This is a genomic window from Lutimonas vermicola (assembly GCF_038433205.1).
Lineage (GTDB): Bacteria > Bacteroidota > Bacteroidia > Flavobacteriales > Flavobacteriaceae > Lutimonas > Lutimonas vermicola.
In genome coordinates, this window is sequence record NZ_JBCDNA010000002.1 from 697,960 (window position 1) to 928,645 (window position 230,686).

The window sequence follows — 230,686 nt, forward strand, 5'->3', positions numbered from 1 at the left end:
AAATTCATCCTGTGTACCAAAACAAGAAAAGTAAACAATTATCCCTTAAATGTTGAAACATGACTTTCGCCCTGCATCAGGGTTCGGCCATAAAAAAAACCGGCTTTTTTTATTCAATGATTTTTGGGCTACATTTGAGCTAATCAAATCTTAATTCAAATATGAAAAGAATCGCGCTAATCACAGGTGCCACTTCGGGAATCGGAGAGGCCACTGCAAAGTTGTTTGCCAAAAATGATATTGACCTTATTATTTGCGGAAGGAGAAAAGAGAAACTGGCCACACTCGAAAATGAATTAAGTTCCCTTGTTTCTGTCAGGACTTTAGTATTCGATGTAGGTGACAAGGATGCAGTGACTAAAAGTTTACAAAGTTTAAATGGTATTTGGCGGGATATTGATATCCTGGTCAATAATGCGGGAGGTGCCCATGGATTGGAACTCTTTGTTGATGGGGATGTCAATGATTGGGAAAGAATGATAGATTATAACGTCAAAGGCCTGTTATATGTTTCCAAAACTATTGTTCCGTGGATGATTGAACGTAAAAAGGGGCAGATTATCAATATTAGTTCTATCGCAGGAAAACAAACCTATGCCAAGGGAATGGTGTATTGCGCCAGTAAATCAGGAGTTGAAGCCATTAGCAAAGGTATGCGGCTCGAATTGGTGCCATATGGTATTCGGGTGTGCAACATTGCCCCTGGCGCCGTAGAAACCGAGTTTTCGGTTGTTAGGTTCAAGGGAGATAAGAACAAGGCCAAAAGTGTGTACAAAAATTTTAAACCTTTGATTGCAGAAGACATTGCAGACAGTATTTTTTACTGCGTAAATGTTCCCTCACATGTTCAAATCGCAGATATGACAATCTTTCCCTCGGCCCAGAGTGATGCAACTACTATTCATCGTGAATAAATCCTTCTTTTAAATATTTTATACATAACCCGGGAATCGATCTATTTTATGACCTGGATCAGTCAAATGACTGATGCCAGTCATTTCATGTCTCACTGTATTTCAATACCTTGAAAAACAGATTGAATCACTGTTTGTATTCAATTAATGTATCATTTTAATGCAAACATCATGAAAAATATCCTAGTTACCATAGACTTTAGCGAGAACGAAAAATTATTAATCGACAAAGCACTAGAAATGGCGAAAGCCTTTAATGCAAAGATTTGGCTGCTTCATGTTGTCTCTCCGGAACCTGAATTTGTCGGGTTTGGGGTTGGCCCCCAATACTTAAGAGACAGCCGTGCAGCCGAACTCAGGCAAGAGCATCGTTTAATAGAAGATTATACAAACATGATCAAAGTAGAAAACCAGGAATGTGAAGGCCTTATGATCAATGGAGCCACCATAGAAATGATTATGAAAGAGGCCCAAAAAAGAAAAATAGACCTTATTATCGCAGGCCATCATGATCACGGTATACTGTACAAAGCTTTTTTTGGCAGTGTTGCATCGGGTTTAATCAAAAAAGTAAATATTCCACTCTTGCTGGTACCACTTGAAAAATAAATTTATCGTGTGAAAGGAAACTCAGGAATTGATATCCTTCTGATAAAGAAAACATCTACCCGGCAGGCATTAGTATTTGATCATTTTTCTGGTAAAGGTTTTTCCTTTGTCATCAACCAGCTCGACAATAAAGAAACCCCCGGTCTTTATCCTATCAAGATTTAGTTCGTTATAGGCTGATTGCGGGTGTTCTTTACGTATTAATCTACCTAAGGCATCAAATACCTTAATGTGCTTAATTAAATTCTGAGCCTCTATAATAAGGTATTGATCCTTTAAATAGATCTTTATATCTTCAGCTATCATATCTTCATCCAAACCTAGTACTGCACTATTGAAAAGCAGGCTAAACCTGTCTTTAAAGACGCCTTTTCCATTGTAAATGAAGGTATAGGAGGAAGTATTCAAATCGTGCAGATTCCCATTTTCCTTATCAAAAAGTAAAATTTCCCGGTCTTTTAACAAACCCTCCTTACGATTGATTTCCAAAGTCATTTCAAGGCCTTCCAGCTCCGCATCGAAACCAATTTCTACGACCTTTTCTTCATCAAACGGACCTAATCCCTGAATTGACTATTCCTTCAGAAACTTCAGGCTGCTCGATCTGTTTAGGGAATACAGCTTTAATATGTACACTCCTGAAGGAAAATCAGTAAGGTCAATATTCTTATTTCCTGAAGTATCTTCAACTATTTTTTTACCCAAATAATCGTAGATTTCTATTTTTTCAAGAGCCATATTACCTTTTATAGTAAGGGTTTCACCTGCCGGGTTGGGATAAACCTGGTTTTTTACCAGGTCAAAATCGTCAATGCTAAGCGTGCTGGAGACCAGTGAATACAAAGCTGCATTTCCTAAAGCATTCTTTTCGGCACTTATATAATAATTTGAGGCATCCTTATATGTCACTGCTTCTGTTTGAAAAGATTCTGTAAGGGGAATACCCAAACTGTACTTATCAATGAGCCCGTTAGAAAATTCCCCCCCCGAAAAACCAGTCAACTCTATGGCAAATGCCCTGATTCCAGAATAACCGGTCAGGATTACCTTATTGGCACCGGGGTTAAAAGTACCTCCCGTGATCAAACCTTCGGCATCAAAATCATCTGTTTTCTGCACCGAATAAGTGCCTGCCGTTTTCGGGACCTTGTAAATATTCGTTCTTTGATCTACCCAGTTCTTTGAAAAAATATAAAGATCATTGCCAAATGAAATCAAGGCTTCAGCATCAAAATTTGTATTGTTGGGCGCCGAAGAAAAATCGTTCTGGTCCGCATAGGAAAAAGCAATAATTTCAGCATTTACTGTATCCGAGCTAAGATAATCGCTTTTCAACACCTTATATATCCTAAGATTGGTCCTGTTACCGCTATTATTGCCAAAATCACCAATGTAGATATAGTTATCATCGGTACAAATATCTTCCCAGTCAACATTAGAAGCATTTTGTATGGTCACCGTACGGGATACATTTCCATTGGATACATTGAGCTCATATAAAGCATTCATGCCTCCTGAATCGTTATGCGTAATTAATCTGTTATCAAAAAAGATCAGCCCCGAAGTTTCTGAAACGACGTCATTCAAGTTTGAGAGCTTTGATATATCCTGTGAGATCCCTGTAAAAGGGATCAAGAGAAATAACAATATAGATACAAAATATTTCATGTCGTCTTATTCAATTATACATGTTTTTTCAAAAAATGAAAGTTAATCATTTTTTCGGTTTTAAAATATCAATTTAAATCGTTCCCTGAAAAGCAAATGAAAGGTGAAACGCATTGATATCTTGTATTTTAGTTTTAAAATACCTACTGCGTCTAATTGCTGTAAATCGAGTCATCATTCAGTTTATTGCTCGAAATAAACGATCCAACACCAACAAAACAGATATTAATGTTGTGTTTTTTGATACTAATAAGCTAAATCGAACGTTATAATAAATCAAATTGCTATACATATTTATCCTTGCGATAATAGAACAGAAAAAGAATTTTGCTATATATGAAAAAGGTAAATTATAAGGACTTGCTCATACATTCCCTTGAGCTAAAAATATTCCTTCTTGAACTCGAAACGAATCTTTCAAAATTAGAAATTGAAAGCAAAAATGAATCCGGTGAATTATAAATAAAGAATGGTGTATTTTTAAGGTGTTGATTAACTGTTTGTTAAATTGCCTTTTTCCCGAAAAATGAATTTATTAAGTAAATCATGTTTACTTTGAGTTTATAAATACATTAAGGCATAAATACAATTGCTATGATACAAATACATTCCCCAAACAGAGAAGAGATCCGGAATTTCTTAAAAAAGATTGAACTCAGAATTCGAAGAAACGAGTTAAAACCAAGAAAAACTCAAAACTTTGAATCAAGGTTGTAGTCTTTCATTAAAAAATTAGTTGACAGACCATTATCCAGGTATCCATAAGAGATCCAGGAATATGAATTGCCTATATGTAAAACAAATAGCTAGGTTAGAAAACAAGTAGCTAGATAATCCCCGAATACCGGCCAGCCTGCAGCTGGCCGGTTTAAAAATTTCCCTAACTCCCTGTGACCTGACCCGACAAAGGTATCATCCTTGCTTTAAGATCGGGTAATTCCATATGTTTATCCAAGGGGAACATCGGCCTGGAAATACGTTTGTAATTCAATCTTTCTAAATCCTGATCAACACCCCCAGGGGTTAAAGCCATGATCCAATCGGCCCTCATATCATAAAGTTCAGGCACCAGGTAACCAATTTTGACCACCAGAATATCTGCTTCACGTGGCTTGAGCCCTAACCTTGTAAAATCAGCCTCCCTGTGATAGGGTTTTCGTTTTTTTGTTACAATCACAGAGACATTGCCAACCCTGACCACGACTTCAACCTCTGCATTTTTATCTCCTTTTTCAATGGCTGTTATGATCCCTTTTAACCTGACGGGAGGAGCATACCTGTTATCAACGGCTGCCCCTGCAAAACCGTCAATCTCCGCCCCCACTCCGGCATCAAGTGCTTTTTTAACAAAATCAGGACCCGGAATTGAAGCGTATATAAGTGTTTTACCATTGTCCTTGGAAAACTCAGGTTTTTTAAGGATTTCCTGAAGTGTCCAGGTCACGTCACCGGCTCCGCCCGCCGTGGGATTATCACCCATGTCACTAATGATAAAGGGATGTTTTTCACTTGCAAGTGCCAGGTCTAAACTCTCCTCCAGAGTAGCTGTTGGCGCCACAAATACAAAATCATTTCTCACCTCCCAAAAACTATTAGCGAGCTCCTCAGCCCCTTGAACAACTTCTTCTTTGATGTCGCCTGTTACCATAACCACTGCATGGTTTCTGGGTTCATCTGCCCAGGCATAACCAATCCAGATGGCAGCATCAACTATTCCATTCCTTTTTGTGATAGGATCTACTTTTGCATACAAGCTTTTCCCGGGCTCTATTCTGGTACTGGTCTTTTCACCCGGCAATAATATCGGAACGGGAATCCAAGCCTTAAACTCAGGTTTTCCTTTTCCGCTTTCAAGTCGATCCAGGAGGTTTTCCAAGGCCCGTTTTTTTGATTCCATCGCATCCTCATGAGGCGCCATTCTGTAACACGTTATAAGATCACTTTTTTCTGCAAGTCTTCTGGAAACATTTCCATGAAGATCCATGGAAGTCGAAATCAAAGCCTCATATCCGATAACCTCCCTGATACGGGATATAAAGTCACCTTCAGCATCATCCAGTCCCACCACACTCATTGCGCCATGGATATCAAAAAACAAGCCGTCATAAGGAAGATTTTGCGCTAACATATCAAGGGTTTGACCTACCAGGGATTCATAGGCCTCCCTGGTAACGGTTCCGCCAGGTAAGGCATGCCCTGTAATTGTAGGAAACCAGATAGCCCTGTTTCGATCGGCAGAGTCGATCGCCATAAAGGGATAATAATCTAATATAGCTTCCCCTGTTTTAGCATGAAATGCTTCCTCATGGGTAAGGGCAGGTGAAAAAGTACTTGATTCTATTGCAATACCGGCAATGGCTACCCGCGGAAGTTTTTCATCTTCTCCTTTTGTCGTGGCTGCGTTTTCCTTTTTTTGTCCGCAGGATATTAGAAGAATGACTTGTAAAATAAGGATAAGCTTCGTAATGTTTTTCATAAGATGATTCATTAATGATCTGAAATTTTTTTTTATTGATCTAAAGACGTATGCTGCGTCATTAGGCCAATAAAAATAACCATATTATTCAATTCTCCCATATAAAACATTGTAGCTTTTTTAAGAAATATAAAAAAAGACCCATCCTATCTATAGAACGGGTCTTTATGATTTTTCCAACCTCTTGATCAATACTTTACGCAGAAAAGTTTCAGCCCAGGACTTTAGTTGATGCGTTTAATTTCTTTTATATCCAATGCATCAATAACCTTGTCCATTTTTTTAAGGTCTACAGTCTTGGCGAAATCTGCCGGAATAACCGCGATTCTGAATATAAGGTTGTCGGTGTCGTCAGGGTCAAGTTTTCCGAAATCAACCGTGCCATCCAAAAATAACCTAACATCAAAAATCGTATAATCAAACCCGTAGAGAAGGATCCCGCTATTTCTGAAAATCGTCTGGGGAAGAGGCTCCCAAATATCTGTACCCTCAAAAACTCCCATAAGCCTGTACACTGCAATAATATCGCTTTCAAAGACCTCAATTTCGTTGGGGATCTCCACATAGTATTCAAAATCATTATTTATATTCAAATCTGCCTCAACTTCTATCACTTGCCCAATAAGACCGTCGAAACCGTCTTCCCCGGGGAATCCTTGAGGACCCGGAGGACCCGGAGGGCCTACTGAACCTTCGCAAGACACCAAAAAGATTGCAACTAAGATAAATAAAGCGTATATTTTTTTCATAATTATTGGTTTTATGAGTTAGTGACAATTATCGGGCCAAAAAAGTTGACCCCTTCCCTTTCTCGACTCGCAAATTACTTTTTATTTCTTTTCAATCGGAACACTGTAAACGAACCTAATACTGGCAATCATTCCATCGTGAAAGGAGACATTCTTTTGAATCCTGTTATCACCAAAGCCAATCAGGGGCAGGGTGAAATCCACCTTTTGATCGCTTTCATATTGTGCATAGCTTCGTCCAAGGGCATATCCAAATCTGCCTTCAAGATAAAGATTTCCTTTTAATTGATACCGGGCGAATAAAGTTTCATCTATACTTTTCCGCTCCATATAATCACCCTGATAATCAGGGTCTCCCAATCTATAGGTGGTTACAAGTCCAAAATGGCTTAACCCTGTTGTAAATCTCTCATTTACTTTGTACTTTAGTTTTCCATAAATAGGAAATAATCCAACAACTGACCATCTTTCGGATATTTGCCAATCCAAATTGACCAGAGGAACAAGATTAGGGCCAAAAAATTCCTGATTATACATAAGGCCGAAACCCATTTTTAAGCCTTGTCTAAATTTCTTTTCATAGATAAACAAGGCCCCCATTTGAAAATGATCCGAATCAATATTCTTAAAGTCCGACATAAACCGAGGAGCAAGAAAAAGCTGAAAAGCCCGGTCTTTAGAGAATTTTTTATACCAACCTGTTCTGAGAATAATACCGTGTAAATCTAAGGGGTTTGCCAGTTCCGACGCAACATCCTCGTTATTTCCAACATGGAAGTAAAAATAATTCAGGCTGTTGTACCAGATCGATTTTTCATTGATCCTGACAGGGGCCACCAAGGCTGCCATGGCTCCATATTCTCTGGCCTTGCTTTTATAGACCGAATCATAGGCCTGAGGGAAGCCATATCTTCCCGATAAGGTTAAAATATCAATTCTTTCCTGGCTTCTCAGTGAAAATGAAGTCAAACAAATTGCGATACCAAAAAAGAAATATTTCATTTGAATTATTTTTATTGATGAGTAGTGCCTTTTACTAAAATATATTTATCCAATTCGCTGCGATACTTCATATAATTATTCAGTTCACCACGGATAGGGTATTTGGACCGCCCTGTTCCAACAAGTGCACCAATTCCAGCACCAACAGGCAACAATAAAATTCCACTTATTACTGCCTTGTCCTCAGCAGTCATCGAAAAGAAACCAGGTTCATCATCTCCAGAAGAAAATCCCACTATTGCACCTGCTGCAAGCCCGGCACCTGCTCCTATGCCCATACCCAATCCTATTTTGCCTTTTCTGCGGAATTTTAATTCCTCAATATTTGCAATTGATACAGATAGCGGTTCGGTCCTTGTGTTTTCAACGATTACGATAGCAGAGTCTTTAAGCTGAATAAGATATCCTTTTATATTGTCTTTATTTTTCAATTCTACCCAAACTTTGTATTCCCTTGATTTACCTTTTGTTTTTTGTGCTGATACGCTAAAGGAACAACAAATTACCATCAAACAAATAACTGCATTTTTCATGATACTTGATTTAAATTTCTACATACTTTGTTCAAAACTATTTTAAACAAGTTGAAATCAATTCCCAAATAGTCAGAATATTCAGTATTAGGACTTTTTAAAGCCTTGATCCAAAAGGTTTATAATTGTCTTGACATCTGCAGAAAGCAATTATCAACAAGGCATCAAAACAGGCAGTAGTAGGGTTGTTCAATCATATTCTTATTTTTGATATCTTGTGGAAATCAATCAATAAACCATGGAGAATCAATTTTCTGTTGTCTCTCTCTTCAACATAATACTGTTCACAGGTGTCATTTACGGCCTTACGTTTTGTGCCATACTTTTCTTTATGAAAAGAAAAACAGGCAAACCAATTCTATTTCTGAATTTACAGGTCTTGTTTATAACACTGAACAATTTACAAGCCTGGCTTATTGATATGGGGCTAACCAGCTCTTTGGTATTTATCAAATTTTTAAAGATTCCATGGTATTTTTTATGCATGCCGATGTTTTACGTTTTTCTGATCTATTACCTTAAACTTAAAAAAAGAACTAAACCTTTCATGATGGCTACCTTAGGTGTGTTTTTCACTTTTATATTGGTGAGGCTTATTTTGATTAGTTATTCTCAGGCACATCATTATAGTGAATCTGAGCTCCGCTCTATGATGATGCGCTACGGAAACCTTGAAGAAATCATTGGATTTCTATACACTATGGTTGTTTTTATAAAATCTATCGCACTATTCAACAGTCGAAAAAGGCAATTTGAATTTGTACTGCTCTATGACGATTTGATTTGGATAAAACACTTTATGAATTTAGCGGGCCTGGTGATTCTCATGTGGGTTTTGGCTATAATTATTAATTTAAACGACCAAAACAATAACTCACCAATTGTATACTATCCATTAAGACTAAGCACAACAATCCTAATCTACTGGATTGGTTTTAAGGGACTCTTCCGATTTAGAATCATGGAAGACAGAATAGTTTTACGGGAAAATATTAAGAAGCATCTGGACCTTGAACAAAAAGATTTTGATTGGGATCAAAAAGAGGATCGGCAGGAAAAAATTATTTCAAAAAAACAGCAGGAACTATTTAATAAGATCAATACGCATGTCATTGATCATAAACTATTCCTTGACCCTTTTTTAAGTCTTGAAACCCTAGCAAATTCACTTGAGTTGAGTTCAGGCTATTTGTCTTTTTTGATCAACAATTACAGTTCGAATAATTTTTCAGATTATATCAATGAATTACGAATCAATCAGGTGAAGCAAATAATTAAAGATCCGGAATACCTCAATTATACAATCGTTTCAATAGGACTTGAATCAGGTTTCAATTCAAAATCAACTTTTTACAAATCCTTTAAAAAATTCACAGGCATGTCTCCAGTCGAATTCAAAAAGCAAATCGAATGACTTGCCTTATAGATTACAATAAAAAACTTCAGCAAAGGCTGAAGTTTTTTATTGTAATTTTAAATTGACAAATATCTAATAATTGGTTGTCTGCAAATAGTCATAGCTCTTTTTCACAGATTCAATAGGCGTGAAATTATATCGCTCCACTTCAACAATACCATATTGAAAGCCAGATTCTTTTTTATGGCTAAAGATCCTGTTAAAATCCATCTCTCCGCTTTCACCCAATTCCATTTCATCCTTTATGTGCCATAACATAAATCTTCCCGGATACTTCTCAAAGTATGCCACGGCATCTTTACCGCCTTTAGTAATCCAATACAAATCAAGCTGGAACATCATGCTGTCAGGATCGCTTAATTCAAGCATATAATCATATAATGGCTTCCCATCAAATTCGGTGGTAAATTCCTTATCATGATTATGATATCCGAATTGAATTCCTTTGGCCTTACATTTTTTCCCAATTTCGTTAAAATACGTCATATATTGTTTAAGCCCTTCAAGACTGTCATACCCTATTTCATTCATCGATGGCTGAACAATCCATTTTACGCCTGCCTCGGCATGAGCATCGATTGCAGTATCCCACCAGGCCATTGTTTTATCCCATGTTTCCGCAGTAGGCACATCCTGTCCGGTATGTGATCCCAGAAACTCTAAACTGTTATCTTCGCATAATTTTTTAAACTCCAGAGGAGTCATCTCGTAAAATTTTCCATCTTTATATCCTGCTGCCTCTACAAAAGTATACCCCATTTCCCCTACTTTTGCTACAGTTGCCTTCGGATCTTTAAGCATGTCGTCTCGCAATGAATATAATTGCAATCCGATAATTTTTTCTTTTGATACCGGTTCATTTTTTTTACAACCTTGAAACGTTAGGGACACAATACCCAATAAAATAACGCCCTTCCAGACCATCTTTTTAATTCCCATAAATTATCTTTTAAATTTTTAAAACTTTTGGTTCCTTCTCTGAAGAATCAATTTCTACTGCATTCAAAGTTGAAAGTGGAATATGATTTGCCAGATATTGACAAATTTATCAATGACAATCCGGATATTTAATAACAAATGTCATGTTTGGCATATTTTTTTACACCTTATACAGCATCTGAATTTTTATTTTTAAACCCTGACCTGTCTTTGATGTAAACATCCTGCTGTGGGAATGGTATTTCAATGCCGCATTTTGCAAATGCATTATACACCCCGATAGATATGTCGCTTTTGGCCTGCAGGCCAACTTCACTTTGTACCCAAAACCTCAATTTAAAATTAAGCGAACTTTCTCCAAATTCACTGAATAAAGCTTGGGGAGCCGGGTACTTTAAAGCATCCTCATTACTCAATGCAGTATCAATTAATATCTTAAGAATCTGATTCGGGTCAGAACTATAGGAAGCTCTTATTAATATTTCCTCCCTTTTGATATTATCAGAAAGTGTCCAGTTAATCAGATCATTGGCAATTAAATTGTTATTAGGCACTACCACTTCTGCTCCTTCAAAAGTTATGATGCTTGACGAACGAACTCCAATCCGTTTTACGATTCCCAACAGGTTATCGACTTCGACTGTATCACCCACATTAATCGGACGCTCGAATACCAAAATAAGCCCGGATACAAAATTAGAGACCACGGTTTGCAAACCAAAACCTATACCTAAACCAAGCGCACCTGCCATCAGATTGAATTTACTCAAATCTATCCCTAAAGACGATAGCGCCAGTATAATACCAAAAGCAATAATAAAATACCTTATGACCAATGAAATAGCAGCCGGAATTCCTTTGGGCAACCTAAAAAACTTGATTGAAACCTCGCCACTGTCAAATAAATAGGAGATGATACTCGTAGAAAGAAAAGAAACCGCAAGGATTAGAATAAAACTAAAAACATCCCCAATCGTAAATGTAATGCTGCCAAATCTATAAGGTTCCGAAAACACATCGGTAAAGAATTGAGTGAGCGGAGCAAGAAGATCAATCATTCCCAGGAAAAAAAGAAACCAAAGTACAAAGGCCAATACACGTATAATTTGCATTAATTTTAATTCAAGCCCAAATTTCCTTTCCTGATCGAAAGTCAATTTCATGTTAAAATTCCAGTGTATGATTCCGGTGGAAACCCCTCCGGCAATCATAAGGATTCCATAGAATATAACTGTAAAAACACCACTGTGGATGCTCAAAATTAAGGTTAGATCGGTCAGATTGGTATAACCAAGTATATTTGAAACTATTGAAACCAACAGTAAGCCGTAAATAACGGGAGTCAACCTGATTAAAAGCAATCCGAAGTTTCCAATTTTCATCTTACGCGTTTTGAGATAAGGCCTGGTAAAGGATATCAGAACACCTAAAACTAAAAGTGCCTCAAACAACAAGTATAATCGATATTGTGATGAAGTAAACCACAAATATGTTTTGACAGTGTCTAACAGGTAAAAAAGGATCACAAAGTAAATGATCTTCTTAAATCTCTTGTACATATAGGGTTCTACCAATGGAACTGATGCAATAAGAATCAAAAAAACCAGAATATTACCAAATAACACAGGAGTATTGCCAAAGAACCATTTGGCAATGATCAAAGAGATAAATATCATACTCATGACCGAGTGATTTAAAATGATATCTTTTGCATTCTGAAGATCTCCATCTGGTTCATTAAAGGGGTACTTCTCAAAAGTCTTTTTTATAAAATGAATAAGAACCACAACAAATACGACCAATAGAATATATAAATAAATACTGTGTTCACTGGTTTTGATATAATAAAAAATACCTGTAATATTCTCTGATAAAGAATTAACTTCATCTTTTTCTCCTTCATCTTTATCAGGGCTCTTAAACGATGATTTCCAAAGTGGTTCGTTTCTTAGATAAAAAAGGTTATACACCTCCGAGTCCTTAAGTGAATTCAGTTCATCGATAGTATTATTAACAAGTATTTTTTGCTTGTTAATCTTGGATTCAAGAATCAAATAATCGTTATTTTCCTTATTGACCTGTTTGTTGATTCTTTTATAATCGTTCCATACTACCCTAACTCTGGTCAAAACTTCTAAAGGAACTTTCTCCTTTTCTGCGTTTTCATAGGTCAATTGCCAGGTCTTTTCCTGGAAATTCAACGATTTCAGGATAATGATATTGCGTTCTTCCTGTTCATTAATTATCGATTCCCAACCACTTAGATGGTCATAGTATCTATTCCATTTCTTGATCAGGTTATTGACTTTATACCGATTTAGATTAGCGGATACAAAATGATCTTTTCTTTTAAGCTGTGCCTCTATGAATTTAGCATAGTCCGGAAATAAAGAGTCAATGCGTGACACCCTGTTTCCTACATCAATTTTACTATAAGAAAGCTTGATTTCCTTATTGGCTTCTTCAACCTTTTGAATGATATCCACCACCTTTATTGCTTTGGGAATTGGCGCACCGGTGGAATCTGTTTTTGTTTCAGGGGTAATTTGGGAATACGAAACAAAAGGGATCATAAACAAAATGAAACCTAAAAAGAAATTGGGAAAGGTATTTTTCAATAATTGCATATCTATTGTGCTATGGCTTTAAAAATAACAACTTACATCATTTGATGCAAGTATTTTTAATTGTATATCATACAATCCCTGTGGAAATGGAATGCATTCAGACTACTGAGACCTAATGACTTCATGTAATGAATAAATATTCATTTCCCCTTCATTCAGAAGGAAGCTGCTTACTTCTTCAAATTGAGATCTGCTGTTTGCCTCAAACACTTCTCTCCTTTTTTTAAAAACAAGGTTTGCTTTAAGCAATTTATCCATTGCCTTATTGTATTCATTTAAATCTTTATCGTTGATCTCATTAAAATTCACGCATGTAAAAAATACATCCTGTTTCTTATACATTTCCTCTTTCATATCAGTGACCGAAAACACAATTTCATAATCTTCTTCATTCACATTTATTTCCAAGGTATGACCAAATCGGGCCTCCAAAACTTCGGCCATTGCATTCCTTTTAGGATACAACTCTTTTCCAATATTTTTATACAACACTTTGGTTTCACCATTTATTTTAATTCGCCCTTTTTCAATATCAATGGTTTCAACCTTGTTCTTATCCGCATTCTCCTCATTAGTGAACCAGGTTTCAGCTCTTGATATGATCATTGATTTACTCAATCCGTTTCTTGCAAATTTTTTACTTATGGATTTGTCTCCAACCACAACTTCCTGGGCATAATTTGATCCCGAGAATAAAACGGCCAGCAGCACAACCACAGATAATTTCTTCATAGATTTAATTCCCTTGATGTTTGACTAAATTTTCCTAATAAATTTCTAATATTTATGAACACATACAATCCAGAGGCATATAAAGTTGTAAACAACTTATAAAGGTTCAAAATATCGCTTTAGGTCTGCGCTAAATTACCTTTTTATCAAAAAGCACGAATGGTTTAAACATCCTCGCCTGGTTGAATTTCAATCATTTTTAGATCGAATGAGATAAAGTAATGACCCTATAGCTAAAAACAAACTTGCCACAAATGAAAAAGGGGGTGATTAAACCATGCCACAAAATGTCAAAGAACTGAAAGAATCTGGAAAAGTCGAAGCAAAAAAGTTAAATTCTGTTTCAGTCTTATTTACAGATTTTCAAGGGTTCACTTTGTCGTCCGAAGACCTTAGTCCCGGGGATCTTGTCAGGAGTGTCGATTTCTATTATCGTAAATTCGATGAAATCATCAAGAGTTATGGGCTTGAAAAAATAAAAACTATTGGAGATGCCTATATGGCTGCGGGCGGCTTACCTTTTCCTTCTGATGATCACGCTCAAAAATTGGTCACAGCTGCTTTAGAAATAGCAGATGTTGTCAATGAAGCCAAGGCTTTATATTCAAATGATCTCAAGCGATTTGATATTCGAATCGTTATACACAGTGGCCCTGTGGTTGCCGGAGTGGTTGGTGCAAATAAATTTGCCTATGATATCTGGGGAGATACTGTGAACATTGCTTCGAGAATGGAATCGACTTCCTTGCCGGGAAAAGTCAATATTTCAGACAGCACTTATGATTTGATCAAAAATGATTTCGATTGTGAATACAGAGCTGAAATTCACGCAAAAAATAAGGGAATGCTGAAAATGTATTTTGTTAATGGCCCTAAGTCAAAAGATAAGCATCCCGGTGAAAAAACTTCAATAAAAGGATCCACCATCGAGTTTTCACAGTAAAATTTTATATCAACTTCACATCCTACAAACTGATTTCTTGATTTTTGTCAACTAAATGGTTGATCCTGATCATTTCACATGTGCTGAATTGTCTTTAATTTACGGTTTCTGAAAACTATCATCACATGTATACCGAAATAAAATCATACCGTATTTTTTTGGACTCTGGATCGCAAAAAAACAGAAGTTTTACCACCATTAATTTATATGATACGCGTGACGAGGTCTTGGGAGTTTTACAATTTTTTGAAGAAGGCACAAAGATCGTTGAACCTATTGACTTTGATCGTTTTTATATTCAATACCCTATTTCCAAGTTTTCGTATATCGTTGATATTCTGAGAAATGAAAAACCCATTTTTGTGGGTTACTGGGAAAATAAATATGGTAAATACGGCAGGATTTGCACAGGCAAAGAGCCTGTTGGCGAAGGAGAACTTCACGCCTCTATATTTAACTCTCAGGTTGTAAAAACCTAACTGTATATATGACGATCAAAAGCTTCGAATCAAAAAAGAGATGAAGTCAGAACATAAACATTTTAAATAATCGAATTAGTAATCTTTAAATTATAGCAATATGGAAAGCACAATAATCGACAAAGTAAAGGCCCGAATAATTCTGGAAAAAAAGAAAATGGAACTTTTGAAGGAAACGAAAAGTAACAGGAAAGATCAATTCGTTGTCTTAAGAATCGATAGTCACGGGGTAGTCAAAAGTCTGGATAACGACTGGAATGGAGAAGTTAAAACCTCTTTTGATACTGTAGGAGAACGAAATTTTATAACACCTGTAAGCATAGGAAAAAGGATCACATGGATAGTTATGCCAGAGAAAGAAGATGACGAAATAACCATAGAAAATATTGTGATCAAAAATTCTTCACCGAAACAGATTCTAAGAAACAGGTCATACATCAGAGCCAGTAAACACGTAGTTATCGGAAGAGTTAAGAACAGCAATATTTCACTTGGCGACACCCAGGAATACTACTTAACATATACTGTTAATGGACATGCCTATGTACTAGATCCCATCATGGAAGTACACAGATAATGATGAGCGCATAAATTGTTAACCGCCATTTTTTTTTATACAGATGCTACAACATCATGATTTATCATCTTTTATCGGGAGAAAAGCCCTAATTGTTATGGGCTTTTTTTTAATTATTAGCTACAGTAATTTTGCCCAGAATCAATCTTTGGCAGACAGTCTCGAGTTGATTTTTAAAAAAGGTGATTTTGATGAAAAGGATCGACTTAATATCCTGGAAGTTTTGGCGCAAAATCATACGGTTTATGAAAAAAGGATTGAATTTATTGACGAATTGATAGAATTCTCCAAAGATTTAGATGCAAATGACTATCTGTGGAGTGGATATCTTGAAAAAGGAAATGTACTTACTAAAAACGGAGACCTAAGCCTGGCTTTGGAAAGCTATTTAAAGGCTGCCGATATTGCCATTGAAATCAAAGAGAACAACCTTCTTGGCTCCACCTACACTGCTATCGCCGGTGCTTATTACAATGCACATAACCATCAAAATACCGTATATTATTATCAAAAAGCCATTGAAATCTTTCGGCAAGCAAAAACACTGGATTCATTAAATTTTGCCAAAACCAATTTAAATCTTGGGGATGAGTACCTCAGGGTGAATCAACCCGATTCGGCCTTAGTTTATTTCCTTCAATCTGAACCCATATTCAAATCTTTACAAAATGAGGCAGGAGAGGCCTATAATTTGGGAAATATCGGAATAGCCTATGCCCAAAAAGGGAGACATGATTTGGCCGAAAGCTATATGAACGATGCTATAGTCATACACAAGGCCTTGCAGGATTATTATCCGATCTGCCAGTATCTTTTGATCAAAGCTGATATTTACATAGCTAAGGGAGATTATGAAACAGCTTCAAATTTTGCCCATGAGAGCCTGGTTCTGGCAACAGAAAAAGGATTAAAAAAACAGATTAGTGAAGCAAACCTAAAGCTTTCGGATATTTATAATCTAGTTGGTAATACCAGTGACTCTTATCAATACTATAAAGATCATATTGCCTATCGCGATAGTGTATTTAACCTTACATCATTACAAAAAATGGCAGATATGAGAACAAATTTTGAAGTAGCTAAGAAACAATCGGAGGTGGATCTGCTCAATCAGCAAAAAACAAATCAAAAGGTGTTGATTTTTACTATGGTGGTCATTTTCGTCATGACCGGCCTGTACTACTGGAATATCAGCAAAGAAAAAAAAAGATCCGATAAACTCCTGCTCAATATCCTGCCGGCTAAGACTGCTGAAGAACTAAAAAAAAGCGGCAAGGTACAAGCCAAGAAATTTGATTCTGTAAGCGTCATGTTTACAGATTTTCAAGCCTTTACCAGATATTCACAACAGCTTTCTCCTGAAGTACTAGTGAAATCTGTAGATTATTTTTTTTCAAAATTTGATAAGATCATAGATACATACAAACTTGAAAAAATAAAGACCATTGGAGACGCATATATGTGTGCCGGCGGACTGCCCAATCCCTCAGATGACCATGCAGTCAAAATTATTCAGGCGGCTTTCGAAATTCAGCAGTTTGTAACAGCGTCAAAACAACTTCCTGATCTTAACATAGCACATTTCGAGATCCGTATCGGAATCAATACCGGCCCAGTTGTGGCAGGGGTCGTTGGAAAAAAGAAATTTGCTTACGACATTTGGGGAGATACAGTGAATGTGGCGGCTCGTATGGAGTCAAATTCAATGGCTGGCATGATCAACATTTCAGAGAATACTTTTAAACTTGTAGAAAAATATTTTGACTGTGAATACAGAGGGGAAATTGATGTAAAAAACAAAGGGATGATGAAGATGTATTTCGTGTTGGGACCTAAAAATCTTTCCAAAATAAAGAAACAGACTGGAGATAAGATAGTTTTATGTTAACTTTATCAGGAATTACCCATCAAACGAAATACAATATGAGACAAGATCCAAATAATTATTGGGAGCAATTAGAGCGATTAGAGAAACTGATCAGGGCTTCCGAATTAAAAGCTGGTATTATCTTTTCCTTCCACAGTCTTGTTATTGGACTTTTTATAGATCGCATAGAACAATTCCAGCCCATAATAACATCAAATAAGGTTTTTCTTGTAATTTCATTCTTATGGATGGCCTGTGTCTTGGTGTCTATTTATTATTGTTTTAAGTGTTTTAAACCGCAGATTGAATTAAAATATGACAAGAATGTTTTTTTCTTTCGGGATGCTGTATATGCATTTGGAGATGTTAAAGAATATACTAAAAAACTGCTGGAAGTCTGTGACAGTGAGACTGAACTGTATGAGCAATTGAGTGAGCAGATTCATATTGAAAGTAAAATTATAGACCAAAAATTCATTTGCGTTCAGAAATCGATTAAATTTTTTGGCCTGAGTTTTATTTTTGTTCTGGCCGCGCTGTCTTTCTGGTTACTGACAATTTAAAGAAATCCATTGATTTGAAAGGATATTACATACTTCGGAAACGCATTCTAGACATTTTACATACTAAATTGCCAAAGGACCTGTACTACCATGGCGTACATCATACAATGGATGCTTTGAAAACCTGTGATCTGTATCTAAAGCATATAAAAATAAGCAAACATGAATCTCAACTTCTACGCTTGGGTATATTACTTCACGATATAGGTTTTACACAGAGCACTGAAGATCATGAATTAAAAGGTATAGAAATCGCGAATAACTTATTATCAGAATTTCATTTTTCAAAAAAGGATATTGACATTATCAAACAACTCATTTTATCTACTAAAGTTCCTCAACAACCCAAAACTTTATTGGAAAAAATCATTTGCGATATCGATCTGGATTATTTGGGCAGAGATGATTATTATAAAATCAGCGATCAATTATTCAGAGAACTAAAGGTTTATTCGGGTCTTAAAGATCGTAATGAATGGAATAAATTACAGGTCAAATTTCTTGAAGCCCATCGTTATCATACTGACTTTGCCATTAAAAACCGAAAACCTAAAAAAGAATTACGCATCAAAGAATTAAAAGGGCTGATCAAAACTTGAAAAATGTAAAATCTTCAATTAGCAGAACCTGTTCAATCAGATAAATTTGAATTTACAGTACTTTTTAAATTGCGTGAAAAAATAAAATTAAAAAAATGTCATTTTTTATGTTAACCTTTCCTAATCTCCTTTATTAATAGAGTACCCCCTCATATTTTGACTAAACGCTAGTGAATAAACCCCTGCCAAAAAGTGCAGGGGTTTATCAATTTTAAGACTTGCCATAGTGTCTTTACATCTTACTTAATCATCAATAGCCTGTCCGACAATCTGCCTAAATTTCCATCCTGTTTCGTCCGATTCAATATCCTGGGTTTGTTTTAATAAAATCCCTATAACCCCCTCTTTTGGATCTGCAAAATACTGGGTGTTAAAATAACCACCCCATTGAAAACTCCCGATACTTCCTTTACCTCCTTTATCCTGGCCTTTTTGATTTAATACGCTAAAAGCCAAACCGTAATACGATCCTGAATCCCCCCATAAGTCTCCAATCTGATTGGCCATCATAAACTGTACAGTCGTTCTGCTAAGAATTCGAATTCCGTTTAACTCCCCCATGTTAAGGTACATTTGCAGAAACGAAGCATAGTCCTTCGCGGTACTTGATAATCCTGCTCCACCTGAAAAGTATGTCCTGGCTCCTTTAACAGGATAATCCGGGTCATAAGCATATGGTGCCGGAAACTTTTCCCATCTGCCTTCTTTTAATGTTTGTACCGAAACCAACCTGTTATGTTTTGATTCCGGTAAATAAAACCAGGTATCATCCATATCTAGCGGGTCAAAAATTCTAGTCCTGAAAAATTCGTCCAAAGGCATTCCTGAAATGATTTCTATAAAGTACCCCAATACGTCAAGACCTTCACTGTAAACAAACTTATCCCCCGGATGATGATGCAATGGAAGTCTGGCGAGTTTTTTAATATTATCCTTGATGCTTACAGGTTCTGTAGTAAAGAGGTCAATAATACCCGCCTTGTGATAGATTTTTTTAAACCTTTCATCCCCATCGATATATCCATATCCTATACCCGAAGTATGAGTGATCAAATGCCGAATGCTTATGGGCCTGTTTGCTTTGGTTGTTGTATAAGAAGAGTCTTTTTCTATCAGTGAATCCAAAACCTGAGCATTCTCAAACTCTGGTATGTATTTTGATATCGGATCGTCGAGCCTGAATTTACCCTCCTCCCAGAGCATCATCACAGCAGTAGACGTAATGGCCTTTGTTTGGGAGGCAATTCTAAAAATGTCATCTCTTTTTAGATCTCTCCTCGTCGCATTTTCGGCTGAGCCAAAAGCCTTGTGATATATTATTTTACCGTTTCTTGCGACCAGGGCCACTGCACCCGGTATTTCATTTTTTTGAATAGACTCGGTCAAAACATCGTCGATAAAAGAAAGTCGTTCTTCTGACATGCCAACAGAACGGGGAGTTGCTTCAGCGAGTGGTGGAGAGTTTTTAATCGATTTGGTTTGCGAAAAGACTGAAGTCGATAATAATAACAATACAAATAGCACTAATTGACGCATGGCGATATAATTTAGGTTGGTAAAAAGAACAATCTAATATAGCACTTAATTATGATTAGTTCCCGACCTCCAAATAACTTTCTGCAGTTATCGGATAACCGTCCAGGGTCAAGCCTTCAAGTTCAACATGATATTGAGCCTCCGGGTCTGCCGTATAAAATGAAACCTTAGGTTTTCCATTTGAGTTTAATCTGAGGTTTGGTTCCCAATGCAGTGTTACCCGATAATCAGACCCTACCTCATCCTCTTTGTCAGGCTCGTACATTGGTTTGTAAAATTCCTTTGCTGTATACATGCCAGGATAAACAAATTACGTACCATAAATTAAAAATATCTTATTTGCTCTTGTTCTCTAAATCACTTAAATGATGTTCTAAGGCCTCTACTGATATTTGAATTTCCCTGATCAAAAGGGCCAATGAAATAATCAGTAGAATAAGCGCAACGCCAAAAACCCAAACGGCAATCACATGTTGTTCAATGTAAATAAGAAACATGGTCAAAACACAAAGTAACAGGCTGGAAATTCCGAATATCTGCATGGCTCGAGTTAAGTAAAGACGCTGTCGAAGGTTCTTAATTTGCCGAATCAAAACTTGATTTTGATCCTTCTTATACATGTCATGCAGATTCCTTACCACTGCAGCATAAGCTAAAAATCGATTTGTATAGGCCAGCATGATTAATGAAATTGCCGAAAACAATAAAGCAGGGGTTGTAAGTGTTAGTTGTTCCATTACTCAAAAGTAACCGAAAGTTTTAAAAGATTAAAGCATTCGAATTATTTTGATAAAAATTATATTTCTATAATGTTATAAATAGCTTACTTTTAAGAAAAATGGTCAACATAAATATAACACCCATGAAAATAAAATATTTCACGATTCTTCTGGTTTTGATAGGAATTTCTGTTACTGCCCAGGAAACCATTACTTGTAAAATAAGCACCTCTATGGGAGACATATTTGTGGAATTATATCCTGAAAAAGCACCTGAGACTGTAGCTAATTATTTAAAATATGCGGAACAAAACCTTTATGACGGCTCCTCTTTTTTCAGGGTTTGTAATCCCGATAACGAAGCAGACCGGCAAGTGAAGATTGAAGTAATTCAAGGCGGAGACGTATCAGAGGAAGATCAGTTTTCACCCATTGAAATTGAAACCACAAAACAAACGGGAATCCTGCATAAAAACGGAACAATTTCTATGGCTCGAAGCGAACCAAACAGCGCAACATGCAGTTTTTTCATTTGTATTAATGACCAGCCCGAATTGGATTTTGGCGGCAAAAGAAACCCGGATGGGATGGGTTTTGCAGCCTTTGGAAAAGTGACTAAAGGAATGGATGTGGTCAAGGCCATTCAGATGCAAAAAGATAAAGACCAGTTTTTGATCAGCCCGGTAATGATCAATCACATTGTCAAACTTCAACCTTGATCATTACAGGCCAGCGAAAAGAAAAGTAATCCGCATAACCACTGGCCGGAATTATAATGCTGCTCCCTGCATCAAAATGACCCATATCAATCATTGAATTGATTAAGATCAATGTGTCATTTAAAGAATGCTGATAATTTTAATTATGGTTAGAAGTCAAAGCTGTAATCAGTCAATTTGGCTGATTAATCAACGGACTTGCCCAGGGAATTAATCAAAAAAACAGGAATTATGGAAAATAACGTTTTGGATAAATCGGTAAACGACTATGTGAATTCCCTTGAAAAGGTATTGGAAAAAAGAAAACAGTGGGCCGAATTTACCTTACCCCTCCTTTTAAAAACCTTAAACGAAATACAAACCACTTATAGCATTGGATGGAGGGTGCAACAACTTGATTGGTTGATGAACAATAATGCTGTTAATATTACTTTTGAAAGCTTCCCGAAATCAATGATCGAAAAACTGAACGGATCTGCAGATTTTGAATTTGTTAAAGGTGCCGCTTTGGTTTTTTCCCAAAAATACAACGGAGACATTTCAATTTTCATTATCTATCCAGCCGCATTAGAACCTCTTTCTGAAGAAGATATCAATGAAATGGGTAGTTATAATCCTAATGAATTCAATGAGAACTTTATCGTCAACAAAGTATCCCTTTTTTTGGAAAAGATCATTATCAAAGAAGAAAATGTATTGATACGAAAAGTTGGGTTTTAATCTGGTTAAGTGTTAAGTGGAAATGAGCAAAATCCTCTTAAAGTGGCTTTCAATTGCCTTGTTTTTTTAGATGAACCCCTCCTACCCGCATGCTAAAATCAAACATATAATTGGTTTTTAAATGAAAGTCGGCCAGTGAATAATCTATGTCATCTGTACTGTCTTTTGGGATAATCAAGAGTATGATTAGATGGGTTTTATTCAAGTGAACAGCATTATTAACTTCCGAATCGAGTATTCCGAAAATCTCAAATCCAAACCCTGCCTTCTTAATTTTTGGTTCAATCACAAAAGTGTTTCCAATACTTATTTCGATTTTCCCATCAGGTTCTATAGTTATTCTAATGGGAATTTCTCCCATCTTTTCAGAAACATCCGTATCCAGTAACCTGCCCTGACCTTGCCAAACTCCCACTAAAAAAGGGTGAGAAGCAACAATATTTTTATCTCCTTTCTTGAAGTTGTCACAGGCAAATACTAAAAAGACCAACAAAACTAATCTGAGTTTATTCATTTCTATTCAATTTTACATCAGTTTACAGGAATACTCCAACCATAAAATTTAAACTATTAGCCTTCCGGTTGATAAACCAAAGGAGCCGGATCAGGTAAATTCATGTCCCGGATCAATTTGAGATACCTGGGATCCTTTTTTATTTCATCTGGCAGAAACATCACCCTGATCCATGGGAACCAGCCGTGTTTTTGTTTATAATTCAAATATCCAAAGGTCTTGTCAATGTCCCCCAAATGAGCATACATGATTCCCAGGCACAAGGCACGATAACCATTAAGCGGAAGGCTTTCCAACTCATCAAGAACAGCCTTACCCTCTTTGATATTCCCGGTTTCCAACAAAGCCGGTCCGTAACCGACATATTTCCATCCTACGAAAACCTCTGAAGCCTCTTTAAGCAATTCCAGTCCTTCATTTATCCGGCCCTGGTCCAAATAGATCCGACCTTTGACAAACATACTATGTGCAAGATCATTTTGCATTTGAGAGGCTTTATCGGCCTCAATCAGTCCTTCCTCATACAAACCCACCCAACGATAAAGTTCTCCCAGCCAGGCAGTATTCAAAGGAAAAAAGGGATCCAGTTCCTGAGCAAGCTTATGCTCTTCAATGGCTTCATTCATTTTACCAAATAAAGCAAGGTACCATGATCTGTGATAATGATTGGATGAAAGATTTGGATTTAAAGAATTCGAACGGTTAAAGGCATATTCCGCAAGGGCCCAATCCATTCCAAAATAGGTGTGATAATGTGCAAGGGCTGCCCATCCCATCGCTAAGGTTGAATCAAGCCGAATGGCCCTTTGTGCAGCCTCTAAAGCCTTGGGAAATACATCAGGAGGAGGATCTGGTCCGTGTCCCAGGTTCACATAGGCTTCTGCCATCCAGGCGTATGCATAGGGATCTGCAGGGTTTTTATCAATCGCCTCCTGCAAATAAACCAATCCGCGCTGCCAATCAACCGGTGATGGTTTATTCAAATAGTGCTTTCCTTTAAGATATAATTCATAGGCTTCAGGCTTAACGGGCCTCAGACCCGACCATAAGACGGCATCTGATTGTTTAACTGTAATATTCATTTGTCTTGAAAGATCAGCAGCTACTTCGGCCCAAAGTATCCTGACCTCTGAAATATCTCTGGTATAATTTTTTTGCCAGACAGGTTCGGCATCAATAGATTCCTTAAGTTCAACCTGGATATTTAACCTATTTAACTCCCTTTCAATATTACCGCTGATAAAAAAATCGACCTTCTTAAGCACACTATTAATTAGGGAATTAGCGGGTTCAAATCCGGATGTCATGACCTGAGTGGAGCCCTTATTGATCACCCTTAATTGATCTACTTTTGACAATTCGCCTATAAGGGTCTCAGTCATGCCTTCTTTAAAATAACTTTCTTCTTCTTCAATATCCTGGGAAAACGGTAATACGGCTACTACTTTATTTTGAGGAACATCCGGACTTTCATTCCAGGTGGATCCTGCCCAAAAACTAATAACAACAAGTAATAAGACCGCAAAGCCAACCGAAACTGCAATGACTTTATTCAGGCGTTGATTGGTCAATTCTAAGGTTTCCTGATCAGCAGGCCGATCATCCGTTTTTTGAATACCATCGGCGGTTAAATCGTAAACCCAGGAAAAAGCGATCCAAAAAATAAGACCGACAGACAAAAAATAAATCAAGGCTTTAAGCGCATACTCCGGAGCGTCAAAGGCGGGGAAGATGGTAGCGGCAATTTGTATTACAATCCATGATATAGCCAGGTAGGCTATGGTTGATTTAAAAACATGCCTGCGTTTAAGTTCTGATATTAAGTTTCTCCATTTCATAAGAAAAACTCTTATGATTTTGCAGATCTGATTATCTAAGGAGTTCTAAGTTACGTAATTATCTTTAAAATAACCAATTATCAAAGCTCTTTACAGTATTTTAACTGGAAGTAAATTCTTTAGGGGTCAGGTGCCACATTCCTGACTCAGGCCATAACTGCTGCCTTCTTTGACTTTCTGTAAAGAAAAGAATTAAAAATATTTCTTTTGCCAAAATTATTAAGGGATCGGCTATTGGCAAATTTGATAAAAAGTTTGCGGTTCACGCCAAAATATTCATAGGTGTTTCCATCAGTAAAAGTAACCTCTAAAAGCATGCTTTTATGGAAAAAATCGGCAACTTGCGATTGGTTAATTGTATCGTGGTATTCCTGTGCATTAGCTTCTCTGGTTTCTGGAGCTATACTTACCAGAAAATGATAACCATCAATGATTTTCTGGCTTACTGCACCAGCTTCTTCCTTTTTATCTTCACACTGAAATTTATCCGGATGCCATGCTTTCACCAGTCCGCGATAAGCAGTTTTTAGTTCTCTCAAATCAATTGCTCCTTCTACTTCAAAAAGTTTTTTGTATTCATTGATACGCTTCATACCTGCTTTTTTCAAATTGACGGCAAATCTATTCATATTAGTTGACATAGAAAGAAACCTTTTTGTTTATTTAAATTGAGTCAAGCATTGTTTACCGAAGAATTCATCTCTGATATTCATAACCGCAGGGTAATGTATACTGTTTAATCAAAGGAACAGGTTTTTGTGAGCCAGGCTCTCATCTTTGGTTAACCATTATGATAGCTTGGGAAAGATATTCATACTGTTCATCCAAAATCACTTTTATGACCTGCTAAAATATATTAAGTTTATGGTCTGGCAAATTAACGTATTTCATATGCAGAGAAGAAATTTTATAAAAAAATCATCCATGATGGCAATCAGTGTAAGTGCTTTTGGAGGGATTCACTGGAATGGGGCAAACTTTGTTGGAGACTCCCCGACAACGACAGATATACTTGGACCATTTTACAGGCCCGGGGCACCGATGAGAAGTAACATTATTCCAAACAGTTCCACAGGGACTCCAATGAATTTACACGGTACAGTTTTTAATGAAAGCGGTAACATACCTTTAAAAGGTGCCTTGGTGGAAATATGGCAATGTGATGAGAAAGAACATTATGACAATGCTTCAGACGACTATTTGTTCAGAGGTGCCGTAAAGACCGGAAACAAAGGGCAGTACAGCTTTAAAACCATAGTACCCGTTCCGTATAAGGCAAATCCCAGTGATGATTCTTCCTGGCGCCCGGCACATATCCATATGAGGGTTTCTGTTCCTGAACAGCAAGACCTCATCACACAGATCTATTTTAAAGGTGACCAATATATTGATAATGATACCTGGGCTTCCTCTCCCGGTGCTGTGAACAGGGTTTTACCCATAGTAAAAAATGACCAAGGAAATCACAGTGTCGTCTTTGATATTATCATGAATAAAGAAATCCCGCTGGATGCACAGGTATACCAAAAAATTACCGGCCTTTATAAGATGGATGACAAAAGCAACATAGAGTTTATTAAAAATGATGACCTCTTATTCATAAAAAGGAATGGTCATTTATTAGAAGGTCTCAGGTATATTGGAAACAATACTTTTGAGGGAGGAATTGGCAACCCTAAAGTAAGTTTTGAATTACTGGAAAAAGATGGTACCAGTGCAACTGTAAGCTTTTATGGAAAAACGATCACCGGGGAGAAGTTTTTAAAATACGGTGAATAAGCAATCTGCTCATTTAAGAACCTGTTTCAAGGTTCTTTTTTCATATATTGAAGGCTCAACTAAACAAACATGTCCTATGAAATCTACCTGTCCCGGCTACCAAGCCATTATTCTTTTTGCATTCTTTTTCCTTTTTGGTCTTCAGACAAATCAAGCCCAAGATCGTACAAGTCAACAAATCGATTCTCTTGTAAATAAGGCCATGTCTACCATGCCTCATGTCGGACTGGCCATTGCAGTGATCAAAGATGGAAAAGTAATTCATTCCAAGGGATATGGAATGAGCTCAAAGGCTTCTGGCAAACCCGTTGATGAAAATACGCTTTTTGGTATAGCCTCAAATAGCAAATCCTTTACCGCCGCTGCTCTGGCTATGCTTGTGGATGAAGGCAAGTTAGACTGGAATGATAAGGTCGTCGATCACTTGCCCGAATTCAAAATGTATGAGCCATATGTTACGGAGAATTTCAATATTCTGGATCTTTTGACCCATCGAAGCGGTCTTGATCTGGGAGCGGGTGATCTAATGTTCTTTCCCGATGGAGCCGATTTCAAAGCCATCGATGTCATAAAAAGCTTCCAATATCAAAAACCCGTTTCAGCATTTAGAACGAAATACGACTATGATAACCTGCTTTATATTGTTGCCGGAGAGCTTATCGCCCGGGTAAGTGGTATGAGTTGGCCTGATTTTATAGAAAAAAGAATCATGAGCCCTATAGGCATGTCATCCTCCTCTGCTATTTTTCAAAATATCATAGATCACAGCAATGTGGCCAATCCTCATTCTATCGAAAAAGATAGGATCAAAGAATTTCCCAACATGGGAGGTCTTGACCCCTCGGCGGGAGCTGCCGGCGGTATCCATTCGAGTGTTAAAGACATGAGTCATTGGTTGCTCCTCCAGTTGAACAAGGGCAAATACGGGGATGGTCTTTCAGAGCAGCTATTTTCAGAGAAAAACCAAAAAATGATGTGGAAACCTCATACCAATATAGGTTTCAACCCTACTCCAGGGGGACCTATCAAAACCCATTTTGAAGCCTATGGTTTGGGCTGGTTTATAAAAGATATGAATGGCCTGGTTGTTTTTCAACATACCGGTGGCTTACCGGGAATGCTTTCTAGCACCGTTGTTATTCCAGAGATCAATGCTGCTGCCGTTGTGCTGACTAATGCTGATCCGGGTGGTTATAGTTTCTGGACCATGAGAGCCAGTATTACAGATCTGTTAATAGGAGCCAAACCTACCGATTGGATATCTTTTATGGAGGACAGGATCACACAACGTGAGAGCAAAGGTGATTCGGTATTAACCGCGACTTGGAAAAAAGCAACAAAAGTCGATCCCTTGGAGAAAGATCCGCAAGGTATTATGGGGATTTACAAGGACAACTGGTTCGGAAAAATGGAAGTTTTTAATAAGGATGGAAAGCTTTGGATGAAGTCACATCGTTCCCCAAAACTGCATGGAGAAATGTATTATTACCAGGCAAATACTTATGCCATTAAATGGGAATATCAAGATATGAACTGTGATGCCTTCGCCATGTTTCAACTTGATGAGAAGGGCAAGGGAACAGGAATCAAAATGAAAGGGATCTCACCCAATATTGATTTCAGTTTTGATTTTCAGCACCTTGATCTTAAAAGAGTAAGCCCGTGATCAAATTTTATTTTGAAAAGCTGACAAGCAATTACGAGAAATGAATTTTAATTCACCTAGACTCATCAATGTTTTGAGAAGCCTTTAAAGGAATGTTCTTGTTATTCACATGACTCACATCCCCTTATAAAAAGTTGAGCAAATAGGCCAGTGTGGTGCAAAAAACCAGTATTAAAACAATTAATTCAACAGTCAAATTTCGTTTTTCTTTTTCACAGACTTCCATAGCTTTATTTTTAGTCGCACAGTTAATAACGAAATAAGTGGTCGAATATTTTGAAATTTAGGCATAAAACCTGTTTTTGAAATGCTACAATGCGGGAATTCGTGAATGCTTGAATGCTTGAATACGTGAATGCGTGAAATCGAACATGCCTGCCCGCAGGCTGTGCTAAAATTTAATCTATAATGTTAGTTCTGGAGAAAACTTCGAAATTCAGCGTTCCCTGTTCGACATTCTTTATTCTACTGAGCCTCACCGGTGCATTATAAAATTTCTTTTGGAAGGATTTTACGCGTCCAGGTCTTTACTCTTTTAAGGTTGTTTACTTCGGAGTCAGGATTAAAATCAACTGTGGTTTCCCAGGAATTTTCAGGTTTAAATTCTTCTTCCATCCCTTTGAGGACCTGCTTTGAAATTTCTTCAGAATGGATAATGGTTACACATTCAGTATTTAAATTGGCACTTCTTGGGTCCAGGTTAAATGTCCCAATAATCGTGGTATGACCATCGACCACCATGGATTTGGCATGGAGGCCAAAAATAGGTTTATGATCCAGGGTTTTCTGTAATTCACCTGTCATCATCTTTGTGCGTTCTGCCGCATCAGGACGGAACTCAAAAATCTTAACCCCGGTTTGGAGAAGTGTGTTTCTGTCACTCTGGTAGCTGCTAAAAGCTTCAACATTGTCGGTTGAGGCCAGGCTATTTGTCAGTATCCTTACTTTTACCCCTCTCTGTACAGCTTCTCTAAAAAGTCCCTGGCTCAAGTCAGAAGTAATCAGATATGGGGTTTGGATATCAATTGATTCTTTTGCGTTTTTTACTAAATCTATCAAGGCACTCGTTGATAAACCACCTCCACCGAGGCCGTTTGTACCATCGTTTTTACCGGGAACATCCGAAACAAAATCAACCTTATCCACCCAGGCAATTGCTCCGGTCTCTTTTAATTCCCTGAATGCCATAGGGAAATTTTCTATCCTGCTTCTTACCTGGGGCCAAAAGTTTTCAGGGTTGCAGGCATACTCGTGAAGTCTGTCAAATGTATTTTCACCGGCATCAGCAGTTAGCGGGTTATCACTCAACTCATGTACATCAACGCTTAAAGAATGGCTCCAGAATTCATCAAAGGAAGCCACAACTTTATTGGTTTCTTTTCCCAGCAATAAGACATCCCTGTCTCTAAAATTATACTGATGATCATAATCAAAATACTCATCGGCAATATTGCGTCCTCCGGTAATGACAACCTTATCGTCTACAATAAAGGTTTTGTTGTGCATACGCTGGTTGGCCGATCTAAAATCGGTGATAAACTTTTTGGCTTTACTAAATAAGTTTTTACCAAGATTAACTCCGGGATTATAGATCTTGATCGTAATGTTTTTATGAGAGTCCATGGTTAAAATATCATCCAGTTCTGCATCTACCATAATGTCATCAACCAGGATCCTGACCTTAACACCCCGATCAGCGGCCCTGACCAAATAATCACAGGCAATGAGACCAATATTGTCAGTTGAAAATATAAAATATTGGATGTCGATTGTTTTTTCGGCATGTTCGGTGAGCCAGGCCCTGGCTATCATTGAACCAGCGCCATCTTCGAGTACATGAACCCCGGTTTTATGCTCCATTAAATGAGCGACATCCTTAAGTTCATCGGATAAACTAATACTATCATTTCTGTGAATACTGTCACAAAAATCAGAAGTTGGTTCTTGAGATGTCTCTTTTTGTTGCGTGCATGAAGCAAACATAAACAAGGTAATGATGATGTAGAAATTCAATTTTCCAAATTTCCTCATAATTTTTTCAGTTTTGGAATACGATCTTAAAGATAACGGTAATTAGCTGCCTTTATTTGGTTTTGTTTCTCGAGAACACACATGAGAACTTATCAATGCATTACTTTGAGCCAAAAAAGATTATTCTTTTCCATAAAAAAGGAAAGGGCTAACGGCCGTGGGAATAGCTCATTAGCCCTTTAAATTTTGTTTGTACTTATGCAATTTACACAATATTTTTAAATTACTTATCTCTCTGATTGTGTCATGCCATCAGCTACAACAATTATATAGTTGGCAATGGTTGATTTTTCGTCATCTGTCATTTCATTCCATTCAGTTTGTGTTACCGTCGTCACAGATTTTATCGACAATCCAGGACGGATTTTATTGATCCACCATATGATTCCCTGTTCATGGTTTGAATGGTAATATCCTTGAAAATGAAACAGAAAATCTCCGGGATTAAAATTCATGAGTGAAAAATGTGCCATAGTAGCATCTTTCGCAGCCTGGGCTGTTTGTATGTTTAACATGTTTGGTGGTGCGTGTTCACCCATCATATCAGCCATTTCAGCATATGCTTTTACAGTAGGGTCAAAATATTTTTCCAAATCAGGGCCAATCATAGCGCGTGCTTCCGGGCTAAGTTCACTTAAGGCCTCAATTCCTTTTTTATTGATCATTGAAGCATATCTCCTGGGAATATTTGTCGCTATAAATCGTAAACCATTCTCTTTTGCAAAGTCAAGCAGGGGTTTATAATCAGTACTATAGTTTTTCCACATCTGTGTGATTTCGGGAATCATTTTATCCTCAGCATATAGTCCACTGAGATATTCATTGATCACCAACTGATTGCCATTTTCAAACATCTCGGCCCCAAAAAACAGCTTGTCCCCTTTTATCTCAAAAAAGCTTTTGCTCATTTCCAGCTGCATCCAATGCGATATGGGATCAGTGTGATATTCACCAAAAAACACCATATCACTCTTAGCAAGGTCCTTGATCATTTTTTCATATTTCACCTTTTTCCCATCATTTTTAAACAATTGATACGCTGGTTTGTCTTGAGCTGCTGCAATATTCACAAAAGCTGTTAATAGAAAAATTGATATTCTTATTTTAAGCATAAATTTATGTTTTATCGACCCTGATATTAGGTTCTTCACTAAAAATTGATCGGTTGATTTCTTTAAAAATTTTTTGTTTTGGTAAATCTATTGAAAATATTTGACAGAAATAATTTTTATTGACCTTCACTACCCCAGCTTCCCACATTTCAAATTTAAACCTAACACCCAAAGTCTTGAGATTTCGTTAATTAACAGTGTTTTAAGGGACTTTAACATTCCCATAACAACACCGAAGGCTATAAGCTACTACTTTTAATGTAATTCATTAAAACCAAAATAATATGAAACATTTGTACAAATTTTTTGGAGTTGCCTCTATGTTAGCGGCACTCTTATTTACTGCGTTTGTTGCCCAGGCACAAATTAATACCCCTCGCGGGAGTCAACATGCAACCGTGTCTCAGCGAATAGGTACGTCAGACATTACGATTAACTATTCAAGGCCAGGTGTAAAAGGCCGTGAAATTTGGGGAAAACTAGTGCCCTATGGTATGAACAACCTTGGATTTGGTAATGCAACAACGTCTCCCTGGCGAGCCGGAGCAGATGAAAACACTACAATTAGCTTTTCTCATGACGCCAAAATAGAAGGAAAAGATATTAAAGCAGGAACTTATGGACTTCATATTGAAGTTAAGGAAGGTGATAAAGCGACTCTCATTTTATCCCAAGACATCAATTCATGGGGAAGTTATTTTTACGACCCCAACAATGACGCATTACGAGTCGATATTACAACAAATACTGTTCCTCATAAAGAATTGCTTACCTATGAATTCAATGCCCTAACACCAACATCGGCTGTTACATCTTTGGTATGGGAGAAAAAAGAATTTCCCTTTACTGTAGAATTTGATGTAACAGAAATTGTCTTGGATGAATTCAGGGACAAAAGCAGGGGGCAATTAGGCTTTGTCAGACAGAACTGGGAGCAAGCAGCACGTTTCTCTTTAAATAACGGAGGGGATTTAAATGAAGCTTTAGGATGGGTAGACGGCGCCATCTCAGGTAATTTCTATAGCCAAAAAACATTCAATAATCTTGCTCTTAAGGGACAGATTCTCCAAAAAATGGGCAAAACAGCTGAGTACACTGCACTGATGCAAGAGGCTGCAAGTATAGCTGATATGAACCAATTGAACATTCTTGGTTACCAAATGATGAACAACAAAGATTATGACAATGCTTTAAAATTTTTTAAGCTCAATGTTAAAAACAATCCAACAAATGCCAATGTACATGACAGCTTAGGAGAATGTTACAAGACCATGGGAGACAAGAAAAACGCTATCAAGTACCTGAAGAAATCACTTTCTTTAGATCCTCCAGCCAATGTAAAAGCCAATTCAGAAAAGTTACTGGCCGAACTGGACGCCATGTAGATGAAACCAAAAAAAAAATGTATAAACCCAACGCTATGTTGGGTTTTTTTATGCGTGTTTTTTTGCTAAACAGTGAAATTAATACTGAATATAGTGCCTTTCCCTTCTTTTGTTTCAACTTTCAGTTCTCCTCCATGCGCCTTGACAATATCATAGCTTAAAGATAAACCTAAACCTGTTCCCTGCCCTGTGGGTTTGGTTGTAAAAAAAGGTTGGAATATTTTATCCAATATATTTTGGGGAATTCCATTGCCATTGTCAGCCACTTGAATTTCTATTTTCTCAGCTTCTTTTTTGGAACTTACAGTTACCGTTGGTTCATAATTTTCAGCGCCGGATTTTTTCTTTTCATCCACCGCATAAAATGCATTTGTAATCAAATTCAGGATCACCCTGCCAATATCCTGGGCGGCAATATTGACCTTGCCAATGCTATCGTCAAAATCTGTTTTTAAGGTGGCATTAAAAGATTTGTCTTTTGCCCGTATACCATGGTAAGCCAATCGTAAATATTCATCGGCCAAAGCATTGATGTCTGTGGGTTCTTTTTTACCATCACTGCTGCGACTGTGCTGCAACATACCTTTTACAATGGCATCTGCCCGCTTGCCGTGATGGTTGATCTTTTCCAAATTTTGCTTGATATCCGATGCAATCTCATTTACCTCTTCGAAATTTTGATTTTCAATTTCTTCCCTCATTTCATCTATGAGCTCATTGCTTACTTCTGCAAAATTGTTGACAAAATTGAGCGGATTCTTGATTTCATGGGCGATACCTGCAGTCAGTTCACCCAGAGAAGCCATTTTCTCAGATTGAATCAGTTGGGCCTGAGTTGTCTTAAGCTCGGTATAAGCTGCTTCAATTTCCTTTGCCTGCTCAAGTTCCCGCTCACGTGCAATCTCACGCTCTTTTCTAATCGTTCTTTTCTTCATATATAAATGGGTTTGCCATCCGATGATGATCAGCAGCAAAAGATATACGAAATAGGCCCACCAGGTCTGGTACCATGGCGGTAGAACCCTTATCATGATGGCTTTTGAATCGTCACTCCAGACTCCGTCAAGGTTGCTTCCACGAATCTTGAAATTATAGTCGCCGGCAGGTAAATTGGTGTAGGTCGCACTCCCTGTAAAACCCCCTTTTTTCCAGGTTTTATCAAACCCTTCCAGCTTATATTCATAGTAGTTGCTTTTTGTACCACCAAAATGTATTGCTGCAAAGTCTAAAGAGATGGTTCCAATATCCGGGCCCACTGAAAACTCCTTCATTACGATCACAGGTTTTCGTGAAATTGAATCCAGTAAAACAGAAAGCGAGGTTCCGTCAAGACGAATATCCGTAAAAACCATTTCAGGCGGGTGAGGGTTCATAGTCATATTAGCCGGATCGAATACGTTGATACCACTGGTACCTCCAAAATAGATCCTTCCGGATGGGCCCCTGTAGTCCAATCCGCTGTGAAACAAATTCCCCTGGATGCCTCTCTCAAAACCAAACTGAATCATCTTAGCAATTTCGGGTTCAAATTTTACAATACCGTTATCTGTACCAAACCACAAGTTCCCGTCAAGATCAGAATTCATCGCTATAATCTCCGAAGCAGGAAAATTAATTTCCTTAAAATCAAACCATTCAAGTACTTTTTCATAGTTAGTGTCGGTATAACCGAATCCAGTATTGCTTGCAAACCAAACCCTCCCGAGATCATCGTAATGCGGGCCTGCGTTCCAAAAATTAATTTTGTCCGGAAAATTTATTTTTACCGTATCTATTTTTAAAATATCGGCGTCTATTATTCCAAAGGACCTATCATCCCCGGCACTCCATGAGACTACCAAATTACCATCGGGATCAAGTTGCAATGGACGTAAGTTTCCTGAAATCCCTTTTGGGGTAAAGCGCGTTATTTTTTCTGTTTTCGGTTCTATAAATGACAATTCTCCCCTGGATCGGATCCAGATTCTTCCATTTCTATCTTCAAAAAGGTCCCAAATCCAATTATTTGGCAGTGATGATATATCTTCAGGGTCATTTTTGAATATGGTGATCAAATCCGACCCTGGTCTTATCCTGTTTAATCCCCCATTTTCCGCTCCGGGAGAGCCGGTGCCTGCCCAGAGGGACCCATCGGATGAACTTAGCAGGGAGAAAACAAAAGGATGGCTTAGTTTATTACTCTGTGATTTCCCTTTAATGTTGTAATTGTCATTTGACCCTATTCTTTGCAGGATTGACTTTCCGTCCGGAGCAAAATGGATCAACCCCTTTCTGTCAGTTGTTCTCTCCCCGATCCAGAAACTTCCATCTTCCAGTTCAAATGCAGACATAACATCTCTTATCGGAAACCCTTCTTCATCTTTAAGCAAACCAAAATCAGACTCATACAAGTTCAACCTGCTTATTCCATGCGCAAATCTTGGAATCCATATCACTCCCTGGCGATCAATAAAAATGACATTCCCGGTAAATCTTCCGCTACCGGGCAGGATACTATTTCTGTTGGTGGCATTACTTTTAAAAACCGTAGTTTCACCTGATTCAATCTTTATCTTGACAAGTTTATCGATTTGACTCGACCAAAGACACCCATCTTTAAATATATTCCCGCTTAATGTCATCTCTGTTAGAGCCTCAGCAACATCGGGCTTATGAAAAGTCCAATCTGCCTGGTCATTTTCCCTTAAGGCATAACCATCTGCATTGACAATCAATGTTCCTTTTTCTAAATAAGGGATTGCTATAATTGGAAAACTCCTGTCGAAGGCTCTCTTTTCCGCATCGTTTTGATCAACAGGAAAATCCTCATAGCTAAACTTACCTTTCCCGTCGCGAAGTCCCAAAACCGCCTTTCTCCGAGATGTATCATAACTCAAGAAGTGAGATCTGCCATTATCCCCAATGCTATTGCCGAAAACCGGATTCCCATTTTGACCTTCGTCCAGTACAAAATCATCCAGTTCTTCATTGAATTTCAAAAAGCCTTTTGATGAATTCGCAAACACATTACCATCCGGATCGATACTAATTTGCCCATACCTCTCGGTGTCCAAACCTTTATATTCTTTCCAGGAATCCTTATTAGAATCGAAATAGGCAAGTTGTCCGGCTTCCTGAGATGCCCAAACACCTCCCTTGTCATCAGCTATGACATAACGGCCCTCATACAGCATTTTTTTAAAGGATATTCCATCAAATCGATAGACACCATCCCAAGTACCAATCCAGATCAAGCCAAACGAATCCTGCGTCACACCGGTTACAGAAGTACTGGGAAGTCCTTCTGCTGAAGTGATATTTCTAAATAAAGCATTAACACCCTGTGCTTGAACCAGTATAAACTGGCTCATTAAAAACAATGCCATTAAACAAATTGACTTGTTGAATAATCTTTTCACCATAGTTATTTTGTTAGTGGTAATTTTATTTCAAAACTGCTTCCTGTACCCTCATACGTCAAAACCTTTAACTCTCCCCCATGCGCCTTGACAATATCATAGCTTAACGATAAGCCCAATCCGGTTCCCTGCCCCGTGGGTTTGGTCGTAAAAAAGGGTTGGAATATTTTATTAAGCACTTTTTCAGGAATGCCATTTCCATTATCGATCACCTTGATTTCTATTTTTTCAGCGTCTTTTCTGGAACTTACAGTTACCGTTGGTTCGTAATTTTCAGCGCCGGATTTTTTCTTTTCATCCACCGCATAAAATGCATTGGTGATCAAATTCAGGATCACCCTGCCAATATCCTGGGCGGCAATATTGACCTTGCCAATGCTATCGTCAAAATCTGTTTTTAAGGTGGCATTAAAAGATTTGTCTTTTGCCCGTATACCATGGTAAGCCAATCGTAAATATTCATCGGCCAAAGCATTGATGTCTGTGGGTTCTTTTTTACCATCACTGCTGCGACTGTGCTGCAACATACCTTTTACAATGGCATCTGCCCGCTTGCCGTGATGGTTGATCTTTTCCAAATTTTGCTTGATATCCGATGCAATCTCATTTACCTCTTCGAAATTTTGATTTTCAATTTCTTCCCTCATTTCATCTATGAGCTCATTGCTTACTTCTGCAAAATTGTTGACAAAATTGAGCGGATTCTTGATTTCATGGGCGATACCTGCAGTCAGTTCACCCAAAGAAGCCATTTTCTCAGAATGAATTAACTGGTTTTGAGTGGATTTAAGATTCTCAAGAGAAACCCTGAGCTCTTCGGTTCTTTCGGCTACTTTTTTTTCGAGTTCTTTGTTTTTTTCTTTCAGCTCATTCGCCGACCAGGTATCCTCGTCCCCCTCATTTCCTGCAGCCAATGACCCATGAAAGTGCACTACCAGCCATTTTTTATCCGTATACTCCAATACCGTAGTGAGTCGGCAATTGATACTCATGGCATTCCCTTCGACATTCATCGAGATGAGAATTTCCTCCACAAAAACAGCTGAATTACCGTTTACCAGGAATTTCTTAAAGACCGGGTTTTCTCCCACTTTCATATCAAGTCCTATAGATTGATCCCGCTGGAGTTTCAGTACATCATTAAAACTTTTGATCCCAAGGATCTTTTCGTCGACATGTGTTCCATAACCCATTAAATTTTCATTGAGATAATGAGATGATCTCTCAATCGGATAATCATAAAACACCAATTGCTTAAAAATGGTATAGGTCTCGTGGAGTAAATTTTCATTTTCCAAAGTCATGCAATTCAATTTATTGATAAGGTAATAGTAAATTCGGTCCCTTCATTTTCTTTTGTTTCAACTTTCAGTTCTCCCCCATGCGCCTTTATAATATCATAGCTAAGTGAAAGCCCAAGGCCTGTTCCCTGACCAGTGGGTTTAGTAGTAAAAAAAGGTTGGAATATCTTGTCCAGTACTTTTTGTGGAATGCCGTTGCCATTATCTTTCACGCTAATTTCAATGCCTTCTTTTATCTTTTTAGTACAGACATTTACCACAGGTTCATAGCCTGGTCCCTGTTCATTTTTCTTTTCGTTTACCGCATAAAAAGCATTGGTGATCAGGTTGAGAATAACCCTCCCGATATCCTGGGGAATGACGTTTATTTTTTCAAGGTGATCGTCAAACTCAGTTTCCAGTTTGGCGTTAAATGATTTGTCCTTTGCCCGTAAGCCATGATAGGCCAGTCTTAAATATTCATCTGTGAGGGCATTGACATCGGTTAGTTCTTTTACACCACTGCTGCTTCTGCTGTGCTGCAGCATGCCTTTTACGATTTCACTGGCACGTTGGCCGTGGTGTTTGATCTTTTCAAGGTTCTGTTCAATATCATTCCCTATTTCAAGGGCTTCAGCAAGATCACCCTTGTCGAGTTCTTCGTGCATTTCCTGCATCAGTTCCTGGCTGACTTCAGAAAAATTGTTGACAAAATTCAACGGATTCTGTATCTCATGGGCAATTCCTGCAGTAAGTTCTCCCAGAGAAGCCATCTTTTCAGCTTGAATAAGCTGTGTCTGAGTTTGTTTTAAATCTACCAGGGTTTTTTCTATTTTTTTGTTGGCCTGTTCCAGTTTATTAAAATCTTCATAACGCGAATAGGCAGTAGAAAATGCTTCGGCCAGATCCTGAACCAAATTTAATTCATCTTCGTTCAACGATATTTCGCTCCCTACATACAACATTCCTTGTAAAAAAGGCAGAAAATGCAAATGCAGACTGGTTGGCTGGTTTACTGTCACATAGGTTTCGGTTGATGATATAGCACCGCGTTGCATTAAGATTTTTGTCGATTCCTTAAATGCTGATTCATCCCAATAATCTGTATACATTTCTTTTTTATACCAATAGGGTAACAATTCGTCTAAAGGTTTTGTATTTTCAAAAGGAAGCTCAAAAGACGCAATTGCCTTTCCATCGGGTGTCGACAAATGAGTTTGTACCTGTTGCCTTTCTTCGTCCATGATAAAAACACCACATCGTATAAAAGGAACGTCCAGCGCAGTTAATTCATTCCAGACCAAAGGCGTGATCCGCTTAAGATCTGTCGTAGTCCGCATAGAGGCTATTTCTGCCCGAACCCTGTCTACCGAAGCGCGTTTAATAGCCTCTCTGGCTTGATTCTCCGCCTTTTGAAGATCGAGAAAGCGGGTATAGGTTTGTTGGAAAACTTTCGTAAACCGGACTAATAATTCATTCGTTTCATGTGAAATTGGCAAATGAGAACTCAACAATAAATAGCCTTGTGAGAAAAAAGCACAATGTTGAACTCTTCTTCCTTGAATTTGAGATTCATCCAGTTCCATCTTTGCCTCCTCCTTTACATAACGGGCCCAGTCTTTTAATTCCTTTCCTTTAAGATCAACTTTAAAAGTTTCCTTCCCTTCCTTCCATGCTTTGTAAGTTTTAGAGATGCACGTAGGTTCATCGATAGAAAAATCATGTCCGTGACTAACTATTTTACCATTTTGGTCAGTAGACCACAATTCAAATATCCTTTTCTTTTCTTTATATATAGCAATGCTAATCCGGTCAGGAATGATCCCTAAAAGATCAAATTGTTCAAAGAGCACTTCGGCAGTTTCGGCTAATTGCTCACTTTTATGCATAGCCATGCTGCTCGCCCTTACTCTTTCTAACGCAAGTTCAATCTGGGCTTCCTTTGACTGGTTCTCTGCCCTTTTAAGATCAAGGAAACGTGTATAGGTTTGTTCAAAGATCCTTGTAAACCTTTTAAAGATATCATGGGCCTCAGGAACTTTTTCATAAGTGATAAATAAAAGATAGCCCTGACTGAATTTGCACAGATGATTAATCTGATAGGTTGGCAAAGCAAGTCCGGCCTTTTGAAGATCTTTGAAAGTCTCTTTAAGTTCGGGCAAGGATTTCATATAATCATAATGTTGTACCAAGTCTTTGCCCCCTAACTCCTGAACAAAAAAGTCTGCCTTGCTTTTTAAAAACTTTCCCATTTCTATAAAAGAGGCCTCCTCGGTATAATACAAGGGGAAAGGGTCCTGCAACTGATCTTCGCTGCTCATCCAGCATTTACTTTGGGTTTTATCATCAGAGAGCACATTATATCCGGCACTCCAGGCATTAATACCCAATTCCCTGATCTGATTGAACAATAAATTCGCTGCTTCAACAAGCTCTGTACTTGATTGCATGGCCATGGTTCTGGAGCGTACTTTTTCCAGTGCCGCTTCAATCTGAGCCTCTCTGGCTTGTTCTTCTGCCCTTTGAAGGTCCAAATAACGCCTGTAGGTCTGATCAAACACACCTGTAAACCTTTTAAATATCTGTTCTTCTTCCCTTGAAAGCTGAGCAGGTGAAAAGGCATACAGGATACCTTCTGAAAAGATAAAACTGTTATGAACGACACTTTTTGGCAATGATTCCAATGCTGTATGAAAAGGGTAGTCAGGAAATTCGTTAAGCGCCTTAAAATATTTTATCAGATCTTTACCTTTAAGCTCATAGTTAAAAACCGGATTTTTATCCATCCAGGATTTTTTTATGCCTTTTAACAGGGGATGAATGGACATGGAGAGAAACCCGATATTTAAAATAACTTCACCCTTCGCATCTGAAGATGCCGTCCATAATTCCATCGGTTTCTTGTGATCCAGGATCCCAATGCCACATCTTACCGATTTATCAATGCCCAATTTTACTAGTTCATCAAACATCAAAGCGACCGTCTGCCCAACTTCCTGACTATTATGCATCGCCATGGTCTTACTTCTAACCCTTTCCAGTGCAGCTTCTATTTCGGCCTCCCTGGCCTGGGCTTCAGCTTTCCTGAGGTCCATAAACCGTATATAGGCCTGTTCGAATACGTTTACAAACCGTTTTAGAATTTCCTTGTGTTCTTCCTTTAAAATTATACCGGTATGTGACGGGATCATCAGAGCAGAGTTCCTGGACCAGGCAAAGAAAAGCCCATGATCCGGTGCTTCCAGGATTTCTCTTTTATATTCCTCAGGTAAATTCTTATAATCGGAAAACTCAAATGCCTTTTGGAAAAAATCATTTTTGTCCTCAAAGGAAAAGACCTTTTCAAAAGTTGGTTCCCCACTGATCTTTGAGGCCCAGGCCTCATTGAACAAGGGACTGTCAAAATACGGGAGGTAGTAAGGTATCGAAGGGTGTGACGGGTCAAAAGAGGCAGTCCAGTGCATGACGTCCTTTGAGTCCTGAAAATAAGTGCAGATAACGGCACCCCCTACATCGAGAATTACCCCTAATTCCTTCAATTTTTCCGCCACAACCTGTACCACCTCCTGTAACTCCGATGCCGCATGCATTGCAAGAGAGCGACTTCGCACTTTTTCCAACGCCGCTTCAATTTGTGCCTCCCTGGCCTGTGCCTCTGCTTTTTGAAGGTCCAAAAACCTTCTGTAGGTCTGTCCAAAAACACTTGCAAACCTTTTTAAAACAAGAGCTGCCTCTTCTGATAACGGGGTTTTTGTGAAAGTAAAAATGATCCCTGATGAAAAGAAGAAACTTCTGTGGTACTCTATGTCTGATAAATTTTCAAGATCGATGTGAAAAGGATAGTCGGGTTCTTCTATCAATTGCTCATAATAACGAACCACATCTTCTCCAATCAGCTCAGAGCTGTATCCGTCTTCCTTGTTTTTCCATGCGGTTTCCAAACCTTTGATCAAGGGATGCCGCTTCATGTCCAGAAGGCCCACCTGTAGATCTACATCACCATTGGGATAAGAAGTTGCCGACCATGTTTCCATTTTCTCTCTGTCTTCAAGAATTCCAATTCCGCAGCGAATACTTTTGTTTAGACCCAATTTCATCACCTCGTCAAAAAAAGTCACAACGGTCTTCCCTACATCCTGACTATTGTGCATGGCCATTGTTTGAGACCGAACTCTTTCTAATGCTGCTTCGATTTCTGCCTCCCTTGCCTGAGCTTCTGCTTTTTGAAGATCAAGGAAGCGGGTATATGCGCGTTCAAATTCAACGGCAAAACGATGCAGGATATCTGCTTCATCATTTTGAAGAGCCCGTCTGATATTGATGCCGAAACAACCGTATTTCATATAGGCTTCAGCATAATAAATTCCTTCAGGAAAATAGCGTGCCTTAAGCTTTTTAGCTCCTTTAAGTAATTCCTTCCAGGTATCAAAAAACTTAGCAGTTTCTTCTGGTAAAATATTGGATTCATGAACCGGTTCTTCACTTGCCCATGCTTTATAGCAGGCTGCCGTATAGGGCTCTGTTTTGTCAAGTGGATAAACAACCGATTTGCTCAAGGTAGATGTTGATCCTTTAGTGGTTTCCGACCATGTAGCCCAAAACATATGCTCCTGTTTATCTTCCTCAGGGAGCCAGACATAAGAAAACTCCGAAGGAATATTTAAACCAATCAGTTGTTCGTGAAAAATTTTGGATAAATCTTTTATTTCATCCGAATGCTGCATCTGCATACTTTGATTCCTCGTCCTTTCTAGTGCAGCTTCTATTTGTGCTTCTCTGGCTTGCGCTTCTGCCTTTTGAAGATCCAGGAAACGTGCATAGGTTTGTTCAAATACCCTTGTGAACCTGGCCAACAAAATCTCTTCCTCATTTTTTAGTTCTGCACCTGTTACCAGGTGAAGGTATCCATGTGAAAAATTAAAGCAATAAAATACGGTTGGGTCAGGAAACTGGCTCAAAACCATTTGCTCCGCCTCTTTAGAATTAAATGTGGTAATGGCATATTCAAGATGTTTGCTCCTTACTTCACCGGCTACCTCTTGATGAAAGATAGTTTGCTGCTGCTGCCATGCCGCATAACGTTCATCAAAAGTGGCATCTCCGGTTAATGGTAGATAAAATAATCCTAAAGAATCTCCACCAGGACTGGTAACCCAGGTAATTTGTCTGTTGATTTTCTCATTTACTTCAACATAACCACAGGTAACGAAATTCGTGACACCCAGATCAATGAGCTCCTTATACAAAAGCACTACAACTTCCTTTAGCTCTTCACCCTTTTGCATTGCCATGGTTCTGCTTCTCACTTTTTCCAATGCCACTTCTATCTGGGACTCTCGTGCCTGAGCCTCCGCTTTTTGGAGGTCAAGAAACCTGGTATAGGTCTGTTGGAAAACTTTTCCAAAGCGCATGAGCGTGCTGTTATCTTCATCTGAGTAAGGTATCGCATCAAGATTGTATATCCAAAGAGAGATGTTTTTTAAAAAAACCTGAGAGATGGCCAATCCCGGTTTACTAAGGAGCTCGTCTTTTTCTGCTTGGGGATAATCACCCATAAAGCCAAACATGTAATTAAAAATGCTGTTTTTCTCTTCAAAAGAAAGGGTATTTGCCAAAAAGTCCAGCCCTTTTTCTTTTGCTGATTTATAGTAGTTGAATTGCGGGTGATCGATATAAGGCATATACATCAACGAAGGAAGTGATTCACCTTTATTTGCAATCCAAACGTTCCAGTCATTATTTTGATGATAATCGAGTGTAAAACCGGCAGCATCAATTTGAAAGTTCAAATCAATTAATTGGTCGTGAATTACCTGAATAACTTCTCTCAATTCCTCACTTTTCTGCATACCTGTGGTACGGCTTCTTACTCTTTCAAGTGCTCCTTCTATCTGAGCTTCTCTGGCTTGAGCCTCCGCTTTCTGAAGGTCAAAAAAGCGTGTGTATGTTTGCTGAAAAACCTTTCCAAAGCGCATCAGGATTGAATTTTCCTCATCGGAAAAAGGTATACCTGAGAAATTTTCAATATAAAGGCCGATATCCTTTTGTATAACCGTTGATGCTGCCAATCCCGGACAATTGAAATAAAAATCCCGTGCTTCTTTAGATAAATTTTCAATATGAGGAAGCAGTTTTTTATAAAAACTATTCTTTTCATCAAAATTCAATTGTGTTGAAAAGAAATCCTTGCCTTTCTTTTTTGCTTCAGTGAATTGTCTGTCCCAAACCAAATCGAGGTAAGGAACCGTTATCCTGGCCGGGATATCCTGATGGTCTGCGACCCAAAAATGAAAGTCTTTCTTTGGTTCATAATCTACCACAATGCCTGCATGATCAGCATTGATTTTCAGGTGAGCCATCTGGTCAAAAATCACTTTTACGACTTCTTTAAGCTCATTACTTTTGTGCATCGCCATACTTCGGGAACGCACTCGTTCTAAAGCCGCTTCAATCTGTGCCTCTCTTGCCTGTGCTTCGGCCTTTTGCAGATCAAGAAAGCGCGTATAGGTTTGCTCAAAAACTTTACCGAACCGGTAAAGAAGATCTTTCTCTTCTTTTTTAGGAGCTTCATTATTCGACTTACTTATCATGCCGTATTTGTGATTAGCTTCCAGAATTTCCAATTTTTCCAATTGAAGCTTTTGCTGACTGTTCGTAAAATATTTGGAACCCGTCATTTCATCACAGGCTTTGTAAAATTGTTCCAATTCTTCCTTATTCTCAATCGACAGGTAGGAGAAGGACACCCCATCCAACCAGCCTTTGATGGTCGTTTCCTCAAATGGTGCACTTGGCATCTGAAAATGTTGGGGTGCATCATAAATACCATCGATGGGAGAAAACCAGGTATCAAAATAGCCTTCCTCCAGATGTAAGATGGTAATCCATGCTTGAGCAAAAGCAACGTTCAGGACCTTTAACTGCTCGAAAAAAACAACAACTACCTTTCCAATATCTTCTGTCTGGTGCATGGCCATTGAGGCCGAACGCAACCGTTCTAAAGCAGCTTCAATTTGCGCCTCTCTTGCCTGTGATTCCGCTTTCTGTAAATCCAGAAAACGGGTATAGGTTTGTTCGAAAACTTTGGCAAAACGTTTAAAAACATCATGCATTTCGGGGAAAGGTTCATAGGTAATGAAAATCAAGTTACCGTATAAAAAATTGGCCACATGATCAATTTGAAAACTGGGAAACTCCAAGCCTTTATCCAACATGCCCTGAAGCATGTCTCCAATACCCGGAAGGGAATGCATATACTTATAATGGTCTGCCTGTACTTCTCCTTCCTTTTCATAGACAAAAAGTTCATCACCTCTCCTTTTTGATTCATCGAATTGCCTAAAAATGGGATGCTCTGTAAGTGGAACCTCACACGAGTCCAGAATTTCTCCATCCGGTCCACCGGGATAAAAAGTAAAATGAGTATCGCCTGTTTCCCAGATATTAAAGCCACATGTCCATTGCTCAATACCTAATTCCTTGACCTGTTGGAATAAAATGGTGGCAACATCAGCCAGTTCCTCACTTTTTTGCATGGCCATTGTCCTGGCTCGAACTCGTTCCAAAGCCAGTTCTATCTGAGCCTCTCTGGCCTGCTTTTCAGCTTGTTGAATATCAAGAAAACGCTGATACACTCTTGTAAATTCAACACAAATACGCGTTAGAATATCCTTTTCTTCTTCAGTTGGTCCACAGATGTGATCATACCCTAAGTATCCAAATGGAGTATAACCAAGGACGGAGTAGCCTCCGTTGGGAAAATCGTCTGCTGTCATACGGTCTTCTTCCGGCATGGCAGAGAAGGTTTCAGTGAAGAGGTCAAAAATTTCAGGGATAACTTCTTTTGGGTAATAAATAACTTCTATTGCATCTGAGGAATCATTTTTCCATTTGTCGAATAAGACGGTCCAGGCCTCCAAACTATCAATCCCAACAACCTGCTTTCCGGGAATTCTTTTTCCAGATTTTCCAGATGCCCTGTAAGTCGTGGTTCTTTCTTCGCGATCAAAAAGACTTAAAAACACATTGACCGGGTTTATGCCGAGAATATCGAATTGCCTGAATAAAACACTCAATACCTCATGCAATTCATCGGCAGATTTCATGGCCAGGGACCTGGCTCTCACACGCTCTAAAGACAACTGTATCTGTGATTCTCTGGCCTGAGCCTCTGCCAGTTTCAAATCATTAAAACGGGTATAGGTTTGCTGGAATACTTTTCCAAAGCGCTTGAATATATCATGCGCTTCAGGCACTGGTTCGAATGTAATAAACATAAGGCTAACAGAAGAACCAAATACAAAATGATCGTATTGGTGTTTTGGAAATTGAAATCCATCTTTCAGCATGATCTCAAATTGAGCCGGAGCAAAATTACTCAGTTGCTGATACATTCTTTTTAGCATTTCGCCTTCCACATATTGAACAAAAAAAGTATCTCCTCTTTGTTTCGCTTCTCGAACTTCTATAAAAACCGGAAATTCCGTTGTATCAACTTTATAGGGCTCAATAAATCCTCCTTTAGGGCTTGTAATCCAATCTTCATAGACATTATCCTCATCTAACCACACATTGAAACCAGTTGTCCAAACTTCAATACCCAATTCTCTAATTTGTTCGAACAACAACGATGCAACCTCTGCTAATTCACTACTATTGTGCATCGCCATAGTTCGTGCGCGCACTCTTTCCAGGGCGAGTTCTATACGGGATTCCCTTGCCTGGGCTTCCGCTTTCTTAAGGTCAAGAAAGCGTGTATAGGTTTGTTCAAAGACGTTTCCAAATCGTCGTAGAATTTCGTTTTCTTCGTTTGAGAATTTTACACCGTGATGATTAATGATAAATATACTGGTGTTTTTTGATACCGAACAAGAGCGGGTGTATCCGCCTGCCCTGTTCAGTAATTCTTTTTGATGTTCATCAGAAGTTTCTGAATAGGGAGCCTGTTTAAAAAGATGTTTAAAAAATTCCTTTTTAAGCTTATTTGAAAATGCTTCAGTAAAAAATCCCGGGCCTTTTTGAATGTTCTTTATGAGTCCAGTATAGATGCCTCTGTTTAAAAATGGAATGTGCACTCTTTCCATATAATCTGTTGTTCCCCCTGAACCCCAGCAATTGATTTCTTCTTTTATTTCATCGTTAATGGCAATAAAAACACCTCCTGTGATCGCTACTTCTAATCCTTTAAATTCTTTATGCAATAAATTAATGACTTCTTGTAATTCTGAAGATTCCTGCATCGCCATAGTTCGGGCACGCACCCTTTCAAGAGCTAGTTCAATCCGGGATTCCCTTGCCTGGGCTTCTGCTTTTTTAAGGTCATTGAAGCGGGTGTAGGTGAGGTCAAATACTTTACCAAACCTGGCAAGTATATCAAGACTGGCATCAGACAGAGGTGCTTCTCCTATGGTTTGTAAACCTCCAAAATCACTAAAGGTAAAAGAGGCAACATACTTCTTTGATTTGCGCATCTCTTTTTGAACCGAATCGGAAACTCTTTTAAACTCTGTTTCACCAAACAAATAATCATCATATTCCTTCTTTTCTTTCCCTTTCAGTTCAAAAACCCATTTGGACAGCCTATCCTGATAGGCTTTTAGCATCTCGTGATGGAAACGATGGTCTTCAAACTTCATATAATACGATTCCGGGGGTTTTCCCTTCTCGGTATTTGCACCCCAAACCATATTTGACAAAGAAGGCTCATCTATAATATTGATGATGCACCAGGAAAGCGCAAAATCAAGTCTGGTTAATTCTTCAAAAACAGTATTGACAAGATCACTCAACTCGTCAGATTTTTTCATGGCCATGGCCCTGGCCCTAACGCGTTCAAGCGAAGCCTCTATTTCCAGCTCCCGGTTTTTTAGTTCCAATTCTGCAGTTCGCCTTTTTATAGCAGTTCGCAGTTGCAGGTTTTCGGCCGTGACCTTTTCTAAACCAAGGGTTTCGCCTTCCTGGGCTTTAAGATCCGGTGTAGAGAAATGCTGGTAAAAAAATCGCCAGCCCTTTGAAGTATTTCGCATTAATGAAGTGAATCTGAACCTGGCATAATAAACCCAATTACCCTTATCGAGAATAAAAGCGTCTCCCAAGTCGGTAATCAGCACCATACCATCCAAAGTTTCAATACTTCGAATCACATTTTCCAATTTTGCCTTTCCTGCCAACTGATCGGCTGTAGCTTCAAAAAATGCTGTTGTATCTTTTCTGTTTAAAAACTCTTCCCCACCGGTTGATCCAACAAACCTGAAATCATCATCCAGATAATAATTATAGGTGTTTATATCGCCATTGAGATAGCTGTTCCACCATGTTTCATATACCTTGAGCAGTTCTTTTTCCTCTTTTTTGGATAGATTCATATACTTTAACTAATTGTATCAAAGCAGCTCTTAAAAGCTAACTTATCACCTGATAAACCATAATAGGTTTAGATTTATTCTTCATTTTAATCTCTCCTATTTTTTCACAAATAAAAGACTCCTTAATTTTTTTGTAATTGGCTTCACTAATCAAAATTTGGCCCTTCTTAGCGGCAGATTGCAATCTTGCAGCAATGTTCACCGCATCTCCTATTACGGTATAATCCAATCGTTTCAAGGTGGAGGAACCAATGTTTCCCCAAACCATATCTCCGCTGTTAATACCAATAGAGACCTCGGGTTTATATGAGCCTATCCCCAAACCAATGTCTGCATGCTCAATGGCTTTTCTGATCTCCAGGCTAGCCTCTATGGCCCTATCCAAATGATATTCACCCCTGAAAGAAGCCATGATGGCGTCGCCTAGAAATTTATCGACTACGCCCTCCTGCTTGATGATTTCTTTCACCATAATATCGAAGTAGGCATTTAACATAGCAACCACTTTGTCGGCTGTTTCATTTTCACTGATTGTGGTGAAACTGCATATATCTATAAAAACCACCGTACCTTCAATGGTTTCATTGTCAAAAAGGGCCGTTTTCATTTCTTTGCCCCCCATAAAGTTAATGACTGTTTCATCAACATACATCCGCAGGATATTGTTTTCCTTTACCGCCTGTAAGGTCTTTTTTAAGGTTTCAACATGAAGGATGGTTTTCTCTATGGTGATCTCCAAATCTTTAAAATCAATGGGTTTGGTTATAAAATCAAAAGCCCCCCGGTTCATTGCAGTTCTGATATTCTCCATATCTCCATAGGCCGATACCATCACTGATTTCAATAAGGAATTTTGCTCGCTTAATTTACTTAAAAGCGTCAGGCCATCCATTTCTGGCATATTGATATCACTTAAAATAAGATCCACATCTTTATGTTCAGCCAATTGTTCAAGGGCATGTCTTCCGTTATCAGCAAATATAAAATCGTATTCTTGCTTTCGGATCTTTTGTCGGAATCGTTGTTTGATCAGTATTTTTAGATCCTCCTCATCATCAACAACAAGTATTTTCGTCATCATGGTCTTTGAGTTTATTTAATTGATTAAATCTCTGATCTCTGCTCTTAGGGAATCAAAATCTATGGGTTTGGTGAAAAATTCTTTCGCCCCGGATTCTATAGCCTTCTCGTAATTATCTTTGTCTCCATAGGCAGAGATCATACTTATTTTTATGCTGGGGAATTTTTCCTTCACCTGATCAAGGAGTTCCAAACCGGTCATTCCCGGCATGTTAATATCCGAAAATATATAAATCACATTGGGTGGGTTGCTTTTTTCGAGCATCTCCAATGCTTCCTGACCTGAAAAGGCAAAAACCAATTCAAGGCTATTATTTCTGATTTCTTTTCTAAATTTTTGACGAAAAAGCAACTCTACATCTTTTTCGTCATCAACAACTAATATTCTCATTGTTATTTTGTTTTTTGGGGGTTAATAACATTATTTTTTAAATTCTATGAATTCTCTTTTTTTAATATCTATTTATTTTTAATCGGAATATATATAACAAATTCAGTGCCTTTACCTGGCTCTGTATTCAACTCAATGGCTCCTCCATGACCCGTTGTAACAATATCATAGGCCAGAGACAATCCTAATCCTGTTCCTTTTCCAGTCGGTTTTGTGGTAAAGAAGGGCTGAAATATCTTGTCTTTAATCTCCTTTGAAATACCGGGGCCATTATCTTTTATGGATATCAGCACCTGATCGCCCAGGTTTTTGGTGCTCACTGTAACCAAAGGTTTATAGGCTTCTGTTCTCTCCTCTTCAGGAATAGAAGTCACTGCAAAAAATGCATTATTAATGATGTTCAACACCACCCTTCCCAAATCCTGAGGAATGATCTCCACTTTTGGAAGTGTTTCATCAAAATCTGTTTTAAAATCAGCGTTAAACGACTTATCCTTGGCTCTTAACCCATGATAGGCAAGGCGCAGATATTCATCGGCCAGCACATTGATATCAATAAATTCTTTTTGGCCTGAGCTGTTTCGGGAATGTTCGAGCATGCCCTTCACAATGCTGCTTGCCCTTTTGCCGTGGTGGGTGATTTTTTCAAGATTCTGTATGATATCTTTCGAAATATCCTTGGCTTCGCTGACTTCCCCTTTATCGAGTTCTTCACACATTTCATCAACCAATTCAATGGTGACTTCAGAAAAATTATTGATAAAATTCATGGGGTTTTGAATCTCATGCGCTATCCCTGCCGTAAGTTCTCCCAAACTGGCCATCTTTTCTGATTGGATCAATTGTGACTGTGTATTTTCCAGTTCATTGATTGTTTTTTTCAACTCGGTGGTTCGTTCATTCACTCTCTCCTCAAGAATCCTGTTTTCTTTCTTTAACCACTTTGATCGATAATGTAAAATGACCAAGCCCAAACCTAAAAACAAGGATACAAATATGCTATAGGCCCACCAGGTTTGCCACCATGGAGGAAGTATGGTGAATCTCAGTTCGGCAGGTTTGCTCCAGATCCCGTTAAACCCTTTAGAAGCCACCATGAAATTATAATTTCCGGGAGGTAAATCCCTGTAATTCTCACTGGTTATTTTATCTGTAATTGGGCTCCAGTTTTTATCGATCCCTTCGAGTATATACCTGTAAACAACTTTATCCGGGTTGTTAAACTGTGCACCGTTAAAAGTGAAACTCAAATAATTTTGGGTATATTCAAGGGTCAGGCCAACAGGCATATTATAAGGCCCTTGAACCGATTCCCATTTGATCTCGTTATGGCTGAGATAAATTGAATCTTTGGCTGATTCGTTTAATATAGAGAAAGTATTATTATCGCGAACCCATAAAGTATCTATGTTTGTGGTCTTTTCCCTTATTTTCTCCCGATCGGTAAATACTTGAGGTTTGTCAAAGATATTGAGAGCAGTAATATATGTCGGGTAGGCCGTTGAATCTTCCTTAATTTCATCCATAACAAAAAGGCTTTCACTACCGATAAGTCCTGCACCGCCCCATAAACGATCATCTTTATCAAAACTAAAACTGTTTTGGGCAAAATCCACATAAGTCAAACCCTGTTCTTTTCCAAGTGTTTTGACATTCCAATGAACCTTGTCATCATCCATTCCACTTAATGGTTCTATAATAGTCAAACCATTCGAAGTGCCCAAGAACACCTTGTTTTTATTACAAATTACCTCGTAACCGTCATTTGCCGACAATCCCTCTGAGCGCGTAAAAGTTGTGAGTGTATGATTAAGTGGATCAATTAATTGTGCCCCAATATCCGTCATTACCCAGATATGATCATTTTCATCTTTAGCACTGGAACTAACATGATCAGAAACCAATCCGTTGGCACTGGTTAATTTACGTCTTGTAGCTTCTTTCGTGTCAATCAGGCTCATACCATATTCTCGACTAGCCAACCATAAATCACCCTCATCACTTAAAATGAGTCTGTCTATCCATGTGGCGTTTTCAGTAGAGTCTTTCATGACCAGGCTCCTGTAAACAGATTTATCAAGATCAATATTCAATATGCCACCTCCTTCAGTCCCCAACCAAATTTGGCCATCGTCACCCTCTATGATATCTGTAATTCTATTGGAAGGCAAGCCTTCATCTGAACTTAATTTTTTAATGGTTCCACTTTTTGGTTCAATAATGCTAAGCCCGGAAGTATTCCCACCGGCCCATATACGTCCCTTTTTATCTTCAAAAAGATTCGTATTCCGCTCATGAATCAAGCCTTGTGCAGTACCAATATGCCTTACAGTCTGACTCTTAGGGTCATATACATCAATACCTCCATGCGTTCCGATCCAAATTTTATCATCAGAAGCCACAAGTGTAGCCCAAAAATTATTATTGCCTAAGCCACTGTCAGATTGAAAATTACCTGGCCTGCCGCTATTTACATTAATCTTAAATAAACCGCCCTGAGCTATCGAGGCCCAAATATCACCTTGCTCATCTTCTATCAGATCATATACCCAATTTCCTCCCTCATGATTCAGCTCAAACCTATTTATTAAGCCTACTTTTTCATCATAAGAAAAAAGTAAGCCATCAACCGTTCCTAACCAATAAATACCCTGACTATCTTTAAAAACATATGAACTACTGAGGAAATCTCTAAATCCATTATCTTTCGTTAGATAAGAAATTTCAGACTTATCACTATTTACTATATTCACTCCACCTGGTGAAGAGATCCAAATCTCTCCTGAATCATTCTGATAAAATGAGCCCACAAATGTACCCAATAGGCCATCTTTTTTTGTGAACTGGATGTTTTTGCCAGCCTCCAAATCTATGATATTCACTCCCTGATTTGTTGAGAGCCACATCAACCCGCCTTTGTCTTGAAATGGAGTGATATTAAAGTAATCTAGCAAACCCTGTTCAACACCGAAACGTTTAATGGTTTTTGCCTCAAAATCTAAAATTCTAAAACCGTCTCTCAATGGCGCAAACCAAAAGGTCCCATCATCAGCTTCCATCATCCCATGCCTGTTAGAGCCAATTAAAGAATTTGTGATTTCATGAATAAGTTTCGCATCAAAATCAATCACAAAAACAGTTTCCACATTACCATGCACCCATATCCTTCCCTTCGAATCCTGAAATATGTTAGTTATATCTGATGCATCCAATCCTTGCTCCAAACCATATATAAATAAATTTTCAGCATCATACATGGCGATACCTTTCTTGGTACCAAACCAAAGCATTCCGTTTTTATCCTTTATAGCAGTATCCGGAATCCCCGGGAAGCCAAATTCAGAATCACCTATCATAACACCTCTTGAAGAATTAGGGGAGGAAATAAGTGCCCCGGCCTTAACTACAGTTGGTTGCCCCAATACAGTGGTTCTAATCTTTAAATTTTGAGTTGGTAACGATGCTAAATCAAAATCGGTGCTGGGCAAGCTATCCCAATCCAAGTTCTTTTTGATCATGGGTCCAATAAATTTCTCGGGAATTCCAATATCAAAGGGTTTACCCGGAAGCTTATCCAAATCAAATTTAGTGGTTGGCAGCGCTTTAATTTTTGACGGGGCCTGTGTGATCCAGGTTAAGGTATCAGGTTCAGAAAAAGAAAAACTCTTGGTTTTTGGCTGAAGGTACTCGTTCTCATGCACAGGAAAAGGCGGTACTTCCTTATCATTCCTGCACGACCAAAGCAGCATAACTTGCAAACATATAAACGCGGCAATTTTAATAAATCTTGTAAATTTCATAGTGAGTTTGGTTCATTTGGTTGTCTAAATTTCAAAGCATACACACATATATTCTTGAAACTTATCGTTTAAAAATACAATAAAGTTTTGAAGTTTTGAAATATTACCCATATCATGCCATGGCTAATCGCATGATTCATATCCATTTCAATAGAAATTTATCAAAACATTATATGTTTTTACAGGTATCTGAAAACTTGAAATCATTATGATTATGATTTGAAATCAATTCAACTTACCATCAACAGTATTCCCCTTCATTAAAACAAGGGGTCAACAACATTGTGCAAAACGACGCGCTGGCTTTTTTCAAATATGACAGGTATCCTGCCGCCATGGGCTATGTAAACACATTTGAGCTACAATGTAATTTTTCCTAAACCATAAGCTTTAGAAGGATACAGAATTCCTTTTTTGAGTTGAAACAAATCAGTAAAGGGGTCTTCGAGTAAATCAAGATGGCCGTCAAGATCGGCAAATTCAATATTTGGTCTGCTCAATGCAAAATGGAGGCCGGCCGAAATACCTAAACTGCATTCATCAATACAACCCACCATTACTTCCATTCCAGAAGCTTTTGCCACAGAGTTGATGTGTTTTGCTTCGGTAATACCACCTACTTTCATGACCTTGATATTCACCATGTCAATTAAATCATTATTCGCCATTCTAAATGCATCTTTTAGCGTTTTCATGCTCTCATCTGCCATTATGGGTACACCAATATTTTGACTGGTTTCATCTAATTGTTCTTCTTTTTTCAGTTTAGTAGGCTGCTCAAATATTTCAATGTTTGCACTTTGGGTTTTATTGATAAACTCAATGGTCTCTTCATGGGTATAACCTTGATTTGCATCAAAGCGCAATAAAAACGCATCACCATACCTTTCACGTAATTTCAAGATCTTTTCAATGTCTTCCTCTATATGTAAACCACCCTTTAACTTGATGATCGAAAATCCCTTTTTTAAATAATAGCTGGCCTGTTCGATGGTTTCTTTTAGTGAAAGAATCCCAATGGTAATACTCGTCGGGATTTCACTCCTGTATCCGCCCAGCAATTGATACAATGGTAACCTGGCCTTCCTTGCCATTATATCATACAAAGCAATATCGACCATTGCCATTGTAGAAGAAGCTTTAGGACAAAGTTTCTTTAACTCGTGATTGATTCGGGCAATCTGAAAAGGAGACTGATTTTTAAGTAATCCAATGAGAATACTTTCTATATTCTGAATAACATCCTCAGCTGTTTCGCCGGTTACTTCTGGATCCGGAGCAGCACATCCCCACCCGGTAGGCCCTGTATCTGTAGTTAGTTTAAGAATAATATTGGAGGTTTTACTCACTGTTTCGTAGGCTATTTTATAAGGGATGGCCAGAGGCATATCCAACCTGAAATATTCAATTGCTGTTATCTTCATGCTAGTATCGGTTTTGATAAAGTTTATCTGATGGAGTATTTTTAATAGTTTCTACAAAATCGGCCATTTTCCGAATCATAATATCCCACATTTGATGGCCTTTTTCAGCCGTGGCCTTTCTGGCATTACCCATAACGCCCGACGCTGTAAGCCGCTCTGTATGGACATACCAGCTCACTCCCCTGTCTGAAGTGTAATCAAGGTACTCATTGTCAAGATCGAGCGTATCATCTACTGCTTTCTCCATGTCGACCAATTCAGGACGAATAGCCAGTGTCGTGCTTGTCTCGATTTCTCCGGCATGGATATCATTGTGGGTGTCAATGAGATTATACAGGTCCACATCACTGGTTTCTCCTGTTTCGACACATACAAAAATTTTTGCATCCCGATTGATCATTTGTGCCGCGTAGGTTAAGGTAGGAACATTATCTCCATGGCCGTTAAGAATGACTATTTTTTTTATTCCGTTATGGGCAAGGCTCATACCGATATCATAGATCAGTGCCGACAATGCATTATTAGTTACTGCTATCGTTCCTTTAAAATCACTGTGGTGATAAGAAACCCCATAAGGAATGGTAGGAAGTACAAAGGGTTTTGGATCATTGCATGCCTCAGCCACTTTTTTTGCCATATAATCAGCATCAAAAAAATCAACATCCAGCGGTAGATGCGGGCCGTGTTGTTCAATGGCACCGCAGGGCAGGATTGCTGTATCTACTATTTTTAAACGCTCTTCTATTTCGGGCCATGTGAGGGTCGCCCACATATGTTTGGGGTATTTAGTTGTTTTGTCCATCGAATTTATATTTTGTTTCGGTTAAAAAATCATTATTGATTTCGGTCTCAACCCATTTTTGCCCCTGTCTTACTACTGCCCCATTGGCATAACGGCCCAGTATGGTAAACAAAGGTTTTCGAATGTGTAAAGGCATATCTTCAAGCGTGCTTCGTTCGTGATCGAATCTGAGTTTCAATATTTCAGAGTGTTCCCGGGCCACTTTGAGCGTAAATTCATTTTTTTCGATCAAGCCTTTTTCAAGAAGCATAAAATACAATTGAGCTGCGTCGCTTCCTATTTGTTTGACCGATTTATTTGCCAGCGCTTTTAATCCTTCCCTGATCTGAACTTCGCTGTAACCACAAGCCTCCGGGTTTTCATCCAAGGCCATGACCATACCAATAATTCTTCTGCATTTTTCACATTTTCCACAGGGCGACATCCTTCCATTCATCTCATGAGCAGCATGACACGAAACCTGGTGTTTTTGTAATTCAGGATAACGTTTTATCAATGTTTTCATGATCAATAGTTCACCCAGGCTTCGCAACAGGGAATATTGAAATATGGCCCAACCCTTATTCTTATAATAGCGGGTTAAAGCATTGTCAAAATATTTACTTTGATCGTACAGGCCGTTATAATGGCTGATCCCTTCAAGATTTCCTTTTAAAGTCGTGTCGTATTCATCTCCGATTAATATGTTGCCAATACCCTTTTTTCGTGCGACAGGCAACACGCCGAAAAGAAAAACCGCGACCGTCCACAACCTGACAGGATAAATATCGGCTCTGATCGTGGCATAATTTTCTTTTATAAATGGAAGTTGTTTCAACATCCAGTTAAACAGGCGATCACTGTTACACCAGGGTTTTTCAGTATGTGGTTCTATCTCTTTGTAATAGCGATGAGAATTCACTGCAGTAAACCAATGCCTTCCGGCTTCATTAATAAATACCGGATAAGGTTCACCAATTTCTTTAATGATGCCATAAGACAGCAAACTGTCTTTACCACCGCTGCTAAGAATGGCATATTTATTAAGATCGGTTTCAGCTTCTTGCTTCTCAAGACGTAAACTCCCAAACTGTGTATTGTTAAAAAATAATCTTGCCTGGGTATATTTATCCCGCTTTGCAGGTTGTAAATTGTCAAATGGTGGCTTTAAAAATTCATTTTTAACAAGCAGTTTATTTGTCAGGATTTCACGTGAGGTGTTTTCCATCATGTCTTTAAGAAACTGTTGATCTGTTTTATCGAAGAGGCCGTCAAACTCAATCGTTTCAAAAAATAAGCCGTAATTAAGTGCCACCTGAGCCAGCATCATAGAAGCCAAATTTACATCACCGGGCTCTGTTTTACGAAAGTAGGGATGCTCATACGAGTAAATCAATTCAAATATGGATGTTTCCCCTGTAAATTTTTCAACACAATAAGAGGCCTTGACTTTTCTTGGCTCAATGTGAATATTGTTTACAGAAAGCTTCTTTAAAACTTTGAATGATTCAAGGTTAATCATTTTAAATGTGCTTTTAAAAGTTCAACCAATTCATCGGCACCATATTCGAGGACATCAAATGCCGGCAAGCCGGTTTCTTTAGTTAATTCCTCGCAGGCGGGCAAAATTTCGTCTTTTGTCATTTCTTCATGATTTACTGTAATTGCAATGACTTTTTTTCCAGAAATCATCTCAATGGCATTGATTTGTTCTTTAATCGGATGCAATACATATCCGGGAAAACCATCGTATTCATAACGTTTGGGGGCATGCTGAACGATCACATAATCCGGGCGGGCCGCAGCCAGGATTTCAAAACCCCCGGGGTAAGCCGGGTTCATTAAACTTCCCTGTCCTTCTATCACTATGAGGTCAGGAGCCTCATTTTTCCAGGCTTCGTGAACAGCATGTTCAATTTCACCTGAGACAAAATCATTGATACAACTATCCATAATCATAGAATACTTTACCCCCTGCATCCAGGCGGTTTGACCCGTTCCTACCATTTCAGCCTTTAATCCGGCCTCGCGGAAAGCATGTACTAAAATCCATGCAGTAGTTCTTTTCCCGATGGCAGAATCGGTTCCTAACAGGGCAATTTTCAAACAATCAACCTCCTCAATTTTACCACTAAAGAAATGTAATTGGTCCCGGTCGGGAGTCCGACGGACGTCTCGAACCCGACAATTGTTTTTTTCGGCGAGCGCCATTAATTCATCGTCCCTGTATAGAAAATCGTGTAAACCACTGTCAACATTCATACCGAATTCCAGGGCCTGTTTAATGGTGCTTTTAGCTTCAACCGGCAGGCGGCCTCCGTCAGGAGCCAAACCAATGACCAGCGATTCAGGCTGATCACTCGAACCAAGTTGTTCCAAAGCTGTTTCCAAATCTTTAAAAACCTGAATATTGTTTTTCCTGCCATCCAACACCAAACCTGCATCCTTGCCCGCGTATTTGTGATCTAAAACGCCGACAACCTCATACCTTTCTGTAAATCTTACCAGCCCGTGTGCAGTTTTGCCTTCCGGGGTATTAAAAGCACCGTCACAATAAACGAGGGCCTTTCCATCAATCGTTGTTTTCATTAGTTAATATTTACCGGTTAAAATTGCTACATACCTGTCTCTGAGCATTTCTTCTTTTTCATGCACCTTGAGAAATGCAATCAGACCAGAAGTGGAAGCAGGCAAGATTCTATATCCCTCCTTTTTCAGCAAAAATGAACTCATGTCTTTCATTTTTTTATCACTGATATGATGCGCTTCCCCTCCCGATTGGCGAATGGCGTAAAGGGCCTCATTTCCGTCAAAACTATGCCAGTTGATCAATGGTTCATTGATTATGGTTTCTCTCAACAGTTTCGGGTCAATGTCTTTACAGGTTTCCAGGCCTGCCTTAAAAGATGATATAATCGGGTTTTTATAAGCGGCCGAACCTGCAGCAAACATAGGGATTCTCGAAGTTTTACCGCGCTTGTATAAACTGACAAAGCCGCGATATACACCTGCAAGCAAAGTTCCGTTTGACACTGGTGACGCAATGTACTTTGGGGCGTCTCGCAACTGATCATAAATTTCATTCGCAATTTCAGCATAAGCTTTTATCTGCAAGGCCGTATTTGCACCACCGGGATTTGCATCATACCAGTCATTATTTATAGCAAGCTCACTCGACGCAGTGACTGTGTCTTCATAGGTTCCGGGTAGCCTTATTATTTCAGCATCAAATTTTTCCATCTCCTTTATGCGATCCGTATGGTAAGACTCAGGAATAAATATTTTACAATGAATACCTGCAAGGTGAGCAGCATAAGCAGCAGCTACACCATAATTGCCACAGGTTGCCAGTGAAATAACACTGTAGTTCCTTCTAAAAGCATCGTGTACCTGAGCGAAAGCAATACGGTCCTTTTGAGTTCCTGTAGGGTTTTCACCCTCGTACTTAATGTATAACTGACGTATATCCAGCTCCCGCTCGAGGTTGCGCGCGCGGTTAAGCGAAGTATCACCTATCTCAAGAGAAATGATGTCTTCATATGATTCGATCCTGTCTACAATTGACAGGCTATGATCTTTAACCATATCACTGAGGTTCTGAACCTCTTTTGTGATTTTTATCTCGGCAGATTTAACGCCATCAAGGATATTCATCATGTATGAAAAATTATAAGCAACCTTGCTATTCTGATCAGATTTGATTGTCACGAGGTCGATTCCCGACTCCCTTTTGCCAATCTAATTCAATCATTAATTAAAGTAAATCTATTAAAAAATTATATCCGTATTACATCAAATTGACTTTATCTAAGTTATGATTAAATTAAGAATTAATACGCGTATTTTATATACAGATCGGATGTTTGCCTATAACTCAACGGCAATGATACTGATGCGTTTTAGCGCCTGCCATAACCGCCCATCCATACATCCTGTTGATGCTTACGACACTGCCTTTAAAACCCGGCATATCATTTTCTGCTCTCAAAAGAAACAAGACAACTGATCATTTGTCAAATCCATTGGACTACACATAGGCCTCCAAAATTTGTATCCCTGAGCTAAGGCATCATTGTCTTATTATTAAAGTCTGTTGGATTACAGTTGAGAATAGGCAAGGGGTTTTAAAAATATCCGCGTAATGTCATTCATGGCATTTGCATACTCATCAAGTTTTATAATACGCTGCCACTCAGGATGAGGGCCAAATTTAGACCAGGCCTCCTTATGCTCTTCCATGTCTTTAAACGCGAGCAAATAAGTTAAACAAGGCATTTGACTGCCCGAAATATTCGCCCCGAAAAAGACGGTATGCAACCCTACGTCTTCAAATATTGAAAACTCACTGTCGTTGAACATTTTTACTTTCCGTCGAAGTGCATCTTCATTATGGCTTTCGTAAATACGCAATTCGAATACTGTTGAGTTTTCTGCGGGTTTAACCAAATTAGGGAATCCGGAAGTGGACCGGATAAAAGAAGATTCAATGTGATTGAACGGTATTTCTTCTTGCGGTGCCTCTGCATAAGGTTTGGCATCCAGCTTAAATTGTTTGTCATTTTCGAGGGCGTCAGCAACCTCCTGGTATGCCTGCATGCTTGCATATGGAATCAGCAGGTATATTTTCTTTGGCAAGGCTTCACCCAGTTCTTCAAAAGCTCCTACAGGCTTCACCCCCTGACGGTTTAAGGCCGGAATAAGGGCTTGCTGAAAATAATCATGTAAAACCTTAGCCGGTTTAAAAAATTCCAATTCATAAACACGAAGTTCATAAATTTCAGATTGACTATACGAAGTAGTAAAAAAGCACAGTAAAAAAACAAATGGAATAAGTCTGGACATAATGTTCATATTAAATTCAAAGGATGATCTCGATAAAGATACGGTTTTAAGGAAGAAGTGAGAAGGGAGAAGTGAGAAGAACTTGGTTGAAATTATAAAAATTATTGAATTCAAACTTTTCTTCTTCCATCCCTGATCCTTAGTTCTTGAATAATCATCAAAATACAATAATACAAAACCTTGGCAAGAGATAATAATGACATATATCATTGATTTACAAGGAATAATAACGTATATTTGAGTAGAACAATACAAAAACCCAAGTCTATGAATGAAATTACTCTTAGAAACAGTACACGGATACTGAAATTTACCCAACTTCTAAAACTAGATTTTAACGAGTATAGTATCTGGAACTATTCGCGAAAAAAATTCCATCTTTCAGAAAACGACAGGCCTTCAATTGAAGAGGCTCTTGAATTCCTTTTAGCTCAGGGATGTATAGAGCGCGTCAGAAGATCCGGTTATTACCGACTTACTTCAAAAGGCGAAAATTTTATAAGCTGGGATCTTGAAAAAGTAGAAGAAAGCACTGTTGACACTGCTGAAGGGATGGAAAAAGGCTGGCTAAACTGGCTGATTCCGACCAAAATCGTAAAGGAGACATCGGCTTAAGTGTTAAGTGAAACTAACTCAATATTTATCAAATCAAAATGCTTGATAAAGGATAACTACGCTTTTTTCTGAACTTTTTAAACCCTTCTGAATAAGCAGGAAAGATCTCGTCATTTCTATGAAATCATATGAAGGGTTTAACAGGATCGTGATTAATTGAACTTGGGTATTTGCAGATGCCTCTGTTTGTTTTCTTTTCTCTGTTATATTATTTATGTACTACTCTTGGTGTGGCATCCTTTGATGTAACAACGAGCCTATGTGAATAAAATAGGGTATCTTTGCACAGGACTGTTTATCCGTTGTAATTAATCATCTCTTCACGCAATTCTTGCGACTTGTTTAGGAATTCTTTTTAAACCTTTATTTGATTGATGACACATGGGTATTCAATTAATGACCGAATACTTGAAAATAATCCTCCACAGTAATCTTATTCTTACGCTTTGCCCTTTTCATTAATCTGCGATCCGTTTCAACATAAAAAAAAAGCATATGACTTTATTGACCATGGGAGTTATCGGAACCTCAAGAAAGGAAGACGAAAGGCGCGTTCCTATCCATCCCGAACATTTAAAAAGAATTCCTGAGCACATCCGCCGACAACTTATTTTCGAGAAAGGTTACGGGACCCCTTTCAATATCGCTGATGAAGAAATCAGTGCGCTAACGGGAGGAATAGCTACACGAAATGAAATACTCTCAGATATAGGTGCAGCCATCATAGCCAAACCACTATTATCTGATCTGAAGGAATTGAAAGAGGGCGGTATTTTGTGGGGTTATCCTCATTGCGCCCAGCAAATGGATGTCACGCAAACAGCGATTGACAGGAAATTGACCCTGATTGCCTTTGAAGACATGTATGTATGGTATCCTAAAGGACAAATGGGAAGACACACCTTTTACAAAAATAATGAAATGGCAGGCTATTGTGCCGTTATACATGCCCTTCAGTTAAAGGGAATTGACGGCCATTACGGAAATCAAAGGAAGGTCATCATTTTTAGTTTCGGTGCAGTGAGCAGAGGGGCCATTTACGCCCTGAAAGCACATGGTTTCAGAGATATCACGATCTTAATTCAAAGACCAGATCACGAAGTAAGAGAAGAAGTACTTGATGCACACTATGCCAGGGTTAGAAAAGGAAAAGGAAATGAGCCGCGGCTGATTGTAGTAGAGCACGATGGGTCAGAACGCCCCCTGTCGGATTTGATCAGTGAATCTGAAATCATCATTAACGGAACCTATCAGGATACTGACGATCCGATCAATTATGTTAACGAAGATGAAAAATCGAACCTAAAGCCAGGTTCTTTAATTATTGATGTGAGTTGTGATGAAGGAATGGGATTTTATTTTGCAAGCCCCACCTCTTTTAAAAATCCAATTGTATCGGTTGATAACATCGATTACTATGCTGTAGATCATACCCCAAGTTATTTCTGGGAAAGTGCTTCGAGATCGATTTCTGCTGCCTTGATCGTACATCTTCCATCGGTGATCAACAACAGGGAAAGCTGGAAAGAAAACAAGACCATTCAGAATGCCATAAATATTGATAAGGGCCACATCGTAAAAGATAATATTCTTAGGTTTCAAAATCGGAAAAAGGCTTATCCGCATATTGTGAATTAGCCGGTGACATCATTAAATACTAGGCTTTCTCAAAAGATTGGCCCAATTGCCCCAATCTGTTAAAATGGGATACCAAGGCGTGAGCAAATGTGTTATTGTTATTATACTTCAATCCAAACTCTGAAGCGGTTTTTTCAACTATTGGAGCAATGGCCGCATAATGGATATGGCATATGTTTGGAAACAGATGGTGTTCTACCTGAAAATCCAAACCGCCCATATACCAGCTGAGCAGACCGCTTTTTTTTCCAAAATCTGAAGTGGTTTTAAGCTGGTGTACCAATCTTTTTGAGGTTATTATTCCATTGGCGGGAAGGGGCTGGTCTACGCCCATGACTACATGAGCCATCTGAAATATGGTACTCATGATCATCCCTGCCACAAAATGTATGACCATAAACCCAATTAAAATCTGTCCTATAGAAAAATCTGTAAAAAGAATGGGCAGTCCAATAATAACAGCCAGATAAATAACTTTTATCAGAATCAATTTTGTCAATTCCTTTTCAGGACTGACATTCATTTTTTTCACCTGGCCTCCCCTGTAATAGCGTATAAAAACATTGATCTCACCAAACAATTTTAGTATGGTCATCAAACCGTAAAGAGGAAAAGCATAGTACTTTTGAAATCGATGATACCTCTTCACGGGAGCATGGTCGCTTAAACGAATAACTGCCTTTGTTGAAATATCAGGATCAAAATTATAAATGTTTGTATAGGTATGATGGTTCACATTATGTTGGATCTTCCAGTTGATCGTGGTGCTCCCCAATAAGTACATACTTGATGCTGCCAAAGTGTTTAGCCATTTTTTATTTGAATAGGCCCCATGAGCGCCATCATGCATGACCGACATTCCTATTCCGGCCTCACCAATACCCATTAGTACAACCAATATCAAAGCTGTCCATTGAGATTGAACTACAAATATGATAAGAACAAAGGGAATCAGATATAATCCGAGCATGATAATTGATTTAAAGTACATGCTGCTATCCCCGTGCGTCGAACGTCCTGAATCTTTAAAGTAAGCACGAACCCGCCTTTTAAGTTCTTTGGAAAACTCAATTTCATTCTGATTTTTGCTTTTAAATCTAATATCAGCCATCTCGATCCGTAATAAACTTGATCGAAATTTAAATAATATAGATTAAAAATAAAATGATCACGGTCAATATGATATGCTAAAAATGTATATGATTCGAGCGGTTATATCTTTCATTCTTTTTTTATACTGTCTCTATAGGCTTCTTGTACCACTTTTTGAGAATGACCTTTATACTTACTGGTTTTCTGTATGGTTTGCTTCTATTGGAAAATATATTCTGTGTCGGACAGGGCTCTATCAGTCTCTTGATAATTCATTCGGGTTTGCTTTTTATTCTGTTGAATTCAAAACGAACTGATCCCGGTCAATAATTATATTGACCAAGATCAATTAATCAAAAGAAATTTTTAGGAAAAAATTAGCTTATCCAAATTCACAAGACGCCATGTCTTGATTTATGATCGTTAAACCAAATCCGACCTGATCTGTTTACCATATCTAGCCCGGACAAAATTTAAGTGCAGTCCTTTTTCAAGGCTTAATTACCAATACAATGATTATTTCGCTCCTACCGGGTTCATTTCCAGGAAATAATTTGTCATTAGAGTATATAAATGCCGGGTTGTGTTTTCTCCTTCATATATGCCATGAGAACGATTAGGGTAAGGCATGATACGAAACTGTTTGTTGTGTTTGATCAATTCATTCATCAGCATTTCAGCATTTTGATAATGAACATTATCATCTCCCGTTCCATGGATAATCAACAAATTGCCCTCCAAATTTTTAGCCTGGCTCAGCGCTGATGCCAAATGGTAATTTTCCAAATTTTCAGACTTTAATCCCATGTACCTTTCTGTATATACATTATCATACAAAAGTCCGCTTGATACTGCAGCAACAGAAATGGCAGTTTTGATCACATCAGGGTATCGAAAAATAAGATTAAGTGCCATTTTTCCTCCTGCACTCCAGCCCCAGTAAGCAGTTCTTTCAGGGTCTGTGAAATCCCATTTCAGCGTTTCCTTGACAGCCAGCGCAAAATCGCGTGTATTGAGAACACCTACCTGTTTAAAAATTGCCTTTCTCCAATCGCTGCCTTTTAAACTAGGGGTGCCGCGGCCATCCATAACAATGATGACATATCCCTTTTGTGCTAGCATAAAATGATACATACCCCTGTATTTCCATGAATCATCTGCCTCCACTCCAGCAGGGCCCCCATAGGTAAAGTAAATTACGGGGTATTTCTTATTCGGTTCAAAACCAACAGGTTTTATGAGCCTCCCATCTATTTCCACGCCTTCGGATGTGGTCACTGTAAAGAACTCCACTTTGGGCAAATTCAGCGCCGCCACACTTTTTTTAAACCTCTGGTTATCTACCAGGGTGGTGATAATTTCGTGGCTTGGCAAACTGATCAAATAGGTTGTTCCCGGCGTATTTGCATTAGAATAAGAATGAATCGCATATTTACTGTTGGGTGAAATGTTATAGGTATTTACTCCGTTATATTGTTCATGGGTAATACGCTTGAGTTTTCCTTTGCCATTAGCTGCAGTCTGGTATAAATAACGCTGGGTTGGATTTTCAGGAGAAGCATTAATATAAAGGTTTTTGCCTTTTTCATCAAGGTTGTAAAACCTGGCTACATCACCTTCAAAATCAGTGAGGTTCTTTTCTTCTGAGCCATCCATTTTAACCTTATACACATGTCTCCATCCATCCTTTTCAGTAACTCTCAAAAAGGAATTCCCTACAATTTTCATATCAGACATTGACCAATTCGCTGTGAGGTCAAGATTCATGATATCGACCCATGCATCATCCTTTTCAGTATATGACAACTCGCAGTCACCTGAAGAAGGGTCACAGATATACACCTTAAGTTCGTTTTGCTTCCTGTTCATTTGTTGTACCAGGAGTTGATCACCTACCCACTGCATTCTCGGTAAATAGTTTTGTTTTGGGTCACCGGGAATACGCATCCAGGTAATTTTTTGAGTAGCCATATCAACGGCTCCAACTTTTGCACCCGAAGGGTCTTCACCTACTTTAGGGTATTGAACCGGAATAATTCTTGAATAAACAGAATCAGTATTATTAATCATGAAAAAATTCCTGATCTCAGATGCATCCAACTGCCATAAAGCAATTTTCTTGCCGTCAGGGCTCCACCTAAACCCGTCTTTACAAAAAAGTTCTTCCTCATAAACCCAGTCGAAAGTGCCATTGATCATGTCTCGTGTACCGTCTTTGGTGAGGGCAGTTATTTTGCCTGTTTCAAAGTCTTCCTTGTACACGTTAAATTCACTTACATAAGCCACGCTTTTATTATCGGGAGAGAATTTGGCAAACATCAATGAAGAAGCCGGCAGGCTCTTGCCCAATTGCTTTAATGACTTTGATTTTAAATCCAATACCCAATAGTCTCCCTTGGTATTGGCTCTCCAAACTCGTTTAGTATTTGTAAAAATCATCATTCGATTTTGGTCGGCGGTAAATTGAAATGAAGCTATTGCAAGAGGCTTGTCACTTCCCTCAGGCGTTAAGTCACCAACAGAAGCCAAAACAGTTCGTTCCTGACTTACAGTTTTATAGGCGACTACCTCACGCACCATGCTGTTTTCTTGACTAGGTTCTAATTTTACATATGATTCTCCATGTTCAAACCAGGTAACGGGACCCAGATAATCCTGAGAAAATTCCCGGGAATTAAAAAGCCTGTCAATGGTTAGTTCTTTTGAATCTACTTCCTGGGCACTTGCCAATACCGTAAAAATCAGGTGTAAGCCTATGACTACAATCAGGTTTAATTTTTTCATTTTTAAGTTTTAAATTATTTGGTTAACAAATTCACTTCTAAGTTTATAAGGTTTACAGCGCGGGCTATGAGTGGGCATCTTACTCGAAAATGTTACTCTGCGACACAACTTCTCAGCAACTCTAAAAAATAATCATAACTGTTTACATGTGATCGCTGATCCTGTCGGAAACGAATATTCTAAATAAAGCTATTGAAAATTTTTTACACTTGAAAATGTATTGACTTTAAACCTGATCATTGCCAATGGCAAGGAATTAAAAGCCACCTATCGAAACTTAGGTGCCGAATGTCTTTAGTGGCTCGTTGACTATCGAAATTTATCTGGTAGACCACTAATAATCCTTACCTTTCTTAGATTTAAAAACGATTAATCCCCGCACATATCATCTAATGATCAACATCATCCTAATATTTGTATTGACGATGGCCTTATCGTGCGAAAGGAAAATACCAGAACAAAGTACTTTGAGCAAAACAGTATATGATTACAAGCAGGAGAAAAAGTTTGATGTCCCTGTCATGTATATAAACGACCGTAATTTTACGAGGCTGGAGAACCCATATTTTCATCACTCCTCAGGAGGCAAACCGATTGAGGAAAAAACACGGGTCGCCATAAAATATGATGATAATTATCTGTTCATCGATTTTGAATGTCATGACAATCCGCGGTTGGATCAAAATTTTTATATTGAAGATAACAGTCCAATGTTCAACCAGGAAGTTTTTGAAATATTCATCAGCCCGGGAGAGGATGCCAGTGAAAACTATTGGGAAATTCAACTCAACCCCAATAATGCCTTGTTTCTTGGAAAAGTAAAGAACCGCTATAAAAATGAGCAAACTTTTGACGTAGAACTCATCGCTAATGAAATCGCAAAAATAGAACACAGCGTCATAAAAGATCGCGAAAAGGATCTTTGGAAAGGACAAATAAAAATTCCATTGCCTTTGATCCAGGATCCCATCAATAAAAACAACAAAGTGTTCCGAATGAATTTATATCGCATTATCTCCAAGGAGGATCATGCCGACCCAAATTGGAAGAACGATGATAAAAACGCAACATTTGCCTGCTGGAGCAGCACCATGACCAAGGAGCCAAATTTTCATGTACCCGATTATTTTGGGTTCTTATATTTAGAATAACTGATATCAACTTTAATTAATTTTTTTTTAATGAGACTCGCTTCGATTGATATTCTTAGAGCCCTGACCATGGTATTCATGATCTGGGTCAACGACTTCTGGACACTTATCGACATTCCTAAATGGCTAACCCATGCCTCGGCAACAGAAGATTACATGGGGTTTTCAGATGTTATTTTTCCATTGTTCCTCTTTATTGTCGGCTTGAGTATACCATTGGCCATTCAGAATCGCCTCGACAAAAAAGATAGTCCGGCTGCCATAGCCAAACATATTTTAATACGCTCCGTTTCCCTTTTGGTCATCGGTTTGTATATGGTCAATTACGAGACGGCCCATACAAGCATGATCCTGTCTAAAAGTGTTTGGTGCCTGCTCATGGCTACGGCAGTTGTTTTGATCTGGACCAATTGGAAAAGGAGCCCGGTTGATCAAAAATGGCATTTTTACCTGCAGGCATCGGGATACCTGATCCTGGCCTTTTTAGCATTTATTTATAAAGGAGGGGAGCATGGTGAACTATGGATGACCACCCAGTGGTGGGGCATCCTGGGGTTGATCGGCTGGGCCTACCTGCTCAATGCCCTGGTCTATCTTTATGCAAAGGGAAACCTTTGGGTGATGGTGATTCTCTGGATGGTTTTAAACGGATTAGCCGTTCTGGCACATAGTGCCTTTACACCTAAACTGGATGGACCATTGGTATATTTATCTCCTGTCTTAACAGGAACTATTCCCGCTTTTACCACCGCCGGAATTGTGGCAACATTACTGTTTAAAAAGCTTAGGTACAAAGACCTGAAATGGTTTTATGCCACCTTGCTCGGCTTGGGCCTTATCAATCTCATATATGGATTGGCAACCAGGCCCATTTGGGGGATTTCAAAAATACAGGGAACCCCTTCCTGGCTGGCCATATGCACAGGTATAGGATTTATATTGTTTGCTGTTTTATATTATATCGCAGATCAAAAAAAAGTTACAGGTTGGGCCAAAATTATTGCCCCGGCAGGTACTGCAACACTTACCTGCTATATGATACCTTATTTTATTTACCCCATGCGCAGTTTCAGCGGGTTTCGGTTTCCGGATCTTTTGAACACAGCTGTTTTAGGTTTATTGCTTTCTTTCGCATTCGCCTTGCTCGTTGTTATTTTTACCGGTTGGTTAGAGAAAAAAGGATATAAATTAAAGCTGTAATTAAAATTACCAACAAATGCATTTTATCATGAAAACATCAATACCTCATCAGATGAAAAAGTTTTTTTATCCCTTTTTAGTGCTCTTTATTTTTATACTGCCATTACAGGCACAAAGTGTTTTTAACGTAAATGGACTCTGTATAGCGGCTCCTAAAACCAGCCATCTGGACGAATTCGTTGAGTTTGTAAATAAAGAATTGGCCCCGGCCGGTATCAATACCTTGATTTTAAGGGTTGATTTTAATTATGCCTATGAATCAAGGCCCGAACTCAGGGATGAAAACCCCTTGTCGAAAGAGCAGGTAAAACAGCTTGTAACGGTTTGTAAAAAGAACGGCATTGAATTGATCCCTCAGGTAAATCTTTTGGGTCATCAAAGTTGGGCAGGCACACTCAATAAATTGCTTGCGGTATATCCTGAATTTGATGAAACTCCTCATGTGGAAATTCCCGAAAAATATGAATGGCCCAATGCCGATGGCTTGTATTGTAAAAGTTATTGCCCGCTGCACCCTGAAGTACATGACGTTGTATTTGATCTGGTAGATGAAATCGTGGAAGTTTTTGAAGCCAAGGCTTTTCACGCGGGGATGGACGAGGTATTTTATCTGGCTGATTCAAAATGCCCTCGCTGCAAAGGAAAGGACCCTGCCCAATTATATGCGGGTGAAATCACCAAAATCAACAATCATCTGAATCAAAATGAGTCCCGGCTTTGGATTTGGGGAGATCGGTTAATCGACGCTTCTACCTCGGGTATCGGTATGTGGGAGGCGAGTATGAATAATACCTGGAGAGCCGTTGATATGATCCCTAAATCAGTGATCATCGCCGACTGGCATTATGAAAGAGCACTCCCGACCCCTGCTTATTTCAGCCTGAAAGGATTTGATGTGGTAGCCTGTTCCTGGAGAAAACCGCAGGTTGCAATAGAACAGGTAAGCATGATGGATGATTTGAAAAGCAACGCAACCCCCGAAATGAAAGAAAACCTTTTAGGAGTAATGCATACCGTCTGGTCACCGGCCGAAAATTTTATGCAGGCCTATAAAAATCATAAGGAAAGTGATAAAGATACAGAAAGTGACGTGGCCTGTTTTAAAGCAATGACGGCGGCAGTTAAAAGCCTCAATAATCAACAGTGATTTTAAAAAACAATAACGCATAAAATACCATTTATGAAAGTTCTGATCCATTCGCTTAGTTTAGGCCTGTTGCTTTTTCTTTTACCATATCAGAGTAAGGCACAGGTGAAGCTTTTATACAACCATATCGGTTACGAGACTCATGCGCCCAAACCCGGTGTAATCCTGACTTCGGCTGAGGATAAGGTTACTGCTTTTATCATTAGAGATTATCTTACCGGCAAAGAGGTTCAAAAAGGGCTGCCCATACATACAGGAACCGTTGACCAATGGCGCGATTGGCATTTTTGGGTATTTAATTTTGATGATGTGACCCGAGCCGGAACCTATACCATAGAATGTGAGGTAAACGGTGAGAGGGTTGATTCTTATCCGTTTCTTATTCAGGATAATTTGTTAGAGCGAAATACCCTATCGGATGTGGTCTATTATTTTAAAGGGCAAAGGTCATCAGGATTACTTGATAAAGCTGATCGCAACATGACCTTTTTAAAAGGCCGCACGGATACGGTTGATGTGCATGGGGGCTGGTATGATGCAACGGGGGATTATGGCAAGCACCTGTCTCATTTAACATTTTCAACCTATTTTAACCCGCAACAGACCAACCTGACCGTCTGGAGTCTATTTGAGACCTACAAAACCTTGGAGAAAAGGGGAGATCCTAATTTTAGACAATACAAAAGAAGGCTCCTTGACGAAGCCATGTATGGCGCTGATTTTTTATATCGCATGAAAACCAGAGAAGGTTCCTTTTTTAGGACCATCTCAGGCAAGGGAGCCGAAAAAAAAGCCGAAGACAGAAGAATCACGCCTACTATGACCGGTTATAGCCTTACCAAAAAACCCTCGGAAGGCATAGATGGAACGGATGATGAAACCTCTGATTCAGACAGTTACGAGGTGAGTTACAGGGCCGGGGCAGGATTATCAATAGCCTCTCTGGCTATAGCCGGTACCTTTGACGTATCAGGAGACTTTGATAATTCAGATTATCTGGAAGCGGCAAGAGAAGCCTTTCTCTATCTTGAGAAACATAATGTAGAACTCACAAACGACGGAAAAGAAAATATTGTAGACGATTACTGCGCTTTAATGGCTGCTACAGAACTATATAAAGCCACCCAGGATGAAATCTTTCTCAAAGCTGCGGACCAAAGGGCCACTTCATTAAAAAACAGGCTGGTTCAAAACAAATCAGGGCATTATTACTGGAGGGCAGATGAGGGCAATCGCCCGTTTTTTCATGCTGCCGATGCCGGCTTACCCTCAGTCAGCCTTATCAAATATGCAGAGATTGCATCTATTGATCATAAAAAGGCTGTACTGGAAGTCGTAAAAAAATCCTTAGCATCAGAAATTAGGCTCAGCTCCGAAGTCAATAATCCTTTTGGATATGCCAGACAATATGTTCAAAACAAAGAAGGGCAAAAAAGAAACAGCTTCTTCTTTCCTCATGATACCGAAACAGCACCTTGGTGGCAGGGAGAAAATGCGCGTTTGGGTTCCTTAGCTACGGCCGCCAGGCTGGCCAGTCAAATTTTTTCAGATGATCCTCTTTTTAAGGCTGAACTGGAAGCATACGCATGGAACCAGCTTAACTGGATCCTGGGGCTCAATCCTTTTGACGCCTGTATGCTTGAAGGTCATGGACGCAATAATGTGCAGTACCTCTTTTTTAATTCGTATGAGTATACCAATGCCCCAGGCGGTATTTGCAATGGAATTACCTCCGGCTTGTACAATGAAAATGATATCGACTTAAACCGGGGTTTTAATGAAACGGGCAAAGACAATGACTGGCGTTGGGCAGAGCAATGGTTGCCCCATGCAGCCTGGTATTTGATCGCTATTTCGTCACAATAGGCTTTGAAAGAATTAGTTTAAAATCATATGAGATAATCACTGCCGAACCGTCAGACAGGCTTCAAACTTAATCCCTATATTTATTGTATAAATCCAAACCACATTAAACGCTGATCTTTAATTATGAAACTTGATTTACAATTTGTCCGCTCACAATTTCCTGCTTTTTCTGAACCTTCTCTTAAGGGCTGGGCCTTTTTCGAAAATGCCGGAGGCTCTTATCCATGTGTACAGGTGATCAATCGCCTGACCGACTTCTATATGAAAAACAAGGTGCAGGTAAACTATCCCTATCCGGCTTCCATGCTGGCAGGTCGTTTGATGGAGGCCTCTTATAAAAGAATGGCCGATTACCTCAACGCAGAGCCATCAGAAATTCATTTTGGTCCCTCTACTTCTCAAAATGTATATGTCTTGGCACATGCCATGCTTCCCATGTGGAAAGAGGGAGACGAAATCATTGTTTCATGCCAGGATCATGAAGCCAATGCAGGTGCATGGAGAAGGTTAGCAGATCGAGGCATAAAAATCATAGAATGGCACGTACATCCTGAAACCGGGCTTTTGAGCCTGGATGAATTGGATGGTTTATTTTCTGATCGAACTAAAATGGTCGCTTTCCCTCATTGTTCAAATGTGATTGGCCATGTGAATCCGGTCAGGGTAATTAGCCAAAGAGCTCATGATCATGGGGCTCTTTCTGTTGTGGATGGCGTAGGTTATGCTCCGCATGGTTTTCCTGATGTAAAGGAGCTTGCTGCCGATATTTATCTTTTTTCATTGTACAAAACATTTGGCCCGCATTTGGGATTGATGTACGTTGATAAGGAATTGATCCTTAAAATGGAAAACCAATCTCACTTTTTTAAGGAAGGGATTACCCGAAGTATGCTGACACCGGCAGGGCCTGATCACGCACAAATTGCAGCTGCCAGTGGTATATTAGATTATTTTGATGCGGTTTATCAGCATCATTTCAATGAGGAAGCAACTCCAGCCAAAAGAAACATCGCAATAAATAAATTATTTCAGGAACATGAAAAAGAATTGCTGGAGCGTTTACTTGAATTTTTGAGATCTCGCGATGACATTCAAATCGTAGGCCCTGATCATGCAGAAGACAGGGAACCTATCGTTTCCATTATCCCCAAAAACAAAAATATTAAAAAGGTGTACGCAAGCTTAACCGATCAAAAATTGATGTTGGGTATGGGCAATTTTTATGCCCACCGTCCACTGATAGACATGAATATCCCGAGAGATCCCGGTGTGTTGAGAATTTCGTTTTTACACTATACCACTATGGACGAAATAAATCAGCTGATACAAGGCTTGAAAGTTGCATTAAACTAGCCGGTTTTATCTCCAATTATTAAGCTCCATTTGATCAAAAAACTCAACTATTATTCTTAACTTTAGGGTAAACCTTCACAAGATGAAGTTTTTTGAAGAATTAAAGAGGCGAAACGTTATCAAGGCCACCATGGCATACATTGTTATTGCCTGGGTTTTAATTCAGGTTTTAACCAATATCCTTCCCATATTTCAAGCCCCTGTTTGGGTCTTAAAAACCTTGATGATTTTAATGGCAGTCGGTTTGCCGATTTGGATGATCTTTTCCTGGGTGTATGAAGTAACCCCAGAAGGCTTAAAAAAAACGGAACATATTTCTAAAGATGATTCGGTTACGGCGACCACCAACAAGCGGCTCAATATTATTATTCTGATCGTACTGCTTGTAGCTATTGGTATCCATTTTATTGAGCCATCAAATTCAGAACTCCAGCATCAAGCGTCCAGGAGTACATCGGTCGAAGGAAATACGATTGCCGTGCTCCCTTTTATGGATATGAGCCCCAACAAAGACCAGGAATTCTTGAGTGATGGTATTGCGATAGAAATCTATGATGAATTATGCAAATACAAGGAACTTTCGGTGGCAGGAAGAACCTCTTCCTTCTCATTTAAAAATAAAGATGAACCTCTCACAAGTATAGGAGATCAACTTAAGGTCAATACAATTCTAGAGGGCAGCGTTCGCAGGCAGCAAGACAAGATCCTGATTTCGGTAAGCCTTGCCAATGCAAAAGATGGATTTATCATTTTTTCAGAATCTTATACTGATGACATGGAAAATATTTTTGCCTTACAATCAAAAATAGCCACTGATATCGCCGGAAAGATAGAATCAAATTTAGGCCTTGAGAATGAGGTAACGCATCAGGTCAAAAAAATTAACCCGCTGGCCTATGAAAACTACTTAAAAGGAAAATTACAATTTGTCAATGGCCCTATTAACATGAAGGAGGATGAAGTATTCACGCCCATGAAATACTTTGAAAAAGCCGTAAAACTCGATTCCAATTTTGCAGAAGCCTGTGCTTATTTATCACTTGCCTATTTTAATATGTCCGATTGGGTTCTGGAAGCCAATAATGTGTCACAACGAAGGATCGCCCTTGACTCGGCCAAGTTGCTGGCCAAAAGAGCTTTGTCATTAGACTCCCTTAGTCCGGGGGCACATCTTGCCATGGGAAGTTATTATTTTCATAATTATGATTGGCTAAGGGCAGAAAAGGAAAAAAGGAAAGCCGTTGCTCTTAATCCTAACGGGGCAGATGAAAAATGCATGCTCGCGTCATTTTTAAGTGGTTTCGGTCAAGTCGAAGAGGGCCTTTTACTGGATCAGGAAGCGATTAAACAGGACCCTATGGAAATAAAATGGAAAGCAGCATATGCCAGGGACTTGTATTATTCGGGTAATTATGACAAATGTATTGAATACTGTCTGCTTTTACTTCAGGAAGATCCAAATTCAGGCGGGGCGGATCAATTTCTTTGGCTTGGTTATGCGAGAAAGAAAGAATTTGAGAAGGCCAGAAAGGTTTTGGCACACTTCACAAAGGAAGATCTCAAGGACAGCATTATGTCATCATTCCTTGAACAAAATGATTTTAAAACTGCGATTAAGAAAATACTTGCTTACGACCAGGAATCAAGCATTAACTCTCTTCAGAACCCTATTTTCAAAGCAACTTTTTATGCTTTTATTGAAGACAAAGAGAATACGATCAAATACCTCTATATAAGTTACGACCGTCGCGAACCAATTATTTCTCTTTTAAGGGATTCGAGATTTGATTTTATCATGGATGATCCAAGGTATATAGAATTATATGAGAAAACCGGATTCAAAGATTACGATGAATATAAAGGGAAGCAAAAAACCGCATATAAATTTAAACCCAATAATCCACTTTGATGTTAATCACGGTAAGGCCCTGTTTATTTCTAGTGATCCCTCAATATAACAATTCAATATCATCCAGTTCCAGGGTGCTTCAGATGACACTGTTAAAAAATTGTCCTAAAAAATTAATGGGTTATTACCTGTGATAAATGAAAACAGAAGAAAAATACCGACGAAAATCATTCCTGTTTTTGAAAAAAGAAGCCTGATCAGGGCGGCCAACAGCATAGGGTTAAACCCCAAAATGTCTTTGCCAGAACCTGAATTCCCTCTTCTGTCTTCTACATTTGAACTTTGTCTTTTACCTTTCCATTTGATAAGTAAGATTGATATGTTGGAAATTTTTGAAAGCCCAATTTAGTAAATATTTCAATACCTGTAAAGTGTAAAGTGTGAAGTGAAAATTATTCTCGATTTTCTCTCTAAAACCTATCTTCTCCTTTCAGGCCAACAATAAAAGCGTCTTTATATCCATTATTTTTCAACAATTCCTTATGCTTTTCAGCCTCTTTATAAGACTCAAAAATACCTGAAAAATACCTGTTATATCCATCATTGTAAACATGATTGAACAAGCCGGATAACTTGATGTATTTGACAGTTTGTGCATTTCCTTGAAAAGCTCCGATCTGCACGGTGAAAACCTGAAGATCACTGTTGAAATTATATGATGAGCCATGATCGGACGAATTGTTATCGGGGTTAACCGTAGCCGTCTCAACTACACTCGTCTCTAACTTCAAACCGGCAGTTTTATCTATCTCAGATACCTTCGCAATTACATCATTAGTATTCTCCGGATCCGCGCTCATTTGAATTATAATTTCCAATGGATCCGAATTTATGTCATTAACGGTTTTTATATCAATTTCTCCTGTTAAATAACCATCTAGGTAGGCTTTTAATGTATAGGTTTCATCACAGGATTGCTTGAAACTAAAAGAAGCATCCGTTTCATCAGACAAAAAAGATAATAGCTTGTTATCATTATTATCGAATAGCATAATTTGTACATTTGGCAGCAATTCCTTGTTGTCTGAATCTTTAACAATCCCTGAAATCTCCTGCTGGCAGTCAATCTCAATTGAAGAAACATCAATTGAGGCGTAAAAATCCGCTACGCCCTTACCTTCTTTTGCATCATCAATGCTTGAAACTGAATTATCTTTTTGAATATTCAGGTTTCCTTTCAATTTAATAGGTGTAGAGACAGAATGATTAAATATTTTACTGGCAAAAACATCCAAATCACCGCTTTCATTCTGAACATCCGAAGAAAACAACAGTAAATTCTCTTCATCTATAAATGGGAATATTTCTCTTTCTCTACTATTGATTTTTGGTCCCATGTTTTTGGGTTTACCATAAGTTCCATCTTCAAGTAAATCGACTACAAAAATATCGGTCCTACCTAATGATTCAGGACCGTCAGACACAAAATACAGTTTGGTATCATCTTTGTTTAAAAAGGGTTGTCCGGTGGAATAATGACTGCTGCTAAAGGGCAATATTTCCAAGTTTGTCCATGAGCCATCTTCATTCACACTTGCTTTAAATAACTGAAGATTAACTGCTCTTTTTATCTTCACTTCATCCTCATTTTGTCGCTTATTCTTTTTTATTTTTCTGTTGGCACTGAAAAAAACAGTCTTTCCATCCTTTGAAAATGTAACCATCCCGTCACCAATGTATGATTCGGAATCCAGAATCAAATTTTTCTTTTTAGAGAACAGATCTTCTTCCGTGACTTCACCCATATCCGGATCCAAAAAAGGTTTGAGGTCATATTCTCTTTCAGTCAATCCGACATCCGATAATGAAATAAGTGAATTATTGTCTTCTGCATAAGCTATTTCTGAGGCAGTATAGTACTGATTGAAATTATCCTTTTTCAGCGTATTGACATTTGATGACTCCTGAGCAAATATTCCAGCCGGAACAAGTATCAAGATTAGAATAATTAAGTTTTTCATCGATCTTTTTATTTATAAGAATTATATCCAAAATGGATTAGGTTAATCATGACCACAAACTAACACTTTAATTAAGTGCATCGAGATTGCAACTTATTAGTTATCAAGAGATTTATTAACGATTGTTTTATCTTTTAAAAGAATGTGATGGGATTATGTTGGCGAGAAGCCTGCTTGCCGGCGGGCAGGTAAGAAGTAAAGAACCCCATTAATTAATTTTAATGGGGTTCTTGTTTACTTATATTTCTTGAATTTTAACCTGATGTTAAAAATCGATTGGCCTGAATTTGACACATATTTTTACTTAACCGTCATGACTCTTTCATAAATAATCCTTCTTTCAAAACCATTAGGCATCAATTCATCCATTTTGGTTTTTCCGGCTAAATCATCCATTGCAGCTGCATTGGGAGAACTGTCGGATATCTCTGTAAATCTAAGATAATCGAGTACATCGTTAAGGTTATTGAATCCATCAACCGTAAAAACTGAAAAGCGGTCCTGGTTTCCTGCAGGATAAATTACAGATGACATACCCCAATAGGTCATGGTATTCATGATGTTATTGATCCTGTCTTCGTGGACCGGTTTCCAAAGGGATTTATTTTCCTGGATAAAAGCTGTTAAATCAGTTGGTTTCGCATAATTTACAAGTGCGTATTTATATTCTCCGTCAATATGATCTTCATATTGTATATAATAATCAAAGGTTGTGGTTGTAAATGAGCTGGTTTCTATATCCTCCGGTTTTACATCACCAAGGGCATCCATATTATCTGACCACACCTTATCTGGATCCATTTTATCCAGGCTTTCAAAACTGTTGACAAAAACATAGTTTGGGGTCAACTCATCTGCACTGGTAATGCCAATTTTTCTCCAAAGCGACCAGGATGACATTTGCCCTTTATTAACAGCAGCCTGAGCAACTTTAGACCAGTGCTTCGTTTCTCGTTCTAAAAATTTTGCTTCCTGATCGGCAGGTACATGGCGGTATTGTAAATAACTTATTTGTCCGTTCATTAAACCGGCGAAGAGCATAAAAATCAAAATTAAACTTAGTTTTTTCATGATAAAAGGTTGATTAAGATTAAAAATTCCTCTTAAAGTTACATATTTTTTTTATTTCCATGGCAAACCTTGTTATCTGTCGTATCAAAACCAGATGCTTCAATTCAGATAAAAGTGTCAGGGTAAAAATGTAAAGACCCTTCAAATCAATTAATTTAAAAGGATAAATAAAAATAATACCTGGTTTATTGGTCCTCTATCCACCCCATTATGGTATTTGCCACAAACCTCGGTTCGGGTGGTAAAGAGTAAATATCTTTTTCGTAATTTTTATTATAGGGTGAAATATTCATGATCTTGCCGTCAACTACCAAGGTGCTGCTCCCACCAGGGTCGAAGCCCATAGCTTTATCCATTCCATATTTCAACAGGATATCCGCCATATCAAAATGTGTCGCACCTACAGATTCTCTAATTCTGCCGTTTACCATAAGCACCATGAGCTTACCTTCATAGGTTATCCCTACAGCTATTTTGGGTCCTCGCATATCGGTAAAATCTAATCTGGCGGCCTGGGTTTTAATCGAATTGGCTGTTTTCCATCCTTCTTCTTCCATGTTCAATATTTGCTTCCCTTTATCTATTAACATGGGGCCCGCTTCAATGGCATACGATACATCATCCCAATGATAAGGGTTGTTTTCAGGCTCCATTAACCTGATGTCTACAGGTTTGCCTACTTCAAATACTGTACTTGAAAACAATTCCACAGGAACAGACAAGGTGATTCCAACCGGAATGATACCCACAGTTTCTTTCGCTTTTGTCTTAATAATTTGTTTTACGGTATTTCCCGCTATCCTGATAATGACGTTTCCATTGCCTTGTATGGCTTCATCAGCATATGTCAAATCGTAATAACAGGGTTCTGAACTACTGTGCTTATTATAGTTGGCTGCCTTGAATACAAGTTTTCTTTGTTTTCCACTTATCGTAAAACCTGCCCTGCTATTTACCTTCCTGATGTCTACATGGCCATTTTTATAAATTATAAAAGCCGGTTTATTAAAAAGTGGCGGGCAGAACACCTTGCTGTCCATGATCAGTAAACCTAAGGGTGAGCCGATATATGTTTCGGGTAAGCCAAGTTTTCCGACCAGTTCCGGGTTGAGTATATATCCCCCGTTCCAAGCGAGCTCAATTTTATTTGAATTATTGTATTCCTTTTTATATTCATTAACCAAAGCCGGTACATTTTTTGGTTCCTTATTGGCAATATGGGCCGCAAACTTCCAGTTGTTTTCTTTCATGTCAATTTCGGCCAATACCCCACTCCAGGGTAATCCATCCTGATACACACCTCCGGCAAATGACGATTTCACTTTTTCAATCATCTTATCATCTTCCATTTGCCGCTTTAATTGCTCCAAAAGCTTTTCGATTGGAGTTCCATTTTCAATGGCATCCTTTGAAATGGCGCCCAGCAATTCCTTTTCTCCGATCTTATTCCTAATGTCATTATATAAATCGCTCTTTAATATGGTTTCAAAATCCTTGGCAGTTTGAATAGGTGTCGGATAGGCCAAAGTGGTGCGAACACCGGCTGGCACAAATTGAATAAAACCGCTGTTTTTTGGAATTCCCATAATTTTAGCTGTCATTTCATATAACACCTTTCCTATATGGAAATGGTCAATTTCAATGATATCGGTCATCATGGCTGCATACTCTCCATTGGTAATAATAAAGCCATTGGACTCTTTTATTTCTCTTAAAATCCTGATTGCCTTGGCACCCATTTGAGGGAAATGAACACCTTCTGACCATTGTTTCGTTTCAATGATTTGAACAACACCTTGCTTATATAACAACCCTAATTCCGGCTCCTTACCACTCTCTAAATACTCCTTGATATTGGCACTTGAAAACCATTTTGTAATTCTCGGCTCATGTATAAAAATATATACCTTTTCTAATTCCTGACCCCTGGCCTTAAGTATTTCGGCAGTCATCTCTTCTTGTATAGTGAGTTCCAGTTGGGCACGAATGGGTTGTAAGACAAAATATTCCAACTCATGTTTGATATAACGACCCGGAAAATAGCCTTTAGGCACATTTTTCTTTAAATTTTTCGTCAATATTTTTCTGTCGTCAATCCCTAAATATTTGCTATTGGTCAATTGAAAAAGAGCCAGTTCCCAGTCGGCAAAAAACTGTGGAGCCAAAGTCAAATCGGCTAAATTTTTAGGCTTAAAAACATCATTGTATATCATATTGACCAAACCAGTCACTTCCTGATAGGTAAAAGCCTGATAAGCATACGATTTTTTATTTCTATGCCTGTATGCCAGCGCGTGGTCATGCCTTATCGCTAATTCTCCATCAACATATTTGAAAATGTCATCAATGGCATTGTAGTACCTGTGAATTAGTTCCAAATTAGTGTTAACCAATTCAGGAATATCATTTTCCATCATTCTGGCATAAGTCATTACCATACCCCTTACAAGCTGTTCTTCAACCCTAAAAAAACTGGGATCAATTAACGATTTTAGCATTAGCATAAACCATAACCGCCCATAACCGGGTAAATAGTGTCTTGTTTTTTTATTCAGGATCGCATCAAGATCTTCATTCGCAAAATTTACCGATTTTTTGTATTCCTTTAATAAAACAACAACCTGTGGATCAACATCAATTGAATTCGCATCCAACTGTAAATGCAGCCTTTTTAAAATATACTCCATGCTTTTCTGCAAGGATTCCAGGCTATAGCGTTTGTTAATCACATTTCTGTTATGCGTTACATCTACCATCCTGTTCTGAGGATAAAACACATGGTCGCATATTTTTTCTGCCAATCGTTTCGGGATTTTCGAACCCTTGAATTCTAAGACATTCAAACGCATTGATTCGTCCAAATGACGGCCAATAACTTCATCATAAACTGCCCTTGGTTCATATTGCCTGCAAAAGATAGGTGTTCCGCAAGCGGCAGCTTCGATAATTGGCAAGCCCCTGCCCTCGGTTTGACTGGGTAATAAAATCAATGAGGCTACATCGTATAATTGCTCGATATCTAATGGCTTCTTGTGTTTTTTCTTAAATTCATTTTTATCGAACTCACTAAATAAAAACCCGAGAAGAACTCTTGATTTGAATTCATCGGGAAGACTTTTTAAGAACTTTTTAAAATCTTTTTTTAATTCCTCGTAATAATCCTGTTGCCCGTGCGGTATGGGCCCTGAAACAATCAAAGACAATTTTAGTTGCGGATTGGTCATAAATTTCTCATAAAATGAATCATAAGAAAATAAGCGTTTGATCAATTTAAAGTTAAGCTCAATCGACTTTCTGCTAATCACCCGGGTTGGCTGCAGGAAAACGATATTGTTATTTACAAAATCGAAATTGAGTATGGTTTTGTAGCCCAATAATATGGGTTGTAAAGAACGTTTACTTTTGGTGTGCTTTGCTGCTGCATGAACGGTAATGGTATCCTTTTTATTTGCAAAAATAGTAGACACCTGCATAAACGCTTTTATAATATCGCGCTTACTCATCTGGTGTGTTTTCGTATCTACGGCCGTTCCAATTAAAGCAACATTTGCCGGATTATGACCATTGATATCTATGAGGTGATTTTGTTGAATTTTATTGATATTGACGTTCATCCAGGAACGACTTTCCCAGGGATAAACCATTTCAATCAACGAGAAAAATTCACCTACATGTGCATTGTGGAAAAAGAAATCTCTGGGGCCTTTTTTTAGCCCTTTCTTTTTTATGTCCACTTTCCTGTTACCGCCTTCCCAATAAAAATCATGATTGTTATTAATCACCGGAAGCCCCAAATATTCCGAAATCAAAACGGTAGCAAGGGCCAAAGAAACATTGCCCGGATTCGAGCAAACATTGATTAAATAAAGTAACGAAATATCATTTTCTTCTATATAGCTTCCCAATTTTTCAACAAGGATCAATACTTCTTTCCAAAACTTTCCAATCAACTCGTTGTACTCCTCGCTCCCGCGTTCCATTCTAATTTTAAAGAAGTCGTTGTACAAGGGCCAGGCATCAAAAGCTTCCATCTCCGGGATCACTTTTTTAAAAGCGTCCTTAGGGATCAACTCATCTGCTTCCTGTTTGATTTCTCCGGCAATAAAATGGACAGGAATATCCGGGTATATATTTTTAAAGGTCTTGGCATACTTTTCTGTTTCTACGGTAATGCCATCTATGGTAAAATAAAATGTAACAAAGGCAATACCTCCTTTTTCAAGATAAGGGCCAAATGAATCAGCATCGCCTTTAAAGGCCGGTTTAAATTTCCTCTCTCTGAATCTGTCGATAAACAAGCCCAGATCAAACCACGTATTTATTTTTTCATTATTTAATTCTTTTAATACTTTACTGATTTTCGCATTCTTATCATCAATCATTGTTTACTTTCTTAAAATGTAAATAGTTCACTCAATTTTTCCTCAAGGACATCAAACGAGAAATATTTTTTACCCAACCGGAAGTTAAATTCACCAATTTCCACACAGCGTTTTGGATTGTAAATAATATCAGACATTTGCTGAACTTTTTCATTTGTAAGCTTGCTGTCTTCTATCATTATGGTTTCAAACCCTTTATTACCAATGTCTTGCATATATACGGGTTTGTAGTTATTTACGAATATTGGCTTTTTGGCAAGTACTCCTTCCACAAAAGCATTTCCAAAACCTTCATAAGTACTAAAATAAGTACAGGCCCGGCCATGTGCATAAACATCTGATAAATCTTTATGATCTAACACTTTATGTGCAGCGAATATGATCTGTCTTGATAGATTCAATTCATGGATCTGATCTATCAATTCATTATAATACTCTTTGTTTTCATCATCGTTGTTGTTTCCCGTAATCACCAGTTTCAGCTTTTTATCATGTAGCTGATCAATCAACGAAATAGCGGTTTCAATCCCTTTACGCCTTACAATTCTGGTAACCTGTAACAAGGCAATTTCATCTTTTTTAACACCAACGTCTCTAAGAAAAAATTGATTTTCGGGAGTTGGAACACCATAAATACGATTAAAATCCATCACATTGGGAACCAGGGTTGCTTCAATATCAAACCTTTTTTTAAAGGTTTCCACCCCAAAAGTATTGATGACCGCATGTTTTACATTGGGCAGTAACAACGGGAAATTGTCATCTACATATTGGTTCACTTCCGGGTGAACCGAAAGGTAACGCTCGCCCCGTTCCCAGTGAAAATCATGGTCATGGGTTACAACAGGCAGGCCCGTATTCTTGATCAGCTTTTTAATACCAATACCCATTGATAGTTGACAGGGCAGCGCAGAGGCGTTTTCTGAAAGTATAACATCAATATTTTTGTCTTTAACCCATTTAGCTAAAACTCCTTCAATCATATCGGACCATTTCTCAATATGATCCAGTAAAGGACCCGGGTCCTCATCGGGTTCAAAAAATGCTTTCCGTTGCTCCCATTCGGCCTCCGCCGAAAAAAAAGACAAGGCAGGAAAAAGTGTATCGTGCTGATAATCCATATTCCAGGACTCAAACTCTCCAGACATGATAAACACTTCGTGCCCTATTTTTTTTAAAATATCTATCCACTTTTCTGTTTCGAGGGCCACGCCGTCAACTCCTCCAATTCTTCCTATTATAATACCTATTCGCATGCTCATTAATTAAGGGTTCGTTCTGACTAAAGATACATTTTTATAAAAAACCTAAACAATTTTCAAGGGTAGTATTACATAATTTACCACTTCAAAAATTTTCATAAGATTTAATTATGGCTTCCGAAATTTACTGTGATTATTTTACCAAATCGATAACTCAAAAATTGACCCTATCGAATAAAATCGTTCTTTTAAGTTTTCCCAACTTCGATTGTAAGGCAAAAAAACACCAGAATAGCTTCTTTTTTTAAGCCCTTTTTTCTTGTTCACACAGCCATATCATATCATAAAGTTGGGCCGATAAAATGCCTAAGAAAAAAATTCGCTCATAGGGGTAAACGGCCCGTATCTCCCTGGTATTAAATCCCTGACCAGGTCGCCTGCAAGGTTCCTTCTGCAGCCTTAACATCAACTATAATCCCGGTTAAATGAGCCATTCCGGATATTTTATCCAACCTGTCGGGACCATCAGCGGCCAGTATATTTACATTCACTCCCGCGGTTTTATTGGCATGATTTAATCCTTTGGCATGTTGGTGTCCCCATCCATGAGGAACCGCAATGGTTTTTGGCATTAAGGTGGATAAACTTTTTACGGCAATACGGATACTTGCTGTTTCTGAACCAACATCAATTAAATCCATTTCCTTTAGATTCAGATCCTCCATGTCGGATGGGTGCAAATAGGCATAGTTGGTCGCCCGGCCCTTTGATGTCATCCGTTCAATATTGTGGGTCCAGCTGTTATGAGTAGTAACCGCACGTTTTGTAATCAGTTTAAAACGATGTGCATTGATTCTTTCATTTTCAAAATGCAATTCAAGTTTTTTCGATTGTTCCAATAAGGATTCCGGGGCCAAACATACTTTTTTACCGGGTGTCATGACCCTTTCCGGAATAAAACTTCCCGGGTTGTGCCCTTTGCTTAAGATACCATCTTTATGCTTCTGTATCTTTTTAAATGACGATTGCCTGGTAAGGCGCAACAAACCATTTAGCAAGGCCTCTTGTGGCAATGTTGGAAAATCTTTTTTATTCTTCCTGGTATGATATTGCTGTATACCTGTAAAGAATGACTGAGCCATCTTTGACCCAAACAGGGGCATTCCGCTTGCTCTTGCCAGGTCCAGGTAAATGGAGCTTTCGTCTCGCTGTTCCCCCTCAGGATCCACCACTGCTTTTGTTGCCTGTATATAGGGTTTCTGCTGGAGGCCAAGCATCAGTGGAAATATAAACGGAAGATCAGGTCGTTGTAAAGGATCGGTGCAGGGTAAAACGTAGTGGGCCTCGGAGCTTGTTTCGTTTTGGTAAATATCCAGGGTCACCAAAAGCTCCAATTTTTGAAATGCCTTTTTCAATTTCTCTGAATTGGGCATGGTAATCAATGGGTTTCCACCGGTAACAAACAGGGCTTTCAATTGTCCTTCTCCAGGCGTGAGGATTTCGTCTGCCAATAAGCCTCCGGGAAAAGCATCATTTACAGAAGTCATGCCGCCAACCCGGCTTTTATCGGTTCGCATCAGGATGCCATTTTTAACACCGAATTTTATAAAATCCATCACCCCTTTTCCTACAAGGGTTCCGCCTTTTCTGTCTAAATTTCCAGAAACAGCATTTATAACTTCCTGCAGCCAAAAAGCCAATGATCCGTTTCCGCCCATATTGACTCCGGTAGAGCAATACAATGCTGCTCCATCTGCCTGTATATAATCACGAACCATTTCCTTCAAATCCGAAGCCTGTATTTGGGTAACTTCTTCTGTTTTTTCGGGAGACCAATCTTTTACCAGGTCTTTGATGGAATCCATTCCGACGGTATGGTCCTGAACAAATTGTTTATCTACGCCGTTTTGATTGATAAGTTCATGAAGAAAAGACAGGTAAAAAAACACGTCGGTGGACGGCCGTATAAAAAAATGATTCCCGGCAACCCTGGCGGTTTCGGTTTTCCTCGGGTCTATGATATACAATTTCCCACCCCTTCTTTCGAGGTTTTTTAATTTTTTACTGGGGTTAGGCACCTGTAAAAAGGACCATTTTGATACAATTGGGTTCGCTCCAACGATGATCAGGCAATTGGTCTGATCCAGGTCGGGAAAGGGCAATGTGAACGGAAAACCGTAAACAAGTTTTGAGACTGCAAATTTATTGGAACAATCCTGTGTAGACGAGCTGTACATACTTTTAGAGCCCAATCCGGTCATAAAACCCTGAGCAAAAACCGGATGTAAAACACTAAACCCGGCAGCTGTGCCAACATACATACCAATAGCATCGGCACCGTCATCTTTATGTAACTGTTTTACCTTATCACCTATTTCCTTTATGGCCTGTGGCCATGAAACCCGGGCATAAGAACCATCTTCTTGTCTTTTTAAAGGATATTTTAAGCGGTCAGGCGATTGATACATCTCATGCTGATACAGGCCCTTTACACATGAAAATCCATCAGTAGCAACATGGTTCTCATTGGGTTTAATGGCAATTACCCGATTGTTTTGCGTTTGCACCTCAAGTCCACATAAAGACTCGCATATTCGGCAAAATGTATGGTGGGTTTTAATATCTTTCTGATCCTGTTGCATGTTTATTTGAATAATTACGGATTATCGTCAATTCGAAAATACGCATAAAACCCAGTATTCACAAAATACAATCACAAAGAAATTAATTAAAACGAGTGCGGCCTGTTTCTACATTTTAACTTTTGCTCAATTATCTTATTCATATCTCAAAGCATCTATCGGATTCAATTTCGCAGCCTTCCGGGCAGGAAAATAGCCAAAGGCCACACCTACCAATGCTGAAAATCCAAAACCAATCATGATAGAATACAAAGCAGTGGGTATAAAAAAACCAGTGGCTCTGTAAATGATCTGATTGCCCAGGATCCCCAATGCAACACCTAATATACCCCCTGACAAACTCAATACAACGGCTTCGATTAAAAACTGAGTGAGTATATCATTTTCCCTCGCGCCAATGGCCAGTCTGGTGCCTATTTCACGGGTTCTTTCAGTAACAGAAACCAACATGATATTCATAATACCAATACCCCCGACGATCAACGAAATACTGGCTATGGCACCCATTAAAATTGTCAGGATCCCTGTTATATTGCTTGTGATCTCCTGCAGTTCAATTTGTGTCATGATCTCAAAATCATCCTCATCACCTTGCTCGATCCTGTGCGATTCACGCAACAACTCTGTGGCTTCGAGTTCAGCATCAATAATATGATCTTCGCTTAAGGCGCTTGCCACAATCATGGTATATCCTCTTTGACGGCCATACAACCTGTTTCGAATCGTTGTATAAGGAGCAAGAATAATGTCGTCCATATCCTGCATGCCACCTGATCCTTCTTCTTTTAACAAGCCAACCACTGTAAACGGGACTTTATTGATGCGTATCTGCCTTCCTATGGGGTCTGTGCCAGGGAAAAGTTCTTCTCTTATCGTTTCTCCTATAACACAATATTTTTTAGCCGACTTCACATCGTCTTCAGTAAAAAAACTCCCGGACTGCAGATCCCGGCTTGATATGTAAAAATAGTCAAAAGCAACTCCGTAGACCATAGTTGATTTATATCCGTTTGGTCCAATGGCCTGTGCACCTATAGCCAGCATGGGTGATAATTTTGGCATCCAGACCGCATTTTTCTGTAAAATTTCAAAATCCTTTTTATCGATGGGCCGTCCCATTCTGACATTGATCCCTGCTTTATGCTCCATCTTGGTCTGTATCATCAACAGGTTCGTCCCCAGGCCCGAAATCTGATTTTGAACCTGTATCGTTGCTCCTTCTCCTGCCGAGATAGTCATGATCACGGCACCAACACCAATGATAATACCCAATACCGTTAATAAACTTCGTGTCCTGTTTTTATTAATCGACTGAAATGCTACTTTGAATATTTTTAACAACCGTTTCATAAGCCATCATTTTCAAATCCTACGGGTTTTTCTAATTCCCTGAACGCCTGTTCCCTGGTATTTCTTTTTTCAATGGGTTTGTCGGATAAAATGCGCCCATCCCTCAAAAAGATCATACGCTTTGCAAATTGGGCAATTTCAGCTTCATGCGTGATCATTACAATCGTTTTACCCTTGTTATTCAACTGCACAAAAAGATCTGCAATTTCAAAACTGGATCTGCTATCCAGGTTTCCGGTCGGTTCATCAGCCAAAATCAAGGTTGGATTATTGACCAAGGCCCTGGCAATGGCCACCCGTTGTTGTTCGCCTCCTGAAAGTTCGTTGGTTTTATGGTAGATACGGTCAGACAAACCTACTTGGTCCAAGGCTTTTTTAGCCAATTCCTTTGAGTTCCTAAACTGCCCGGATCTGTTATAAATTAAAGGTAGTTCCACATTTTCAAGCGCTGTGGTCCGTGACAGCAGATTATAACTTTGAAATATAAAGCCGATTTTTTGATTTCGAATATCCGCCAGCTGATTTTTGTCTAAGTTATTTACCACTACATCGTCTAACTTATACTCCCCTGACGTAGGCCTGTCTAAACAGCCAATAATGTGCAATAGTGTTGATTTACCCGAACCCGATGCTCCCATGATGGCGACAAAATCTCCCTGATTGATGAGCATATCCACATCGCTGAGGGCCCTGACTTCTATTTCCCCGTTTTTGAATACACGACTCAATTTGTTGGTCTCTACGACTTTTTTTGGAGGTGTCATTTTCGTTTTTTCGATTTAATGCCGTTAATAACTTTCAAGTTTCCGGATATATCAGAGCCATCCAGAAAACGTTTTATTTCAGACTGTAAACCTACTTTGATCCCCACCTCGACAAACTTAAAATCCAATTTTCCCTGGTTGTTTTTATAAAAGAATCCATCCAAGCCAGAGGGTAAACTTTTTTTAAAGTTTGCCGGAGTAAAAAGCTCTTCATTGTTCATGGACTCCTTAAATATCGTCTGAAGCGAATCGGGCAATGTTTGAACGGCATTTTCTTCGAGCATCGGTTTGATTTTTTTTAGCATGGCCAGATCGGGCCTAAAACGCAAAGCCGAATTATTGATCAGCCAAACATTGTTTGCCCTGTTCGTAATAAATTCAATATTGGCAGTCATCCCGGGAAGCAGCATTCCTTTTTTATTCTCAACTTCAATAACAACCTTGTAATTTACCACATTGTTGATTTCTACAGGCTGTAACCTAATCTGGCTCACTTTTCCCAAAAAGTGTGCATCCTGATAGGTCTGAATGGTAAAACGAACAGGCATACTGTCGGTTATATAACCAATATCACTTTCGTCAACATCAGCTAAAATCTGCATTTTTGACAGGTCTTCGGCAATGGTAAACATGGTTGGGGTGGCAAAACTTGCAGCAACGGTCTGGCCTTCATCTACCTTTTTTTCGATAATAATTCCGTTAATAGGAGAGGTTATTTTTGCGTAACCGATATTGGTCTGGGCGTTTGTCAGCGCAGCACGTGCAGCTTCCCTGCTGCTTTTAGCCTGCTGGTAGTTGTATTTTAAATTGTTGTATTCCTGCTCCGAAATAACGTTCTTTTCGAATAGGATCTTGTTTCTTTTATATTGGTCTTCTGCCTGATTCAGCCTTGACTCGCTTACTGCCAAATCGGCCTTGGCAGACTGCAGCCTCGCCTGAAGCATTCTCATATCCATTTCGGCCAGAGGTTGCCCCTGTCTTACCTTGTCATTGAAATCAACATAAATTTTGGCGATGGTACCTGATATTTGGGTACCAACGTCTACGGTATTTATGGCTTCCAATGTCCCTGTACTTGAAACACTGGCCTCAATATCGCCCTGGAATAAAGATGTATAGGTATATTCAATGTTTTTAGCTTCAATTTTTGGCTTTAAATAAAAATAGCCAATTGCAGCTATCAATATGACCAGCAACCCTATCAACCATCTGTATTTTTTCATGCCGTGAAATAATTCGCGTTCAAATTTCCTCCAAAGCCCGTGCTTATGAAATTCAAGCTCAGATTAGATTTAAATGTAGGCCGAAGAATTGAAAATAACAATGATATATATCAATGAGGCAAACACCTTTTAAGTAAGAATCGGCTTTTATATTTTTTGATTTCGCAGGTTTCTTCACACAGAAAAAATAATTTTTTCCACAGCAAACCGAAATACCTAATCCTGTGCATTTACAACCGGAACCTCTTGAATTTTGTTCTTTACATATTTTTCCAGCCACTGGTCTTGTTCCCATAGCACATGAAGAATACTTTCTTTAGCTCTGTATCCATGACTTTCTTTGGGTAAAACAACCAATCTGGCCGTAGCGCCCAATCCTTTCAGGGCATTAAAATACCTTTCGCTTTGCATGGGGTATGTCCCTGAATTGTTATCCGCCTCTCCGTGAACAAGAAGAATCGGTTCATTAACCTTTTCAGCATGCATAAACGGAGACATACCATTATAGACCTCCGGAGCTTCCCAATAATTCCTTTCCTCACTCTGAAACCCAAATGGCGTAAGCGTTCGGTTGTAGGCTCCACTGCGCGCTATTCCTGCTGCAAACAGGTCGGAATGGGCCAAAAGATTTGCCACCATAAAGGCCCCGTAACTATGTCCTGCCACAGCAACCCTGCCCCTGTCGATATAACCCCTTGCGTCTACAGCATCAATGGCTGCCCTGGCATTGGCAACCAGTTGAGGCCTGAAGGTATCGTTAGGCTCATGATCTCCTTCTCCTACTATAGGAAATGAAGCATCATCAAGAACAGCATATCCTCTCGTGATCCAGTAGATCATCGAGCCATAATACGGGTAAGTAAATTCATTTGGGTTCTGTGTATTCTGCCCGGCACTTGACTTATCCTTATATTCTCTTGGGTATGCCCATATCAGCAAGGGTAATTTTTCCTTTTTAACCATGTCATATCCTACTGGCAAATACAAAGTTCCTGAAAGTTCCAGGCCATCATCTCTTTTATATTTGATCACTTCTTTATGTCCTCCCTGAATGCTCTTAAACGGATTTTCATTATAGGTAAGTTGGGTGAGTTTATCATTTTTTAAGTCCCTGAAAAAGTAATTGGGATACTCTGTTGGAGACTCTATCTCAACCAGGAGCCTTTGCGTTAAAGGGTCAAACTCCTGCAGCGTTTCTTTCTTTCCTTCGATCTCAGAAATATAAAGCCTGTCTTTATCCAGAGAACTTAAGTGAATTTGATCTAAAAAAGGAAACTGCCCGGTTTCTGTAAAACCTTCTCCGAGTAAGTAAGCTGTTCCGTTGTTCAAGGCCAATACTTGAGTACCCATCTCGCTTCTAGTCATTACAAAATTCCCCGGATCACTGTATTTATCCTGATAATTGCGATCGAATAGCACTTCGGGATTTTTTGAATTATCCGAAGGGTCTATTACATAGGTCTTCCTGTTTCTTGTATTCCACCAATTATCAGTTACAATGGCCGTATTGTCATTACCCCATGTAACTGATGAAAATCTATTGATGGTTTTTACCATGCTTTTTCCTTCTCCTTTAAAGGGCGCTTCAAGCTGAAAAACTTCATCTCTGTATGCCACTTTACTTTCAGGATCACCCTTATCCAGGGCAGCCACATAAATTAGGGTAGCGGATTTGTCATTTCTCCAACTCAGTTCTCTTCTTCCTTCGCGCACTGCCATAAATCCTTTTGGCAAGTCTTCAATAAGCGGGACCTCTGAAATGATTTCAACAAGCTTGCCTTCATTATCATAGATCCTTGTGGAGGAAGGAAACCTCCTGTAAGTCACTAAATAGGAAAAGGGTTTGTCAAGACTGCTGACCAACACATAATTTCCATCCGGGGAAAAAGAGATTTCATTGTACATACCGCTACCGAGCCATTTGTTATGGCTGCCATCCAAGCCGACCTTAAAAATTTCGGAATGTGCCAATTGCTCAAAATTATATTCATCATTCTTATTTTTCAATAAATCCTGATAGGTTCTGTTCTGTGCCTTCTTGCCTTCATTAACTGATATGGTTGGGCCTGATGGAACTACTGCTTTGGTATCAATGAGATCTTTTCTGTTCGAGGAGATCATTTTTACAAGCAGTGAATTTCCATCTTTAAACCAATTGATTACATCCCCAAGATTGGCATTGATTTTAGCTTCAGTCAACTTTTTTACAGAAGCAGTTGCCAAATCCAGCACCCACAATTCCACACCTTCTTTAACCGTGTTGGTCATGGCTAATTTGGTCTGATCGGGAGACCAGGTAAAATTTGAAAGACTCGGATCTGCCGGAAGCCCTGTTACCTGAACTTGTTTGCCATCTTTTTTGATCAGATTTTTGACCTGTACATTATTATAATAAGTTGTCCTGCTTCCGATATTGGTGCCCGGATCAATTCTAAGTCCTGCAAGTCTCAATTCATCCTTGGAAAGTTCTTCAATGGATTTGTATTGATTTCTGTAGACCAATACCATAAATTCCCTGTCGTCGTTGAATAAGACCCATGGAGCTCGCTGAATATCTACCAACTTAAGGATTTCCTCCGGGGGTTTTTGATAGTCTATATGCTCTTGACTAAATCCAAAATAGTTGAACAAACAGAATACAATAATTACTAATTTCCTCATGATGAATCAGGTTTTAACTACATACGAATATAACCAATATTGTTCTTTCAATCTTGTATTAGCACAGTGAATTGTTACAAAAATAACCTGATTTAAAAGAAAGAGATGGGAGGTTTAAAATTGAATATCGAATACCCCTCCTGCTGGCGTCTCAGGTCGAATTCGGAACCCCTGAATTTCGAAGTATTACTCTATTGAAACGTGTATTATTAAAATTCAGTTAGTTCGGTTTCGGATCTGAAGAGAACTTCAAAAAGCCTCTGTAAGCCCCAATGAATATGCTATTATTGGGTCCAAAAGTATAGGTTGCCCAAATATTGTTAAAAACTTTTTGGTCATAATTCTTTAAACCCAATGAAAACCATTTCATCAGGAATGAAATATTATCATTGAATTCCCCCTTTTCAAATTCAGGGCGCAAGTAAAAAACTTTCCTTCCTGTTTGGTAATCAATTGCGGTAAGTTGCCAGTCAGGATGGCCGTCGTCTGATTCTTCCTCCCGATTATAAACATAGATAACACCTATTTCGGTAGACATCTTAGGCGTCGCGGTTTTAGCATCAATATGTTCTACCGGCCAGTTCTTGATCCTTTCAAATTTTCCTGTTTTTTCATTATAATCAAAGCGGTCAATACCACCAGGGGTATCATTAAAGTCAAATGGATCTGTATAATTCGAGGTATTCCCTATAAATAGACTGTTTTTATAGGCTACGATAGAGTTTTCGCAAGCGCTGCTGTCTTTAGCGAACACACTGTGCCGGCCAACAAGATGCCCATCTTCCTGTGAATAGATGTTTACGTTAATTTGCCGGGCATCATTATCTGCAATAATAACAAATCGGTCATCCATCAATGTAGGTGTTGTTCCGCTACCATCGTTAAGCTGTCTTTTTTTTTGAGTGCCATCATTCGGATAGATCAGGTCTCCGGTTTCATTAAAATTTTTCTGCCACTTGGTATCCAATTCAATGATTTTCTTTTCATCGTTAAACCTAAATTTGTACAAGGCAATGTTTGAAACAATATATACCCCATCTGGTCCTATTGAAAATGAATTCTGAATTTCTTCCCTTGTTTCAGGTTCCAACATAAAAAATTCCCTGAATTCCTTTCTGTACTCTACATCAGACATCCCTTCTCTGTAAAAGGCCACGTCTTCAAGGCTTTCGTACTTTTCTCCAAAGAAATACTCGATCTTTTTCAATAATCCAAATTCGCCTATATAAAATGAATAGGTTTTCGGGCACAATCCCTTTTCTTTAAAGTCTCCCTTTTTAAACCCCTGCAAATCAATGACCCCAATCACACCCATTTTCGAAGTATACCAGACATTACCATGCGCATCGGGCATTACCGCTGTTAACTTGTTACGCCCCTCCTTGTCTGATAAGCCTTCGACAAGCAGGTCGCCTTTTTCGATTTCTTCGAGGATATCAAAAGACACAGTCCTGTTTCTTACGAATTTTTTATTTTCAATAGGAATGTAAAAAATACTGTATTCAGGTCCCGGTATAATGACCTGATTGTCTTTGGAAAGGAAGAAATAGGCCCCTCCGGAAGTGTTTCTAAATAAAGCCATACGTGCTTTTTTACCGGCAAGCTCCATGGCTTTATGTCCCCGACCCGGTATTTTAATGGCGTCGAGAACTTCAATCTTATCTTTTATGTCAATTAGCAATAAGGTGGTGTTTTTCCTGCCAAAAGACAAGGTAACCATGGTGTATTCATCAATAAATGCAAAAGAGGGGCACAGGCCCCTGTAAATTACTAATGTCCGAAGCATAGGAATCCTCATGCATAGCACTTGGCAGGCCTTCCTTCATATAAGGGTGTTTCCATTTGACCAAAGGATCAAGTGCATCGGGATATACAACTTTACCCTGATGATATTCAATCCAGCTGGGATACCACCCGGCCTCAACCTTTACATATTTCGATTCTGCCTCAAAGTCTGTCTCGATAATTTCAAATGGCACGCAATACTGGCTGTATATATGGCCCATTTGAAATAGTACTAAAATTGCCAAAGAAATGATAGCTGTCTTTTTCATCATCTTATATTATTTTATTCATGTTTTCATTGATCTTACTTCATCTTTATCTATGACCTCTTGCTATTCTATGTGCCAAATAGACTTGTCTCAAATTCATTTTGGCAGATAGAAAAACCCACTATTTGTTTTTTTCTTTTTTACCCATTGGTAAGAGAATTTGTGCCTGAAAACGCCATTGCCACTCTGGCCCAAAATCGGGACGCACCACATTATAGAAGATCTGGGATTGCAGGTTCAAGGGCAATTTACCTCCTAAATACATGAGCTTACCACCTCCCAAGCCAAGGGGTACAATCCATTTTTGTCCATCAGCTGCCTTCCAGTCAGCAGTAATAATAGGTGAGCTGTTGACGTACCAGTCATTTCCCAATTGCTTGACGATAAATAGATTGATCAACATATGATTTACATCTTCTCTGTCTGAATTGCCGGCCACAGACCAGGCATTATTGGCCAGGACCCCAAAGGTCCAGTCACCGGGTTGTATGAGTGCCACAACAGATGGGCCGATACTAAGCTTTTCTGAACCTCTTTTTGAACCGCCGGTTGGCAGTTCCATCACAGGGCCAATACCCCAGGTAAAAATTTGGTTTCCAGGCACATAAAATACAGTCAACACAATATCTGAAAGCCCTGAGGAATACGTGCCGCTTTCTCGCGAAAAATCAGGAATCCAGGTGATTGGAAAGATAGTTCTTGTAATCAGTTTACCCTCAAAAAAAGGAATTACGGGCTGGATATTCAAAACACTCAAATTCCTGTTATAAGGACCGTAATTCATATTCAAATTGTACTGAAACGGAAAACTCATCAAATTGGCAATGGGGTTTACAACTTGCTGTTTAAAATCACTGTCTTCAGCATCCTGGGCATACAAACTCATTGTACCCAAAAACGTAATAGCCACAATTAAAAATATACTTTTCATCGTTATTAATAAGGTATCTTTTTTGCCAAGGTCCCCATCCTGATTTAGAATTACCGTAAAAGTTAAGCGAAAGAGTCTGTTCTTAATCATTACTATTTGCTTTTAGTTGGTTTTTCTAAATTTACGGTAAATACAATTCATTTATCCTAGAAAATTAATCTATGTACCTGATATCGATCTTATTAATTTTCCCATTAAACCTAAAAGGCGCACGGTCATAATAATCCAATGCTACCGGAGAACCCAGATCCAAGCCAACATCAAAAGTTTCAGAGGCGGTATGGGCAGCAGGTACGGAGCGTTCAATACGCCCCTGGCCAACTTGTTTCCCATCCACTTTTAAAGTTACTGTGGCCGGGGCCATCCTCTCTTTAATGTCGTAAAGGGTTTCAACTTCAATTTTTACTTTGCCGGCTGGAAGGGCTGATTGAGATGCAATTTTGTAGCGGTTCATGGTCATGGCGTTGTATTCTGCCTTTAAAAAACCATTATCCATGTATACTGTAAAGCCTGAAGAAATTCCGCCAAGGGCAAAAAGCACTCCTTCTGCATTTTTACCAATTTCAGCATCAATAACAGCTAAAGTAGACCGCCCACTCGCAAATTTAGGAGCCATGGCCTCAGGGATTCGATCCTGGCCTTCATAAAACGACCATTTTGTAAGTGGCGAAGAGGGTAATTCTTCGGGATGAAAAAACACCGTGTACATTGATGCGCCAATTGGGTATACGAGATTGTCAGTTGCCTCTTTATCAAAAAGTGATTTTAGTTCAGCTAGTTTTTCAGGATTTTCAGCAGCCAAATCCTTTGATTGAGAATAGTCTTCTTCCAGGTTGTATAGCTCCCAAACTTCATTGTCAGGCTCCCAGTTAAATATACCTTCCATATCGGTCGACCATGGGGCTCTGGGACCAAAAGTGCCAGCAAACCAGCCCTCATGATAGATTCCCCGGCTGCCGAGAATTTCAAAATATTGTGTTTTCTTATTTGATTTTGCTTCCGGCTGATCAAAGGTATAAGCCATGGAAACCCCGTCAAGGGATTGTTGTTCAAAACCGTCAACTACAGCTGGAGGATTAATATCAAGAATATCGTAAATAGTGGCTGCTATGTCATTTACATGATGAAATTGTGAACGAACCTTACCATCATGCTTGATTTTTTTTGGCCAGGAGATAACCAATGGGGTCCTGGTTCCTCCCAGATGAGCAGCTACCAGCTTAGTCCCCTGAAAAGGGGTTGATCCCGTGTAGGTCCAACCATGATGATACATGTTTTCCAATTTCGGTCCGCCTAATGCCTCCGGTCCGCCATAAACTCTGTTAAGCACTTCAATTTGCTGATCAACAGTGGAAGGCATGGCATTTTGAGCCAATAACTCAGAAATTGTTCCATTCATACCTTCAGCCGAAGGGCCATTGTCAGAATTGATGTAAATAATCAGCGTGTTTTCAAGCAAGCCCTGTCGCTCGAGTTCATCTACCACCTTTCCATATTGGACGTCGGTATGCTCAAGGAAACCGGCAAAAATTTCCATCAAACGGATTTGGAATTCGCGCTGTGATTGGGGAACATCATCCCATTTTTGCATCCCTTTCGCCAATGGATTCAGAACGGCATCTTCGGGAATCCATCCCATTTCTTTCTGCTTTTCAAAAGTCAGTTGGCGCAGGGCTTCCCAGCCTTCATCAAACCTGCCATCATATTTATCGGCCCATTCCTTAAAAATATGATGTGGACCATGCACTGCCCCCGGGGTGAAATACATAAAAAAGGGTTTGCCGGGGTTGATGGTATTACTGGTTCTTAACCACTCGATAGCTTTTTCAGCCATGTCTTCTGTTAAGTGGTATTTGGGGTCATGAGGTGCCTGCACCGGATTGGTGTTCTCAAACAATGCGGGTTCATATTGTGAGGTTTCTCCGGCCAGGAATCCATAGAAATAATCAAAGCCCAAGCCTGTTGGATAACGATCAAATGGACCCAATTTGGTGATATCTGTTACGGGAGTATTGTGCCATTTACCAAAAGCAGCCGTATTATAACCATAGTATGAAAGGACCTGAGCAAAAGTAGCTGTTGATTTAGGTATTAGTCCCACGTAACCATCCCAATCAGAAGCCAGTTCAGCAATTTGGCCTGCTCCTACACGGTGATGGTTTCGCCCCGTTAATAACGATGCTCTTGTAGGTGAGCACATGGCTGTAGTATGAAAGGCATTGTATGAAATACCCGCTTCTGCTAAGCGCGTCATAGTGGGCGTATGAATGGGTCCGCCAAAAGTGCTAGGGTTTCCAAAACCAGCATCATCGGTCATAAAAATAACGATATTAGGAGCATCAGCCGGAAGATGGTTTTCGGCTTTACGCCACTGGTGTTTGGAATCGGCAAGGGTTTTGCCGGTTACACTTGCGGATGCAGGTTCCGGAAAGGGTAAGACACTTCCATCAGATGGATAATCTGATTTTTGAATATCTCCTTGCTTTAGTGTGCAAGAAACTAAAAACAAGACCATTAGTCCTAATAAGTAAATTTGATTTCTCATTTTGATACGTTTTAAGTACGTTGCTTAGTTATGATAGTTTTAAGGTCTACATAATGAGAGCCTCGTCACCTTCAATCCACCGGGATAAAAAGAATTACCGGATCTTCTTTTAAATAGGCTTCATCGGTGGCTGCAAGCTGGTTAACATTCATGATTGACAATATTCGTTTCATCATTCACTTGATTATGTAAAAAATAGTCTGCTTACATTTTCTCGGCTACCGGTGCCTTCCATGATTCCATTTTTTCCATATCAGGAACATATATTCTCAATATGATATCAATTTCCTGGTCCTGACGGTTAACAGGCAGCCAGTTTTCCTCAGGTACATTGCTCGGCTTATCAGCAGTTACATAAATTTCAATTCCGCCGTCAGCATTAAGCTTGAATCCCGAATTTTCACCCACGCTGTATTTCTTGCTGTCGTTAGGGATAAAAAATCCGTTAGCCTTATCGTAAAGGGTTAAAGACCAGAATGCGCCTGCCGGAGGAAGTTGGTCCTTTGTCATTTTTATCACATAATCATTCATGCTATTCAAGGATTCACCATCAGCGGAAGTCACATTAGGATACATGGCTTCTTCCATAGGTAAACCAATAGGCCCGATGATGGAAACTGTCAGAATCGTTTCCAGATCTGTCAGGCCCTTTGTTTTGAACATCTTAGGAGACATTTCCTTTATCAGGTTTGGATCGTTAAGTTTTGCGAGGTATTCCTGTTGAATTTTCTCAGCAACAGTATAGAATTTTTCACCATCAATCTTTATACCCTCAGGATTAAATTCTTTTCCAGGCATAATGCCCAAAGGTTTATATGCTTCGAGTACCGCACGGTCTTCTTCATCACTAGTATCAAATGAAATATGATTAAATATAAATTGCATGACTTCCAAAAGATTATTCTTAAAAACATCCAGGTCTGTTTGGCCCGTTTTCGGAAAATCAACCTGTTCAGGCGTAATTGGTTCTCTGCCTTGATATTCAGAGAGCGTCTGTATTTTAGTAGTCTTTATTGTTTCAACTATTTTTTTAAATCTTTCCGGTTCATTGGCATGGGGCATGATACGTAAAACAGCAGAAACAAAATCTCCTGTAGTTTTGTAAATCAAATCCACACCATTCACGGGTTCTCCACTGTAATCCTCTGTTCGGTCAGAATAGAATAAGATTTTCTCTGGCCTTTTAAAATCACCATTCCGCGTTGCTTTTGGGACATCTACATAATGATCATATGACGTTACCATAAGAGAAACATATTTTGAGTCAAAAGCAGGTAAAAACATTATGACAGGTTCCGCACGTAAATCGAGCAAGGCAGTGGTATAGAAACTGTCATTATTCGGGCGGGCAATTTCGGTCATCGTATGGTCCTTTAAATTTGTGTCGGCCACCAAGGTGTTCCAACCTCCCTGGCCTATGGCAAATTTGTTGTTCACATTGTACATGGCCACATATTGAAAAGAGCGTTTAACAATGTTTTCGACCTCCTGATCTGATAATATGGCGTAACCGTTTTGATCGATTTCAATTGACTTTTCCTTTTTAGGTGGCTGCTGACAAGCAGAGATCAAAAATACAAGGGCAATAATAATGTAGGTAATCATCTTTTTCATGGGGGAAGAAATTTAAAATTTAGTATTGATCATTGTTCAAAACAAAGTCTTTTAAAAAAAATTGATAGTCAAAACATACCAACAGAAATTCAGATGAAAATCAGCATGTGATTTTTATATTCTGATGGGTTTCTATGCAACTTTTTACTAACGATCTGACAGGAAGTAATAAGTCTGCATTATACCCTTAAAGTTAATGAATAAACAGAAAAGAAAGGAATCAAGATATAATTTATATTCAATCTAAATTGTTGATTTACAAAGGCTTTATAAAATTGAAGGAGGCCAGAAACCCACTTAAGGCCAAGACCAGTTTTAAGAATATCAATCTTCGAAAATTCAATTCTGGTGCTTTATTAGCCCTTACAATCAAACTCAAAATCTGATGAAAATAAGAATCGCAGTAATTAGTTTCCTTGCACTAGCGAACCATGTAGTAATCGTTTCGCCATTTCAACAGAAGCCAATATCGTATCCGCATGGAGATAAGGGTAACACTTTTGCTTCCCAAGATGAAAAGTTACCTCATGTATTCCACTACAATAAGTCAATGGTAACTCGGGAATACACCCACCTTTTTAGAAGTATGGTGGACGACAGACTCAGGTAGACCCAAGAGATATGATCAATACAAAATGGACGCGTTTTTGACCTTACACATCTCCTGATGCCAAGCATTTCTTGTTTTCAACAAGGTACATCAAACCTCAAACAGCAGCTGTTAAGGTGCAGTTAAAGCTGAAATACATAAGTCAGACGAGCTGTCAGTTGTGATAAGCAAAGATCTTTTAGTCCTTCTGATCTTTGGAAAAAATCCAGGCGCCTCCGGCCAGGGCGATATCTTTCAAAAACATGGTTGTCGCTGTCTGATCTCCTCCGATTGCTCCCGGCAACCATAATAACAAAGCAAAAAGCAACAACATCAATCCTAATAATTGCAGGGCCAGTTGGGCTTTTTTATTGAGAATGACCGCTGCCACCGCTGCGATAAGGGCAACTCCCGTAAGGTAGACCCACACTATTTTTGCCGGTAAAAATTCCGGTACCATTCCAGACATGGCTTCTGCGTTCATAAAATGGAACAAACCAAAAATCCCCATGGGAATCAGGTACATGTATTTTCCGATAACAGGTAAATATTTCATAGTAAAGTTGATTTAAATTTAATAAATGTAACAAAATATAGTAATGAAGCAAAATTTTGTTTCAAGCTAAGTTATTTATATCCTGATTATTAGTCTCATATTATCAATGAAATTCACCAACAAAAGGCTTTAACAGTAAGCCCAGCGACTTTATAGATATTGGTAACCAGCTTTCCTTTTAACACTCTGAATTATGATTCAATTATTCTGTTGATTACATCTTTTCAAAGGTTAAGTAATCGGCACCTCCGTTTCCTCCGCTAATATCAATGAGTTCTATTTTTGTTGAAGTCTGGGAAATAAAATCCCAGTCATCGTTTAAATCTTCAAAGTCATTCGTGAGATTAAAGTTGATATTAAATTCCAAATCATCCTGACTGTCATCATTGCTGTTGCTGTTAGTAATGCTCCAATTACCATCATAATTATTGCTGCCATCACTGGCATTTAAAACACCTGAACTATTAAATTTAAAATTGTAACCTGTAAAATGGTTGGTCTCATCAGTTCCAGAATCTATAAACTTTGTAATTTGCCAAACACCATTTTCAACATTTGACTGAACTTTATTTATATCATTAATTGGTACATTATCGTCATCCTGATTACAAGATATAAAACCGATGAGCAAAACAAATACTCCAATTATAAAATTTGATTTATACATATCATTATTTTTTTTTATAAACAATTATTAAGTTCAAACACACCTTTTTAACTCTGAATATCCTATTAAAATTGATAAACTACACACATGAACCGAAAGTTAAAACCTGAAACCTTTGAGATTCCGGCCTTAAAATAAAGGATCCAAACAAGGAACTTCCAATACAGCGATGACGCCATGTGTTGATTCCGCTTTTTTATAGAATTTTCAAATTACTCATTCTTTAAACCCGCCTGTCTCCCAGTCTTTTATGGTTTTTATTTGTGTGCTTGTTAAATCACTGCCGGTTGGCGGCATTGAACCATCCTCAATCCGTGCGATCAGGTTTCTGTCAGTTACTGCATCCTTAACATTGTTGTATGATACCAAAGGCATAGGCGCACTATTTACAGGAGGATTATTATGGCAATTGATACAACGGCCATCAATAATCGGTTTTACATTTTTTGAATAGGTAACATCTGTGTTTGGAGGTGTAATAGGACCATCATCCTCTGCGCTATCAGAAGAACATGATACAAATACTACCAGAAAGAACAACATCGTAAAAATTTCCAGTTTTTTCATAATGAATGATTTTAGTGTTTATATTTAATTTGATTTTTTTAATAATTATTTTCCCCGTGATGATTTCTTCACTTGAAACGACCGTGAGATATTAAAGCCAAAATGTATATCTCCGTCAAAGAAGTCACCCGTAGTCTCGGCAATAAATCCTTTCTCGATCATCGGTCTTGAATTTGTAAAAACCAATTGAAACACATGGCCCCCTGTTTCAAATTCGACCCCGACAGAGAGTGAGTTGAATGTCTCAAATGATTCAAACTGATTAAAATTATAATAGTACTCTCCATTAATCGCCATCCTCTTACTCAACTTGATTCTTGCCCCCAAACCAAGTGCAAACATGCCATTTGGGTCGGCAGTTTTTGGTACCTGGTTAAAGTGGATATAGGTAGGCATTATTTGTAATGAAAAATTTTGACTGAACCTTCGCGCTATTAAAATTTGACTCGCATAAGACAGCTTGTCAGAAAAACTCGGTTCATTATCAGGATCAAAGTCTTTTAAAGTCCTTATTGCGGCGCTTCCAAAAAGCGTAATCCCAACAGGAAAGGGCTTATCCCCTTCTTTTTGATGGAACAACCTATATTTTATATAACCATCGTAAGTTTTCTCATACGAACTCCTTCCCAGTGCAAACGTAAGATCATCCGTCAAAGCATATTCAAGTGCCAATCTGATATTCGCCTCATCCAGACCCCATAACTCATAAGCTCCGGAATTCAGCGTACCGAAACGATGCGTGATTAAAAAGTCTAAAATGCCCTTCTTTCTGGTTTCAATCGAATGTCCGTTCGCTATTCTTGTCCCTTTGAAAGTCTCTGCGACGTTAAAAGATGTTTCCTGACTTTCCTGTTCAAGAATTGATTCCAGTTCCTGAGCGTAACCTCCAAAAAAGAATACTAAAAAAATAAGACTGCAAATAAATGTTTTCATTGCTTGTAAGGTTTATGTTTTAATTCAAAAGAGACTTCGATGGTTTTAGCAATATTATTGGCAACTATCGAAGGTATTTTTATATCAAAATCTGCAACTTCCACCATAAAATGACCCGTTAAAATCAACATTTCATTTTTTTTCGTCACTTTCACCATGGTACTTACTTCTTTTTCCCGGCCGTGAACTAAAAGAATTCCCTTTATCTCTGTTTCAAAATCTCCTTCAACTAATTCATTAAGATTCAGTATAACACCTTTAAAAGTAGCCTTTGGATATTTATATGATTCCACATAATTCTCATTAAAATGCTCCTGCATGAGCGCTTTTTTAAATTGAAATGAACGCATTAACAACTGAATGGCTATGTCACCGGTTGTCGTATCAACGATGCTCAGCACCTGTTGATTATCAGCTTTTATATCCTCAACAATGGTATGAGAGAAGAATGAAACATACCCTTCTTTTGTAAAATATTTATCCTGTGCCATACTTGTCTGAACAAAGAATAAAAAAGCAAGAACTATATTTAATTTATTCATTTCTTTCATTTATAAGTACGCACCTGATCATTATAACATCTAATAAAAACCCGCTGCATTTTCCTTTTAAAGTAATTTTTTGGCCCAATTGAAGATTCAATCGTTTTAACTCCTCCCCTGATTCCAAATGACAAATAACACTCGATTCAGATCCATTGTCTTTAAGCGTTATAATTCCGGAGTCATCAGATGTCTGTATGTCAGATATAACCCCTGTTACTTGAATGATTTTTTCAGTATACAACCGGGTGGCTGTAATTTCATCTTTTTCAAATGCCTTAATTAACTCTCCCGAAGCCATAACCATTTCAGGCTTGGAAACCCTGATATTGTCATGAGGCTTATTATATTGCTTCAATGCATAAAAGATGCCGATTACAGCTAATATACAGACAAAAATTATTATTTTAAAAAACTTGCTTCTCACGATTAATTATTTTTTATCTCAGTAATTCTGACCCTATATGATTGGTCATCTTAAGGTGCTGAACATATTAGAATTTTGATGATGCATTGTCGAATTTTAAGGTTAATAATTTATTCTATACATTTGATGCATATTGTGATTGATGGCTTTTTTTCCTTTAAAAAAACAGTATAATAGCCTAAAAAGCCTGAAAGTTCATGACAATGCTTTATCACATGTCATAAAAATATGAATCATATTCAATCCGTTCAAAAAAACATTGGCGAAGTGGAAAAAATACCGCCTGAAAAGGAAAAACAAGCTTTAAAAATTTCAAGACTTTGAAAAAGGAAACTTTATATGGACTTACCATCATCATAATTTCTGCCATAGTATTTGGTACAGGATATTTTGGTATGAACTATTTGATAAAGGTCAGCACAAACCAGTATCTGGAGGCTCAAATGATGTCGAGCAAAAGAGAAGCACAGGAATTTGCCAAATTGATCTCCCTTCAAATTGATTATGGCATACCGCGTGAAACTGTTATCAGGAATGTTCAGAAAAGCATTGAAGGCACCAATGTTGAATCTGGATTTCTTTGCATGTTTGACTGGTCGGGCATTGAGATATGCCACCCTAATCCTGAAAAAATTGGGCAGAAGATTGGGCAGAATCAATCATTTGTCAAACCGATCAAGGACGGCATTGATACAGAAGATTTTTACAATTTAATTACACAAAAAAGAGAAGGCACAGGAGGCATAAGAGATTTTACAGATTCGAACAGGGCCTCTGAAATTATATATTTATACCCGGTACAGAATACTGACTGGATCATCGCAGCCCACGCCAATATTGCAAAAACCAAAAGTCATCTGGAGGGTCTCAAAGTTAATTTCATTTTAATTTATTTGTTGACCAGTGTTGTTATTGTTTTACTTTCAACATTCGCTATGAGATATTTAGCCAATTATTATGAAAAGGAATTTGAGAAGAAAAATAATATACTGGAAGAAGAGGTAAAAGAATTGACCAAACTGAATATTAGCCTCACCCTTCACAAGGAAAAAGTTTCAAAGAATTTCAATGAACAGAATATCCCTGTAGAAAATTCAAACGAGAAAACAGTTAAAAGCAGGCTGATTACCTACTCCAAAGACAAACTTGATTTCATCAAAATAGATCAAATCTCTTTTATAAATACTGAAAATACCGTAACAACTATAACTTGTCTGGATGGGAAAAAATACTCCAGCAATTCAAGTTTAGATGAATTGTACAGCTCCCTGGATCCTGTTATTTTTTTTAGAGCCAACAGGCAATATATACTCTCTGTTAAAGGCATTGCCGAAATCCTGAGATTTGGGAATAGTCAGCTTAAGATAAAGATGAAACCCGAAAACAGCATCATTATCAGTAAGAATAAAGCGTCAGAATTTAAGAAATGGCTGAATAAGTAACTTCTGTCATAAGCAACATTGAACAATTCAGCCATTCTCAAGTTTTAGTCATAACCTAAAATTGCATGCCAATTCCATCAGCCTGATGCCGACATTTTTTTGCCAATGTGATCCATGACTTGTTTGAATTCCTTTTGTGGGCTGAACTCGATAAATTTTATATCCTCTTCAACAATCCCTGTATGACCGGCTGGCCAGTAATATACATCCCCGGCCCGGCTGACCTCTTCTGTATTATCGTCGTAAAAAATTCGAATAGCGCCTTCAACAATATAGCCCCAATGAGGGCAATGGCAACTGTCATTGTTCAAACCATTGAGCAGGGGCCTAAAGTCGGTTCCTTTAGGCAATTCATTATAGGCTATGGCCATGCCTCCAAACCCGCCCTGGTTGCGCAAAACTGTATCGGGTGCCTCCATGACAACCGGAAGATTTTCTTTTTTGATATTCATAATTAAAGGTTTTAAGGTTAAATTTATAAGGCTTTTAAATGAAGTATCAAGATACATCGCATGACGGTCAGCCGGGTCTATTTTTGATTCAAATAGCTAAAGGATTCGTTCAAAATTCTACAATGCTACAATGCTACAATGCTACAATGCTGAAATACTACAATGCTACAATGCTTCAATGCTACAATGCTACAATGCTGCAATGCTGCAATGCTACAATGCTACAATGCTGAAATGCTACAATGCTGCAATGCTGCAATGCTACAATGCTTCAATGCTGAAATGCTGAAATACGTGAAATCGAACCAGCCTGACGGCAGGCAGGGATTCAGCGAAGCTAATGCGTGAATGCTTGAATGCTTTAAAAGTCAACAATCTTCAAAGCTGACGATGAGTCGTTAATAAATATATTAATAACTAATAAGTAACGGATAATCAGATGTATAAATAATTTATTATGTTGTGTAAGAATTAATCCGAATTCAAATGCTGATTTGATTTCTCTAACAAAAAAGATCGATGAAAAAATTAATGACCATGATGTTGGCAGCAGTTCCATTCGGAATGTTTGCCCAGAGCTCTCAAGATGTTTATGCGAGTGCAGATAACATTTTAAACACTTCTTATGCTGATTTGGGAGATATTTTTACGGATGATGACACTGAAAGAACAAGCCGCACAATTGTGCATGTTCTTTCAGAAAACGTTTCTGATGAAGATATGTTCAAAGTGGATGATTTATTGCTGGCCGACCCTGATTTTGATATTCAGGAGAATATGATTTCCTACACAAAAGATCATAAAACCGTTTTCTTTAGTGCCAATAGAAAAATAAGGGCGAAGAAAGGAGATCAGTCAGATATAAAGATCACTAAGTCTGTTCAGCTTCAGCTGTTCAAGGCGAAGGTTAAGGAAAATGGAGACTGGGTTAACCTGGAAATGCTTCCTTTTAACGGCAAGAGCCATTCTACCGGACATCCTGCCCTTAACCAGGACGACACAAAACTTTATTTTGTTTCTGACGGACCTGAATCAACTGGAAAGACGGATATTTTTGTAGTTGATTTACTCGAAGATGGAACCTATGGCAAGCCGGAGAATTTAGGCTCAAAAATTAATACAGAAGAACGCGAAGTCTTTCCTTTTGTGGACGACAGAAGCGTTCTGTATTTTGCCTCAGACATTGAGACAGGTGGTACTGAATTAAATGTTTTTGCCTCAGAGGTAATCAATGACGAACCCTCTACTCCTGTTAAACTGGATGTAAAAGCCTCTGGTTCTAAGGAAGATTACGTCGCGGCCTTTTTCGAAGCAATGAAAATGGCCGAAAAAGAGGCTAACCTAAGGGATCTGGAAATTCTTTTAGAGGCCGAAAGCTTAATTGAAATTGCACGTATTGAGCAGGCTTTTGCAGATGATATGCCTGGTTCTGCCTATGATTTTAGCAGTAAAAATATTATGTATACAGTACAAATAGGGGCTTTCGTGGAAAACATAAAAACGGGCACCTATAAAGATTCATCGGGCTTGTTCAACCATCGTTATGATGACGGGTATAATCGTTTTTATTCTGGTGTTTTTGAATCATATGAGGAGGCCCTTGCTCATTTGGAACAAATGAAAAAAGACGGCCACAACGATGCTTTTGTTCTTGGCCTAAAAGGTAAAAAGAGGTTTTTGCCTTAAATTACTACAGCTTAAAAGGCTGCTTGTAATGTCTTTTCCCTGTGGCCTTGTACAAAGCGTTGGCCAAAGCTGCGAAAACCGGAGGAAATGCAGGTTCTCCCAGGCCCGTCGGATCTATGCCGTTTTCTACAAAATGCACATCAATTTCTTTAGGAGTTTCCGACATCCTTATCATTCTGTATTGATCGAAATTACTTTTGTCGGGCACGCCATCTTTAAATTTTAATTCGCCAAACAAGGCGTTTCCAAGAGCATCTACTATAGCCCCCTCTGATAAATTGATGGCCGCATCAGGGTTAACGACAATACCGCAATCAATGGCACAACATACCCTTTCAACGACAGGGGCTCCGTTTTTGATGCTGACATCCAAAACCTGTGCTGCATAGGTATTATGACAGAAATAAGCTGATACGCCACGGTGGACACCATCAGGGGTATTGTCCCAATCTGATTTCTCTCTGACCAATTCCAATACCCCGGCATAGCGGGCAGCATCGTAGTCATTGTTTTCACCCACCGGGGAATTCCCGGCCCGCTTCAATAATTCCAGGCGGAAATCTATGGGGTCTTTACCTGTTGCTTCGGCAATTTCATCTAAAAATGACTGTTCGGCACAGGCCATAAAATTTGACCTGGGGGCCCGAAAAGACCCAATGGTTATATTGGTATTGACCGACCAGCTTTCTGCAAGGTAGTTTTCAACCGCACCTGCCGGAAATCTGTTGGCGAACAACGGGCTTTCGGGCACACCGCCGGCATTGATATGAACCGCGGTAATCTTATTCTCCTTATCGAGAGCGGCCCTGTAAGTGGCCCTGTAAGCAGGTCTGTAAATTCCTCCTGTCATATCGTCTTCGCGCGAATAAACGAGCTTAACGGGCAGGTTCAGACGCTGTGATATCAGTGCTGCTTCGATCAGCCAATGGGCGTATGACCTGCGACCATATCCGCCTCCGAGACGGGACATTTTGATGTCAATTTGTTCAACTGGCATTCCCAGTCTCGCTGACAAGGTTTGTTCTGTAAGTTCAGCTTTTTGAAGAGGACCTATGAGTTCAGCTTTTTCTGATGTCACATGTGCAAAGAAATTCATGGGTTCCATACAATTATGAGCCAGGTGTGGCCCTATATAGGTACGCTCGATGACCTGAGCCGCATTTTTAAAGGCAAGTTCGGGATTTCCGTCTTTACGCACCACTTTTTGCGGTTTCATGGCTGCCTGCTCCATATCTTTCATGTGCCCGTCTGTACTTTCAAGTCCGGCGGGTATGGTAAGCGTTTGCCTTGAACTTCGATAAAATGTCCTTTCTTCTGTATAGGCTTCAAAGGGCTCCCAAAGTACATTAATTGCTTTTTTGGCATTCATGACCTCCCAGGTGGAATTACCGACAATCGCAACAACTTCCAAAAAAGTACAGGTGTCAAAATGCTGTCTTTCAAAATCATCGTTTAATATCTTGATCGTAAAAACATCCCTGATCCCGGGCATAGACTTAACACTTGAATCGTCAACCGATTTTAATTTCAAACCAAAAGCCGGAGGGTGCACGATCATCGCCGTAAGCATCCCTTCCTTGTATGTATCAATACCAAACAAAGGCTTTCCGGTTACAATCTTTTTACCATCCACATTCTTCCGCGATGTTCCAATGATCTTAAAATCTTTGCTGTCCTTTAGCATGACCTCTTCAGGAACTGAAACCTTGGCAGCAGCTGAAGCCATTTCACCATATCCGGCTGATTTGCCGCTTTCCACGTGTTTTAAAACACCTTCTTCTGTTGTAATTTCATCTATTGATACCGCCCAGGTGCTGGCCGCGGCCTCCCGAAGCATATGACGGGCCGAAGCTCCTGCCATACGCAGCCCATTCCAACCCTGTCGGATGGCCTGGCTGCCACCAATAAACTGACGGCTATACAGATCTGTATTTAAAGGGGCTTGTTCCACAATCACTTCTTTCCAGTTGATATCGAGTTCATCCGCCACAATCATGGGCATGGAAGTCTTTACATTCTGCCCTCCTTCAGGATTTGGTGACATGATAGTCACCAGGCCGTTATCCCCTATTTTGAGATAAGCATTGATCTCAAACCACTCCTCTGGCATGTCGACTGCAGCCATTTCAGCAGCATTATTGGGCTTACAGGAATTCAACCATCCGAATCCAATGATAAGCCCGCCACCTGCCAGGCTGGAGTTCCTGATGAATGCGCGCCTTCCAATTTGTGTTTTTACGAGTGTCATTGTATGATAAGTTTTAATAATATTAAGACTCCGAAGCCAGTTTTATTGCTTTTTTAATACGGGTATATGTACCGCAACGACATATATTTCCATTCATCACCCCGTCAATCTCCTCATCAGAAGGTGATGGATTGTGTTCCAACAAGGCAGCAGCGGTCATGATCTGTCCTGCCTGGCAATATCCGCATTGTGGCACGTCTACTTCGAGCCATGCTTTTTGAACAGGATGCTCTCCATTTTCGGAGAGGCCCTCAATGGTTACAACTTCCTGATTCCCTATTGCCGAAACGGGCAAGGTACAGGAACGGGTTGCTACCCCGCCCAAATGGACCGTACAGGATCCGCACTGAGCTATGCCACAGCCATATTTGGTGCCCACTAATTTCAGATGGTCCCGTAATACCCAGAGCAGGGGCGTTGCCGGGTCAACATTTACTTCCTGTTGTTTTCCGTTAATGTTAAGAGTGATTGTTTTCATGATGATAAAATACTAAGACTTCTATGGGTTATTTTATATAAATTCCAGTTGCTGTGTTACTTTTTACTTATTAGTTTTGAGTTATTAATTCAATCCTTTTTCTTTAAGCCACTCCGACATTAAATCCGCAATCTCCAAATTGTTTAAATCCGAGAATGGAAAATGCGTATTTCCGTGTATTCCTATTTCGGGAAGATGCACCACTGTTACGTCTCCTCCATACTTGTTTACGGTGTCTCTCCATAATCGCGCCATCTCAAGACGAACGCGCCAGCCATCAACTCCGGGATTTGGGTCCGGATTCTCCGGGATGTTGTCTCCGTAGTAAATGATGATTGGAATCTTTGTCAACATTAAAAATTCTTCCTTTGAAATGCCTGAGGCCTCTAATGGACCCGATGAACTTTCAATGGGCTCAGGTACTTCTCCTTCGGGAAATAAAAAACCACTTCCCGGCTCATAAGAAACAATGCCTCTTATATGCTCATTTTTAACAGCCGTTAGCCAACCCATTCCCCCGGAGTGTGAATGAGTGACGAGAACCGAAGAACCTATTTTATCAAACAGTACCGATACTGCTTTTACATTGACCTCTATATCGATTGGCCCTATGTTAGGTGTCATTTGCCTGAAATATTGATTTAATGTTTCTTTGTCCCTGGCAAATTGCACGCCTGGGAAATAATCCGGCCATACCCCGATCCTAAAAATATTGAACCAAAACTGCTCATCAGGTGTTGGTTTTATAACAGCCTCTTCTGAACTACGTCCCGCATTTCCGCGTCGTGGCTGATCAATGACATACACACCAAAGTCCCTTTTTAAAAATATATTCTGAAAACCGTCCCTTCCATCCGGAGTAGTTTCCCAGGTTTTCGAAAACTGCCCGAATCCATGCCACATCACGAGAGGAAATTTGCGGGCATTAACAGGAATTTGATAAAAAACATAGGCATGATCAGCGTGGAAGGTTTGCCCTTCAGGACCGCGCCTGATGGCATCAAATTGCCCGGGATTGGTTAATACAGTTCCCCCCACGGTAAAACTGCCCTGCTCCTTTATAAGCATTAAACCACTGCTGGTATTTTTTTCTGCGTCGTTACAGGATGATCCAAAAACCAAAATGAAAGTAAGGCCAAGTACAAAGAAGTGATTGCAAAAACTATTTTTTGGCGCATTCATATTAAGAGCTTGGATTTCATGTGGATATAAATATAACACAATTTTGTTTTCTGCAGGATATCCAATAATCTTTACCCCTTTCCCAACTTTCACCATGGATTTAAACCTGTCAGGTATGCTCCCGGGAGAATTCCCATACGATTTGTTTTAAACCAAGCCCATCATCAACCTGTATTTCTCAAACCTCCTGACAAAGAATTAATCACGTGCAATAGTTTAAGCAACATCGTGTTCTTTTCGGGATCGTTTTCCTGGTTCAGCTTTCTCCATTCCCTGATCAAATCAATCTGTAATTTGTGTAAAACCTTTAATTCTTTTTCCCTAATATTCAGGGCATTAAGCTGCCCTGTTCTTCTAATATCAACAGGATCACCCAATAAATACCCGATATGTAATTTCCCTGCCTCGTAATCGGATAGAATCAGGTCTAAAAATTTGTTTCTTACTTTTTCATCCGTAACCAATTCCGCATACATTTTCATGATTTCCGGGTTGGCCAATAAAAGATTTGTTTCTATTTGTATCAATAAATACCTTAAAAAAGGCCAGGAAGAAATTGATTTTTTTAATGCTTCGTAACCATCATTATCCTGCTCCTTTAATTCCTTTAGGGCTGTTCCTACTCCATACCATCCGGTTAGCATAAACCTCGACAGGTTCCAGCTAAAAACCCAGGGGATCGCTCTTAAATCTTTTAGCGTCCGTTTTCCTGTTCTTCGCGCAGGTCGTGAACCAATTTTACTTTGCTCCAGAATATCAATTGGTGTTGCCTGGCTAAAAAATTGCATAAAATCTATATCGGTAATCACGCTTTTATAGTGTTGCATTGATTTTTCCGACAACCATTCCAATGTTTCGGCGGGATAGTCACTTTCATTACTTTGAGCAGAAGGCAAGGTATGTTGCGCTACTCCGGAGGCTAACATTTCTAAGTTATATGTGCCTGTCAAGAGGTTACCAAATTGCTGAGATATAGACTCGCCTTGTATTGTTAGCTTTATTTTACCGTTGATCGAACCGGGTGGTTTACTTTCGATAAAGCGATGGTATTTCCCACCTCCGCGGCTAATGGTCCCCCCTCTGCCATGAAAGAAAAATACGTTGATATTGTGTTTTCTTCCTACTTCTGAAAGCGCTTTTTCGGCTTTATACAGGTTCCACTTGCTGGCCAATACGCCACCGTCTTTGTTACTGTCACTATAACCCACCATCACTTCTTGGGCGTCTTGCAGCAATCTTTGTCGTTTTCTTGTTAGGGGATGATCCAGGAATTCATCTAAAATTTGTGCCCCATTATCTAAATCTTCTATGGTTTCAAAGAGAGGCGCTACAATTAAATCGGTTCCTAAAAGTTGGGTTTCCTTCATAAAAAGGTACACCATGAGTAAATCACTCACACTTCTTGTCATACTTACGATCAATGATCCGATTCCCTCAGAGCCATAAAGAATGTTGTGATCTCTTAACACCCTAAAATAATCCAACACGTTGTCAGCTTCCAGTCCATATGATATGGTTATATTTGTTAAGAGCTCCGGTGAGGCTATTTCTTTATTCAAAAATGCAAGACGCTTCTCTTCATCCCAATTTTGAAAGTCGGTATCTGTCAATGTCGATTTTTGCAAAATCTGACTGATCGCTTTTTCATAGTACTCGCTATTCTGACGTATGTCCAGCTTTGCCAAATGAAATCCAAAACTCTGGACGATTCGCTCTAAAGGAAACAATAAATCTTCTGCAATTTTCTCAGCTTTAATTTCGATCAACAGCTCCCTGATCAATTTTAAATCTTGTTGCAGTTCGCTACTGCTTCTGTAGAAAAGCTTGGAATCACTATAGCTTCCCAAAATAGTGTTTTCGAGCTTGAGTTGTATCAGGTTCACAAACTGTCTCCAGGGCTCATAAGGATTCCTATTTACAGCCTTTTCCCCCTTATCTCCCAATAATTGAGCATACTCATTAATAGTACGTATCAATATGTTTGGCGTGGGGTTGAGTTTTGAAGATAGCGACAGTTTAGCCGCTAATTCTAAAACATGATTATAAATGATCTGTAAAGCCTCTTTGCGATGAATCAGAAGCGTATCTTTTGTGATTTGAGGTGTAACAAAAGGGTGGCCATCACGATCTCCCCCGACCCAACTTCCAAAACTATATTTTGGAAAGTGTTCTATATGTTTCAATTTACCGGGATCGAAACCCATTTCGAGCCAGGAGTATCTTATTTTCAAGTCACTGGCTTCCAAAATCAGAGGGAATTTTTTGCTTAAATAATGTACTACATTGGCTCGTTCATCTCTTAAATCCGGTTTTTCCAGATAAATTTCACCAGTTCTCCACCATCTTTCCAATAAGCTTATTATTTTATCCCTAATCGCATTTTTCTCTGTTTGAGAATAGGTAGAATTTTCGTTTTGTACGATTAACAAATACAATTCCCTGTGTATCTCCAATATGGTAACCCGCTTTGCTTCAGTAGGGTGTGCTGTAAGTACCGGAGAAACCTGAATAGACGATATAATACTGATCATTTTATCCTGATCAATGCCCTGCTCCTTCCAACCTTTAAATGTTTCTCCCCAGGAACCGCGAATGGCAGATATCCCATCATTTTTTTCTAACTGCCTGTTAAACTGTATGGCGGCATTTTCTTCAATGAGGTTCATCAGCTGAAAATAAATACCAAACGCCTGTATTATTTTTTCGTCTGATACGGCATCTCCTTTATCGTTTACATTTAGTGATTCAATGAATGTACTAAGACTGTTTTCTTCAATACCCGACAGCATTTCTTTGAAGCAGGATAGTATATCTTTTTTATCTTCTAATATCTTATCAAATCCTTTTGTGCTTGTATTTGTAGGCATATATATTTTTTTTGTTAGCATTTGTTCTCGCAGCACAAAAATAACGATTTAATAGAAGAACTTTTGGGAAATCATTAATTGGATCGATTCTTTTACAGATGTATAATTTGAAAAGCAAGTTAAGGATTATGGTTTTTAAAAATATTCATACATTCAAGCATTGTAGCATTGTAGCATTACAGCATTGAATATCGAATTTCGAACAAGGAACTTTGAATGTCGAATGTGGAAGTAAGTTATTGATTTGACCTGCCTGCCGGCAGGCAGGGATTTAAGATTGGAGATTTGAGATTTGAGATTTGAGATTTAAGAAGTGAACTCCCCAACGAAATTGTTGATTGGATCGAAGCTTTTACAGATGTATAATTTGAAAAGCAAGTTAAGGATTATGGTTTTTAAAAATATTCAAGCATTCATGCATTCAAGCATTGTAGCATTGTAGCATTGTAGCATTACAGCATTACAGCATTGAATATCGAATTTCGAACAAGGAACTTTGAATGTCGATTAGGCTCTTGATTTGAGATTTAAGATTGGAGATTTGAGATTGGAGATTTAAGAAGTGAACTACCCTACGAAATTATTGGTTAAATCGGGGCACTGCACGCCAGCAATAATAAACGAAGCAACTGAAGTGCGTTCGACCTGAAAGGAAGAACATGCATGTAGTTGCGGAGTGAATGATGCGCAGCAACTGCGAAGCACATCACGAATACTAAAACAATAAAAAAGGGATGAGTAAAAATGAATACATAATATTATTTCACGATGTTCTCTTTCAAGAAAAAAGAACTAAAAAACTTAATTCATGCATGAGCTTCGCTGAATCCCTGCCTGCCGGCAGGCTGGTTCGATTTCATTCATTGTAGCATTGTAGCATTATTGCATTGAAGCATTGTTGCATTTCAAGGCTTATTTCCTGCCTACCTCCCTGGCCCAATCACCTCTGTAAATTATTTTTTGGTCGTGAATTTTAAAGATAAACTTACCATACTGAACTGAAATCCCTGCAGAGGCATTTACGATCCAGCAATTTTCAGGGATGTTAAAGAAATTTTCAGAAGTAATTGTCTTTTTATCCAATTGGTCGTTGATCATAACTGATGCCTGTGGCCCTATGTCCCATCCCAGATGTGTATTATAGCTTACCTTCAGATCACCAACCAATTTGAAATTTTCACTGGTTTCTATTTTGGTTTTGATGCTCGCTATTTTACTTTCGTTCAAATCTTTTTCGGGTGTCACTTCTATGGTTAACCTGGGTAATTCGAATGCTGTTTTTGAGGCCAGGATATTGATGGATTCATTTTTTATGACTTGATTGTCTTTATCATAAAATTCGAAAGCAAGTTCCATATCTTCTATTCCAACCGGGTCTATGGTGAGCGTATCGGCAAAATAACCTTCCTTTGATATATTTTTAGCATAGATAACCTTATCCCTGTATTTTACAATAACCCTTTTTACGTCCTTGTCGATATAAAGCTCTAATGGAAGGCTTGTATTGGTATGTATTGATTTGTTTTTTGGGCTAATAATCAATCCTTTCATATAATCCCGCATTGTAAACCAAACCGGTCGGGGTGATCCAAATTTGTCGCTTAAATCACTATAGCCCCAGAAACCGAACCATTCTTCAGGTTGTTCCAAACTATGATCACTTTTATCACCACCTTTCCACCAGCCATCTGCATAATAAAACGGGCACATACCCACAGCACCGGCATCAATCAGGTCACGATAATTTGAGATGAGCCCATCGCTTTGTTGCTTCAGGGTGTTCGATCCATAACGGCCATTGCCACCTCTGGGTGAAACGGAATACCCAAATTCGGTTGTTATAAAAGGTTTGTCCAAGCCATTCAATTCATTCAAGCCTTTGATATAATCTTTAAAGCCCATTGTGGCTGTTTGACCCTCCCCATGGTCATAACAGTTATACGCATACACATCAAATATACTTTCATCCATATAATCGCTAATCATGGCATTGGCCGAAAGCGTTACCGGAATACCGGGATGATTTTTGTGAATGATGTCTGTCAGGGTTTTCATCAGGTCTACAAACGCCTTGCCCGTAACACTGTAGATGTGATCTGTTTGAGGTTCATTGATCACCAAATACGTAATAATGCAATCATAATTTTTGGCATAATCCAAAACTCTTTTTAATTCTACCTCGCTCTCCTTGATAAATTCAGGATCGCCATAATCCTTATCAGGTTTGATATCTATTCCCATAATAAGTTTTAAACCCGATTCCTGAACAAGTTTCAACTGAGCTTCAGAATATTGGCTCCAGGTCCTTATCGTATTATAACCCCCTTTTTTAATGTTTTCCAGGTCAAATTTCATCAATTCAAGTTCGTCTTTCTTTTCATCTTCATAAGGATGTTGTCCCGGGCGTGCTCCTATTTCATAACCGATGGCTTTGATAAAAAACTTTTGTCCGTCAAGGTAGTACCAATTGTCTTTTAATTCAATTTTGGTTTTCGATTGTGAATATCCGGAGAAAATTAAAACATGACATAGAATGACTGTTGCTGCTAAAATTCGTTTCATATACCTCTTTTTTTTTGGTTTGCACATAAGGGTTTGGGTCTGAGCATTCTATCTGCTCAGCTGTTGTTTCTATTCTAATTGTGGTTTTCGACTTTGATTTTTGTTGTAAAGAGTATCTAAATTTATGACTGTATTGACACCTTTATTAAAAGTTTAAACCGGGCACTAATATCCTGAATTTTTTCAAAATGATGCCTGACATTCATCATGTAATCATAATCCGGCCTTGTTAAGGCAAAGAGGACGGCCTTTGCGGTTTCCCTTAGGATCAGGGGTAAGGGAAATTCCTTTTCTAAGGATTCATTTAAAGGCTTTTAACCTAAGCAACCCTTGCTGTCTGTCGGGTTTAAAAACAAAAAACGGCATAGTTTGGTACTGCCTATTAGGGCGAGTAAAACGTATGCCGAAGTCATCTGGTTTTGTCCTGACTTAGCCCTGAAAACCATAAATATCAGTGGTCAACTTTATCACTTTTTTTAATATCCTGGTCATCTTTAGCGTGTATATAATGCTCGTTATAACTCAATAAAGGAATCCTGGTATGGAACTCCATTTTCCAGACAAGATCTTCATTAAACAATTTCTTGACGATTCCGTGGCGTTCTTTTTCGAGCATGACCATCATGTCATAGTCATATTGGTTCTGGTACGTATTGACCCTTTCAAAAATAGTGTCAGACAGCAATAATTCAAATGAAATGTTTTTATATGAAATGTTATCCTTAACCAGATCCTTAAACCATTCCATTTTTTCATGGCCTTTATATTCGCTCTCGGTGCTAACATGTATGATCCTGATCTCGGGTTTATAAGGCTTAACAAGTTCAATCAGTTGCTCAAGGGCTAGAAGGTCAACCTCTTGAAAGTCTGAAGCATAGAGCACCTTATTGAAATCTTTGTACTTGGAATTTTCAGGGATTGCCAAAACTGGTGCAGGAGATTCTTTCACCAGTGCCTTGGTCGTGCTACCCACGAAGATTTCCTTTAATTTGCTTTTTCCTTTGGTACCTGTAACGACAAGGTCTGGCTTGTGTTCTTTAATCATCGAAAGAATACCTTTAACCGTAGAGTTGTTTTCAACCGCGATAAAAGCAGGTTGCATTCCAGACTCAAATTGTTCAAAAAATTCCTGTAATTTGCTTTCATAGCTTTTAATGGCCGCAATTGCCATTTCAGCAGGATCAGTTATATAAGGATGCCCCCAGACAGGAGGAGTGTCAAATACGTGCAGCATGATCAAATCAGCATGATGCTTTTCTGCAATGTTTAAGGCAAAATCAAAAGCCTTTTCAGCATTCTTAGAAAAATCTGTCGCATATAATATTTTTTTCATTTTGATGTCCTTTTAAATTACAGAATTAAAAATAGCAAAATAGGTACCTCTAAACATTGACCGCTGTCAATGATAAAATTGATCCTGAGCATATAAATTCTTCCGGAACAAAACGCAGATATGTAAAAAACCTTGCTTTACCCTTACGAATGCTTCGTTGCGTTTTATCTGAATTTCAGGATATCAGGCATATTTTTGTATCTTTCAAAAATTAAACCAACCAACTTCCTGCCATGCAAAACCATTCTATCCAAAAAGTATACGGACTATTATTATGCCTGATTTTAATTTCCTCCTGTACCAAAAAAGATCAGCCGAAAATCTATGATGACGAGGCAATCGCCAATGAAGAGCAAATTTCAGATTGGCTTGCATACGGAAGAACCCATAATGAAAGAAGGTTCAGCCTTGCAGACGACATTAATATCGACAACGTTTCGACACTAAAAGTCGATTGGTTTATGGACTTGCCCAATGATGTGGGCCTGGTATCTACACCTTTAGTGGTTGACGGGGTGCTTTTCTTTACCGGGACGATGAATATAGTAAGGGCCGTTGATGCGGTGAACGGAACGCTACTTTGGGAATATGATCCTGAGGTAGGTAAAGCCGTGGCAGGAAAACGCAAAATTGGATGGAAACACAATCGTGGAATATCTTTTTACGAAGGAAAAATATTTGCTGCTACCTGGGATGGGAGACTGGTTGCCCTTGACGCTAAAACAGGAAAGGAATTATGGATGGTGAGAACCTTCGATATGGAACGGTCATTATACATTACGGGTGCGCCTAAGGCATTTAATGGCAAAGTCCTCATAGGAAATGGTGGCACAGAAAACGGGCCGACCAGAGGTTGGGTAACCGCTTATGATGCCAACACGGGTGAAGAAGCATGGAAGTTTTATATTGTTCCCGGGAACCCCGCTGACGGCTTTGAAAATGACGCGATGGAAATGGCCGCCAAAACTTGGACCGGCGAATGGTGGAAACATGGAGGTGGTGGCAATGCCTGGCACGGCTTTACCTATGATGCTGAACTGGATGTACTGTATATCGGGACAGGCAACGGTTCACCCTGGAACAGGAAAATAAGAAGCCCTGAAGGGGGAGACAATCTGTTTCTGTGCTCCATTGTTGCCTTAAAGCCCGATACAGGGGAATATCTTTGGCATTACCAGACTACACCCGGCGAAAGTTGGGACTACAACTCAAATATGGATATTGTTTTGGCCGATTTAGAAATAGATGGCAAGACGATTAAAGCGCTTATGCATGCGCCTAAAAATGGATTTTTTTACGTGATAAACAGGGAAACCGGGAAACTGGTTTCGGCAGAACCCTTTGTTGAAACGAGTTGGGCTTCGCACATTGATATGCAAACAGGAAGGCCTGTGGAAATTGAAGGGGCGAGATATGAGACAGCGCCTGCTCAGATTACGCCTAATGCCTGGGGTGCGCATAGCTGGCATGCCATGTCTTATAATCCACAAACAGGCCTGGTGTACCTTCCCGTGATCCATCAAGGGGCGGTATACTCTGATAAAGGAATAGATCTCGATACCTGGAAATCGACAGAGTTTCAAGGTGGCATAGGCGTTTCTATGAGTAGCCCCGAAAAAGACCCCCGGGAATATCCGGGTTCTTTAATGGCCTGGGATCCTGTAAAGCAAAAAGCCGCTTGGATCATTCCACAAATGAACATCCATAACGCGGGAACTTTGACCACGGCCGGTAATCTGGTATTCCAGGGAAGGCCGGATGGTAAATTACTGGCATATAATGCGAAATCGGGAGATATTTTATGGGAGTTTGATGCCGGCTTAGGAATAGCAGCGCCTCCGATCACATATAAAATAAATGGGCGGCAATACATCTCAATTTTAGTCGGCTGGGGCGGAGGATATGCCGGTCTTGGTGGAGAAAAAGCAGCAAAACTTGGCTGGGCCTACCGCGCTCAGATGAGAAGGTTATTGACCTTTTCATTAGATGGAAATGCAACGATGCCTAAGTTGGCGCCACCCTATATACCCAAAGCCATTGACGATCCTGATTTTGTGATCGACGAGGCCTTGGCCGAGATTGGAGAATCAAAATTCGGTAACTGTACTGCCTGCCATGGACGAGGTGCCGTTAGTGCCGGTATGGCCCCTGACCTGAGGGCTTCTCCGATACCTTTTGACAAAGGAGCGTTCACCGGTGTTGTAAAAGACGGTACCAGGGTAGGTATGGGTATGCCGGCATTCCCAGATATCACGGATGAACAATTGGATGGCCTGAGAAACTATATTCGATTGGTGGCTCGAAATTCTTTGGAAGAGGCCAAACCTTTGGGTAAAGCAGAACAGACGACGGGGCATTAATTGTGATTGATTTTAAATGATCAAAATCCCGGGGTTTCAATACCCCATCCAAATGGCCAAAAAAATAGTCAGAAAGGCAATGACCATCAGGATCAAAAATAGCGGCAACACAAAACGAAACCATTTTTCAAAAGGAACTGCCGCCAATCCTAACATGGCCATTAACACCCCGTTGGTAGGAATAACGATATTTGAAATACCATCTCCCAGTACAAAAGCCAGTACACCCGTTTGTCGGGAAATTCCCAAAAGATCAGACAGCGGTGTCAACAAAGGCATGGAGACCAGTGCCTGGCCAGAGGCAGATGGAATAAAAAAGTTTAAGGTCGATTGGAAAACAAGCATGCCTTCTCCGGCTACAAATTTTGGAAGCTGGATTAAATTATTTGAAGCTGAGGCTAAAATAGTATCAATGATATAGCCTTCCTGCATTACGACAGATATGCCGCGGGCAACCCCAACAACAAGCGCCGGGACGATCATTGTCGCCAGACCATTCACAAAAGCCCTCATCGCAGCATCACCCGACAGGCCACTGATCAGAATGACCAAAATCCCTATGCCAATAAAACCTCCGGTCATTTCGATCAGGCCCCAGCCAATAGTCTGTACCGATATCATAATCATGGCATAACCGACCACCAGAACTGTTAAGATCATTAAATGCTTAAAAGTGAAATTCTGTTTTTCGATGCTGCCAATTCCTTCAATATCATCAGAATAGTCTGGCATCAAGGAATTGATTTTATTTTGTTTTACCCTTTTTCCATACCTCATCATGTAAGCAAAACCAATAACCAAAAACACGAAGAAAAGGACTATCCTCAATCCCATTCCACTGCCCAAAGGCAACTCTGCAATTTGCTGGGCAATGGTTACGTTAAACGGATTTGTAATTGCCGCGGTCCAACCTATAAACATAGGTAAGGCGATCAAAGCAAAACCAAACATTCGATCATAACCAAATTCTTTCGTGAGTAATATAAAAATAGGAATCAGGGGGATTAATTCAGAGGCTATGCCCATAAAGGAACTTGCCAAGGAAACGGTCAGGTAGATCAAAAAGAAAAGCGTGGTTGGAGCATGCCGGAACTTTTGAATTAAGAAAAATAGCACGGCGTTGATGGTTCCGGTATGCATGATTACATTAAAAATGGCACCTGCTATAAAAACAAAAAATATCAAAGCGGCTGACTGTTGCATACCTTTTGGAATAGCCGTTAATAAGCCTATTAGCGAAATCGGCGAAGCTTTTCCTGCTACCTTTTCGTTTATAAAAAACCCTTTTACGGAAAAATGCTTGGGCAGTTCTTTATAGCTTCCCGGCACGACGACACTTTGTTCAATTTTACCGTACTTTCTGGTTGTGCGTTCAAAAGATCCGGAAGGTACGATATAGGTAAGCATAGCACAAAACAGAATAATGATAGAGAGAAAGATAAAGACATGTGGAATCTTAAATTTCATATAAAAGGTTGTTAGTTGTACTTATTTTTGAAAACAAAACGATTTTTAACTGCATGTTGTCGACTAAGATAACAAAATTGAGCATCTAATGCCGTCTTAAAGATTTTGAAGTATGGACATAGTAACTTCGCTGAATCCCTGCCTGCCGGCAGGCAGGTTCGATTTCTCACATGGAGGCATTGAGGCATTGAGGCATATTCAAAAATGAATATCGAATGTCGAACAGGGAATTTTGAATATCTAAGTAAGTTTTAATATACCCTCATCAGGGTATGTATTGTATTTCAGGGATTTAAGGTTAAATCCGTTGGATAAGTTTATCTGCATTTTCGGACACTATTTACCTCCTTTCGTCCTGAGTTCCAATTATTTTTCTTGAAATAGACTTAACTTCATCAGGATGAACAACTAAAACCTTTTTATTATGAAAACAATTGAAAAACGATCGGTATGGTCGGTCCTTAAGCTCGCCTTTCTGGCGGTGCTTTTGGTTACGGCATCCTGCAGCCAGGAAATGGCTGAGCTTGAAGCAAACCAGGAGGGAGTGCAGGCCAAAAACTCAAAGGCTGTATTGAAAACATTAGCCAAAGGCGCTAAAATTCATGGAACCAACGGAATTTACTTTGGCCCTGATGACAATTTGTATATTGCAAGTTTTTACGGCCAGGAAATTGTTGTGATGGACAAGGAGAGTGGTAAGATCATCAACCGGTTTGGAGTAGGTGAAGGTGTATTAGGTCCGGATGACCTTGTGTTTCATCCTGACGGTAAGTCATTTTTCTTTACCGATATAGTCACCGGATATGTGGGGGAAATGAATTTGAAGGGAGAAATATTGCAATATGCTGAGTTCAAGGCAGGAAATAATCCAATTACCTTTTTGGAAGATGAAAATGATCCCGAAAACCCGCGGCTGTTTGTGGCGCTCGATTTTCAGGGTGAGGGACTCTATGAGCTTGATCCAGAAGATCTTAGCATATATCGAGCTATAATAGAACCCAGCGGTTCAAATCCCTTCCCACTTGGCTTTTTCAACGCCTTTGACTTTGGCCCCGACGGGCGCTTATATGGGCCTTCATTTCTTTTTGGCAAGATTATTAGCGTTGATGTTGGTGAATGGGGTGACCCTCCAGCCGATCCTAGTACTTTAATAGAGGAAGTGGTAGGTGGATTCGACTTTGCCGTAGCTGCAAAGTTCGGGCCTGACGGATTGCTTACCGTACTGGATCAAAACGGTAAGGTTTATAAGGTAGATATTGTAAATAAAACAAAAACATTGTTTACAACGCTTCAGCCCGGGCTTGATAACCTGGCTTTTGATAAGGATGGCACCCTTTATGTCTCCAATGCAGATTTTGGCTGGATTGTGGAAATACTGCCTAGCAGACAGGCACGTACCATCAGCACGGGTGGTATGATAGGACCAATGGGTGTGGCAGTCTTGCAGGGAGCGAACAATAAGGATGACGTATTTGTGGGCGACTTGTTTAGAATGTATAATTTTAACGGTCATACAGGCAATGAGAAAGAAGTTTATAAAGGTTATTTAGTACCTGAAACTGATAAACTCACCATGCCTTTCTCGGTCCAGGCAGATACAGATGGAGAAAACCTTATCGTCACTTCCTGGTTCAGCGAATTAGTTCAAGTATGGAACCCTGAAAGTGAGTTAGTCACTGAGGAATACCCCATGGTGTATCCAATTGATGCGGTTAGGGTCAATGGGGAAATCGCAGTTTCAGATCTCGGGCTTGGTGGCGTGGTCTGGGCAAGTAATCAAGATCCTATACTTCCTATAGATGACGCAACTGTATTCGCGCCTGGCGGATTGGCAACTGATGGCGTAACTTTATGGGTAGCTGACTGGGGCTCAGGCATTGTATGGGAAGTTAATTTTAATGGCAGTCCACCTTTTCCAGTTGCAAACAATCTCAAATCACCGGAAGGGTTGGCCTTTGAAAAAGAAGGCAGTTTGGTGGTAGTTGAAACGGGTGAATCTCGTTTGTCCCGGATAGATTTGAACAAAGATGCAGGGGAAAACGTAACCATTATTGCGGAAAATCTCGAACTCAGCGCTCCCGCTCTTCCTGGAGGGTTGCCAACCTGGTGGTTTGACGGAGTGGCCGTTGGCCCATCCGGTGATATCTATGTTACGGGAGGCGGAGCAAATGCTCTTTACCGCGTATCTCCAAAATAAAATTGATTTAACAGAAGGATACGGCCCTGAAAGTTGGGGAGTAATTCTTCTAAAAAAAAAAAGGTTTCAGCATGATAAATGCCGGAACCTTTTTTATTTATTAATGTCTTTTATTAAAAGAATCGGCTTCGTCTATTTAAACTCTCCGGCGTCGACATCTTTTATAAATTTGATCAATCCGCTGAAATATGTTTCAGGGTCGTCAAACTGAGAAAGATGGCTTCCGTTTGTAGTGACACTTCTTCCGTTTTGAACCTCTGAAGCCATCCACTCCATGTATGTTGGGTCCATCGTGTCGTATTTAGCCCCAAGCATTAAGGTAGGGACCTTAATTTCACTGAGCCTGCCGGATACATCCCAATCTTTCAGGGTAGCATTGCCCGTCATCCCGAATTCACTATGACCCTGCATATATACATAAATGTTTGGATTCAGATGCTCAAAAAGCAAGTTTACCGATTTAGGCCATTTTTCCAAAGGCATTCTCAAAATATGTTCTGTATAATAATGATTCATCAAGAGCTCGCTATATCTCGGATTGTCAAAATCATGGTTCGCCTCCATGTCCATAATTTCTTTTAATACATCGGGATCCATTTGAGGGCCCAGGACCTCATTGGCATATTTGGTATAGGACGGTGCGCTTGCCACCATATTTGAAACGATCAGCCCTTTTAGATTTTCCTGATATTTTAATGCGTATTCCATAGCGAGAATCCCTCCCCAGGATTGTCCGAGCAGGTAAAAATTGTCTTTGTTGAGCTGTAAGGCCTTACGGACCTGCTCCACCTCTTCCACAAAATGTTCGGTGGTCCATAGCGTCGAATCGTTGGGTTTATCGCTGTAATAAGAATCGAGCTGATCGTAGTAAATGTATTCGATTTCCTCTTTGGGCAGAAAGCCGTCAAAATTGCCAAATTCCTCATGGGTCCCGCCAGGGCCGCCATGAAGCAGCAGTACCCGTATTTTAGGGTTGTTGCCCATGCGCTTTGTATAGACATTAAAAGTGCCTATTGCTGTTTCGACCGGAATCATTTTAATGCCTCCTGTAATCTGGTCATCGCTGCCGGAATAATCTAAATAACTGCTCTTTTCAGGGCTTGTTAGGTTTTCTTTCTGATTATTTGTGCAACTTATCATTAGGAGCAGCATAATCAGGACAGGTGCTGTTAGATGTTTCATGATTTCTAAATAAATTAATTAAAAAAGTTTAATGAACCAAAATGGATGGTTCGTGACATCTAAGATAATACTAATTCATTTTATATTGGCCATAAAGAAGGTGCCTTACAGGCGTTCCTTTCATTTCCCTAATTTCAGAATTCTCAATGCCCCCTGGATTACCAAAATAAAAACGATAGTCCCAATGATCAAATCGGGTTTTCCAGAGTCAAGCCAGTTCACCAAAACCCCTGCCGTTATGACTCCTAAGTTGATAATCACATCATTTGAAGTAAAAATCATACTTGCTTTCATATGTGCTTCTTCCTTGCTTTTAGATTTTTGCATCAAATACAAACATACACCGTTTGCCAAAAGGGCAAAAATTGATACGATGATCATCGTCGTAAAATCAGGTAGCTTTTCATGCCCAAAGAAGCGCCTTAAAATCTCTATAAACCCTATAATCGCCAATGTGATTTGAAAATATCCTGCAAGTTTTGCAATTCTTTTCTTTCGGGTTAAGGTTCCTCCCACAGCAAACAAGCTCATCCCATAAACAAAACTGTCGGCAAGCATATCCAGGCTATCTGCAACAAGGCCCATTGATTTTGAAATCAAGCCTGTGGTCATTTCGATAATGAAAAATGCAAAATTGATTCCGAGAACTGTCCAAAGCAGCTTTTTCTGGTCATTATTTACAGCAAAATCTTTTTGGTCAGTTTCTTCGGTTGAGATTCTTTTTCCTCCCAAGTTTAATTCTCTAACTGATTTCTCAATTTGATCTGTTTGCCCCTTATGGAAAACAATCAATTTTCTGTTGGGAATATCAAAATCCAGTTTTTTAATACCCGAAATTCCGTCCAGTTTCATACGGATTAAGTTTTCCTCCGAAGGACAGTCCATTTTTGTAATTTCAAATATTGTTTTATCCATTCAGTTTATATATTATTTGTAGCAACTACCATAATCACGTGGGCCTTGAGATTCAAATTCAATATTTTTAAATAAAAAGTTCATGATTCGCAGATTTTAATCTGTATTAAAAATGAATGCCAGTCCTTCAGCGAAGGAAACAGGATAGGTGTTTTCGTAGTTGCTATTGGTGTATTCCTTGAATCTGAACTGAAGCCAGGGATAATTGGCCTCATTAATCCGGCTGATCAATGTATTGCACTTTGAACGATCATTGCTTGTTGAAAAGGAAAAATGGAGTTTTTTATTCGATTTATTATTTGGAAAATCATTGTTCTCGATCATTTTAATCATGGCAGAAGCATAGAGGGGTGAAGGATCGGTTGCGATGAAATTATCAAATACAGAATTTTCACGAGTTTCAAGAAACATAGACATGAGCACAACACCAGCTTCACTTCCTTTTCCAATAAATGTTCCGGACGAATTTTTAGTGTATTTAGCGGTCACATATGCTGCCATGTTTTTAAATAACTGGTAATGTTCCTGATATGTTTCGGGCTCTGCATCAATATCGGCAATATGCTCCAATGATACCACCAGCGCATCTAAATCCCTAATCTTTTGAACACCCTCAATTACCTTTTCAAATTCGTCGGTAGCTAACTTAAAATGCTGTTCCCTGAAATCTATCAGATAGATCGCAGGCAGCTCTTTGTTGGCCTTATATGACGCCGGCAGAAATATTTTCCCCTTTGTCGGGATCCCATTGTTTAAAAATGTGAAAATCTCCGTTTTCGACTGACCTTTTCCTTCCAGTTGCTTTTTTTCTGCTTCGGCTTCTTGCAAAGGAGAGAATGTAAAAACTGTTAAAAGGATACTTAAAATGGCAAATGTTTTCATTATAATAGGATTAAATTATTATTGGTTGAGATCGTAATCGATACGTACTCTCACTTTTTCTGAATAATACTACAAACAAACTCTGCTGTTTTTTGTAATTTCCGGGTGATTATAGTAACGGTTTCGATCTTATAAAGTTAAGAACTTAAAATCAAGCAGACGATTGTTTCTTATTTGCCTCTCAAAGAATCAATTTTGCTATCTTTAGGCCTCAGCAACCAGGCCCATGATTTCATTCTTTAGAAAAATCCGAAAAAAAATGTCAGATGATAATAAGCCCATGAAATATGCCAGATACGCCCTTGGCGAAATTTTACTGGTGGTTATTGGTATTTTGATTGCCTTGCAAATCAACAACTTGAATGAGGATAGAAAAGAAAAGCTTCAGGAGAGCAAAATACTGTATAACCTAAAAGATGAATTTCAGGAAAATCTCCAAAATTTAAGATACAAAGACTCCATCTTGAAAACAACCATCAAAAATCTGGAAAAAGTGTTTGAAGAACTGGAAATGGAAAAAAATCTATACAAGGGCAAGGAATTTGATAATATACTTTCCCTTGCCCTGGGCAGTCCTACCTGGGTTCCAAGTGAATTTATTTTAAATGACCTTAAAAGTTCAGGAAACCTTACTAGGCTAAGCAATGACAAGCTCAAAAAACTGCTTTATGAATGGTCACGGTTTTTCAGTGAACTTGATGAAATACAAAAAATGATTGAAGATTCCAATACCCAGCTCATCAATTATATAAAAGTTAATGGATCACTTCGAAATATTGATATTAACAACCCCTCATTCAATTACAACAGGAGCAACCTGATAAAGAACAATGACCATTTACTCAAGGACCATGTATTCGAGAATTATGTCGACGACAAGCTTTATGTTTTAAAAACTGCCCTTAATCAATTCAGGGAAGCAGAAACTTTGATCCTGCAAATTTTGGATGCCACAGCAACCAACAAGGAACAGTAGCACAGGCATTTTGTATATTTTATGAATCGATAATACTTATTTAAAATGATTTATAAACTTCGTTATTTATATATATCATTATTTTTTATCGTTTCGATGCATGCTCAAAAACAGCCTGCATGGTCAGTTGAAAAAGATCCAAATCCTAAAAAAATAAGACTCATTATCCGTGGTGATGACATTGGGATTACCCATGCGTCAAATATGGCACTTAAACAAGCATTTGACAAGGGTTTAATGACATCAGCAAGTGTTATGGCCGGGGCTCCATGGTTTACAGAAACTGCACTCCTGATAAGAGATAACCCCGAATGGAACATCGGGCTTCATTTAGCCTTGTCAAGCGGGTGGGATAAATTAAATTGGGTGCCATTGGCTCCAGCCTCTGAGGTTAAAAGCATTGTTGCTCCGGATGGTAATCTTTTTTTAAGTTATCCGGGAGCTCCTCTTTCTCTGCATTATATAGAAGAGGCGCCCTATCTATATTCTTCTGATACAGAAATGCCCATTAAATCACTTGAAAGACGCAGATTATTAACTTCAGATGCTATTCCTGATATCAATGAAGTAGAAATTGAATTTAGAGCACAGATTCAAAGAGCTCTTGATCTTGGAATTAGAATTGACTATCTGGATTGTCATATGGGTGTTGCATGCAATGAACAACTCATGGAGGTAATGATAAAACTTGCAGAAGAGCTATGTGTTCCAATACCTGAAAGAGGTTGGATGGGAACCATCGATTTCTGGGAGAATTATGATGGTGACGTCTCTTCCAGCGTCGATAAATTAATACTTGCCCTTGATAAACTTAAGCCCGGAACGTATCGTCTAGTCCTGCATCCAACAGTTGATAACGAGGAATCACGAGCGATTGATACTTATTTTGGAATAAAAAATGCCAGAGCTGGCCAAAACGATCTACATATGGTTTTATCCGCCAAAGTGAAAGCTGCTATTGAAAGAAATGGTATTGAACTGATTGGTATAAATGACCTGTGGGATGATGAAAAATGTCAAATGCGTTAAATAATCAAATGATTATTTAACTTAATACCCAAACTAATGATCTCCTTCTTCAGAAAAACCCGTAAAAAAATGGCAGATGACAACCGACCTTTAAAATATGCCAGATATGCTATTGGTGAAATCATACTTGTGGTGATAGGGATATTGATCGCCCTGCAGATCAATAACTGAACCGAGGAGCGGAAAACTGAAAAATCAACTTTAATCTACATAAATAGATTGATGGAAGATTTCAGATTTCAGATTGGAGATTTCAGATTGAAGATTTTAGATTTTAGATTTTTGAAGTATTCTCGCATTCCAGCATTCCAGCATTCTCTCATTGTAGCATTATAGCATTGTAGCATTAAATAAAATTCCCTTTGAGCAAGGACCCAGGGCATTCACAGTCACGGTAAATATGAAAAGCTTCTCTAACCAAAACAAACTTATTTAGCAGCACTGCCGAGGATTGCGGAATGCGGAAAAGAATAGCCTTTTTCAGTAGAAAAGGGCGCACAATTGTTAATAAAATCGGCCTTTATCCTATCTTGTTTGTCTTGTGGGAAAGCATGAAGGTTGCCCCAATCCCACCAACCATCAATAAGGGGTTGTAAGGATGAACAATTCCAAACAGTCTTATGATGCGTCAGTTCAAAATTTTTGAGATTCGCCCCTGAAAAAAGAGGCTCAAAAGTCTCTTTATCAGTAATGCCAAAAAGCGGACCATGCGGTAATTCTGACAATTCATGATGACTGCTAAATGCCGGGAAAAAGGCTCCGACAGAACTTTGCTCTTCACGTGGACCCCAAACTGCAAATACAAACCTGCCTCCAGGTTTTAGGACCCTTGTAATTTCTGAAAATACTTTGTCAGGATCGGCAAAGTGGTGAACGACATAATTGGCGACGACTACATCAAATGAGTTGTCTGGTTTTGGTATGTTTTCGGCATCGGCCTGATGAAAGGAAATATCTGAGTAATTGGCGGAGGCTTCATCTACCATTTTCTGAGAAAAGTCAATCCCAGTTACTTCAGCTCCTGTGTCGCTTAATATTTTTGAGGAATTCCCGGGGCCACAACCAATGTCCAATACCTTTTCACCTGATCTGATATGGGCAGCTTTTATGAGTTCAGGAAGCATTTCATTTGTTAAATTACCCCAAGTATTTAAATAACTTCCTGAACATCTTGTCCAGGTTTCACGTTCGTAATTTCTAATAAAATCATCATTGCCCATTTTGAATTGTTTTTGGTTCGTTTTTTGTAAGATAACGAAATTAACTTAGAACTCTGATTACATAGCACCGGAATGCTGAATTTCGAATTTCGAATAAGGAATGTCGAATTCCACTCCTGCCGGCGTGGCGGGTCGAAGTAAGTTATTGATTGGAGATTTCAGATTTGAGATTTCAGATTTCAGATTTCAGATTTGAGATTTCAGATTTCAGATTTCAGATTTCAGATTTGAGATTTTTGAAGTATTCTCGCATTAGCATAGCAGAATCCCTGCCTGCCGTCAGGCTGGTTTGATTGCACGCATTCTAGCATTATTGCATTGTATAAATTGAATACCACTCTCCTGCCGGCGAGGCAGGAATTTAGCGGTTTTTAAACGGTTTTTAGGCGTTCGATAGAAAAGACTAAAAAGCACATCTGACTATTTGCGTTTTTACAAGGGTTATTCTCAGATAAATTAAATTCGTTTAAAGTTTTGACTATTTAAAATGATTTCTACGGAAACCCTATTTACTAAAGTCATTGATAGGTCAAAGCCAATTAGGATTTAATTCATGTCTTACAATTCTATTGTCCGGGTTTCTTTTTCACGTAGGGTTGAATTTTTAAATAGGTCAATGAACGCCAAAGCCATTCCAAAGGCCCATACAAATAGTATTCCAACCAGTATTTACTGATGATTCCCTGGATTATATAAATAACAATTCCAAAGGAAAATAATGCTGCTGCTCCCCAGCCACCGAATATGGAACCAAATGCCCAAAGAGAAAAAATCAAGCTTCCGAGAGCACCTTGCATGATGTAATTAGTTAATCCTGTGCGTCCATATGGTGATAAAACCTCAAGATATTTCTTGTATTTTCCATTTTGATAAAGTAATATAAACCCTAATGTCAGCGCTGCCGAGCTCAGCACCATGCTAAGGTCTGCCATGGCTAGTGCTGTCAAAATTGAAGACGGCAATATTTGACCTTCCGGCCTAAATAGCATACCGAAATCAATTGAAGGCAGTGTGTTTTTAATCAAAATAGCAATTAGAGTCGCTAGTAGAAATCCAATAAAGAGCTTTTTATTTTGCTTTTTCCGCCGGGCCAGCTTTTCAAAAAAGCGAATCCGGCCAATTAACAGTCCCAGTACAAATAAAGCGAAAGTAATATATCCTCGTCCAATTAGACCAAATTGATAGTTTAACTTTGCTGGCAATCGTTCTTTGTAATTAAACTTTGCAGTGTTTAAAAAGGTTGGGTTTTTAATATGTTCAGGCAATTCACGTGGACTTTGGAAATCGTTTCTTTGCTGCTCTGTCTTTACCTGATCTTCAGTACTTTTTTGATCTTCAATATGTGCCAGCTCTATTGCAGTTGTATAGTTATGATGAATTACATTGATCGTACGCGGGCCCCCTAGTAAAAAAAAGGAAAAAATAGCGATCAACAACCAATTCTTAACCTTAAATAAAGGGATCAGCAAAAGACCAAAAAATGCATAAACTGATATAATTTCCAGATTGTAAAAAGATTGACATAACAAGCCCATCGCCATTAATATGATCATTCTCCAGACAAAACGTCCGCGAAAATCAATGCCTTTTTTAGCAGCTCTATCCATTTGGATGAAAAAGCTTAACCCGAAAAGGAAGGCAAAAATATTGATAAACCGTCCCATGATGATATTATTCCCAATCCATTGTACTGCTTCATCTAATACCGGGAACCTATGTACTGCTTCTTGTGCCCCTCCATTCCTGATTCCGAAATGTTGCAGCATATGCATAATTATAACCCCAAATAAGGCAAATCCTCTTAAGGCATCCAATACTGTTATTCGTTCTAATGGTGCTGATAATGATTTATTATTTTTCAATTTTTCAATTTATAGTTACAACTGCCTTCTTACTGATCTACCAATGCCGTTTCAGGGCCTCTGACTCCAACCAGGCGTATTTTTTCCAAAACCTCCCTAAATTCCTTGAGTTCATTGTTTGTAAATTGGATGTTAAGAGCGCCCATGTTCTCTTTTATATGATGCAATTTTGTAGTGCCTGGAATAGGCACGATATGGGGCTTTTGGGCCAAAAGCCAGGCCAGTGAAATTTGTGCCGGCGTCGCGTTTTTCTTTCGTGCCCATTCACGGACCAAAATCAACACTTCCATGTGTGCCTTAATGGCCTCAGGCATAAAATACGGGACAGCTGCAAATCGGGAGTCATCAGAGAAACGGCTGTATTCATTAAACTTGTCGCCCAAAAACCCTCTGCACATGGGGCCCCATGGCACAAAACCAATACCCAGCTCATCACAGGTATCGATTACCTCGTTTTCAAGGGCACGCTGAATTAGGGAGTATTCGCTTTGCAGCGCCGAGACCGGCTGTTCGGCATGTGCCTTTCGAATCGTTTGCGGGGAAACTTCGGATAGACCAAAATGAAGTGCCTTTCCTTCTTTTATCAATTCTTTAACGGTTCCGGCAACATCCTCAACAGGCACATTAGGGTCCAGGCGATGCAGATAAAGTAAATCAATCCGGTCTGTCCTTAATCTTTTCAACATCCCTTCAACAGCCTTTCGGATATGTTCGGGGCGGCTGTTACGTCCAGCCCTCTTGCCATTGGTAAAATCGAAACCAAATTTACTGGCTATGACAACCTCGTCGCGCACTGGAGCCAGAGCCTCACCAACAAGTTCCTCATCTGTAAAGGGTCCGTATACCTCTGCTGTATCGAAAAAAGTAACTCCCAGGTCAACAGCTCCCCTTATCACGGGAATCATGTCCTTTTTGTCACGCGGAGGGTTATAACTGCCACTCTTCATACTCATACACCCCAAACCTATAGGCGAGACTTCGAGGGTTCCCAACATACGCTTTCCTTGAAGATAAGCAGGTTTATTTACTATTTCTTGGCCCATAGAATTATTACTGCCGGCAAAGGCTAAAGGTGCAGTCGCCAAACCTGCTCCCAAAAGGGTTGATTTTGAAATAAAATCTCTTCTATTAACCTGCTTGTTTATCTCCTTATTAATTTTTGAATGAGCGTTCTTTTTTTTCATAAATATTCATTTGAATTTTTCAGGTTTTCATCATAATTTATTTGATCATCAACATGGCATTAATCCCTTGTAAGGAGTTTGCTGAATGTCAAATCGCCCAATTTCCATGTATCGTTTTGTTTTACATATACCTCCGTGACCATAAAGGGGTTGCTTACTTCATTGCCCCCAACGACCGCCAGAAGTGTAATCCTGTTCCATAAAATGGCTGTTTCACCCATGACTTCAACCATGACTTCATGGATCTCTGCTTTTTTGTAATGGATGCCTCCGCTTCTGATGATGTCAACCTCCCGGTCTTTTCCCCAGGTGCCACCCATATGTACAAACTTGGCCTTATCATGGAAGAGTTCGGCCAGGCTGTCGGCATTTTTATCGGCCATCCATTCCCATTTTTTCTTGGAGAGTTCGGTGATTTCCCTTTCTGTTCCTGTCGATTGGGCCAAGGCTATCTGTCCGCTCATAAATAAGAAAAGGACTCCTAAAATTATGGATTTTATATTCATGATAATTATTTGGGTTTAAATGTTGCTAATGCTCAATTTCATGGGTGTCACGTACTTTGCTAAAAGTCAAATCCAGTAACTTCCAGTCTTCCCCTTCCTTTTTATAGAATTCGGTTACCGTAAATTCATTTGTCACATCATTACCCCTAACATGGGCTGTTAGCGTAATGCGATTCCAGACTATAGCGGTATCGTCTCCAAAAACTTCTACGGCGACATCATGAACATCAGCGTCTTTATACCAGATGCTTCCTGTTTCAATGATTTCCAGCTCCCTCTCCTTTCTCCAGGAACCGCTCATGTGCACAAATTTCGACCTATCATCGAAGAGTGCCTCCAGCTTGTCGACATTCTTATCGGCCATCCATTGCCATTTTGCTTTTGAAAGCTCCTTGATTTCCTTTTCAATACTTGCATTTTGCGCAAAAGACTGTGCGCTTATGGCAAGCAAAAACATTGCAATTGATAATATTCTCATTTTTAAGTTTTTAAAAGTTTATCATCTACATATCTTAATTCAGATCTGCTGTTCCTAATTTATAGTTTGTACATTTTCATTTCTCAAATTTATGGATATTTAAGACCAAAATACTTACCCTTTTTAAGGATTAACCTACCATTTTTACCGATTTTGGATCGCCATATGGTTTATTTCAAAACATTGACTAAATTCGAGAAAAGAATTTAAGATGTCCATCATAAAAGATTTGGTAAAGGTCGATGATTACTGCTCCAAGTTTAATTTGTCAACATTGCATCCCCTGGTTAGTGTGCACGACCTGTCGGACGGAACGTGGGAGTCGCAGGACCATGCTGATACTGTCATGTATCATTTTTATGGCATTTTTCTTAAGCAGGGAGAGGCCTGTGTTTTAAAATATGGCCGTCAGAACTATGATTACCAGGATGGTACATTGGTCTTTTTAGGGCCCGGGCAATTGGTGAATGTGGGGCAAATCCCCAAGAATTTTAAACCGGCGGGCCATGCGCTGTTATTTCATCCTGATTTGCTTTGGGGTACCAACCTGGGAAAAACAATGAATGATTACAGCTTTTTTTCCTATCAATTCGCCGAAGCTCTCCATGTTTCACAAAGAGAGCGGCAATTGGTGCTGGACTCCTTTGAGAAGATACGCTCCGAGCTGTCACAAGGGGTTGACAAACACAGTAAAGAATTGGTTGTAGCGAATATTGAGCTCTTTTTGAAATATTGTATGCGATTCTACGATCGTCAATTCATAACCCGGGAAAAAGAAAACCTCGGTGTTATCAAAAGGTTTGAAACTTCATTAAATTCCTATATTCGAACAGGAAAAGCAAAAGACCTGGGGACTCCTTCGGTAAGTTATTTTGCTGATGAACAGCACCTGTCTTCCAATTATTTTGGTGATTTGGTCAAAAAAGAGACAGGAAGAAGTGCCAATGAACATATTCAGGCCAAGATTATCGAAATCGCCAAGGAAAAAATATTCGACCCCGATAAATCATTAAGTGAAATTGCCTATGAGCTGGGGTTCAAATATCCACAGCATTTTACCCGGCTTTTTAAAAACAAAGTGGGATATACACCTCGTGAATTCAGGAATCTTAATTGATTCAACGCCTAGATTTTGTATTTTTACTGTACCCGTCATTCCAGTAGTCGTTGGCATATTGATTGTACTTCAAATCAACAACCTGTAATGAGAATAGTAAAAGAAAATAGAGTTTCTGTTAAGTAAAGTTCAATATGATGAAGAAACCAGATAACGATTCCATAGCAATTTATGTTGTTTCCGGAGGTAAAGGCGTAACCGGGCATACCATAGTGCAAACCTTAATTATTCAATATCCTGAAAACGCATTAAAGGTTGAATTAATCCCTGATGTACGTACAGAAGAAAAGGTAATTGATGTCGTTAAAAAGGTTAAAGATGTCAATGGAATACTTACGCATACCATGGTAAATTCTGATTTACGCACGTTCTTGATTGATCAATGTGAAAAACAACAGGTAAAACAGGCAGATCTTATGGGAAGCCTTGCAGATATAATAGAAAATGATTTTGGATTGCAATCTGTTAATACTCCGGGTCTTTATCATAAAATAAATGCCCAATATTACAGGAGGATTGAAGCCATGGAATATACCCTCAATCACGATGACGGACTTAATGCACAGAATCTGGGTGAAGCAGATATTGTCGTTACAGGTGTTTCGAGATGTGGAAAAACACCCTTAAGTGTATATATGTCAATGTTTGGGTGGAAGGTAGCCAATGTTCCGCTTATAACGGGTATCGATCCTCCAAAAGAGTTATTCGAAATCGATAAGAACAGGGTTTTTGGGCTGAATATTAACTTAAATCATTTAGTTATCCAGCGACAGAAACGCTGGAAAAATTTTGGGAACTTGCCAAAAATGAATTACGTCGATTCAAAATCTGTTGGCAAAGAACTTCAATATGCCAATTTAATCTTTAGAAGGGGAGGGTTTACAAAAATAAATATTTCAAATAAGGCCATTGAATCTACTTCAAATGAAATCCTTGGTATGTTGTTTGAAAGATTTGACAAAGAAAATCGTCATAATATGCCTTAATATCATAGAGGCTGCATAAGAAAAAGTGGGGTTCTCATCCCGTCCACTGCCTACTCCCCTATTGTCTTGAGTCAAATACGGTGTCATTGAAGAAAACCTTTGTTTTAACAAAAGATTAGAGTAATTCATGTTGAAATTAAACAGGAACCAATTATTTTTACAACATAAATCTTAGCTATGAAACAACTGCTGCCAATATTTGTATTTTGTATAAGCTTTTTAGCTTTTTCTCAAGATATTAAACGTGAAAATATAAACGGAAAAATTGTTGTCGAAGGCAGTGATATTGAAGGAATAACCATTTACAACGCTTCATCAAATACAGGAACCATCACCGATAAAAATGGTGAGTTTATCATTGCAGTAGCCTTGAACGATCTTTTAGAAATCAAGGCCCTGGAATATCAAAACATTGATGTCAGGGTTAATAAAGCCATTTTTGAATCAAAAAAAATAAGTGTTTTTTTAATTGAACAAATGAACATATTGGATGAAGTTGTCATCACCTCCAAAATACTTACCGGTAACATTGTAACAGATGCGAAAAACGTAGAAAAATTTAGTCCAAAGCAAAATGCTATTTATTTTGGTATAAAAAATACGGACCCTTTTGAATTAGGTGATGATAATCAAAGCCAGATTAAAAACCTGGACATGAACACCCAAGGTAAAACTATGGTAAATGGTTTAAACGTTGTAAATATCGTAGATCAATTATTGATACCGCTTTTTAGGTCTGAAGTAAAAGATAAAAAAGCAGCAGGAGTTCCTGAAGTACCGGTAAAAACTATTAAATATTATCTTGGCTCATCCTTTTTAATAGATAATTTTGATATTCCTGAGCATCGTGTAGAAGAATTTATCAGGTATGTTGAAGACGACACGTTTGATTTTGACCTTTTAAACTATGGTCATGAAATAGAATTCCTCGATTTGCTCAGTAAAAAGAGTAAAGAATTTTTAAATACTACAAGTGATACCGATTAAAAAACCCAGATTCGAAATTAGTCCCACTTCAAGTATTTTTGCCAGGGATGCTGTTCTCTGAACCCCAGAACTTCACGGATTTTTCGATTAGAAAACAATGCTTCATGCTCTCCTAATTCTCTTGTAATCGGAACATTAGGAAAAAACTTTTCAGCTAATTCTTTGCTCGGAATAACAGCTCCATTTTGATCGTTTCCGGCGTTAAAAACCTGATAACCAAGGCCGTCTTTTTTTAAACATAAATCCACAATCTGGCCAAGGTCACGCGCATCTATATAGCAGAAGGCATTCCTGCGGCGCACTTCAGGATTTTTAAAATAGTATGGAAACAGTTCTGCGTATTCATGAGGTTCAATCACATTTCCGATCCGAAGGGCATAAATATCAAAGCCCGAACGTCGCTGGAAGCTCTCTGCAGTTTTTTCATTGACAACCTTCGATAGCCCGTAGCTATCCATAGGGTCAACCTCATAATCCTCCTCCAGCGGCAACACTTTAGGATCAGTTTTGCCATCTGAAAAACAGATACCATAGGTAGTTTCTGATGAAGCAATAATAATCTTTCTAATCCCCAGTTTAACCGCTGCTTCAATCACATTGTAGGTACCCATGGCATTCACCCTAAAAGTTTCATTATCCGGATTGATCAAGATCCTTGGCACGGCTGCAAAATGTACTACAGCATCAAATTTTGGCACGCCGTTCCCTGGTTCCAATTCATCTAAGCCGGTATAGGAACTCATAGCATTAAACATTTGTCCGGAATCTGTAATATCGGCTATCAGATTATCCAGCCCCGGATAATCAAAAGGCAGCAGATCTACATTCATCACTTTATGTCCCTGGTCAAGAAGGTAGGGAATTACGTGTTTTCCTGCTTTTCCTGAGCCCCCGGTAAATAATATTCGCTTTTTTATCATAATTTCTCCTGTTTACTAATGACTTTATATGTTAGCAGCCTGATAAAGTATATGCTACATGTTTCATATATTTTTGATGTGAAATTTTGTTTCATTTAAACTCACAAATCTGTCTGCCTTTTGAGAAAACATCCCGATATGACTATTATAACAAAAAGTGAAAAATATTTTTTCATGGCTCAGGACTCTCTATTGAGGCTTAAAAATAATTTTTTTATTAGAAATTGAGGTTGAAATCATCACATTTTTCATTTTAAAATGATCACAATCAATCATTAGCTTGATGCTTATCATTTCATTTGTTGTCTGCAAAAGCGTAAATTCAAGATGTCAATATAGCTATTTCTTGCAGTTCTTTAAAATCTTGTCATTATGAGAAAAAATATATTTATCCTGATCCTGATTCTCATTTCGGCTGTCACATTAGGAACCTGTAGCTCTGATAATGAAGAATTTAAAATCTGTGCCAATAAGTGTCCGGAAGAATCTCCCTGGAAAGTAGAGAGTTTGAATTTAGGCCTGCCTTGTTTCTCAACAAAGGAGGCGTGCCTGGAATGGGCTGCCAAAAATGGATACGGTGATAAACCATGCATTGAATGCGACTAATGTTTAATCTGAATCAACATCCTGACTCATGGACAGAAATCCGGGTGAATCATCATTTTGGTTTTACCAGACCAACATTTTAAGTCAAAAAATTGTATTTAAAATAGGTGTTCAGAATCCAAGCAAAAACTTCTAAGAACCAATAAAAACAGAATTTACCCACAACATATTGTAAAAGAAATTGAATTTTTTATACCTTTAAAACATTATCCTTGTATAAATTCATGAAGCAATTTTTATTTCTGATCATCGCTCCTGGGCTGCTGTTTTTCTCTTTATACAAGTCCGGAGAATTCCAGTCACGATCGATTGAAGAATCAGAGCTTCAGGTTCTCAGTGACATTATACAGGCAGATAGTGTCCCTACTGTTTATTATAAAACGATCATCTCTGACATAAATCAGCCATTATCCAGGCACTTGTACTATTTAAATAGTTTTGAACTCTGTACGTCACTTGAGAATTTGGATTCCTTGAAAATGGACAGAGAAGAGAAAGACTATCTCGTTGAAAGGTTTACCTCCATGGAAACCGAGAATATCAACAAACTGATACGCGAACTTAAAAATTCTACCCTAAAGGATCTTAAAGGTCATGATTGGTTGATAATTTCACTTCCGGTGATATTCAGGGATGGAAAGTACGCAATCTATTATTCCATCAGGGCATACGGGGGCCAATTCAATTTGATGAAAAATATAGACGGCAAATGGAAAAATATATGCTATTCCTATGTCTGGACCGCATAGCAGGCTTAACGGGAGGCAATAAAATACACTTACGCAAAAGATCCTCTCTGATCAAATTAGCTGTTGAGAGTTCAGTTCTAAATTCAGAGTTCCTTATTCAAACTGCTGGAGGAGTTAAAAATAGATTTGACAGAAACTAAAGTCGATCTTTTGACTGATCTCGAAAAAGCGGATGAAGCATTGAATTCCACAGACTCATTATATCAAATGATATCAGTAAACAGAAAGCGAAAAGACCTTCTTCATCATCAACTGGGTTGGTAAATCCCTAAAGCAGAGTATGTAATCCATCTTATTAGTCCTTCTGCTCCTAACATGGCCAATATTACAATGATAAAAGTCAAAATTCCATGAAAGGCTCCAAGGAACATTATTTTATCACCAAATAACACTTCCAAGACCCAAAGAATGGCAAATTTAGATCCGAACAACAATGCCCAGGCCGAGACAATTCGCAGGCCCTTTCTGCCTTTTTTCAGAAAGTGTGAACCAACACCATGCTCAATTTTAAAAGTGATCTGTAACATAAGCTGCAGCACAACTGCAGCAAGGAGCGAAATAGTAAAAGAATTTATCTGGACATTGTCTGAGTATTCATTAAAAAGGTTTAGAACAGTAAGATCAATCAAAATAGCGGTAAAGTAGCGTATGAACAGTATTTGCCGTTTAGAAAATTCCTTGGAATCAGGTGTAGCAGTTGTCATTTTTCTAAGGGTTTACAATCAGTTTACTAAAGTAATTCATCTTTTTTAAATGTCTTGACAACAGAACAGGTGATTTTTGTAAGTAAACAATGAAACAGGTTTGCGGTCACTTAATACATATACCAAATTAAAAGGTTGGCCTCATCTGCATAAATACAAACCAGGCTTTAATTAATAGATCTGCCTTGTTATACCTGTTTTTTGTTAACCTTGTTTTTCCCCATAGGAAGCGGAAATAATTTTGGAACTTCTTTTCTGTATTTTGCAAAGGCTTCAGGTCTGTTTTTTTCCATCTGCCTGTCTTTCATGGGGATGGAGGCAAAAAGAAACATCAAAAGCATTCCTATTGAACCAATGGCAGTATAACCCGGCGCTCCAAAAGCCAGTCCCATGCCTAACAGCCCGAACCAAAACAAGATCTCTCCCAAATAATTTGGATTTCTGGAATAGGCCCAGATGCCATTCCGTAATATATCTTCTTTTTTCTTGTTATTCCTGTTCCTAAACCGATCCAGTTCCGAATCGGCTAGAAGTTCGAGTATGGCGCCTAAAAATGACAAAAACGCTCCAAAATAAAACAACATAGGACTCTGGATCTCACCAAAATCAAATACCCAAAACAATCCCCACATACCCAAAAATACGATCAGGGTCGGATATAGATGGATAGCTAAAAAATTAATGGGCTCGAAAAACTTTCCAAACTGTTTCCTGAAATTTACATACCTCCAATCTTCATGCTCCCATCCCGGCCATCCTCTTGCCCAGCTCCACGTCAATCTCCACGACCAAAAACTTACTGCAACCGCACTGGTCCATTGATAGATCCCCCATTCGCTTCCTCCAAAATAAAAGTACCACAACAGAATAAAACAGAATGGGATAACGCTCCAATAGGCATCATACACACTGCTGTTTCGCCTTAAAACTGAAAACAGGTAGGTTACAATAGTCATGCTCAGATCGGCATAAAGAAATCGCAAAACTACATCCTGGTTTTTAAAAAAGTAAAAAGTTGTCCATCCGGCAAACCCTACAATAAGGTAGATAAGAGCGATTTCTGCTAAGGCTTTTACTTTTTTATTCATGATATTTTAATTTTTTGATAATGATTTAATTCCAGATAACGATCACCGAGCCAGGGAACTTTTTGAAGTGCTTCTGTGGATGACGGGCGAATAACCTTTGCCAATTTAGAAACCAATCCTTTTGCATGTTTGTCTTCATCATGTGTTGCAATCACCTTTTTTGGATCCAGCACCTCACATAAATGCTTTACCCCATCCATACCGGGAGAAACCACACCTCCCAGGAAAAAAGGCAGTTTGTAATAGTTAAAGGGATTTATTAAAAGCTGGCAGTCCGAAGCTTTTTTTATTTGCTGGATCTCTTTGTCACCCGTTTGGAAACCATGGGTAGCCAAGAACACGCTCTCTTTTCCATCGTCTAAGATAAACGCATCATAAATCGGGTCGATTTTTCTTTGCGTAGGTAAAAAGGTGACCTCGACATTATTGACCATAACTTGATTATCGATTGAATCCAATGTGGTCAACGATGCGGCAGGAAGCAAATGTTCTATTTTTCCCTTTAATGATGTGGGAGCTATTATATGATCCGGTTTTAATTTTTTTAGGGTTTCAGCGTGAAAATGATCCGGATATTTTTGAGTGATCAAAACAGTGTCAAAAGCTGGTATTTGGTCATAGGATAAAGGAGCCGTTCGATGCCATTGTGTATTAAACCAACCAAAAAAGTCAACTTCAGTTCCTTCCAGCCAAGGGTCGATCAACACTTTCCAACCACTGATCTCCAGAAACAGTGAATTGTCCATATTCAATCGTTGTACCTGAATCATAAAATATTTCTGTCTTTTTGATGAGAATTAATGGCATAAGCATTCGTTGCTAAATTTAAACAATAACCACCAATTGATCACTATTTTCCTTTAGGAGATCAATTTTGCACCTCCTTTGCTCTGCTAGTGTTTATTGCCGCTTTTGGGATATAAGTTTATATATAACAATAAAACTTTACTCCTATACCTCATTGAGGCTGAAGTGAGATGTGAGATGTGAGAAGTGAGATGTGAGATGTGAGAAGTGAGAAGTGAGAAGTGAGAAGTGAGAAGTGAGAATAATATTTTTTCTAGTACTTAATCCTTTATACTGCGCGCTTCTCTCCCTTATAAAATACTGTATTACTGTATCATATAGAAACATAGAGACTCCTATTTTAGTTGATCAGCCGTTTTATATCGCCAATTTACCTATATTTATTGCTCAACAACCATATCTACCTAAACGATGTTTCATTATATAACCGGTGGTCCTACCAGTAAAAATAAAGTCTTCAAAGATTGGTTTAAAGAATTTTTGAATGAATAAAACTTCAAGCCAACGAATCATTAGCCTTGATATTTTAAAAGGACTGGTGATGATCATCATGACACTGGATCACGTCAGGGATTATTTTCATTACGATGCCTTTTTCTATGATCCGACCGATCTTTCCCAAACTAGCCCCGCATTGTTTTTAACCCGCTTTATAACACATTTCTGCGCGCCTGTATTCGTCCTGCTGGCAGGAACTTCTGCATACCTTGTGGGCCGCCGGATGAGTAAAAAAGAATTGTCGGTCTGGCTGCTAAAGCGAGGGCTCTGGTTGATTTTTCTTGAAATCACGGTGATCAGATTCGCCTGGGTCTTCAGCACCAATCTTACGCCAATATGGTTAGGAGTTATCTGGGCCATAGGAGCAGGTATGATTTCACTCGCCTTGTTTATCAGGTTGCCGAAGTTTTTTTCTTTAAGTGTTGCAATGCTGATGATTTTCGGCCACAATGCGCTTGACGGATTTTATCCCGAAGGAAACGAATTCCTCGCTTCGGTATGGAAACTGTCACATGTCCGGAGCCAGATTCTTTTAGGAAACTTAGAGATCAAAGTCATTTATCCTGTGATCCCCTGGCTGGGTCTTATAATCGTAGGTTATTATTTTGGCAGCTTATACCAACCCGAATATAACAGGAAGAAAAGACTCCGGATATTGCTTTATTCAGGCATCTCCTGCCTTTTGCTTTTTACGGCACTGAGATTTGATAATTTATATGGAGACCCCTCTCCCTGGACAATACAGTCTTCACCCGTATTCAGTTTCTTGTCTTTTATCAACGTTACAAAATATCCGCCATCACTTCTATACCTTTTGATCACCATCGGGCCATCTCTGATTTTTTTATACCTTTTTGAAAGGTTAGATTTTAGCTGGCTAAAGCCTGTCGTTACAATCGGAAGGGTTCCGATGTTTTGGTATATTGTACATTTATTTGTGATCCACTTTGTGGCAATGATCGCAGCTATGCTAACAGGATACAAGTTTTCTGACATGATCCTCACAGATTTTGTAACTCTTGAACCGCAATTAAAAGGTTACGGTTTTCCACTATGGGCCGTCTATCTGTTCTGGATCGGGATCTGTTTATTCTTATATCCTGTCTCCAGGTGGTACGATAATTACAAAAGGGCAAACAGAGACAAATGGTGGTTAAGCTATTTGTGATCTCGCAGATAAAGAAGATTATCAAATAACCCTCTTAAAAAACAAGCTTCGGTTATTTTGAAAAATACGATTCAAATTAGCCAAAAAATATCAATTTTTCAATTATTACCGATATGCCATTGGAGAAACTGTAATTGTGGTAATCGGAATATTGATCGCTTTTCAGATCAATAGAGGTGTCGAAACAAGAAGTATGCAAAACCATCACGGATTGCCACCATAATGGTTTTGCGCTTTATTGTTAAGTTCTATAATGTCGCAGGAGAATGATGTTCGTGAACCATTTTCCATTCACCCTTTGTTTTAACAAATAATAGTGTTATCAGATTATTGACCGTATATTCAATTCCGTCAATCTGCAGTATAAAATCTGAGATAAAGGTTACATTGGCAGCATTCCCGAAATATACCGCAACTTTCAAAGTTCCATCTACAGCGGCAAATTGTTTAACTCCTCCGATGTCCACTGTTTCACCAAATAAACTACGTTCATTCTCTTCGTTACCTGCACTATCGAAAAGTTTTCCATCATTGAATTCAGTAAACTTGGGTCCATAGGCATGAAAAGAGATAAGTTGGTCCATATATGAGCTATCATATCCTTGTCCGGCTCCGTCCGTTATAATTTGCCCAATCTCGCCAAAAGTTGCTAAGACTTCTGCTTGTGCCTGGGGATAAGTTTGGTCAGTTACAGAACTCTTGTATCCGGATGCGCTCTTGGATAAAAAATCTTTAGAAGCCAATCCTGATTTTGCAAAACTGTCTTCATTATCAGCAGCAGAATGATGTTCGTGAACCATTTTCCATTCACCCTTTGTTTTAATAAATAATAGAGTAATCAGATTATTGAATGTATAGTCAACACCATCAATCTGCAGGATAAAATCTGAGATAAAGGTTAAATTGGCAACATTCCCGAAATATACCGCAACTTTCAAAGTTCCGGGGACAGCGGCAAACTGTTTAACTCCTCCCGGGTCTACTATATCTCCAAATAAAGTACGTTCATTAATTTCGTTACCTGCACTATCGTAAAGTTTTCCATCATTGAATTCAGTAAACTTGGGTCCATAGGCATGAAAAGAGATAAGTTGGTCCATATATGGGCTATCATATCCATCTCCGGCTCCGTTCGTTATAATTTGCCCAATCTCGCCAAAAGTTTCTAAGACTTCCGCTTGTGCTTGGGGATAAGTTTGGTCAATTACAGAACTCTTGGATTCAGATGCCTTAGAGGCCAATCCTGATTCTTCAACACTGCCTTCATTATCCGAACACCCATATAAAAGGAATAGGGATGTAATCATTACTGCTAATACTCGTTTTGCTTTCATTAGAAATATTTTTAATTGGTTTATATTCATGTTACAAATATTGTCGAATTCACATCCTGGTCTTTTTAAATTGGAGCATTGTAACAACCTGAAATAAAACTAGTTATAATTGAACTGTAAGGGTATAAATAATAAACTTTTTAATTGTAATGCTTTATCAAATGATGGTAATTCCGAATCATTGATAGTAATTTTGAATCATTTTGATTCAAAGGAATTCAATTCTTCATCAAACCTGACCTAAATAAAAATTGTTTATTGAACTCATGACTGATCCTGGTTAGGCAAAGCCTGAAACCAGCAAACAAGATTGTACGCATATCTATGGTGAAAACACTTCTCTTTATGGGTTAAAGAGTCTATGTTGAAATTGAAGCCTATTCGATTTTTGAAAACCCGATTTTATGGTAAAGATCCATATATCTCTTATCATTTCGTATAGGAATTAAAAGGGGTTCTTCACGTAACCAGGTCATCTCCACTTCATGACGATCAAATGATTTTTGCAACCATATAAAGGTCTTTTCGTAATCTTCGAAATAGCAATAGTATAGAGCAATAAACCACGCCGGACTTCCGGAACTATGCTTGTCATAAAGTTGCATCAGTTGATCTAAATAAAAGGTAGCCATTTCATTTTCTCCATCAATTCTGGCAAAAACCGCATCCAGCCAGATTAAAATTGATGGATTATCATTTGGTAAATTCATTCTGATTTTTTTCAATTGGTCTCTGGCCTTTTCATGTTCTCTGAGGTAGAAGTACAATTTTGTCGATGATCTCAAATAATAAAAATCATCGCTAAACAAGGGGTTTTTTCTCTCTAATACCTCAAGTGCAGCATCCTTTTTACCAAGGAACATTAAGGCCTCTGCTTTAAAAGTATACAAATGGCTGAGTTTCGGTGATTTTTTTATATACCTCTCATTGATAAGATATGCCTCATTATAACGACCTGTTTTTATGCCATAGTCCAGAATAACACCCGTCAAATTATCAAAACTGGATTTTGTCAATCTCTTTTGATAGTAAGCTTCCATCGCTTCAAAATCCCAATCATAATAAAAATATCCCAGGTGTAAATTATATTCTAACTGAGTGTTTGTGCTGTCAATAGTCCTTGCTTTAAGTAATAATTGTTTGGAATTATTCCAGGCTTCCTGCTCATCATACAAGCCCCATACCAATCCGCCGATCTGCCATATTTCAGACAAACCCATATAGGCTTCAATAAAACTGGAATCTAATGCGATAGCTTGCTCATACAAGGGGATTGCCTTTTTAAAGGCAATTTTATTAAACAAACTATTTTGATAGTCCGCCTGAAGAAATAAACTATAAGCTTCCTTATGATCAGTTGGGTATTTATCAATGTTCTTTTTCTCTTCGGGACTTAAGGTAATATCAAGCTGTTCCACAATGCGTTTAGAAACATCATTTTGTAATTTTAATGAGTTTTCAATGCTTTCATCATAGGTATTTGACCAAACATGTTTGTCTTTCAAATTAATTAATTGTGTAATAATTCGAACAGAATCACTATTTTTTGATTTGGACACACTTGACTCCAAAATATAATTTACACCAAGCGCTTTTGCTATTTCGTCAATAGGTAGATCAGAGTTTCTAAATTGTTTTACTGAGGTACGGGAGGTTACCAACAAATCATTAATGCCGGCTAGTTTTTCAATAATTTCTTCGGTAAGTCCATTGCAGAACCATTGTATATCTGATTCAGGGCTGTGATCATCAAAATATAAAACAGCAATGGATATTTCTTGAGATTCTTTTTTACCTGTAAAAATTGAAAGTATTCCAACTATGAACAAAAGCGTTCCAAGCACATAAAGAATATATTGAAATTTTCTAATTCTTGAACTGGCGCTAATGAGATCGGCGTCATTAATTGAGGTGGTTTCTGTCTTTTTTATTTTATAATCCCCCGGTGTAATACCATAGTATTTACTAAAACATTTATTAAAATAGGATGGGCTGCTGAAACCCACTTTATACGATACTTCAGAAGCATTAAGATCGGTACCTGAAAGTAATTTGGCAGCTTCCTGAAGGCGGGTTTTCTTAATAAATTGATTTGCAGAAACACCTGTAATCGATCTTACTTTTCTGAATGTATGAGATTTACTCCAACCCATTTCAGAGGCTAAATGGCTAACATCAAACTTGTCATCATCCAGATGGTCTAAGATAATCTGTCTAAATTTGTTTGTAATAGCGTTCTCCATTGGCATAAATTCTAACCAATTTAACGATTTATTTTTTTATCGCTTCCAATTCGAGCATAATAAGTAGTTTTAATTGAACATCTTAGCCATAACTCAAGCATCCATTGTTCTGCTTTAGGATGCGAAGCAATGTCACGTTTTTTTACCTGTAAGAAATTTGCACCCGATAGTTTAATGGGGGCCACATTTGGTTGAAGTTTAATTTATAGGTAAATTTATGTATTAATGAATATTATTTGAATCGTTTCAATCACATAGACCCTAAGAAACCTCCTGTAAAAAGTAAGGGAATCCTTACAGATATACTTTATTTTTTTATACACAAACCAAAGTATCCTACATTGATTAAATTTAATTCATCTGAAGAGAGATATGATTATAATCAGGGTGTAATTCAACGAATTGGGATTGATACCAACCAGTATTCCATTTTAAATATTAATAAAATTGGCATAGATGCGCCAGTGAACCATATTTTTAATGAATTAATGCATTTTAATGGCAGTCCTTCCTGCTGGCCAAATCATATAGCAAAAGTTGATCGAATTAGTAATAATCTTGAGAATATTCGTATTCTTCCATTCGGATGGAAAAGATATCCTTTCAAGTTTATGAAAAGTTTTTTTGGACTACCAATGATCCCGCTGTTCCTGCTTACTGCCATCCGGGTAAAAGATGCTCCCGATAGTTTTGATTTTGACAATGCCCGATATTTATTATACGAATGTTCAGGTGGTTATCCTATCGGAATATTGGCTATCTATGTTCGTTCATCTATTCCAGAATTGGGTGAGACAAGTAAATCGCAGTTAGTATTCGGAGTTGGATTTAATTTTTTCGGCAAGCAAAAATGGCAGGAGAAGCGCAAATTTGTGAGTGTTATCTGGGAACGGGTACACAACCGTGTTACAGCCAATGTGCTGAACCGGATAAAAGAGTTAAGTGAATGGCGTATTGAAACAATTGAGGAAAATCGACTCCAAAATAAGACATAACTTTAGTGATTCTATTTTCGTCTTGTTCAGGATTGAAGCTATCGGTCATACCCGACACTGGCAAATGATTCATCTTCAGCTTCCACTTTAAGAATTCTTTGGTCTACTATGAATGTAGCAAAGGGAAATAACGATGCAGCCAGACAAATAAGTGTTTTCATGAGACTCCACTTATTTTTTATGGCATAATAGACCACCCAAACGCTATACAAGATAAACAATAGACCGTGAATGCTTCCTACAATCTTATTTGGTAGCCCTATCTCAAATCCATATTTAAGAATAACAGTTGGGATTAATAAGAGGTAAGAGATTCCTTCCAGAATAGCAAGGATACGTAACTGACCAAGAACAGTGTTTAATTTCATTCTATTTGGGTTTGCATTGACTGGTTTATTCTGTCAATTTTCAATTCATAATTATAAACGGGGCAAAGATTACATATTTCCTGAATATTCTCGTATACAATTCACTAAATCTCATTCGAAAAGTTTTTGGGTAATTGTTCATATAACGCAACATCCGTGAGATGGAAGGGAAAGGTGAGAAGGGAGAAGGGAGAAGTTAAATTAATTATTTATAGATGGTTACGTCGCTTTGCAGGTGTACATTTTCTGCATTCTTTCCTCAAAAATGATACCTGTACGATACAACTTTTGACGACTCAAAAGAGCACAAAGGATTAAAATTTAAATTGATCCAATATTCTATTGGAATGTTTATGCCAAAAATATTACTTTAGCAGCAAACAAATTGAAATTACTGACTGAATAGCGCAGAATCAATAATGTATTTTTCAAGCTATGATTAAATCTTCATTGTTGTTCATGTTTTTGTTACTTGCGTTGACTTCTGTCGCCCAACAGCGACATGAGTTACAATGGAAAAACATTGAAACGCTTGAATTTGATTTTCCAAAAGAGGATTATACAAGCGAAAGTATTTTTTTCTATCATTCTTTGCTCAAAAGAACTGCGAATGAGGAACCTTTAGGTAAAGCATCTTCTTTCTCCTTTCCTGAACATGCAAAACCCTTAGACCTATATGATTATTGGGAACATAAGGGTAAAGAACAGTATGATGTCTTGTTGACTAAAGTAGCCTATGTTTTAGATAAACCAATTTATTTTTTTTCAGAAGAACGATTGGCTGATCCGGGCTATATTTCACGAACCATGCCAGCTGCAAAAATCAACAGAATTGATAGTATCTATCATATTTCTGTTGGTTTTGGTGCACCGGAAATAGACTATACTTTACATTTTTATTCACCTGAAGAATTTGAAAACCAATATCCAAAACTAAAAAACTACTTCAAAAAATATGATGGTTTAGCGCTGCCTCCCAACCTCATCGTGGTACAACATAATTATCAATATGGAAAGGTCATGTTTCAGGATACAAGTAAAATGTCAATATCGATATCGAGATATTTCCAATTGAATAAGGAGCAGACTTTGGCATTTAATTACACTTTAAATTACATCCATAATATTCCTCCTTCATTTATTGGTGGCAGCGACTTTTTGATCCAAAAAATCAAGAAAGGGATAAAGGCCTTGATCGACGAAACCCAATATGTCTCGAGAACGACAGACATGATAGAATAGTTATTTAAAATGTTCTCTCTTATGTGTTTTTGCTCAATGGTTTTATTGCCGTCTGATATCTACATGTTCTCCTCTCCCACTTTTCTCTGCATAATCTTTCCATAAATTTACCGGGTAGCAGCTATTTTTAAAAATCTGCAATCTCAAATCCCTGACGAGCCGGCAGGCTGGTTCAATCAATTTTCCTATATTTATTATCTAGCAACAGCTTAAAATATGATCCCCTTCTTTAGAGGACAGAGCGTCAAGAAAATGTCTGGTAGACATTTTTATCGCATGGGCCAGATGGCGCGGGGGCATTGATATTAACAACTATGATAAATTTTTTTAGACAAATCCGTAAAAAAATGGCAGATGAAAATAAACCTATGAAGTATGCAAGATATGCTGTTGGAGAAATAGTACTAGTGGTTATTGGGATATTGATAGCCTTGCAGATTAACAATTGGAATGAGGACAGAAAGGAGAATATTATTGAAAATAAAATTTTAATAGAAATTTTAAATGGGTTAAGGGAAGATTTACTTGATATAAGATCTAATATGAATGCACATAGAGAAGGTCTAAAAGCATGCGAATATTACCATGACGTCTTCACCCACGAGCAAGTTCATGCAGATTCGATTAATTATTATTATGAATATTTAACCAAAGGTTATATCTCAATCCAAAATAAATCAGGTTATGAATCATTAAAATCCAGAGGCCTGGAATTAGTTAAAGATGATTCTTTACGAAATGACATCATTAAATTATATGAACAGGATTATCCATTTATTATGAAGTTGGAGGAACAAGATCCTGAAGGAAACTTTTACGATAACTATTACAAAGAGATTAACAATCAGATTTCGCCCAATCTAATATTTAATAAAGATGGTGAGATAGAATCAATTCAACTTCCTTTACATGTAACAGAAACTGAACAAAAAAAGATATTAAGCTATTTGTGGAAAATTAAAAATGATCGAATGATTATACTAAATATCTATGAAAAGGTACTGAAAAATCTGTTACGGTTACAATCAAATATAGAAAGGATACAAACGAAAGGCTAACAATTGCATATTTCATCCGGATATACTTTCTACACTCACTACTATTCTCAAGCATCCATTTTAAAGGTTCAACGCAAGACATTGATCAGGTTCACTAAGAATTCTTTTTCTTTCTGGTGAACAGAACCATCCGACTCAGCCATTTTATCAATCATGATAATCAGGGCCTCCTTTTTTTCTTTTGTCATGCCCTGAAGTGCCTGCAACGCCTTCTGTGAACTGAGTTGCCTTGCCTTTTCCATGTATCGGGCATCAAATTCCAGGGTAGTCATCAGTTCATCTAAATACATGAGTTCTCCCACTTTGTATTGGTCATCCAGGTCTATGGTTTCGGCAATCGCCTTGACGACTGCTATTTTTTCCGCTTGATCAAAATGCATTGTTCTATACTATTATTAGATTATGGTTCGACTAAAGTACAAAAAAACTATCTGCATAAAGAAGTTTCCATATGGCATTTGGAGTGAAAGCAGTTGCCAATAAATTTGTTATCTTGTAGGTAACCGACAGGATAAGCCATGAATACAATGCCTGAACCATTTCTTAAAATTATTGATCTTTTCTTTATTGGATTCCATACTAGTCTTATTCTTTTCAATGTTTTCGGGTGGCTGGTGCCCCGATGGCGTTTTGCCAATTTTATTTCACTGTCCCTTACTGCTTTTTCATGGTTTATACTTGGTATTTGGTTTGGCTGGGGTTATTGTGTTTGCACAGATTGGCACTGGCAAATAAGAGAGATGCTTGGCTATCAAAATACAAGTTCTTCCTATATCCATTTTCTTATCCTTGAATTGACAAATATCGATATCCGGGAAGAATCGGTTGATATATATACGGCTATCGTATTCGTGGCTGCATTTCTCATCAGTTTCTATCTGAATCTCAGAAAATGGAAGGCAAAGAACATAAGGAGGTCCGTCTAGATTCAAGACTGAACAGTACTCGATATTGCACCATAAAAATTATATTTCCCTATCTTTAAGCATCAACAACCAAATGTATAATCCCCTTCTTCCTTTAATCCATAAAAAAATGGCCTCTTTTCTTATATAGCGAATAACAAAATTAAACTGCGATCAATTACTCTTATCGCTATTTTAAACAGCGTTTTGGTGGCGCCCAAAATGGGAGCACGGAAATTTAGAGAAGACCGGATGATCTCTCAATATAGGTTCTCCTTAGCTTTTTATGCGCTCCTAAACTACTCAATAATAAGGATAGTATTTGGTTGGTGGTACAATGACATGATATTCCGATTGAAGAAAAGTAACCAGATCAATAAGTTCCTGAACAGTCATAACTTCATTGTAATTCTTCATCTTTGAAAGATCTCCTTCGGTAGCGGTTTTTACTTTGTAGCGCGGTGCGACTTTGTGAGAAGGGTTAATTACTGAGGTGACCAGGTCTCCATAGGATTTCTGAGTTGATACTTTACCTCCAAGATGTACTTTCAGACTATCTTTTCCGCCCTTCCATTCAATATTTGAAATACTATGACATTCATTACATGCCAATCTCTTATAGGTCGCTTTTCCTTTTTCAATGTTGCCTTCAGGTAACGCAAATCCCCGTGCCTGTTCATTGCAGCTACTTATAAGTAAGCCTCCACATAACAAGACAAACACTATCAAGTAATTCGGCAGGTTGATTAAAAATTTATTTTTAACAGTCATAACCGGGTGATTTAAATTAAGGATTTAATGCACCATTGTACATTTGTCAAATCGAAGGTAGAGATTAAGTAAAACAAAGGAAATGATCTTCATCAGTCCTGGCATTGATTTTTATCACGAAGGGGCGTCAAAAATTGCAACAGATTATGTTTGGAAAAGATGACTTCACAACCTGGCATAAACATGTAAATCTGCAGTAATAAGGAACAAAAAATCTCAGATTTCAATACTATAATGAGGCAATGCTTCAATGAGTGAAATCGAACCAGCCTGACGGCAGGCAGGGATTCAGCGGAGCTAATGCATAAAATCGAACCCGCCTGCCGGCAGGCGGGTTAAATCATTATCCTTATCTTTAACATCCAACAAATAAACCCATAATCTGCTTCTTCAGAGGGCAGAGGGTAAAGAAAATGTCTGGCAGAGGGTTTATCGCATGGGCCAGAGGAAGCGCGGGCATATATAATAATAACTATGATAAATTTTTTTAGACAAATCCGTAAAAAAATGTCAGATGATAATAAGCCCATCAAGTATATGAGATATGCGGTTGGGGAAATTTTTCTCGTGATGATTGGAATTTTATTAGCATTACAGGTTAATAATTGGAATCAGGAAAGAAAAAACAACAGTTTAAAAGAATCGTATTTAAAGAATTTAATTGTTGACTTAAATAAGGATATTGACAATTTAGAGCAACTTAATGCCATAAATACATTAGCCGAATCCGAAGGATTTTATCTCGCTGACTTTTTGAACAATACTTTAGTCGAAATAGATACTTTAAGACTTACTAACTCCATCTTTTATGTTGGATATGTTCCAAATATCACCATTATATCCTCAACCTATAATGACTTAATAAATGGTAATAATATTCACTTATTTAATGATGTTGAGTTAAAAAGACTGTTAGATGACTATTATATTCGTAATAATTGGATTCAACTTTTTAATAACCGGATCCTTAAAACAGCCTGGTATGATTATCGTGATGAAATGTCAAAATTTCATAACCCTCTTCTCTATCAAGATTTTTACGCTTCTGATAATTCAGTAGAATTAAATTATTCATGGAAGTATGATGTAGAATGGAATAATATCAAGAAAAATAAGTATTTAAAAACACAGGTTGGAATGATGGGAGCCTATCGAATATCCATAAGGAATGACTTGGTAAGTTATATTAAAAAGGCTAAAACAATTGTGAATTATTTGGAAAATTAAACTAACGAAAGCACTACAATGTATATCAGCCATTTATACCCTCTACTTATAATAAATGTAAAGCGCAATATTATTTCCAAAATTTCTTAGGAAGAAATACAGTTTTAAAAGGAGAAACAGGTATGGTATCAAAGAACGTTGATCAAAATGATTTTAAAACAGCAAGCCCCAAATATTGGGTCGGTTTAATAATAACGCATCTCCTTATACCACTTGTTCTCTTAATAAGTGGATGGGATCTCGGTTGGTGGCAGGGTTGGCTTTATTCAGTGCTGATAGTTACAGCTGGTATAGGTTCGCGTGTGTGGGCCGAAAAAAGGCATCCTGGGTTGCTGGCAGAACGAGGAAAATATAACAAAGCTCAGGATGTGAAATCATGGGATAAAGTGCTGTCTCCATTAATGGCAGTGAGTATGTCTTTCCCATTAATGATTGTAGCGGGACTGGATCACCACTTTGGGTGGTCAATTGTATTTCCTGCATGGCTGGTGATCTTGGGCTTTATCTTGATTGTGCTTGGATACACCTTTGCCGGTTGGGCTTTGGTAGAGAACCGTTTCTTCTCAAGCGTGGTGCGTATTCAGACGGACCGGGGGCATGTAGTATGTGACAGCGGTCCATATCGGGTTGTAAGACATCCGGGTTATGCCGGAAATATTCTGGCACTACCGGGAATTGTGCTGGCTTTAGGCTCTGTTTGGACAATCATTCCGGTGATCGTGGCGCTGATCATTGCAGTGATAAGGACCATATTGGAAGATAAAACTTTACAACAAGAATTGCCAGGATATCGGGATTATATGCGCCGTGTGCGTTATCGGTTAATTCCAGGTATCTTCTAAGGAACATCATTCAGTGGTTGAATTTGTTATGTTCCATTGATAGAAATGGCGCAGCGCCTAATAATCGATATGACGATCAGCCTCTCCTTATAGTCGAGGCCGTCGCATATCGTAAACATAGAGAATTAATGTAATATAAGGTAATCTCTAAGCTCCCTGAGTTACTATTGATAAAATAGAAGCTTTTTAGCAATACCTTCGACTCGCGCCAAAAATACTTCTGGAAAAGCGTCGACATGATGGTCCTTTTGACGAGTAAGTTGTGTAGTTTCCATTGGTTTTCAAAGTTTCGTTTTTTGAAGTTCCTTTTGTTTCCATTTTGTGAATTTTTAAATTAATAATCACAACCAAGACTCTTTATAAGGTGAAAAGACGCAAAATATATCAATTATTTTTTTGAATTGGTTTGCAACCTGATTTGATTTCAATGGAAATGAGGTTTCCTTTTTTATCTAATTCCAAATTACTGCATTCAATAATTTTCTCTTTTAATAGTTTTCTTGCGCGCTGAATTCTACTTTTAGTAGCTGTTAAAGTAAGATTCAATCTTATTGAAACTTCAGATTGTTTTAATTGTTCAATGTCAGAAAGTTGGAGAGGTAAAGCATATTTATCAGGCAATAACTTGATAAGAGGCTCCACTAATTCCCCGGCTTCTTTATATGAGTTGTTGTCATCGATCTCAACAATTTCCGGAATCTCATATTTGAATTTATTTTCCTTCTTTAAATAATCAATAGTGGTATTATGGGCAATTTGAAACATCCATGATCTAAGATTTCTTATTTCATTTCCTGAACAACATGAATTATAAACCTTCATTAATACCTCATGGGATAATTCATTTGCCAAATCTTCATTTTTTACTTTTTTAAGAAGATAAAATTTCAATGCATTTTTATATTCGAGCCATAGCTTAGAAACTTCCTCATATTTTTCGATTTTCTTCATTTTACTTAATTCTATGTTAGGGTTGGCATAAGATTAGCTGGTTGGTTTAAACACCTAATTTAGCAATTAAACCACAAATAGAAAGTCAGCGAGGACTTTTATAGGGAGGCTTACATGATTAGTTAAATCCATTGTTGACGCAATTGAAAAACCTTTTTTTTTGCCTGTTATGACTTGAGGCAAATACAATGCAATCCATAAAAAAAACTGCCTTTCGGCAGTTTTCGTTTTATCTTTATCGTTAGTGATATCTGTTTAATCATCACAGGTCCCTATGAAATCTTCTTCATGATGTTCCATATGTCCCCAAATGGCATTTACACTTACGCAAATAGTTTTGCCTTTATGACAGATGTAAACCTTTTTACCATTCTTGTCGCAAAATTTAAATCCATTGTCATTTTGGTTATCACTTGTAACATTGTCATCATCGGAGTCATCATCGGAGTCATCATCGGAGTCATCATCGGAGTCATCATCGGAGTCATCATCAGAGTCGCCATCAGAGTCATCATCAGAGTCATCATCGGAGTCATCATCAGAGTCGCCATCAGAGTCATCATCAGAGTCATCATCTGATTCGTCATCATCTGATTCGTCATCAGAGCCATCGCCTGAACCGTCACTTAAACTCTGACAGGCTTCGACTGCCATTTGCAAAGTTCCCTCTAATTCCGTTAAACTGTACAGAGCTGTTTCAACACCATCTGTATCCAGCAAAGTAATTGGAAAATAAATATACATCTCATAATTAGGAGTGGAAGCAACTGTTGAGTTTTCAAAAGTAAATGTCTCTATAAAAGCAATTAATTCTTCATCTGAATTGATTTCCTTTATTTCCGGAATCGGGTCATCTCCAGAGTAAACTTCAAAAGTCATGGGATATAAAAAATAAGTACACTGACTACCATCTTCGGTGGCTGTACTTTTGGATAACGCACCTTTATTTTGTGTCAGGATTTGATCTGAATCACTTTGGATTGCGGATTTCATTAGCGCAAGTACTTCTGCGTCTATAGTCAGTCTATTATCTGAACCGGCAAAAGGTTCTTCAAATTCACTTTGACAAAATGAAAGCGCCAATAATGGCAGCACTAACAGGTATTTAAATATACCCGGTTTGATTTTTACAGTTTTCTTTTTCATAGCATTTTATTACGAATTAATATTGATTTTTGTAGCCCGATAGGGCATGCGCCAGTTATAAAACTAATCCATGCCTACTGATGTCCATAAAAATGTTGACCCTTTTAATAGCAAATTAAAAACTCGTTTACTGAGTTTATCATATTCTTTTTCAAAGATTAAAACGAATTAAATATGGAGATATTGTAATTTTCCTTCTTATTATTTTTATTGAACTGAATAGAAGCAAACAGGGATATCCCGGGTACATCAGAAACAAAAAAAACCTCAGTGTTTACTTCGTAAGTGAGAAGTGAGAAGGGACTCAATACTTTGGCTATTAATAATTGTTTTTCAGGTCATTACGATTATATTGAGATGCACTTCTTCTCTACTTAGCCCTTTATGATGTGAAATTTTGTACCTTGAAGCAGTAACAACTAAATCTTCCTTAGAAATTTATCATGAAATCAATTACCAAAATCTTACTTCCTGCAATTCTAATTGTTTCGATTCACGCAATGGCTCAGGAATCATCTGATGAACTTGCTACCAAAATTGAAGCGATGGCAAAAGTGGGTGCATGTTACTCCCCATCGTTCTCGCCGGATGCTAGTGAAATAGTTTTTATTTCTAATATGAGCGGAACTCCGCAGTTGTGGAAAATGCCAAGCTCAGGAGGTTGGCCGGTTCAACTTACAAACTTTAATGATCCCGTTTCCAATGCAAGTTGGTCGCCCCAAAGGGATCGAATCGCTTTTCAACTTGCTCCGGGTGGCGGCATGAATAGTCAAATTTATCTGATCAATTCTGACGGAAGTGAACTCGAGCAAATTACAAGTGGAGGAAAGTCAAATAATTGGGTTGGCGATTGGAGTGATGACGGGAACTATTTATCGTACTCTTCCAATGAAAAAAACCCTACTGGTATGGATAGTTATCTCTACAATGTGCCTGCCAAATCGATTGAATATTATTTTAAGAACCAGGGCATTGGAAGGATCGCGGATATAGGTAAAAAGAATGACCAGTTCCTGGTATCAAGACTTGCCAGCAGAGGCAGCAATGATTTGTATCTAATAGACAAAAATTCAAACGAGACTTTATTAACTGAGCACAGTGGGCCAGGAAGTTTCTACGGTAAATTTGCGCCAAATGGAGAAATTTACATGGGATCAAATTTGGACCGAGATAAGATCGCCTTTAGTAAAATAAAGGATGAAAATATTAAAATCTTAAGCGAAAGAGAAGATTCAGAATTGGAGAGCTTCGTTATAAACAAATCCGGATCAATCGCCTTGCTAATCTGGAATGTTGCCGGTAGAAATGAAGTATCCGTTTTTGATATGGAAAGACAAAAGGAATCCAGGACTTTGAAAATGCCGGTGGAACTTATTGGCGACATTGAGTTCTCTTTCGATGACCGTTATTTCCTCTTCACAGGCAGCGGCTCAAGAGAGCCTGCCAATATTTGGCAATATGATATGGAAAAGGAAAGTTTTAAGAAATTGACCGAAAGTCCGCACCCAGGTATTGTCTTAGATGAATTGGTTGTGCCAAAGTTGGTCAAATTCAAATCATTTGATGGTTTGGAACTCAGTGGTTGGTTATATGAACCCAAAACAGGCAAAAAGCCTTATCCCACGGTAATTAGTTATCACGGCGGCCCTGAGGGTCAGTCCAGACCGTACTTCAGCTATACTTTTCAGGCATTGTTAAGTCAGGGAATTGCTGTCTTTTCACCCAATGTAAGAGGTTCATCAGGTTTTGGAAAACAATTTGTGAATTTAGACAATGGCCCATTACGCACAAATGGAGTAAAAGACATCGAAGCGTGTTTCAACTACATTGTTGATTCGGGTTTTACCGATAAAGACAGAGTTGGAATTATGGGAGGATCATATGGTGGCTATATGGTGATGGCCGGAATTACAGAGTATCCTGATATGTTCGCAGGTGCAGCCAATCTATTTGGTGTTGTTAATTTCATCACCTTTTTCGAAGAAACAGAACCGTGGATGGCTGAAATATCCAAAGTTGAATATGGAGATCCTGATAATGAAGCTGACATGCTGATAGCCCTCTCGCCTATAAACAAGGTTGATATTGTCAAAACACCAACCATAGTTTTACACGGGGCAAATGACACGAATGTTCCGGTAGTTGAAGCCGAACAAGTGGTAGAGAATCTAAAACAAAGAAATATTCCCGTTGAATATGTCCTTTTCCCTGATGAAGGTCACGGATGGAGAAAAACTCCCAATAAAGTAACCTCTACGGTTTCAATCGTAAACTGGTTTAAAAAGTATCTGGTTGATCAATAACACAAGTACCCACAATGAAAAAAAGGGAAGAACAAAAAAACCTCAGTAAGGGTGTTAAGTGAGAAGTAGGAAGTGAGAAGTGAGAAGTGAAATCCATAGATATATCTATGTCTCTTGGTTAGGCATTAAAAAAATATAAGGTGGCTTTCAAATTATATGCTTAGTAAGATTGGGAAGCCTGCCTGCCGGCAAGGCAGTTTCCGGAGCGGCTGCGAGGAAATCACCCAACCACAGTGAGGAGTTAAGTGTTAAGCTTCTTAGTCACTATATCCATTGAGCTTACAGACAAAACAAGTTTTAATTCTATAGAGTTATATATAGTATTTTAACCTCTAGCAAGCCTTAGTTTTTATTCCATTCATTATTTTCTCTGTTTACATCGGGTAAAACATTTTCGGGGTCAAGTATTACCTGATCAACTTTAGTTGAAGAAGCGTATTTATACACCCACTTTCCACCTCGCTGCCATATTTCAACAGGAAGCTTTATGGTTGCTGATTTTCCATTTGCTTCAATAACTTTTACAATTACTGGCATAATCATTTTCCCTTTATTTTCTATGGTAATCAATGCGCCATTGGATGGATCATTATCAACATAGCTTAAGGCAGTTACAGCCTGATCAAGTTTCCAAGTAGTAAAAAACCATTCTTTCCAAAACCAATTTAAATCTTCACCTGTTGCATTGTTGATGCAATGAAAAAAGTCGTACGGGGTAGGATGTTTAAATGCCCATGCTTCGGTATATTTTCTGAAGGCATAATCAAACCGCTCTTTACCAACTATAACGGTCCGAAGTAAGTTGAGTCCGTAAGCTGTTTTGCCATAGAATTGATAATGTTGCTCCTCATCCATGGCATCCGATACAGTCATTAATGGATCTTTGTACTGCATAAACTGGGTATAATCCCTGGATCCAAAAAAATCTTTTTCAAAATAAGAAGGATCGGTTTCATACTCCCCATTATTGAAAATATCATTGGCTATATAGTTTGCATAGGTATTTAAACCTTCATCCTGCCACATATATCTTCGTTCATTTGAGCCCACAATCATTGGGTACCAGTTATGTCCAATTTCATGAGATATCAGAAACCACAAACTTGCATTTGTCTCTTTATAATGATCGAAAATCATTCCGGGATATTCCATTCCTTCAGTGATCCCCGCGCTACTTACTGCATTGTTCCAGGGATATTCATAAAAATGTTCTGAATAGATTTCTATACTGGCTTTTAAATATTCTGTAGATCTTGCCCATGCCGTATCACCTGCACTTTCAACCGGGTAACAAGACATTGCAAGGGCCTTTCGGCCAGAGGGTAAATTGATCCTTGCTGCATCCCATATCAATCCTTTTCCAGCGGCAAAGGCAACATCTCTTGTATTATTCATCTTAAAATGCCAGGCTAGGTTACCTTTGGAAGTTGGGCGCATAGCTGGTTTTCCTACTTCATCAGCAGCAATAATAGCAATTGTTTTGTCACTTTTTAAAGCTTCGGACAGTCTTTTTATCTCCTCTGCTGTCAACACATCTTTTGGATTTTGCAAGTCACCAGACCCATACACAATCATTTCTGCTGGTGCAGTAATGTAATAATCATAATTTCCATAGTCACAATAAAATTCGCCAAGACCTACATACGGCAGCGTGTTCCAGCCTACTACATCGTCATATACACACATGCGCGGATACCATTGGGCTATTTGATAAATAACCCCGTCTTTAGTGTTCTGTCTCCCAAAGCGAGCTGCCCCGTCACGTGGAATTACAAAACTGAAATTCATTTTTATCGAAACCTGATCACCTTTGGGCTGCATTGCCTTGTTTAAACGAATCTGCATTCTGGTATCTGAAATAATCGGTTGTACTGAATATGATTTCTCTCCTTGGTTAATAGTTACATTCTTTATTTGGTAACCACCATTTGTTTTTCCAAGAACACCGGCATAATCACCCGGGTAACGGGTAACTGCAACAGCTCTTGAATCTGGCTTAAAAATATTTTGATCCAGTTGAAGCCATAAATACTCCAGTTGATCAGGGCTGTTATTGGTATAAGTTATCGTTACATCGCCTGTAACCGTGGTGTCTTTTTCACTCAAAGTAGCGTGTATGAGATAATCGGAACTGTTTTGCCAATACATTGGACCAGGGATACCTTTTGCAGATCGATATACGTTTCCCGCAGTTGGGCTAAATGTTGATACATAGAAATCCTTGGGATTGTAGGATGAACTTTCATTTGCCGGGTTCTGGGCAAGTAAAAACCCAAGGTTTAAAATTGTTATAAAGAGTAATAGTATCTTTTTCATTGTGTTATTTTATAGAATCTATAATTATATTTTAATCCGAAAGTTTCACTCAAGCCTTACTAACTTACTCTTGGCGATAAGGCCTTTGCAAAACTTGCTTAAGAATTTTATCATTTATCAAAATAAATATTTTCTTTATATTCCTTGATAATATTATGGTCAATTGAATAGACTTCATGAGTGTTTTTCTTTCCTTTGAGGTCATATTTACCGAGGCTTATAAATGACCATGGTTCTTTGGTACTTTTTTTAAGTGACTCTGAAAAAACCACTGAGTATTTAACTTCCCTTGTCAATTTTTCTAATCGGGCAGCAAAATTCACAGGATCACCAATAATGGTATAATCTGTTTTAAATTTAGAACCCATATTCCCTTCAATTACCTCTCCTTGGGCAAGCCCGAAACCAGAATTAAGTAACTTTAGAGGCGAATTTTCATCAGCATTTTGGCCTTAGTCAATCTTATAAACATGATACTTGCCGGACTTGTTATCAGTCAAAAAATTTTTTGAAAATTTTCCTGAAGAAATTAATAATTAGTTAGTTGTTAATCACCAATATAGTTAAATTAACTTAGATTCTCTATAAAAAATTAAAAGGAGAGCCTTTCAACCCGCCATCGTCGGATCAACCCTTGCTCTGAACAATTTAACTTTTGTTCCTTCAAAAAGTTGGGGATTCGAAGGAAGCTACTGGCTACTCATCAAAGTTTGTTTGATGAAATTAAGAATGACTTAAAAAAATGATCCCCTTCTAACAAATAAGCAATCACCAACTAATAAAAAAACCACCCGTGACTACCAGCAACTACCCCTGCGGTAGTGATCAAACTCAAGATTAATAGAAACCAATGAAATTTATGCATAATAGAAAATGTCTTCTTGGGGTTATTTTCTGCGTATTGCTTGAATAATTTATGCAATACCAAAGGTTCTAAGACATATAAGACTAGTGTAAAGAGTATCCACACGAGGGTCATGGCATGCAACCACCAAAACTTAAAATCAAAATACCTATCCCAGCCATCTATGGCATAGAGCATGTAAAATCCGGTAATTCCTGTTAATAAAGTTGTGATTTTAGCTTGAAGTGCAAACCTCCCTTCTATCTGTTCAAAAGTCTTTATCTGATCTTCTTTTGATTTCAGTCTCTTAACAGCTGGTATGATCACTGTAGTGACCATGGCCACACCGCCAATCCATAAAATAACGGCAATGACATGAATTACCCTTGCCAATACGTAATGATATTCCATAGTTTATTCAATAGTCTTTCATATGTCACGAACTCTTTCCAAATCGAATTCTAAGACCTCAAGTTCAACCTCAAAGGAAGGCAAATAATTCATAATCTTAGTTGTAAATTTATTTTTAAAATGACATCAGATCCCTTCCGCTTCTAATTTGCTTTTAAAAACTGACAATTCTGATTCAAAATGTGCTTTTTTATACATACCAATCTAATACAATGTGAAGTTTAAAAGTCAAGGTGAATATAAAATAAAATCTATTAATTTGTTAAATGCACTTGAAATTGAGTTTACTAAAAACCTAACCCAATTAGACCTTGTACTAAAATATTACAATTTGGTCGTTAAAAGCTCTTTTGAGTTTATGAAAATCAATAGTAATGATTCCATATTAAATGACCGTTACCATATGAGGCTTCTTTTACAAAATACAAGTTGGAACTGGACTTTCGGCCCACAAAATGGTGCATTGCAATCTGGTAAAGCTTCAGGTGAAATCAATCTTATTGAGAATGCAACCTTAACTAATATGCTTTTTAGCTGAGGAGATGTGGTGGCAGATGCCCAAGAAAATGAAGAAAGAGCCTTATATACACGACTGGAAGGAGACCATGTAATTGCAAAGCACATACGAAATATAGACTATAGAAGCACTGACAGAAGAGAGTTAGGTAAAAGTAAATTTAATTCAGATTATAAGGGATTAGTCTTGGATCCTTTGCTTGAAGATTATATTTCAAATCGTTATGCAAGGATGTTGGATGCTGTCAATGAATTAAATGATGTGAGAGATCTTAATGTAAGAATTTTACAGCTGATTGAAAAAGAGCTCAATACGAACTCATAAAAAATAAAAGCAGCGAAACCAAGTAACAGTTTTTATAAGTTGTTCGTAACATGCTAAAACAAAAGAACCTCAAATTTCCCTGAAGTTTTTCTCATGATAGTTATCGGGAAACTATCTAAGAACTTGTCCTGCCCACGGTGGATAAACTCATAATGATCGCTTATTCTGAACCGGAACATAAGGCCAGCACTTCATGACTATCTTAAGCAGGAACAGGAGACATTTGTGAATGGAAAGATGATTTTGAGTTTGTTGATCTATCCAATTAATGCCAACATTTGGTCCATGAACCTTTTTAATGGCTCATGGACAATGTTGTGTGCATTTTTTAATGTTCTTCAACAACAATAAGATCATCCTCTGTGAAATACCTGTTTTTTTCGTAATTGGCTTTGCAGTATTCCAATGCCTCTTTTCCTTTTTCAACCTCCACCTTGTTGTCAAGAGAAAGTTTGGCGATATGGTAGGTGATGCCTAAATAGTATTCTTTTGAAAGCGTCTCCCTGCTTTTTTCGAGAAATGCGATCCCTTCGGCAATTTTACCTTCATTTTGGTATGACTCGACTGCCCTGAAAATATTGGCGTAAAATACCCTAGGTTCTACCCTTTCAAACTCCTGGAACGACTGGTTATAAGCTTCTATAGTTTCTGGGTACATACCCATGAGAAAGTAGCCATTGGCAATGTTAACAGGGTCGAAGCCTCCATTATTCCACATCTTGTGTTCTTCAAACAAAGCCAGGGCATATTCGTACTGTTCTTTATTTTTATTATTTATAATGCCCATATAATAGCCTTCCAGGTCAGCTCTGCTGATATGGCCCTTGATTCCATAATTCTGCTCGATGTTCGCCAAATAGTTTTCGCCATAATCAACTACCGTAGGATAGGCTTCCATGTTATTGTAGTCGTAAAAGATAAGTTTTAATCCATCGATCAGCGCGTTAGGTACAACTGTTATATGGTCAGCCTGATAGGTTTGCTTTGAGAATTTTATTTGAGCGTTAGGGGTGCTCTGATACAGACTTTCAAAAGTATTTCCCGCCTCAATTCTATCCGGAGAGTCTAGGGTCGCATTGGCTATGAAATTATATATTTTTTTGCCCTTATAGCGCTCAAAAAACCCGGTCAATTCTTCTTTGCATTCAGGCTTTGAGATAAAGGAAGTTGAAAGGCTGATAAACCCTCTGAAAGGATTGTCTTTATGTAACAGCAACATATGGTTGTACTCAGCACCGTTCGAGTGACCTATCATCGTATTGAAGCCGGAAGTACTATAACTGGCATCAATAAAAGGGATGAGCTCTTGCAATAAATAATCGGTGAAATACGCCCCGCTCTTTACGTTATAGAGCTCTTTATTTCGGTTTTTATGAACTATCGCTACCAAAATGGACTCGGGAATAACATTGAAACTGTTTCGAGAAAGCGCATTGATATAAGACTTAGCTACTTGAAAGTTATCGGTGGAACCATCCGTCATATAGATAACGGGATACTTCTTTTCGGGCGTGTAGTTATCCGGAAGATATACATAGAACATTCGTTTGTCTCCCATAAGTTTTGACTCAATATATTTTATATCGTAATCGAGCCCAAGTTTGTCACTTTCTATATTATCCATCCAGGTTTTTACCGTGAAGGTGGTCTCAGACCTCTCATCCAGAATTCTGAGGTTTGGATTATCTGAGAGGCTTTTCATTATACCCTCCTTGTCCCAACTGCCTCTGGTGAATTTAAATTCTGCAGGAAAAGTAAGCTTAAGTTCGATTTCTCTTTCCCGGTCAGAAATCTTCCTCATTTTTATTTTATCAGGTTCCCAGTTACCTAAAGCGTCTTGATTACCTACAATATAAACTTCGTCGGTTATATCTGGTACCGATACTTTAATTGTGGTTAACTCCTGTCCAAAAGAAATAAAAAAAAGCAGTGTAAAAATGAGTGTCAATAATGTTTTCATGTAATGTTTTGTTTTAATCGCACACAACGGTTTGGGTATGAGTTAGCCCTCGACAACGGATTCATTGTTATTTAAAATTTTTACCGGTTTTGATGTTCATGATGGGGCAATTGTGCGTAACCAATGTTGGCGCTAAATTTTAGGTTCGTTTTAACTATGACGAATTACGGACTGTTCTGTTACATTGTGCCGACGGTTAGTGGTATGGTTAGTTCGGGATTAAGGGCTTTTCCCTATCGGGTTACAGTATATTTTGGAGCAGGCTAATACACTCCGAAAACTAATGAAAACCTTATTAACTATACCAAGTATTGTATGTTCCTTTTTTATTCAATTATTTTAGCAATATCATTACCTGCTAAACTATGCACATTCTTTGTGATTTTTTCTATTTTCCAGTCCCACCATTTGAGTTCCAGCAGTTTTGCAATTTTGTCTTCTGAAAATCGCTTTTTTATTTCGATTGCAGGATTTCCTCCAACAATTGAATAAGGTTCAACGTCTTTAACAACAGTGGAATTTGTTGCAATTATTGCTCCATCTCCAATCGTGACTCCTGCCATAATTGTTGCATTATATCCGATCCAAACATCGTTTCCAATATTTATGTCTCCTTTTTGGGGATAAGATTTTCCGTCCATTGCTTTTCCCCATCCTTTTCCGAAAATCGCAAATGGATAAGAGGTAATCGCATTTGTCAAATGATTCGCTCCGTTCATTATAAATTTAACGTCTGAAGCAATCATACAAAACTTTCCAATTATTAACTTGTCACCTATGAAATCAAAATGGTATTTTACATTTTTTTCAAAATTTTCAACATTATCGAAGTCGTCATAGTATGTGTAGTCACCAACTATAATGTTAGGATTTTTTACAACATTCTTCAAAAAACAAAGTCTGTCGTAATTATCAAGTGGAAATTTTGTGTCTTTATTTGGTTCTGCCATAATTCTTTATCTATTAGCTTTGTCTCTCATTTAAATCAAGTACAACGGTGTTGAATAAGATCCAATGCGTGGATTAAGCACCTAATTTAGCAAATACAAACTGAACCTGCCTGCCGGCGGGCAGGTAGAAAATCCCCAAGGACTTTCATTAGCAGGCTTTAAACAGCAATTAATTTTATACGGTGCTGGGATTAGTTATTGTTTATTTCAGATTCTATATTGACCCATTTAACTTTCCATTCTTTTTCTAAATGTTCGCCAGTTATAAAAAAAAGAAACCTATTATTAGGTGTTACATATGGATTTCCTTGTCCCTTATTGTTGGTTTTCAATTAATTTTTTACCCGAGTGAATCATCATTCGGGTTTTTTATGGTCTCACTGATAAAGATCATTGCTTAAATTAATTAAAGGGCTTATATTCTGCCTGATGTTAAAGACGATCAATTTCCATTTTAGAAAGTTAGCAAATTGACACAAGCAAATATTAATGAAACTTTATAAATGAGTATTATGAAAACTTTAATAATGATTATTTCGATTTTAGGGTTTGTAAATTTAAGTAGTTGTACCCAAAAAACAGACGTAAGTAAACTGCTTGATAATTCCGAAACGAGAAGTGAAATTTTTGAGGCAATTGCGAGCGACCATGACTATATGATGTCATTTATGGAATCAATGCAAAGTAATGAACATGCGATGCAAATGATGCAAGGTAATAGGATGATGATGGGAAACATGATGAAGGGGAGTGGTATGCATATGATGATGAAAGATAGTATGATGATGCACGATATGATGGGAAACATGATGACAAACAAAAAAATGATGGGGAATATGATGCAAATGATGAACGATGAGGGAATGATGAGCAACGAATGTATGCAAGCCATCATGAAAACAATGAATGGTAAAGGTATGAATGGGATGTGAATGATCAACCAAGATGAAGATAATAAGTAATTATAAAAAATATTTAACCAGTAAAAGATTAGTTTAATTATGCATCACGGTGACGGATATTTTTGGGGAATGTATTTTTTATGGTGGATTGCAGGGTTATTTGTGCTGATTGGAATTTTCTGGTTTCTTTATCAAACATCTTTGAGAAGGTCAAAAAAAGATGACTCTTTAGAAATCCTTAAAAAACGATTTGCTAATGGTCAAATCTCGAAAGAAGAATATGAAGAGTCAAAGAAAATTTTAGAAGAAGATCTTTAATTATTTAAAAACTAAATAAATCCTCTGATTATTATACAGTTAACTCTTTTTGCATCTGGTGTGCAACGGTCTTAACAAGCATCCTCGAAGAAATTTTTAGCTCAAAATTAGTTTTTCACCAGTTGACTTATATCATTGTTTAAAGCCCTGTTGTTACCTACATTTGATTGCTTAATCAAACATCATTAAATTATGAGACATCTTATTCTAGGGCTTTTCTTTCTCACACTTGTGTTTATTGGTTGCAGTGAATCTAATGATATGGAACTTGATAAGCTCTCAGGAACCTATGTGGGAGTCATAGACGGTGTAAACCTGGCAAAATCATTAGATGTAAAATCTCAAGGCTCTTTTACAGCAGAAGTTAGGGTTAGAGGGAACCTATTGGAAGTTAATTGCATCGGACCAGAATTCAATGCAGAGTTTATGCTCGAATATTATGAACATAATGGCGGTTATATGGTGTGCCTGGCCGGTGAAGATTATAAAAATCTTTACGGCTCCGGACACGGGGCAATGAATGGGAATCATATGAATGGCATGCAAACAAATGGTACTCCATGGATGAATCATTTAAATAATGCTCATCAATCAAATGAAAATCATTCTAATGGAAGTTTCGATCTAAATCATCATACTTTTGTTTGCACATTTTCATGGAATGGCCAACCAGTGACCTTCAATGGAATAAAACAATAATAAGGTTTATCACTACTTTTTATAAAAGGTATACTTCAGGAAATTTGCGTACCCAAAGCTTTGCCTTTCAAGGGATAAATATGTTATATGACTGAATAACCTACTGAAAAAAAACTTCAGTAAGGGGCTAAGTGAGAAGTGAGAAGTGAAATTCGTCTTTTCTTAGTCCTTAGTCCTTAGTCCTTAGTCCTTAAAACTTAATACTTATTATTACGGTCTGGACCGGACTCTTTCCACCCATTTAAAAAATTGTATTACAGCAATATATCTTAACCTGACGATTCCAATTTCCTTTAGCTAACCTCAACATATCGTCAATTTTACTATATTTAGACTTCAACATCCTATTTATAGGTTTTTGCTGGATAAGTTGTTATTGTCGTATCAAATCCTTTATTTAGGCTTTTATTTATTAATACCAGTTTAGAATGAAGATAGTGAAACGAATTGTTATAGTATTATTGGTCATTGTCCTTTTAGGAGGAATAGGCGGCTTTTTTTATTTCAAAAACAAATTCATGGGGGCCGGGCCTAATGAACTCACGTTGTCAAACCTTGGTGAACCCTTTGATTTTGTTTGGGGGAGCTCTAAATTCAATGGTAAGGAAGAACCAAATGCATTCATGTTTGTCCCTGTGACTATTCCCGGAGTAGACCGCACCTTTCATATGCAATTTGATACGGGTGCTCCTTCCACGGTACTGTTTTATGAAACAGTGCAATCCATCAATGAAAAATATGGAGATATTTTCCAGTTAGATACGATCGACAACCAATTACTGGTAACAGATGTATCTATGAAGGTGGGGACTGTTCATCTTGAGGCAAACAAAATTTTTTTTAGAGGTCGCTCAAACAAAATTGATTGGTCGGATAGCACTTCAATTATTAAGATAGGATCTATAGGATCAGACTTTATGGAGAAGCATCCTTTAGTAATGGATTATAAAAATCAGAAAATTACCCTTGCTGAATCGGTTCCCGCAGACATTGAAGAAAAGGCGGATTTCTTACCGTTTACCTTCGATGGCAGAAAGGTGTTTTTGTCGGCCAAACTAAATAATGAACCCGCAAGTTTGTGGTATGATTCAGGTTCGAGTGCATTTGAGTTGATTGTGGAAGAAAGTACATTTTTGGAATTAGCCAAGCCCGGGGCTGAGAGGGAAACCTTTGTTGGAAATTCATGGGGTAAAGGGGTAACAGTTCATAATATTGCCAGTAATGGAGTGTTTGAATTTGGTTCAGTTTCAGTGCCTCTTACTTACGTTACCTATATGGAATGGCCCAACAAACTGCAGGCGTTTATCATAAAGGCCTCTAATATAGGAGGTGATCTAGGGGGCATGACAGGGAATAAATTATTTTTAGGAAAAACGTTGGTTTTAGATGCTCCCAATTTGCGTTATACAGTTATTGAGTGAGTTTAATAGGCTTTTGAAAGTTTCCAATTTTATTTCCACAATTCTTATTTCTTAGCATACTTTAGAAGTGTTCGGTATACGTCTCTTATATCTGTTGTGTCGTTTTCTGTATCAGATGTATTTGCGAATACAATAATTCCAATTCCATTTTCCCTTAAAAAATAAGCATGAGTCAGCACACCCAAATCACTGCCACTATGACCAATTTTTTCTGAATCTACAGTCCAAAAAACACCTTTTCTAAAATCAGATGAAATGGGGTCTTTCATCATTTCTTTGTAACTCTCAGGGGTTAACAAATTGCCTTCACCTTCATATCCACGAATCATAGTACTTAAAAAGGTACTGTAATCGACTATGTTTGTCATCAAATTGCCATCAGGATAGGTTATTAAATCAGCATGTGGCATAGCATATCCAAACCAGTATAAAGTTGAAGCATTCTTGGGTTGGTAATTTTTTCCGCCCCAACCTGAACTATCCATTTGAAGCGGTTCTATGATCTGTTTATTTATAAACTCGGCATAATTTTCTCCTGTTGCTCTTTCAATAATATAAGCGGCAATATTTGCTCCCATATTACTGTACTTATAAGTGCTTCCCGGGCGGTTGGCAGAAAAATTTTGCGCTGGGTTATACCAAATTTGACCCTCTACATATTGCTTTTTAATAAATTCGGCTATCGGCATCATTTCATTTTCATTAAACAATTCTACCCATGTTTTTACTTCTGCCTTTAACTCGTTATCGGTAAAATCATTATAAAAGGGAGGGATTTTATTTTTGAATATATACGTTCTGTCATAAGAATCTCCATCAAGAATACCTGAGGTATGGTTTACCAGTTGTTGTATGGTGATGTTTTCATTTGGAAAATTAGGATTGTATATTTTAAAAGGTAAATAGTCATTTATATGATCATTCAAATGTAATTTTTCCATTTCCTGAGCTTTCATTACTGCAACGGCAAGCAATGTTTTAGAAATAGAAGCAATAGGTTGTACCGTTTGAATCGTGTAAGGAGATTTGGTATCCTTATCGGCATAACCAAAACCTTTTGCGAACATAATGCCATCTTTATTTACAATAGCCACACCAAAACCAACAAGATTATTTTCCTTACTTAATTTGTTCAACTCAATAGTAATGGAATCATTAATACTTTGTGCTTTGATTGATGTGTTTATAGCCAGGAGTAAGACCAGCATCATTGTTTTTTTCATTAATGTCTGTTTTGTTCAAAAGATGACGAATAGAAGATTCTTTTGTTACGCTATTCTTACTCGTGATTAACGGGTTTGTATAAGATTAGTTGCGATTTTGTTTATCTATAAAGAGCCAAATCAGCAGCTTTAGCTATGCCACAAGTTAGCAAAAACATTCATATCAGAATCATCGCCCTATTTGCCTTACATAATGTTGGCAACAGTTTGAACTATAAAATCAATAAGTATGAAAACTGTTATTGCATATATATTTAATCGATATCTTAATAGCTAAAGGGTGTTTAATTAGAAAAAAGATCAAAAAAATGTTCTGAATCCTTTATGTCTTGTAACCCTAAAATCCAACAAACTTCAGACAAGTCTGAGAAGTCCAATCCCCCTGCCGCAATCGCCTCATTGAGGTAACGCCCCTCTTTTCCATTGTATCTATTGGATAAATCAATGGCAAGTCGCCAAATTTTCTTCAATTTAGGATTTGTAATTTTATCATCCAAGCGATTGAAATCAGGAGAACGAAATCCAGGGGTTCCGTTCCCGACACCATTGCCATCAGGTATTTTGATATAGCTTGTATTTTGTTTAACGAAGTCTAACTTTTCAGGGGTGGTTACCTCTTCATTCCAATCGGCATGTTGAACCACATGTATTCTTTTCGAAGTTTTTATTTTAGGCAGATCCTTTTGAACGGCTTTAACAAGTTCAGCCGAAAAATCAGATTGTCCTGCATCGGCGATCCAAACATGACCATTTTTAGAAAGCGTTTTTATAACCAATGGCTTTACCTTTTCAACAGCGCCTTTCATATTGTTGTGAGCATCTGTCCAATGGTCTCCAAAAGCCAGTTGAAACAAATCATTTGGAGGAACATAAAGGCCTTCTTGCATGCCATAAGTACCCGCAACCGCATGATAGTTTATGTTAGTGAAATTGGAATCAGATAATAAAGTGGCCAATGCAGCCGCAGTTTGAAGGTCATCCACATCAGTCTTGCAATCAAATTGCACAAGCAGCAGGTCTTTCCCTTTATTGAAGGTTCTGAGCTTTGAGTCCATATCAATGCTTGTGTAAAACGCTGAAATAGAAAATATTATAAAAAAGAAGAGTGTTTTCGGTATCATATTTTTACAATTAAAATTATTTCTGGCGCTCTTCGATGACCTCCTGAGTAGAAAAGCGATAGCGTATGTTTCTGTAGACAGCTATATCTGTGATGTCCTTAGGAGTTCCATCTGGGATAGCTCTGGCATTCGCAGAGACGCGGTATTCCCCTTTGATGGGAAGCACCCGATGCCAGCAGTGCCCATGTATGATGACAAGCGTTCCCTTTTTTGGGGAAAGAACTATTTGATTTTCCAAATCCTCATGTGGATTGCCTGCCGGTAACTCGCCCATTTTGTGAGAGCCAGGGTACACAATCGTTTGGCCACCCGTTTTCATATTGATGTCATGCGTATAAAAAAGGCGATTTAGATTAAATCTGCTTGAGTTTTCCGGCGGACTATCCTGGTGCCACGCCTGACCTTGGGTCCCTTGTTTTGAAAACATAACCATCAGATAAAGCGATTCCCAGCCTTTTCCCAAAATTCTTTTCGTGAGGTTTTTAAGCAGTTCGTCCTTTTCAATAGGTTGAAAGTTTACATCGCCTTCCCGTAAAGGAAACCAAGGAATCACTTCTGTTGCTGATTTTTGAATGAAGTCATCCGAATGTTCCCAGTCAGGATTTCTTCCAAAATGTGCCAGAATCACCTGATTCAAATGATCCATCAAACCATCAGTGAAAAAGTTTTCTATCACAAGATATCCTTGCTCCCAGAAGTCTCGGGCGTATTGTTGATCATTCATGGTTTGTCTTTTTTAGGTTCCATTGAAGATTTATATTGCAATTTGCTAGTTTGAAAAAAAGTCAACTATGCGGGTGGACCATACCCTAATTAACCCTAACAGCTCGTATATGCGGCGTGACCAGTTTTTGCCGGGCATGAAAGTCATATACTTTGTTCTAAAGCGTTATTTAATAGCTATTTTTTTATTCCTATAATCAATAATAATAGTATTGCTCGAAAAATAGGCGTTACCGGTTATACCCCAAATGCCAATTTGTTTAAAGCCAGTATCAAACTGTGGATTATCAAGGTAATAAACAAGTGCAGTAGGAAATGTTTTGCCTCCAAACTTCACATCGGTTGTAATTTTGCTTCCATACACTGGTATATCAGTTCCCCAACTATTTACGCTAAGCGAATCAGCTACTACTCCATCCGATATTTGCTTAGCATTATTTTTTGTTGTCAGCAGTGAAAACATGCTCGACCCAGTATCGAACATTAGCATTTCTCTGCGTTCATTGATGTTGAAAGGAATCTTAATACGTCCGTTCTCCATTACTAAATCCTGAAAATTCAAATTGCTATATTCACTTGGAAGCTCTTCTGAGAGGCAGATTCTATTATTTGGATAGTCAATTATTAATACTTTATCTAGAAACAGGTCTGGGGCAATTGTCCCTATATGTTTGGAAGTTGTGGTTTTTACTGAATCAGCAGTCATTGGAGTTCCATATCCTGCGAATAAACCTATGTCCATGTTGCTAAATTCTACATCACCCATACTCAGTCTCATTCCTCCGAACATGATATTCTTCTCATTCTGTATCATAAAAGTCTTGGTGGAGTCAATTTTATCTATCAGTGAAGGGTATACGTCCATAAAGGCCTGGAAAGAATTCCCATATAAATTGGTTTTTACGGCACCAAGATCCAATTGCATTGTAAATTCATGCTGCAAGCTATCAACAGTTACAGGAACATTCATCGCGATCTTGGGAATATATCTACCTGAAACTGTGGCTCCCTCCCATGTAAAATCAAAGCAGCCATATTGCTGACCAAAGGTAAGGCTCGTTGTTACTAAAGTAATTATCAAAGAAATCGTTATTTTTTTCATATTCTATTTTATTTAATGCTATGGAACGGTTTGTATAAGCATAGTTGCGAGGTTAGGAGCAATTAGCGCTTATACGTTGTTACCTACTGGCTTTATTCATTCAATATTTCGGTTACAAATTTTATCCATTCGTATTTTGGGATTTCCTTATCAATATAAAAATCAGGCTGGATACCCTTATCGTCAATGGTCATTTCAGGGATTCGCATACTTTTAGAGAGACTGTATCCCAACTCATAATCTTTACAAGGCGACTTTACAAAATACATGTTTGAAATATCAAGAACTCCCAAAGTAGTTGTTCCAAATAGTTTTACCTTTTTACTTTGTTTAGCAGCAAGTAAAAACTGTTCAGTGGTACTGCCAATCCCTTCATTTATAATTATTCCAATATTTTTAGGGTTTTCCAAAACAGTGTCCAAAGTGGTCACCTCAACTGGTTTTTCATCTAAATTCACAAATTCTCCAATGTGCTTTGATAAGGTATCATAAGATTTCTGAGCCCATTTTTTACCTTCCTCATCCAATCCATATAAATCTTTATTTATGATATCCAGCATCCTTTGATTATTCAATGGAGTCGATAAAAATTCAGCGCCTACCACTCGTATTGGATTGGTATACAAGATTGGAAGAAGTTCTCGGTAATTTCTATCACTACCACCACCATTGTTTCTAAGATCTATTATAAGATTGGGGCTTGAAAGTATTGTCTCTTTATTAGCACTAATTACACTATCAATTTTATGCTTTACCGGGCCCCAAAATCTTGGTATTCTTAACAGTGTAGTTTCATTATTTATTTTTTCAAAATATGGATTTTCAGCTGATATAGCTTTGAAGTATCTTTCAATTTCCGGTTCAGTAGTAGTGCTTGGGAAAAGTCTTTTAAGGGTAATTATCCCAGTTTCTATATAATTATTACCTATTAACTTCACTGACTCGATATTTTGAGCGGAGTGGTCTCTCATATAATAAATGGAAGAAAAGTCTTTATTTATTATGAATTTTACCTGACCTGGAGTCCAATACACTCCATCAGCCTCAATGATAAAACCAAAGTATTCATCTCCTTTTTTTATTATTCCTATAGTGTAAGACCCTGTAAACCATATACCTTCAAAATCATGATGTTCTTTATTTGATAAATACTTTTTAAACTTATCGAGGTCAATTTCTATTTTTTGCCAGTCTTTATAACTATCAATAATCTCCTGGTTACTTGGTTCATTTCCTGATTGAGATTGTACAATGTTTATTCTTTTAAAAGATATATGTCCTGAACGAAAAAAAGCAAGCCATTCATTAATAGCATCTGCACATCCATCAGAGTTTTCTAGTTTCGATACTTTATCTTTAATTATGCTGCTATGCTGCTCGTATGCATCTTCCCCTTTTTTGTCTATGACAAATTGAAATCCAGCATCATTTTCCTCGATAGTTTCCTTTACCCATTCAAAATTTGAAGTACAATCACAATCCTGGCCATAAGCTACTATTTTAGAAATGAGGGTAATTAGAAATAATATTTTTTTCATATTATGTTTTTTTTCGCTTGTAGGTAACGGTCTAGTATAAGAATAGTAGCGGATTAAGTGACAGTATCTTTTCAAGTTACAAGAATGTTTATTAGTGCTAAAGACTATTAATTCATACTGTCTTGGCTATTATTTTTATACATTATTACCAATCGTATTTATTCGTTATTGCCTAAGCTTTCTATCCTCATTTTGGCATGTTCATTATTAGGATTTAGCTCAAGTGACTTTTTATAATTTTCGATTGCTTTTTTGTTATCTCCCAGAGATTCATAAGTTTCTCCTAAGCTATCAAAAGCATTAAATGAACTTGGGAAGTTTTCTGTATTTAAGATAAAGAAAGCCAGGGCTTTAGATTTTTCATTTTCGTTTCTACTTCGTAACATTCTATAACCTATTCGGTTGACAAGAGATTCTGGTGGACTAAAATTCCAAGATAGTCGCTGAGAAAGAGACTTGAAATGTTGAGTTAGTTGCTCTTTGCTTTCCACATCTCGATAGGAAATCCCATAGTCTTCAAAAATACTTGAAATTCCATTATAAAAAGCTATTGGAGGAACAGAACCGTGGTTTTCATTTTCAAAGTATTCCAATTTTGCAGGAAACTTACCTTCACATTTACTATTCAATGCCTCGTATAACCTAACATGACGGTCACGATTTCTGATATTTCTTTTGCCCCAATTTGCAGTGGCTATGTAGATGAATCTTTCAAATGATTGCTCAGTCACGGCATCTAATTTTTTATCCATGGTTTCTTCGTCCCATGTGCCAAAGCTTGGGTCAACGGCAATGAATGCATTGAAAAGAGTCTCTTCTTTCATGTAGGCATGAACAGCTAGTAATCCACCTAAAGAATGTCCAAAAAGAATTCGATAAGGCTCTGTTCTATACTTTTTATCCAATTCGGGAATAAGTTCATCTTCCAAAAAGCTTAGAAAAGCTTCTCCTCCACCTGTATTATTCTCTCTTACCGTAACAACTTTGTCAGGTGTGTAGTCTCGTCTTCTATCAATATTTTGAATGCCGACTATAATCATCTCTGGAATTTTCCAGCTTCTGTATGAATCGGAACTCATATAGTTTACCATGCCTGTTATAGGCTTAAAATGTACATTTCCATCAAGTATGATAAGAATAGGATACTTTTTGTAGGATACTTCTGCCTTGAGGTAAGATTCAGGAAGATTCACCCAGTATTCTCTATCTTCATCCAAAATATTGGAATGGAGTACATGTTTTGTGCCGATTGCTATCTGTTCGACATCTTGTGATTTTACTTGATTAATTCCAATTAGTAAAAATAGTACTGCAATAATATTTTTATTCATTCTGATGATATGTATGATTGGTAACGGTCTCTTATAACCGTCAGTTACGGGTTTATATGCGTTAATATTCGGTTTGGCACTGACTTTAGCAAATCGAAGATTCAGCGGAGCTAATTCCAAGCGGATTCGGACGTAGTCGAATCCACCGTAATTGCGGTTATACATTGTTGTGCTTAGTACTTTTTATAATTACTCTTTTTATAATTCTTTATCATTTTGCCAAAATCCTTGTCTTTTTTGCGTTTTTCAGCAATTGTTGATTCAAAGTTCTCTTTCTCTCTTTCCATTTTCAAGAAGTTTTCATAAGATGATTTATCTATTATACAGCTTTCAACTGCTTTTAAAACTGCACAATCAACTTCGGCCATATGCGTACAATCTTTAAATTTACAGTCTTTAGAAAGTTCAATTATTTCATTAAATGTGATTTCTAATCCTTCTTTTGAATCTGCAATTCCAACTTCTCTCATTCCAGGATTATCAATTAGAATTCCGCCATTTTCGAGAATAATTAATTCACGATGACTTGTAACGTGTCTCCCTTTATTTGTGCTTGTACTTATCGTATTAGTTTTCATTAACTCTCTACCTGATAAATTGTTCAATAAGGTAGATTTTCCTACTCCTGATGAGCCTAATAAACAATAGGTTTTGCCTTTTTCAATACTCTCTTTGAGTTTTATCAGTCCTTTTTGAGACTCATTACTTATGGGAATTATCGGAACTTTTTTAACTCTTTCTTGAACTTTGTTAACCAATATTGATAGCTCATTGTCAGTTATCAAATCGATTTTATTGAGAACAATAATCGGACTTACTTTAGAAGTATGACAAATGGTTAAATACCGTTCAATTCTATTAATGTTGAAGTCTCTATCAACTGCTTGAACAATAAACGCATAATCAATGTTTGTGGCAATAATCTGTTTTTCTCCTTGTTTTCCAACTGCTTGTCTTTCAATTATGGTTTTTCTTGGAAAGACAGAATGAATAAGAACTTTATCATTGTCATATTCAGATATTGCTACCCAATCTCCAACAGCAGGGAAATCAGATCTGTGATGGGCAGTAAAACGTAAATTTCCGATTATTTCACCATCATATTCTCTTTTATCTGTTTTTACAACATATCTTTCTTTATGCTCTGAAATAATCCGCCCTACTTCAAAAACATCAAGATTCTGGCTTTTTCTGTATTTTTCCAGTTCTATGTCATATCCTAAATCATCAAGTGTCATCTGTTTCTTTCAGTATTAAGCACAACTAGTAAATAAACGTTATAAAGTTTATCTGTAATTATCCCCACCTTGTCTTACACCCTGTTACCACTCATTTTTGATTCAATTAATACGTCAAAAAGACGCTTTATTTTTGCAAAAAACAGCAAAGTATTATTTAAAATTAATCCAGGGTGGGTTGCTGGCAATTTTGTTCAAGGATAAATCTATGTAAAAAATAATAATGTTCCTAGAATGATTCCAAATAATCCAGAACAGGTCCAAACAAAAAAACCTCAGTAAGGGGTTAAGTGAGAAGTGAGAAGTAAGAAGTGAGAAGTGAGAAGTGAGAAGTAAGAAGTAAAATCTACACTTTTTGATTCAGTATTCTGAGATATGAAATCCCTGCCTGCCGCAGGCAGGGATTTCAGATTTGAGATTTCAGAAGTAGACGCACCTGAACACGTCATTTTTGAAAATAAATATCAAATAACTGATTTCGAATTTCGAAGTAAAATCCATATATACATCTATGTCGCTTGGTTAGGCTTTAAAAAAATATAAGGTGGCTTTCAAATTATATGCTTAGTAAGGGGTTAAGTGTTAAGTGTTAAGTGAAATTCGTCATTTCTTAGTCCTTAATCCTTAAAACTTAATACTTATTGTTGCGATCCTTTTCATCTCCCACCTAGCTTACTCTGCACAATCTTCCCATAGCTTTGCTGCCTAGTAGCCATCCTGGATTGTCCCAGTATCTTCAGTCTAGGCAGGGCCACAAATCATGGTCAAAATGTTGGGTTTCGGTACCTCTTTTACTTTGTAAAACCTCAAAAGTTATATCCCAGGTTCAAACCTATCAATGGATAAAAACCCCTGTCTCCCACCATGTTTTCCTCATCAAATCTTAAATACCCACCACCAAAAAGCGTATCTACTGTGATACGGGGAGAAAAAACCCATTGGTAGCCTCCTACAGCACCAATTCCAAGATTGTTTTGGTCATAATCAAACCAGCCATCATTATAATGGGTATTCATATAAGTACAATAAATGCCTCCATGCCATCCCTCCATTAGATCCTTCTTTGTAGAAAAATAATACCTGCCTTCAACATACATACCTAATCCAGTCGAACTTTGCATACCTATGATATCAAAAATCTCCGCATAACCAATTTGGCCCAGTACAGAAACACGACTGGAAACCGACCTTTCATATTGTAACCCCAAATTCGCTCCTCCCGAAGCTACAAAACCACCTTTCAGAATGTTTTTTTGAGCAAAAACAGACATGGAAGTCAATAAAACAATTACAATAATAAATCCCTCGTTTTTCATAATACAGGTTTTATGCTCACTATAAACTCGTTTTGTTAAACATTTAAAAATTATACCCCAGGTTGATCCCAATCAGGGGAAAAAATCCCTTGTGATATTCAGGCAAATTCGTTGAAGTATCCATCCATCCCCAGCCAAACAGGGCGTCAAGGGTAATGTGACGAGCAAAAACCCATTGATAACCTGCAACAGGACCAAAACCAAACCTTTCCAGGTAATTCTTTTCAAAGTCATCTTCAATGGTCGTGTTGATATAATTGAAATTGACACCTAGGTGCCAGCCTTCTAGAAGATCTTTATCCGTGGTAAAATAATACCTGCCTTCAGCATAAAAACCGTCTCCAAACAAGATGGTTTGGGACCAATTAAGGGTTACAGCGACACCATACTGAACCACTAGCGAAAAATGGCTGGAAATCGATCTTTCATACTGCACCCCGTAATTGGTTCCTCCGAAAGTTATCGTCCCCAGCTTTACTGCATTTTTTTGGGCAATAGTATTCATGGCAAATAAGGATAGCATAAGAAAAACAGAAATGTGTTTTTTCATATTGAACATTTTTAGGATAAGTAACTTGTTTCAAGGAGAATAGATTCATGGTATATTGTCCCTTTTTAAAAATATATTCGTTCAACTCAGGCTTTTTTCCAGTGAACAAAAGTATATGCCTGTTGATTTGAATGATTCAAAAAAAAAACGGGATTCAGAATTGATCCTATAATACCAGAACACACGTAAGAAACTTTAATTTATAAACTTCAAATGATCCTTATCACCCGGGAATTCTTTTCTGGACATTCTTTACTGGAATGTCAAATCTTCCATCCCTGATATTTACTCGTTCTCCGTTGTTCACTGCATCAAACCAAAATGTTCCTCCAATTACATTCTTTACCCGATCAAAGTACAATACTTTCAATTCACCTGTATGCATTGAATTTGTTTTGTACTTGCTGCTGCCGAACTGATACACCCCGTAACTTTCTGATGTTTCCTTACCCCCCATTAAAAAAACGACCCCCTCAAGATTATCCGTATCAATAGCATAGGCCTGCAAATCAATAAATTCAAAGGTGTAATTATTAATGTCATCATCCGAAAAACCCAATTTAAGGGCCTGAATTCCATCATTTAACAAGACAAATTCACAAAAAGTATTTTTCGACACATTGTTCATGACCTTGCCGTCAACCAAACATGACATGCCGCCTGTACCATTGAATTTTATTTCAGTTAAATCATCTTCTTCACAACCATAAAACAGTACTGGCAAAGCGAAAAGCAATATTTTTATAGCATTCATAACCATCTGATTTTAAGATTTCACTCATAAAGGCACTACCACCTGTCTTGTGAAGATTACCATATATAAAGAAAGATTAAATTTAATGATTTTTTTCGTTGAACTGAAGCATATGTCTGTCAAACAATAACATGTTGCTGTTGATCGGGTTATGCAAAAAACAAAAGAAGGTTAATTGTTCGTAAAGGATTTTAAAAAATCCGCTTTGAATTTTAACCCTACTGGTATCAGATGCTTGTTAATGGCTATTTGATTCCCATTCAGGGTATTGATTTTTTCTAAATTAACCGCATATGATTTATGGGTTTGAACAAACTTATATTTTGGTAACATCTCTAAAATATTGGAAAAAGTGCTATTGGTCAAAATATATTTATCTTCTTTATCTTCCACGTATACTTCAACATAATCCCCGTAAGCTTCAATGAACAGGATGTTATCAGAAAATATTTTATGGGTTATTTTGTTTGATTTAATCAATATCGAGTGGTTCTCCTTAGCGTTGATTTCCAGGGTTGATCTTTTCTCTACAATTTTGTTAACTGCAATAAAAAATCGCTCAAAGGAAAAGGGTTTTAACAAGAAATCAATTGCGTTAACGTCAAAACCATCAATGGCATACTGAGGATAAGCCGTTGTAAAAATAACACAAGGAGGGTTTTGCAAAGACTTGTACAATGTCAATCCTGAAATCTTAGGCATATTTACATCCAGAAACAGCAAATCAATAGTACTATTGTTTTTTATCGCTTCCAAAGCTTCAACTGCATTGTTTGCAACCCCGCATAATTGCAAAAAATCCAGGTCTGAAATGTATTTTTTCAGCACAGCCTGAGAGGTAGGTTCATCATCTATGATCAAACAGTTAATTTTCATTTGCAAAAAGTTTTAATGAAACCATAAATTTTGTTTCGGTTTTGGTAATTTCGAAAAAATGAGATTTTGGATAAACAATTTTTAAATTATTTTCAATGTTTTCAATGCCCAGACCAGAATATTCCTTGTCTTCATCCGATCCATTTTCAGTATAATTATTTTCAATCAAAAAATGAAACTTATCATCGTCCTGTGTTATATTTAAATTTATAAAGGTATTTTCAATATCTCCTTTAACTCCATGTTTAAAGCTATTTTCTACCAAAGGCAATAATAGCATCGGATATATAAGGAAATCATCATTGGCGATATTGTACATAAATTTAATTTGGTCAGAATTCTGATGCCTGAATTTCTGAAATTCAAAATAATTTTTCAGCAAGATTATTTCATTTTTTAAAGAGACTTTTTCTGTGTTTGAATCGTAGATCACATACCTTAAAATATCCGATAATTGTACAATTGCTTTAGTCGTATTTTCCTTTTTTTCCAATGCCAGTGCAAAAATTACGTTTAAGGAATTAAACAAGAAATGTGGATTGATCTGCGAGCGCAAAGCTGATAATTTCGTTTCAACTTGTTGCTTTTCAAATTTTAACCTTTGGTTCTCCCTACTGTTAAAATAGATTCAGTCTTCGGTTAATTTAATTAGCGTGGTGCCAACTAAAAATATACCGAAAATAGTGATCAATTTGGTGCTCGAATGATAAGATATAAAGTAATAATCAGGAAATATATAGTCAATTACATAACTAAAAAACCAAATATTCAATTGTGTAGAAACAATGATGGTCAATATAAATGCAATAACAAATGATACGTATTTTTCTTTTTTTAAAAAATAAGGAACAAGAATGTACAGGTTAAAAACTACCGGCATTATTACTGTGACTAAAAAACTGATGGTATAGATATAATCAATTTTTTTAGGATTGCCATAGTCAGAAAAAGTAAACAGTAATATGAAGAAAGTACAAAACCACAACACAATATTGAATAGAAGTGCATTGTGATTATTGCCATGAACAAATTGGGTCTTACTATTTTTCATTAATTCTGTTTAAGTTAAATTCTACATCGGTGGCCCATTTGTCTGCATCATTTGAGTTCAAATATTTTTTAATAAACTCCTGTAATTCTTCTGAGGATGCTGTAAGTAAAATAGTCTCTGCAAACCCAACTCTTTCGTGTTTGATTTTTATTTTATCCTGTTCCAAAAGCTCCATTAGCTTCTCTGAAGAAAACCAATTGATATCTACTTTATTCTCGTTTAGGAAATCGACCTTTGCCAAAGTATGTGCACCTATTAAATGTATTTTATATAATTCATTATTTGAGTTGTCTATTTCTTTATCATCAATAGGAGAGAAATCAAAAAATAGCTGCTCGTTTATTTTAAAAGGCATGGCCAAAAAACTTGATTTTGTTTCGTCTTTTTCGAAATACACCACATAAGCATTTTTATATTTGTCATAGATCCTTAATTGGTCCTGACCGAGTTCAGACGGTTGGTCTTTTTTGTTTTCTTTTAAAATAACTTCCTGGCATTTTAGAATTTCCCAACGCGCATTTTCTGTATCTATCCATGTACCAATAAATCTTTTTTCAAAAAATATGGTATTCTTGGTATAGAACGGATATAAAGATTTTACAATACAAGAATTTAACACTAAAATTACCAGGGATAAAGTAAAAAGTTTTGCTTTGAAGGTTTTCATCTTACTCAAATTTAACTATTTGAAGCCAAAACAAAGCCAAAAGCGAATGCAAACCAAAAATATTCGTTGAGTAAGATCAAATTGCAGTCATATAATGGTAATTTGCGAAAATGAGCATGAAATTTAATTGAATTAACAAACTTATCATTTTTAAGCTTTTTCTTCTTCAGTTTATATTTATTGGATGAAGCACTTCAAATCATATGGATCTTGATAAGCTCTTAGAAACCTGCTCCAGCAGTTAGAGTTCTGTTAACAGGGACTTTCATACCCACAACAAACCCATGGATTCTTTAGGCTACAGGTTTTTTTATTCATTCAATTAAGCAAACGCTTTATTTTGTATCTTTAAGTAGACTTAAGGAAAAAATTCCTGAGCATACTTTATGTTTAGTAGGAAAAACATCAGTTCGTTTATTTTTTTCATTATCATACTCGTACTGTGGCAATGTAAATGCAATGAGGAAGAAGATATCCGATTAATTACTTTTAAAGGATCAAACGTTGCACGTTTTCTAGATTTTAATACTAGTTTTTCTGCATTGGACAGCCTTGGATATGTTAGCCTTTTGACGCATAAGGGAGACTTGCTTGCCACCGACAAGTTTGTTATCTCTGTCAGCAGGGATTTGGCAGACACTCTGAGTGTTCACCAGTTAGATTCATTATTGTTTATTAATGGGAATTTAACCGGGATTTCCATCGCTAAGAATAGTCCGTCACTATCCTTTTTTAATCAACTTTCAGAAGAAGAAATTTCCCATTTAAAAACCATGCAATTTGAGATGCCTATTTGGGATTCCATGAGGCCATATTTGAAAAAAATGGCGCTTATAAATCCTGATGTCGACATAGTTTATTTTTCTGAAATGGACTCAGTAGCTGATTTAAATAGGGATTTGCTTTGGGTTTCCCAAAATTTTAACCCGAGGGCTTTATTAATTGAAAATGAAGCAGATTCTATTTCCTTTTCCATTCTTGCCAAATTTCCGTCTTTGGAAACCCTCATGATTACTGTTCCAACAAAAGGTAATGGTTACTTTCCGCGTCTTCCTCATTTGAAAGAGATAATTCTTTTAAATAACGGAGACAGTACTTTCATTGGTTCCGGTTATTTTAGAGAAAACCCTGATTTAGAGAGTTTAAAAATTATTGATTACCAAGGAGTGGATATTGATTGGACTTCATTAAATATGTTGAAAAAGCTAAAGAACCTTTACATTGAATCGGATAGCATAAATCTCAATGCTATATATGAGTATCATCCCCAACTTAAGTTCCTACATTTGGGACTCAATAAGCAAGGGGTTTCCAATTCAGGTATCTTTAAGAAAAATAAACTTAAATGGCTTTCACTTTATCCAGCTGATGATCCTTTTATGGGGCAAAATCCCAAAGTGTTTAAGGATTCATTTCCTGAATTGGAATATCTTGAATTTGAAAATAATGATAGCCTATTGGATTACAGCAATTTCAAAAACCTTAAAAACTTAAAATACCTTATTGTTTCAGGTAAAGTGGGGTTGGATTCAACGCTCCATAATTTGGATCATCTTCGTTACCTCTCTCTTTCTGATGATTTTTTAAAGGATTCTGTTAATGTAGCGAAAGTAAAGAGGGCAATGCCAAACACTCTCGTTACTCCAAATTCGGGAGTTTGTTTGGGTTCGGGTTGGTTGCTGCTTATCATTCCTTTGGCTGGTCTCTGGTTTTATTTTTTAAAGCCCAAAAAAACATAGGAGTCAATGATTGAAAAATCTAAAAGAATCCCATTTAAATCGCTTGCTCTTACTGGTGCTTTATGGTTTTTTTCTTTGTTTATCAATTTTGATTTTCCCATAAAAACAATTGCTTTATTTGCTTTGGTAATGGCAGGTTTCTGGATGCATTCTATTTATAGAGACATCCCAGGATCCGTTTTTTCTCCCTTTTTATGGCGTTTTAAGAAGTCATTTAACTGGATTTTGATTACAATTATTTTATCCTTTATGCTTGCCATTTATTCACGAATAGAAGATGGCTTGCCGGCAATACCATCAAAAATAGGTGCATTTGTAATAGTGGCTGTCCTAATCGGTTTTATTGAGGAAGTGGTCTTCAGGGGATTTGTACAAGGAGGAGCGCAGCAATGGAACCAAAGAGGAGCCATAGTGCTGGCGTCAGTTTCCCACGCTGGCTACAAAGCGCTGTTATTTGTTTTCCCATTACAGCACCTTAACAACAGCGCATTGGAATTATTTGGATATACATTTTTGGCGGGCCTGGTTTTGGGCTATTCCCGTCATGTTACAGGATCTTTGTGGCCTGCGATTTTGGCACATTGTTTTTTTGACTTTTGGTTATATATGGAGCAATCTTCTGCCCCTTGGTGGGTGTGGTGAATTTAATAGAATATTTCATGTTGTAATTCCTTCTGGAACTACCGGGATTTATATGCTGTAATTTTAATTCAAGTGTAATTTGAATCTTCAACTTACGTACAACGTTTAGTATAAGAATAGTAGCCGTTTGCGGGCATTTTAATTTTCAAGCTACAAGAAAGTTTATATGGGTTCAACCTTTGAATTTACTATCAAACCGGCTATTCTTTTTATACATTGTTGGCGGCTGGCATTTACTTATGTTATTGCTGAATGTGCAAACCCTATTTTATACATTTTTAAATTTTAGTTTTTATTTACCAAATCTAAGTATACTCTCAACAGATGCAAAAATCGCTTCTTCACTACTTCTAGGTGGCCAACCTAATAGCGTTTTTGCTTTTTCATTATTTGAATTCTTAACTCTATTTAATTGCGGCACTATATCTTTTGCCTCAGGTTTAAAAAGTGCCGCAATTCGTACTACCCAATTGGGTAGTACTTTAGTAGTTACATAACTAGCTTCTTCACCAAATTTATGTTTTATCATCATTGCGACATCGTGAAATTCGAGTGGGACATCATTTGACGCTAAAAATCGCTGTCCATTTGCTTCTAAACTCTCCATGGCACGCACGTGTAGGTCTGCAACATCTCTAACATCAATAATGCTGAAGCTGATTTTAGGAGTTGCTTTTATTGTGCCGTCTAACAACTGTTTTATAGCTCGAACACTACTTGGCAAACTGGGGCTAAGAACAGGACCTAAAATGAGACCAGGGCATATTGTTGTTAATTCTAATCCATTACCTTTACTTTTTACGAAATCCCAAGCAGCCATTTCTGCTAGTGTTTTGGATTTTATATAGGCTGATAGATTTTTATCATTGGGGTCAGTCCAGTTTTCTTCTGTTATGAGTGTGTTGGCATCCTTATGACTGTATCCTACTGCAGCAAATGAGGAGGTCAGTACTACACGTTTAACCCCTGCGCTTTTTGCTGCTTTTAATACTCGAAGTGTTCCTTCCACTGCAGGGCTTATTACCTCATTTTCATTTTTCGGCATGTTTAATGGAACAGGAGAGGCTACATGCAAGATATAATCGCAGTTTTCGGTTGCTTTATCCCAATTATAATCTTGAGATAAGTCTGCTTCAACAAAGGAAAGATTTTCAATGTGTTCTACTTTACCACTGTTTTTAAGCATTGTAATGACCTCATTTTCTTTTTTAAGTGAACGTATTGAAGTTCTCACCTTAAAACTTTTATTTAATAGTTGTATTATGCAATGCATACCGAGAAAGCCTGTGCCGCCAGTTACAAGTATCAATTTGTCAGAATTATTATTCATCATTTTGTATTCTTTTACTGTCCATTATTTTACAACAAAGTGTTGTTCAACCTTTATTTTTAGGTTTGTAGGCTTGCCACCAACGTTTGGGTATGAGCAGCAGCTCTCCCCTAATGTTGATTTTATTTCATTTGTTTGTTCTTACGTTAATCTTCCTTGTGATGAAAACTATGTGTCGAATTTAAGCTAATTTCCTTTGGATTTTAACTCAGTTCGTTGTTAGGCACAGTTATTTCAATTTTAAAAATCTTGCTGCATTGTCGTAGAAAATACCTTCTTTTTCTTTTTCAGTAATGAAATCCAGACTATTAAGAAAATTAATTGATTTTTCAATAGCATATGGCCAAACCATTTGGTCAGACCCAAACATCACCCTGTCTAAATAACCTGCATGTTTTGCGTTCTTCAGAAATTCGATAACGGTTCGCTGAGTATTGGGCTCAATCCATAGCATAACAGCTACATCAGTATATAATTGGGGATAATAGGCCATGAGTCGCAAAGCATGTTCGTGCCACTCTTCTCCACCGTTATGCATCAAATAAATCCTCAGTTTCGGATATTTTACCAAAACATCTTCAACCAAATAGGGGTCACCCATTTTCAGCCTTGCTTTAGGAGACCATGAATAAGTTCCTCCCGGATCGCCTCCACCTGTATGCACTGCAACAGGAATATCATATTTTTCACAAATGCGTAAATAGGGCTGCCAGATAGAATCGCTTAGTGTTGTACCACTATAATACGCCCCAATTTCTCCAAATACTTCAATTTTCTTGTCTATTACCATTTGCTCAAACTTAAGACTGTCCAATCCATAATCATCAGGAGAAAAAATCAATATACCCCTGATTACTCGATTATTGATGTCCTTTGCAGCCCATTCTTCCACACTTTGAGGATTACCACTTACCATAGCTTTCACAATGTTCCATTTTTTAAAAGCTGCGAAAGTCTCAACTCGATGTACTTCTGAATTTGCAGCACCTTTCTTTCCATAGTGATCGCTTGTTGGTTCACGTTCACCAAAGTCAGCTTCTGAATAGGAATGAATGTGCATGTCAATAATTTTAGTCTGAGAGAATGCAAGTGACAACTGTACTAAGAAAGCAAGTATGACAAGAATAGTTTTATTCATAAAATGTTGTTTTTAATTGTGCCTAACGGTTTAGCTAAACTCCTTTTTTATGCTGTTTAGCTATTGTCAGGCAAAGTATTTATATAGTCCTCTAAATATTGGTGTAATCCTTTTTCTGGATTATTGAGTAGATCTTCTTTATACTCAATTTTCAGTTCATCTAAAAGGCGCATTATATTAAAACCAATAGTGTAATGATAGTCGGTTGGACCCGCATAGACTAAGTAATTAAAAGCGCTATTTTCCAAATCAATTTCTTCAAATTCCGAAAAAGATTTAAACTTTGGATCGTTTAGGATCGTTGGAGCATCAGTATTGTTGAAGTAGCTTTTAAGGATAAACATACTGCGATACTCAATGTATCTAGCCGATCCTTCCTGGATGACATAATAGTTTTCTACCTGTTCAAGATGTGGATGTTCTGAACCGTATTTAGTAATCCGCTTTTCTCTCTGTCCCAGGAATGATGTAATTAAAGAGTCGCGATTATCTTTATTCCCCTCTGAAATGGCTTTCATTAGAATTTTGTTTTCATTTTGAATCAGGGTTAAGAATTGCTCGTCTTCCTGACACAGGGCTACCAAGTTTCTGGAGTCAAAAGGCAAAATTCCAATTACAGAATTAGCGTATTTTCTGTAATTCTTATTGTTGTATTGATAATGATGAAACATTTCGTGAATAACCATGGTAGACCACATTTCTGTGCTTTCTACAGAAGGAATGTATTTACCAATTTCTTCCACAGAAGAATATTGTTCTACAGGATTTTTAAAGAAGAGCTCTGAAGAATCCTTTTCGTTGAAACTGATCATTACTTCCATGTGATAAGGAATGCTGTCAGTTCTTCCTGACAGCCAATAATTATCACTGTATTTTTTGGAGTTGTGCAATTTATTAATCACAGATGAATCCGGAAAGAATACTTCGGCCCGGTCTTCATTGAAGTAAATTAGAGTTCCTTCATTGTTTTTAGCGCCAAAGTCTGACCAGGTATTTTCAGCAACAGATTTTTTCAGGTTTAAAACGAAAGAAATTCTTCGGGTCGACAAACTATCAGGTAAATCAAAATGATTCTCTGATTTACTACTTTCAATACTTGTCTGAGAATCATTTTTTTGATTCTGGCATGCTGTTGTGAGAATGCAAACGCCAGCTATTATTAAAAGTTTTATTTTCATTGAGTTCTATTTTACCTAACGTCAGTATATGAGCCGTTTTAATGGCTTATATACAATGTTGTAGTCAGTTTATTTTTTGTTCAGTAAATAAATTGCATCTGCAAATTTTTCTCCTAAATCTATGTAACCATTGCTGTCGTAGTGCCAAGCATCGTAGTAATTATATTGTTGCGTACTCCTCACAATCGTGACGTTTTGTTCTTTACGTGCAAATTTTTCTTGAGCATACTGAACAAGTTCACCATATTTGTACATCTTTCCTGTCTTATTATTCCCCGAGTCTGATATTTTACCAATAACTATTGGAAGATCATCTTTATGCAGTGCGGCACGCACAAGATCCATTAAACGTTTTAAATTCCCGTAGTATCGAAAAGCAATCTCCTCCCTTAAAGCATCACTTTCACCTTGCATCCAAATTATGCCGGATGGAATAAAATAATCCTCAACTCCATTATTATCAATGTCGTTGACATCCATTGCCATATCAACAGTTCTCAAAAAGTGATCGTATTGATTGATTCCGTTTTTACCTTTAAAATCTGGTTCCCATGAACCATATCTTCCTGCTGCTAAGCTGTCTATAGAAGTACCACCTCTTGAATATTTTATTATGGCAATTTTCTCATTTGGATAGTATTCTTGGAGTTTTTTTGCAAAAGAAAGTTCCACTCCAAAAAAGTCTGACAGTTTTTTTTCTTTCCCGTCGGACGAGAATTCCCAACCATGACCAGGAAGCAGTTTAGTCCATATGCCCAATCCACCAGTTTCATCTCCATCAGGGGCAGGGTTACCATGAAAAATCCATACATTGTTGAGATTAGAGGTTATTGAATCTGGCAATTCAGCATTCTTGCCGAACCCATCCATGTTTGATTGACCTCCTAAATAGAAAACTCTAATTGAATCCCTTTCGGTTTGCTGACAAATTCCGATCAACGGAAAAAGTAATGCGATAAATGTTAATGCTGTTCGGTTCATGATTTTTTAATTGGTTATAACGTTCAAGTATAAGCGCAGTGCGGAATTTGAAATACTTCACTTCCGCTCTAAGCCCCATGTTTGTTAATACTCTGTTCGTTCAATTTAAGCAATTTATTCTGCGTTATGCTTATACAGTGTTGTGCAACGTTTTATTTTATCATTTAAAATTTCCATCTCTGGGTTCAGTTTTAATGCCTTTTTGTAAGCCAAAATAGCATTTTTATAATCTTTCAACTGCTCAAGGTTTTGCCCCTTTAAATCGTATACTTCCCAATCTTCCGGTAATTCTTGTACCATAATATCACTTAGCTGTGTGCTAATTGAATAGTTACCTTTTCCAAAATGATAACGCTCTAACCAGTATATGTCAATTATATTGTTAGGATAATTCTTGCTTTTTAAATTATCAAATATACTGACAATACTATCTTTATTTCCTGCATCTATATCGTCTGCTAATTCATATGCAATTGTACGTTCAGGACGATTTAGTTTGAAAGTAGGATAAAGGATATTAATTCCAAGATCATCAACCACATTCACCGAGTTAGAAAGCACTACAACTCCAAGCTCTGTATTTCTATTGTAACCAACAAATGATATAAAACCGCCTGTGCCACCATTATGCAATAAAATTTTAGTTGTGCTATCTGGTTTTAGTACAAACCATCCTTCCTGATAAAAAAGCTTATCCTTTCCTAGGTCAGGTACTCTTGTTTGAAAGGGTTTTTGTAAGGAATCTGAAATAAATAGTGGGTTATTTTGCTTTTGGTACATTAAATAGCTTAAAAGGTCTCTAGTATTACTAACTAAACCACCAGCATACCTGCTAGGGCCAGTAAAATCCCAATTACTATTTGAAGTACCAATATTAGTGGGTTGTGCAATCTTCTGGTTTTCTTCAGTTGGTACTGAAAGTAACGTGTTGTCCATCCCTATATCATGCAAAAGTCCACCCATTAAATTATCATAAGTTTTTCCTGAAACTTTTTCAATGGTTCGACCAAGTATTGAATAGCCAAAATTAGAATAGCTCCAAAAGTTGGAAGTATCCGGATTTAAATCCTGCAATTCTTCTTTTAAAATTTCATTGGAATAGCCATTAAAAGGGTTTAACCAATTATGAGGGGAAAACTGATTGGATAATCGAGGAACGCCAGCAATATGATTTAGCAAGTCATAAGGTGTAATACTATCTAATTTTGGATTTTCGATGTCAATAAAAAAGGCAGATAAAGGTTTTTTCAAAGAGTCTTTCAGGTAGATACTTGCAAGGTTGGCTGTGAAAGTCTTTGTAACAGAACCAATTTCGTAAAGGGTTAAACTATCAGGTTGCTTTTTATTATTATCAAAGTAACCGTACCCATAAAACTCGGTAGTTCCATCAGGCAATAAAATACCAATAGAAAAGCTCGGGTTTATTTCAAGTTCTACTCGCCTTTTAATCTCACTTTCTAATTCTTCTGTTATTACTTGTCCAACAAGATTATTAGAAATCAAGATCAGTAAAACGCAGTAGATATATTTCATTTTTTTCTCTCTAATGTTGCACAACGTCCCCGATATGGGGCGTGCTGACTGAACAGGAAGCATGATCGTCATATCGATTGTTGTACATAGTTTTAAACTATTGATTAACTTTTTTCTGTGCCTTGTTTAAGTAAATAAACACACCTAAGTAAAACAAAAAGAAGAACCAATCATTGGGCCCATAAATGGTATAGAAAATTCCAGCCATGGTATCTTGTTCATAGACACTTGAAAGGTCATTATCCAACAACCACTTAGTCCAGACAAAACCGTAAATGAATTTTTCAATAACAAATGCTCCAATAACCCATTTAAGCTTTTCCCATTTAGGAGCCATTGCTATAAATACCAAACCCCATACAGTTAGCATGAGCAATCCAAAATTAGACATAACAACAGGGTCAGCTTCATTAATAACCTTATTGCTGAAAAATTTAGAAAAGATTAATACGCCACCGATGTTCATTATCCCCGATAAGTACATCCCCTTTTTAATAAGTCCTTTATTCAATTTCATTATTATTTATTTTTTTAATTATGTACAACGGTTTTGTGTATAATGCGTTGCGTGTTTAAGCAACTAATTTAATAAATAAAAGCTGGCTTTTGCTGTAGCTAAATCTGGATTGCCTTATGATGAAACTTATGTATCGAATTTAAGTTAATTTCCTTTGGATTTTAACTCAGTTCTTTGTTGTGCTTTCGTTATTTTTGATTTAATTCTAGATTGATTTTATCGATCAGTATTTTGGATTCATTTTGAAACTCTTTTAATTTTGGGGCATATAATCGAAATAGTGTCATACGAAATGTCGCTACTCTATTTCTGAAATCTTGAGAGCTGATAGCGTAGTCCACAAAATCTTCAGTTATAACGTCATCGACATAGTCTGGCCACCATGAGTAAGTAGATTTCCAATGGGTATAGTTCTCTTTTAATTCCTCTGAAAGGAAATCTTGATCTAGTTTAATTTCCAAAAGGTTGGTCTTGTAAAAATTTGATATTTCTGAATCTAAATCGTTTGTTAGATTATTTTCTGTTAAGATGATGTTTTTCAGCAATTCATATCCGCGGGTTTGTATTGAAAAATCTGGATAACCAGTCATCATATTAGTAGCAGCTGGATGAGTTAAAAGATATTCCTTAGTAAGGGTTTTCGATATTACCTTATCCAAAACACCTTCTCTTTTTTTAAGATTGAACAAGATGGAATCAATCTCTATATAATCTTTTTCTAAATCATTAATGATTATATTATAAACTACTTTAAGATTTTGTTTTTGTTTTCGGCTTTCGTTCCAATTATTAATTTGTAATGCAATCAAAATTCCAATAACAACAAGTACTATTTCTCCAATTGCGTATTTAAAATACCTGCCTGCCGGCAAGGCAGGCTTCCCAGTTTTACCTTCCGCGAGTAAGTTTTGTCTGATGTGTCTAAAGAACTTGATCATACCTTTTGTTTTTAGTCATATTTGATTTTTTATTGTGCCTAACGGTTAGTATATGAAAAGCAGGCGATTTCGTAGCACTAAACTTTCGGTTAAGGACAACGTTTTATAAGAGTCATAATGCTTTATTTTAATGATACTTAGCCTGTTTTTTTATACACATCTTATGTTTGTAATATCTATATTCCATTAATTGTATTTTACATCTATATACTCCAGAATTATTTCTGCTTTACTTTGGACAGAAGTAAATTTGCCTTCAAAATAATAAGCTGTGCTTCCAATAAATCTGCATAATGGTAAAATTCGGCTGTCCTCAAAAATGGAATTATACACTTCTGAACCAGGAGCATTCGGTGAGTTAGTCGGAAAAAATTTGCGGTGTTCTGTGTCACTAAAGAGTTCATATTTTAGCTTTCGAAGCTCTAGCCTAGCAGGGTTTCCTGAATTTGTGAAATTAGTTACTACATCATTATAATTTTTATAATAATCTTGAAGTAATTTTAAAAGCTTAGAATCAGGAAATTCAGATACAACTCCAGAGGAATTAAGAAAACTCCAAGTATTTGAACTTTCGGAAATAATTGGAGTAGTAGTAAATGAATTAAAATCCATTATAAATTTCAGCGAATCATCAATGAATTTATTTTCAGATTCCAATATTGGTATTATGTTTTTTGCTGCCGCAATCTGATTATGTAAAGACTTATTAACTTTTTGAATATCAAAAATATCGGCTTGAATATCTTTTGCAATTGATTTGATATTAGTAATCAATAAAGCCTTTTTCTTATTCTCCTCATTCCAATTATTAATCTGAAGCGCAATAAGAATTCCAATCACCACCAATAGTATTTCACCAATAGCATATTTAAAATATTTGCCTGTTTTATTTTCCATAAGCAGGTTTTGTCTAATGTGTCTAAAGAACTTGATCATACCTTTTGTTTTTTCAGCCCACACACCGCCTGGCTCCTCACTATCAAAGGTCTGGCAGACCTTTGCTTTCCGTTCGGCCCTCTAAATAATTTTATCATTGGTTAATGGTTGGTTATAATGATGCACAACGTTTAGAATATTAAAAGCAGGCGATTTGTAAGTACCATACTTTCGTTAAACCACAGAGTTAGATGCGAGCCAAAAACTTTATTTTATTATTGTTTCGCCTATTTTTCATATACATTGTTGTGTGCTGCCTTTTTTATTTATCTGGTTCAATGTGTATCAAAACGTGTCCTAAATTTGGTATTTTATTTCGCAAATAGTCCTTTAAATTATGTGCAATATCGTGTCCTTCCTTAACGGAAATTTCTCCGTTAACTATTGCGTGTAAATCCACGTGGTATTTCGTTCCAGCTTTTCGGATAAAACATTTTTCTGTTCCAAGTACACCTTTGACTTTTATTGATCCTTCTCGAATTTCTTCCAATAGGTCGTCATACAGATGTTCATCCATAATTTCTCCTAAAGCTGGTCTGAAAATCAAATAGCTATTGTAAAGAATAAAAGCAGAAGCGAATAAAGCTGCCCAATCATCAGCCGTTTCATATCCTTTACCAAAAATGAGAGCGATAGAAATTCCGATAAATGCCATAATAGAAGTTATTGCATCACTTCTATGGTGCCAAGCATCTGCTTTAAGTGAAGAGCTATTGGTCTCTTTACTTTTTTTAAGAACTATTCTAAAGGAGATTTCTTTCCATAAAATGATACAACCAAGCACAATTAACGTCCAGGGTTTAGGAACTTTATGAGGTGTTTGAATATTTTGAATGCTTTCGTAGGCAATAATGGTTGCCGATGTTACAAGAAAAGCAACTACCAAGAACGTAATTAGTGGTTCAATTTTTCCGTGGCCGTATGGATGATTTTCATCTGCTGGTCGTTTGGCGTATTTTAAACCAAATAGAACAAGTAGAGAAGAGAAAATATCAGTTGTTGATTCTATTGCATCCGCAATGAGTGCATATGAATTACCAAAGAAACCTGCAAGCCCTTTAATCAAAGCTAAACTGGTGTTTCCAATTATGCTAAAATATGTTGTTCGTATTGCAGATTGTTCGTTAGTCATTCGGATTTTTAGGTTGCACCCAACGTTTGGTGTATGATTAGTTGCGTGGGCAGCAACTAATTTAGTAAACAAATACTTGCCAGAGAAAATTCCGAAGGAATTTTCCAAATAAGCAACGACCAAAGCAATTAATTATACACGTTATTAGCCTTTCGTTATTTCTTTATTGATTAATTCAACCACTTTTTTGGCCCTTTGTTTATTTAATTCATTGTAATTATTGATTTGTAGAGCAATTAAGATACCAATTACTACAAGAATTATTTCGCCAATTGCGTAAAGCAGATACTTGCTGAATTTATTTTCAGTTAAGGTTTTTTGTCGAATTTTTCTAAAGAATTTTATCATTGGCTAGAGATTGGTCATAATGAAGGCTAACTAGTGTGTAAAGTGTAAATAGTGTTTATCTGTAATTACCCTCACCTTGTCTTACCCCTTGTTACCACTCATTTTTGATTCAATTAATACGTCAAAAAGTCGTCTTATTTTTGCAAAAAACAGCAAAATATTATTTAAAATTAATCCATGGTGGGTTGCTGGCAATTTTGTTCAAGGATAAATCTATATAAAAAATAATAATGTTCCTAGAATGATTCCAAATAATCCAGAACAGGTCCAAACAAAAAACCTCAGTAAGGGGTTAAGTGAGAAGTGAGAAGTGAAATTCGTCTTTTCTTAGTCCTTAGTCCTTAGTCCTTAAAACTTAATACTTATTGTTGCTGTCTGGGCGGGACTCTTCACTACCATAGTTAAAGCTTATTATTATATAGTTCCAACTTTGCGAAGGGTCACTTCACCTCTTTTCTTACCTCAATAATCAAACTTTTTATTCCGTGAAGCTTCCATAGCTAAACGGTATCGAAAAAATTTCAATTGACCAATCCCTTCTTGAAAAATTGAATCCATGACATTTGTCATTTTTATTTAGACTAATTATAAATAATATTGTTTCGTAATTTATTGCATATGCAATTATCACACATCTGTTTAGCGATCTGTTTCTTATATACAGTTTCAGTAAATTCTCAAACAATAGAGTCATCAAAAGCAATTGAGAAAAGGAAATTACAGTTTGAGTTGGAATCTTTGTATCTGATTGAAAAAGAAGGTGCCGATAAAATCAATTCTTGGACAATCCCTAGTATATTGATTCGATATGGTTTGAATAACAAAACAGAATTACAATTGAACACCCCCTATTTAAAGGAATCAAAGTATGAAAATGACGATAAGGTGAGTTCCCGTACTTTTCTTGATAATGTTCAAGCTGGAGTATCAATCAATCTTTGGAAGGAAAAAGGTATTATGCCCGAAGCTGCCCTAATGATAAGAGCTCTTATACCTGTATATGAATACCAGCCAAATAAGCTAGGATCTCTGGTTGCCATAAATTTATCAAATACGCTGTCTAATCAACTCAGTTTAAATTATAATTTGGGTTGGGTGGCTGATGCTCAAGGGAATTCTGGCTATTACATTACAAACTTATCCTGGGAAATTTCTTCAGTAGTTCATTCATTTATAGAATTTTTCGGAAGTTCGTACAACAATTTAAATATGCACCACAATTTAAATACTGGAATCGGATTTAATTTGGGTAATTCATTTTGTATAGATCTATCAATGGCAAATGGATTAAATCATGAAATGATCTTTTATGGAGGAATTCTGACTTATCAAATTTCTATTTGAATCATTATGTATCATATAATGGTAAACCTTCTAAAAGAAGAATTCCAATTGTACTTCCTATAGAATTTTAAAGATCTACGAGAATATTATCATTATTCAGATACAATAAGCTTAGAAAACCCCTAAAAACAAAAAGGCCAGATTTCCCTGAAGTTTTTCATGATCTAACTATCTAATAACCCTTAATGTTAACAACACAACTATTTTTTACTTTAAAAAGTTGCGGTCTGGATGGGACTCTTTCCACCTTCGCAAGAAATTGTATTACAGCAATATATCTTAACCTGACGATTCCAGTTTCCTTTAGCTAACCTCAACATATCATCATTTTCCCTATATTTAGAGTTCAACAACCAGCCAATGATCCCCTTCTTTAGAGGACAGAGCGTCAAGAGGGCAGAATGAAAAAGCCAACGATTTGGCTTTTGAATGATGAGCCAGATGAGGCGAGGCAAAGTAGATATTTTTAGCGCATGGGCCAGATGGCGCGCGGGCATTGATAATAATAATTATGATAAATTTTTTTAGACGAATCCGTAAAAAAATGGCAGATGATAATAAACCCATTAAGTATATGAGATATGCTGTTGGAGAGATCGTTCTTGTAGTAATTGGGATATTGATTGCGTTGCAATTAAATATTGCGAACGAGTTAAGACAAGAGAAGAAAGTAGAATTAAATTTATTAAATGATATAAAATCAGATTTAATAGAATCTAAAAAAAATATTAATGAGACCTATAAAATTAACCAAAATCAAATAGTTCAACTTAAATACCTCGCAACCTATGTTTCCAAGGATTTGCCTTACACGGCCGAATTAGATCCCATTTTTGGCTCATTCCCCACCTGGAGTTCACCCTATTTAACCTTTACATCATACGAAACTTTAAAATCCAAAGGCGTTGATTTCATACAAAACGATGATTTAAAAAAGAAAATTGCAGCAATATACGAGTCTGATTTTGCAAATTTAATTAATGACTGGGATAAATGGGAGTGGAATATAAATCAAGACGTGGTGATGCCTTTTTTTGCTGAGAATATGAGATCAGATTTGTCAAATTTGGATATGGCCGTTCCCAACGACTTCGAAAGCCTTAAAAAGGATGAAAAATTCTTAAATATCTTGTCTTTAATTGTAAAGACAAGGTCATTAGGCGTTGAAAAGTGCTTGAGGATTGACAAAAAATTAGATTCTTTAATTGGAGATATAAATAAAGAATTGAATAACCGGAAATTCTAAAAGTTTGCGCAAAAGGCAAAGGACATAAATTACATATCATTCAAGGTTTTCTTTTTAAACCACTCACCCCATAATACCATCAATGCCATTGCTTAAGTCTTCCCCGGAACAAGAAATAAACAGCAAAGGAACAGCTAATAATTTGTTTTATAGATGTATACTGATTAAAAAAAGAATTAATCTTCATTAATTCAGCTCACCTTATCGTCCTTTTCTCTATATTTAGACTTCAACAACCAAACTAATGATCCCCTTCTTTAGACGAATTCGTAAAAAAATGGCAGATGATAACAAACCTCTAAAGTATATGAGATATGCTATCGGTGAGATTGTCCTGGTTGTCATTGGGATTCTGATTGCGCTTCAAATTAATAATTGGAATGAGGCTAGAAAAACAAAACAATTTGAACATGATATTTTATCGGATATTTTGATTGCAATAGATGAAAATTTTGCCCGGCTTGACAGGTCTTTTACATGCAATAAAATGGCCATTGAATCTGCCGATATTATTCTAAATGTGATAAAGAAAAATTTGCCTTATAATGATTCGCTGGATGTTCATTTCTCGAAATCTTTGCAATGGTGCAGCCCTTCTTTTCATAATTCTGGATATGAAAGCCTTAAAATCTATGGAAGAAATCTTATAACAAATGATACCCTAAGAGAAAATTTGGGCATTTATGATGCAGGCTGGATGGAAACTTTGGCACAAAGACAAGAGGACTTTTTCTATTACACAGCGTCTCCCATTTTAGTGGAATATTTTGAAAAAGTTGCCATGCGCACCGAAATGAAACCTTTTGACTACAAAGAGCTAAAAAATTCTAAAAAGTATATCAGTGTCCTCAAAACATCAAAGGCTTACAGAGAAGATCAAGTAAAATGGCATGAAGAATGGAAAGAATCACTTGAAAACATTTATAAAATGATTCAAAGAGAATTGAAAAACCAATAACCCCATAATCCCTTTCTTTAGAGGACAGATCGTCAAGAGGGCAGAATGAAAAAGCCAACGATTTGGCTTTTGAATGATGAGCCAGATGAGGCGAGGCAAAGTAGACATTTTTAGCGCATGGGCCAGATGGCGAGCGGGCATTGATACTAATAATTATGATAAATTTTTTTAGACGAATCCGTAAAAAAATGGCAGATGATAACAGACCTATTCAGTATATGAGATATGCTGTTGGGGAGATTGTATTAGTGGTTATTGGAATACTTTTAGCCTTACAAATTAATAATTGGAATGAAAACCGTATTGACCAACAAAAAGAAAGGCTTATTTTAAAGGAACTTCATAAAGAATTTATATCCAACAAAACACAATTAGATACTGTGCTTCATATCAATAGAAGATCATTTCAATCGGTAAAGTATGTACGATCAGAATTGCCCATTGATATTGAAAACGTAAATTTAGATTCTTTAGCTTTTCATTTATATTTTATGGGTTATACATATACCTTTAATCCTTCAAAAGGGGTTACCAATGCATTAATGAATAGCTCAACATTTAATCTTATTTCAAATGATAAATTACGTCAGTTATTAATCCGCTGGGAGGATATAGTTATAGATTATCAGGAAGAAGAAATTAATGCGAATAACAATTATGCCAATCAATTAAAATCATTTGAAAAGAAACATTTTTATTGGGATGACCATAAAAAATGGTTAACAGACCCACGTGTAGACTTAACTATTCTTGAAAGTATTGAATTCGACAATTATGTTTTGGATAGATATTCTGATTTGAAAAATATCTTTGAAAATAGTCAAGGAGAGTTAGAAAATATGACAAAGACTATAGATGAAATCATTGAACTATCTAAACCAAAAAAATAGACTAACTCTCAAACCACTCATCAAGCCAATGAACATTAGAAACAGGATTCAGAATAGTCCTATCAAGACCACAATAACTGCGTAGCCTGCCTGTCCGGCAGGCAGGCACATCACGAATACTTAAACCAATAGCATGGCATGAGTAATTAGAGGTAAGTGCCCTATTAATAGATGCCTACCTCCTGCCACTTCTGATACCACCCTTTAATGAACACTTACCTATCGTCAAATTAACTATATTTAAACATTAACAAATCAACCTATGATCCCCTTCTTTAGACGAATTCGTAAAAAAATGGCAGACGATAACAGGCCTATTCAGTATATGAGATATGCTGTTGGGGAGATCGTATTGGTGGTTATTGGGATATTAATCGCTTTGCAGATTAACAATTGGAATGAAGCTCGAAAAGACAAAATTATAGAACAGAAAGTTTTAAAAACGCTTAGATCGGATTTTAAATCAAACAAAGCACAGTTGCAGGATAATATCGACGAAACTGAAAAAATGGTTAGTGACATAAGCCAACTATTTGAATTATTTAGGATGACCCAATCTGAATTAAGTTTAATTCCAAAAGATAGTATTAGAACCGGATTTGGAGGTTATGCCACTTTTAATCCTTCGGATGGCGCTCTAACAAGTCTTCTATTGTCAGGCAATTTAAATATTATCACTAATGATTCATTAAAAAATAAACTTACCAATTGGCCAAATTTGGTAAATGATGCAAAAGAGGATGAGAATATTCTGGTTGAAAAAATTACAAAAGATTTAGCTAAACAGGAGTTAGAGTACCAATCCTATATTAATAATCCAAAGTTCAAGCTAAATAGATTAGCAATGTTTGATGACCTTATATTGCAAAACACTTTTTTTGATATTCGTAGTGGAGCAAACTATCAGATTTATCTTTATGGGGAGTTGCAGAATGAAATAGAAGAAATATTAAATTTGATTGATAATGAAATTCGTTAGTGAAATAAAATAACGGAAGCCTAACAAAAAATGAGTTCAAATATACTAATCTCTTGATCCCCTACTTTAGAGGACAGAGCGTCAAGAGGGCAGAATGAAAAAGCCAACGATTTGGCTTTTGAATGATGAGCCAGATGAGGCGAGGCAAAGTAGACATTTTTAGCGCATGGGCCAGATGGCGCGCGGGCATTGATACTAATAATTATGATAAATTTTTTTAGACGAATCCGAAAAAAAATGGCAGATGATAATAAGCCAATGAAGTATATGAGATATGCTTTTGGAGAGATAGCCCTTGTGGTGATTGGGATTCTTATTGCACTTCAAATTAATACCTGGAATGAGGAGAGGAAATTAAAGAGCAAAGAAAGAAAATCTCTAACTGAACTACGAAAGGATTTAAATCAAAACTTAAATGATATTAGTGTTAATATTATAAATCTTCGGGAATGTAAAAAATCAAACGAGATTATAATTTTTCATATTGAAAACAACTTAGCGTATAATGATTCTCTAGATTATCACTTTTCAATGTTATATCCATTTATCTCATTCACAATTAACCAAACTACTTATGAAACCCTCAAGCAGGGTGGAATTGATTTAATTTCTAATGACTCCTTAAGAAATTCAATATCTAATTTATATTCGGTTCAATTTAAAGCATACCAGACATTCGAAAATACATATATGGTTAATCACTATCTTGATTACATAAAGCCTATGTTTATTTCTGAATTTGTTACCTATAAATTTGGTTCTTCAGCCCATCCAAAAAATTATGACCATTTCATTTTAAATTCAGGATATAAGCAAGTTCTCAACTTTACTATTGACATATGCAATAATTATATACGAATGCAATCGAACTTAAAAACTGAAGTTGAGAGAATTATTGATATAGTTGACAAAGAAGTTAATGATTAATTTGGAATTAGTTAACAAAGGCTATCAAAGGGAAGAAATCATTCAGTTTTTTCACGGTCTAAGCCAGACCACAAAAACTGCGAAGCAATTGCTAACAAGTCCGCCTCTCGGGATTTTTCCGTCCCTTCCAAGCACTCCTTTTGATCACTACAAAGCTGATCAACTATTCTCATAGAGGTAATCTTAAACCACTATAATCAAAGCAAATAAGATGAATTATTCAGTAAAAGCACTAAATCAGTTAGGAAAGTCTATAAAACAAAAAAACCTCAGTAAGACTGAAGTTTTTCATTAGCTAACTATTCAAGAGTGAACTCTTAATGTTAAAAACACAACTATTTTTACTTTAAAAAGTTACGGTCTGGACGGGACTCAATATTTTCCTGATGAAATTTCATTTTTTCATGGTTATGGTTCCCTGCCAGTGGTGACTTGTGTGCGGTATGCCATCTTTGCCTATAAAATTGTAGTCGTTGGTCATACCACCTCCAGTAGCGCCTTCAAAACGACCGGTTCCTCCAGTAATTTTAAACGGATCTTTAAAATACGATAAGGCATAATTTGGCATGCCAGGCACTCTTCCCGGTATAACCTCGCCCGCTACTTCTACATTAAGTCTATCTCCATTTTCATCCTCAAAATACGCAACTAGATATCCTTCTGGATAGGTACCTCCTCCTGGTCCAGTTGGTTTTACACAAAATTCAAAATAGGAAGTAACCTTTTTAAAATGTGTTCCTGTTCCCTCACCCGTATTTATCACTTTGCCTAAACCAGGACAATCATCGTTTTCAGGAACTTCTTGGTATGTTCCATAAAGCAATATGTTAAACCCGAGAGTGACCATTTTACCTTCATGGTGCTTGAAGGAATCGACATTGTCCGTTTCGAAATCATCCGAACTGTTACATGCTGTAAAAAATCCGATCACAGCGATTGCAAGAATCATTTTTAATACTGTTTTCATAATGTTTGATTTAATTGATTGAATTTTTCAACCTAAAAATTCGTTGATAAAAAAGCAATGACCGTCGTCAATAAAAAAATTGACTGAGATCATAGGATGCCATTATTTACTTTCGATAACTTAAGGGAATTAATTTATTGCGCTCTCTGCGCAAATAAAAAATCCAAATTTATAACCCCTAAAAAACAAACCTTATGAATTTAAAGAATTATTTTATGGTTGCTGCTATTGGATTAGGAGCAATGAGTTGTCAAACTTCTGATTCAGATGTTGAATTAGATACTAATCTTGGTAAATCGTCTACGCCACGAAGTATGCAAAAAACGGAGGCGGTTCATTTGAATCTGAATAGAAAGCCTGCTACAAAAGGAGAATCTTCTCCAATGGACTTCATGGTGGTCATCAATCAGGCCCTTCAATCACAGGGAATATCAGTACAATTATCAGTTATTGAATCTTATGGCTCCGATGGAACCGGTAATACGGTTTATTTTAATGACAGAGGAAACAAACAATTAGCTGCAGATTTTGTTCCATTTGATCCAAATAGAGGTGGTTTTTCTGATATTGCATATGCCCGAGATGGAACAGAAGGCTTTACATCGAGCGGACTCTCTCAGATCGATACCGACGGAGCAATTCTGAATGCCATGAACACTTGGAATAATGTTTCGTGTAGTAGTGGTTTGGTATTGACTAACTTAGGAGCTTCCCCTTTTGATTTAGGATATGTACAAGCTATTGTAAGTGGAGGTGCCAGTGGATCATTCTTTTTTACTGATATTATGCACTCAGGTTTTAACACTGAGGTTACTGATGCTGTTTTTGGACCAGGCAGTAATGTCCTTGGAGTTACTTTTACATTTATTTGGGGTGATTATGATGAAAACGGCGATTTTATTCCAAGCGATATAGATAATAATAGAAAGAATGATGTTGCTTTCAGAGATATTTATTATAATGACGCCTATCCTTGGTCAGTTGATGGAAGTGGAATAGATGTAGAAACAGTAGTTCTTCACGAATCAGGTCATGGATTAAGCCAAGCGCATTTTGGAAAATTATTTCAAGGTGAAAAGAATGAAAAATTTCATTTTGCTCCAAGAGCTTTAATGAACGCTGGTTACACTGGTATCCAAAGAACCATTGGCGAATCTGATAACGCAGGACATTGCAGTAATTGGGCTCAATGGCCAAATAACTAATTCTAAATATAATACAAATTTCAACCCGAGTGATTCTTCATTCGGGTTTTTTTATGGTCTTATCCAGACCACAACAACTGCGTAGCCTGCCTGTCCGGCAGGCAGGCACATCACGAATACTTAAACCAACAGCATGGGTGAGTAATTAAAGGTAAAAGACTGTATTTAAGATAAATATAGAAACATGCACGGTGTTGTACTTTCGTTTTATATTTTAGTTTAATCAATTTTTTTATTAGTTCCCAAAGCCCTCAAGTTGTATTTTTTATAAATATCTTACTCGTAAGCCAATATTGTTTCGTCAAGCATTGGAAGAATCTCCTGAATCTTCATTGCCCCATTCTTCAATACTTCTAATGTGCTTTCTTCGTTTTTGATGCTTACTTTGAGAGAAGTAAGAAAATATTGATCGGACTTGAGATGCTCGTAATCTGCTGGTACACCTCGTTTACTCCAATTCCAATCGAGAAAATGGTTGCGAACATAGGGAAGGAATACTGTGCGGAATTCAAAGTCGTCGTCTGCGGTATCATCATCTATCTTTTTTGTAGAATTGGTGTAGTAGTTTATCAATTCATTTCTTAGTTCTTTATTCTTTAACCTTTCTAATCCGAATTTTTTCATCAATTGATAACCATTGTCGACAAGAACTATTCGTCTGGCTATCATTACCCTTCCAAGATGATACTCAATAGAGTCATATGGAATATTTCTACTTTCTAATTCATGGATGACTGTGTACTGGATATTGATGTCCTCCGACTTTTTGATACGAGTTTCACGAATGCTTAGACTATCGCTAATTAGATTACTGCGTATCTCTGTGAGTGTTTTCACTATTTCTCTGTCAACTTTCCTTTGTTCGTTCCAATTATTAATCTGAAGCGCGATTAAGATTCCAATTACCACGAGGATAATTTCTCCGATTGCATATTTAAAATACTGTCCAGTTTTTCCTTCTGCAAGTAAGTTTTGTCTGATGTGTCTAAAGAACTTGATCATACCTTTTGTTTTTTAAGCCCACACACCGCCTGGCTCCTCACTATCAAAGGTCTGCCAGACCTTTGCTTTCCGTTCGGCCCTCTAAAGAATTTTATCATTGGTTAACGGTTTGCCATAATGAAGCACAACGTGTTTGTATAAGATTAGTTGCGTGGTTAAGCACCTAATTTAGCAAATAAATCACAGATAGAGAGTCCGCGAGGATTTTCGTAAACAAGCTCGAACTAGCAATTAATTTTATACGGTGTTGTGTACCTTTTTCTTTGCTTTCAATACTCCTCTCTTAAATCTTGTTATTCTTTATTCCTTTAAAATTGTCAAATAGTCCGGTACTTCGAGTGGAGAGCGAGTTTCCAAACTAGAGTTAAACATATCTGTTTGCAGGTACCATTTATTATTTTCATTTCTATAGATTGCGATAAACTTACCAATATCCAGAATTTCATTTTGCTCATTTCGCATGGAATATTTACCATTCGCAATAAGTAAGTCACCCGAAATCTCTAAGTCTACCAAATGCAGTTGCAAAGAATGCATCCCTCTTTTGGATACGGTTTTCCAAAAAGTAGCAATCGCATTTCTACCTATGATAGGAGGCGCACCTGGGGGATAAATAATGCCATCGCTCGTGTAAAGCTTAGACATACCTTCCCACTCTGATCTGTTCGCCAATCGAACCAGCTCATTTTCTACTTCAATAACTGCAGCTCTTGCCCTTAGGTAACTAGATTCTTTCAAATCATCAGGTAAAATAACTCCTGCGCCAAATGCATCCATGACCGATTCATCTGGTGTATTTCCTTTTAGGAACGTTTCAATAGCTAAGAAAAAGGCAGTAGGCTCATCAGCATTCGGAAGATGGCCAGCGCCTTTAAAATTTAGTAAACTACTATTGGGCAAACTATTGTTCCAGTGCTCAAAAGAAGCAAAAGGTATAGCGTCATTGTCTCCTGCCAGTATCAGTACCCGCGCTTTAACATTTGCCAATTGAGAAGTAATGTCCCAGTTGCCAATCGATTTCATCTTGTAATAACTAAATGGGCTGGTTAGATTAGCCTGATTGCAGTTGCAAATGTTTCCCCAAATGTTTCTAGCCTCTGCATAGGAGGCTGCAAATCCTCTTATCCAAAGGGAATAGTAATCCCAACAGGCTTTAGTAGAATCGACTGGCTTGTTTTCATATATTTTTTTATTTTGTTCAAGAAGAAGTGCCGTGAGACTATCATTCTTGTTTACCCAACCATTTGTCATAGCGGCTGCGGCTGGTAAAGGAGCTATGAGCATCATGGATTTCACTTTGTCTGGATAGGTGGTAGCATAATAACCACAGATTAGACCACCTGTCGAGTGACATAGTAGGTTCAGTTTTTTCAATTTAAAATGCTTACGGATTTCTTCAATATCCTTAATGGTATTGTTCATGGAATACCTGGTCGTATCTTTTACGACAGTGGAGTAACCTGCACCAGCCTGATCATAAAACAAAAGCTTATGATGCGCTGCTAAAGGAGTGAGATCAGGAACTAAGTAAGCAGAACCAAAAGTTCCTCCACCGTGTACCACTACAAGGGTGTCACTTCCTTCACCAAGTAATTGGTAATGGAGTTTTACATAATCATCGGTTTGTACAAATCCTTTTGAAGATTTCAGTTTTACAATTTGGGCATTTCCAACAAAAGAAGTTGTACAAAAGAGCAATAAACCAATTAAGAATGTTTTCATTTATCGTTTGTTTTTTATAATTGGGATTCTAATTAATGGGCCACAACGTTCTCGGCTATGAGTAGTTGCTTGGTTTAGCACCTGACTTTGCAAGTACACACCAAACTGACACGAGCGGAGCAAACTGGCGTAAGCAAAATCCGCGAGGGTTTTCAGAAGTAGGCAATAACAAGCAATTACTTATAGCCATCTTAAGTTTCTTTAATCCAATTTGGTTTTTATATTATGGTGTATCTGTATTTATCATATCCTTATACATTTTCCATATACCATCTTCTTTTTTCCAAATTACTAAAGACTTTCCTATTAGCGTATCTTTCCCATTGCTTAAAGTCCATTTTTCAGTATCTAGTAAATATTCTCCACAACCTTCAGCCCAAGTTGATTCTACGTTTAGTTCAGTAAATCCGCTTTCAATGAATCCTTCAAACGCTTTCTCAATATTATCTCTTCCAGTAAAAATTGTGCTATTATGTGGCATAAATACACCGTCTTCTGTATAATAATTGGCAACAGCTTTTGCGTCTTTTTTAGCCAGAGATTCTCTCACTCCTTTAAATGATTTTTTCAATTCTTCTTTTTCTTTAGCTAAATTGAAAACCGTCTCGTTTTCTTGGTTTTTATTTTTTTTAGATTTGTCTAAATTATTACAGCTCGTTGAAATGAATAATAGTAAAATAATTAGCTGTAGTACTTTGATTCGATTAAGATTCTTAATAGCGTTTTTCATTTTTTTTTGTTTTTTAATTAATTGTGTTATTTAGTTTTGTGCATTACAGACAACGGTTTGGCTATGATTCCGTTGCGAAAAAATTCGGTAGAATTTCGGAGTAGGAATCATAGCTGGTTAAAGATTGTATTTTTTGGTTAAGGTTGGTTGTGAGCAATGGATTATAGCCAGTGTTGTGCATGGGCTGTTCATTACCAACAACACAGCAACATATTTTATTTTTTTATTCAGTTTTGTTTTCAGAAGCCTCTTTAACTATTTTTTCATATTCTCCGTTCGTATAACTTCCCTGCGATTTGGTAATGAGCCCATTTTCTATTTGCATTACTTCGTGACCTGTCATTTTTACTTTAACACCTTTTGTGTTTGTTCCTTCAAGTAACCAATGGAACTCAACACCATTAATAGCGTCTACCATACTATCCAAGCTTACAACTATGTCTGGAATTTCGTCATGAAATATCTTTGAAATATATGCGATTGAGTCTCTGCCCGTAACAGATATTCCGTCACCATCGAGTAAAATCCCATCAGTTGTATAAAAGCTTGCCAAGTCATTAGGGTTTTTACTCGACCAAGCAGCAGCATATCTCTTTCCAAAATTTGTGAGGCTATCCTGTATCATTTGTTTGTCGGTTTTGACTCCTGTTTCTTGTTGAACTGAAGTGGATTTTTTGTTTTCTTGTTTACAGCCCATTGCAAGTGTTAAAACAACTGCAATCATAAGTGTGAAAATTTTAGATGTAGTTTTCATTTTGATTAGATTATTATAAATGCCTACTCTGTTTGGTTTTCGGCTATCCCATTACTTATTTATTTGATCAGTTTCTTGTATTTAGTTTATGCACAACGGTTCTCGGCTATGAGTAGTTGCGTGGTTTAGCGGTTAACTTAGCAAGTACATACCAAACTGACACGAGCGGAGCGAACTGGCGTAAGCAAAATCCGCGAGGGTTTTCAGAAGTAGGCGAGAACAAGCAATTACTCATAGCCATTGTTGTGCGTTTGTTTTTATTTTAATCCAAATTTTTTGTTTTTAAAGTCTATAATAATTGTACTATCCCAAAATAACGCATTCCCTGTCATCCCATCAGTACTTTCATCTATACCATAACCTGTATGATTTTCATAGGCTTCTACATTAGTAAATTTTCTCCCTGCGATTTCGAAGGTGTCTGTTATTATTCTACTGTGCACGGTATGTTTTTTGCCCCAGGAGTTAATTTCTAAACTATCAATAATAGGGTTTGTAGTAAATTTATTGATGTTTTCTGAGGTGGCAATAATTGGAAACAAGCTAGAACCATTATCAAATATAATTTTATACTCGTTTGAATTCATTTTTAATGGTAAAATCGGTCTACCATTGCTATTGATCTCAATATCTATCAATCCATCTTTATATCTTCTTGGTACTTCATCAGTAATGGCAAATTTTAGATTGGGATAATCAATGATCAAAACTTTATCCTTAAATATATCAGCTCCTATAGTACCCAAGTGAATAGTATCTCCAGCAATTACACTTTCTTCTGATGTTGCTCTGCCTAGATTAGTCATCACAGAGGCTCTTTCATTAGATATGGTATAATCACCAAATTTTATTTTTGCATTCTTAAATACTTTTTTGTCGGAAGCCAACTTATTAATAGGAAATTTCATTTGGCTTACCTGCTCTGATAGTTTTTCATTTTGAAAATAAAACGAACTGAGCGGGTTCTCATAAATCATAGTTCTATTGGATCCTGTATCAAATTGGAAAGTTAGGTTATTGTCAATTCCCTCCATCTTGCAAGGGATAAACATTGCAGTTCTCTCAAAGTATTTTCCGTTGATGGTACGATTGGTCCAGATAAAATCTGCCCAATTAATTTCTGTTTCAGCTGGTATTTCAGTTTTCCAATCTCCCAAACTTGATTTATAAGCATAATAGGCATAAAGACTGAATAGGATGTATACAGTTATGACTGCAATTAGAATTTTATATCTTTTTTTCATGTTAAATTTCGGACTTTTAATTATTCGATTTAATAACGCACAACTAGTTAATAAACGCTATATAGTGTTTATCCGCAATTATGATCACTTTCTTGCATCCCTTGCTATTATTGAGCTTAGACCCAATTTAAACATCAAAAAAGTTATTATTTTTTGCAAGAGATTAATACTTATTGGTAATTCTTATTTCTTCCAACACTCACGTAATGATAAATCACAACAGGTAACACCAACCATTCTATAATCCAACAACATTAGGGGGCTTCAGCAATTTATTCAAGGCTAAATCTACATAAGAAAAACCAATAATCAAAAAGTTCATGTAATATTTGAGATGGGTCTAGCAGATGATACCGTCTTAACAACACAACTATTTTTACTTTAAAAAGTTGCGGTCTGGACGGGATTCGAACCCGCGATTTAAATTATTGAATTACAAATATTTAATGTGTTTTATTGAAAGTAATCAACCCTAATAGTGAGATTAATATTTCCTTGTCATACGAATTGAAGTTAATTTCCTTTGGATTTTAACTCAGTTCTTTGCTGTGCTTTCGTTATTCATCTAATATTCATTAATCATTTTCTGCAAGTTCGTCTGAAATCGAACTAATTAACCTTTTAATTTCTTTAACGTTTTCTTGGGTAAGGAAAGTATATTCAATATTTCGCCCATATAAATAGTCTAATTTTAAAACAAATTCAGGACTTTCAATATATTTCCAAGACTTTAATTTCCAGCTGGATCGATCAAAATATTGATCTCTATCTAAATCAATATTTCCTATAACTCCATCTAGTATTGCACCATTATAAACTAGCCGCTTATAATAATGATTGTATAAATTCATAATATCGTATTTCAGTTTGTCATTCTTTATATTTTCTATTTTTCCTGCAGATAGACCAGAATCATAAACACCTGTCGTTGGAAAAAAAGTAGTTTGAAACAGCGTTAAAGAATAAACTGAATCTATTTTGGATTTTTCTTTAATTGTGGCTGTATTTAACAAAGATTTCAATTCAATACAAGCATTGCCTACCGATTTATGCCTATTATTAATTTCCTCCAGTTGATTAAGATTTACTTCTAATTCATTTTTTAAATCAATTAAGAAACGGTGTTCCCATTTATTCATTTTTTGAGACTCGTTCCAATTATTAATTTGTAGAGCCAACAGAATACCAATCATCACCAATACAATTTCTCCAATAGCATATTTAAAATACCTGCCTGCCGGCAAGGCAGGCTTCCCAGTTTTACCTTCCGCGAGTAAGTTTTGTCTGATGTGTCTAAAGAACTTGATCATACCTTTTGTTTTTTCAGCCCACACACCGCCAGGCTCCTCACTATCAAAGGTCTGCCAGACCTTTGCTTTCCGTTCGGCCCTCTAAAGAATTTTATCATTGGTTAGCGGTTGGTCATAATGAAGCACAACGGTGGGTATAAAGGGCGTTTTCATACCCTTTATACAGTGTTGGCAATTGTTATTTATCATTCATATTAAATATCACATTGGCATCTACCCAATAAACTTCCCCTTTGATAACTCCTGCCCATCCACTTTCCGGAGGATCACTGTATCTCCTGGAAAAGAAAAAATATTTGTTATCTGGCGTCATGTATGGACAAAAGTCAGTCCACTCTGAGTTGATCGGTTCCTTCAGGTAAATAAGAGGTTGCCACTCACCATCCTTCTTGAATGACACATATAGTCCAGAGTTTTTAGGAAATCTTTTATTACTGATTAAGTAACTTTCATCAGGGGCTACATACGTATCTCCAGATCCCAAAGAGGTATTTACTACTGGGCTAATACTTTTTGGGGTGTCAAATTTACCATCACCTAAATATTGAGCCCGGTAAACATCTTGTTTCCCAAAACCTCCCGGACGGTCTGAAACGAAGTATAAACTTCCATCAGCAACAATTACAGGATACGCCTCACTATATTCATCGGTAGATATAGGGTATCCGACCCTCTCAGCCATTTGCCATTTGCCATTCACTTTTTGACTTCGAAAAATATCTGAGGGTGCGTCCAATGTTTCATTTTCATGAAGGACCCCAAGGAAATACATAGTATTACCGTCTGGAGTTAGTGACATATCAACAGCTGTAGTATTCTCAGTATTCTCAGGAAACATCGGTATAGCATTTGCTACTGTCCATTGATCATCAATTAACTCAGAATGATAGATAACATAACTTCCGTTTATAATTCGTGTAAAGAAAACTTCTGTCATTGAATTATTGAATACAGCATTCAATTCAATACTATCGGTATTAACAATGGATGGTGCAAACAATTCCGGGGATGTGCCAGGTGTTTTCTGGCCTAAATAAGATACTTTTGGCTTGCCACAGCTAACTACAAGTATTACTATTATAAGAGTGCTTAGATTTCGCATAATATTTTTCAATTTATTACTAATTTCGTTTTATACTATATGTTACATATTTAGCATGAACCCACCTTACGTATAGCCGTTGTTGTCGGCAGTTTTATAATTGGTCAAAAAATCAAAAATTCTATATATTTTTAAATACTTTACATCCAACCAAGTTCTCGTAATGCCCACGAGGAATTCCAAATTTTAGTCATACTTTCTACCTTATCCTCATCATTCATTTTTATAGCATATACATAATCTGTGTTCGTAGTTTTATTACTTGGTGGTATTGGTCCTCCATCACCAGAATGTGTACCTGTAAAAGTGGCGAAAAATATTGCAGTATTAGTTGTTTCATCATAAGCAGAAGAATGCACTTTATACGAACAATCAGGCATTGTAATGGTCCCTAACCCTTTCATCCAATTAACATAATCCTCAAGTTTTGTAACATCAGTTAGGGGCTCACTTTGAGCATTGAATTCAGCATTTTCTATTGCATAATCTTTACAGGCTTCCCATCCTTTTGCAGATTCACAATTGTGGAAAAATGTTGTCGCGTTTTCAAAAGCTTTCATAATCTTATGGTTTAAATGAATGATTAATTAATACTCTAATTTATATTGTTATACTTGCAATAATTTATTCTGATTTATTTGTACTGTCGTAACCAAATTACCGCCAACAACGGTTTGTGTAAGGATAGTTGCGTGTGCAAGTAACTAACTTACTAAAAATGGAACGAACCAGAGGAAAACCATAAGGATTTTCTAATAGGCGAGAACCGAGCAATTATTTTTACACGGTGTAAGCTACATTTTTTATTTCTTCCATTTAACTTTACTAGGTTCAACAGAACTAGATTCCGTTTTTGAAGGAAAATTATCAGGATTTTCAATACTCACTTTCCCAGTAGCAGCCCATTCGGCTCCTCGTGCGAAAAGCGTTTGAAAACCAACAGAGTAAATAGCCTCATTTTTATTTTCGCAAGAATTTATTCCATTGATGGCATTCTCGTATTCCTGTTTCATAACATGTCCAAGAACAGTTACAAATACCCTTCCTTGCCCATAATTTGTAGTCCATGCTATAGGTTCATGGTCTCCAGAACCCCAAGTAATTTTGTCTGAATATGCAGTAGCTATAATTGTTATATTTTGAGCTGGCCCTCGCAAGCCATGATATAATTCATCTTTTGATTGTATCCACTCTACTGGAATTCCTTTAGAAATGGGATGTTCCGTATCTCTCATAGTTACAAGAAATTCATGTTGTTTTCCATGACCGACTCCGACTCCGTGGTATAGAGGAGTTCTGATAAAATCACCGATGGTTTCGTTCCAGAAAATATGTTCTCCCGAATCTGATCCATACCATCCTAACCCAATTACTTCATGAAATTTTGGCCAATCATAAAAAGAACTGACGCCTTGATGAGTTATGACTAAATTACCTCCATTTGCTATGTAATAAACAAATTCATTTCTTAATTTTTCTGGCATATCACCACCAAGTCTTGATGATATTATCAATTGATAATCTTTGAAATTATAGTTGAAATTCTCCCAGCCTTCATTTTCTTTAACAAAGAACTTGTCAATCGAATAATTTCCCGTGTTATTCAGTACTTCCTCAAATACATCTGTTATAATATGCACATCGTGGGCATACTCGTTTTGTAGAATCAAGACATTGATTTTTTCTTGACTGAATAATGGGAAAGAGAAAGTAATTAATAATATGGCTATTGTTTTTTTCATGTTTCTGATAATTGTAGCTAACGGTCTCGTGTATGAGCAGTAACGGATTTCAACCCACTAAACTGTCAGATAGCACCGACCTTTGATTTATAGTTTTACATCTCAAAATAGCACTGAACCCGCTATTGCTTATACACAATGTTGTGCTTTCGTTTAAATTAATTGACATTATTGGATTAATAAATATCCATTAGTTTTTGCTTGGTATTTCTTGATGCATTCTCCGTGAAATATTATTTCAAGAATTGAATTTTCTTGTAAACGTTTAGACACGGGATTAATAGTTAGTTCGCCAGGTTTTATTTGAATTTTATTTTTAAAAGTATTGTCATCATCTTTCCATTGAATACTTACTATATTGTTGGTAGAATTTAATATGGGAATATATGTAGCAGGTTCATCAAAATTGCTGATTGATTCTTTCGATTCATTGCAGGTTTTTTCAGAATAAGGTGTCACATTGTACTTACTAAAAAGCTCATTTATGTCTTCTGTATTAATTTTCTCCCTTACTCTTTTAATTTCAGCTAAAATTACAAGGCAAGCACTACGAACACCTATCATTTCTCTAAGAGAATAGCTGTAGCCATAAATATAGTTTGATAGGTAGTTTTTATAAATAGGATTTTTGAGATAAAATTCAACCTGTTCATTAATTGCTATGGAATCCACAACCTTGACATAACTACTGGAGTACCAGGGTTGGGTTTCTATTAAATAATTTTCATATTCTGTAACCTGTTTTCCGTAATCAAGTTGATTTTTATTATACCGACTTTCAAATTTTAGATAATTTTTTAAGTGAGGAATTAAAACCTTAAAATTCTCTGGAAATTCTTCTTGCCTATAAACCAGAGATCTGATATCGTCTGAATTAATGTCTAATCTATTCATTTCTATTAAGCTTCTAAAATTTCGGTCTTCTAGAAGTTGTTTATGTGATATTTTATTTGATAGAATTTTTGAAGCCTTTAATTGAGTTTCTCGATACACCTCAATCTCATGATTCGCTTCTTCAATATTTTCTATGATTTCATTTTCAAACGCATCAATGAGTTTGTCAAAATTAGCATCTTGACTTCTTTTTTCATTCCAATTATTCAAACTCAATGCTATCAGAATACCTATAACAACAAGTATAATCTCTCCAATAGCATATTTAAAATACCTGCCTGCCGGCAAGGCAGGCTTTCCAGTTTTACCTTCCGCGAGTAAGTTTTGTCTGATGTGTCTAAAGAACTTGATCATACCTTTTGTTTTTTCAGCCCACAAACCGCCTGGCTCCTCACTATCAAAGGTCTGCCAGACCTTTGCTTTCCGTTCGGCCCTCTAAAGAATTTTATCATTGGTTAATGGTTGGTTATAATGAAGCACAACGGTAAAGTATATGAGCCGTTTTAATGGCTAATATACATTGTTGTGCATTCGTTTCATTTTTATTCTCCTTTCACTAACAGGAATTTCTGAATTTTATGCCCTGCGATGTCTCCAACAAAGATTGTTCCTTCATCATCAATCGCAATGTCGTGATATCTTGTATTTGGGTTATTAAATTGCATGTCGAGATTCAAATCTAAATCAAAACGTAAAATTTTGGAGGTCTTTGCAATTGAGTCGTAATCAATAGCTAAGAGATAATTGTTTTTGTGGTCAACAGCAACTGAATATAACTGGTGCGCTGATTTATTTTGCCATACGGCTAAAAACTTACCTTCTGAATTAAATTTTTGAATCCTGTTATTTTCACGATCAGCAACATATACATTCATGTTTTTGTCTAAGTCTATACCATGAGGTGTGTTAAACTCCCCTTCCTTATCACCTTTGTTTAATTTGTAGTCTGGACCATTTTTACCCCACTCAAATAAATATGAATTGTCCTTATCATATTTAACAACCCTGCTGTTTCTGTAGCCATCGCTTACATAAAACGAGCCTTCTGGGTTAACCGCAACATCTGTTGGTAAGGCAAAGTGGATGGAATCATAGCCAAGAATAGTTTCCTCACCAAGCATGTTAAGGAGCTCTCCGTCTGAGTTAAATTTTAAGACTTGTTGCAGACCAACATCTGTCACCCAAATATTATTGTCCCAGTCAATTTCCAACCCATGAGGCATTAAGAATAAATCTGTCCCCCAAGATTTCAATATTTTGCCTGTTTCGTTGTCAATAGTTATAATGATGTTGTTTTTGATTTTTTCTTCTGGGGGTGGAAATGACCAAGGCCTTGTCCTGTTAAACACTACGATATTACCTTTCGAATTTATTGCGAGTCCGGTGGGCATACCTACAATATAATCTTCAGGTAAATTTGGCCAGTCCTTTACAAGTGCATAAGAATCATGAATTACGTTTTCTGTTACTATCCTCTTCTCTTTCGATTGCTTGCAACCGATGAGCAGAAGTATTGTACATAAGCACAAAAATCCTAATTTTTTATAGCTCATATTAATTGGGTTTGGTTAAAATGATGCTCAACGGTCTAGGCTATGAGTAGTTGCGTGTGTTAGCGCTTAATTTTGCAAGTACGCACCAAACTGGAAATCCGAAAGGATTTTCAGAAGTAGGCAAGAACAAGCAATTACTTATAGCCAATTTTGTGCTTTCGTTTTCTAATATAATATTTTATGTGTTATTCTAAATTAGCCAACTCTTTATCAATACTAATAATTAGGCTTTCTAAATCTTTTATTATGTCAAAGTAATCACCATATAAAAGGTATTCTGCGTCTCTTTTCATGGTTCTAAGCAATGACTTATATAAAGTGTCTGTTTTAAGCTCATCATAGTTGTTTGGTTTCATAGTGCCTAGATTAAATTTACCATCTTTATCAAAATTCCAGGGATCAACTTTATCAAATCTTTTCAATATTTCATCAAAATATATCTCTCTATTAATTTCGTTTTCCCATGTTTTAATAGATGTGTATTCCTGACCATGAAAATTTAGAATTTCATTTCTTAGTGAATCGTTAGAAATAAGGTCCAAACCCTTCGATTTTAAAACATCGAATGAATTTTTGTTTATGATTGAGCGAGGCCAGCGTATAGTGCCGGCAAAATAAGAAGCTAATGAGTCATTATAAACATCCGAACTTTCCAACTGCTTCAGAATAACATCAGCTGAGCTACTAATACTGTTATAAAACCAAATATTTAACTCAAAATCTTTAATGTCTGACTGAAAATCTTTTTTAAGTCCTTTAAGGATATCGATTTCTTCACTTCTTTTTTGGTTTTTTAAGTTGAGATTATTCAACCATAATGCAATCAAAATCCCAATAACAACAAGCACTATTTCCCCAATAGCATATTTGAGATACTTTCCAGTTTTTCCTTCTGAAAGTAAGTTTTGTCTAATTTTTCTAAAGAATTTTATCATTGGTTAGCGGTTTGTCATAATGAAGCACAACGGTCTCGTATAAGCGTAGTTGTGAGAGTACGAGCAATTAACGATTATACATTGTTAGCAAAAGTTATTGTTTTCTCACTCCAAATTTATTGTTGACCAAATCAATTATGATCACATTGTCTATGAAAAAGTCATTTCCTACTAGCCCGTCAATCCCAACCTGATTCAAGGTTTCTACAATTTTTTGCTCTTGGGTAAAAAGAATATTCTTATTTGCACTTAACTTCATTTCCCCCAATTGGATAGGAGATTCAATTTTTGATTTTTCAAAAGTGGCTAATGTCCCCCAACTATTCAATTTCACTGTGTCCGTAGGAGTTGAATTACTTTTTACTTTATTAAAAAAAGCTTTATCAATTGTAGTGATCGCAGATATGGACACTCCCGTGTCATAAATGAAGTCATAGCTTTGTCCATCAGCTGCTAAAGAAATAAATATTTTACCGTATTTATATTCAAGTGGGGCTAAATGATATTCTGATTTGTCAAATTCGCTCTCCTCGTTAAGAATGGCAAGAGTAGTGTTTGGAAAATCAATGAGAAGAATTTTGTTTTCAACCTCATTAGCTCCAATTGACCCAATTACCGAAAGAGAGTCGTAGCTTTTTTGGTCTCCATGATCTTCGTAGACGAATAATGTATCAACTGAAGAACTGTAGTTCCCAATTCTGGTATTTACTCTCAATATTTTGTAGTCATTTCTGGCAACGATCTTTCTTTTTAAATGGGGGTGTTCTGTAAGAATTGTCTGAAGTGGGTTCTCATAAATTGCCGAGACATTTAATCCTAAATCAAACTGCATTTTATATTCTCTGTCAATTGAATCGATATAAACAGGTAAGAATAACGCTCCGTGCTCATACTTGATACCATCAAGTTCAAAGCTTTGCCATTCGAATTTAATTTCATTTTGCAGCAATTCATCAGTGTTCGCTCTTTCAGATTTTTGATTCCCTGAGTTGCAAGAGGACAGGGCTAGTGTAAGAATGAAGCAGATTTTTAGGAATGATTTCATCTTCTATAAAGGTCTGTTTTTGAGATCGATTGTAATTTTTGCTAACGTTGAGTATAAGAAACGTAAGTGATTTCGAAGCTCCTACTTGTCAAGTTGCACTGAGCCAAATTTGAGTTTTGACACAAATGTACTGTTTTAAAACTAACCGTCAAATCGCAGATTTGGCGGAGCTGATTAAATGCTCCGAACTTCCGTAAACCACTGAACCACTTATGTTTTTTATACATTGTTATGTGCCTAATTTATTCAGGTTTCATCTCTCTTTTTTCATATCCTGCTATTGATTCATTTGATGTTTTAAACTGAACATTATCATCAATAATCAGGTTGAATTTAATATCATAATATCTTTGGTCTATAAACATCTTTTTTTCTGGATTATCAATTGAATAGCTTTCACCTTTCATGCCAATTGGGTAGAATATTTCCTTATCAATGTAATATAATGTATTCGAAATGCTGCCTTCATTATTTTCAAGTTTAATTTTAAATCCAGGCATAGTCATTTTATTTTCCAATTGCACTTTAATTTGGTAGCAATCCTTGTTGTTAATAATCGTATCGTTTAATCTGTTAATTATGAATGAATCAGTATTATTCAAGATAAATTTAAACTCATGTTGCATGCCATACAATGTATTATGTCCCCAAAAATGTTTCTTCTTAAAATCTGGATATTTAACTAAATCATAAATCATTGCAGCACTATCCTGATTATTTTTACGAATCAGTCTATTGCCATTATATATATCTTCAAAAATCACATTTTTCTTATCGTCTGAATACATGTACCAGTGTCCTTTTACACCAACAATCGAATCCGTAGTCAGTCTTTTAAAATACATCTCTCGATATCGGAGAATTACATCATTTAAATTTTGAGGATTTGTTCTTGACATATCTTGTTTAAAGTAAACTGTTTCAATTGTATCTATTGAGTTTACAGTTTTTTGTAAAATCTCTGAAGCAGTCTCTTTCTCATTGCAAGAGGTTATTATTATCAAGGAGGTTAAAAAGCAAATAATTCCAAATATTTTCATTTTTCTATCAGTTTAGGTTTCTCGCAGGGCACTTTTTTATTTGGCACATAACGGTTTGGGTATGAGCAGTTGCGTGGTTTAGCGGTTAACTTTGCAAGTACACACCAAGTTGGAAATTCCTGAGGAATTTCCAAAGTAGGCGAGAACAAGCAATTACTTATAGCCATTGTTGTGCTTTCGTTATTTTTTTATTCTTTATTTATGAGTTCTAAGGTTTTGACGCAATTATCATATGCATTTGATGTGGCTGTATATTGGGTATACAGATAATTTAGCAGCATCTGATTCTTAAAAAAATTGTCATTTAAAAGGAAATGGATTTCTTCACTAGTAATGGAATTAATATTATTGACATACTTACTCAAATGGGCATATAGTATTTGCGATTTTTCTGTTCCTAGTTTAAGTTTGAGAATTAAGTCGTCATAACAGTTGTACAAGGTTACGATTTGTCGTTTTAGTTGAGGATTTGAAATAAGATTAAGACCATTGCTATTTTTTAATTCATCAAAAGTTGAAGAGTTTGGAACAAAGTCGGTTATAAGATCTATTTGATTGTTTACATAAAAAATTAAGGAATCATTTGTCGTGTATTGCTCTTCTATTATTATTTCAAATTTTCTTTTTGATTTTACAGCTAGTTCAAAATCATTTTTAAGTTCACTAAGTCTTAACGAATCTGCTTTAAGATCTTGTTGAAGGTTAATTAAATAGCCTCTTTCTTTCTTTTTGTTTTTATAATCTTCATTCCAGGTATTTATCTGTAAGGCAATTAAAATTCCTATTACCACAAGAATAATTTCTCCAATTGCGTAAAGCAAATATTTTCCAAGCCTACTTTTGGTCAGTGTTTTTTGTCTAAATTTTCTAAAAAATAATATCATTAGAGGTTTGGTTTCTCTAAAGATATAGTTTTTTGGTAATTATCTTGATAAAATAATGAAGCACAACTATATATAAAAACAATATAGTGTTTATCCTGCTAAAATAGGGAGATAAAAACAATGATTAGGCGAAAATCAAAGTGCCTTTTACAAAAAGAGAGTATCTCAAACTGGTCAGGTATAATAAATGATGCCAAAAAAGATATACAGATTGCAAATAACCAGCTATAACCATAAGTTAAAGGTTTCATAAAGCTAGACTGTAGCTTTAAAATAATTGCTAAATTTGCAGCATGATACACAATCGTATTCTACAATTACTCTCTGTGGCCATGGCCGTTTTGGTGTTATTTTCAACGCTGTCTATCAGCATTGAAAAACACTACTGTGGTGAGCATCTTGTAGATGTGGCTATTTTTACAGAGGCAGAAAAATGTGGAATGGAAGCAGCTGACATGGGCCAGGAAACCTCTGGTGAAGACAGCTTGTTTATGAAAAATTCCTGCTGTAAGGATGTGGTTGATTTGGTAGAAGGTCAAGATGAGCTTAGTTTAGAAAAAACAAAGGAGCTCAACAGCCATCAGAAGGTATTTATCTTTTCTATTGCCTATACTTTTAGTGGCCTATTCGAGCTTGAACCACAGGATCACAGCCCTTTTGAATACTATTCTCCACCCAACGTAGTCGAAGACATCCAGGTCTTGAACGAAGTTTTCTTGATTTGATTTGAACTCATTATCAGTACGATGCCCTAAAACCATTGGGTACATACCATAATGATCAATCAAAAATATTCATGCTACACATATATCAAATAAAGATGATCGTCTTATTCCTGGCCCTGCCGCTGTTTGTTCAGTCGCAAGAATCATTGAAAGGAAAGGTTTTCGAGGTCTTAGACGGTAAAGAAATTCCGCTGGAGGGCGCCAATGTTTATTGGCAAAACACTACCATAGGCACTATGACAGCTGCCGATGGTACATTCTCAGTTCCTTATACCCAGGAACACAATCAACTTGTCATTTCTTTTATTGGCTTTACAACAAAGACCCTGACAGTCAATTCTAATAGAAACATCAGACAGGTATTGCAATCCACTTCTGACCTTGATGAAGTGACGCTCGCTTCTCAAAAACAGACAACGGCAAAGTCTTACTTAAAAGCCGCCAACACCTTTACGGTGAGTAGCGATGAGTTATTAAAAGCGGCCTGCTGTAATTTGTCTGAGAGTTTTGAAACCAATCCTTCTATCGACGTCAATTTTGCAGACGCCGTGACGGGTACCAGACAGATTAAAATGCTGGGGCTGAACTCTCCATATATTTTAATTGCCACCGAGAATATACCCGCCGTTCGTGGCGCTTCTCAGGCACAGGGGCTTAGTTTTATTCCGGGCACTTGGATAGAGAGCATACAAATTACCAAAGGTGCCGGAAGCGTTGTGAATGGCTTTGAAAGTATCACAGGGCAGATCAATGCAGAACTGGTCAAGCCGACCAAGGACCACAATTTTTTCTTAAACCTTTACACCGCTTCCAGCGAACGTTTAGAACTCAATACCCATTTCAACACCCAGGTATCTGAGAAATGGAGCACCGGTATCTACCTTCACGGTAATACGCATCAAAAAAAGCATGACGTGAACGATGATGGATTTCTCGACATACCGCTGTATAACCAGATCAATGTGATGAATCGCTGGCAATACACCAATCCTGAAAAAGGGATCGTCAGTTTTATCAACCTGCGTTATTTAAACGATTCGAAGCAGTCAGGTCAGGTTGATTTTGACCCCGACACAGACCGGCTCACCACCAATGCTTGGGGCAGTGAAATTGACACCGAAAGGATGGAAGGTTCTTTTAAACTAGGTTATGTAAATCCGCAAATTCCCTATCAAAGTCTCGGCTTTCAAATGGCCTATAGCCATCATAAACAAGACTCTTATTTTGGGCAACGGATCTATGACATCAAGCACAATAGTTTTTATTCTAACCTGGTATACAATTCGATTATATCAGATTCGAGGCATAAAATTAAAACAGGAATCAGCTTTACGTATGACCACTTTGACGAACTGGTTGAGACTACTGATATTGAAAGAAACGACAATTCATTTGGTGGTTTTTTTGAATACGCTTTCGACAATCTCGATAAGTTTACCATGACGGCCGGAATCCGCGCAGACCAGCATAATCGATTGGGCTTTTTTATCACGCCCCGTTTACATATGCGCTATACGCCCTGGGAAAAATCTGCACTACGGGCCTCAGTGGGTCGTGGAAAACGAAGTGCCAATATCTTTGCTGAAAACCAGAGCCTGTTTGCCAGTTCGAGACAGATTAACATATCAGATGCTGGCGGTGAGATCTATGGCCTGGATCCTGAAGTTGCCTGGAATTATGGGATTAGTTTTTTACAAGGCTTTAACCTTTTTGAAAGGAAGGCTGACATCACCCTAGATTATTACCGTACTTCATTTGAAAACCAAGTGGTGGTTGATTGGGAAAATCCGTATGAAATCAGCTTTTACAACCTCAAAGGTCAGAGTTTTGCCAATAGTTTTCAATTTGAATTCAACTATAATATTGCCAAACAACTTGATTTGAGAGCTGCTTATAAATACTATGATATTCAAACCGATTACACGTTGGGAAGAAGAATAAAACCGCTGGTTCCTAAGCATCGGATATTTGCCAATTTGGGCTATGAATTACGCGGTAAAAACACTGAGGCGCCATGGAAGTTTGACGCCACCTATAATTATCTTAGCGAGCAGCGCTATCCAGACACTTCTTTGAGCCCGGAGCAATACCAACTTGATGAATTCTCACCAACGGTAGGAACGCTCAACTTGCAGGTTACTAAGGTTTTTTCACCTAAATTTGAAGTATATTTGGGAGGGGAAAACGTGACCAATGTGAGACAGGCTGATCCGATTGTGAGCCCAGAAGATCCTTTTGGACCTAATTTTGACACCAACTTTGTCTATGGCCCCATTTTTGGAAGCATGTATTATACCGGATTACGATTTAAATTAAACTAAAAACGATTTTTAAAAAACCAATAGATATGAAACAGATCATCACCATTATAGCACTTTTTTTGATGAATATGACCTTTGCTCAAGACAAGAATGCCAGAGCCAGCTTGGAAGTTGATGGCGTATGCGGCATGTGTAAAAAACGGATCGAAATGGCTGCCATTAAAACAAAGGGGGTCAAATCAGCAGTTTGGAGTATTGATACGCATCAGTTAGATCTGATTTACGATGCCCGTAAAACCAATTTAGATAGTGTTTCTAGGCATGTAGCGGCGGTTGGTCATGATACCAAGGCGATCAAAGCTACTGAGGAAGCGTATCTTTCGGTCCATACTTGTTGTAGGTATAGGGATGATGAGGTGCAAAAGGAGCATCAAGAAAAGAACTGATATTCTTTTCTTCTTTTAGTTTAATGCAGTGGTTCTTATTGAAATAAGGAACTTAATATCATTGTTTGTTCATTTTTTTGCTCCTCCAAAAAAAGAACCAAATAAAAGAGTCACTGCACGAGGCAATTGCTTCGCAGCATTCACTCCCAAATATTCCCAATCATCCAATGCTTATGAGACAATAATTTAGAACAGTCCTGCCAAGACCACAACAACTGAGAAGCACATCACGAATACTTAAACCAATCGCGTGGTTAAGAAGATAATTGCATCAGGAGGAAATTATAAACAAGAAGCTGTAAAAATAGGTCAATAGTTCAGTTAAAAATCCTTGATAAAAGCATTTTCAGAATGACTCCCGTCAATGCTTTGAATGATTCAGGTCATTGCGTATAATACGCTTTCCACTCTAATTTCACTGATTAATGATAATTAGGAAACGGAAAGTCTTTAATAGGCCGCTGACTTTTCTGTTCTGCTGAAAGAGCATTCCTATATGCCCTGGTTTTCTCTACAGTTTCAAATATAGACAAGATGAAGGATTTAGATCTATTAATGACCGAAATATCAAAACTCACAGCCGATATTGAGAACAACTATCCCGAGTTGTATCGATTCCTGGATGAAAACCCTATGACCATTCCTGCCATGGCACATCCAAATATAAGTAAGGAGATCATGAGAGATTATCTAAATAGTCTAAAGGAGCTCTTAAGACAACATATCGAAAAGCACACTGAAAATAGTAAAAGATAAAAGTGAAAAAGACGGAATAAAGCAATAATAAGATTCATCAATACACTTCATAAAAGGTCTACCTCGGGAAATTTCCATACCCTCAGACTTACCTTTCAAGGGGTAAATATATTATATGATGGCTCACCTTCTGAAAGAAATTGATTGGCTATAATCCTTTATAAAACAGAGGATTCACAAGAAGATTAAAATTATAAGGTGGAATAAGGTTAGGAAATCCCTAAAAACAAAAAAACCTCAGTGAGGGGTTAAGTGAGAAGTGTTAAGTGTTAAGTGTTAAGTGTTAAGTGTTAAGTGAAATTCGTCTTTTCTTAGTCCTTAGTCCTTAGTCCTTAAAACTTAATACTTATTGTTCTGGTCTGGACGGGACTCGAACATATGGATATTACTAAATATAAGGTATGATAACTACCTAATTAATATTTATAGTTTTCAAAGTCTTTGACTGACCATTAATAGTCAATCTACAATAGTATACTCCAGTGAGCAAATTCAATTCATTCAGTTCTATCGGGATACTGTATTTACCATACCCCATCTCAATATGATCAACTATGCTATGGATCAAATTTCCATGTTTGTCAAATACTTCGATATTAACAATGGACGGCTCACGCAGTTTAAATGAAATATAACTCTTTTTATCTACCATAGGATTTGGATAGAGTTTCACATTTTCAATTTTCTCTGACTGAATATCTTTATACGTTGATGGAGTTCCGTTGAAAGGAGTTACATCTGTCCAGATACTTAATTCGCCCTCATGAAGTCTAGTCCAGATAGGCCTGACAATATTATTATGCACTGTAATATTCGTATAATCTCCGAAAAAAACACCTTTGTTTGGAAGGAACGGACTTTCACTAACTCTTTTATTCTTAAAAGATCGACCTCCATTATTGGAAAATGCCAAGTAAACATCAGTTTTATCATCACTGTAATTTCTACGATCGTAAAAAACAAAATGGAGGTTCCCATTCATTTGATCGATATCCATCCATGTAAAAAATTGCTGCCTGTTAGATTTGTCCTTATTGACTTTTGACCTGGAAGACCAAGTGTTACCACCGTCTCTTGATTTTGAGAACCAAATATCCGTGTCATGCTCTCCATTTCTTTGATCTGACCAGTTCACGTAAATATTACCGTGGTTCGGACCTCCACTAAGGTCACATTTAGTTATTGGAAATCCATTGGCCCTAGAAATTCCCGAAATTTTTTGATCCCATCCACCGGGCATGGTATCAATTAATATTTCTTCTTGAAGCCAAGTCTCTCCCTGATCCAGGGATCGATTAAAAAGCAATCCTTTGGGCCCCGCCCAGGTGACGTAAATTTCACCATTTGGTCCGACAGCGGGAACCGCTCCTCCAACAGCATCATCACCATCCAGACAATCTCCTTCAAATTGGTTTATTTGAACCGGAGTTGACCATGATACTCCCCCGTCTAAAGATTTTGAAAATAAGATGACACTGGCGCATAATGGATCTTTACTTCCATATTCATCAAACTGAGTCCATGTTAGATAAATATTGTCATTGTTTCTGTCGATGACACTCCACTGTTTGTCCTGATCTTTTGACCCGTTGAGCCCAGTAAACGTTCCATCTGACCACGATTCACCATTGTCTGTTGATTTTTGACAAACGATTCTATCTAACCAACCATCCCCTCCTGACACATTTGACAAATGAAAATAATAGAAATTCCCTTTGCTGTCAACGTCTATAACCGGATCTCCCCAAACTCCGTAAGGCGATGTTAATTCGCCAATTTCCCAGGTTCGACCCCCGTCATTGCTAAAATGATAGTTATTAAGAATACTCCCGGCAACTAAAACATCCAAATTTTCAGGATCCATCATGATCGAAGGCTCATTCGGTCCATATCGATTACCAATATTATCACTTATCAATATATTTTGGCCTTGACTGTTAACTTTGATTAAAAGAAAAACTAATAGTAATATTCTTTTCATATACATTTGCGAATTGAACGGCAAGATAAAATTATTCATCGATAATTTGAATACCCTTAGGAGGGTAAATTACCCTAATACATGAATTTAGATCCATTGTAATAGTCTTGCCCAGACCACAACAACTGCGAAGCAATGCCAATCACCCATCCGTCCCTCGGGATTTTTCCGTCCCTTCCAGCGCCCCTTTTGGCTATTACAGAAATCATCAATTATTCTTGCAGAAAGAACCTTAAACAGCTTAGCAAGTGTTAAGTAAAATCTACACTTTTTGATTCAGTATTCTCGGATATGAAATCCCTGCCTGCGGCAGGCAGGTTTATTCTTTTAATATTATTTAAATACATTTTATCGGAAGAAATGGCCTCAAAAAAATAAGGAGGGGCTTTAACTAATTTCAGATTGGAGATTGGAGATTGGAGATTTCAGATTTCAGATTTGAGATTTGAGATTTCAGAAGTAGATGCACCTGAACACGTCATTTTTGAAAATAAATATCGAATAACCGATTTCGAATTTCGAAGTAAAATCCATAGATACATCTATGTCGCTTGGTTAGGCATTAAAAAAACCTCAGAAAGGTGTTAAGTGTTAAGTGAAATTCGTCTTTTCTTAGTCCTTAGTCCTTAAAACTTAATACTTATTGTTCTGGTCTGGACGGGACTCGAGATGTCGCGTCAGTTTACTGATTAACAATTGATTAATTCAATTTGTCAAGGCTTATTAATTTTAAAATGAGACTTAATTTTAATTTAGATATTCCTTGTATTTCGAATTGAAGCTATTGATTATACCCGTCTTAAATTGGAATAGTTATTTTTATAAATCGTACGCAATGATTGCAGTACTTATTACTCGAAAATCAGCAGTATCATCAGTTACATTATCAAAAGCGGCATAATCAATCCAAACAAATCCATCATCACCCCAAGCTTCTCCCCAAGAATTAACAACCTTAAAAGCGTTAAATATATCTGAATAACCAACAATAAGCATAGCGTGACAACCACCTGCTACTGAATAATCGACAGTATGTGCTCTATATGCTGTTAAACCAAACTCATCTATTAATCCAAATTCAGAGTCTAAAAACGATGAAATCAATATTGGTGTTTGGCCATTAAGCAAAGTTTTCATTTCTAAGGCCATATTCTCACCACTTAAATATTTGTAGTCACTTATTTTATTTGATTCTGCTTCTGCATTTTGAGTTTCAGTAGGTTGAATATTACAGGAATAATCAAGATAAGGAAATGACTCTATTGAGGCAGCGCCTTTGTTTAACAATATGTCCAATGTACTTTTAAAATCTGTTCCTTCACAAATACCTTGTGTTATTTGATTGTATGTGTATGCAGGACTCATAATCCTATCAGTAGAATAGGGTAAACCGGTTTCTATTCTCTCTTGAAATGATTTTAAATAATAAGTAGTAGCCCAAGAAACACAAGAACCTTGTCTGCCTTGATTTCCAATTGGTGGTAAAAAAGATGATAAATCAAATTCATCTGGCAAATCTGCAGGGATTGTTAAGTTTTCTAATAGTTTATTTTCATTAAAACGGTAATCCCCATTTTCAGTACATTCATTACAACCAGTAAAATAAGTTATTGCCTCCTGAGTTGTAAATTGAGTTTCTGTCGTTTCATAGCTTTCTGAGGTTTGTCGATCTACTGCAGTTCTATCATTAAAATCATAGCTACACGATATAAACAAAAGTGTGAATACTGTAAAAATTATAAATAGCTTTCTCATTAATCTTAGGTATTACCGCCATTTAGGCATGAGCATTAGCTCTCCCCGGCTGTTAATTCTATTATTATTAAGTTGTATAGAAACTAATATCATCATTTTTCTCTACTTTATATCTGATATTCATCAAATAATCACAAAAATACCCTCACGAGGGTATAGGGAGAATGTCTCAGACCTTCTTATTTACTCATCCCTTTTTTATTGTTTGCTGTATTTGTGACATCGAAGATTCAACGGAACTAAATTGCTCTTGACAAACCAATTCATACTGTCAATTTCCCTATATTTAGACTTCAACAAGCAATCTCATGAGCCCCCTTCTTTCGAGGACAGAGCGTATAGAAAATGTCTGGTAGACATTTTTAGCGCTTGGGCCAGATGGCGCGGGGGCATTGATATTAACCACTATGATAAATTTTTTTAGAAAAATCCGTAAAAAAATGGCAGATGATAATAGGCCTCTAAAGTATATGAGATACGCTGTTGGGGAGATCGTATTGGTGGTTATTGGGATATTGATTGCCTTGCAGATTAATAATTGGAATGAAGAACAAAAGGTCAATCGAGAGAAAGAGCGATTGATTGAATCTATGATTACAGATTTTGAGTTGTCTAGAGTACGCCTAGAAGCTAGTATTTCTTTAATTGATCAACTTATCTACAGAACAGAAACGTTTTTAAGTCATTCATATAAGGATAATAGGCATATACCCATTGATTCATTAAAAAATCTAGCCTCGGCAGCGTTTGACATTGTTACTATTGAACCTGTTCTAAGTTCCTATAATGAAGCCATAGCTTCAGGTAAAATCGGTTGGATATCCAACAAACAAATCTTAGGCTCAATTGCAGAGTTTTTACTTGCATTTTCAGACTATAAGGTACATTATGACATCAGTGGTCAAAACTATTATCTTGGTTCAGTCTGGGAGTTAAGGCGTGAAATTGGAAACTTAGGAATTTTTCTTATTCCCGGAGCAAAACAAAGTTTAGGTTATGTGAATACAAAGGCCTACCAATTAAGCGAAGAAGATTTCAGATTATTTCTCAAACGACCCGTTGTTTATGCAAGTTGGGACAATCAACTTACTATTTATTATAATATTAAATTAAGTTTTGAGAATATGGACAAAGCTGCTCAGTCGGTAATTGAAAATCTGGAAGCAATGTAAGACCTTATTTTGGCGGAAATGTCAGGTTTTGTATCGAGAGACTGCTATTTCTCTGGACAAACCTTTTCATATTGTCAATTTCCCTATATTTAAGAACCAACAACCAAACACATGATTCCCTTTTTCCGTAAAATCCGTAAAAAAATGGCGGACGATAACAGACCATTAAAATATGCCAGATATGCCATTGGAGAGATAGCTCTTGTGGTAATAGGAATTTTAATTGCCTTGCAGATTAATAATTGGAATGAAGAACGGAAAAGAGCTAAACAGGAAAAAAACATTTTACTTGCCCTTAAATCTGATTTCATTGAGTCAAAATTGCGATTAAACCAAACCATAATAGTTCAAAAAAAGTGTATTCGTCAGAGCATCACCTTAATCTCAATTTATGAAGGTAAAGTACCATATCCTAATACCGATTCAATTAAGACTTATTTGCAATATGGTGCCTTTTCATGGTACAGAGCCGAAATAGTTACTGGCGCTTACGATGCCTTATTAAATGCTGGAGATTCTGAATTAATTAAAAATCAAGATCTTATACGTTTATTAGCAGAATATTTCTCCATACTAAATTCTGGATTTGAAGATCAGGAAACAAGTATGAATCTCTTAAATAACATGCAAATAGTAGCAGCACCTGCATTACTCACACTTTCTGTCTCCAATTGGAGAGAACGGATCGGTTTGGACCCGGTTTCAGATGCCGGAAAAGAGGGACAGGCATTAAAGCACTTATTTGAACAAGACGCATTTTTTAGTTATTTATATCATAAGACGGTCATTGAAGAATTACGATTAACAATTCAAGAAGACTTACTGAGTCGAATGTCAGAAATTTTATCAATAATTGATAATGAATTAGAATGACCCTTTTTTTTATATAATTTTTCAGATGTTAAAAACAGTGATCCAAACATCTAGATGATCCCCTACTATAGAAAAATCTGTAAAAGTAAAGCAGATGATAATTCCACTCCCCGGAGGAGCATGGTGTGATATTTTTAATAATTCTTTTGCCTTGATGCAAATGAGTGTTAACGAATTCACGATTTCTTAAAACCATATAAAAGAGGACTAAAAGAACGAAACCGAAGAATGAGGTTCATGAAGACTTTTAAAAATAATAAGGAATAGTGAGTACAAAATCAAGACTGACATTCTTTGTTCGAAATCCGTTATTCAAAATCTTCATTCTCCAATCTGAAATCTGAAATCAATTTTTCCCTATATTTAGACTTCAACAATCAGCCATGATCCCATTCTTCAGAGGACAGAGCGTCAAGAGGGCAGAATGAAAAAGCCAACGATTTGGCTTTTGAATGATGAGCCAGATGAGGCGAGGCAAAGTAGACATTTTTAGCGCATGGGCCAGATGGCTCGCGGGCATTGATAATAATAACTATGATAAAATTTTTTAGACGAATCCGTAAAAAAATGGCAGATGATAACAAACCTTTAAAGTATATGAGATATGCTGTTGGGGAGATCGTTTTGGTGGTTATTGGGATATTGATT

Annotated in this window: 188 protein-coding genes and 1 pseudogene (1 of these 189 cut by a window edge); 64 read left to right on the forward strand and 125 right to left on the reverse strand. The window is 37.5% G+C overall.

From position 1 onward, the window contains the following. Positions 1 to 161: 161 nt before the first annotated feature. Both AABB81_RS10530 and AABB81_RS10535 read left to right on the forward strand, forming a co-directional pair. Positions 162 to 914, forward strand: a complete 753-nt coding sequence (locus tag AABB81_RS10530) for an SDR family NAD(P)-dependent oxidoreductase (protein WP_342160445.1) — start codon at positions 162 to 164, stop codon at positions 912 to 914. Positions 915 to 1,085: 171 nt separating this feature from the next. Continuing rightward, positions 1,086 to 1,523 (forward strand): universal stress protein, encoded by a 438-nt coding sequence (locus AABB81_RS10535; RefSeq protein WP_342160446.1) that lies wholly within the window; start codon positions 1,086 to 1,088, stop codon positions 1,521 to 1,523. Between the two features lie 69 nt (positions 1,524 to 1,592). Here the strand turns inward: AABB81_RS10535 and AABB81_RS10540 are convergent, their stop codons facing one another. The 6 genes from AABB81_RS10540 to AABB81_RS10565 form a co-directional block, all read right to left on the reverse strand. Beyond that, positions 1,593 to 2,018 carry a T9SS type A sorting domain-containing protein gene (locus tag AABB81_RS10540; RefSeq protein WP_342160447.1) on the reverse strand — a complete coding sequence of 142 codons (426 nt, stop codon included), beginning with the start codon at positions 2,016 to 2,018 and terminating at the stop codon, positions 1,593 to 1,595. A gap of 78 nt (positions 2,019 to 2,096) precedes the next feature. Next, entirely contained in the window at positions 2,097 to 3,191 is a 1,095-nt protein-coding gene (locus tag AABB81_RS10545) for a T9SS type A sorting domain-containing protein (protein ID WP_342160448.1), read from the reverse strand. 880 nt (positions 3,192 to 4,071) lie between these two features. Further along, a complete protein-coding gene (locus AABB81_RS10550; RefSeq protein WP_342160450.1) occupies positions 4,072 to 5,667 on the reverse strand; it encodes a M81 family metallopeptidase in 1,596 nt (531 codons plus the stop codon). A 224-nt stretch (positions 5,668 to 5,891) separates the two neighbouring features. Next, on the reverse strand, positions 5,892 to 6,416 hold the full coding sequence (locus tag AABB81_RS10555; protein WP_342160452.1) for a collagen-like protein: 525 nt from the start codon (positions 6,414 to 6,416) through the stop codon (positions 5,892 to 5,894). A gap of 81 nt (positions 6,417 to 6,497) precedes the next feature. Next, positions 6,498 to 7,418 carry a DUF6268 family outer membrane beta-barrel protein gene (locus AABB81_RS10560; protein WP_342160453.1) on the reverse strand — a complete coding sequence of 307 codons (921 nt, stop codon included), beginning with the start codon at positions 7,416 to 7,418 and terminating at the stop codon, positions 6,498 to 6,500. Positions 7,419 to 7,429: 11 nt separating this feature from the next. Continuing rightward, positions 7,430 to 7,951: a hypothetical protein gene (locus AABB81_RS10565; RefSeq protein WP_342160455.1), complete on the reverse strand. Its 522-nt coding sequence runs from the start codon at positions 7,949 to 7,951 to the stop codon at positions 7,430 to 7,432. Positions 7,952 to 8,189: 238 nt separating this feature from the next. On the opposite strand from AABB81_RS10565, the gene AABB81_RS10570 reads away from it, so the two are divergent. Then, positions 8,190 to 9,365: a helix-turn-helix domain-containing protein gene (locus AABB81_RS10570; protein WP_342160456.1), complete on the forward strand. Its 1,176-nt coding sequence runs from the start codon at positions 8,190 to 8,192 to the stop codon at positions 9,363 to 9,365. A gap of 75 nt (positions 9,366 to 9,440) precedes the next feature. Here the strand turns inward: AABB81_RS10570 and AABB81_RS10575 are convergent, their stop codons facing one another. From AABB81_RS10575 to AABB81_RS10585, 3 genes are all read right to left on the reverse strand, one after another. Then, positions 9,441 to 10,307 (reverse strand): sugar phosphate isomerase/epimerase family protein, encoded by an 867-nt coding sequence (locus AABB81_RS10575; RefSeq protein WP_342160457.1) that lies wholly within the window; start codon positions 10,305 to 10,307, stop codon positions 9,441 to 9,443. 167 nt (positions 10,308 to 10,474) lie between these two features. Beyond that, on the reverse strand, positions 10,475 to 12,934 hold the full coding sequence (locus tag AABB81_RS10580; protein WP_342160458.1) for a mechanosensitive ion channel family protein: 2,460 nt from the start codon (positions 12,932 to 12,934) through the stop codon (positions 10,475 to 10,477). Positions 12,935 to 13,036: 102 nt separating this feature from the next. After that, positions 13,037 to 13,666: a hypothetical protein gene (locus AABB81_RS10585; RefSeq protein ID WP_342160459.1), complete on the reverse strand. Its 630-nt coding sequence runs from the start codon at positions 13,664 to 13,666 to the stop codon at positions 13,037 to 13,039. Between the two features lie 277 nt (positions 13,667 to 13,943). Here AABB81_RS10585 and AABB81_RS10590 point away from each other — a divergent pair, with 277 nt between their 5' ends. The 6 genes from AABB81_RS10590 to AABB81_RS10615 all read left to right on the forward strand — a co-directional run bounded on the left by AABB81_RS10590 (position 13,944) and on the right by AABB81_RS10615 (position 18,694). Then, on the forward strand, positions 13,944 to 14,609 hold the full coding sequence (locus AABB81_RS10590; protein WP_342160461.1) for an adenylate/guanylate cyclase domain-containing protein: 666 nt from the start codon (positions 13,944 to 13,946) through the stop codon (positions 14,607 to 14,609). Between the two features lie 125 nt (positions 14,610 to 14,734). Next, positions 14,735 to 15,088 (forward strand): hypothetical protein, encoded by a 354-nt coding sequence (locus tag AABB81_RS10595; protein WP_342160463.1) that lies wholly within the window; start codon positions 14,735 to 14,737, stop codon positions 15,086 to 15,088. A gap of 100 nt (positions 15,089 to 15,188) precedes the next feature. Then, the gene (locus tag AABB81_RS10600; protein WP_342160465.1) at positions 15,189 to 15,665 is read left to right on the forward strand and encodes a hypothetical protein; all 477 of its coding nucleotides are present in this window, start codon (positions 15,189 to 15,191) and stop codon (positions 15,663 to 15,665) included. A 97-nt stretch (positions 15,666 to 15,762) separates the two neighbouring features. Beyond that, positions 15,763 to 17,553, forward strand: a complete 1,791-nt coding sequence (locus AABB81_RS10605) for an adenylate/guanylate cyclase domain-containing protein (RefSeq protein WP_342160467.1) — start codon at positions 15,763 to 15,765, stop codon at positions 17,551 to 17,553. A 35-nt stretch (positions 17,554 to 17,588) separates the two neighbouring features. After that, positions 17,589 to 18,095, forward strand: coding sequence for a Pycsar system effector family protein (locus AABB81_RS10610; protein WP_342160469.1), 507 nt, complete (start codon positions 17,589 to 17,591; stop codon positions 18,093 to 18,095). Between the two features lie 107 nt (positions 18,096 to 18,202). Continuing rightward, complete coding sequence (locus AABB81_RS10615; protein WP_342160772.1) at positions 18,203 to 18,694, forward strand: HD domain-containing protein; 492 nt, start codon at positions 18,203 to 18,205, stop codon at positions 18,692 to 18,694. A gap of 243 nt (positions 18,695 to 18,937) precedes the next feature. Here AABB81_RS10615 and AABB81_RS10620 read toward each other — a convergent pair whose 3' ends face one another. The 3 genes from AABB81_RS10620 to AABB81_RS10630 are packed head-to-tail and all read right to left on the reverse strand — an operon-like array spanning position 18,938 to position 20,967. Continuing rightward, a complete protein-coding gene (locus AABB81_RS10620; RefSeq protein ID WP_342160471.1) occupies positions 18,938 to 20,230 on the reverse strand; it encodes a serine hydrolase domain-containing protein in 1,293 nt (430 codons plus the stop codon). A gap of 55 nt (positions 20,231 to 20,285) precedes the next feature. Then, positions 20,286 to 20,525: a hypothetical protein gene (locus tag AABB81_RS10625; protein ID WP_342160473.1), complete on the reverse strand. Its 240-nt coding sequence runs from the start codon at positions 20,523 to 20,525 to the stop codon at positions 20,286 to 20,288. 40 nt (positions 20,526 to 20,565) lie between these two features. Continuing rightward, a complete protein-coding gene (locus AABB81_RS10630; protein ID WP_342160474.1) occupies positions 20,566 to 20,967 on the reverse strand; it encodes a DUF2721 domain-containing protein in 402 nt (133 codons plus the stop codon). A 125-nt stretch (positions 20,968 to 21,092) separates the two neighbouring features. Here AABB81_RS10630 and AABB81_RS10635 point away from each other — a divergent pair, with 125 nt between their 5' ends. Beyond that, positions 21,093 to 21,668 (forward strand): peptidylprolyl isomerase, encoded by a 576-nt coding sequence (locus tag AABB81_RS10635; protein WP_342160476.1) that lies wholly within the window; start codon positions 21,093 to 21,095, stop codon positions 21,666 to 21,668. A gap of 231 nt (positions 21,669 to 21,899) precedes the next feature. Further along, positions 21,900 to 22,388 (forward strand): hypothetical protein, encoded by a 489-nt coding sequence (locus tag AABB81_RS10640; protein ID WP_342160477.1) that lies wholly within the window; start codon positions 21,900 to 21,902, stop codon positions 22,386 to 22,388. A gap of 49 nt (positions 22,389 to 22,437) precedes the next feature. Here AABB81_RS10640 and AABB81_RS10645 read toward each other — a convergent pair whose 3' ends face one another. The 3 genes from AABB81_RS10645 to AABB81_RS10655 all read right to left on the reverse strand — a co-directional run bounded on the left by AABB81_RS10645 (position 22,438) and on the right by AABB81_RS10655 (position 25,333). Continuing rightward, complete coding sequence (locus AABB81_RS10645) at positions 22,438 to 22,902, reverse strand: hypothetical protein (RefSeq protein WP_342160479.1); 465 nt, start codon at positions 22,900 to 22,902, stop codon at positions 22,438 to 22,440. A 56-nt stretch (positions 22,903 to 22,958) separates the two neighbouring features. Beyond that, positions 22,959 to 24,740, reverse strand: a complete 1,782-nt coding sequence (locus AABB81_RS10650; RefSeq protein ID WP_342160480.1) for a hypothetical protein — start codon at positions 24,738 to 24,740, stop codon at positions 22,959 to 22,961. 146 nt (positions 24,741 to 24,886) lie between these two features. After that, complete coding sequence (locus tag AABB81_RS10655; RefSeq protein ID WP_342160773.1) at positions 24,887 to 25,333, reverse strand: KTSC domain-containing protein; 447 nt, start codon at positions 25,331 to 25,333, stop codon at positions 24,887 to 24,889. Between the two features lie 331 nt (positions 25,334 to 25,664). Here AABB81_RS10655 and AABB81_RS10660 point away from each other — a divergent pair, with 331 nt between their 5' ends. Both AABB81_RS10660 and AABB81_RS10665 read left to right on the forward strand, forming a co-directional pair. Continuing rightward, the gene (locus AABB81_RS10660; protein ID WP_342160481.1) at positions 25,665 to 26,519 is read left to right on the forward strand and encodes a dioxygenase family protein; all 855 of its coding nucleotides are present in this window, start codon (positions 25,665 to 25,667) and stop codon (positions 26,517 to 26,519) included. Positions 26,520 to 26,595: 76 nt separating this feature from the next. After that, positions 26,596 to 28,185, forward strand: a complete 1,590-nt coding sequence (locus tag AABB81_RS10665; RefSeq protein WP_342160482.1) for a serine hydrolase — start codon at positions 26,596 to 26,598, stop codon at positions 28,183 to 28,185. Positions 28,186 to 28,671: 486 nt separating this feature from the next. Here the strand turns inward: AABB81_RS10665 and AABB81_RS10670 are convergent, their stop codons facing one another. Both AABB81_RS10670 and AABB81_RS10675 read right to left on the reverse strand, forming a co-directional pair. Then, positions 28,672 to 30,216, reverse strand: a complete 1,545-nt coding sequence (locus AABB81_RS10670; RefSeq protein ID WP_342160484.1) for a phospholipase D-like domain-containing protein — start codon at positions 30,214 to 30,216, stop codon at positions 28,672 to 28,674. A 227-nt stretch (positions 30,217 to 30,443) separates the two neighbouring features. Next, positions 30,444 to 31,328, reverse strand: a complete 885-nt coding sequence (locus AABB81_RS10675) for a ChaN family lipoprotein (RefSeq protein WP_342160485.1) — start codon at positions 31,326 to 31,328, stop codon at positions 30,444 to 30,446. Between the two features lie 284 nt (positions 31,329 to 31,612). Between AABB81_RS10675 and AABB81_RS10680 the strand changes: the two genes are divergently transcribed. Beyond that, on the forward strand, positions 31,613 to 32,713 hold the full coding sequence (locus AABB81_RS10680) for a DUF2911 domain-containing protein (RefSeq protein ID WP_342160486.1): 1,101 nt from the start codon (positions 31,613 to 31,615) through the stop codon (positions 32,711 to 32,713). Between the two features lie 65 nt (positions 32,714 to 32,778). On the opposite strand, the gene AABB81_RS10685 is transcribed toward AABB81_RS10680, so the two are convergent. The 11 genes from AABB81_RS10685 to AABB81_RS10735 form a co-directional block, all read right to left on the reverse strand. Then, positions 32,779 to 36,078, reverse strand: a complete 3,300-nt coding sequence (locus AABB81_RS10685; RefSeq protein ID WP_342160487.1) for a sensor histidine kinase — start codon at positions 36,076 to 36,078, stop codon at positions 32,779 to 32,781. A 38-nt stretch (positions 36,079 to 36,116) separates the two neighbouring features. Further along, on the reverse strand, positions 36,117 to 37,415 hold the full coding sequence (locus tag AABB81_RS10690) for an ATP-binding protein (RefSeq protein ID WP_342160489.1): 1,299 nt from the start codon (positions 37,413 to 37,415) through the stop codon (positions 36,117 to 36,119). Between the two features lie 5 nt (positions 37,416 to 37,420). Next, entirely contained in the window at positions 37,421 to 47,755 is a 10,335-nt protein-coding gene (locus tag AABB81_RS10695; RefSeq protein ID WP_342160491.1) for an ATP-binding protein, read from the reverse strand. A gap of 37 nt (positions 47,756 to 47,792) precedes the next feature. Then, positions 47,793 to 48,836, reverse strand: coding sequence for an adenylate/guanylate cyclase domain-containing protein (locus AABB81_RS10700; RefSeq protein WP_342160492.1), 1,044 nt, complete (start codon positions 48,834 to 48,836; stop codon positions 47,793 to 47,795). Between the two features lie 15 nt (positions 48,837 to 48,851). Further along, positions 48,852 to 49,226 (reverse strand): response regulator, encoded by a 375-nt coding sequence (locus AABB81_RS10705; protein ID WP_342160493.1) that lies wholly within the window; start codon positions 49,224 to 49,226, stop codon positions 48,852 to 48,854. A gap of 68 nt (positions 49,227 to 49,294) precedes the next feature. Continuing rightward, complete coding sequence (locus AABB81_RS10710; protein WP_342160494.1) at positions 49,295 to 53,026, reverse strand: two-component regulator propeller domain-containing protein; 3,732 nt, start codon at positions 53,024 to 53,026, stop codon at positions 49,295 to 49,297. Between the two features lie 359 nt (positions 53,027 to 53,385). Beyond that, complete coding sequence (locus AABB81_RS10715; RefSeq protein ID WP_342160496.1) at positions 53,386 to 54,450, reverse strand: mandelate racemase/muconate lactonizing enzyme family protein; 1,065 nt, start codon at positions 54,448 to 54,450, stop codon at positions 53,386 to 53,388. A 1-nt stretch (position 54,451) separates the two neighbouring features. Then, positions 54,452 to 55,252, reverse strand: coding sequence for a creatininase family protein (locus AABB81_RS10720; RefSeq protein ID WP_342160497.1), 801 nt, complete (start codon positions 55,250 to 55,252; stop codon positions 54,452 to 54,454). Next, positions 55,236 to 56,753 carry a hypothetical protein gene (locus tag AABB81_RS10725; RefSeq protein ID WP_342160498.1) on the reverse strand — a complete coding sequence of 506 codons (1,518 nt, stop codon included), beginning with the start codon at positions 56,751 to 56,753 and terminating at the stop codon, positions 55,236 to 55,238. Before AABB81_RS10725 ends, AABB81_RS10720 begins: the two co-directional genes overlap by 17 nt. Next, positions 56,750 to 57,820: an N-acetyltransferase DgcN family protein gene (locus AABB81_RS10730; protein WP_342160499.1), complete on the reverse strand. Its 1,071-nt coding sequence runs from the start codon at positions 57,818 to 57,820 to the stop codon at positions 56,750 to 56,752. The genes AABB81_RS10725 and AABB81_RS10730 overlap by 4 nt, the downstream gene beginning before the upstream one ends. A 3-nt stretch (positions 57,821 to 57,823) precedes the next feature. Continuing rightward, positions 57,824 to 58,888 carry a pyridoxal-phosphate dependent enzyme gene (locus AABB81_RS10735; protein ID WP_342160500.1) on the reverse strand — a complete coding sequence of 355 codons (1,065 nt, stop codon included), beginning with the start codon at positions 58,886 to 58,888 and terminating at the stop codon, positions 57,824 to 57,826. Positions 58,889 to 59,045: 157 nt separating this feature from the next. Here AABB81_RS10735 and AABB81_RS10740 point away from each other — a divergent pair, with 157 nt between their 5' ends. Continuing rightward, positions 59,046 to 59,237 (forward strand): hypothetical protein, encoded by a 192-nt coding sequence (locus tag AABB81_RS10740; protein ID WP_342160501.1) that lies wholly within the window; start codon positions 59,046 to 59,048, stop codon positions 59,235 to 59,237. A 92-nt stretch (positions 59,238 to 59,329) separates the two neighbouring features. Here the strand turns inward: AABB81_RS10740 and AABB81_RS10745 are convergent, their stop codons facing one another. Next, a complete protein-coding gene (locus AABB81_RS10745; RefSeq protein WP_342160502.1) occupies positions 59,330 to 60,073 on the reverse strand; it encodes an NIPSNAP family protein in 744 nt (247 codons plus the stop codon). A 267-nt stretch (positions 60,074 to 60,340) separates the two neighbouring features. On the opposite strand from AABB81_RS10745, the gene AABB81_RS10750 reads away from it, so the two are divergent. Both AABB81_RS10750 and AABB81_RS10755 read left to right on the forward strand, forming a co-directional pair. Further along, positions 60,341 to 60,688, forward strand: coding sequence for a hypothetical protein (locus AABB81_RS10750; protein ID WP_342160503.1), 348 nt, complete (start codon positions 60,341 to 60,343; stop codon positions 60,686 to 60,688). 495 nt (positions 60,689 to 61,183) lie between these two features. Then, complete coding sequence (locus AABB81_RS10755) at positions 61,184 to 62,326, forward strand: N(5)-(carboxyethyl)ornithine synthase (protein ID WP_342160504.1); 1,143 nt, start codon at positions 61,184 to 61,186, stop codon at positions 62,324 to 62,326. A gap of 19 nt (positions 62,327 to 62,345) precedes the next feature. On the opposite strand, the gene AABB81_RS10760 is transcribed toward AABB81_RS10755, so the two are convergent. Both AABB81_RS10760 and AABB81_RS10765 read right to left on the reverse strand, forming a co-directional pair. Then, a complete protein-coding gene (locus AABB81_RS10760) occupies positions 62,346 to 63,437 on the reverse strand; it encodes a fatty acid desaturase family protein (RefSeq protein ID WP_342160505.1) in 1,092 nt (363 codons plus the stop codon). Between the two features lie 497 nt (positions 63,438 to 63,934). Further along, a complete protein-coding gene (locus AABB81_RS10765; RefSeq protein ID WP_342160506.1) occupies positions 63,935 to 66,202 on the reverse strand; it encodes a S9 family peptidase in 2,268 nt (755 codons plus the stop codon). A gap of 467 nt (positions 66,203 to 66,669) precedes the next feature. Here AABB81_RS10765 and AABB81_RS10770 point away from each other — a divergent pair, with 467 nt between their 5' ends. From AABB81_RS10770 to AABB81_RS10795, 6 genes are all read left to right on the forward strand, one after another. Next, on the forward strand, positions 66,670 to 67,353 hold the full coding sequence (locus AABB81_RS10770; protein WP_342160507.1) for a carbohydrate-binding family 9-like protein: 684 nt from the start codon (positions 66,670 to 66,672) through the stop codon (positions 67,351 to 67,353). 30 nt (positions 67,354 to 67,383) lie between these two features. Next, a complete protein-coding gene (locus tag AABB81_RS10775) occupies positions 67,384 to 68,553 on the forward strand; it encodes a heparan-alpha-glucosaminide N-acetyltransferase domain-containing protein (protein ID WP_342160508.1) in 1,170 nt (389 codons plus the stop codon). Between the two features lie 28 nt (positions 68,554 to 68,581). After that, the gene (locus AABB81_RS10780; RefSeq protein WP_342160509.1) at positions 68,582 to 69,700 is read left to right on the forward strand and encodes a family 20 glycosylhydrolase; all 1,119 of its coding nucleotides are present in this window, start codon (positions 68,582 to 68,584) and stop codon (positions 69,698 to 69,700) included. Between the two features lie 33 nt (positions 69,701 to 69,733). Further along, the gene (locus AABB81_RS10785; RefSeq protein WP_342160510.1) at positions 69,734 to 71,566 is read left to right on the forward strand and encodes a glycoside hydrolase family 9 protein; all 1,833 of its coding nucleotides are present in this window, start codon (positions 69,734 to 69,736) and stop codon (positions 71,564 to 71,566) included. Positions 71,567 to 71,689: 123 nt separating this feature from the next. Continuing rightward, positions 71,690 to 72,919, forward strand: a complete 1,230-nt coding sequence (locus tag AABB81_RS10790; protein ID WP_342160512.1) for an aminotransferase class V-fold PLP-dependent enzyme — start codon at positions 71,690 to 71,692, stop codon at positions 72,917 to 72,919. 82 nt (positions 72,920 to 73,001) lie between these two features. After that, entirely contained in the window at positions 73,002 to 74,828 is a 1,827-nt protein-coding gene (locus AABB81_RS10795) for a hypothetical protein (protein ID WP_342160513.1), read from the forward strand. A 410-nt stretch (positions 74,829 to 75,238) separates the two neighbouring features. On the opposite strand, the gene AABB81_RS10800 is transcribed toward AABB81_RS10795, so the two are convergent. From AABB81_RS10800 to AABB81_RS10895, 20 genes are all read right to left on the reverse strand, one after another. Beyond that, positions 75,239 to 76,789 (reverse strand): hypothetical protein, encoded by a 1,551-nt coding sequence (locus AABB81_RS10800; RefSeq protein WP_342160514.1) that lies wholly within the window; start codon positions 76,787 to 76,789, stop codon positions 75,239 to 75,241. A 300-nt stretch (positions 76,790 to 77,089) separates the two neighbouring features. Next, the gene (locus AABB81_RS10805) at positions 77,090 to 77,860 is read right to left on the reverse strand and encodes a hypothetical protein (RefSeq protein ID WP_342160515.1); all 771 of its coding nucleotides are present in this window, start codon (positions 77,858 to 77,860) and stop codon (positions 77,090 to 77,092) included. 185 nt (positions 77,861 to 78,045) lie between these two features. After that, positions 78,046 to 82,242 (reverse strand): phosphodiester glycosidase family protein, encoded by a 4,197-nt coding sequence (locus AABB81_RS10810; protein WP_342160517.1) that lies wholly within the window; start codon positions 82,240 to 82,242, stop codon positions 78,046 to 78,048. Positions 82,243 to 82,253: 11 nt separating this feature from the next. After that, positions 82,254 to 83,498 carry a glycosyltransferase gene (locus AABB81_RS10815; RefSeq protein ID WP_342160518.1) on the reverse strand — a complete coding sequence of 415 codons (1,245 nt, stop codon included), beginning with the start codon at positions 83,496 to 83,498 and terminating at the stop codon, positions 82,254 to 82,256. 362 nt (positions 83,499 to 83,860) lie between these two features. Then, positions 83,861 to 86,086, reverse strand: a complete 2,226-nt coding sequence (locus AABB81_RS10820) for a molybdopterin-containing oxidoreductase family protein (RefSeq protein ID WP_342160519.1) — start codon at positions 86,084 to 86,086, stop codon at positions 83,861 to 83,863. A gap of 135 nt (positions 86,087 to 86,221) precedes the next feature. Continuing rightward, the gene (locus tag AABB81_RS10825) at positions 86,222 to 87,436 is read right to left on the reverse strand and encodes an ABC transporter permease (protein ID WP_342160520.1); all 1,215 of its coding nucleotides are present in this window, start codon (positions 87,434 to 87,436) and stop codon (positions 86,222 to 86,224) included. Further along, positions 87,433 to 88,200: an ABC transporter ATP-binding protein gene (locus AABB81_RS10830; protein ID WP_342160522.1), complete on the reverse strand. Its 768-nt coding sequence runs from the start codon at positions 88,198 to 88,200 to the stop codon at positions 87,433 to 87,435. The genes AABB81_RS10825 and AABB81_RS10830 overlap by 4 nt, the downstream gene beginning before the upstream one ends. Further along, complete coding sequence (locus tag AABB81_RS10835; protein WP_342160523.1) at positions 88,197 to 89,423, reverse strand: efflux RND transporter periplasmic adaptor subunit; 1,227 nt, start codon at positions 89,421 to 89,423, stop codon at positions 88,197 to 88,199. The genes AABB81_RS10830 and AABB81_RS10835 overlap by 4 nt, the downstream gene beginning before the upstream one ends. A 216-nt stretch (positions 89,424 to 89,639) precedes the next feature. Next, complete coding sequence (locus AABB81_RS10840) at positions 89,640 to 92,084, reverse strand: S9 family peptidase (protein WP_342160524.1); 2,445 nt, start codon at positions 92,082 to 92,084, stop codon at positions 89,640 to 89,642. Positions 92,085 to 92,304: 220 nt separating this feature from the next. Next, a complete protein-coding gene (locus AABB81_RS10845) occupies positions 92,305 to 93,870 on the reverse strand; it encodes a hypothetical protein (protein WP_342160525.1) in 1,566 nt (521 codons plus the stop codon). Further along, positions 93,815 to 94,141: a hypothetical protein gene (locus AABB81_RS10850; protein WP_342160527.1), complete on the reverse strand. Its 327-nt coding sequence runs from the start codon at positions 94,139 to 94,141 to the stop codon at positions 93,815 to 93,817. The genes AABB81_RS10845 and AABB81_RS10850 overlap by 56 nt, the downstream gene beginning before the upstream one ends. A gap of 118 nt (positions 94,142 to 94,259) precedes the next feature. Then, the gene (locus AABB81_RS10855) at positions 94,260 to 95,159 is read right to left on the reverse strand and encodes a hypothetical protein (protein ID WP_342160528.1); all 900 of its coding nucleotides are present in this window, start codon (positions 95,157 to 95,159) and stop codon (positions 94,260 to 94,262) included. A 64-nt stretch (positions 95,160 to 95,223) separates the two neighbouring features. After that, entirely contained in the window at positions 95,224 to 97,614 is a 2,391-nt protein-coding gene (locus tag AABB81_RS10860; protein ID WP_342160529.1) for an arylsulfatase, read from the reverse strand. Positions 97,615 to 97,818: 204 nt separating this feature from the next. Further along, positions 97,819 to 99,228: a DUF1214 domain-containing protein gene (locus tag AABB81_RS10865; RefSeq protein WP_342160530.1), complete on the reverse strand. Its 1,410-nt coding sequence runs from the start codon at positions 99,226 to 99,228 to the stop codon at positions 97,819 to 97,821. 788 nt (positions 99,229 to 100,016) lie between these two features. Beyond that, complete coding sequence (locus AABB81_RS10870; protein ID WP_342160531.1) at positions 100,017 to 100,373, reverse strand: DoxX family protein; 357 nt, start codon at positions 100,371 to 100,373, stop codon at positions 100,017 to 100,019. Between the two features lie 214 nt (positions 100,374 to 100,587). Further along, positions 100,588 to 101,040, reverse strand: a complete 453-nt coding sequence (locus AABB81_RS10875) for a hypothetical protein (RefSeq protein ID WP_342160532.1) — start codon at positions 101,038 to 101,040, stop codon at positions 100,588 to 100,590. A 216-nt stretch (positions 101,041 to 101,256) separates the two neighbouring features. Then, the gene (locus AABB81_RS10880; RefSeq protein ID WP_342160533.1) at positions 101,257 to 101,607 is read right to left on the reverse strand and encodes a hypothetical protein; all 351 of its coding nucleotides are present in this window, start codon (positions 101,605 to 101,607) and stop codon (positions 101,257 to 101,259) included. Between the two features lie 45 nt (positions 101,608 to 101,652). Beyond that, positions 101,653 to 102,540: a DUF5777 family beta-barrel protein gene (locus AABB81_RS10885; protein WP_342160534.1), complete on the reverse strand. Its 888-nt coding sequence runs from the start codon at positions 102,538 to 102,540 to the stop codon at positions 101,653 to 101,655. Beyond that, on the reverse strand, positions 102,537 to 103,082 hold the full coding sequence (locus tag AABB81_RS10890; RefSeq protein ID WP_342160535.1) for a YceI family protein: 546 nt from the start codon (positions 103,080 to 103,082) through the stop codon (positions 102,537 to 102,539). The genes AABB81_RS10885 and AABB81_RS10890 overlap by 4 nt, the downstream gene beginning before the upstream one ends. Further along, positions 103,075 to 103,509 carry an OB-fold protein gene (locus tag AABB81_RS10895; protein WP_342160536.1) on the reverse strand — a complete coding sequence of 145 codons (435 nt, stop codon included), beginning with the start codon at positions 103,507 to 103,509 and terminating at the stop codon, positions 103,075 to 103,077. The genes AABB81_RS10890 and AABB81_RS10895 overlap by 8 nt, the downstream gene beginning before the upstream one ends. A 320-nt stretch (positions 103,510 to 103,829) precedes the next feature. On the opposite strand from AABB81_RS10895, the gene AABB81_RS10900 reads away from it, so the two are divergent. Next, complete coding sequence (locus AABB81_RS10900; protein ID WP_342160537.1) at positions 103,830 to 104,951, forward strand: LytTR family transcriptional regulator DNA-binding domain-containing protein; 1,122 nt, start codon at positions 103,830 to 103,832, stop codon at positions 104,949 to 104,951. 77 nt (positions 104,952 to 105,028) lie between these two features. Here AABB81_RS10900 and AABB81_RS10905 read toward each other — a convergent pair whose 3' ends face one another. Next, complete coding sequence (locus tag AABB81_RS10905; RefSeq protein WP_342160539.1) at positions 105,029 to 105,403, reverse strand: cupin domain-containing protein; 375 nt, start codon at positions 105,401 to 105,403, stop codon at positions 105,029 to 105,031. Positions 105,404 to 105,922: 519 nt separating this feature from the next. On the opposite strand from AABB81_RS10905, the gene AABB81_RS10910 reads away from it, so the two are divergent. Further along, the gene (locus tag AABB81_RS10910; protein ID WP_342160540.1) at positions 105,923 to 107,089 is read left to right on the forward strand and encodes an SPOR domain-containing protein; all 1,167 of its coding nucleotides are present in this window, start codon (positions 105,923 to 105,925) and stop codon (positions 107,087 to 107,089) included. A gap of 4 nt (positions 107,090 to 107,093) precedes the next feature. Here AABB81_RS10910 and AABB81_RS10915 read toward each other — a convergent pair whose 3' ends face one another. The 6 genes from AABB81_RS10915 to AABB81_RS10940 form a co-directional block, all read right to left on the reverse strand. After that, positions 107,094 to 109,337, reverse strand: a complete 2,244-nt coding sequence (locus tag AABB81_RS10915; protein WP_342160541.1) for a xanthine dehydrogenase family protein molybdopterin-binding subunit — start codon at positions 109,335 to 109,337, stop codon at positions 107,094 to 107,096. 22 nt (positions 109,338 to 109,359) lie between these two features. Beyond that, entirely contained in the window at positions 109,360 to 109,815 is a 456-nt protein-coding gene (locus AABB81_RS10920; RefSeq protein WP_342160542.1) for a (2Fe-2S)-binding protein, read from the reverse strand. Between the two features lie 84 nt (positions 109,816 to 109,899). After that, positions 109,900 to 111,093 carry an alpha/beta hydrolase gene (locus tag AABB81_RS10925; RefSeq protein ID WP_342160544.1) on the reverse strand — a complete coding sequence of 398 codons (1,194 nt, stop codon included), beginning with the start codon at positions 111,091 to 111,093 and terminating at the stop codon, positions 109,900 to 109,902. 68 nt (positions 111,094 to 111,161) lie between these two features. Next, entirely contained in the window at positions 111,162 to 113,864 is a 2,703-nt protein-coding gene (locus AABB81_RS10930; protein ID WP_342160545.1) for a phosphoenolpyruvate carboxylase, read from the reverse strand. A 912-nt stretch (positions 113,865 to 114,776) separates the two neighbouring features. Continuing rightward, positions 114,777 to 116,426 (reverse strand): glycoside hydrolase family protein, encoded by a 1,650-nt coding sequence (locus AABB81_RS10935; protein ID WP_342160546.1) that lies wholly within the window; start codon positions 116,424 to 116,426, stop codon positions 114,777 to 114,779. A gap of 451 nt (positions 116,427 to 116,877) precedes the next feature. After that, positions 116,878 to 117,759, reverse strand: a complete 882-nt coding sequence (locus AABB81_RS10940; protein ID WP_342160547.1) for a universal stress protein — start codon at positions 117,757 to 117,759, stop codon at positions 116,878 to 116,880. Positions 117,760 to 117,992: 233 nt separating this feature from the next. Between AABB81_RS10940 and AABB81_RS10945 the strand changes: the two genes are divergently transcribed. Continuing rightward, a complete protein-coding gene (locus tag AABB81_RS10945) occupies positions 117,993 to 120,119 on the forward strand; it encodes a PQQ-dependent dehydrogenase, methanol/ethanol family (RefSeq protein ID WP_342160549.1) in 2,127 nt (708 codons plus the stop codon). A gap of 36 nt (positions 120,120 to 120,155) precedes the next feature. Here the strand turns inward: AABB81_RS10945 and AABB81_RS10950 are convergent, their stop codons facing one another. Then, positions 120,156 to 121,586 carry a YfcC family protein gene (locus tag AABB81_RS10950; protein WP_342160550.1) on the reverse strand — a complete coding sequence of 477 codons (1,431 nt, stop codon included), beginning with the start codon at positions 121,584 to 121,586 and terminating at the stop codon, positions 120,156 to 120,158. A gap of 424 nt (positions 121,587 to 122,010) precedes the next feature. Here AABB81_RS10950 and AABB81_RS10955 point away from each other — a divergent pair, with 424 nt between their 5' ends. Next, a complete protein-coding gene (locus AABB81_RS10955; protein ID WP_342160551.1) occupies positions 122,011 to 123,783 on the forward strand; it encodes an NHL repeat-containing protein in 1,773 nt (590 codons plus the stop codon). Positions 123,784 to 123,915: 132 nt separating this feature from the next. Here AABB81_RS10955 and AABB81_RS10960 read toward each other — a convergent pair whose 3' ends face one another. From AABB81_RS10960 to AABB81_RS10970, 3 genes are all read right to left on the reverse strand, one after another. Then, positions 123,916 to 124,935 (reverse strand): proline iminopeptidase-family hydrolase, encoded by a 1,020-nt coding sequence (locus tag AABB81_RS10960; protein WP_425287341.1) that lies wholly within the window; start codon positions 124,933 to 124,935, stop codon positions 123,916 to 123,918. Positions 124,936 to 125,085: 150 nt separating this feature from the next. Then, positions 125,086 to 125,880, reverse strand: a complete 795-nt coding sequence (locus tag AABB81_RS10965; RefSeq protein WP_342160553.1) for a cation efflux transmembrane domain-containing protein — start codon at positions 125,878 to 125,880, stop codon at positions 125,086 to 125,088. A 96-nt stretch (positions 125,881 to 125,976) separates the two neighbouring features. Beyond that, on the reverse strand, positions 125,977 to 126,762 hold the full coding sequence (locus tag AABB81_RS10970) for an alpha/beta hydrolase (protein WP_342160554.1): 786 nt from the start codon (positions 126,760 to 126,762) through the stop codon (positions 125,977 to 125,979). A 259-nt stretch (positions 126,763 to 127,021) separates the two neighbouring features. Here AABB81_RS10970 and AABB81_RS10975 point away from each other — a divergent pair, with 259 nt between their 5' ends. Both AABB81_RS10975 and AABB81_RS10980 read left to right on the forward strand, forming a co-directional pair. Next, positions 127,022 to 127,738, forward strand: a complete 717-nt coding sequence (locus AABB81_RS10975) for a DUF6090 family protein (protein WP_342160556.1) — start codon at positions 127,022 to 127,024, stop codon at positions 127,736 to 127,738. 45 nt (positions 127,739 to 127,783) lie between these two features. Then, positions 127,784 to 128,767 carry a carbohydrate deacetylase gene (locus AABB81_RS10980; RefSeq protein ID WP_342160557.1) on the forward strand — a complete coding sequence of 328 codons (984 nt, stop codon included), beginning with the start codon at positions 127,784 to 127,786 and terminating at the stop codon, positions 128,765 to 128,767. Positions 128,768 to 129,195: 428 nt separating this feature from the next. Here AABB81_RS10980 and AABB81_RS10985 read toward each other — a convergent pair whose 3' ends face one another. The 5 genes from AABB81_RS10985 to AABB81_RS11005 form a co-directional block, all read right to left on the reverse strand. After that, on the reverse strand, positions 129,196 to 129,987 hold the full coding sequence (locus AABB81_RS10985) for a class I SAM-dependent methyltransferase (RefSeq protein ID WP_342160559.1): 792 nt from the start codon (positions 129,985 to 129,987) through the stop codon (positions 129,196 to 129,198). Between the two features lie 566 nt (positions 129,988 to 130,553). After that, on the reverse strand, positions 130,554 to 131,849 hold the full coding sequence (locus AABB81_RS10990; RefSeq protein WP_342160560.1) for a DUF418 domain-containing protein: 1,296 nt from the start codon (positions 131,847 to 131,849) through the stop codon (positions 130,554 to 130,556). A 29-nt stretch (positions 131,850 to 131,878) separates the two neighbouring features. Then, on the reverse strand, positions 131,879 to 133,033 hold the full coding sequence (locus tag AABB81_RS10995) for an aldo/keto reductase (protein WP_342160561.1): 1,155 nt from the start codon (positions 133,031 to 133,033) through the stop codon (positions 131,879 to 131,881). A gap of 59 nt (positions 133,034 to 133,092) precedes the next feature. Next, positions 133,093 to 133,539, reverse strand: a complete 447-nt coding sequence (locus tag AABB81_RS11000; RefSeq protein ID WP_342160562.1) for a nuclear transport factor 2 family protein — start codon at positions 133,537 to 133,539, stop codon at positions 133,093 to 133,095. 25 nt (positions 133,540 to 133,564) lie between these two features. After that, positions 133,565 to 134,017 (reverse strand): nuclear transport factor 2 family protein, encoded by a 453-nt coding sequence (locus AABB81_RS11005; RefSeq protein ID WP_342160563.1) that lies wholly within the window; start codon positions 134,015 to 134,017, stop codon positions 133,565 to 133,567. Positions 134,018 to 134,228: 211 nt separating this feature from the next. On the opposite strand from AABB81_RS11005, the gene AABB81_RS11010 reads away from it, so the two are divergent. From AABB81_RS11010 to AABB81_RS11020, 3 genes are all read left to right on the forward strand, one after another. Next, the gene (locus tag AABB81_RS11010) at positions 134,229 to 135,134 is read left to right on the forward strand and encodes a helix-turn-helix domain-containing protein (protein ID WP_342160564.1); all 906 of its coding nucleotides are present in this window, start codon (positions 134,229 to 134,231) and stop codon (positions 135,132 to 135,134) included. Positions 135,135 to 135,268: 134 nt separating this feature from the next. Continuing rightward, positions 135,269 to 136,120, forward strand: a complete 852-nt coding sequence (locus tag AABB81_RS11015; protein WP_342160566.1) for a pyruvate, water dikinase regulatory protein — start codon at positions 135,269 to 135,271, stop codon at positions 136,118 to 136,120. A gap of 177 nt (positions 136,121 to 136,297) precedes the next feature. Further along, positions 136,298 to 137,107, forward strand: coding sequence for a carboxypeptidase-like regulatory domain-containing protein (locus tag AABB81_RS11020; RefSeq protein ID WP_342160567.1), 810 nt, complete (start codon positions 136,298 to 136,300; stop codon positions 137,105 to 137,107). A gap of 17 nt (positions 137,108 to 137,124) precedes the next feature. Here AABB81_RS11020 and AABB81_RS11025 read toward each other — a convergent pair whose 3' ends face one another. After that, a complete protein-coding gene (locus tag AABB81_RS11025; protein ID WP_342160568.1) occupies positions 137,125 to 138,027 on the reverse strand; it encodes an NAD-dependent epimerase/dehydratase family protein in 903 nt (300 codons plus the stop codon). A 372-nt stretch (positions 138,028 to 138,399) separates the two neighbouring features. Here AABB81_RS11025 and AABB81_RS11030 point away from each other — a divergent pair, with 372 nt between their 5' ends. Together AABB81_RS11030 and AABB81_RS11035 are read left to right on the forward strand one after the other, a co-directional pair. After that, on the forward strand, positions 138,400 to 138,633 hold the full coding sequence (locus tag AABB81_RS11030) for a hypothetical protein (protein WP_342160570.1): 234 nt from the start codon (positions 138,400 to 138,402) through the stop codon (positions 138,631 to 138,633). Between the two features lie 224 nt (positions 138,634 to 138,857). Further along, positions 138,858 to 139,382 (forward strand): hypothetical protein, encoded by a 525-nt coding sequence (locus AABB81_RS11035; protein WP_342160571.1) that lies wholly within the window; start codon positions 138,858 to 138,860, stop codon positions 139,380 to 139,382. Between the two features lie 248 nt (positions 139,383 to 139,630). On the opposite strand, the gene AABB81_RS11040 is transcribed toward AABB81_RS11035, so the two are convergent. The 3 genes from AABB81_RS11040 to AABB81_RS11050 form a co-directional block, all read right to left on the reverse strand. Beyond that, complete coding sequence (locus AABB81_RS11040) at positions 139,631 to 140,086, reverse strand: hypothetical protein (protein WP_342160572.1); 456 nt, start codon at positions 140,084 to 140,086, stop codon at positions 139,631 to 139,633. A gap of 188 nt (positions 140,087 to 140,274) precedes the next feature. After that, on the reverse strand, positions 140,275 to 141,174 hold the full coding sequence (locus tag AABB81_RS11045) for a DUF1295 domain-containing protein (protein WP_342160573.1): 900 nt from the start codon (positions 141,172 to 141,174) through the stop codon (positions 140,275 to 140,277). Beyond that, positions 141,171 to 141,944 (reverse strand): MBL fold metallo-hydrolase, encoded by a 774-nt coding sequence (locus tag AABB81_RS11050; protein ID WP_342160574.1) that lies wholly within the window; start codon positions 141,942 to 141,944, stop codon positions 141,171 to 141,173. Before AABB81_RS11050 ends, AABB81_RS11045 begins: the two co-directional genes overlap by 4 nt. A 521-nt stretch (positions 141,945 to 142,465) precedes the next feature. Here AABB81_RS11050 and AABB81_RS11055 point away from each other — a divergent pair. After that, positions 142,466 to 143,647, forward strand: a complete 1,182-nt coding sequence (locus tag AABB81_RS11055; RefSeq protein WP_342160575.1) for an acetyltransferase domain-containing protein — start codon at positions 142,466 to 142,468, stop codon at positions 143,645 to 143,647. Positions 143,648 to 143,895: 248 nt separating this feature from the next. Here the strand turns inward: AABB81_RS11055 and AABB81_RS11060 are convergent, their stop codons facing one another. Together AABB81_RS11060 and AABB81_RS11065 are read right to left on the reverse strand one after the other, a co-directional pair. Then, positions 143,896 to 144,981, reverse strand: a complete 1,086-nt coding sequence (locus AABB81_RS11060; protein WP_342160576.1) for a nuclear transport factor 2 family protein — start codon at positions 144,979 to 144,981, stop codon at positions 143,896 to 143,898. Between the two features lie 377 nt (positions 144,982 to 145,358). Further along, positions 145,359 to 147,224: a helix-turn-helix domain-containing protein gene (locus AABB81_RS11065; RefSeq protein ID WP_342160577.1), complete on the reverse strand. Its 1,866-nt coding sequence runs from the start codon at positions 147,222 to 147,224 to the stop codon at positions 145,359 to 145,361. A gap of 341 nt (positions 147,225 to 147,565) precedes the next feature. Here AABB81_RS11065 and AABB81_RS11070 point away from each other — a divergent pair, with 341 nt between their 5' ends. Beyond that, positions 147,566 to 148,219: a hypothetical protein gene (locus tag AABB81_RS11070; RefSeq protein WP_342160578.1), complete on the forward strand. Its 654-nt coding sequence runs from the start codon at positions 147,566 to 147,568 to the stop codon at positions 148,217 to 148,219. 38 nt (positions 148,220 to 148,257) lie between these two features. Here AABB81_RS11070 and AABB81_RS11075 read toward each other — a convergent pair whose 3' ends face one another. After that, a complete protein-coding gene (locus tag AABB81_RS11075; RefSeq protein WP_342160579.1) occupies positions 148,258 to 148,587 on the reverse strand; it encodes a DUF3817 domain-containing protein in 330 nt (109 codons plus the stop codon). Positions 148,588 to 149,046: 459 nt separating this feature from the next. Between AABB81_RS11075 and AABB81_RS11080 the strand changes: the two genes are divergently transcribed. Further along, positions 149,047 to 149,829 (forward strand): hypothetical protein, encoded by a 783-nt coding sequence (locus AABB81_RS11080; RefSeq protein ID WP_342160580.1) that lies wholly within the window; start codon positions 149,047 to 149,049, stop codon positions 149,827 to 149,829. Between the two features lie 347 nt (positions 149,830 to 150,176). After that, entirely contained in the window at positions 150,177 to 150,887 is a 711-nt protein-coding gene (locus tag AABB81_RS11085; RefSeq protein WP_342160582.1) for a DUF6090 family protein, read from the forward strand. A gap of 68 nt (positions 150,888 to 150,955) precedes the next feature. On the opposite strand, the gene AABB81_RS11090 is transcribed toward AABB81_RS11085, so the two are convergent. Continuing rightward, positions 150,956 to 151,267, reverse strand: a complete 312-nt coding sequence (locus AABB81_RS11090) for a hypothetical protein (protein WP_342160583.1) — start codon at positions 151,265 to 151,267, stop codon at positions 150,956 to 150,958. Positions 151,268 to 151,405: 138 nt separating this feature from the next. Here AABB81_RS11090 and AABB81_RS11095 point away from each other — a divergent pair, with 138 nt between their 5' ends. Beyond that, complete coding sequence (locus tag AABB81_RS11095; protein WP_342160584.1) at positions 151,406 to 151,813, forward strand: DUF2784 family protein; 408 nt, start codon at positions 151,406 to 151,408, stop codon at positions 151,811 to 151,813. A 282-nt stretch (positions 151,814 to 152,095) separates the two neighbouring features. Here AABB81_RS11095 and AABB81_RS11100 read toward each other — a convergent pair whose 3' ends face one another. Continuing rightward, a complete protein-coding gene (locus AABB81_RS11100; RefSeq protein WP_342160585.1) occupies positions 152,096 to 152,563 on the reverse strand; it encodes a hypothetical protein in 468 nt (155 codons plus the stop codon). A 507-nt stretch (positions 152,564 to 153,070) separates the two neighbouring features. Here AABB81_RS11100 and AABB81_RS11105 point away from each other — a divergent pair. Together AABB81_RS11105 and AABB81_RS11110 are read left to right on the forward strand one after the other, a co-directional pair. Further along, a complete protein-coding gene (locus AABB81_RS11105; protein WP_342160587.1) occupies positions 153,071 to 153,790 on the forward strand; it encodes a DUF6090 family protein in 720 nt (239 codons plus the stop codon). A gap of 122 nt (positions 153,791 to 153,912) precedes the next feature. Then, positions 153,913 to 154,632: a methyltransferase family protein gene (locus tag AABB81_RS11110; protein ID WP_342160589.1), complete on the forward strand. Its 720-nt coding sequence runs from the start codon at positions 153,913 to 153,915 to the stop codon at positions 154,630 to 154,632. Positions 154,633 to 155,016: 384 nt separating this feature from the next. On the opposite strand, the gene AABB81_RS11115 is transcribed toward AABB81_RS11110, so the two are convergent. Together AABB81_RS11115 and AABB81_RS11120 are read right to left on the reverse strand one after the other, a co-directional pair. Further along, positions 155,017 to 155,583: a sigma-70 family RNA polymerase sigma factor gene (locus AABB81_RS11115; protein ID WP_342160590.1), complete on the reverse strand. Its 567-nt coding sequence runs from the start codon at positions 155,581 to 155,583 to the stop codon at positions 155,017 to 155,019. Between the two features lie 255 nt (positions 155,584 to 155,838). Beyond that, positions 155,839 to 156,729 (reverse strand): hypothetical protein, encoded by an 891-nt coding sequence (locus AABB81_RS11120; protein WP_342160591.1) that lies wholly within the window; start codon positions 156,727 to 156,729, stop codon positions 155,839 to 155,841. Between the two features lie 443 nt (positions 156,730 to 157,172). Here AABB81_RS11120 and AABB81_RS11125 point away from each other — a divergent pair, with 443 nt between their 5' ends. Continuing rightward, the gene (locus tag AABB81_RS11125) at positions 157,173 to 159,032 is read left to right on the forward strand and encodes a S9 family peptidase (protein WP_342160592.1); all 1,860 of its coding nucleotides are present in this window, start codon (positions 157,173 to 157,175) and stop codon (positions 159,030 to 159,032) included. A 342-nt stretch (positions 159,033 to 159,374) separates the two neighbouring features. On the opposite strand, the gene AABB81_RS11130 is transcribed toward AABB81_RS11125, so the two are convergent. From AABB81_RS11130 to AABB81_RS11140, 3 genes and pseudogenes are all read right to left on the reverse strand, one after another. Then, complete coding sequence (locus AABB81_RS11130; RefSeq protein WP_342160593.1) at positions 159,375 to 161,348, reverse strand: M1 family metallopeptidase; 1,974 nt, start codon at positions 161,346 to 161,348, stop codon at positions 159,375 to 159,377. A gap of 110 nt (positions 161,349 to 161,458) precedes the next feature. Continuing rightward, positions 161,459 to 161,740: pseudogene (locus AABB81_RS11135) on the reverse strand (adenylate/guanylate cyclase domain-containing protein); the annotation flags it as partial. 383 nt (positions 161,741 to 162,123) lie between these two features. Continuing rightward, a complete protein-coding gene (locus tag AABB81_RS11140; RefSeq protein ID WP_342160594.1) occupies positions 162,124 to 162,603 on the reverse strand; it encodes a hypothetical protein in 480 nt (159 codons plus the stop codon). Between the two features lie 214 nt (positions 162,604 to 162,817). Here AABB81_RS11140 and AABB81_RS11145 point away from each other — a divergent pair, with 214 nt between their 5' ends. Together AABB81_RS11145 and AABB81_RS11150 are read left to right on the forward strand one after the other, a co-directional pair. Further along, positions 162,818 to 163,141: a hypothetical protein gene (locus tag AABB81_RS11145; protein WP_342160596.1), complete on the forward strand. Its 324-nt coding sequence runs from the start codon at positions 162,818 to 162,820 to the stop codon at positions 163,139 to 163,141. A 9-nt stretch (positions 163,142 to 163,150) separates the two neighbouring features. Then, positions 163,151 to 163,444: a hypothetical protein gene (locus tag AABB81_RS11150; protein WP_342160597.1), complete on the forward strand. Its 294-nt coding sequence runs from the start codon at positions 163,151 to 163,153 to the stop codon at positions 163,442 to 163,444. 328 nt (positions 163,445 to 163,772) lie between these two features. On the opposite strand, the gene AABB81_RS11155 is transcribed toward AABB81_RS11150, so the two are convergent. Further along, positions 163,773 to 165,404 (reverse strand): alpha/beta hydrolase-fold protein, encoded by a 1,632-nt coding sequence (locus AABB81_RS11155; RefSeq protein ID WP_342160599.1) that lies wholly within the window; start codon positions 165,402 to 165,404, stop codon positions 163,773 to 163,775. A 326-nt stretch (positions 165,405 to 165,730) separates the two neighbouring features. Next, positions 165,731 to 166,354, reverse strand: a complete 624-nt coding sequence (locus AABB81_RS11160; protein ID WP_342160600.1) for a CatB-related O-acetyltransferase — start codon at positions 166,352 to 166,354, stop codon at positions 165,731 to 165,733. 512 nt (positions 166,355 to 166,866) lie between these two features. On the opposite strand from AABB81_RS11160, the gene AABB81_RS11165 reads away from it, so the two are divergent. From AABB81_RS11165 to AABB81_RS11180, 4 genes are all read left to right on the forward strand, one after another. Next, positions 166,867 to 167,286, forward strand: a complete 420-nt coding sequence (locus tag AABB81_RS11165; protein WP_342160601.1) for a hypothetical protein — start codon at positions 166,867 to 166,869, stop codon at positions 167,284 to 167,286. 69 nt (positions 167,287 to 167,355) lie between these two features. Continuing rightward, positions 167,356 to 167,574 carry an SHOCT domain-containing protein gene (locus AABB81_RS11170; RefSeq protein ID WP_342160602.1) on the forward strand — a complete coding sequence of 73 codons (219 nt, stop codon included), beginning with the start codon at positions 167,356 to 167,358 and terminating at the stop codon, positions 167,572 to 167,574. A gap of 192 nt (positions 167,575 to 167,766) precedes the next feature. Further along, positions 167,767 to 168,273, forward strand: a complete 507-nt coding sequence (locus AABB81_RS11175; protein ID WP_342160603.1) for a hypothetical protein — start codon at positions 167,767 to 167,769, stop codon at positions 168,271 to 168,273. Between the two features lie 428 nt (positions 168,274 to 168,701). Beyond that, positions 168,702 to 169,694, forward strand: coding sequence for a pepsin/retropepsin-like aspartic protease family protein (locus tag AABB81_RS11180; RefSeq protein ID WP_342160604.1), 993 nt, complete (start codon positions 168,702 to 168,704; stop codon positions 169,692 to 169,694). A gap of 44 nt (positions 169,695 to 169,738) precedes the next feature. Here AABB81_RS11180 and AABB81_RS11185 read toward each other — a convergent pair whose 3' ends face one another. The 14 genes from AABB81_RS11185 to AABB81_RS11250 all read right to left on the reverse strand — a co-directional run bounded on the left by AABB81_RS11185 (position 169,739) and on the right by AABB81_RS11250 (position 183,184). After that, positions 169,739 to 170,917, reverse strand: a complete 1,179-nt coding sequence (locus AABB81_RS11185; protein ID WP_342160605.1) for a serine hydrolase domain-containing protein — start codon at positions 170,915 to 170,917, stop codon at positions 169,739 to 169,741. Positions 170,918 to 171,201: 284 nt separating this feature from the next. Continuing rightward, the gene (locus AABB81_RS11190) at positions 171,202 to 171,972 is read right to left on the reverse strand and encodes a hypothetical protein (protein ID WP_342160606.1); all 771 of its coding nucleotides are present in this window, start codon (positions 171,970 to 171,972) and stop codon (positions 171,202 to 171,204) included. Positions 171,973 to 172,054: 82 nt separating this feature from the next. Next, complete coding sequence (locus AABB81_RS11195) at positions 172,055 to 172,762, reverse strand: phytanoyl-CoA dioxygenase family protein (RefSeq protein WP_342160607.1); 708 nt, start codon at positions 172,760 to 172,762, stop codon at positions 172,055 to 172,057. A gap of 165 nt (positions 172,763 to 172,927) precedes the next feature. Continuing rightward, on the reverse strand, positions 172,928 to 173,863 hold the full coding sequence (locus tag AABB81_RS11200; RefSeq protein WP_342160609.1) for a hypothetical protein: 936 nt from the start codon (positions 173,861 to 173,863) through the stop codon (positions 172,928 to 172,930). A 92-nt stretch (positions 173,864 to 173,955) separates the two neighbouring features. After that, on the reverse strand, positions 173,956 to 175,401 hold the full coding sequence (locus AABB81_RS11205) for a S41 family peptidase (RefSeq protein ID WP_342160611.1): 1,446 nt from the start codon (positions 175,399 to 175,401) through the stop codon (positions 173,956 to 173,958). Positions 175,402 to 175,559: 158 nt separating this feature from the next. Continuing rightward, entirely contained in the window at positions 175,560 to 176,732 is a 1,173-nt protein-coding gene (locus tag AABB81_RS11210) for an alpha/beta hydrolase-fold protein (protein WP_342160612.1), read from the reverse strand. Between the two features lie 173 nt (positions 176,733 to 176,905). Further along, positions 176,906 to 177,970, reverse strand: coding sequence for a ribosome small subunit-dependent GTPase A (gene rsgA, locus AABB81_RS11215; RefSeq protein ID WP_342160613.1), 1,065 nt, complete (start codon positions 177,968 to 177,970; stop codon positions 176,906 to 176,908). Positions 177,971 to 178,776: 806 nt separating this feature from the next. Continuing rightward, the gene (locus AABB81_RS11220) at positions 178,777 to 179,286 is read right to left on the reverse strand and encodes a DUF3575 domain-containing protein (RefSeq protein WP_342160614.1); all 510 of its coding nucleotides are present in this window, start codon (positions 179,284 to 179,286) and stop codon (positions 178,777 to 178,779) included. 43 nt (positions 179,287 to 179,329) lie between these two features. Next, on the reverse strand, positions 179,330 to 179,836 hold the full coding sequence (locus AABB81_RS11225; protein WP_342160615.1) for a DUF3575 domain-containing protein: 507 nt from the start codon (positions 179,834 to 179,836) through the stop codon (positions 179,330 to 179,332). A 223-nt stretch (positions 179,837 to 180,059) separates the two neighbouring features. Continuing rightward, positions 180,060 to 180,590, reverse strand: a complete 531-nt coding sequence (locus AABB81_RS11230; RefSeq protein ID WP_342160616.1) for a Riean_0653 family protein — start codon at positions 180,588 to 180,590, stop codon at positions 180,060 to 180,062. 171 nt (positions 180,591 to 180,761) lie between these two features. After that, positions 180,762 to 181,466: a LytR/AlgR family response regulator transcription factor gene (locus AABB81_RS11235; protein ID WP_342160617.1), complete on the reverse strand. Its 705-nt coding sequence runs from the start codon at positions 181,464 to 181,466 to the stop codon at positions 180,762 to 180,764. Continuing rightward, positions 181,456 to 182,022, reverse strand: a complete 567-nt coding sequence (locus tag AABB81_RS11240) for a sensor histidine kinase (RefSeq protein ID WP_342160618.1) — start codon at positions 182,020 to 182,022, stop codon at positions 181,456 to 181,458. The genes AABB81_RS11235 and AABB81_RS11240 overlap by 11 nt, the downstream gene beginning before the upstream one ends. Before the next feature lie 72 nt (positions 182,023 to 182,094). Further along, positions 182,095 to 182,517, reverse strand: a complete 423-nt coding sequence (locus AABB81_RS11245; protein WP_342160619.1) for a hypothetical protein — start codon at positions 182,515 to 182,517, stop codon at positions 182,095 to 182,097. Continuing rightward, positions 182,507 to 183,184, reverse strand: a complete 678-nt coding sequence (locus AABB81_RS11250) for a hypothetical protein (protein WP_342160620.1) — start codon at positions 183,182 to 183,184, stop codon at positions 182,507 to 182,509. The genes AABB81_RS11245 and AABB81_RS11250 overlap by 11 nt, the downstream gene beginning before the upstream one ends. A gap of 386 nt (positions 183,185 to 183,570) precedes the next feature. On the opposite strand from AABB81_RS11250, the gene AABB81_RS11255 reads away from it, so the two are divergent. Together AABB81_RS11255 and AABB81_RS11260 are read left to right on the forward strand one after the other, a co-directional pair. After that, positions 183,571 to 184,923, forward strand: a complete 1,353-nt coding sequence (locus tag AABB81_RS11255) for a hypothetical protein (protein ID WP_342160621.1) — start codon at positions 183,571 to 183,573, stop codon at positions 184,921 to 184,923. Positions 184,924 to 184,929: 6 nt separating this feature from the next. Further along, on the forward strand, positions 184,930 to 185,565 hold the full coding sequence (locus AABB81_RS11260) for a CPBP family intramembrane glutamic endopeptidase (protein WP_342160622.1): 636 nt from the start codon (positions 184,930 to 184,932) through the stop codon (positions 185,563 to 185,565). A gap of 292 nt (positions 185,566 to 185,857) precedes the next feature. Here AABB81_RS11260 and AABB81_RS11265 read toward each other — a convergent pair whose 3' ends face one another. The 10 genes from AABB81_RS11265 to AABB81_RS11310 form a co-directional block, all read right to left on the reverse strand. Next, a complete protein-coding gene (locus AABB81_RS11265; RefSeq protein WP_342160623.1) occupies positions 185,858 to 186,898 on the reverse strand; it encodes an SDR family oxidoreductase in 1,041 nt (346 codons plus the stop codon). A gap of 226 nt (positions 186,899 to 187,124) precedes the next feature. Next, on the reverse strand, positions 187,125 to 188,033 hold the full coding sequence (locus tag AABB81_RS11270; protein WP_342160624.1) for an amidohydrolase family protein: 909 nt from the start codon (positions 188,031 to 188,033) through the stop codon (positions 187,125 to 187,127). 56 nt (positions 188,034 to 188,089) lie between these two features. Beyond that, entirely contained in the window at positions 188,090 to 189,211 is a 1,122-nt protein-coding gene (locus AABB81_RS11275) for a hypothetical protein (protein WP_342160625.1), read from the reverse strand. A gap of 69 nt (positions 189,212 to 189,280) precedes the next feature. After that, positions 189,281 to 190,192 carry a sialate O-acetylesterase gene (locus AABB81_RS11280; RefSeq protein WP_342160626.1) on the reverse strand — a complete coding sequence of 304 codons (912 nt, stop codon included), beginning with the start codon at positions 190,190 to 190,192 and terminating at the stop codon, positions 189,281 to 189,283. Positions 190,193 to 190,306: 114 nt separating this feature from the next. Next, a complete protein-coding gene (locus AABB81_RS11285) occupies positions 190,307 to 191,725 on the reverse strand; it encodes a serine hydrolase domain-containing protein (protein ID WP_342160627.1) in 1,419 nt (472 codons plus the stop codon). Between the two features lie 97 nt (positions 191,726 to 191,822). Beyond that, positions 191,823 to 192,242, reverse strand: a complete 420-nt coding sequence (locus AABB81_RS11290; protein WP_342160628.1) for a hypothetical protein — start codon at positions 192,240 to 192,242, stop codon at positions 191,823 to 191,825. Positions 192,243 to 192,430: 188 nt separating this feature from the next. Then, entirely contained in the window at positions 192,431 to 193,180 is a 750-nt protein-coding gene (locus AABB81_RS11295) for a DUF6090 family protein (RefSeq protein ID WP_342160629.1), read from the reverse strand. Between the two features lie 186 nt (positions 193,181 to 193,366). After that, the gene (locus AABB81_RS11300) at positions 193,367 to 194,077 is read right to left on the reverse strand and encodes a DUF6090 family protein (RefSeq protein WP_342160630.1); all 711 of its coding nucleotides are present in this window, start codon (positions 194,075 to 194,077) and stop codon (positions 193,367 to 193,369) included. Between the two features lie 301 nt (positions 194,078 to 194,378). Next, positions 194,379 to 195,248 (reverse strand): cation diffusion facilitator family transporter, encoded by an 870-nt coding sequence (locus AABB81_RS11305; protein ID WP_342160631.1) that lies wholly within the window; start codon positions 195,246 to 195,248, stop codon positions 194,379 to 194,381. Between the two features lie 144 nt (positions 195,249 to 195,392). After that, the gene (locus AABB81_RS11310) at positions 195,393 to 195,596 is read right to left on the reverse strand and encodes a DUF6090 family protein (protein WP_425287337.1); all 204 of its coding nucleotides are present in this window, start codon (positions 195,594 to 195,596) and stop codon (positions 195,393 to 195,395) included. Between the two features lie 618 nt (positions 195,597 to 196,214). Between AABB81_RS11310 and AABB81_RS11315 the strand changes: the two genes are divergently transcribed. The 6 genes from AABB81_RS11315 to AABB81_RS11340 all read left to right on the forward strand — a co-directional run bounded on the left by AABB81_RS11315 (position 196,215) and on the right by AABB81_RS11340 (position 201,940). After that, positions 196,215 to 196,940, forward strand: coding sequence for a transporter (locus AABB81_RS11315; protein ID WP_342160633.1), 726 nt, complete (start codon positions 196,215 to 196,217; stop codon positions 196,938 to 196,940). A gap of 544 nt (positions 196,941 to 197,484) precedes the next feature. Beyond that, on the forward strand, positions 197,485 to 198,186 hold the full coding sequence (locus tag AABB81_RS11320; RefSeq protein ID WP_342160634.1) for a hypothetical protein: 702 nt from the start codon (positions 197,485 to 197,487) through the stop codon (positions 198,184 to 198,186). Between the two features lie 277 nt (positions 198,187 to 198,463). Further along, on the forward strand, positions 198,464 to 199,144 hold the full coding sequence (locus tag AABB81_RS11325) for a DUF6090 family protein (RefSeq protein WP_342160636.1): 681 nt from the start codon (positions 198,464 to 198,466) through the stop codon (positions 199,142 to 199,144). A gap of 188 nt (positions 199,145 to 199,332) precedes the next feature. Continuing rightward, positions 199,333 to 200,034 (forward strand): DUF6090 family protein, encoded by a 702-nt coding sequence (locus tag AABB81_RS11330; protein ID WP_342160637.1) that lies wholly within the window; start codon positions 199,333 to 199,335, stop codon positions 200,032 to 200,034. Between the two features lie 295 nt (positions 200,035 to 200,329). After that, positions 200,330 to 201,013 carry a DUF6090 family protein gene (locus AABB81_RS11335; protein WP_342160638.1) on the forward strand — a complete coding sequence of 228 codons (684 nt, stop codon included), beginning with the start codon at positions 200,330 to 200,332 and terminating at the stop codon, positions 201,011 to 201,013. Between the two features lie 237 nt (positions 201,014 to 201,250). Beyond that, positions 201,251 to 201,940, forward strand: coding sequence for a DUF6090 family protein (locus AABB81_RS11340; protein ID WP_342160639.1), 690 nt, complete (start codon positions 201,251 to 201,253; stop codon positions 201,938 to 201,940). Positions 201,941 to 202,334: 394 nt separating this feature from the next. On the opposite strand, the gene AABB81_RS11345 is transcribed toward AABB81_RS11340, so the two are convergent. Further along, positions 202,335 to 202,907: a hypothetical protein gene (locus AABB81_RS11345; protein ID WP_342160640.1), complete on the reverse strand. Its 573-nt coding sequence runs from the start codon at positions 202,905 to 202,907 to the stop codon at positions 202,335 to 202,337. A 194-nt stretch (positions 202,908 to 203,101) separates the two neighbouring features. Here AABB81_RS11345 and AABB81_RS11350 point away from each other — a divergent pair, with 194 nt between their 5' ends. Continuing rightward, positions 203,102 to 204,112, forward strand: coding sequence for a hypothetical protein (locus AABB81_RS11350; protein WP_342160641.1), 1,011 nt, complete (start codon positions 203,102 to 203,104; stop codon positions 204,110 to 204,112). Between the two features lie 276 nt (positions 204,113 to 204,388). Here the strand turns inward: AABB81_RS11350 and AABB81_RS11355 are convergent, their stop codons facing one another. The 15 genes from AABB81_RS11355 to AABB81_RS11425 form a co-directional block, all read right to left on the reverse strand. Then, positions 204,389 to 205,114: a DUF6090 family protein gene (locus AABB81_RS11355; RefSeq protein WP_342160642.1), complete on the reverse strand. Its 726-nt coding sequence runs from the start codon at positions 205,112 to 205,114 to the stop codon at positions 204,389 to 204,391. Positions 205,115 to 205,414: 300 nt separating this feature from the next. Next, positions 205,415 to 206,836: an alpha/beta fold hydrolase gene (locus AABB81_RS11360; RefSeq protein ID WP_342160643.1), complete on the reverse strand. Its 1,422-nt coding sequence runs from the start codon at positions 206,834 to 206,836 to the stop codon at positions 205,415 to 205,417. Between the two features lie 223 nt (positions 206,837 to 207,059). Next, positions 207,060 to 207,566: a YybH family protein gene (locus AABB81_RS11365; protein WP_342160644.1), complete on the reverse strand. Its 507-nt coding sequence runs from the start codon at positions 207,564 to 207,566 to the stop codon at positions 207,060 to 207,062. Between the two features lie 223 nt (positions 207,567 to 207,789). After that, positions 207,790 to 208,320, reverse strand: coding sequence for a nuclear transport factor 2 family protein (locus AABB81_RS11370; RefSeq protein WP_342160645.1), 531 nt, complete (start codon positions 208,318 to 208,320; stop codon positions 207,790 to 207,792). Between the two features lie 257 nt (positions 208,321 to 208,577). Then, on the reverse strand, positions 208,578 to 209,564 hold the full coding sequence (locus AABB81_RS11375; RefSeq protein WP_342160646.1) for a hypothetical protein: 987 nt from the start codon (positions 209,562 to 209,564) through the stop codon (positions 208,578 to 208,580). A 575-nt stretch (positions 209,565 to 210,139) separates the two neighbouring features. After that, a complete protein-coding gene (locus AABB81_RS11380; RefSeq protein WP_342160647.1) occupies positions 210,140 to 210,874 on the reverse strand; it encodes a DUF6090 family protein in 735 nt (244 codons plus the stop codon). Between the two features lie 178 nt (positions 210,875 to 211,052). After that, on the reverse strand, positions 211,053 to 211,976 hold the full coding sequence (locus AABB81_RS11385) for a TolB-like translocation protein (RefSeq protein WP_342160648.1): 924 nt from the start codon (positions 211,974 to 211,976) through the stop codon (positions 211,053 to 211,055). Between the two features lie 140 nt (positions 211,977 to 212,116). After that, entirely contained in the window at positions 212,117 to 212,536 is a 420-nt protein-coding gene (locus AABB81_RS11390; protein WP_342160649.1) for a hypothetical protein, read from the reverse strand. A 243-nt stretch (positions 212,537 to 212,779) separates the two neighbouring features. Beyond that, positions 212,780 to 213,718, reverse strand: coding sequence for a ThuA domain-containing protein (locus AABB81_RS11395; protein WP_342160650.1), 939 nt, complete (start codon positions 213,716 to 213,718; stop codon positions 212,780 to 212,782). A gap of 168 nt (positions 213,719 to 213,886) precedes the next feature. Then, positions 213,887 to 214,966 (reverse strand): hypothetical protein, encoded by a 1,080-nt coding sequence (locus AABB81_RS11400; protein WP_342160651.1) that lies wholly within the window; start codon positions 214,964 to 214,966, stop codon positions 213,887 to 213,889. A gap of 188 nt (positions 214,967 to 215,154) precedes the next feature. Beyond that, positions 215,155 to 216,165 (reverse strand): peptidyl-alpha-hydroxyglycine alpha-amidating lyase family protein, encoded by a 1,011-nt coding sequence (locus AABB81_RS11405; protein ID WP_342160652.1) that lies wholly within the window; start codon positions 216,163 to 216,165, stop codon positions 215,155 to 215,157. 185 nt (positions 216,166 to 216,350) lie between these two features. After that, positions 216,351 to 217,100, reverse strand: coding sequence for a DUF6090 family protein (locus AABB81_RS11410; RefSeq protein ID WP_342160653.1), 750 nt, complete (start codon positions 217,098 to 217,100; stop codon positions 216,351 to 216,353). A 94-nt stretch (positions 217,101 to 217,194) separates the two neighbouring features. Continuing rightward, positions 217,195 to 218,145, reverse strand: coding sequence for a pepsin/retropepsin-like aspartic protease family protein (locus tag AABB81_RS11415; RefSeq protein WP_342160654.1), 951 nt, complete (start codon positions 218,143 to 218,145; stop codon positions 217,195 to 217,197). A 242-nt stretch (positions 218,146 to 218,387) separates the two neighbouring features. Beyond that, entirely contained in the window at positions 218,388 to 219,185 is a 798-nt protein-coding gene (locus AABB81_RS11420; RefSeq protein ID WP_342160655.1) for a hypothetical protein, read from the reverse strand. Positions 219,186 to 219,373: 188 nt separating this feature from the next. Continuing rightward, positions 219,374 to 220,069 (reverse strand): DUF6090 family protein, encoded by a 696-nt coding sequence (locus AABB81_RS11425; protein WP_342160656.1) that lies wholly within the window; start codon positions 220,067 to 220,069, stop codon positions 219,374 to 219,376. Positions 220,070 to 220,362: 293 nt separating this feature from the next. Between AABB81_RS11425 and AABB81_RS11430 the strand changes: the two genes are divergently transcribed. From AABB81_RS11430 to AABB81_RS11445, 4 genes are all read left to right on the forward strand, one after another. Next, on the forward strand, positions 220,363 to 220,794 hold the full coding sequence (locus AABB81_RS11430; RefSeq protein ID WP_342160657.1) for an HYC_CC_PP family protein: 432 nt from the start codon (positions 220,363 to 220,365) through the stop codon (positions 220,792 to 220,794). A 71-nt stretch (positions 220,795 to 220,865) separates the two neighbouring features. Further along, positions 220,866 to 223,115: a TonB-dependent receptor gene (locus tag AABB81_RS11435; protein WP_342160658.1), complete on the forward strand. Its 2,250-nt coding sequence runs from the start codon at positions 220,866 to 220,868 to the stop codon at positions 223,113 to 223,115. 26 nt (positions 223,116 to 223,141) lie between these two features. After that, entirely contained in the window at positions 223,142 to 223,501 is a 360-nt protein-coding gene (locus AABB81_RS11440) for a heavy-metal-associated domain-containing protein (protein WP_342160659.1), read from the forward strand. 534 nt (positions 223,502 to 224,035) lie between these two features. Continuing rightward, positions 224,036 to 224,257 (forward strand): hypothetical protein, encoded by a 222-nt coding sequence (locus tag AABB81_RS11445; RefSeq protein WP_342160660.1) that lies wholly within the window; start codon positions 224,036 to 224,038, stop codon positions 224,255 to 224,257. A gap of 412 nt (positions 224,258 to 224,669) precedes the next feature. Here the strand turns inward: AABB81_RS11445 and AABB81_RS11450 are convergent, their stop codons facing one another. Then, positions 224,670 to 226,238: a T9SS type A sorting domain-containing protein gene (locus AABB81_RS11450; protein ID WP_342160661.1), complete on the reverse strand. Its 1,569-nt coding sequence runs from the start codon at positions 226,236 to 226,238 to the stop codon at positions 224,670 to 224,672. A gap of 819 nt (positions 226,239 to 227,057) precedes the next feature. After that, positions 227,058 to 227,993, reverse strand: coding sequence for a C1 family peptidase (locus tag AABB81_RS11455; RefSeq protein WP_342160662.1), 936 nt, complete (start codon positions 227,991 to 227,993; stop codon positions 227,058 to 227,060). 440 nt (positions 227,994 to 228,433) lie between these two features. Between AABB81_RS11455 and AABB81_RS11460 the strand changes: the two genes are divergently transcribed. The 3 genes from AABB81_RS11460 to AABB81_RS11470 all read left to right on the forward strand — a co-directional run. Then, a complete protein-coding gene (locus tag AABB81_RS11460; protein WP_342160663.1) occupies positions 228,434 to 229,165 on the forward strand; it encodes a DUF6090 family protein in 732 nt (243 codons plus the stop codon). A 144-nt stretch (positions 229,166 to 229,309) separates the two neighbouring features. After that, positions 229,310 to 230,038, forward strand: coding sequence for a DUF6090 family protein (locus AABB81_RS11465; RefSeq protein ID WP_342160664.1), 729 nt, complete (start codon positions 229,310 to 229,312; stop codon positions 230,036 to 230,038). A 534-nt stretch (positions 230,039 to 230,572) separates the two neighbouring features. Then, positions 230,573 to 230,686: the start of a DUF6090 family protein gene (locus AABB81_RS11470; RefSeq protein ID WP_425287338.1), read on the forward strand. The gene runs 624 nt beyond the window's last position; 114 of the gene's 738 nt are visible here — the first part of the coding sequence; the start codon lies at positions 230,573 to 230,575; the stop codon falls past the right edge of the window.

Coding starts and splice junctions, on each gene's coding strand:
- AABB81_RS10530 (WP_342160445.1), top strand. CDS start 162: ATGAAAAGAATCGCGCTAATCACAGGTGCCACTTCGGGAATCGGAGAG.
- AABB81_RS10535 (WP_342160446.1), top strand. CDS start 1,086: ATGAAAAATATCCTAGTTACCATAGACTTTAGCGAGAACGAAAAATTA.
- AABB81_RS10540 (WP_342160447.1), bottom strand. CDS start 2,018: ATGACTTTGGAAATCAATCGTAAGGAGGGTTTGTTAAAAGACCGGGAA.
- AABB81_RS10545 (WP_342160448.1), bottom strand. CDS start 3,191: ATGAAATATTTTGTATCTATATTGTTATTTCTCTTGATCCCTTTTACA.
- AABB81_RS10550 (WP_342160450.1), bottom strand. CDS start 5,667: ATGAAAAACATTACGAAGCTTATCCTTATTTTACAAGTCATTCTTCTA.
- AABB81_RS10555 (WP_342160452.1), bottom strand. CDS start 6,416: ATGAAAAAAATATACGCTTTATTTATCTTAGTTGCAATCTTTTTGGTG.
- AABB81_RS10560 (WP_342160453.1), bottom strand. CDS start 7,418: ATGAAATATTTCTTTTTTGGTATCGCAATTTGTTTGACTTCATTTTCA.
- AABB81_RS10565 (WP_342160455.1), bottom strand. CDS start 7,951: ATGAAAAATGCAGTTATTTGTTTGATGGTAATTTGTTGTTCCTTTAGC.
- AABB81_RS10570 (WP_342160456.1), top strand. CDS start 8,190: ATGGAGAATCAATTTTCTGTTGTCTCTCTCTTCAACATAATACTGTTC.
- AABB81_RS10575 (WP_342160457.1), bottom strand. CDS start 10,307: ATGGGAATTAAAAAGATGGTCTGGAAGGGCGTTATTTTATTGGGTATT.
- AABB81_RS10580 (WP_342160458.1), bottom strand. CDS start 12,934: ATGCAATTATTGAAAAATACCTTTCCCAATTTCTTTTTAGGTTTCATT.
- AABB81_RS10585 (WP_342160459.1), bottom strand. CDS start 13,666: ATGAAGAAATTATCTGTGGTTGTGCTGCTGGCCGTTTTATTCTCGGGA.
- AABB81_RS10590 (WP_342160461.1), top strand. CDS start 13,944: ATGCCACAAAATGTCAAAGAACTGAAAGAATCTGGAAAAGTCGAAGCA.
- AABB81_RS10595 (WP_342160463.1), top strand. CDS start 14,735: ATGTATACCGAAATAAAATCATACCGTATTTTTTTGGACTCTGGATCG.
- AABB81_RS10600 (WP_342160465.1), top strand. CDS start 15,189: ATGGAAAGCACAATAATCGACAAAGTAAAGGCCCGAATAATTCTGGAA.
- AABB81_RS10605 (WP_342160467.1), top strand. CDS start 15,763: ATGGGCTTTTTTTTAATTATTAGCTACAGTAATTTTGCCCAGAATCAA.
- AABB81_RS10610 (WP_342160469.1), top strand. CDS start 17,589: ATGAGACAAGATCCAAATAATTATTGGGAGCAATTAGAGCGATTAGAG.
- AABB81_RS10615 (WP_342160772.1), top strand. CDS start 18,203: ATGGATGCTTTGAAAACCTGTGATCTGTATCTAAAGCATATAAAAATA.
- AABB81_RS10620 (WP_342160471.1), bottom strand. CDS start 20,230: ATGCGTCAATTAGTGCTATTTGTATTGTTATTATTATCGACTTCAGTC.
- AABB81_RS10625 (WP_342160473.1), bottom strand. CDS start 20,525: ATGTATACAGCAAAGGAATTTTACAAACCAATGTACGAGCCTGACAAA.
- AABB81_RS10630 (WP_342160474.1), bottom strand. CDS start 20,967: ATGGAACAACTAACACTTACAACCCCTGCTTTATTGTTTTCGGCAATT.
- AABB81_RS10635 (WP_342160476.1), top strand. CDS start 21,093: ATGAAAATAAAATATTTCACGATTCTTCTGGTTTTGATAGGAATTTCT.
- AABB81_RS10640 (WP_342160477.1), top strand. CDS start 21,900: ATGGAAAATAACGTTTTGGATAAATCGGTAAACGACTATGTGAATTCC.
- AABB81_RS10645 (WP_342160479.1), bottom strand. CDS start 22,902: ATGAATAAACTCAGATTAGTTTTGTTGGTCTTTTTAGTATTTGCCTGT.
- AABB81_RS10650 (WP_342160480.1), bottom strand. CDS start 24,740: ATGAAATGGAGAAACTTAATATCAGAACTTAAACGCAGGCATGTTTTT.
- AABB81_RS10655 (WP_342160773.1), bottom strand. CDS start 25,333: ATGAAGCGTATCAATGAATACAAAAAACTTTTTGAAGTAGAAGGAGCA.
- AABB81_RS10660 (WP_342160481.1), top strand. CDS start 25,665: ATGATGGCAATCAGTGTAAGTGCTTTTGGAGGGATTCACTGGAATGGG.
- AABB81_RS10665 (WP_342160482.1), top strand. CDS start 26,596: ATGAAATCTACCTGTCCCGGCTACCAAGCCATTATTCTTTTTGCATTC.
- AABB81_RS10670 (WP_342160484.1), bottom strand. CDS start 30,216: ATGAGGAAATTTGGAAAATTGAATTTCTACATCATCATTACCTTGTTT.
- AABB81_RS10675 (WP_342160485.1), bottom strand. CDS start 31,328: ATGCTTAAAATAAGAATATCAATTTTTCTATTAACAGCTTTTGTGAAT.
- AABB81_RS10680 (WP_342160486.1), top strand. CDS start 31,613: ATGAAACATTTGTACAAATTTTTTGGAGTTGCCTCTATGTTAGCGGCA.
- AABB81_RS10685 (WP_342160487.1), bottom strand. CDS start 36,078: ATGGCATTGTTTTTAATGAGCCAGTTTATACTGGTTCAAGCACAGGGT.
- AABB81_RS10690 (WP_342160489.1), bottom strand. CDS start 37,415: ATGACTTTGGAAAATGAAAATTTACTCCACGAGACCTATACCATTTTT.
- AABB81_RS10695 (WP_342160491.1), bottom strand. CDS start 47,755: ATGAATCTATCCAAAAAAGAGGAAAAAGAACTGCTCAAGGTATATGAA.
- AABB81_RS10700 (WP_342160492.1), bottom strand. CDS start 48,836: ATGATGACGAAAATACTTGTTGTTGATGATGAGGAGGATCTAAAAATA.
- AABB81_RS10705 (WP_342160493.1), bottom strand. CDS start 49,226: ATGAGAATATTAGTTGTTGATGACGAAAAAGATGTAGAGTTGCTTTTT.
- AABB81_RS10710 (WP_342160494.1), bottom strand. CDS start 53,026: ATGAAATTTACAAGATTTATTAAAATTGCCGCGTTTATATGTTTGCAA.
- AABB81_RS10715 (WP_342160496.1), bottom strand. CDS start 54,450: ATGAAGATAACAGCAATTGAATATTTCAGGTTGGATATGCCTCTGGCC.
- AABB81_RS10720 (WP_342160497.1), bottom strand. CDS start 55,252: ATGGACAAAACAACTAAATACCCCAAACATATGTGGGCGACCCTCACA.
- AABB81_RS10725 (WP_342160498.1), bottom strand. CDS start 56,753: ATGATTAACCTTGAATCATTCAAAGTTTTAAAGAAGCTTTCTGTAAAC.
- AABB81_RS10730 (WP_342160499.1), bottom strand. CDS start 57,820: ATGAAAACAACGATTGATGGAAAGGCCCTCGTTTATTGTGACGGTGCT.
- AABB81_RS10735 (WP_342160500.1), bottom strand. CDS start 58,888: ATGATGAATATCCTTGATGGCGTTAAATCTGCCGAGATAAAAATCACA.
- AABB81_RS10740 (WP_342160501.1), top strand. CDS start 59,046: ATGATTAAATTAAGAATTAATACGCGTATTTTATATACAGATCGGATG.
- AABB81_RS10745 (WP_342160502.1), bottom strand. CDS start 60,073: ATGTCCAGACTTATTCCATTTGTTTTTTTACTGTGCTTTTTTACTACT.
- AABB81_RS10750 (WP_342160503.1), top strand. CDS start 60,341: ATGAATGAAATTACTCTTAGAAACAGTACACGGATACTGAAATTTACC.
- AABB81_RS10755 (WP_342160504.1), top strand. CDS start 61,184: ATGACTTTATTGACCATGGGAGTTATCGGAACCTCAAGAAAGGAAGAC.
- AABB81_RS10760 (WP_342160505.1), bottom strand. CDS start 63,437: ATGGCTGATATTAGATTTAAAAGCAAAAATCAGAATGAAATTGAGTTT.
- AABB81_RS10765 (WP_342160506.1), bottom strand. CDS start 66,202: ATGAAAAAATTAAACCTGATTGTAGTCATAGGCTTACACCTGATTTTT.
- AABB81_RS10775 (WP_342160508.1), top strand. CDS start 67,384: ATGAGACTCGCTTCGATTGATATTCTTAGAGCCCTGACCATGGTATTC.
- AABB81_RS10780 (WP_342160509.1), top strand. CDS start 68,582: ATGAAAACATCAATACCTCATCAGATGAAAAAGTTTTTTTATCCCTTT.
- AABB81_RS10785 (WP_342160510.1), top strand. CDS start 69,734: ATGAAAGTTCTGATCCATTCGCTTAGTTTAGGCCTGTTGCTTTTTCTT.
- AABB81_RS10790 (WP_342160512.1), top strand. CDS start 71,690: ATGAAACTTGATTTACAATTTGTCCGCTCACAATTTCCTGCTTTTTCT.
- AABB81_RS10795 (WP_342160513.1), top strand. CDS start 73,002: ATGAAGTTTTTTGAAGAATTAAAGAGGCGAAACGTTATCAAGGCCACC.
- AABB81_RS10800 (WP_342160514.1), bottom strand. CDS start 76,789: ATGAAAAACTTAATTATTCTAATCTTGATACTTGTTCCGGCTGGAATA.
- AABB81_RS10805 (WP_342160515.1), bottom strand. CDS start 77,860: ATGAAAAAACTAAGTTTAATTTTGATTTTTATGCTCTTCGCCGGTTTA.
- AABB81_RS10810 (WP_342160517.1), bottom strand. CDS start 82,242: ATGATTGATGATAAGAATGCGAAAATCAGTAAAGTATTAAAAGAATTA.
- AABB81_RS10815 (WP_342160518.1), bottom strand. CDS start 83,498: ATGCGAATAGGTATTATAATAGGAAGAATTGGAGGAGTTGACGGCGTG.
- AABB81_RS10820 (WP_342160519.1), bottom strand. CDS start 86,086: ATGCAACAGGATCAGAAAGATATTAAAACCCACCATACATTTTGCCGA.
- AABB81_RS10825 (WP_342160520.1), bottom strand. CDS start 87,436: ATGAAACGGTTGTTAAAAATATTCAAAGTAGCATTTCAGTCGATTAAT.
- AABB81_RS10830 (WP_342160522.1), bottom strand. CDS start 88,200: ATGACACCTCCAAAAAAAGTCGTAGAGACCAACAAATTGAGTCGTGTA.
- AABB81_RS10835 (WP_342160523.1), bottom strand. CDS start 89,423: ATGAAAAAATACAGATGGTTGATAGGGTTGCTGGTCATATTGATAGCT.
- AABB81_RS10840 (WP_342160524.1), bottom strand. CDS start 92,084: ATGAGGAAATTAGTAATTATTGTATTCTGTTTGTTCAACTATTTTGGA.
- AABB81_RS10845 (WP_342160525.1), bottom strand. CDS start 93,870: ATGCTTCGGACATTAGTAATTTACAGGGGCCTGTGCCCCTCTTTTGCA.
- AABB81_RS10850 (WP_342160527.1), bottom strand. CDS start 94,141: ATGATGAAAAAGACAGCTATCATTTCTTTGGCAATTTTAGTACTATTT.
- AABB81_RS10855 (WP_342160528.1), bottom strand. CDS start 95,159: ATGATTAAGAACAGACTCTTTCGCTTAACTTTTACGGTAATTCTAAAT.
- AABB81_RS10860 (WP_342160529.1), bottom strand. CDS start 97,614: ATGAGAAATCAAATTTACTTATTAGGACTAATGGTCTTGTTTTTAGTT.
- AABB81_RS10865 (WP_342160530.1), bottom strand. CDS start 99,228: ATGAAAAAGATGATTACCTACATTATTATTGCCCTTGTATTTTTGATC.
- AABB81_RS10870 (WP_342160531.1), bottom strand. CDS start 100,373: ATGAAATATTTACCTGTTATCGGAAAATACATGTACCTGATTCCCATG.
- AABB81_RS10875 (WP_342160532.1), bottom strand. CDS start 101,040: ATGTATAAATCAAATTTTATAATTGGAGTATTTGTTTTGCTCATCGGT.
- AABB81_RS10880 (WP_342160533.1), bottom strand. CDS start 101,607: ATGAAAAAACTGGAAATTTTTACGATGTTGTTCTTTCTGGTAGTATTT.
- AABB81_RS10885 (WP_342160534.1), bottom strand. CDS start 102,540: ATGAAAACATTTATTTGCAGTCTTATTTTTTTAGTATTCTTTTTTGGA.
- AABB81_RS10890 (WP_342160535.1), bottom strand. CDS start 103,082: ATGAATAAATTAAATATAGTTCTTGCTTTTTTATTCTTTGTTCAGACA.
- AABB81_RS10905 (WP_342160539.1), bottom strand. CDS start 105,403: ATGAATATCAAAAAAGAAAATCTTCCGGTTGTCATGGAGGCACCCGAT.
- AABB81_RS10910 (WP_342160540.1), top strand. CDS start 105,923: ATGAAAAAATTAATGACCATGATGTTGGCAGCAGTTCCATTCGGAATG.
- AABB81_RS10915 (WP_342160541.1), bottom strand. CDS start 109,337: ATGACACTCGTAAAAACACAAATTGGAAGGCGCGCATTCATCAGGAAC.
- AABB81_RS10920 (WP_342160542.1), bottom strand. CDS start 109,815: ATGAAAACAATCACTCTTAACATTAACGGAAAACAACAGGAAGTAAAT.
- AABB81_RS10925 (WP_342160544.1), bottom strand. CDS start 111,093: ATGGTGAAAGTTGGGAAAGGGGTAAAGATTATTGGATATCCTGCAGAA.
- AABB81_RS10930 (WP_342160545.1), bottom strand. CDS start 113,864: ATGCCTACAAATACAAGCACAAAAGGATTTGATAAGATATTAGAAGAT.
- AABB81_RS10935 (WP_342160546.1), bottom strand. CDS start 116,426: ATGAAACGAATTTTAGCAGCAACAGTCATTCTATGTCATGTTTTAATT.
- AABB81_RS10940 (WP_342160547.1), bottom strand. CDS start 117,759: ATGAAAAAAATATTATATGCGACAGATTTTTCTAAGAATGCTGAAAAG.
- AABB81_RS10945 (WP_342160549.1), top strand. CDS start 117,993: ATGCAAAACCATTCTATCCAAAAAGTATACGGACTATTATTATGCCTG.
- AABB81_RS10950 (WP_342160550.1), bottom strand. CDS start 121,586: ATGAAATTTAAGATTCCACATGTCTTTATCTTTCTCTCTATCATTATT.
- AABB81_RS10955 (WP_342160551.1), top strand. CDS start 122,011: ATGAAAACAATTGAAAAACGATCGGTATGGTCGGTCCTTAAGCTCGCC.
- AABB81_RS10960 (WP_425287341.1), bottom strand. CDS start 124,935: ATGCTGCTCCTAATGATAAGTTGCACAAATAATCAGAAAGAAAACCTA.
- AABB81_RS10965 (WP_342160553.1), bottom strand. CDS start 125,880: ATGGATAAAACAATATTTGAAATTACAAAAATGGACTGTCCTTCGGAG.
- AABB81_RS10970 (WP_342160554.1), bottom strand. CDS start 126,762: ATGAAAACATTTGCCATTTTAAGTATCCTTTTAACAGTTTTTACATTC.
- AABB81_RS10975 (WP_342160556.1), top strand. CDS start 127,022: ATGTCAGATGATAATAAGCCCATGAAATATGCCAGATACGCCCTTGGC.
- AABB81_RS10980 (WP_342160557.1), top strand. CDS start 127,784: ATGATTTATAAACTTCGTTATTTATATATATCATTATTTTTTATCGTT.
- AABB81_RS10985 (WP_342160559.1), bottom strand. CDS start 129,987: ATGGGCAATGATGATTTTATTAGAAATTACGAACGTGAAACCTGGACA.
- AABB81_RS10995 (WP_342160561.1), bottom strand. CDS start 133,033: ATGAAAAAAAAGAACGCTCATTCAAAAATTAATAAGGAGATAAACAAG.
- AABB81_RS11000 (WP_342160562.1), bottom strand. CDS start 133,539: ATGAATATAAAATCCATAATTTTAGGAGTCCTTTTCTTATTTATGAGC.
- AABB81_RS11005 (WP_342160563.1), bottom strand. CDS start 134,017: ATGAGAATATTATCAATTGCAATGTTTTTGCTTGCCATAAGCGCACAG.
- AABB81_RS11010 (WP_342160564.1), top strand. CDS start 134,229: ATGTCCATCATAAAAGATTTGGTAAAGGTCGATGATTACTGCTCCAAG.
- AABB81_RS11015 (WP_342160566.1), top strand. CDS start 135,269: ATGATGAAGAAACCAGATAACGATTCCATAGCAATTTATGTTGTTTCC.
- AABB81_RS11020 (WP_342160567.1), top strand. CDS start 136,298: ATGAAACAACTGCTGCCAATATTTGTATTTTGTATAAGCTTTTTAGCT.
- AABB81_RS11025 (WP_342160568.1), bottom strand. CDS start 138,027: ATGATAAAAAAGCGAATATTATTTACCGGGGGCTCAGGAAAAGCAGGA.
- AABB81_RS11030 (WP_342160570.1), top strand. CDS start 138,400: ATGAGAAAAAATATATTTATCCTGATCCTGATTCTCATTTCGGCTGTC.
- AABB81_RS11035 (WP_342160571.1), top strand. CDS start 138,858: ATGAAGCAATTTTTATTTCTGATCATCGCTCCTGGGCTGCTGTTTTTC.
- AABB81_RS11040 (WP_342160572.1), bottom strand. CDS start 140,086: ATGACAACTGCTACACCTGATTCCAAGGAATTTTCTAAACGGCAAATA.
- AABB81_RS11045 (WP_342160573.1), bottom strand. CDS start 141,174: ATGAATAAAAAAGTAAAAGCCTTAGCAGAAATCGCTCTTATCTACCTT.
- AABB81_RS11050 (WP_342160574.1), bottom strand. CDS start 141,944: ATGATTCAGGTACAACGATTGAATATGGACAATTCACTGTTTCTGGAG.
- AABB81_RS11055 (WP_342160575.1), top strand. CDS start 142,466: ATGAATAAAACTTCAAGCCAACGAATCATTAGCCTTGATATTTTAAAA.
- AABB81_RS11060 (WP_342160576.1), bottom strand. CDS start 144,981: ATGAAAGCAAAACGAGTATTAGCAGTAATGATTACATCCCTATTCCTT.
- AABB81_RS11065 (WP_342160577.1), bottom strand. CDS start 147,224: ATGGAGAACGCTATTACAAACAAATTTAGACAGATTATCTTAGACCAT.
- AABB81_RS11075 (WP_342160579.1), bottom strand. CDS start 148,587: ATGAAATTAAACACTGTTCTTGGTCAGTTACGTATCCTTGCTATTCTG.
- AABB81_RS11080 (WP_342160580.1), top strand. CDS start 149,047: ATGTTTTTGTTACTTGCGTTGACTTCTGTCGCCCAACAGCGACATGAG.
- AABB81_RS11085 (WP_342160582.1), top strand. CDS start 150,177: ATGGCAGATGAAAATAAACCTATGAAGTATGCAAGATATGCTGTTGGA.
- AABB81_RS11090 (WP_342160583.1), bottom strand. CDS start 151,267: ATGCATTTTGATCAAGCGGAAAAAATAGCAGTCGTCAAGGCGATTGCC.
- AABB81_RS11095 (WP_342160584.1), top strand. CDS start 151,406: ATGAATACAATGCCTGAACCATTTCTTAAAATTATTGATCTTTTCTTT.
- AABB81_RS11100 (WP_342160585.1), bottom strand. CDS start 152,563: ATGACTGTTAAAAATAAATTTTTAATCAACCTGCCGAATTACTTGATA.
- AABB81_RS11105 (WP_342160587.1), top strand. CDS start 153,071: ATGTCAGATGATAATAAGCCCATCAAGTATATGAGATATGCGGTTGGG.
- AABB81_RS11110 (WP_342160589.1), top strand. CDS start 153,913: ATGGTATCAAAGAACGTTGATCAAAATGATTTTAAAACAGCAAGCCCC.
- AABB81_RS11115 (WP_342160590.1), bottom strand. CDS start 155,583: ATGAAGAAAATCGAAAAATATGAGGAAGTTTCTAAGCTATGGCTCGAA.
- AABB81_RS11120 (WP_342160591.1), bottom strand. CDS start 156,729: ATGAAAAAGAAAACTGTAAAAATCAAACCGGGTATATTTAAATACCTG.
- AABB81_RS11125 (WP_342160592.1), top strand. CDS start 157,173: ATGAAATCAATTACCAAAATCTTACTTCCTGCAATTCTAATTGTTTCG.
- AABB81_RS11130 (WP_342160593.1), bottom strand. CDS start 161,348: ATGAAAAAGATACTATTACTCTTTATAACAATTTTAAACCTTGGGTTT.
- AABB81_RS11140 (WP_342160594.1), bottom strand. CDS start 162,603: ATGGAATATCATTACGTATTGGCAAGGGTAATTCATGTCATTGCCGTT.
- AABB81_RS11155 (WP_342160599.1), bottom strand. CDS start 165,404: ATGAAAACATTATTGACACTCATTTTTACACTGCTTTTTTTTATTTCT.
- AABB81_RS11160 (WP_342160600.1), bottom strand. CDS start 166,354: ATGGCAGAACCAAATAAAGACACAAAATTTCCACTTGATAATTACGAC.
- AABB81_RS11165 (WP_342160601.1), top strand. CDS start 166,867: ATGAAAACTTTAATAATGATTATTTCGATTTTAGGGTTTGTAAATTTA.
- AABB81_RS11170 (WP_342160602.1), top strand. CDS start 167,356: ATGCATCACGGTGACGGATATTTTTGGGGAATGTATTTTTTATGGTGG.
- AABB81_RS11175 (WP_342160603.1), top strand. CDS start 167,767: ATGAGACATCTTATTCTAGGGCTTTTCTTTCTCACACTTGTGTTTATT.
- AABB81_RS11180 (WP_342160604.1), top strand. CDS start 168,702: ATGAAGATAGTGAAACGAATTGTTATAGTATTATTGGTCATTGTCCTT.
- AABB81_RS11185 (WP_342160605.1), bottom strand. CDS start 170,917: ATGAAAAAAACAATGATGCTGGTCTTACTCCTGGCTATAAACACATCA.
- AABB81_RS11190 (WP_342160606.1), bottom strand. CDS start 171,972: ATGGACTCAAAGCTCAGAACCTTCAATAAAGGGAAAGACCTGCTGCTT.
- AABB81_RS11195 (WP_342160607.1), bottom strand. CDS start 172,762: ATGAATGATCAACAATACGCCCGAGACTTCTGGGAGCAAGGATATCTT.
- AABB81_RS11200 (WP_342160609.1), bottom strand. CDS start 173,863: ATGAAAAAAATAACGATTTCTTTGATAATTACTTTAGTAACAACGAGC.
- AABB81_RS11205 (WP_342160611.1), bottom strand. CDS start 175,401: ATGAAAAAAATATTATTTCTAATTACCCTCATTTCTAAAATAGTAGCT.
- AABB81_RS11210 (WP_342160612.1), bottom strand. CDS start 176,732: ATGAATAAAAATATTATTGCAGTACTATTTTTACTAATTGGAATTAAT.
- rsgA (WP_342160613.1), bottom strand. CDS start 177,970: ATGACACTTGATGATTTAGGATATGACATAGAACTGGAAAAATACAGA.
- AABB81_RS11220 (WP_342160614.1), bottom strand. CDS start 179,286: ATGAAAAACGAGGGATTTATTATTGTAATTGTTTTATTGACTTCCATG.
- AABB81_RS11225 (WP_342160615.1), bottom strand. CDS start 179,836: ATGAAAAAACACATTTCTGTTTTTCTTATGCTATCCTTATTTGCCATG.
- AABB81_RS11230 (WP_342160616.1), bottom strand. CDS start 180,590: ATGAATGCTATAAAAATATTGCTTTTCGCTTTGCCAGTACTGTTTTAT.
- AABB81_RS11235 (WP_342160617.1), bottom strand. CDS start 181,466: ATGAAAATTAACTGTTTGATCATAGATGATGAACCTACCTCTCAGGCT.
- AABB81_RS11245 (WP_342160619.1), bottom strand. CDS start 182,517: ATGAAAAATAGTAAGACCCAATTTGTTCATGGCAATAATCACAATGCA.
- AABB81_RS11250 (WP_342160620.1), bottom strand. CDS start 183,184: ATGAAAACCTTCAAAGCAAAACTTTTTACTTTATCCCTGGTAATTTTA.
- AABB81_RS11255 (WP_342160621.1), top strand. CDS start 183,571: ATGTTTAGTAGGAAAAACATCAGTTCGTTTATTTTTTTCATTATCATA.
- AABB81_RS11260 (WP_342160622.1), top strand. CDS start 184,930: ATGATTGAAAAATCTAAAAGAATCCCATTTAAATCGCTTGCTCTTACT.
- AABB81_RS11265 (WP_342160623.1), bottom strand. CDS start 186,898: ATGATGAATAATAATTCTGACAAATTGATACTTGTAACTGGCGGCACA.
- AABB81_RS11270 (WP_342160624.1), bottom strand. CDS start 188,033: ATGAATAAAACTATTCTTGTCATACTTGCTTTCTTAGTACAGTTGTCA.
- AABB81_RS11275 (WP_342160625.1), bottom strand. CDS start 189,211: ATGAAAATAAAACTTTTAATAATAGCTGGCGTTTGCATTCTCACAACA.
- AABB81_RS11280 (WP_342160626.1), bottom strand. CDS start 190,192: ATGAACCGAACAGCATTAACATTTATCGCATTACTTTTTCCGTTGATC.
- AABB81_RS11285 (WP_342160627.1), bottom strand. CDS start 191,725: ATGAAATATATCTACTGCGTTTTACTGATCTTGATTTCTAATAATCTT.
- AABB81_RS11290 (WP_342160628.1), bottom strand. CDS start 192,242: ATGAAATTGAATAAAGGACTTATTAAAAAGGGGATGTACTTATCGGGG.
- AABB81_RS11295 (WP_342160629.1), bottom strand. CDS start 193,180: ATGATCAAGTTCTTTAGACACATCAGACAAAACTTACTCGCGGAAGGT.
- AABB81_RS11300 (WP_342160630.1), bottom strand. CDS start 194,077: ATGGAAAATAAAACAGGCAAATATTTTAAATATGCTATTGGTGAAATA.
- AABB81_RS11305 (WP_342160631.1), bottom strand. CDS start 195,248: ATGACTAACGAACAATCTGCAATACGAACAACATATTTTAGCATAATT.
- AABB81_RS11310 (WP_425287337.1), bottom strand. CDS start 195,596: ATGATAAAATTCTTTAGAAAAATTCGACAAAAAACCTTAACTGAAAAT.
- AABB81_RS11315 (WP_342160633.1), top strand. CDS start 196,215: ATGCAATTATCACACATCTGTTTAGCGATCTGTTTCTTATATACAGTT.
- AABB81_RS11320 (WP_342160634.1), top strand. CDS start 197,485: ATGGCAGATGATAATAAACCCATTAAGTATATGAGATATGCTGTTGGA.
- AABB81_RS11325 (WP_342160636.1), top strand. CDS start 198,464: ATGGCAGATGATAACAAACCTCTAAAGTATATGAGATATGCTATCGGT.
- AABB81_RS11330 (WP_342160637.1), top strand. CDS start 199,333: ATGGCAGATGATAACAGACCTATTCAGTATATGAGATATGCTGTTGGG.
- AABB81_RS11335 (WP_342160638.1), top strand. CDS start 200,330: ATGGCAGACGATAACAGGCCTATTCAGTATATGAGATATGCTGTTGGG.
- AABB81_RS11340 (WP_342160639.1), top strand. CDS start 201,251: ATGGCAGATGATAATAAGCCAATGAAGTATATGAGATATGCTTTTGGA.
- AABB81_RS11345 (WP_342160640.1), bottom strand. CDS start 202,907: ATGAAAACAGTATTAAAAATGATTCTTGCAATCGCTGTGATCGGATTT.
- AABB81_RS11350 (WP_342160641.1), top strand. CDS start 203,102: ATGAATTTAAAGAATTATTTTATGGTTGCTGCTATTGGATTAGGAGCA.
- AABB81_RS11355 (WP_342160642.1), bottom strand. CDS start 205,114: ATGATCAAGTTCTTTAGACACATCAGACAAAACTTACTTGCAGAAGGA.
- AABB81_RS11360 (WP_342160643.1), bottom strand. CDS start 206,836: ATGAAAACATTCTTAATTGGTTTATTGCTCTTTTGTACAACTTCTTTT.
- AABB81_RS11365 (WP_342160644.1), bottom strand. CDS start 207,566: ATGAAAAACGCTATTAAGAATCTTAATCGAATCAAAGTACTACAGCTA.
- AABB81_RS11370 (WP_342160645.1), bottom strand. CDS start 208,320: ATGAAAACTACATCTAAAATTTTCACACTTATGATTGCAGTTGTTTTA.
- AABB81_RS11375 (WP_342160646.1), bottom strand. CDS start 209,564: ATGAAAAAAAGATATAAAATTCTAATTGCAGTCATAACTGTATACATC.
- AABB81_RS11380 (WP_342160647.1), bottom strand. CDS start 210,874: ATGATCAAGTTCTTTAGACACATCAGACAAAACTTACTCGCGGAAGGT.
- AABB81_RS11385 (WP_342160648.1), bottom strand. CDS start 211,976: ATGCGAAATCTAAGCACTCTTATAATAGTAATACTTGTAGTTAGCTGT.
- AABB81_RS11390 (WP_342160649.1), bottom strand. CDS start 212,536: ATGAAAGCTTTTGAAAACGCGACAACATTTTTCCACAATTGTGAATCT.
- AABB81_RS11395 (WP_342160650.1), bottom strand. CDS start 213,718: ATGAAAAAAACAATAGCCATATTATTAATTACTTTCTCTTTCCCATTA.
- AABB81_RS11400 (WP_342160651.1), bottom strand. CDS start 214,966: ATGATCAAGTTCTTTAGACACATCAGACAAAACTTACTCGCGGAAGGT.
- AABB81_RS11405 (WP_342160652.1), bottom strand. CDS start 216,165: ATGAGCTATAAAAAATTAGGATTTTTGTGCTTATGTACAATACTTCTG.
- AABB81_RS11410 (WP_342160653.1), bottom strand. CDS start 217,100: ATGATAAAATTCTTTAGAAAAATTAGACAAAACTTACTTTCAGAAGGA.
- AABB81_RS11415 (WP_342160654.1), bottom strand. CDS start 218,145: ATGAAATCATTCCTAAAAATCTGCTTCATTCTTACACTAGCCCTGTCC.
- AABB81_RS11420 (WP_342160655.1), bottom strand. CDS start 219,185: ATGAAAATATTTGGAATTATTTGCTTTTTAACCTCCTTGATAATAATA.
- AABB81_RS11425 (WP_342160656.1), bottom strand. CDS start 220,069: ATGATATTATTTTTTAGAAAATTTAGACAAAAAACACTGACCAAAAGT.
- AABB81_RS11430 (WP_342160657.1), top strand. CDS start 220,363: ATGATACACAATCGTATTCTACAATTACTCTCTGTGGCCATGGCCGTT.
- AABB81_RS11435 (WP_342160658.1), top strand. CDS start 220,866: ATGCTACACATATATCAAATAAAGATGATCGTCTTATTCCTGGCCCTG.
- AABB81_RS11440 (WP_342160659.1), top strand. CDS start 223,142: ATGAAACAGATCATCACCATTATAGCACTTTTTTTGATGAATATGACC.
- AABB81_RS11445 (WP_342160660.1), top strand. CDS start 224,036: ATGAAGGATTTAGATCTATTAATGACCGAAATATCAAAACTCACAGCC.
- AABB81_RS11450 (WP_342160661.1), bottom strand. CDS start 226,238: ATGAAAAGAATATTACTATTAGTTTTTCTTTTAATCAAAGTTAACAGT.
- AABB81_RS11455 (WP_342160662.1), bottom strand. CDS start 227,993: ATGAGAAAGCTATTTATAATTTTTACAGTATTCACACTTTTGTTTATA.
- AABB81_RS11460 (WP_342160663.1), top strand. CDS start 228,434: ATGGCAGATGATAATAGGCCTCTAAAGTATATGAGATACGCTGTTGGG.
- AABB81_RS11465 (WP_342160664.1), top strand. CDS start 229,310: ATGGCGGACGATAACAGACCATTAAAATATGCCAGATATGCCATTGGA.